The organism is Streptomyces sp. PTY087I2, assembly GCF_001687325.1.
In the GTDB taxonomy this organism is placed as follows: domain Bacteria; phylum Actinomycetota; class Actinomycetes; order Streptomycetales; family Streptomycetaceae; genus Streptomyces.
On record NZ_LZRD01000007.1, the window covers coordinates 1 to 168170 of the forward strand.

Genomic DNA, 168170 nt, shown 5'->3' on the forward strand with positions numbered 1-168170 from the left:
TGCTCCTTAGAAAGGAGGTGATCCAGCCGCACCTTCCGGTACGGCTACCTTGTTACGACTTCGTCCCAATCGCCAGTCCCACCTTCGACAGCTCCCTCCCACAAGGGGTTGGGCCACCGGCTTCGGGTGTTACCGACTTTCGTGACGTGACGGGCGGTGTGTACAAGGCCCGGGAACGTATTCACCGCAGCAATGCTGATCTGCGATTACTAGCAACTCCGACTTCATGGGGTCGAGTTGCAGACCCCAATCCGAACTGAGACCGGCTTTTTGAGATTCGCTCCGCCTCACGGCATCGCAGCTCATTGTACCGGCCATTGTAGCACGTGTGCAGCCCAAGACATAAGGGGCATGATGACTTGACGTCGTCCCCACCTTCCTCCGAGTTGACCCCGGCAGTCTCCTGTGAGTCCCCATCACCCCGAAAGGCATGCTGGCAACACAGAACAAGGGTTGCGCTCGTTGCGGGACTTAACCCAACATCTCACGACACGAGCTGACGACAGCCATGCACCACCTGTATACCGACCACAAGGGGGGCACCATCTCTGATGCTTTCCGGTATATGTCAAGCCTTGGTAAGGTTCTTCGCGTTGCGTCGAATTAAGCCACATGCTCCGCTGCTTGTGCGGGCCCCCGTCAATTCCTTTGAGTTTTAGCCTTGCGGCCGTACTCCCCAGGCGGGGAACTTAATGCGTTAGCTGCGGCACCGACGACGTGGAATGTCGCCAACACCTAGTTCCCAACGTTTACGGCGTGGACTACCAGGGTATCTAATCCTGTTCGCTCCCCACGCTTTCGCTCCTCAGCGTCAGTAATGGCCCAGAGATCCGCCTTCGCCACCGGTGTTCCTCCTGATATCTGCGCATTTCACCGCTACACCAGGAATTCCGATCTCCCCTACCACACTCTAGCTAGCCCGTATCGAATGCAGACCCGGGGTTAAGCCCCGGGCTTTCACATCCGACGTGACAAGCCGCCTACGAGCTCTTTACGCCCAATAATTCCGGACAACGCTTGCGCCCTACGTATTACCGCGGCTGCTGGCACGTAGTTAGCCGGCGCTTCTTCTGCAGGTACCGTCACTTGCGCTTCTTCCCTGCTGAAAGAGGTTTACAACCCGAAGGCCGTCATCCCTCACGCGGCGTCGCTGCATCAGGCTTTCGCCCATTGTGCAATATTCCCCACTGCTGCCTCCCGTAGGAGTCTGGGCCGTGTCTCATGTCTCAGTCCCAGTGTGGCCGGTCGCCCTCTCAGGCCGGCTACCCGTCGTCGCCTTGGTAGGCCATTACCCCACCAACAAGCTGATAGGCCGCGGGCTCATCCTTCACCGCCGGAGCTTTCAACCCCCACCCATGCAGGCAGAAGTATTATCCGGTATTAGACCCCGTTTCCAGGGCTTGTCCCAGAGTGAAGGGCAGATTGCCCACGTGTTACTCACCCGTTCGCCACTAATCCACCACCGAAGCGGTTTCATCGTTCGACTTGCATGTGTTAAGCACGCCGCCAGCGTTCGTCCTGAGCCAGGATCAAACTCTCCGTGAATGTTTACCCGTAATCGGGTGCACACACACACGAGAGCGGAACAACCGGCCGGAATAAGACCCGTTGTTCACAGCGTCCTCGCTGTGTATTTCAAAAGGAACCACGTCCCGACCAAACCGGCCGGAGACGGGGTATCAACATATCTGGCGTTGACTTTTGGCACGCTGTTGAGTTCTCAAGGAACGGACGCTTCCTTCGGTCCCGTATCACCGGGGCCCTCCGGGCGCTTCCCTTCGTTTNTCTCCGTGAATGTTTACCCGTAATCGGGTGCACACACACACGAGAGCGGAACAACCGGCCGGAATAAGACCCGTTGTTCACAGCGTCCTCGCTGTGTATTTCAAAAGGAACCACGTCCCGACCAAACCGGCCGGAGACGGGGTATCAACATATCTGGCGTTGACTTTTGGCACGCTGTTGAGTTCTCAAGGAACGGACGCTTCCTTCGGTCCCGTATCACCGGGGCCCTCCGGGCGCTTCCCTTCGTTTTTCTTCTTTATCTTGCTGTCTTGCGTTTCCGACTCTATCAGACTCTTTCGTGTCCGATTCCCGGTCGAAGCGGGGTGCTTTCGAGGTTCTTCGCTTTCGCGTTTTCCCTTTCCGGCGGTTCCAACTTTACCAGACTCTTTTTCGTTCCGTCTCCGGTCCGAATTCGATTTCCGGTGGCCTGTGGAGTGGCCTTGCCTTTCGGCGTGTCCGCTACGTTAACCGATTCTCTTGGCAGCTCATAATCGAGCCGATAGGGCGAATTACGGGCATGCCGAATTCGCACCCGCCAGGGTGAGTCGTAGGTAGTGGTGTGGCCGCTTCGAGTGGCTCGGTCCGGTCCGATGGACTGTGCCGAGAGTTGTACCCGTGTCAAGCGGCTCGGACTACATTAGGCGTCCGCCGAAGGCGCGTCAAGTCGCCTTGCGGGTCGGGCGACGGCGCGGTGCGTGGGCGCGGTACGGGCTCACCGTGGGGTCTCCCTCGATCCAGAAGCGCCACGGCTGGTGGGCGCCGTCGCCGCCCACTCCGGTGCGGGGGCCGCTCCGTACGAGGTCACGGGGTGGCGGGGTGCCGTGCAGGATGGACAGCGCCGGGGTGGGGCCGCCGAAGAGATCGCTGCCGTTCAGGTCGCGGTCGACGTCGAGGGCGGTGGCGAGGCGGGCCGGGCCTTTGGCCAGTTCCTTGTCGTTGCGGGCCGAGATACGTCGGTCGCGGGCCAGGTGGGCGCCGACGTTGATCTCGCCGGCCCGGAGCAGAACTCCGCTGGCGTGCCCGTCCGGGCCGCACACCAGGTTGAGGCAGTGCCACATCCCGTACGTGAAGTAGACGTACGTATGACCGGGCGGGCCGAACATCACGCTGTTGCGGGCCGTGCGGCCGCGGAAGGCGTGCGAGCCGGGGTCGATCTCGCCCGCGTACGCCTCCACCTCGGTCAGCCGCAGCTCGATCGTGCCCGTCGGCTCCCGGCGTACAAGGGTGCGGCCGAGCAGGTCCGGGGCGACCTCCAGGACGTCGCGCTCGAAGAAGTCCCGTGTCAGTGGAGTGCGGTCCAGGCTCTTGGTCATGGCGTCCGAGGGTACTGGGATCGCCCCGATGGGAACCGGCTACCGTCGTGGCGCGTATGTAGGGGTCAGGACCTAGAAGGAGTGACTATGGGCTTCAAGCGGCTGCTCGCGAGCATGGGTGCCGGCGGTGCCTCGGTGGAGACCGAGCTCACCGAGGTGAACGTCGTCCCCGGTGGGGTCGTCCAGGGCGAGGTGCGGATCCAGGGCGGTTCCGTCTCCCAGCAGATCGAGGGACTCAACGTCGGGCTCCAGGCGCGGGTCGAGGTGGAGAGCGGCGACCAGGAGACCAAGCAGGACATCGAGTTCACCAAGCTGAACCTCGGCGGCGCCTTCGAGGTGCAGCCGGGTGCGGTGCACGTGGTGCCGTTCGGTCTGGAGATCCCGTGGGAGACGCCGATCACGATGTTCGGCGGGCAGCACCTGCGCGGGATGAACATCGGCGTGACCACCGAGCTGGAGATCGCCCGGGCGCTGGACTCCGGTGACCTGGACCCGATCAACGTGCACCCGCTGCCGGCGCAGGAGGCCATCCTCAACGCCTTCCGGCAGCTGGGCTTCGGCTTCCGCAGCGCGGACATGGAGCGCGGTCACATCCGCGGGACCCGTCAGCGGCTGCCGTTCTACCAGGAGATCGAGTTCGTCCCGCCGGCGCAGTACCGCGGGCTGAACCAGGTGGAGCTGACCTTCGTCGCCGACGACCGTGAGATGGACGTCGTCCTGGAGATGGACAAGAAGCCGGGGCTGTTCAGCGAGGGCAGCGACTCCTACCGCGCGTTCAAGGTGGGGCTGCACGACTACCAGCAGACCGACTGGGCGGCGTACCTCAACCAGTGGCTCGCCCAGGTCGGCGGTCAGCGCAACTGGCTCTAGCGGGTTGCGCCGCCCCCTAGAGTCGGGCGGGTAGGCAGACGAACCGATCAGGAGAGGTGCCAGACGTGACCGAGCCGAACAGGGCCCCGCTGCCGCACGACTTCCATCCGGAGGTGGCGGCGTTCACCGTGGTGAGCGACGACCTCGCGCCGGGGGCCGTGCTGGGCGACGCCCAGGTGCTTGCGGCCGGGAACACTTCGCCGCAGCTGCGGTGGGAGGGGTTTCCCGAGGGGACCAAGAGCTTTGCCGTGACGTGTTTCGACCCGGACGCGCCGACGGGCAGCGGGTTCTGGCACTGGGTGCTGTTCGACCTCCCGGTGTCGGTGACCGAGTTGCCGGCCGGTGCGGGCAGCGGGGAGTTCAAGGGGCTGCCGGAGGGCGCCGTTCAGGCGCGTAACGACTACGGGTCCAAGGACTTCGGCGGGGCCGCGCCGCCCGCCGGGGAGAACCACCGGTATGTGTTCACCGTGTACGCGGTGGACACCGAGAAGCTCGGGATCGACAGTGATTCCTCGCCCGCGGTCGTCGGGTTCAACCTTCGGTTCCACACGCTCGGGCGTGCGCAGCTGATCGGTGAGTACCGGGCCCCCGCCGACGGTCGGGCCGACGATTAGTTCGTCTGCTGTTTGCCCTGCTCTGGTCTTGGAGAGATCAGAGCAGGGCATTTTTTTATTGCGTTGTCCATCGCGGCCTGCCCAGCCAGAGTTGATCCGGGCCTGCCAGGGGGCGGGCGGCACACGGGAGGTGGGCAGGATGCGTGACACGTTGGTTCTCAACGCGAGCTTCGAGCCGCTGTCGACAGTGACGCTCAACCGTGCGGTGGTCCTGATCCTGACGGACAAGGCCGTCGTCGAGCAGTCGCATCCCGAGCTCCGTATGCGTGGTGCCGCCGTGGACATTCCCGCGCCCCGGGTGATCAGGCTCTGCCGGTATGTACGGGTGCCGTTCCGAAGACAGGCCCCGTGGTCCAGAAGGGGTGTCCTCATCCGGGACCAGCACCGGTGCGCGTACTGCGGGCGGCGGGCGTCCACCGTCGACCACGTGGTGCCGCGTGCCCAGGGCGGGCAGGACACCTGGCTGAACACGGTGGCCTCCTGCGCCGAGGACAACCACCGTAAGGCGGCCCGGACTCCGGAGCAGGCGGGGATGCCGCTGCTGAAGCAGCCGTTCGTCCCCTCCCCCGCCGAGGCGATGCTGCTGGCGATGGGGGCCGGTGACCGGGCGGAGCTGCCCGCGTGGCTGGACCGGACGGCCGCGGCGGCGTAGTCGGCGTACGGCTGGTGACGTATCGGTGGGCCCGTCCCTGGTGGGGGCGGGCTCACCGTCCGTCAGCGGAGCAGCAGCTGGACGATGGCGACCGTGCCGACGGCCACGATGAGGGCGCGCAGGACGGTGGGGCTCAGCCGGCGGCCGACCTTGGCGCCTATCTGGCCGCCGATGGCCGAGCCGACCGCGATGAGGAGGACGGCCGTCCAGTCGAAGTGGGCGACGAAGAGGAAGAACAGCGCGGCGATGCTGTTGACGATGGCGGCCAGGACGTTCTTGACGGCGTTGAGGCGCTGCATGGTGTCGTCGAGCAGCATGCCCATGAGGGAGAGGTAGATGATCCCCTGGGCGGCGGTGAAGTAGCCGCCGTAGACGCTGGCGAGCATCAGGCCGGTGAACAGGAGCGGGCCGCCGTCGGTGCGGGCCACGGTGCCGGTGTGTTCGCGGCGGCGCTGCACGGCTTTGCTGATGCGTGGTTGCAGGATCACCAGGACGAGTGCCATGGCGACCAGGACCGGGACGATCGTCTCGAAGGCCGTGGAGGGCAGGGCGAGCAGGAGCGTGGCTCCGGTGAGACCGCCGATGGCGGCTCCGATGCCCAGTTTGATGATGCGGCGGCGCTGGCCGGCCAGTTCCTTGCGGTAGCCGATGGCTCCGCTGATGGAGCCGGGGATGAGGCCCAGCGCGTTGGAGACCGTCGCGGTGACCGGGGGGAGGCCGGTGGCGAGGAGGACGGGGAAGGTGATCAGGGTGCCCGAGCCGACGATCGTGTTGATCGTGCCGGCTCCGACTCCGGCCGCGAAGACGGCGAGTATTTCCCAGATGGACAAGGCCATCTCCTTCGGTGGTCAGTGACGCCTCCCCGCCATGAAGGTCGAGGGGCCTCACTGATCATGCACGAAGGGGTTTCCGGGTCAGGAGACCGGGGGTTCCTCGCGTCGTTCCATCGCGGGGGCCGGGATGCCGCCCTTGGGGCTCCCGCCGTTTCCGCCGTCGCCGCCGGTGTTGAAGCCGGGTACGCCGCCGCCGAGGTTGCCGAAGGCTCCGCTGAGGCCCTTGAGGGCGTCGCCGATCTCGCTGGGCACGATCCAGAGCTTGTTGGCGTCGCCCTCGGCGATCTTCGGGAGCATCTGGAGGTACTGGTACGAGAGGAGCTTCTGGTCCGGGTCTCCGGCGTGGATGGCCTCGAAGACCGTGCGGACGGCCTGGGCTTCACCCTCGGCGCGCAGGGCAGCGGCCTTGGCCTCACCCTCGGCGCGCAGGATCGCCGACTGCTTCTCACCTTCGGCGGTGAGGATCTGGGACTGCCGGATGCCCTCGGCGGTGAGGATCGCGGCGCGCTTGTCGCGGTCGGCGCGCATCTGCTTCTCCATCGAGTCCTGGATGGAGGTCGGCGGCTCGATCGCCTTGAGCTCGACACGGTTGACGCGGATGCCCCACTTGCCGGTCGCCTCGTCGAGGACGCCGCGCAGGGCCGCGTTGATCTCCTCGCGGGAGGTGAGGGTCCGCTCCAGGTCCATGCCGCCGATGATGTTGCGGAGGGTGGTGACGGTGAGCTGCTCGATCGCCTGGATGTAGCTGGCCACTTCATAGGTCGCGGCGCGGGCGTCGGTCACCTGGTAGTAGATGACGGTGTCGATGTTGACGACCAGGTTGTCCTGGGTGATCACCGGCTGCGGCGGGAAGGGCACGACCTGTTCACGCAGGTCGATCCGGTTGCGGATCGAGTCGATGAACGGGACGACGATGTTCAGGCCCGCGTTCAGGGTGCGGGTGTAGCGGCCGAAGCGCTCGACGATGGCGGCGCTGGCCTGCGGGATGACCTGAATCGTCTTGATCAGGGCGATGAAGACGAGCACCACCAGAATGATCAGAACGATGATGATCGGTTGCATCGTGTCTCTCGTGCCCTTCGGTTGGCCGGTGGATCGCGGTGATCGGGGTCGGTCCTCAGGTGCGGCCGGTGGCCGGTGGGTTGCGGGCCGGGCCGGGGTCCTTCGGTGATCGACATGATCGACTTCGAGTCTGGCAGACGTGGGCCCGCCCCGTGCGCGCTTCGGTCACATGACGACGGCCGTCGCTCCGTCGATGTCGACGACATCGACCTGGCTGCCGGGCTCGAAGGCCTGGCCGGCGTCGTAGGAGCGGGCCGACCAGACCTCGCCGGCGAGCTTGATGCGGCCGCCGTCGGCGGACACCCGCTCCAGCACGACCGCTTGACGGCCTTTCAGGGCGTCGATGCCGCTGGCCTGTCCGGTCTGTCCGGCCCGGTGTCTGGCGGCGATCGGGCGTACGACGGCGATCAGCGCGACCGAGACGAGGACGAACACCAGCACCTGGGCGACGATTCCGCCGCCGAGGGCCGCGACGGCGGATGCGGCCACCGCCCCGACGGCGAACATGCCGAATTCGGGCATCGCGGTCAGGACGAGGGGGATGCCCAGTCCCACCGCGCCGATCAGCCACCACACCCATGCGTCGATGTCCACATGGTCATCGTAGGACTGTCGGTGCGTCACCGACAGGGCGCACGGGGGTCAACTGCGGTGAACCGCCTGCCGATCGGGGTGCGATGGCCTCGTGCGACGACTTCGTGCGGCGGCCTCGGTGCCTCGGTCAGGAGAGCGGGAGGCCGTGGGCGGTGTAGCGGTCGCCGGTGTGCTCGACGACGAGCGGCAGGCCGAAGCAGCGGGAGAGGTTACGGGAGCTGAGCTCGGTCTCCATGGGGCCGGCCGCGAGGATCTTGCCCTGGCGGATCATCAGGACGTGGGTGAACCCGGGTGCGATCTCCTCGACATGGTGGGTGACCATGATCATGGAGGGGGCGAACGGGTCGCGGGCGAGGCGGCCGAGGCGGCGGACGAGGTCCTCGCGGCCGCCGAGGTCGAGTCCGGCGGCGGGCTCGTCGAGGAGCAGCAGTTCGGGGTCGGTCATCATGGCGCGGGCGATGAGCGTGCGCTTGCGCTCTCCTTCGGAGAGCGTGCCGAACTTGCGGTCCAGGTACTCGGTCATGCCGAGGCGGTCGAGGAAGGCGCGGGCGCGCTCCTCGTCGACGGCTTCGTAGTTCTCGTGCCAGGTGGCGGTCATGCCGTACGCGGCGGTGAGGACGGTCTGGAGCACGGTCTGGCGCTTGGGCAGCTTGTCGGCCATCGCGACGCCGGCCATGCCGATGCGGGGGCGGAGCTCGAAGACGTCGGTGCCGACGCCGCCCAGCTTCTCGCCGAGGACGGTGGCGGTCCCCTTGCTGGGGAAGAGGTAGCTGGACGCGAGGTTGAGGAGGGTCGTCTTGCCGGCGCCGTTGGGGCCCAGGATGACCCAGCGCTCCCCCTCCTTGACCGACCAGGAGACGTCTTCCACCAGAGCGCGTCCGTCGCGGACCACGGATACGTCCACCAGCTCCAGTACATCGCTCATGGCGCGTTGTCTCCCCAAGCAGTCTCGTCGATCGTCGCGTGCCGGTGGGCACGGCTCCCAGGGAAAACCTACGCCACCGCGCGAGTGGATCGGGCGTGAGGTCCGCACCCCAGGCACGGCCCGGACGTTCCCTAGGCTGTCGGCATGCTTGTCGAACCACGTTCAGGGTTGTTGGCCGCTTGGGGAAACGCGCTTCTGGCGGGACTCGTCTCGCCGGACGAGGCGGCCCTCGCGATTGTCGGAGAGGACGCGGTGCACCGCGTCGAGGGGCTGCCGGGTGAGGCGGGGCCGGTCGGGCTCACGCTGGCGCTGGGGCGGCTGCGGGGGCTGGGGGCGACCGGTTTCCGGGTGGCGCTGCCGGTGCCGGGGCATCCGCTGGGGCTGAGCGGTCCGCCGGACTTCAACGCGCGGGCGCTGGAGGCGGAGGAGGCGGTGGTCGCGTACGGGGTGCCGTACGGGCTGGTGCCGGAGGTGAGCGAGGCCGGGCCGGAGGGGGATCTGCACGTGGAGGTGGTGTGGCGGGTGCTGCCGGTGCGGGAGGCGCCGCCCGCGGATGTGCCGTCGCTGGGCGAGGCGGAGCGGGAGCTGGCGGAGGCGTTGCGGGATGCGACGGCGGTGCTGTCGCGGCTGGACGTGGCCGGTTCCGGTCCGGTGGCGGATGCGGCGGTGGACGCGTACCGGGCGCGGGTGGAGCGGGGTGGCGGGCGCGAGGTGCTGGCGCCCGGGTATCCGCCGCGGGCGGTGCGGGTGCTGGAGATGGCGCAGCGGGTGGGGCTGCTGGTCTCGGTGGCGTACGAGAACGGGCACGGCGGTGCGGTGAGCGCGTCGGAGATGGCGGCTCGGGGGGCCGCGTTGCGGCCGGTTGAGCGGGTGGCTCGGCGGGCGGTTGTTGCCGCGTACAACGCGTATGTGGAGGGTGGGGAGGTTCGGCGGTAGGGCCGCGGGCCCCTTTGTCCTCAGGCGCCGGACGGGCTGGGGTGCGGGTGGTGCGGTGCCCCGGGCGGGGGCTGTTTTCGGCTCGGGGGCCCCGCCGTGAGGGTTCCGTCCTCAAGCGCCGGACGGGCTGGAACAGTCGCCGGACGGGGTGGAGTGCCCCGGGCGGGGAGCCCGTTGGTGTGCGGGAGCCCCGCCCTAAGGGTTCCGTCCTCAAACGCCGGACGGGCTGGAACAGTCGCCGGACGGGCTGGGAGGACCGACGCCCGGCGGGCTGGAATCGCTAAGGGTTCAGTGGTTCAGGCCCAGGTTGCCGAAGGCCGGGTTGAGGAGGCCTACCACGTTGACCGTGTTGCCGACCGCGTTGACCGGGATGGCTACGGGGGCCTGCACGAGGTTGCCGCTGGCGACGCCCGGGGAGTTGGTGGCGACGCCGTGGGCGCCGGCACCGCTGTGGCCGGTGGCGGAGGCGGCACCGGTGCCGGCGGCGATGAGCCCGCCCGCGATCATGGTGACGGCGGCGGCCTTCTTCAGGTTCTTCACTTCAGGATCCTCCTAGAAAGGCTGCGGCAAGCCGCCGCAGCACGTCCTGGAGAACGCCGTGCCGCCCGGAAGGATGCGCCATACGGGTGACATACACACGACAGTATGAATCTCAGCCCGGACGGGAACCCCCGGCGGCGACGTCAGCCCACGGCTCCGTGGCGTACCGCCCACAGCGCCGCCTGGGTGCGGTCGGCCAGGTCCAGCTTCATCAGGATGTTCGAGACATGGGTCTTGACCGTCTTCTCGGAGAGGACGAGCGCGCGGGCGATCTCCCGGTTGGAGCGGCCGTCGGCGATGAGGCCCAGCACCTCGCGTTCCCGCTCGGTGAGGGTGCTCCCCCGGCCCGTGCCGGTGCCCGCGTCCTCCTGGGCGAGGAGGGCGCCAGCGACCTCGGGCTGGAGCAGGACGTGTCCGGCGTGGACCGAGCGGATCGCCCCCGCCAGGGCGTCCGGGTCGACGTCCTTGTAGACGTAACCGGAGGCGCCTGCGCGCAGGGCGGGGACCACGGTGCGCTGTTCGGTGAAGCTCGTGACGATGAGGACCTTGGCCGGGTTGTCGAGCTCGCGCAGGCGGCGCAGCGCCTCGATGCCGTCGGTGCCGGGCATCTTGATGTCCATCAGCACGACATCGGGGCGCAGCTCCTCGGTCCGGGCCACGCCCTCCGCGCCGTCGGACGCCTCGCCGACGACCTCTATGTCCTCCTGGATCTCCAGGAACGTGCGCAGTCCGCGGCGGACCACCTGATGGTCGTCGACCAGCAGCACCCTGATGATCTTGTCAGCCACCGGGGACCTCCATCTCGATCGTGGCGCCCTTGCCGGGCTCCGATTCAACGGTGAGTCGGCCGCCGACGCTGTTCGCCCGGTGGCGCATGGAGACGAGGCCGAGGTGGCGGCCCGCGCGCCGGACGGCGGTGGGGTCGAACCCGCTCCCGTCGTCGGTGACGCGCAGGACGGTGGCGGTGCCGCGCCGGGCCAGGGTGACGCTCACGCGCTCCGCGCCGGAGTGGCGCAGGGCGTTGTGGAGGGCTTCCTGGGCGACCCGGAGCAGCGCTTCTTCCTGGGCGGCGGGCAGCGCGCGCACTCCGCAGCTCTCGAAGGCGACCTCGGCGGCGTGCGCCCGGTCCAGGACCTGGATCTGGGTACGGAGGGTGGCGATGAGACCGTCCTCGTCGAGGGCGGCCGGGCGCAGCTCGACGACGGCGGCCCGCAGTTCGTCGACGGCTTCGGCGGCGAGGGCGGCGACCTGCTGGAGCTCGCCCTTGGCGCGTACGGGGTCGCGGTCGACGAGGGCGGCGGCGGCCTGGGCGGTGAGGCGGAGCGAGAACAGCTTCTGGCTGACCGCGTCGTGCAGCTCGTGGGCGAGGCGGGAGCGTTCCTCGGCGATGGTCAGCTCGCGGCTGCGCTCGTAGAGGCGGGCGTTGGTGAGGGCGATCGCGGCGTGCTGGGCGAGGATCGAGAGCAGTTCCTCGTCCTCGGCGGTGAAGCCGCAGCCGCCCTCGGGCTTGGGGCACATCTTGTTGGCGAGGAAGAGCGCGCCGATGATCTCGTCGCCGTCCATGATCGGCAGGCCGAGGAAGTCGGACATGTCGGGGTGGGCGTCGGGCCAGCCGCCGAAGCGGGGATCCTCGCGGACGTCGGCGAGGCGTTCGGGCTTGGCCTGGTGGAGCATCGCGGCGAGGATGCCGTGCTGGCGGGGCAGCGGGCCGATGGCCTTCCACTGTTCGTCGCTGACGCCGTCGACCACGAACTGGGCGAAGCCGCCGTGGTCGTCCGGGACGCCGAGGGCCGCGTACTGGGCGTCGAGCAGTTCGCGGGCGGAGGCGACGATCGTCTTCAGGACGTCGCCCACTTCGAGGTGCCGGCTCATGGCGAGCAGCGCGGCACTCACCGCGGCGAGGCCCGACGGTGGGCGATGACTCATGGGATCACCGTACCGGCGCGGGCCGGGCGGCCGTATCGGGCCCGGGTCGGTGCTCGGCGCGCGGGGGCCTAGGGCGGGGCGGGCCGGGCCCTCGTCCGGAGGTCGTAGGACTGCCCGGGTCCTACGCCGATGTGCCGGGTACGGGTGGGGCTCCAGGGCGAGGCGCGGTGCGGCCGGGGCTTTCTACGGTGAAGTCGCCGGGGTCTCCCGGCGGACGCCGAGGGTACGAAGGGGACGGTCACCATGCCGGTCGCACTGATCACAGGCGGTTCGAAGGGGCTGGGACGGGCGTTGGCGGGTCAGCTGGCCGGGGAGGGCTGGGACCTGGTGCTGGACGCCCGGACCGCCGGGGTGCTGGAGGAGACGGCACGCGATCTGCGCAAACGGTACGGGACGCGGGTGGTGGCGGTGCCGGGGGACGTCACGGACGCGGCGCACCGGGCGGATCTGGTGGCGGCGGCCGGGTCGCTGGGCGGGCTCGACCTGCTGGTGAGCAACGCGAGCGTGCTGGGGGCGGAGCCGCTGGTCCGGCTGGACGCGCTGCCGTTGGAGGGGCTGCGGCGGGCGCTGGAGACGAATGTGGTGGCGGCGCTCGGTCTCGTACAGGAGGCGTTGCCGCTGCTGCGGGCCTCGGAGGCGGGGTCGGTGGTGGTGATCAGCTCGGACGCGGCGGCGGAGCCGTACCCGACGTGGGGCGGTTACGGGGCGTCGAAGGCGGCGCTGGACCAGCTGGCGGCGGTGCTGGGCGAGGAGGAGCCGGGGCTGCGGGTGTGGGCGGTCGACCCGGGCGACATGGCGACGGACCTGTACGCGGCGGCGGTCCCGGAGGACGCGGACGCGGCGCGGCCGTCGCCGGAGAGCGTGGCACCGGCGTTCCTGCGCCTGCTGCGGGAACGCCCGGCCGGTGGACGTTACGCGGCTCCGGCCCTGCTGGAGGGGCCGACGGGGCAGGACGGGGGTGCGCGGTGACCGCGCGGGGGCGGTGCGAGGGCGGCGACGTGGCCCTTGCCGTGCCGGGGGCGGCCGAGGAGCCGTCTGCCTCGCCCGGCCTGGGCGGGGCGGAGCCGACGGCGGCGGCCGCCGTGGGTTCCCCGGCTCTGGACGCGGCCATGCCGGGCCCGGGCGGGGCGGGGACTGCGGCGGGCGCAGATTCTGCGGCCCTGGACGCGCCGCCGCCGGAGCCGGGCGGAGTCGGAGCGGCGGCATCCGGAAAGACCCCGGAGCCGTCCGCCGCGCGCCCTGGCCCGGCGAGGAAGGCGGCGGCCGCCGTGGATTTCCCGGCCCTGAGCGCGCCCTCGCCGGGCCCGGGCGGGGCTGGGCAGTCCCCGAGCCGGGCCGGGAAGGCGGCGGCCGCCGCAGATTCCCCGACCCTGGGCACGCCCACGCCAGGCCCGAGCGGGGCCGGGGCGGCGGCAGCCGGAGGTCCCGCAGGCCTGGAGACGCCCGCGCCCAGCCCGAGCAGGGCCGGACAGTCCCCGGCCCGGGCCGGGAAGGCGGCTGCCACCGCAGACTCCCCGACCCTGGGCACGCCCTCGCCAGGCCCGGACGGAGCCGGGGCAGCGGCAGCCGGAAGTCCCGCAGGCCTGAAGACGCCCGCGCCCAACCCGAGCAGGGCCGGACAGTCCCCGACCCGGGCCGGGAAGGCGGCTGCCACCGCAGACTCCCCGACCCTGAGCACGCCCACGCCAGGCCCGGGCGGGGCGGGGCAGTCCCCGACCCTGGACTCACCCCCGCCAGGCCCTGGCGGGGAGGCGCCCGCCCCGCCCCCGACAACCACCGCCCTGGAAGCCCTGCGGGTGCCGGATTCCTTGTCGGCTCGGGTGCCTGCCGAGCAGCGTGGGGCCGGGCGGGATGATGTGCGGCTGCTTGTGTCCCGGGGGCGGTCCGTGGCGCACCATGCGTTCCGGGAGTTGCCTGAGCAGCTGCGGGGCGGGGACGTGCTGGTGGTGAATACGTCCATGACTCTGCCCGCCGCGGTGAACGGGCGGGTCGGCGGGGAGCGGGTCGTCGTGCACTTCTCGACCCGGGGTGCGGACGGGCGGTGGGCGGTGGAGCTGCGGGCGCCCGGCGGGGCGGGGGTGACCGGGCCGCGGGCCGGTGGTCCGGCGGGGGCGGTCGTGCGGCTGCCGGGTGGGCGGGCCCTGGTTCTGGAGGAGCCGTTGGGGCCCGCGGCCGGGGCCCGGCTGTGGTGGGCGCGGGTGCCGGAGGCGGTGCCGGAGCTGTTGCGGAGGTACGGGCGGCCCATCCGGTACGGGTACACGGACCGGGATCAGCCGCTGTCGGCGTACCGGACGGTGTTCGCGGTGGACTCCCCGGACGGGAGCGGTTCGGCGGAGATGCCGAGTGCCGCGCGCCCCTTCACCGTCCCGCTGGTGGCGGAGCTGGTGCGCCGGGGAGTGCTGTTCGCCCCGCTGTCCCTGCATACGGGGGTGGCGTCGGCGGAGGCGCACGAGCCGCCGTACCCGGAGCGGTTCGCGGTGCCGGCGGCGACGGCGTGGCTGGTGAACGCCGTACGGGCGGCGGGGAAGGGGCGGGTGATCGCGGTGGGGACGACGGCCGTGCGGGCGCTGGAGTCGGCGGTGGGCGCGGACGGGGTGGTGCGGGCCGCCGAGGGGTGGACGGACCTCGTGGTGACGCCGCGGCGCGGGGTGCGGGTGGTGGACGGGCTGCTCACCGGGCTGCACGAGCCGCAGGCCTCGCATCTGCTGATGCTGGAGGCGGTGGCGGGGCGCGAGGCGCTGCGCCGCGGGTACGAGGCGGCGCTCCAGGAGCGGTACCTCTGGCATGAGTTCGGGGACGTCCACCTCCTCCTGCCGGGTGAGGAACGTAACGCTCCGAATTGCTCTAGCAACGAGTGGTGAGACTGTTACCTCGCCGATGTGAGCCCAGGCATAGGGTGCACGTCACTTACGAACGTACCTAGTGGGCGCATAAGGGCGTTTTGAGCAGGCGCTCATGAGGGTCATTTCGGGCGAACGGGACCACTCTCCACTACCCGGCTTCGTACGTCACACCTTTGCCACAGCATTTTGCTGCCGCTAAGAATTGCTCTCGTCCCCGACGGAGGTGCGCTTCACCGCCTCCGGTCTCGTCCTCCGTGAGGACACCTGAGCATTCGAAGAGGTAGCCCTACATGTCTGCGACTCGCATTCCCAGTCGTCTCCGTCGTCTGAACAAGGTCCAGAAGATCTCCGTGGCCGGTGTGTCGGCCCTGGGCGTCGCCGCCCTGACCTTCTCGCTCGTCCCGTCGAACGCCGATGCCGAGATTGCCCCGCAGGCGGCAGCCGCCGCTGCGCCCGTGGCCTTCACCAACGCCACGGGAACCGCACAGGCCAAGACCGTGCAGAACAGCATGATCGAGCAGCACTCCACCGCCGAGAAGCTCGTGAAGGCCGCCGACGCCGCCAAGGCGAAGGCCGCCGCCGAGACCAAGGCCAAGGCCGCCAAGGCGAAGGCCGCGTCCGAGGCGAAGGCCAAGGCCGCAGCCGACGCGAAGGACAAGGCCGAGAAGGCCGCCAAGGCCAAGGCCGCCGCCAAGAAGCGCGCGGCCGAGAAGGCCAACCGCTCCACCGCGCGCAAGCCCGTCTACGCCAACAACCTGGACGGCTGGATCCGCGAGGCCATGGCGATCATGAAGAAGGAAGGCATCCCCGGCTCCTACGAGGGGATCCACCGCAACATCATCCGCGAGTCCAGCGGTAACCGCTGGGCCATCAACAACTGGGACATCAACGCCCGCAACGGCGTCCCGTCCAAGGGTCTGCTCCAGGTGATCCAGCCGACCTTCGACCGCTACCACGTGGCGGGCACCAAGAAGGACCTGTACGACCCGGTCGCCAACATCGTCGCCGCCTGCAACTACGCGGCCGACCGCTACGGCTCCATGGACAACGTCAACAGCGCTTACTGAGCCGCTGGGACCAGCCGTACGCATGCCGGAGGCCGGCACCCCGCGGGGTGCCGGCCTCGGCGTCGTACCCGGTGCCTGCTCCAGCGCTTACTTGCGCATGACCTCGGGCTCGTGGCGGCGCAGCAGGCGCGCGACCGCGAAGCAGCAGATCACGCCGAGCGCGAGCAGGATCGTGATGTTGATGCCCCACTGGCTCGCCGTGTGCTCCCAGAGCGGGTCGACGTCGGTGGGGTTCTTCGGGTCCCACGGCGGCGTCAGACGCCCCAGGTCCAGCGTGGTGCCGGCGGCGGCCATCGCCCAGCGGGACGGCATCAGCCAGGCGAACTGCTCCAGGCCGGGCGACCCGTAGACCTGGAAGAGCACGCCGGTGAAGACGACCTGGACGATCGCGAACATCACCAGCAGCGGCATGGTCTTCTCGGCGGTCTTCACCAGCGAGGAGATGACCAGGCCCACCATCATCGACGTGAAGCCCAGCGCGATGATCGAGAGGCAGATCTCCACGGCCGGGGGCATGATCAGGCCCTCTTCCGGCAGCTGCCGGGTGGCGAAGCCGATGCCGCAGATGATCACGCCCTGGAAGGCGGTGATCACGCCGAGGACGATCACCTTGGACATCAGGTACGCGGAGCGGGAGAGGCCGGTGGCCCGCTCGCGCTCGTAGATGACCCGTTCCTTGATCAGTTCTCGTACGGAGTTGGCGGCGCCGGAGAAGCACATGCCGACCGCGAGGATCAGCATGATCGTCCCGGCCTTGCCGTTGAACCGGGACGGCGGGGTGGGATCGCCCAGTCCGAACTCCGCCGGGATGACCACGCTGACCACACCGAGCACGGCGGGCAGGATCAGCATCAGCCCCATGAAGCCCTTGTCGGACGCGATGACGGAGGAGTACCTCCGGATCAGCGTCCACAGCTGGGCCATCCAGCCCTGCGGCTTCGGCGGGCGCATCTGCTGCGGGGGCGGCATGTTGACCGGCTGGGCCGCGACCGCGTCGATGTCGGCGGCGTACATCTGGTAGTGCTGCGAACCGCGCCAGCGGCCCGCCCAGTCGTAGTCGCGGTAGTTCTCGAAGGCGGAGAAGACGTCGGCCCAGCTGGTGTAGCCGAAGAAGTTCAGCGCTTCCTCCGGCGGACCGAAGTAGGCGACGGAACCGCCGGGTGCCATCACGAGGAGCTTGTCGCAGATCGCCAGCTCGGCGACCGAGTGCGTGACCACGAGGACCGTGCGGCCGTCGTCGGCGAGGCCGCGGAGCAGCTGCATGACATCGCGGTCCATGCCCGGGTCGAGTCCGGAGGTCGGCTCGTCCAGGAAGATCAGCGACGGCTTGGTGAGCAGCTCCAGGGCGACCGAGACGCGCTTGCGCTGGCCGCCGGAGAGCGAGGTGATCTTCTTGTCCTTGTGGATGTCGAGCTTGAGCTCGGCGAGGACCTCGGTGATCCGGGACTGGCGCTCGGCCTCGGTGGTGTCCGCGGGGAAGCGGAGCTTGGCCGCGTACTTGAGGGCCTTGGTGACGGTCAGTTCCTTGTGCAGGATGTCGTCCTGCGGGACCAGACCGATGCGCTGGCGCAGCTCAGCGAACTGCTTGTACAGGTTCCGGTTGTCGTAGAGGACGTCACCCTGGTTGGCGGGCCGGTAGCCGGTGAGCGCCTTGAGCAGGGTGGACTTTCCGGAACCGGACGGGCCGATGACCGCGATCAGCGACTTCTCGGGGACGCCGAACGAGACGTCCTTGAGGATCTGCTTGCCGCCGTCGACCGTCACCGTGAGGTGGCGGGCGGAGAAGGAGACCTCACCGGTGTCGACGAACTCTTCCAGCCGGTCGCCGACCAGCCGGAACGTCGAGTGGCCGACACCGACGATGTCGTTCGGGCCGATGAGGGCCGAGCCGGACTTGTGGAGCGGCAGACCGTTGACGTACGTGCCGTTGTGCGAGCCGAGGTCGCGGATCTCGAAGCGGCCGTCGGGCGTCGCGTGGAACTCGGCGTGGTGGCGGGAGACCTGGAGGTCGGAGACGACCAGTTCGTTCTCCAGCGCACGACCGATGCGCATGACCCGGCCGAGGGCCAGCTGGTGGAACGTGGTGGGGCTGCGGTCGCCGTAGACCGGCGGCGCCCCCGCGGCACCGCCCTGTCCCGGTCCGCCCTGCTGCCCGGGGTGCTGCTGGTGCGGCACGTTCTGGTGCGCGGGCTGCTGGTGCGGGACCTGCTGCTGGGGCGCCTGCGGCTGCTGCCAGCCCTGCTGCTGGGCGGGGGCCTGGTGCTGCGGGGGCGCCTGGTGCTGCACCGGTGGTGCCTGGTGCTGGGCGGGTGCCTGCTGTCCGTGCCAGCCCGCGGCGCCGCCCTGGGGCTGCCGCACCGGGGCCTGCTGCGCGCCGGCGACACCGGCTCCCGCGGCGGCGCTGAGGCTCACCCGGGGCCCGTCGGTGGCGTTGCCCAGGTGCAGCACCGAACCGGCGCCGAGCTCCACCTGCTGGATCCGGCGGCCCTGCACATAGGTGCCGTTGGTGCTGCCGTGGTCCTCGATGGACCAACTGCGGCCGTTCCAGCTGATCGTGGCATGCCGCCACGACACTCTGGCGTCGTCGATCGTCAGGTCGCCCTGCGGATCACGTCCGAGGGTGTACGACCTGGACGGATCGAGCGTCCAGGTGCTGCCATTCAATTCCAGTACGAGTTCCGGCACTCCGCGCCCCACTAGTTGTCCCCCGTGATACCCCCGTCGCAGGGAGTCTAGGGATGCTGAACATCGTGGGGAACTATTCCAGGACCAGTCCCCGATCCGAAAGTCGGGCGGGTGAAGAGCGCGGGGAGACCTGCGCGAACACGCCGATACCGGGGGGCGAAACAGGATCGGAAGCGGTCAAGTCCGGATGAAGGGCTGGTTACCTCCTGGAAGATGTTCAGCGACGCGATAACGGCAGATACGAGACACCTCGTGCGGCCAGGCGCAAGACCCGTACCGGCCAGATCCGGACGCGGCGCCGGCGGTACCGGTGCGATTCCGTCCGGCACTCGGGACGGGCGGCCGAAGGAGGACGCGGGACCGATACGGTGGGAACACCATGAGCGCATCTCAGCCATCTCAGCCCCCCTCGTCTTCCGAGCCCTCTGAGCCCTCTGAGCCCCCTGAGTCTCTTGAGCCTCTTGAGCCCCGTCGGGCCGACGGGGCCGGCGACGGGCCCCCTCCGGGCGGCGACGCACCCACGCTGCTGGTCAAGATCTTCGGCAAGGACCGTCCCGGCATCACCGCCGGGCTCTTCGACACCCTCGCCGCGTACGCGGTCGACGTCGTGGACATCGAGCAGGTCGTCACCCGTGGCCGCATCGTGCTGTGCGCCCTGGTCACCGCGCCCACGGCGGGCGGGACCACCGAGGGCGATCTGCGGGCGACCGTGCACAGCTGGGCCGACTCCCTGAAGCTCCAGGCCGAGATCATCTCCGGCATCGGCGACAACCGTCCCCGCGGTGACGGCCGTTCCCATGTGACGGTGCTGGGGCACCCGCTCACCGCCGAGTCGACCGCCGCCATAGCGGCCACCATCACCTCGACCGGCGGAAACATCGACCGTATCTTCCGGCTGGCGAAGTACCCGGTCACCGCCGTCGAGTTCGCGGTGTCGGGGACCGGGACCGCGGAGCTGCGGACCGCGCTGGCGACCGAGGCCGCGGAGATCGGTGTGGACGTCGCGGTGGTCTCGGCCGGGCTGAGCCGGCGGGCCCAGCGGCTGGTGGTCATGGACGTCGACTCCACGCTGATCCAGGACGAGGTGATCGAACTCTTCGCGGCGCACGCGGGCTGTGAGGACAAGGTCGCCGAGGTGACCGAGCAGGCGATGCGCGGCGAGCTGGACTTCGAGCAGTCGCTGCACGCCCGGGTCGCGCTGCTGGCCGGGCTGGACGCCTCGGTGGTGGACAAGGTCCGCACCGAGGTACGGCTCACGCCCGGCGCCCGCACCCTGATCCGTACGCTGAAGCGGCTCGGCTACCAGGTCGGCGTCGTCTCCGGCGGCTTCACCCAGGTCACGGACGACCTGAAGGAGCGGCTCGGCCTCGACTTCGCCTCGGCCAACACCCTGGAGGTGGTGGACGGCAAGCTCACCGGCCGGGTCGTCGGCGAGGTGGTGGACCGGGCGGGCAAGGCCCGGCTGCTGCGGAGCTTCGCCGAGCAGGCAGGCGTACCGCTGGCCCAGACGGTGGCGATCGGGGACGGGGCGAACGATCTCGACATGCTGAACACCGCCGGGCTCGGCGTCGCGTTCAACGCCAAGCCGATGGTCCGCGAGGCGGCGCACACCGCGGTGAACGTGCCGTTCCTGGACACCGTGCTCTATCTGCTCGGCGTCACCCGGGAAGAGGTCGAGGCGGCGGACGGCCTCGTCGACTGAACCCGCCCGCGCGACGGACAGGGCCCCGGCACCGTGGTGGTGCCGGGGCCCTTGTGCGTGCCCGGTGGTGCTGTGCGTGCTCAGTCGTTCTGCGTGTGCTCAGTCGTTCGGGGTCCAGTACTCCGTGAGCCTGCCCGCCCCATGCTCCACGCTCTTCCAGGAGCCGGGGAACTCCACCACGGCATAAGCGGCGGTGGGGAAACCGTCCCGGGTCATCCGGGCCAGGGTGTCGCCCTCGGCCGAGCCGGAGAGGGCGTCGGCGGCCCCGTGCATCCCGGGGTTGTGGCCGATGACCAGGAGGTTGCGCACCTCGTCGGGGGTCTCGTTGAACAGGGCGATCAGTTCGCCGAGGGAGGCCTCGTACAGCCGCTCCTCGTAGACGGTCCGGGGGCGCTGGGAGAATTCATGGACCGCCAGCTTCCAGGTCTCCCGTGTCCTGGCGGCACTGGAGCAGAGGGCCAGATCGAAGTCGATGCCGGAATCGGCGAGCCTGCGGCCGGCCACGGGCGCGTCCTTTCGGCCGCGCTCGGCCAGCGGGCGCTCATGATCGGAAGCCTGTGACCATTCCGCCTTGGCATGCCGGAGAAGGACGATCCTGCGAGGTGTCTCGACGCTCATACATCTCAGCTTCGCATGAAACGCGCCCTCCGGCGCAGGGTGTTGACGGGCTCGTCCCTACAGTTCCGCGCTGGTCCGGGGCGGCTTCGGGTCAGCCGAACAGCAGCTGGAAGGTGCGCTCGATCAGCTGTCCGAGCGCGGGGTCGGCGGAGGCGGCCTGGGCCCGTCCGGGGCTGAGGATCATCAGCAGCAGCGCGGCGAACACCACGGCGGGCAGGGCGACGGCCCACCAGGGCAGCCGGATCTCGACACCGTCGGCGGCCGGTCGGTGGGACGTGGTGTGCGTCGGTGCCGGCATGTCCGCCTCCGTCAAGTCATCGGGTCGTTACCGAAGAACCTACGGAACGGCGACGGCCGGTCCCATCCGGTGACCCACCCACTTGACCCTGACCCTGGCCCCCTAGGGGAGGGTGGGGCTAGCCCCACCCTCGCGGGGTTCGCGGACGTCAGGGCGAGGCGATGGTGGCGATCACACCGATGACGACGGTGATGAGGAGCATCGCCCCGAACACGAGGAGAAGCTTCTTCTGGCCGTTCTGGGGATTCGGGTCGAGCACTGGCATGAGGTCAGTGTCGCATCTCAGCACTCGTCCTCGATCGTCCGGTCCCGCCCGGCGAGGATCCCGGCCACCATCTGGGGAATCATGAGGCCCGCCATCAGGGCGATCGGCAGCCCCCAGCCGCCGCTGTGCTGGTAGAGCACGCCGACGAGCAGCGGGCCCGGGATCGACAGCAGATAGCCGGTGGACTGGGCGAAGGCGGAGAGCCGGACCACGCCCGCGCCGGACCGGGCCCGCATGCCGATCATGGTGAGGGCGAGCGGGAACGCGCAGTTGGCGACCCCGAGGAGCAGGGCCCAGGCCCAGGCTCCGGCGGCGGGCGCGAGGTAGAGGCCGCTGTAGCCGATCAGGCCGCACAGGCCGAGGACGACGACGATGGGGCCCTGGTTCCTGAGCCGGGAGGCGACCCGGGGGATGACGAAGGCCAGCGGGACGCCCATCGCCATGGTGACCGCGAGCAGGAGCCCGGCCGTGCCGGCGGAGACCCCGGCGTCGCGGAAGATCTGCGGCATCCAGCCCATGGTGATGTACGCGGCGGTGGCCTGGAGCCCGAAGAAGCAGGCGAGGCCCCAGGCGGTCCGGCTGCGGGTGATCTTCAGGGCCGGCGCCTCGGTGGCGTTCGCGGCGACCGGCGCCGGCTGCCCGGGCGCCGGGGTGCGGTCGCGTACGAGGACGATCCAGGGCAGCACGGCGACGGCGGCGAGCACGGCCCAGACGACCAGGCCCGTCCGCCAGTTGCCGCCCAGCGCCCCGGTGACGGGGACGGTGAGGGCGGCGGCCAGGGCGGTGCCGAGGGCCAGGGCCATGGAGTAGAGGCCGGTCATGGTGCCGACGCGGTCGGGGAACCAGCGCTTGACGATCACCGGCATCAGGATGTTGCTCACCGCGATGCCCATCAGGGCCAGGGCGCTGGCGGCCAGGAATCCGGCGGTGGAGCCGATGTACGGGCGGACGACCAGGCCCACCGCGATCGCGGCCATGCCCGCGCAGACGACGGCGCCCGCGCCGAAGCGGCGGGCGAGGCGCGGCGCCATGACGCCGAAGACGGCGAAGCAGAGCGGCGGTACGGAGGTCAGGACACCGGCCACGCTGCCGCTCATGTGCAGGCCTTCGCGGACCTCTTCGAGGAGGGCGCCGAGGCTGGTGATGGCGGGGCGGAGGTTGAGCGCGGCCAGGACGAGTCCCACGGCGATGAGGCGCAGCAGCCACGGTGAGGGCCCCTCGGCGGCTTTGGGAAGCGGCTGGGCGCGGGTGTCGTGGGGTGTGCGCGCGATGGCCTCGCGGTTCAGGGTCGGGGTCTGCGTCTCGTCGTCCGGCATGGAGCCATCATAGAATCATGGGATGATTGATTGTCCACTCCGGTCATGTCCCGGCATCCCCCGCACACGTTGAGAGAATGCGGGAGAGAATCCGGCCCGGACCTCACGGCTCACGAGCAAGGAGCACCATGGCGCTGACGTCTCCTCGGCGTTCGGCACTCTCCGACCAGGTGATCGCCCAGTTGCGGAACCAGATCACCTCGGGCGAGTGGCCGGTCGGTTCGCGGATCCCGACCGAACCCGAGCTGGTCGAGCAGCTGGGCGTGGCCCGTAACACCGTCCGCGAGGCCGTGCGGGCGCTCGCGCACAACGGGCTGCTGGACATCCGGCAGGGCTCCGGCACGTATGTGATCGCCACGAGCGAACTGGCCGGGGTGATGCACCGCAGGTTCGCGGCGGCGGAGCCCCGCCATGTCGCGGAGCTGCGCTCGACGCTGGAGTCGTCGGCGGCCCGGCTGGCGGCGACCCGGCGCACCGAGCGGGATCTGCGGCAGCTGGACGCGCTGATGGCGCGCCGGGAGGAGGCCTGGGAGTCGGGCGACGCGGAGGCGTTCGTGGCGGCGGACGCGACGCTGCACCTGGCGGTCGTGGCCGCCTCGCACAACGACGTCCTGACCGGGCTCTACGCCGACCTCGGGGATCTGCTGCGCGACTATCTGCGCGGCGATGTGGGTCCCGAGCTGCGGCCGGAGAACCACATGGACCACGGCCGGCTGGTCGAGGCGATCCGGGCCGGGGACGCGGAGACGGCGGCGGCCGAGGCGGCGAGCCACGCGCTGCGCTGCTTCACGGACCGGGTGTAGCCGGGCGCGGCCCTCGGGGGCTCGCTCACAGCGGGGCGGGGCGGTGGCTGACCCAGGCGGTGGCGACCTCTTTCCAGCAGCGGTCCTCCAGCCGTACGGTCCGGCCGGGCTCCACCGCGACCACCTCGCCATCGGCGTCGACGTCCCACCACTGGTCGCACTCGGTGTGCAGCCGGACCAGGTCGACGGAGGGGTACGGGTTGTGGCAGTACGCGACGACCCGGGAGCCCTCGACGGTCGTACGGCACTCGGATCCGGCCGGTTCGGGCTTCGGGGGCGCCACTTCCGTACCGGAGTCGACTCCCCTGGCGGCGTGGACGCCCAGAGGTACGGCGACGGCGACGACGGCCACCGGTACGGCCAGGAGGAGACGGGTTCGTCGGCGCGTGGGGCGCACAGCAGTCTCCCTCCCGCAGCCTGACCAGAAGTCCGGTTCCTCCTCATTCTGCGGTGGATCGGCGGACTTTTCGACCGGAGCGACCACGCACGGCGACGGCCCCCGGTCACGCCACCTCCGGAACGGGGTGACGCGGCCGGGGGCCGTCAGCTGAGGCGGTGCACGGTCAGGCGCCCATCATGTGCACGCCGCTGTCGACGTGGATGATCTCGCCCGTGGTGCGCGGGAAGAAGTCGGAGAGCAGGGCGACAATGCTGCGGCCGGCCGGCTCCGGGTCGTTCATGTCCCAGGCCAGCGGGGCGCGGGTGTTCCAGACGTCGGCCAGCTCGTCGAAGCCCGGGATGGACTTGGCGGCCATGGAGCGGAGCGGTCCGGCGGAGATCAGGTTGCAGCGCAGCCCGTCCTTGCCCAGGTCACGGGCGAGGTAGCGGGAGGTGGCCTCCAGGGCGGCCTTGGCCGGGCCCATCCAGTCGTACTGCGGCCAGGCGTACTGGGCGTCGAAGGTGAGGCCGACGATCGAGCCGCCCTCGCTCATCAGCGGCTTGCAGGCCATGGCCAGCGACTTCAGCGAGAACGCCGAGACGTGCATCGCGGTGGCGACGGACTCGAACGGCGTGTTGAGGAAGTTGCCGCCGAGCGCGTCCTGCGGCGCGAAGCCGATGGAGTGGACGACGCCGTCGAGCGAGCCGAGCTCTTCGCGGACCAGGCCCGCCAGCCGGTCCAGGTGCTCCTGGTTGGTCACGTCCAGCTCGATGACCTTGGCCGGCTTCGGCAGCTTCTTGGCGATGCGCTCGGTCAGGGTGGGACGCGGGAAGGCCGTCAGGATGACCTCGGCGCCCTGCTCCTGGGCCACCTTCGCGGCGTGGAACGCGATGGACGACTCCATCAGCACCCCGGTGATGAGGATGCGCTTGCCGTCGAGAATTCCGCTCATGGTGATCAGTGACCCATGCCCAATCCGCCGTCAACGGGAATGACGGCTCCAGTGATGTACGACGCGTCGTCGGAGGCGAGGAAGCGCACGGCGGCGGCGATCTCCTCGGGCCGCGCGTAGCGGCCGAGCGGCACCTGGGCCACGATGCCCTTGCGCTGCTCCTCGGTGAGCACCTGAGTCATGTCGGTGTCGACAAAACCGGGGGCGACGACGTTGAAGGTGATGTTCCGCGAACCGAGTTCACGGGCCAGCGACCGGGCGAAGCCGACCAGCCCGGCCTTGGAGGCGGCGTAGTTGGCCTGACCGGCCGAGCCGAGGAGGCCGACGACGGAGGAGATCAGGACGACGCGGCCCTTCTTGGCGCGCAGCATGCCGCGGTTGGCGCGCTTCACGACGCGGAAGGTGCCGGTGAGGTTGGTGTCGAGGACGGAGGTGAAGTCCTCCTCCGACATCCGCATCAGCAACTGGTCCTTGGTGATACCCGCGTTGGCGACGAGCACCTCCACGGGACCGTGCTTCTCCTCGATCTCCTTGTAGGCCTGCTCCACCTGCTCGGCGTCGGTGATGTCGCAGCGGACCGCGAGAACGCCGGCTTCGGTGAGGGCCTGCGGGGGCTCTCCGGAGCGGTAGGTGATCGCGACCTGGTCGCCGTTGTCGGCGAAGGCGCGGGCGATGGCGAGGCCGATGCCCCGGTTTCCTCCGGTGACGAGAACCGAGCGGCTCAACGGATCACCCTTTCCTTGGCGGTCTGGTGCGTGGTCCCGGGCGGTCGGGTACGTCGAAAACCTATCGGTACCGTGCGCCGATCGGAGAATCGGGCCCTGACAGTGGCTTGTCCGGGGTGCTGTGGGGTTCCTACAGTCCGCGCCGATGCGTGGTCGGCCCACGTGTCCGTGATATCCCCCGGTGCGGTCACCCTCCGGCGTGGTTCACTGCCGTGGTGTATCGAGAAGGGAACTCCCTGTGCCCCACGAGGTAGATCAGTCATTCCTGGCCCTGCCGTCGCGTGCGCTGGCCGACGCGGCGCTCGCCCGAGCGCGGGCCCTCGGCGCGACGCACGCGGACTTCCGGCTGGAGCGGGTGCGCAGCGCCACCTGGCGGCTGCGGGACGCGCGGCCCGCCGGGGCGTCGGACAGCACGGACCTCGGGTACGCGGTGCGTGTGGTGCACGGCGGGGCCTGGGGGTTCGCGTCCGGGGTCGATCTGACGATGGACGCCGCCGCGAAGGTGGCCTCGCAGGCCGTCGCGATGGCCAAGCTGTCGGCGAAGGTGATCGCGGCGGCCGGCTCCGACGAGCTGGTGGAGCTGGCGGACGAGCCGTCGCACGGTGAGCGGACCTGGGTCTCGGCGTACGACGTCGACCCCTTCTCCGTACCGGACGAGGAGAAGGCGGCGCTGCTCGCCGAGTGGAGCGGGCGGCTGCTGGGCGCGGAGGGCGTCGCGCATGTGGACGCGTCGCTGATGACCGTGCACGAGAACAAGTTCTACGCGGACACGGCGGGCACGGTCACCACGCAGCAACGGGTGCGGATCCACCCGCAGTTCACCGCCGTCGCGGTGGACGGCACGACCGGTGAGTTCGACTCGATGCGCACCATCGCGCCGCCGGTGGGCCGGGGCTGGGAGTATCTGACCGGCACCGGCTGGGACTGGGACGCCGAGCTGGAGCGGATCCCCGGGCTGCTGGCGGAGAAGATGCGGGCGCCGAGCGTCGAGGCGGGGGCGTACGACCTGGTCGTCGACCCGTCGAACCTGTGGCTGACCATCCACGAGTCGATCGGCCACGCCACCGAGCTGGACCGGGCGCTGGGGTACGAGGCGGCGTACGCCGGGACCTCGTTCGCCACCTTCGACCAGCTGGGCAAGCTGGCGTACGGCTCCCCCGTGATGAACGTGACCGGCGACCGCACGGCCGAGCACGGGCTCGCGACGATCGGTTACGACGACGAGGGCGTCGAGGCGCAGTCGTGGGACCTGGTGAAGGACGGCACGCTCGTCGGCTACCAGCTGGACCGCCGGATCGCGAAGCTGACGGGTCTCGGCCGTTCCAACGGGTGCGCGTTCGCGGACTCGCCGGGCCATGTCCCCGTCCAGCGCATGGCGAACGTGTCGATGCAGCCGGATCCGGGCGGGCTGTCCACGGAGGACCTGATCGGCGGGGTCGAGCGCGGGATCTACGTGGTCGGCGACCGGTCGTGGTCCATCGACATGCAGCGCTACAACTTCCAGTTCACCGGGCAGCGGTTCTTCCGCATCGAGAACGGGAAGCTCGCCGGGCAGCTGCGCGATGTGGCGTACCAGGCGACGACGACGGACTTCTGGGGCTCGATGGAGAAGGTCGGCGGCCCCCAGACGTACGTCCTCGGCGGCGCGTTCAACTGCGGCAAGGCCCAGCCGGGCCAGGTCGCGGCGGTCTCGCACGGTTGCCCCTCCGCCCTCTTCCGGGGCGTCAACATCCTCAACACGACGCAGGAGGCCGGGCGATGAACGGCGACCACGGAATCGGCTGGGGGTCCGGCCCGCGGCGAAGCCGCAATCGGGTGCAGTGTCCCCCGGGCAGGCACAGTCTCAACACGACGCAGGAGGCCGGGCGATGAGCCGCGTCAGCAAGCCGTACGAGATCGTCGAGCGGGCCCTTGAGCTGTCCACCACGGACGGTCTGGTGGTCATCGCCGACGAGCAGTCCTCCGCCAATCTGCGCTGGGCGGGCAACGCGCTCACCACGAACGGGGTGACCCGGGGGCGGACCCTGACCGTCATCGCGACCGTGGACGGGGCCGAGGGAACCGCCTCCGGTGTCGTCTCGCGGTCCGCCGTGACCACCGACGACCTGGAGCCGCTGGTCCGCGCCGCCGAGGCCGCCGCCCGGGGCGCGGGTCCAGCCGAGGACGCGCAGCCGCTGGTGAGCGGGGTGCCCGCGTCCCCCGACTTCACGGACGCGCCCGCCGAGACCGGCTCGGAGGTCTTCGCGGACTTCGCCCCGGCACTGGGCGACGCCTTCGCGCGCGCCCGTTCCGGGGGCCGTGAGCTGTACGGCTTCGCCAACCACGAGCTGACCTCCACCTACGTGGGTACATCGACGGGGCTGCGGCTGCGCCACGACCAGCCGAACGGGACGCTGGAGCTGAACGCGAAGTCGCCGGACCGGACGCGTTCGGCGTGGGCGGGCCGGGCGACCCGGGACTTCAAGGACGTCGACCCGGCGGCGATGGACGCGGAGCTGGCGCAGCGGCTGCGCTGGGCGGAGCGGCGCATCGAGCTGCCCGCCGGCCGGTACGAGACGCTGCTGCCGCCGACCGCGGTGGCCGACCTGCTGATCTACCAGCTCTGGTCGTCCACCGCGCGGGACGCGGTCGAGGGCCGGACGGTGTTCTCGACGCCGGGCGGCGGGACCCGGCTGGGCGAGCAGCTCGCTCCGCTCCCCCTCACCCTGCGCAGCGACCCGCACGCCCCGGGCCTGGAGTCGGCGCCGTTCGTGATCGCCCACGCCTCCGGCGACAGCGGTTCCGTCTTCGACAACGGGCTGCCGCTGGCCCCGACGGACTGGGTCCGGGACGGGAAGCTGGAGCGGCTGACGACGACCCGGCACTCGGCGGGCCTGACCGGCCTCCCGGTCGCCCCGGGCATCGACAATCTGCTCCTGGAGGGCGGCGGCGAGAAGTCGCTGGAGGAGATGGTCGCCGCGACGACCGGCCGGGCGCTGCTGCTGACCTGCCTCTGGTACATCCGCGAGGTGGACCCGGCGACGCTGCTGCTGACCGGGCTGACCCGGGACGGCGTCTATCTGGTCGAGGACGGCGAGGTGGTCGGCGAGGTGAACAACTTCCGGTTCAACGAGTCGCCGGTGGACCTGCTGTCGCGGGCCTCGGAGGCCGGGCGTACGGAGAAGACGCTGCCGCGCGAGTGGGGCGACTGGTTCACCCGGGCGGCGATGCCCGCGCTGCGCATCCCGGACTTCAACATGAGCTCGGTCAGCCTGGGGGTGTGACCCGCCTAGACTGACCCGTACATCTCTACCAGGCATAAGGAGCACCGGAACCGTGACGGACATCGTCGACGAGCTGAAGTGGCGCGGGCTGTTCGCCCAGTCCACTGACGAGGACGCATTGCGCAAGGCTCTCGCGGACGGTCCCGTCACCTTCTATTGCGGCTTCGACCCGACCGCGGCCAGCCTGCACGTGGGGCACCTGGTGCAGGTGCTCACCATGCGGCGGCTCCAGCAGGCCGGGCTGAAGCCGCTGGCGCTGGTCGGCGGGGCCACGGGGCAGATCGGTGACCCGCGGCCCACCGCCGAGCGCACGCTGAACGACCCGGAGACCATCGCCGCCTGGGTGCAGCGGCTGCGGGGCCAGATCGAGCCCTTCCTCACCTTCGAGGGCCCGAACGCGGCGACGATGGTCAACAACCTGGACTGGACCGCGGGCATGTCCGCGATCGAGTTCCTGCGGGACATCGGCAAGCACTTCCGGGTCAACAAGATGCTCACCAAGGACTCGGTCGCCCGTCGGCTGGAGTCGCAGGAGGGCATCAGCTACACCGAGTTCAGCTACCAGCTGCTCCAGGGCATGGACTTCCTGGAGCTGTACCGCCGGCACGGCTGCACCCTCCAGCAGGGCGGCAGCGACCAGTGGGGCAACCTCACCGCGGGCATCGACCTGATCCACCGGCTGGAGCCGGGCGCCACCGTGCACGCGCTGGCGACGCCGCTGATGACGAAGGCGGACGGGACGAAGTTCGGCAAGTCCGAGAGCGGCGCCGTCTGGCTCGACCCGGAGATGACGACGCCGTACGCGTTCTACCAGTTCTGGCTGAACGTGGACGACCGGGACGTCTCGCGCTACCTGCGCATCCTCAGCTTCAGGAGCCGTGAGGAGCTGGAGGAGCTGGAGAAGCTGACCGAGGAGCGGCCGCAGGCCCGTTCCGCGCAGCGGGCGCTGGCCGAGGAGCTGACGACGCTGGTGCACGGCGGCGAGCAGTGCGCGGCCGTGATCGCGGCGTCGAAGGCGCTGTTCGGGCAGGGCGACCTGGCCGAGCTGGACGAGGCGACGCTGAGCGCGGCCCTGTCCGAGGTGCCGCACGCCACCGTCGCCGAGCTGGGTCCGCTGGTGGACCTGCTGGTGGAGGTCGGTCTCGCGCCGAGCAAGTCGGGAGCCCGCCGTACGGTCAAGGAGGGCGGCGCCTACGTGAACAACGTGAAGGTCGCCGACGGTGAGGTCGCACCGGACGCCGGGGAGCTGCTGCACGGGCGCTGGCTGGTGCTGCGCCGCGGCAAGAAGAACCTGGCGGCCGTGGAGGTCAGCCCGGCGGGCTGACCCGCCCGCTCGGCACAGCGCCGCGGCCGGACACGCGTTCCTTGCGTGTCCGGCCGCGGCGTTCGATGCGACAGGGGTGTCCGGTCAGGTGCTCCGGCTGCGGCCGCCCCGGATCTTCTGCCAGACCCTGTCGCCGACCGCGACCACCGCCACGGCGCCCGCCAGCTGGAGCACATGGCGGATCCAGTCGATGCCCTTGGTGTCCTCCACGCCGATCCAGCCCGCCACGGCGTTACCGAGGATGCTGCCGAGGATGCCGAACACGACCGTCAGCCAGAGGGGGATGTCCTGCTTGCCCGGCAGGATCGCTCTGGCGATGACACCGAGCACCAATCCCACGATGATTGCCCACAACCAGCCCATTTCGCCTCCTCGTACGGCGCGGAGTGCGCGTTCGCCCAGTCTTGGCCCGCCGTGCGAACGCCGCACGCCCGGCTGGGCCGTCCGGGGGACCCGGCACTCACCCGTCGGGCGTGCCCCGGTCGTCCGCCCCGCGGCGGCCGGGCGTACCGTGGATGCGGCCCGGTCCGTGAGCGTCCGGCGACGACGTCTGGTGGTGGAGCATGCTGCGGAAGAACGCGGACACGGAGGTCATCCGGATCACGGGCGCCCGTCAGGGGCTGACGGAGGACGTCCGCGGCCGGCAGCGGCGCTATGTGATCTCGATGTCGGTGCGCACGGTGTCGGTGGTGCTGGCCGCGGTGCTGTGGAACGTGGAGCGGCATGTGGCGATCGTGGCGCTCGTGCTCGGCGTCCTGCTGCCGTACGTGGCAGTGGTCATCGCCAACGCGGGCCGGGAGAACGCGACTTCGCTGCCGACGACGTTCGTGCCGATGCCGATGCGGCCGGCTCTGGAGGCCGCTCCGGTGTCCGGTTCGGCGGAGTCGGGGGACGCGCGGGGGGCGTCCGGCCGGGTTCCGCCGCCGCATGAGGCCGGCTGAGCTCGCACATTGCGCGAAGCTCAGGAAAAGCTCAGATCAATCATGACGTTCCGGTGCACCGCACCCCGGTCCCCGTGACATACTTCGAGAGCGCTCCGCATCCCCCGTCGGAGCGACGGACCGACGCCGGGCAGCTCCCCCCGTGGCTGCTCGGCGTCGCCTTTTCTCCGGCCGGGGATGCGGCAGAAGCCTTGTGCGGCAGCTGACTTGGCTCGCGAGCGGCTGACCCCAGGTCTGTCCCGTGAAGCCCTTAGGCTGGGACCCGTGATTTTTCCCGAGACGTCCGCCGAGAGTCCCACCGGTGCCCCGCTCTGTTCCGCCAAGGGCTGCCGGGCCGCCGCCGTGTGGGTGCTCGCCTGGAACAACCCGAAGCTGCACACGCCCGAGCGGCGCAAGACCTGGCTGGCCTGTGACGAGCACCGGGAGCACCTGTCCTCGTTCCTCGACGTACGGAATTTCCTCAAGGACGTCGTGGCGCTGAAGGACTGGGATCCCGGACCCGAGGGCGAGAGCCCGCGGAACGCCTGAGCGTCAGCCGCCGATCGCCGACATCGGGCGGTCGGGCTGGAGGAAGGACGGGTCGTCCAGTCCGGAGCCCGCCTTCTTGCCCCACATCGCCGTCCGCCAGAGCCGGGCGATCTCCTCGTCCGGGGCGTCCCCGCGCAGCGCCCCGCGCAGATCCGTCTCCTCGCGGGCGAAGAGGCAGGTGCGGACCTGGCCGTCGGCGGTGAGCCGCGTACGGTCGCAGGCGCGGCAGAACGGGCGGGTGACGGAGGCGATCACGCCGACGCGGTGCGGGCCGCCGTCGACGGTCCAGCGCTCGGCGGGGGCGGAGCCGCGGGACGCGTCGCTCTCCGGGGTGAGGGTGAAGCGGGTGCGCAGCGAGGCGAGGATGTCCCCGGCGGTGATCATGCCGTCGCGCTTCCAGCCGTGCTGGGCGTCGAGCGGCATCTGCTCGATGAAGCGAAGCTCGTAGTCGTGGGCCACGGCCCAGGCGAGCAGCTCGGGGGCCTCGTCGTCGTTGAGTCCCGGCATCAGGACGGAGTTGACCTTCACCGGGGTGAGCCCGGCCTCGTGGGCGGCCTCCAGGCCGTCCAGCACGTCCCTGTGGCGGTCACGGCGGGTGAGGGTCTTGAAGACGTCGGGCCGCAGGGTGTCCAGCGAGACGTTGACCCGGTCGAGGCCCGCGGCCTTGAGGGCGGTGGCGGTCCGCTTGAGCCCGATGCCGTTGGTCGTGAGGGACATGCGGGGGCGGGGGGTGAGCGCGGCGCACTGCTCGACGATGGAGACGAGGCCGGGGCGGAGCAGCGGCTCGCCGCCGGTGAAGCGGACCTCGGTGATGCCGAGCGAGGTGACGGCGATCCGGATCAGGCGCACGATCTCGTCGTCGGAGAGCAGCTCGCTCTTGCCGAGCCACTGGAGGCCCTCTTCCGGCATGCAGTAGGTGCAGCGCAGATTGCACTTGTCGGTGAGTGACACACGCAGGTCGGTGGCGACCCGGTCGTAGGTGTCGATGAGCACGGTGGGTCCCTCCCCCGGTGGTCCGCGGTGGTGCGGTCGCTCTTCTCGGTATCTGGTACTTCCGAGCCTACGTGAGACGGCTGACATCGGCGTGGCCCGTTTGCCACGAGGAGCGGCCGGGCCGCGTCGTAGGACTCTACGACGCGGCCCGGCCGCGGGTGCTGGGTGAAGCCCCGAAGGGGCCCGGCCCGGTGTGCTCAGTGGGCTCCGACGCCGGTGAGGGACTTGACCTCCAGCTCGGCGTACTTGTCCGTGTCGGCCTTCTCCTTGGAGATCAGCGAGCCGACCCAGCCGAGCAGGAAGCCGAGCGGGATCGAGATCAGGCCGGGGTTCTCCAGCGGGAACCAGGCGAAGTCGACGTCCGGGAACATCGAGCTGGGCTTGGAGGAGACGACCGGCGAGAACAGCACCAGCAGGACGGAGGAGGTGAGGCCTCCGTAGATGGACCAAAGAGCGCCCTGGGTGGTGAAGCGCTTCCAGAAGAGGCTGTAGAGGATCGTCGGCAGGTTGGCGGAGGCCGCGACGGCGAAGGCCAGGGCGACGAGTCCGGCGACGTTCAGGTCGCGGGCGAGCGCGCCGAGCGCGATGGAGACGATGCCGATCGCGACGGTGGCCCAGCGTGCCGCGCGGACCTCCTCCTTCTCGGTGGCCTGCCCCTTGCGGATGACGTTGGCGTAGATGTCGTGCGCGAAGGACGAGGAGGAGGCGAGGGTCAGTCCGGCGACGACGGCCAGGATGGTGGCGAAGGCGACCGCAGAGATGACCGCGAGGAGGATGGCCCCGCCGGTGGATCCGGAACCGCCGCCGATCTCCAGTGCGGCCAGCGGCGCCGCGGTGTTGCCCGCCTTGTTGGAGGCGATGATGTCGCCCGGCTTGAGGATCGCGGCGGCGCCGAAGCCGAGCACGATCGTCATCAGGTAGAAGGCGCCGATGATGCCGATCGCCCAGTTCACGGACTTACGGGCGGCCTTGGCGGTGGGCACGGTGTAGAAACGGATCAGGATGTGCGGCAGGCCGGCGGTGCCGAGGACCAGGGCGATGCCGAGCGAGATGAAGTCCAGCTTCGAGACGCCGTCGGCGCCGTACTTCAGGCCGGGCTCCAGGAAGGCCGCGCCCTTGCCGCTGTTGCTGGCGGCGGTGCCGAGCAGGTCGGAGATGTTGAAGTTGAACTTCAGCAGGATCAGGAAGGTGATGAGCAGGGTGCCCGCGATGAGCAGGACGGCCTTGACCATCTGCACCCAGGTGGTGCCCTTCATGCCGCCGATGGTGACGTAGAGGATCATGAGCACGCCGACCAGGGCGACGATGAGGATCTTCCCGGCGTCGCTGGTGATGCCGAGCAGCAGCGAGACGAGGACGCCGGCTCCGGCCATCTGGGCCAGCAGGTAGAAGATCGAGACGACGATCGTGGACGTACCGGCGGCGGTACGGACGGGGCGCTGGCGCATCCGGTAGGCGAGGACGTCGCCCATCGTGTAGCGGCCGGAGTTGCGCAGCGGTTCGGCGACCAGGAGCAGGGCGACAAGCCAGGCGACGAGGAAGCCGATGGAGTACAGGAAGCCGTCGTACCCGAAGAGCGCGATGGCTCCGGCGATGCCGAGGAAGGACGCGGCGGACATGTAGTCGCCGGAGACCGCGAGTCCGTTCTGGAAACCGGTGAACTGGCGGCCGCCCGCGTAGAAGTCGGAGGCGCTCTTGGTCTGGCGGCCCGCCCACACGGTGATGAAGAGGGTGGCGACGACGAACGCGGCGAACAGCGTGATGATCAGCGGCCGGTGCTCGCTCGCCCCCTCGGTGGCGGCCAGCTGGACGGTGGGATAGAGGGCGTGGGCGGCGCTCATACGTCGGCCTCCATACGGGACTTGATGGCCTCGGCCTTGGGGTCGAGCTTGTCGGCGGCGTGCCGGGAGTACAGCCAGGCGATGAGGAAGGTGGTGGCGAACTGGGCGAGTCCGAGGACGAGCGCCGTGTTGATGTTGCCGACGACCTTGGTGGCCATGAATCCGCCCGCGTAGTTGCAGAGCAGGACGTAGAGCAGGTACCAGGTCACGAAGGCGATGGTCAGGGGGAAGGCGAAGGACCGGTAGGAGCGGCGCAGATCGGCGAATTCCGGGCTCGACTGCACCGCGACGAACGCCTCGGTGGTGGGCTGGACGGGCCCGGTGGGCGATGTGCCCTCGGGGGGCGGCGGTGCATCGGTAGCCACGGAATCTCCTCGCGACGCGGGTGCGGCGATCTGGGGGACGTTGGATGTCAAGGGAGGCCTCTCTACCGGCGGGGGACGGTGATGTACCTCCTGGACAACGGCACGGAGGGCACGACGAAGCGGTTCACCGCGTCTTTCGCGTTCTCGTTCGCCTTCCCGGAGGTGTCGCCGTTCGGCCGGTTGGCGGCGCCTCACCCGTTCACATTCGGCCGCATCGGTCACTCTTCGAACTCACTTGCCCGTAAACGTTGATGCGCCGGGATGATCAGCGATAGCTTCACTCGTCATGTACGCGACCGAACACGCCAGGTGTCCGGTCGTTCGGCACGGATGATGTGGAGAACCCATGGCTCATCTGGCATCGAGACGGACCCGCGCACTCGCGGTCCCCGTCGGACTCGCGCTGACCGCCTCGATCGGCTTCCTGCCGACGGCGACGGCCACGGCGGCGCCCACCGGCGAGCAGGCCGCCGCGAGCGTGCGGACCGACGGGCCGAAGCTCTCCTACGTGGTCAACGTCCGGGGCGGCCACGGCACGGTGAAGGACGTCAAGAAGGCGATCGCCAAGGCCGGCGGCACCGTCGTCGTCGCCTATGAGCAGATCGGCGTCATCGTCGTCCACTCGCAGAACCCGGCCTTCGGCGAAACGATCCGCCGCGCGCGGGGCGTGGAGTCGGCGGGCGCCACCCGCACGAACCCGATCGTGCCACAGGCCACGAAGGACATCGGGTCGATAGCGGAGCCGCTCACCGCCGAGCAGGCGGCGGCCGCCGCCGCGGACGCGAAGGCCGGCGAGGACCCGCTGGAGCCCCTCCAGTGGTCGCTGCCCGCGATCAAGGCGGACAAGGCGCACCAGAAGTCGCTGGGCTCGAAGAAGGTGACGGTCGCCGTCATCGACACGGGCGTCGACGACACCCACCCGGACCTGGCCCCGAACTTCGACGCGCGCGCCTCGGTGAACTGTGTGTCGGGCGCTCCGGACACCACCGCCGGTTCCTGGCGTCCGGCGGCGGGCGAGAGCGACCACGGCACGCACGTGGCGGGCACCATCGCCGCCGCGAAGAACGGCGTCGGCGTCACCGGTGTCGCCCCGGGCGTCAAGGTGTCGGGCATCAAGGTGTCGAACCCGGACGGGTACTTCTACACCGAGGCCGTCGTCTGCGGGTTCCTCTGGGCCGCGGAGCACGGCGTCGATGTGACCAACAACAGCTATTACACCGACCCGTGGATGTTCAACTGCAAGAACGACGCCGACCAGGGTGCCCTGGTCGACGCGCTGACCCGCGCCGTGAAGTACGCGGAGCGCAAGGGCACGGTCCATGTCGCCGCGGCGGGCAACTCCCGCCAGGACCTGGCGTCCTCCGCGATCGAGGACACGACCAGCCCGAACGACTCCGAGACGGTCACGCGGACGGTCGACCCGAAGCTGTGCCCGGACATCCCGACCATGCTGCCGGGTGTCGTGACGGTCTCCGCGACGGGTGCGAAGGGCCTGAAGTCCTCGTACTCGAACTACGGCAAGGGGATCATCGACGTGGCGGCCCCGGGCGGTGACTCGACGGTCTACCAGACCCCCGAGCCGCCCGCCGTCAACGGCCTGATCCTCTCCACGCTGCCGGGCGGCAAGTTCGGCTACAAGGCCGGTACGTCGATGGCGTCCCCGCATGTCGCGGGCGTCGTGGCACTGATCAAGTCCAAGCACCCCTACGCTTCGCCGGCCGCCGTCAAGGCGCTGCTGACGCTGGAGGCGGACGCGAAGGCGTGCGGCGAGCCGTACGACATCGACGGTGACGGTGTCATCGACGCGGTCTGCGAGGGCGGCAAGAACTACAACGGCTTCTACGGGGCCGGAGTGGTGGACGCGCTGGACGCGGTGCGCTGGTAGCAGCACATCGCGGTACGGCCGAGGGGCCCGGGGAGATCGTTCTCCCCGGGCCCCTCGGGCATTCCCGGACTCATGCCCCCGGCGTGTCCTTCGTCGTGTCCTGCGTGAGCACCCCGAGGGTCAGCAGGGCCTGTGCGGCGATGTAGGTGAGCATGACCCAGAAGTCGGGGGCGGGCGCCTGCGGCCACTCGGCGATACCGGTGGCGATGAGGGCGTCCGAGAGCAGGAAGAGCGCGCCGCCGGCCGCCGCGTACGGTCCGAACACGCCCGCCCGCCAGGCCATGGCAGTGAGCAGCAGGCTGTAGCCGGTGAGCGGGATCCGCAGGTCCGCCGGGAGGTCCGGCCAGATCAGCACGAGGAAGACGACGAGGACGACGGCGTACCCGGCCCCGGTGGCCAGCGGCGCGGGACCCCGGCCTGGCCCCTCCCCCCGCCCGAACAGCGTCAGGTAGCAGACATGGCCGACGGCGAACGACCCCATGCCGACCAGGAAGGCCAGGTCGTTGTCGGCGAGCAGGAAGACGTCGCCGCCCCACCCGAACAGCAGGGCCGCGACGAGCAGTCGGGGTGCGCCGCGCAGCGCCGCGTACCCGGCGAGCAGCGGCATCAGCAGCGGTTTGGCGACCAGATGGACGGTCTCGGCCCCGGCGAGGAGCCCGGCGAGGTCGGCCGCGGCGACGAGGAGGAAGGCGAGGAGCACGGGGCGGGCGAAGCGCTCGGCCCGCCCGCCGGTGCCGCTGGAGCCGGGGCGGGCGGCGGTGGCGGTCACAGGGCGCGTTCCGGGGCGGAGGCCTGCGGGGAGACGGTCTCCGGAGCGGCCGTGAGGGTCGTGGCGGCCGCGGTGGCTGTGGCCGTGGTTGCACCCGCCCTCGTCTCTCCCGCCTTCGCCGCCGGCTGCCAGCCCGGCCCGCGGAAGACCCGGCCGGCCCGCTCGCTCCAGGTGTCGGCGGCCCGGACGTCCCGGGCGATGGCGGCGTACTCATGGGTCGCGACGCGCAGCGGGTTGTAGGTGGAGATGTTCTTGGTGAGCCCGTAGACGGGCCGCTCGACCTCCGCCGCGAAGGACCCGAACATCCGGTCCCAGATGATCAGGATCCCGCCGTAGTTGCGGTCCAGGTAGCCGCCCTGCGAGGCGTGGTGGACGCGGTGGTGGGAGGGCGTGTTGAGGACGTACTCGAAGGGGCGCGGGAGCTTGCCGACCCGCTCGGTGTGCACCCAGAACTGGTAGACGAGGTTGGCCGACTGGCAGAACGCGAGCGCCGCCGGGTGCACGCCGCAGGCGATCAGCGGCAGATAGAAGGGCCAGACGGTCGCGGAGGTCCAGGGCTGGCGCAGCGCGGTGGTGAGGTTGAACTTCTCGCTGGAGTGGTGGACCACATGGCAGGCCCACAGGATCCGGATCACATGGTGGCCGCGGTGGGACCAGTAGTAGAAGAAGTCCTGGGCGAGCAGCATCAGCAGGACGGTCCACCACAGCACGGGCACCCGCAGCGGCGTCAGCTCGTACACGCCCATGTAGATCGCGAGGATGGGGATCTTCCACAGCAGGTCGAAGCCCAGGCTGCCGAGCCCCATGGTGACGCTGGTGGCGGCGTCCTTGGTCGCGTATCCGGCCGCGTCCTCGTCCGGATGGAGGCGGTAGCTGACCATCTCGATCACGGTGAGCAGCACGAAGGCCGGTATTGACCACAGCACGACATCGGGCAGGTTCGGCTCCATGCGAGCACCGTAGGGCCGCCGGTCGGTGAGGGCTAGAGGTTGTTACCCACAAGTATGCGAGACCTGCTGTCAGCAGTCTTTGGCACCTTCTGCCAAGAGCCGGCGTCATAGGATCTGCGGATACGGGTCGCCGAGGGGGAGGAACGCGCTTGTCCGGTACGGAAGTTGCCCTGTTACGGCTGGCCACGACGGTGGCCGGTGCGGCGGCCAAGGCGCTGCTGACCCCTCGGCCGGGCGCGGGCCTGGTCCCGGACCCGGTCCGTCCGCTCCCCCGCCCCGCGAAGCCGGACCGCTTGGCGAAGGTGCTCGCGGGCCGCGTGTCGGAGTCGTACGCGGACCTGCCCGAGCACGAGCGGCTGGCCGCGCTCACCTCCGTACAGGACACGCTCGCGGCGGATGCCCTGGACACCGGCCGGCTGTTCGCGCTGGAGCTGGACCCGGAGCGGCTGCGGGCGGAGCTGTCGGCCCCGGCGCCCGGACTCTCGGCCCGTTCCCTCGATCTGTACGAGGACCTCCTCGGCCGCTGCTGCGTGCATCTGGTGGAGCAGCTGACCGCGCACCCGTCGTTCGCAGCGCGGGCGGCGGTGGAGCAGGTCCGTGCGGTGGGGCGGACGCGGGAGTTGGTGGAGGAGGTCCGGGACCGGGTGGGGGCGCGGCCGGACGCGGCGGATCTGGAGTTCGAGGGGCGGTATGCGGAGTTCATGGCAACGGCCAACAGCCGGATGGGGCTGTTCGGGCTGACGCTGGGCAGGACCGCGAGCGAGTGGCCGCTGGACACCGCGTATCTCGGCCTGGAGGTCAGCGGCGACTACGGGATCACCGACCTGCACGGTGCGCACCATCTGAACCAGAGGACCACGGTCCGCATCGAGCAGGCGCTCGGCGAGCAGGACCGGCTGCTGCTGCGGGGCCCGGCCGGTTCCGGCAAGAGCACCCTGGTGCAGTGGCTGGCGCTGAACGCGGCCCGGCAGTCGTTCGGCAGCGAGCTGGCCGACTGGAACCGGTGCGTCCCCTTCGTGCTGAGGCTGCGCGCTTTCACGGCCCTCGACGCGCTGCCCGCCCCGGCGGAGTTCCTGCGCGCGGCCGGTGTCCCGCTGCACGGCTCGGCCCCGGCGGGGTGGGCGGACCGGATGCTGGGGCAGGGCCGGGCGCTGGTCCTGGTGGACGGGGTCGACGAGGTGCCGGACCGGCTGCGCAAGCGCACGGAGCGCTGGCTGAAGGACCTGATCGTCGCGTATCCCCGGGCCAAGTACGTGGTGACGACCCGCCCCTCCGCCGTCCCCGAGACCTGGTTGTCGGGCTCCGGCTTCGAGCCGCACACGCTGCTGGCGATGCGCCAGGAGGACGTGCGGGCGTTCATCGGCCACTGGCACCGGGCGGCTCGTTCGGAGTGTGCCTCCGAGGCGGAGCGCGCTGAGCTGGAACGGTACGAGAACGCCCTGCGCCGGGCCGTCGGCACCCGCCGGGACCTGGGCCTCCTCGCGACGAACCCACTGATGTGCGCCCTGCTCTGCGCGCTGAACCGGGACCGCCGGATGCAGCTGCCCCGGGCCCGCAAGGAGCTGTACGACGCGGCGCTGGACATGCTGCTGGTACGCCGCGACACCGAGCGCGAGATCATCGGGGTGGAGGGCGTCGACCTGACCCGGGAGGAGCAGACGGCGCTGCTCCAGCGCCTCGCGTACTGGCTGATCCGCAACGGCTTGGTCGAGGCGGGGCAGGACGAGGTGGTGGCCCTGATCGCGGACTGGCTGCGGGCCATGTCGCAGGTCCGGGGCGACCCCGACCAGGTCTTCGCACATCTGCTCAACCGCAGCGGCCTGCTGCGCGAACCGGCCCCGGGCGCGGTGGGGTTCGTGCACCGCACGTTCCAGGACTACCTGGGCGCGAAGGCGGCGGTGGAGGCCCGCGACTTCGGCGTCCTGGTCCGCCATGCCCATGAGGACCAGTGGGACGACGTGGTCCAGATGGCGGTGGGGCACGCCAGGCCGGATGAGCGGGCGTCGCTGCTCACGGCTCTGCTGGAGCGGGCGGACGGGGAGCCGGAGCACGGGCACCGGCTGGTGCTGCTGGCGGCGGGGAGTCTGGCGCACGCACCTGAGCTGGATCCGGCGGTGCGGGAGGACGTGGAGGCGCGGACGGGGAGATTGCTGCCGCCGGACGACCGGGAGGGCATCGACGAGTTGGCCAAGGTGGGCGAGCTGGCCCTGGAGCTGCTGTCCGCGATGCTGGACGGGTTGACCGAGCGGGAAGCCGCATCGACCGTCCGGACAGCGGCGGCCGTGGGCGGGGACGTCGCGTACGAGCTCGTCAAGCAGTTCCGCGACGACGAGCGGAACTTGGTCACGGAGGCGTTGTCCCTGGCCTGGGAGGCGTTCGACCCCGACCTGTACGCGCGCGAGGTGATGGCGCCCCGCTCCTGGGACGACAACTACGTGTACGTAAAGTCCGATGCGCAGCTCTCGGCCCTGCGCGAGATACCGCGGGTGCGGGGCCTGAACGTGGCGGGCGACCGCCGGGGTCTGCCCCAGGCGATTTCCTCCCTGAGCCTGGAGCGCATCTTCGTGTGGCAGAACGGGCGGGTGACAGACCTGGCCCCTCTCGCTGCGATGCCCCTCCTCCGCGAGATCGGACTGAGCCACTGCCCGCGGGTCCAGAACCTGGAACCGCTCGCACGTTCCGGGCTGGAATGGCTCTCGCTCGTCCAGCTCCATCCCTCTCTCGACCCCACGCCGCTCACCGGGATGCCGGACCTCCGCCACCTCGTGCTCGGCCATCCGTTCCTCATGGAGTGCGTGGGCGAGCTTCCCGTATGCGATCAGCTGACCGGACTCGACCTGCTGTCCGAGACCCGTTACCTGAGCCTGGAGGGCCTCGAACGCTGGACGGGGCTGAAGTCGCTGGCCCTCTATGGCCGGACCCACTATCAGCAGCTCGTCCGCATGCCGTCGCTGCACGGGCTGGAGCGCCTTCATCTCGTCCGGACACCTGATCTGGACCTGCGTGAGGCAGTGCCTTTCACCGCGCTGCGTGAGCTCATTCTGTACCCGAGCGGCGAGCCCTACGACCTCGCGCCCCTGGTGGACCTCCCGTCTCTCACCACTCTCGGCCTCCACGGTGACGGGGGCCCGTTCGACCTCACCCCGCTGTCGGGCATGGACAACCTGACGATCCATGTGGCGTACGGCTCCCACGTCACCGGCACCCACCTCTTCCCACCGGAGCGCATCGTCCGCCTCCCCTGACCCACCCCCGCGGGGCGGCCGAATAGGGCCCTGTCAGTCCCGGCCCGTATTCTCTGTGACCATGCTCGACGACCGCGTAACAGCCGCACCGTGGCCGACCGCCTACCCCCAGGGGTACGCGGTCGTCGACGTGGAGACCACCGGCCTCGCCCGCGACGACCGGATCATCTCCGCCGCCGTCTACCGGCTGGACGCCCTGGGCAACGTCGAGGACCACTGGTACACGCTGGTCAACCCGGAGCGCGACCCCGGGCCCGTCTGGATCCACGGGCTGACGAGCGACGTGCTCGAAGGGGCGCCGCTCTTTCCCGAGGTGGCCGAGGAGTTGTCCGCGCGGCTCGCGGACCGGGTGCTCGTCGCGCACAACGCGGCGTTCGACTGGTCGATGATCGCCCGGGAGTACGCCCGGGCCTCGGTCGTCGCGCCGGTCGAGCAGCGGCTGTGCACGATCGCGCTCGCCAAGGAGCTGCGGCTGCCGCTGCCCAACCACAAGCTGGCCTCGCTCGCCGCGCACTTCGGGGTCGTCCAGCAGCAGGCCCACCACGCCCTGGACGACGCCCGGGTGCTGGCCGAGGCGTTCCGGCCGAGTCTGCACGCGGCGGCCCGGGGCGGGGTGCGGCTGCCGTTGCTGGAGTGCCGGCCGCTGACCGAGTGGTCCGACTCCCCCGTCACCCCGCGCGTCGGGTATCGGGCCGCGCGGCAGCCGAACAGCTGGCGGCCCTCGCGGAAGCGGCCGGCCTGCCCGTATCCCAATCCGGGGCGGTACGAGAAGGAGAAGCCGCTCAAGCAGGGGATGCGGGTGGCCTTCTCCGGGGACACGTCGATCGACCGGGAGTTGCTGGAGGACCGGGCGATCGAGGCCGGGCTGCATGTGGCGACCAGCGTGTCGCGGCTGACCAGTCTGCTGGTGACCAACGATCCGGACGCGGCCACCTCCAAGACGCAGAAGGCCAAGTCCTTCGGCACGCCGATCCTGGAGGAGAGCGCCTTCACCCATCTGCTGCGCGATGTGGCGCCCGCCGACGGGGCCGTCCTGCCGCAGCAGGCGTCGCCGCCGCCACCGGAGGCGACCGCGTCATCGGAGTGAACCGGGCACGACTCGCCCGGCAGCCGCTCGCCCGGGGCCGCCCGGCGTCCCACCCTGTGGCGCATGGCACGTTGTGAGGTTTGCGGAAACGACTACGGCATGTCCTTCGAGGTGCACGCACAAGGTGCGGTGCACGTCTTCGACTGCTTCTCCTGCGCCATCCACCGCATGGCGCCGATCTGTGAGCACTGCCGGGTCCAGGTGATCGGGCAGGGCGTCGAGGCCGACGGGCACTGGTACTGCGGCGCCCACTGCGCCCGCGCCGAGGGGAAGGCAGGCATCGTGGACAAAGTTTGACAGGTCGCCTTATTGCCCGGCTTGTCCGGCAGCACCCCTGAGTGCCGCACCCCATGGCCCCGGTTGTACGGTCATGGGGTGTACCGCTTCCTGTTGACCCGGCAGTGGGTGATCCTCACCCTGCTCGGCCTCGCGCTGATCCCGACGATGATCGAGCTGGGTTTCTGGCAGTTCCACAAGCACGAGCACCGGGTCGAGCAGAACGCGCTGATCTCGCGGAACCTCGACGCGCGGCCGGTCCCGGTCACCGATCTCACCTCCGTCGGGCACACCGTCCCCCGCTCGGACTACTGGCGGACGGTCACCGCGACGGGCACGTTCGACACCGAGCACGAGGTGGTCGTACGCCGCCGGACCTCGGACGACGACCGCATCGGCGTACACGTCCTCACCCCGCTGGACCTCAAGGACGGCGGCACCGTCCTGATCAACCGGGGCTGGGTCCCGGCCGCGCCGAACCAGACCGCCTTCCCCGACGTACCGCCAGCGCCCCGGGGCGAAGTGACCGTCACCGGCCGGCTGAAGGCGGACGAGACGACCGGCAGCAGCGGCATCAAGGACCTGGCGGGGCTGCCGGACCGGCAGGTGATGCTGATCAACAGCGAGCAGCAGTCCCAGCTGCTGTCCCGGAAGGTTCTCGGCGGGTACATCGAGCAGACCGAGCCCGCGCCGTCGGGTGATCTGCCCGAGCAGATCGCCCGCCCCGACGACAGCTCGATCGGCCCGCACATGGCCTACGCCGTCCAGTGGTGGCTGTTCGTCGCCGCCGTCCCGGTCGGCTGGATCATTCTCGTACGCCGGGAGAAGCGCGACCGCGAGCAGGCCGCGGCCGAGAACGCGACGGCGGACGCGCCCGAGCAGCCGGAACCGGCGAGCGCCTGAGACCACGGGCTGGTTGACAACCGTCCGGTTCGGGAAAACGCCTGGCGTGACCCCACGCATCGAGGACTACGCCCTGATCGGCGATCTCCAGACCGCCGCGCTCGTCGGCAGGAACGGTTCCGTCGACTGGCTCTGCCTGCCCCGCTTCGATTCCGGCGCCTGCTTCGCCGCCCTGCTCGGTACCGAGGAGAACGGCCACTGGCGCATCGCGCCCAAGGGAACGGGCCCCTCGGACACCTGCGCCCGGCGCGCCTATGTGCAGGACTCCCTGGTCCTGGAGACGTACTGGGAGACACGGACCGGCACGGTGAAGGTCATCGACTTCATGCCGCAGCGCGACAAGGCGCCGGACCTGATGCGGATCGTCGAGGGCGTCAGCGGCACCGTCGACATGAGTTCGGTGCTGCGGCTGCGCTTCGACTTCGGGTCCGTGGTGCCCTGGGTCCGCAGGTCCCAGGGCCACCGGGTCGCCGTCGCGGGCCCCGACTCGGTGTGGCTGCGCAGCGAGCCGCCGGTCAAGACGTGGGGCCAGCAGTTCAGCACGTGCTCCTCGTTCACCGTCGCCGAGGGCGAGAGCGTGGCGTTCGTGCTGACCTGGCACCCCTCGCACTCGCCGCGCCCGAAGCTGATCGACCCGTACAAGGCGCTCAAGCACACGCTGCACGACTGGGCGAAGTGGACCGAGCGGTGCACGTACGAGGGGCCCTACCGGGACGCGGTGCTGCGTTCGCTGATCACGCTGAAGGCGCTGACGTACGCCCCGACCGGCGGCATCGTGGCGGCCCCGACCACCTCGTTGCCGGAGGAGATCGGTGGCGTACGGAACTGGGACTACCGCTTCTGCTGGCTGCGGGACGCCACGCTGACCCTCGGGGCGATGGTCTCGGCGGGCTATCTGGCGGAGGCGGAGGCCTGGCGGGACTGGCTGCTGCGGGCCGTCGCCGGGGACCCGGCCGACCTCCAGATCATGTACGGGCTGGCGGGCGAGCGCCGGCTCCCCGAGATGGAGCTGCCCTGGCTCGCCGGGTACGACCACTCCCGTCCGGTGCGGACCGGCAACGCGGCCGTGCGGCAGCGTCAGCTCGATGTGTACGGCGAGGTCATCGACGCCCTCCGGCTCGCCCGCGTCGCCGGGCTCGACGACAAGCCGCACGCCTGGAACCTCCAGCTCAGCCTGCTCGGCTTCCTGGAGTCGACCTGGCGCGAGCCGGACGAGGGGCTGTGGGAGATCCGCGGCGCGCGGCGGCACTTCGTGCACTCCAAGGTGATGGCCTGGGTCGCCGCCGACCGGGCGGTGCGCTCGCTGGAGGAGAACCCGGAGCTGCCCGGGGACGCCGACCGGTGGCGGGCGATGCGGGACGCGGTGCACGCCGAGGTCTGCGAGAAGGGGTACGACCCCGAGCGGAACACCTTCACCCAGTCCTACGGGTCACGGGAGCTGGACGCCGCGACGCTGCTCATCGTGCGGACCGGGTTCCTGCCGCCGGACGACCCCCGGGTGATCGGCACGGTCGACGCCGTCCGCGCCGAGCTGGGCAGCGACGGCCTGGTCCGCCGCTACAGCACCGAGGGCGCCTCCGTGGACGGGCTGCCGGGCGACGAGGGCGCGTTCATCGTCTGCTCGTTCTGGCTGGTCGACGCGTTGCAGCGGACCGGCAGGCCGGAGGAGGCGCGGGAGCTGTTCGAGCATCTGCTGGAACTCCGCAACGACATGGGGCTGCTGGCGGAGGAGTACGACGTGGCGGCGGGGCGGCAGCTCGGCAACTTCCCACAGGCCTTCAGCCATATCGGACTGGTGAACTCCGCTGTCGACCTGGCCGGGGAGGACCCGGCAGGATAGGGCCATGGATCTTGGATTGAAGGACCGCGTCTACATCGTCACCGGAGCGACCCGGGGCCTCGGCAACGCCACGGCCCGGGCGCTGGCCGCCGACGGCGCGAAGGTGATCATCACCGGCCGGGACGAGAAGTCCGTCGAGGAGGCCGCCGCCGAGCTGGGCGGGGACGTGCTGGGGCTCGCCGCCGACAACGCCGACCCGACCGCCGCCCAGCGCCTGGTGGACACGGCGCGGGAACGTTTCGGGCGGCTCGACGGCATCCTCGTCAGCGTCGGCGGACCCGCCCCCGGTTTCCTCGCGGACAACACGGACGACCAGTGGCAGACGGCGTTCGAGACGGTGTTCCTCGGAGCGGTACGGCTGGCCCGGACGGCGGCGGCCGCGCTCGGCGAGGGCGGGGTGATCGGCTTCGTGCTCTCCGGGTCGGTCCATGAGCCGATCGCGGGGCTGACCATCTCCAACGGGCTGCGCCCCGGTCTCGCCGGTTTCGCCAAGTCGCTCGCCGACGAGCTGGGCCCGCGCGGCATCCGGGTGGTGGGCGTGCTGCCCGCCCGGATCGACACCGACCGGGTCCGCGAGCTGGACGCGCTGTCCGGCGACGCGGAGGCCGCCCGCACCGCGAACGAGGCGCGGATCCCGCTGCGGCGCTACGGGACGCCGGAGGAGTTCGGGAAGACCGCGGCCTTCCTGCTCTCCCCCGCCGCCTCGTACCTCACGGGCATCATGGTCCCGGTCGACGGCGGGTTCCGGCACGGCTTCTGAGCCGGGCCCCTTGCCCGTACGCCCGAAGGCCGTCAGGACACCCGTTCCGCGCGGTGCTTGACGGCCTTGAGGCGCACCTCGGCGGGCAGCTCGTCCAGACCGGCCGAGACACGGGCGTGCGCCAGCGCCCCGTCGGCGACCGCGTTCAGCGTTTCGAGCGGCGCGGCGTGCGGCTCCATCAGCAGCCGGAGCCGGGACCGGGGCGCGGTGCGGCGGCCGGTCAGCATCGCCTGGGCGCGGGCCACTCCGTCGAGTTCGCCCGCCTCCGCGGCGAGCACGCCCTCCAGGGCGCGGCCCCGCAGCTGGGCCCCTTCGCCGTCGCCGCTGTCCACCAGGATCTCGGTGAGCCGGCCGCGGCGGAACTGGGCGAGGAACCACCACAGGGCGAGGACCACAAGAACGGCGAGGATGGCGATCACGGTCGGCCACCACCAGCCCTCGTCGCGCCAGCGGTGCCGGTCGGCCACGCTGAGCAGCACGTCGCTCTTGCCGTCCCAGGGCCACCAGGACGGTACGGACGCGCCGAGCCCGGTGGCGAGCACGGCTCCGCCGACGACGACCAGCACCAGCCCGGCCAGGGCCAGCAGGACCCGGTTGACGGTGGAGCGCATGCGGCTCATCCCTTCTTCGCCGGTCGGTGCACCTGGACGGAGAGGGCCGGCGGTCTGGCCAGGCCCAGTTCCCGGACGGCCTGCTCCAGCGCGGCGTCCAGATCGGTCCGTACGTCGTCGAGTTCCCGGAAGTGCGAGAGGGCCCGCACCTTCGCCTTCCGCCGTCCCATCCTGACCCGTACGGACTGCACGCCGGACACCTCCACGGCGCGGTCCCGCAGCACGAGCGCCGCGGCGGTGCGGTCGAGTCCGGCCCGGATGTCGGCGCGGTCGCGGCGCATCGGCAGCAGGTCACGCAGTCCGGGGGTGAGGGCCAGCAGGATCAGCCAGAGGCCGATCGCCGCGGCCACCCCGGCCCCGACGAGCACGGGGGTGTCGTCCAGGCGCTGTTCGGCCAGGCCGTCGGCGAGGGAGCGCCGCCACTGCATGGCCGGGTGGTCGGCCCGTACGGCGGCGATGTCGTAGAGGAGCAGTCCGGCCGCGCCGAGGAGCACGAGGGCCAGCAGGGCGGCCGGGACCCGGCGCGCGGACCAGAAGCGGGCGGCCCGGCCGTCGCTCTGCTCCAGGGTGGGGACCGGTGCGCGGGTGTCTCCCGGTACGTCCGGGGCGGGGGTGTGCGCGTCGTCGCTCGGCTCCACGGTGGGCATCCGCCGGGTGGAGCCGGTCGGTTCGCCGGGTTCGGTCATCGGATCCTCCCGTGTGCGGCGTTCGCTCCGGCGGGGTGCAGCCGTTCGACCTGGACGGCCACTTCGGGCACCTCCATGCCGGCCAGCGCCTTGACCCGCTGGGCGACCCGGCGGCGTACGGCACCGCACTGGCGGCCGATGTCGCTGGGGTAGCCGAGCTCCAGGCTGACCCGGACCCGGGCGGCGTCGCGGTGCACGGTGACCGTGGCACGCGGCGACGCCCCCTCCGCGGGCGGTTCCTCGACCGCTTCCTTCGCCGCCTGGGCGGCGATCTTGGCGACGACGCGGTCGGCGATCCGGGTCTCGCCCCGTTCGGCGGCGGCGACCGGGCCGGTCACCGCCGTCACCGTCGCCGGTCGCCGCGCTCGCGACTCCGGAAGAAGTCGCCGGGCTCCAGGTCACCGTCCAGGAAGCGGCCGGCGATGAAGCCGATCGCGCCCAGCGCGGCCACCAGGACGAAGGCTCCGAAGCCGCCGAAATATCCGGCGAACCCGAGCGCCATGCCGGCCAACAGACCGGCGACAGCCATGCTCATCGTGTCTCTCTCCTCAACTGCCGTGCGACGGAAGGTGCGGAAGGGTTACTGGACCCGCTGCCCGGTCTCGTCCTCGTCGTCCTCCTCGTCGGGCAGCTTGACGTCGCTGACCGCGATGTTGACCTCGACGACTTCGAGACCGGTCATACGTTCCACCGCGGCGACGACGTTCTCGCGGACGTCGCGGGCCACGTCGGCGATGGACACGCCGTAGTCGACGACGATCTCCAGGTCGAGGGCCGCCTGGGACTCGCCGACCTCCGCCTTCACACCGCGGGTGACGGATTTGCCGCCGCCGGGGACCCGGTCGCGGACCGCGCCGAACGTCCGTGACAGGCCGCTGCCCATGGCGTGGACGCCACCGACGTCGCGTGCCGCCATTCCGGCGATCTTCTCGACGACGCCGTCGGCGATGGTGGTACGGCCCCGGGTCCCGGGGTCACCGCCGCCGCGCTTGCCGAGGGACTTGTCGCCCGAACCGCCGCTGGGGTTGTTGCGCTGGGAACTCTCAGTCATCGCCGCTCTTCCCTTCGGGACAGGGTTGGACTTCCTTGCCCACGTTAAGTGCGCTTTCCCCATCCCGCGCCGTGGATGCGGCAGGCTGGGGCGATGACAACGGCGCGGGGCCCGCGGAGGGCCGACGGATGGACCGCTGGGGTACGGGAACGGCTCGGTCTGGGCCGGCTGCTGCCGCTGGGCGGTCCGGCGGACGGCGTGTGGATCGCGGAGACGGCCGCCGCGTCGGTGCTGCGCGGGGCGGCGGCGGACCGCCCGGGGGCGGTGCTCGGAGAGCTGCGGATCGGCCCGGCGGAGGAAGCGGACGAGGCGGGCCCGGTGCCGTCTCCGGCTCCGCCGAGCGCGCTGCCGCCGGGGCCGCTGCGGATCGAGGCGGAGTTCTCGGCGGCCCCGGACCGGCCGCTGCCGGACACCGCGGCGGCCCTGCGCACGGCGCTCCTGACGGCCGCCGCGGCCCGCCTGGGCCTGGAGGTCGCCGAGGTGGACCTGACGGTGACGGCATTGCTGGAGGACGGTGCGGCCGATCAGGTGACCGTGGCCCCGGCCGCACCGCCGGCCCGGGTCGCGGAGCCGGAGGGCCCGGTGGCGAAGGCGGCCGCCGGGGCGGAGGGCGTCGTCTCGCTGACCGGGGTCCTGGGCGGCCCGGTGCATACCGCGCGGGACCACGTACGGGTCGAGGTGGCGACGGCCGGGGACCACCGGGCCCTGGATGTCGCCCGGTCGGTGCGTACGGCGGTGGCGGCGGCCACGGAGGAACGGCTGCCGGTGTCGGTGCTGGTCACGGACGTGGTGGGGCCGGGGCGGGGCAGCGTCTGACGGCGGAGCCGACCCGGCCGACGTGGGGCGGGCTCCGGCGACGGGGTACGGCCGGGACGACGGCCGCCGGTGACGGCTCGGCGGCCGGGTCCGGCCGGGACAGCGTGGGACGACCGCCGCGCGCGCCCCGGTGGGCGTCAGTCGGTGATGCCCGCCAGGTCGCGGAGGCGGCGGGCCTGGGCGGCCCGTTCGGCGACGCGCTGCTGCTCGTAGTCGCGCGAGAGCGCGCCGGCGAGGAGGGCCTTCGTCTCGACGACGGCGTCGCGGGGCGCCGCCACCAGGGCCCCGGCGAGATCGCGGGCCGCCGCGTCGAGCTGGTCGGCGGGGACCACGAGGTTGGCGAGGCCGGTGCGCTCGGCCTCCTCCGCGTGGACGAAGCGGCCCGTGGCGCAGATTTCGAGCGCGCGGGCATACCCCACGAGGTGCACCAGGGGGTGGGTGCCCGTGAGGTCGGGGACGAGACCGAGGCTGGTCTCACGCATGGCGAACTGCACGTCCTCGGCGACGATCCGCAGATCGCAGGCGAGGGCGAGCTGGAAGCCGGCGCCGATGGCGTGGCCCTGGACCGTCGCGATCGACACGAGGTCGTTGCGGCGCCACCAGGTGAACGCCTCCTGGTACTCGGCGATGGTCGCGTCGAGCTCGGCCTCCGGGCCGCGCGCCATGTCGAGGAACGACGGCTCGCCGTCGAAGCCCTCGGGGGTGAAGGCCTGCCGGTCGAGACCCGCGGAGAAGGACTTGCCCTCGCCGCGGAGCACCACGACCCGCACCGTGCCGGGCAGCGCCCGTCCGGCCTCGGTCAACGCCCGCCACAGAGCGGGAGACTGAGCGTTGCGCTTGGCCGGGTTGGTGAGCGTCACCGTGGCGACGGCATCGTCGACGGTGAGCCGTACGCCGTCCTTGTCGAGCACAGTGTCGAGCGAGGTCATGGGGCGCCTCCGGATGGGGTGCAGTCAGCACTCGGGTATTAAGTGACTGAACAGTAACCACCCGGGCGACCTTGCGGTCAGCCGGGTGGTTACCCCGAAATCCGTCGGTCCCGATGGACGCCGACGACGCCGAGAACGCGGAGGCCTCAGGCCGAAGCGGCCTTCTTGCCCCGTGTCGCGCCGCCGCGTCCTCGCAGCGTCACTCCGGACTCGCTGAGCATCCGGTGGACGAACCCGTAGGAGCGGCCGGTTTCCTCGGCCAGCGCCCTGATGCTCGCACCGGAGTCGTACTTCTTCTTCAGGTCTGCCGCGAGCTTGTCACGCGCGGCGCCGGTCACCCGGCTGCCCTTCTTCAGAGTCTCGGCCACCCGTGCCTCCTCATGGGAAGTGCGCTCTGGACTTCTCATGATCACCCCTCCCGCGCTTCCTGGCCACCCATTCGGCAAGGTCGGTGCGAGCGGTTTCCCGGACGAAAGGCGCGTCGACACGAGCGGAATCCCTGATTCCCGCGGGCGCACGAGGGCGCACGGCCCTCACCGACCGGAGAACCGGCAGGTCAGGGCCGTACGGGGAGGAGTGTCCGGAAAAGGGGCGCGCGACGGGTGAGCGCCCGGCGCACCCCCGGAGTACGAGACGTTCTCACGCAGATGACGGATCACGCGTAGGCCGAATGATCCATCCCCGGTGGATCGGGCGGGGGCTCCGGCGGATCAGGCGAGGGCGACGAGGTCGCGGTAGTCCGCTCCCCAGAGGTCCTCGACACCGTCCGGGAGCAGGATGATCCGCTCCGGCTGGAGCGCCTCGACGGCGCCCTCGTCGTGGGTGACGAGGACGACGGCGCCCTTGTAGGTGCGCAGGGCGCCGAGGATCTCCTCGCGGCTGGCGGGGTCGAGGTTGTTCGTCGGCTCGTCGAGCAGGAGCACGTTGGCGGAGGAGACGACCAGGGTCGCGAGGGCGAGCCGGGTCTTCTCCCCGCCGGAGAGGACGCCCGCGGGCTTGTCGACGTCGTCGCCGGAGAAGAGGAAGGAGCCGAGCGTCTTGCGGACCTCGACGAGGTCGAGGTCGGGGGCGGCGGAGCGCATGTTCTCCAGGACCGTGCGCTCCGGGTCGAGGGTCTCGTGCTCCTGGGCGTAGTAGCCGAGCTTGAGGCCGTGGCCCTGGATGACCTCGCCGGTGTCGGGCTTCTCGGCGCCGCCGAGCAGGCGCAGCAGCGTGGTCTTGCCGGCGCCGTTGAGGCCGAGGATGACGACGCGGGAGCCCTTGTCGATGGCGAGGTCGACGTCGGTGAAGATCTCCAGCGAGCCGTACGACTTGGACAGGCCCTCCGCCATCAGCGGGGTCTTGCCGCAGGGGGCGGGCTCGGGGAAGCGGAGCTTGGCGACCTTGTCGGAGACCCGGACGGCCTCAAGACCTGCCAGCAGCCGGTCGGCGCGCTTGGCCATGTTCTGGGCGGCGACGGTCTTGGTGGCCTTGGCGCGCATCTTGTCGGCCTGCGAGTTGAGGGCGGCGGCCTTCTTCTCGGCGTTCTGGCGCTCGCGCTTGCGGCGCTTCTCGTCGGCCTCGCGCTGCTGCTGGTAGAGCTTCCAGCCCATGTTGTAGATGTCGATCTGGGAGCGGTTGGCGTCGAGGTAGAACACCTTGTTGACGACCGTCTCGACCAGTTCGACGTCGTGGGAGATCACGACGAAGCCGCCGCGGTAGGTCTTGAGGTAGTCGCGCAGCCAGACGATGGAGTCGGCGTCGAGGTGGTTGGTCGGCTCGTCCAGGAGCAGGGTGTCGGCGTCCGAGAAGAGGATCCGGGCCAGCTCGACGCGGCGGCGCTGACCGCCGGAGAGGGTGTGCAGGGGCTGGCCGAGCACCCGGTCGGGCAGGTTGAGCGCGGCGGCGATGGTGGCGGCCTCGGCCTCGGCGGCGTATCCGCCCTTGGTGAGGAACTCCGTCTCCAGGCGCTCGTACTTCTTCATCGCCTTCTCGCGGGTGGCGCCCTTGCCGTTCGCCATCCGGTCCTCGTTCTCGTGCATCTTGCGCAGGATCGCGTCGAGGCCGCGGGCGGAGAGGATGCGGTCGCGGGCGAGGACGTCGAGGTCGCCGGTGCGCGGGTCCTGCGGGAGGTAGCCCACCTCGCCGGACTTGGTGATGGTGCCGGCGGCAGGGGCGCCCTCGCCGGCGAGGCACTTGGTGAGGGTGGTCTTGCCCGCTCCGTTGCGGCCGACGAGGCCGATGCGGTCGCCCTTGGCGATGCGGAAGGAAGCGGATTCGATGAGGATGCGGGCGCCGGCGCGCAGCTCGATGCCGGAAGCGGTGATCACGGGAAAAACTCCAGGGCAGTCAGGACGGCGGAGGGACGAGGGCGGAGGTCTCTCGACGCCGCTAATGCACAAGGAGATAGGCCATACGGCCCATTCTACTGGCGGTGCGCAACTGCTTTTCTGCGTGCCCGGTGGGACGAACCGTCCGATACTCGGCGCAGGGCGGCACGGTGTCGCCCGCCCGAGCCCGAGGGTGGTGCGACCGTGCAGTTCGACGACGACGCCGATCTGGACACCTCCGAGGTCCAGGACGTCCGCGGCAGCCGGATCCCGGGCGGGCGGGCCACCGTGGGCGGCGGCATCGCCGGGGTGATCGCCCTGATCCTGGGGCTGCTCTTCGGCGTCGGCCCCGATCAGCTCGGGCTGACCTCCGACGGCGCGGATCCGGCGGCGACCTCGTCGTCGGCCGGGCAGGTGCAGGAGAGCTGTCTGAAGGGGCAGGACGCGAACAGCCGGGAGGACTGCCGGACGGTGGCGGTGGTCAACAGCGTGCAGGACTTCTGGCGGCTGGAGTTCCGGCGGCGGGGCGCCACGTACACGGGGCCCGGACGGTCCTGTTCAGCCAGCAGGTGGGCACCGCCTGCGGGGCCGCGACCTCGGCGGTCGGGCCGTTCTACTGCCCCGGCGACCGCAAGGTCTATCTGGACCTCGGGTTCTTCGAGGACCTGCGGACGAAGTTCGGCTCCAGCGGCGGGCCGTTCGCGCAGGCGTACGTGGTGGCGCACGAGTACGGCCACCATGTGCAGAACCTGATGGGCACGCTGGGCCGCTCGCAGGACGGGCGGCAGGGCGAGAACAGCAACGCGGTGAAGGTGGAGCTCCAGGCCGACTGTTACGCCGGGGTCTGGGCGCACCACGCGACGACGACGCCGGACGAGTCGACCGGCCGGCCGCTGATCACGGAGCTGACCCGGGCGGACATCCGGGACGGCTTGGACGCGGCGGCGGCGGTCGGTGACGACCGGATCCAGGAGCGGTACCAGGGCCGGGTCACCCCGGAGTCGTGGACGCACGGTTCGGCCGCGCAGCGGCAGCAGTGGTTCTCCACCGGGTTCCGCACGGGCGACATGGAGCGGTGCGACACGTTCGCCTGAACCGGGACGCCTGATCCGGGGCGGGCGGTCCGGGACGGCCTGCCGTTGTCAGTGCCTGATGGAAGACTGAGACGCAGATCACATCGACAGGTGCGGACGGCAGGAGAGGTGAGTGTCATGGCGGGCGCGACGGGCGGGGTTCCGACGATCTACCCGACGATCCTCTACGACGACGCGAGGGCGGCGATCAGAACGCTGACCCAGGGTCTCGGCTTCACCGAGGAGGCGGTGTACGAGGGCGAGAACGGCAGCGTGCTGCATGCCGAGCTGTCCTTGGGCAACGGCAGGGTGATGCTCGGTTCCAAGGGGCGCGAGGGCGTGTTCGCGCGGGCGATGGCGGGCGCGGGCCCGGCGGGGGTGTACGTGGTGGTCGACGAGGTGGACGAGCACTGCGCCCGGGCCAGGGAGTTCGGCGTGGAGATCCTGATGGAGCCGACCGACCAGGACTACGGCTCCCGGGACTACATGGCGCGGGACGCCGAGGGCAATGTGTGGAGCTTCGGGACGTACGCCCCGGGGTCCGCCGGCTGAGCGGAGGCCCGGGGCGTTATGGATCGGGCGTGCGGATCCGGGACGTACGGGTCAGGCTCCGCCGGTGTGCACCTGGAAGGCGGCCCGGCGGACCGCCTTGGCCAGGGCCGGGTCCGGGTGCGCCGCGGCCAGGGCGACCAGGACCTGGACGGTGCGGGGGTGGCCGACGGCCCTGACCTCGTCGAGGAGGGCCGGGACGGTGCCCTGGACGGCGGAGTCGAGGTGGCGCACCAGCAGTCCGGTCTCGCCGTGGTCGGCGACGGCGGCGGCCGTGTCGACCCAGAGCCAGGTGGCCTCCTCGCGGCTGAGGACGTCCTGGGCGTCGTCGGGGTCGTTGCCCTCGTACTCGGCGAGCCAGAGCAGCGCGTAGGGGCGCAGCGAGGGTTCGGCGAGCACGGCGCGGACCTCGGGTTCGGCGGGGGCGCCGACGACGCGCAGCGCCTCGAAGGCCAGTCCGCGCAGCAGGGCGTCCTCGCCCCGGGCGACGGCGAGCAGTTCGGCGACGGCGCTGCCGATGGTGCGGGCGGCGAGCCAGGCGCGGTATTCGTCGCGGGCCGGTCCCGGGGTGAGCCCGGCGCAGCCGAGGAGCATGTCGGCGGCGGACTGTTCGATGTTCCCGGCCGGGCTCTGGGCGGCGACGCAGATCTGTTCCAGCTTGACCCAGACCGCCCAGTTGCCGAGCGGGGTGAGGGTGGCATGCCCTTTGCCCAGCGTCAGCGCTCCGACGGCGGCGAGGCCTTCCAGGGCCCAGTCGAGCAGCAGGGCGTTGAGGTCGGCGCTCCGGGCGGGTCCGGTGGCCTTGTCAGCGGCCTGGTCGGCGGCCTTGTCAGGGACCGAACCTGCCGGGCCCACGGGTGCGGCGGGCGCGGTTCTGCCGGGGCCCAGGGGCACTTCGCAGCGCTCCTCCTGGAGTTCGGCGACGCGCTGGCCGAGGAGGTCCAGCAGGGCGGGGACGGTGACGGGGCCCGCGGAGAGCTGGAGGAGGGAGAGCACCTGGGGCACGGCCTCGACGGCTTCGGCGACCGCACCCGCCTCGATGCCCTCGGGGGCGGCGTGGACGAGCGACCAGGCGTCGAAGAGCGCGACCCAGCCGCGCAGCACGGCGGAGTCGTCCCGGTCCCAGGCGCGCAGCCGCCAGCCGGGGCGGGCGGTGTCGCCGTGGAGTTCGACGAGTCCGGCCAGCCGGGCCCGGTCCCAGCCGGCGCGGACCTGCGCCGGGGAGAGCTCCAGGGCGGTGGCCGCCCGTTCGAGGGCGTGGGCCGCGAGCGGGGTGGCGGTGCCCGGCCCCGGGGTGCCGGCCGCCCAGTGGGCGATGCGCACGGCGTCGGCGAGCACCCCCCTGGCCTGGCGGGCCAGTTCCGCGCGGGGCGGGGTGCCCTCGGGGGGCCGGGGGGCCGGCCTGGTGCGCCGGGTGGTCACGGCCTTGCGGGCGGTGGCAAGGGGTCGCGGGCGGACAAGTCGCAGCCTGGAGTCGCGCGGGGTACGGGACGTCACGGGAGCAGTCTTGCCCCTGACGGCCCGAAAGCCCAAACGGAAGCCGTTTCACCGGTACGTGAAAGGTTCCCCGGGTGCGGGAGCAAGGGGGAGAGTTCACCCCATCGGCTCACATCAGGGGCGTGAGGAAGCGTCTCAGGGTCTCTTCGTAGCGGGCCGGGCCGGCATTCCACATCGACGCATGCGGAGCCTGCGGTACGGCATGGAGAGCGACGAGGTCCGCGCGGCGGGCGGCGAGCTCGCGGGAGGGGCCCCACGGGGCGATCGTGTCGTCGGGGCCGTGCAGGATCAGGGTCGGGGTGCGCAGGGAGGCCGGTACCGATGTCTCCAGCACCGGGGTGGGGCCCATCCCGGTGCGGCCCTGGGCGGCACGGACGGCGAGGGGCAGCAGGGCGGCCGGGACGCCTCGGGCGGCGGCCAGGGCGCGCAGGGTGACCGGCCAGTCCAGTACCGGGGAGTCGAGGACGATGCCGCTGATCCGGTCGCGGAGCGGGGATTCGACGGCGGCGTACAGGGCCATCGTGGCGCCGGTGGACCAGCCGATGACGATCACGTTCCGGGCGCCGTAGCGCACGGCGTACCGGAGGGCCGCGTCGAGGTCGCGCCACTCGGAGGCGCCGAAGTGGCCGAGGCCGTCGGCGGGGCGGGGGGCTCCGGGGTCGCCGCGGTAGGCGAGGTCGAGCACGGGGAAGCGCTGCTGGTGCAGGAACCCCATGAGGTTCATGGGGTGGGTCCGGGTGGCGCCGAGGCCGTGGACGGTGATGATCCAGGTGTCGCGCGCGCCGGGGACGTACCAGGCGGGCAGGGTCCCGAGTTCGCCCGGGATCTCGACGTCCTGGTGGTCGAGGCCGAGGTCGCTGCCGGGGTCGCCGCCGTACAGGGCGGGGGTGAGCCGGACCTTGGTGCCCGGTTCGAGGATTCCCTGGCCGACGCTCTCCAGCCTGCGGACCACGGTGTCGGCGCCCTCCGACGCCCCTTCGACGACGGGTCCGACGACCGCGTGGACCCCGGATCCGGCGAGGCCCCAGGTGCCGGGCCGGAGCGCCGAGAAGGAACGGGTCAGGGTGACCTGCCCGGCCGCGGTGGCGTGCACGGTGAGTCTGCGGTCGGCAGGGAGGGGACGTCCGGGCGTCGCCTTGAGGGCGACGTCGCTGGCGTACCGGCCGGCCGCGACCGCTGCCGCACCGACGCCGAGGATCGAGGTGACGGCCGCTGCCGTCGCGGTTACCGGGCGCACCGCTTCAGTGTCGTGGGGCGGGAGGCGGGCTGCCAGCGGATGGGGGCCGTCCGGGGCGGACCGGGCTGCGGACGGTGCTCGGGCGGACCGGGGCCGGACGGCGCTCGGGCGGCCCCAGGGCCGGACGGTGCCCGGGGCTCGGACGGCGCTCGGGCGGACACAGGGCCCGTCCCCGGTCGGCCCCGTCCCGGTCTCACGCGGCCCCTCCCCCGGTCAGCCGCGCTGGCCGTACCCCTTGAGCGCTTCCGTCACCTCGGCCAGCTGGGCCGTGGAGAGCAGGGCCGGGGTGCGGCCCGGCACCGAGCCGGCGGTGAGCCAGAGGTGGCACAGCCACTCCAGTTGGGCGGTGCGGTCGTAGGCCTGGTCGAGCGTGTCGCCGTAGGTGACGGTTCCGTGGTTGGCGAGCAGACAGCCGGTGCGGCCCCGGAGTGCTTCGAGCATGGCGTCCGCCAGCTCCGGGGTGCCGTAGCGCGCGTAGGCGGCGGTGCGGACGGGACCGCCGAGGATGGCCGCCGCGTAGTGCACGAGCGGCACCTCGGTGACGAGGGTGGAGACGGCGGTGGCGTGCACGGCGTGGGTGTGGACCACGGCGGCGGCGTCGGTGGAGCGGTAGACCGCCAGATGGAGGGGGAGTTCGCTGGTCGGCCCGAGCTCCCCGAGGACCTGGCGTCCGTCCAGGTCGACGCCGACCGCGTCCCCGGGTCCGAGCCGGTCGTAGGGCACCCCGCTGGGCGTCACCAGGACGAGGTCGCCGACGCGGGCGGACACATTGCCGGAGGTGCCGACGACGAGACCGTCCGCCGCGCTCCGGCGGGCCGTGTCGACGACTCCCTGCCAGGCCTGACGGACGGATTCCGGCTGCTGCTCGCTCATGGGGCGAGCCTAGGAGGGAAGGCGCGCAACCGGAACGTCACACAAGGGGTGACGGGGATCTCTTCCGGCACCGAACGGCCGTTCAAAATGTTCGCCAACGGGCGGCAAAGGGCAGTCCACGCCGCGCCCCACAGGCAGCGCCCAGTCCCTCCCGCACACAAGCGGAAGCACTCCACTCCGGTTGAGGTCACCACAGAGCCCCGCTCAGTTCATCTTCCGTTCACCCAGGTTGCCTACGGTCCACGAGCCACTGACGTCGAACGATTGCCTGGGTAAATGGAACACATCACGCTGCTGCTTGCGATTGTGGTCGTAACAGCTCTCGTGTTCGATTTCACGAACGGTTTCCACGACACCGCCAACGCGATGGCGACCACCATCTCGACCGGCGCACTGAAGCCCAAGACAGCGGTGGCCATGTCCGCCGTTCTCAACCTGATCGGCGCGTTCCTGTCGGTGGAGGTCGCCAAGACGATCTCCGGCGGGATTGTCAACGAGAACGGCCTCAGAACCGAGGTCATCTTCGCGGCGCTCGTCGGCGCCATCCTGTGGAATCTGCTGACCTGGCTGCTGGGGCTGCCCTCCAGTTCCTCCCACGCCCTGTTCGGCGGTCTGATCGGCGCCGCGGTCATGTCGGCCGGCTGGTCCTCGATCAACGGCGGCACCGTCGTCACCAAGGTGCTGCTCCCCGCGATCGCCGCCCCGCTGGTCGCCGGTATCGCCGCGATGCTGGCCACCCGGCTGACGTACCGGATCAACCGGAACGTCACCGACCCCAACCAGCTGAAGTCGACCGCCAAGGGCTACCGGGCCGGGCAGATCGCCTCCGCCGGTCTCGTCTCGCTCGCCCACGGCACCAACGACGCCCAGAAGACGATGGGCATCATCACCCTCGCCCTGGTCACCAGCGGTGTCCTGGCCCCCGGCTCCAACCCACCCCTGTGGGTCATCGTCTCCGCCGGTGTCGCCATCGCGCTCGGTACGTACCTCGGCGGCTGGCGCATCATCCGCACCATGGGCAAGGGTCTGACCGACCTCCGGCCGCCGCAGGGCTTCGCCGCCCAGACCAGTGCGGCGACCGTCATCCTGGCCTCCTCGCACCTCGGCTTCTCGCTCTCCACCACGCAGTCCTGCTCCGGCGCCGTGATGGGCGCGGGCCTCGGCCGCAAGGGCGGTGTGGTCCGCTGGTCCACCGCCACCCGGATGTTCGTCGCCTGGGGTCTGACGCTCCCGGCCGCGGCTCTGGTCGGCGCCGCAGCCGAGTTCCTGACCAAGCAGGGCACGTGGGGCATCACCCTCACCGCGATCCTGCTCGTGGGCGGCTCCTTCGCGATCTGGGTGGCCTCGCGCCGCCAGCCCGTGGACCACACCAACGTCAACGACACGGACGGCGTCGACGAGCCCCAGGGCGTCGTCACCACGGCCATCGCCGCGGTCCAGCCGCCGCCGGTCGGGGCCCCGGCCTCCGACCTCATGACCACCATCCCGGCCCCGGCTTCGGCGCCCGACGACCCGGCCCGGCCGCCGGCCACGGTGTAAGGACAGATCCGCATGAAAATCGACTGGGCAGCTCTCGCCTCCGTCTTCGGTGTCAGCCTCGTGGTCACCGTCGCGCTGGTCGGCGTCTTCACCCTGGGCATCGTCGCCCTCTCCAAGCAGTCCGCGACGGCCGAAGGCAACGCCTCCGGCGGAGCGGTCGCGCTGGCGCGCACCGGCGCGTACGCCTGCTTCGCGCTGTGCGTGGCGGCGGTCTCGTACGGGATCTATCTGATCGTCGCCTGACCCCGTTCCACCGCACTCCCTCGGGCCGGACACACCTCGTGTGTCCGGCCCGATGTGCGTCCGCGTGTGGGTCCGCCCACAGTGGAGCCCCGCAGGTCAACAGCGAGTTGACGGCTGTTCTCGGGGCGTGGTGGACTGCCGGAGCCATTTACGGCGACAGCTGAGGAAGCCGGTGCGAATCCGGCGCGGTCCCGCCACTGTCACCGGGGAGCACTCCCCCACACCGGACGTCACGGCTCGCGGTACGCGGGCTGGAAGGCCGGGGGAACTGCGGATCCGGGAGCCAGGAGACTCTCGTCGCCGGTCACGTCGAACCAGGGCGCGGACCCTGAGTGAGGACCTACGCCATGCCCGGCCGCCGTGCGCCGTTCCCTGCGCCGCTTCCTGTGCCCCTCCATGCGGCCCTTCATGTGGCCCTCCGTGCCGGAACGCCTCTTTCCACGACCGGCTGAGCCGTGCGTGCCGATCGCGTCTTCGCGTACGGCGCCACGGCCGGGATGGTCGCCGACGCGCTGCTCGGCGATCCCCGGCGTGGCCACCCCGTCGCCGGATTCGGCCGCGCCGCGGCGCGGGTCGAGTCCCTGCTGTGGCGTGACGACCGTGGCCGGGGCGCGCTGCACACCCTGGTGTGCGCCGGAGGCGCCGTGGGGGCCGCCGCGCTGACCGCCCGTGCCGTACGGGGACGCCCCGCGCTCGCCGTCGCGCTGACCGCCGCCACCGCCTGGTCCGTCGTCGGCGGTACGTCGCTGGGCCGGGAGGCCCGCGCCATCGGGGGCGCGCTGGCCGCCGGGGACCTGGAGGTGGCCCGGGAGCGGCTGCCGCATCTGTGCGGGCGCGATCCGCAGGCCCTGGACGGGCCGGGGATGGCCCGCGCGGTCGTCGAGTCGGTCGCCGAGAACACGTCGGACGCCGTCGTCGGCGCGCTGGTGTGGGGGGCGATCGGCGGGGTGCCGGGGCTCGTCGGGTTCCGGGCGGTGAACACGCTGGACGCGATGGTCGGCCACAAGGCGCCCCGCTACCGCCGTTACGGCTGGGCCTCGGCCCGCCTGGACGACGTGGCGGGGTGGCCGGGCGCCCGGCTGACGGCCGCGCTGGCCGTGGTCGGCGGCGGGCGGCCCGCGCAGGCCGTACGCGCCTGGAAGGCGGACGCGCACCGCCACCCGAGCCCGAACGCGGGCCCGGTGGAGGCGGCGTTCGCGGGGGCGCTCGGCGTACGGCTGGGCGGGACGCTGGCGTACGCGGGGCGCGTGGAGCACCGGCCGGTGCTGAACGGGGAGTCCGGGCGGGACGTGCGGGGCGCGGACATCGAGCGCGCGGTGCGGCTGTCGCGCCGGGTGAGTGCGCTGGCTCTGGCGGTGTGCGTGGCGGGGCGGTTGGCGGCGGGGCGCATGGTCGCGCGGCGATCGGTCACGGGAAGGTCGTCGACAGGGTCGGCAGGACAGAAGCGGGGGCGGGCATGAGTGGCGGCGGGCTGCTGGTCGCGGGGACGACCTCGGACGCGGGGAAGAGCGTCGTCACTGCGGGCATCTGCCGCTGGCTGGTGCGCCGGGGCGTGAAGGTCGCGCCGTTCAAGGCACAGAACATGTCCCTCAACTCCTTCGTGACCCGTGAGGGCGCGGAGATCGGGCGTGCCCAGGCCATGCAGGCGCAGGCCGCCCGGGTGGAGCCGACGGCCCTGATGAACCCGGTGCTGCTGAAGCCCGGCAGCGACCGGTCCAGCCAGGTGGTCCTCATGGGCAAGCCGGTGGGCGAGATGAGCGCCCGGGGGTACCACGGGGGCCGTCAGGAGGCGCTGCTCGGGACGGTGACCGACTGCCTGGAGGAGCTGCGGTCGACATACGACGCGGTGATCTGCGAGGGGGCCGGGTCCCCCGCCGAGATCAATCTGCGGCGGACCGACATCGTGAACATGGGCATCGCGCGGGCCGCCCGCTTCCCCGTGCTGGTCGTCGGGGACATCGACCGGGGCGGGGTCTTCGCCTCGTTCTTCGGGACGACGGCGCTGCTGAGCGCGGAGGACCAGTCGCTGGTCGCCGGGTACCTGGTGAACAAGTTCCGGGGTGACGTCTCGCTGCTGGAGCCGGGGCTCGACATGCTGTACGGACTGACCGGGCGGCGTACGTACGGAGTGCTGCCGTACGCCCATGGGCTCGGCATCGACGAGGAGGACGGCCTGCGGGTCTCCCTGCGGGGTGCGGTGCGGGAGTCGGTCGTGGCTCCCCCGCACGGTGAGGACGTGTTGCGGGTCGCGGTCTGCGCGGTGCCGTTGATGTCCAACTTCACGGACGTGGACGCGCTGGCCGCCGAACCGGGCGTCGTTGTGCGGTTCGTGGACCGGGCGGAGGAGCTGGCCGACGCGGACCTGGTGATCGTGCCGGGGACGCGCGGCACGGTGAAGGCGCTGGCCTGGCTGCGTGAGCGCGGTCTCGCGGACGCATTGGTCCGGCGTGCGGCGGAGGGGCGGCCGGTGCTGGGGATCTGCGGCGGGTTCCAGGTGCTCGGCGAGCGGATCGAGGACGAGGTGGAGTCGCGGGCGGGGGTGGTGGACGGGCTCGGCCTGCTGCCCGTGCGGATTCGGTTCGACCGGGACAAGACGCTGGCGCGGCCGGTGGGTTCGGCGCTCGGTGAGGTGGTGGAGGGGTACGAGATCCACCACGGGGTGGCCGACGTACGGGGCGGGGAACCGTTCCTGGACGGGTGCCGGGTGGGGGCGGTGTGGGGGACGCACTGGCACGGGTCGCTGGAGAGCGATGCGTTCCGGCGGCGGTTCCTGGTGGCGGTGGCCCGGGCCGCGGGGCGGCGGTTCGTTCCTGCGCCGGACACGAGGTTCGGGGTGCTGCGGGAGGAGCAGTTGGATCGGCTGGGGGATCTGGTGGAGGAGCATGCGGATACGGAGGCGTTGTGGGGGTTGATCGAGGGGGGCGCGCCTGCGGGGTTGCCGTTTGTGCCACCGGGGGCGCCGACGTTGGGTGCGGGTGCGGGTGGTGCGGCGAGCCGGGGCGCTGCCCCGGACCCCGCTCCTCAATCGCCGGAGGGGCTTGAAGTGGGTCACCCGGAGGCGCAAGGGAAGGCCCCAAGACCCCAGGGGCCCGATGGTGCTGATGTTCATCTCGACGAGGAGGCCTTGTGAGTACGCCCTATCCCTTTACCGCGATCGTCGGGCAGGACGATCTGCGGCTCGGGCTCTTGCTCAATGCCGTCAGTCCGGCCGTCGGCGGCGTGCTCGTGCGGGGTGAGAAGGGGACCGCCAAGTCCACCGCCGTGCGGGCGCTCGCCGCGCTGATGCCCGAGGTCTCCGTCGTACCGGGGTGCCGGTTCTCCTGTGACCCCGGCTCTCCCGATCCGGCGTGTCCCGATGGGCCCCACGCGGAGGCGGCCGGTGTGTCGCGTCCGGCGCGGACCGTGGAGCTGCCCGTGGGCGCGTCCGAGGACCGGCTCGTGGGGGCGTTGGACATCGAGCGGGCGCTCTCGGAGGGCGTGAAGGCGTTCGAGCCGGGGCTGTTGGCCGACGCGCATCGCGGGATCCTGTACGTCGACGAGGTCAACCTCCTCCACGACCACCTGGTGGACCTGCTGCTGGACGCGGCGGCCATGGGTGCCTCGTACGTCGAGCGCGAGGGCGTCTCCGTACGGCATGCGGCGCGGTTCCTGCTGGTCGGGACGATGAACCCGGAAGAGGGCGAGCTGCGGCCGCAGTTGCTGGACCGGTTCGGGCTGACCGTGGAGGTCTCCGCCTCCCGGGACACCGACGAGCGGGTGGAGGTCGTGCGGCGGCGGCTCGCGTACGACGACGATCCCGAGGGGTTCGCCGCGCGCTGGGCCGAGGAGGAGGGCGCCCTGCGCGAGCGGATCGCCGCCGCGCGCGTCCTGCTGCCCCGGGTCGTGCTGAGCGACGGCGTGCTGCGGCAGATCGCGGCCACCTGCGCCGCGTTCGAGGTCGACGGGATGCGAGCCGACATCGTGATGGCCCGTACCGCCACCGCGCTCGCCGCCTGGGCGGGGCGCGAGGAGGTCACCGCAGACGACGTACGGCAGGCGGCCCTGCTGGCCCTCCCCCACCGGCGGCGTCGCAACCCGTTCGACGCGCCCGGTCTCGACGAGGACAAGCTCGACCGGACCCTGGACGAGGCCGGCCCCCGGGACGACCACGACGACGATGACCCCGACCCCGGGCCCGATGGCGGTGGCGACGGTGGTGGGGGCGGGGGTGTGCCGCCGCAGGCCGATGGCGAGGACCGTACGCCGCCCCAGAGTGCGGAGGGCGACTCTCCGTCCCCGGGCCCCGAGGGCACGCCCGAGAACACGCCCGGCCGATCCGCCGGGGGTGAGCAGCAGCCCGTGGCCGCCGCCGAGCCGTTCCGGACGAAGATGCTCAGCGTGCCGGGGCTGGGGGAAGGTGCTGCGGGGCGGCGTTCCCGGGCGCGTACCGAGCATGGTCGGACCACTGGAGCGGTTCGGCCACAGGGCTCGCTGACCAAGCTCCACCTGGCCGCCACCGTGCAGGCCGCCGCCCCGCACCAGCGTGCGCGCGGGCGTGCGGGGCGCGGGCTCGTGGTGCGCCGGGACGATCTGCGGCAGGCGACCCGGGAGGGGCGGGAGGGCAACCTCGTGCTGTTCGTCGTGGACGCCTCCGGGTCGATGGCGGCCCGGCAGCGGATGAGTGCCGTCAAGGGGGCCGTGCTCTCCCTGCTGCTCGACGCCTACCAGCGGCGGGACAAGGTCGGTCTGGTGACCTTCCGGGGCAAGGAGGCGGAGGTGGCGCTGCCGCCAACCTCCTCCGTCGACGCGGCCGCCGCCCGGCTGGAGTCGCTGCCGACGGGCGGGCGCACTCCGCTCGCCGCTGGGCTGCTCAAGGCCCATGACGTGCTGCGCGTGGAGCGGCTGCGCGATCCGTCGCGGCGGCCCCTGCTCGTCGTCGTCACGGACGGGCGGGCGACCGGCGGTCCGGAGCCCGTGGCGCTCGCCGGGCGGGCGGCGCGGCTACATCGTGCCGAGGGGACGGCCTCGGTCGTCGTGGACTGCGAGTCGGGGTACGTACGCCTCGGTCTCGCCGGGGAGTTGGCCCGGGAACTGGGAGGCACCGCCGTCACGCTCGACGAGCTGCGGGCCGACTCGATCGCCGGGCTCGTCAAGGACGTCACCGCAGCCGGGAGGGCCGCTTAATGCCGCAGGGACAGCCGACATCGGTGCCGGACGACGGGCTCACCACCCGTCAGCGCCGCAACCGCCCGCTCCTGTTCGTCCACACGGGCATCGGGAAAGGCAAGTCGACGGCCGCCTTCGGGCTCGCGCTGCGGGCCTGGAACCAGGGGTGGCCGATCGGGGTGTTCCAGTTCGTGAAGTCGGCGAAGTGGAAGGTCGGCGAGGAGAACGCGCTGAAGGTGCTGGGCGCGAGCGGCGAGGGCGGCACCGTCGACTGGCACAAGATGGGCGAGGGCTGGTCCTGGGTCCAGCGCGACGGCCAGGTCGACAACGAGGAGAAGGCCCGCGAGGGCTGGGAGCAGGTCAAGCGGGACCTGGCGGCGGAGACGTACAAGCTGTACGTGCTCGACGAGTTCGCCTATCCGCTGCACTGGGGCTGGATCGACACCGACGAGGTCGTCGAGGTGATGCGGAACCGGCCCGGCACCCAGCACGTGGTGATCACCGGCCGCAACGCGCCCGACAAGCTCATCGAGGCCGCCGACCTGGTGACCGACATGTCGAAGGTCAAGCACCCGATGGACGCGGGGCAGAAGGGCCAGAGGGGCATCGAGTGGTGAGTGTGCCCCGTCTGGTCATCGCCGCTCCGGCTTCCAACAGCGGCAAGACCACCGTCGCCACCGGTCTGATGGCCGCCTTCGCCGCGCGCGGGCTCGCCGTCTCGCCGCACAAGGTCGGCCCGGACTACATCGATCCGGGCTACCACTCCCTGGCGACGGGCCGCCCCGGCCGGAATCTCGACGCGTACATGTGCGGGACGGATCTCGTCGCCCCGCTCTTCGCGCACGGGTCGGCGGGGTGCGATCTCGCCGTGGTCGAGGGCGTGATGGGGCTGTACGACGGTGCCTCGGGCCAGGGTGAGCTGGCGTCGACCGCGCAGGTGGCCAAGCTCCTCAAGGCGCCCGTGGTGCTGGTGGTGGACGCCTCCTCGCAGTCCCGGTCGGTGGCGGCCCTGGTGCACGGGTTCGCCTCCTGGGATCCGGAGGTGCGGATCGGCGGGGTGATCCTGAACAAGGTGGCCTCGGACCGGCACGAGGCGCTGTTGCGGGACGCGCTGGACGAGTCGGGGCTGCCGGTGCTCGGCGTGATCCGGCGGGCGCCGCAGGTCGCGACGCCCTCGCGCCACCTGGGGCTGGTCCCGGTCGCCGAGCGGCAGAGCGACGCGGTGGACGCCGTACGGGCCATGGGCGAGCGGGTGCGCGCCGGGTGCGACCTGGACGCGCTGCTCGCGCTGGCGCGGACGGCTCCCGCGCTGGCGGACGCGCCGTGGACACCGGCGTACGCCCCCGGGCCCGGCGGCGAGAAGCCCGTCGTCGCCGTGGCGGGCGGGGCCGCGTTCACCTTCGCGTACGCGGAGCACGCCGAACTGCTGACGGCGGCCGGTGCGGAAGTCGTGACCTTTGATCCGCTGCGGGACGAGAAGCTGCCGACGGGGACGGCGGGGCTCGTCATCGGCGGCGGGTTCCCGGAGATGTACGCCCCCGAGCTGTCGGCCAACGAGCCGTTGCGGCGGGCGGTCACGGAACTGGCCCTGAGCGGTACGCCGGTGGCCGCCGAGTGCGCGGGGCTGCTGTATCTGGCCCGCGAGCTGGACGGGAAGCCGATGTGCGGGGTGCTGGACGCCGAGGCCCGGATGTCGGAGCGGCTGACGCTCGGGTACCGGCAGGCGGTGGCGGTCTCGGACAGCCCGCTGGCGGCGGCCGGGACCCGGATGCGGGGGCACGAGTTCCACCGGACGGTGCTGGAACCGGTGGCGGGGACCACGCCCGCCTGGGGCATGCACCAGCCGGAGCGGCGGGTGGAGGGGTACGTCCAGCGGGGCGTGCACGCGAGCTATCTGCACACCCACTGGGCCGCGTCGCCCGAGGTGGCCCGGCGGTTCGTCGAGCACTGCCGGGCGTTTCCGGCGCGGTGAGCGGATCGCCGCCGCCCGGCTTCACGGACCGCGTACCGGCCGGCGCTTCCGGCGCGGTGAACAGCAGCGCGTCCGGCGCACCCGGGCGTCCGGGGCGTACGCGCGGCTCACTCGGCGATGCCGACGACCAGCCAGATGAAGCCCACGCCCCCGATGGTGCAGAGAAGGGTGGAGCGGGCGGGATGGGTGTGGTGCGCCTCGGGAAGGATCTCGGCGGCGGCCAGGTAGAGCAGGGCTCCGCCGAAGAAGCCGAGATAGCCGCCGAGCAGTTCCTCCGGAAGGGTGAACAGCAGCGTCGTCGCCGCGCCCACGACCGGTGCCACGGCGGCCGCGAACAGCATCAGGAGCGCCTTGCGGCGGGCGTTCCCGTACAGACTGGTGAGGGTGTACGTGTTGAATCCGTCGGCGAAGTCATGACTGATCACCGCCAGCGCGACGGCCACGCCCATGGAGCCGCTGACCTGGAAGGCGGCACCGAGCGCGATGCCGTCCATCAGACTGTGGCCGACCATCGCGGCGGCCGCCGTCAGCCCCACCTGCGGTACGCGGTCGCCGTGGTGCCCGCCGCCCGCCCCGTGTGCCACCTGGCGTACGGAGAGCAGCCGCTCGACCAGATGGGCCACCAGGAAGCCGCCCACGAACAGCAGCAGCGCCATCGGCACCCCGAACACCGGCTCGCCCGCCGCCTCGATCGCCTCCGGCAGGAGATCGAGGCCGACCACGCCGAGCATCAGCCCGCCGGCGAGGCCGAGCACCAGATGGCGGCGGTCGGTGACGCGTTGGGCGACCCAGCCGCCGGCCAGGGTCATCAGGAACGCGCCGAGCGCGACGAACACCGCCATGGGGCCTTGCTAGCCGATCGGGCGCCCTCCGCGCATCTCAGGGTGCCCTTACCGATGGCGTCCCCGCCGCCCCTCCCGTCGCCCGGGCCCGCCCTCCGTATACGGGTTCGTATACGGAGCGGACCCGCCCCCTTCCCCGTACCACCCAGACGTCTGACCTGAAAGGCAGGACTCCGCCGATGACCGGAGCATCCGTCGGCCCCGGACCGAAGTCCGGCGCCCGCAGTCTGGTGGTGGGGGTCGGCGCCCGCCGGGGCGCCTCGGGCGACGCGGTGTTCGCCCTGATCAAGGCGGTGTTGAGCGGGGCGGGGCTGGACCCGGCGGAGGTGGCGGAGGTGGCCACGGTCGACGCCAGGGGGGACGAGCCGGGGATCGTGGGGGCGGCGGCCCGGCTCGGGGTGCCGGTGCGGACCCATCCGGCCGGGGCGCTGGCCGCGGTCCGGGTGCCGCACCCCTCGGGGACGGTGGGCGCGGCGGTGGGGACTCCGTCGGTCGCGGAGGCCGCCGCGCTGATCGAGGCGGACGAGCTGGTGGTGCCGAAGACCCGCGCCCCGGGCGGGGAGTCGGCGGTGGAGGGGATGGCTAAGGGGGTGGCGACCTGTGCGGTGGCCCGCCGTTTTCCGGCCGCCGACGGGACTTTCCCTGTTTCCGGCAGGAAAACTTCCACCTCACCGGTGACGGCAGGCTCCCGCCCGTTCACCATGGCTGCCATGAATCCCCCCACGCATCCCCCCACGCGGGACATCGAGAGCGCCGGGCCCGACCTGCGGCACCACGGCGACGCGGAGGTGCGCGGCGAGAATCTGACCGATCTCGCCGTGAACGTCCGTACCCACACCCCTCCCCCGTGGCTGCGCGAGCGGATAGCCGCGTCGCTCACCTCGCTGGCCGCCTATCCCGACGGGTCGTCCGCCCGGGCCTCGGTCGCCGGCCGGCACGGGCTGCCGGTGGAGCGGGTGCTGCTGACGGCGGGCGCGGCCGAGGCGTTCGTCCTGATCGCCCGGGCTCTTCCGGCCCGCCGCCCGGTCGTGGTGCACCCGCAGTTCACCGAGCCGGAGGCGGCGCTGCGGGCGGCCGGGCACGAGGTGGGACGGGTCCTGCTGCGGGCCGAGGACGGCTTCCGGCTCGATCCGGCGGCGGTGCCCGAGGACGCGGACCTCGTGGTGATCGGCAATCCGACGAACCCGACGTCCGTGCTGCACCCGGCGGCCCTGCTGGAGAAGCTGGCGCGGCCGGGGCGGACGCTGGTGGTCGACGAGGCGTTCATGGACGTCGTGCCGGGCGAGCGCGAAGCGCTGTGCGACCGGACGGACATTCCGGGGCTCGTGGTGCTGCGCAGCCTCACCAAGACCTGGGGGCTCGCCGGGCTGCGGATCGGTTACGTGCTGGCGGAGCCGGAGACGGTGGCGCTGCTCGCCGATGCGCAGCCGCTGTGGCCGGTGTCCACCCCGGCGCTGGCGGCGGCGGAGGCGTGCATGGAGCCGCGGGCGCTGGTGGAGGCGGCGGAGGCGGCGGACCGGATCACGGTGGACCGGGCCCATCTGCTCGCCGGTCTCGCGGAGTTCAGCGAGGTGGAGGTGGTGGAGGCGGCCCGTGGGCCGTTCGTGCTGGTGCGGCTGGAGCGGGCGGCGGACGTCCGGGAGCGGCTGCGGCTGCTGGGCTTCGCGGCCCGGCGCGGCGATACGTTCCCGGGGCTCGGGCCGCGGTGGCTGCGGCTCGCGGTCCGCGACCGGGCCACGACCAATCGTTTCCTCCAGGCCCTGGACCAGGCCGTGCAGGCGCTGCCCGCGAGATCGGGGCGCTGAGGGAGCCCCGCAGGACCCGGGGGCGGCGTCCGTCGTGCGGACGCCGCCCCCTCGCGCGTATCAGCTCTGGCCGCTGCTGCGCCTGCGCGCCAGCACCGTGGCGCCCGCGCCGACGGCGAGGAGGAGGGCCGCGCCGCCCGCGATGTACGGGGTGGTGGAGCTGCCGCCGGTCTCGGCGAGGTTGGCCTCGGTGGGGGCGGTGCCGGTGTCGGAGCCGGTCTGCGTCTTCACGTCGCTGTCGCCCCCGCCGTCGCCCTTGCCGCCGTCGGACTTGCCACTGTCGCCGCCGGTGCTTCCGTCTCCGCCACTGTCGCCGCCGGTGCTTCCGTCTCCGCCACTGTCGCCGCCGGTGCTTCCGTCTCCGCCGCTGTCGCCGCCCGTGGAACCGCCGTCGGTGGAACCGCCCGTGGAGCCGCCCGTGGTGCTGGGCTCCTCGGGGGTCTTCGGCCCCTTCGGGGCCTCGCAGGTCGCCTCGGCGAGGGTGACCTCGCCGTTGACCTCGGCGACGTTGAGCTTCAGCGGGTTGACCGCCACCTTGAGCTGGAGCGCCGTCGCGGCCGCCGTGCGCTCGGTGGTGACCGTCTTGGACAGGTCGAGGGTGACCTCGCCGACGCCCGGCACGGACACCTGGGTCGGGCCGCCCGCGCTGAGCGTGACCTTCTTGCCGAGGACCTTGATGTGGCCGAGCACATTCGATTCGGCGACGGGCTGCTTACCCGTCTCGCAGACCGCCTTGGAGGTGACCTTCTCGACCTCGATGAGCGAGAGCGCCGCGAGTCCGGGGACATGGATCCGGGCCTTCGCCAGGTTGGTGTAGCCCTCGGCCCTGTGCTCGTCGACGGTGGCGTTCGCGGTGGCCACATCGGCGCGCAGGACGCTCACCGGTCGGCCCTCGACCCCGTCCACGTCCACCGTCAGCGCGGTCTTCTCGGCGCTGGCCGGGGCCTGCACCTCGTTGAGCGTGACCTTGAGGGGCACCTGGACGGACTTGTTGAGGAGCGAGACGTCGAGCCCGGTACGGAGCACGACCGCGCTCGCCCTGCCCTCACCGCCGGTGGTGGGCGTCGCCGGGGCTGCGTGCGCGGGGACGGCGGCGAGCAGCGCGACGGGGGCGGCGGCGACCGCCACGGCGGCGAGACGGAAGGTGTTGCTGTTCAAGATGGTGGAACCCCCACAAGAGACATGGAGCCACCGGCACAGTCCAATGGGGGACATCGCCCGGCCGGTGGCCTCGACTCCGTGAATCTTTACGCACTGAGGGTGAACTGGCGGATACCTGACGTGAGTTCACCCCAAAGGGGGGTTTCCGCGCACATATTCGAATCTTTCGGCACGTGCGTTCCCTCCCGCCCCTCCCCGTCACCCGTTTCACACGGTGAGTGCCAGGGCGCATGACCGGTCGGGCTGTATCAACGAGCCGGTGGCCGCATCCGTCACTGCCCGTCAACACACCGCCGTGTCAGCCGATGACCCGCCCGTTCAGCACGATGTGCCGGGGCGCCGCCAGCACCCGGACGTCCGCGCGCGGGTCCGCGTCGTACACGACCAGGTCCGCCGGAGCCCCTTCCTCAAGACCGGGCCGCCCCAGCCAGCGCCTGGCTCCCCACGCGGTCGCGGACAGGGCCTCCAGGGGCGGGATGCCCGCCTTGACCAGCTCGGCGACCTCGCCCGCGACCAGGCCGTGCGCCAGGGAGCCGCCCGCGTCGGTGCCGACGTAGACCGGGATCCCGGCGTCGTACGCGGAGCGCACGGTGTCGTAGCGGCGGTCGTACAGCTGCCGCATATGGGCCGACCAGCGGGGGAACTTGGCCTCGCCGCCCGCCGCCAGGTCGGGGAAGGTGGCGATGTTGACCAGCGTCGGGACGATCGCGACGCCGCGTTCGGCGAAGAGCGGGATGGTGTCCTCGGTGAGACCCGTGGCGTGCTCGATGCAGTCGATGCCCGCCTCCACCAGATCGCGCAGCGACTCCTCGGCGAAGCAGTGCGCGGTGACCCGGGCGCCGAGCCGGTGCGCCTCGGCGATGGCGGCCTCGACCTCGCCGCGCGGCCAGCAGGCGGTGAGGTCCCCGGCGTCGCGGTCGATCCAGTCCCCCACCAGCTTGACCCAGCCGTCGCCGCGCCGGGCCTCCTGGGCGACGTACGCGACGAGGTCGCCGGGCTCGATCTCGTGCGCGTAGTTACGGATGTAGCGGCGGGTCCTGGCGATGTGGCGGCCGGCCCTGATGATCTTCGGCAGGTCGTCGCGGTCGTCGATCCAGCGGGTGTCGGAGGGCGATCCGGCGTCCCGGATCAGCAGGGTCCCGGCCTCCCGGTCGGTGAGCGCCTGCTTCTCGGCGGTCGCCGCGTCGACCGGGCCGTGCCGGTCCAGCCCGACATGGCAGTGGGCGTCGACCAGGCCGGGCAGCGCCCAGCCCCTGACCGTCACCGCGCCGTCCGCGCCGGGCGGCCGCTCGTAGGTGATCCGCCCGCCCACGGCCCACAGTTCGTCCCGCACCTCGTCCGGGCCGACGAGCACCCGGCCCTTCACCCGCAGCACCGGCCGCTCCTCCCGATCACTCACTCCGACCACCCGTCCGGCCAACCGTCCGACCGCTCACCCGATCACTCATACGCCGCACTGTACGAGGCCGCCGACGGGCCGTCGGTAGGCTGCCAGTGCCTTTCGACCGACGGACGAACCCGAAGAGAGCCCCACCGTGACGCACCCCTTCCTCGACCTCCCCCCGCTGACCGCCGGCCACTTCGCGGCGATCGAGCGGCGCGTGGCCCGGCTCCTCGCCACGGAGCAGGACGTCGTCATCACCCAGGGCGAGGCGCTGCTCCCGCCGGAGGGCTGCATCCGCGGCGGCGCGCGGCCCGGCTCGACCGCGCTGAACGTGGTCACGGGCCCGTACGGGCAGACCTTCGGCAACTGGCTGCGGGACTGCGGCGCCCAGGTCGTCGACCTCGCGGTGCCCTTCCACACGGCGGTGACCGCCGGCCAGGTCGCCGAGGCGCTGGCCGAGCACCCGGAGATCGACTTCGTCTCGCTGGTGCACGCGGAGGCGGCGACCGGCAACACCAACCCGGTCGCCGAGATCGGCGAGGTGGTCCGGGCGCACGGCGCGCTGTTCATGCTGGACGCGGTCGCCTCGGTGGGCGCCGAGCCGCTGCTGCCGGACGCGTGGGGCGTCGACCTGTGCGTGATCGGCGCGCAGAAGGCCATGGGCGGGCCCGCCGGGGTCTCCGCGGTGTCGGTGAGCGCGCGGGCCTGGGAGCGGATCGCCGCCAACCCGGCCGCGCCGCGCCGCTCCTACCTCTCGCTGCTGGACTGGAAGGAGCGCTGGATCGACGGCGGCCGCACGGCTCTGCCGCACGCCCCGGCGCAGCTGGAGATGCTGGGCCTGGAAGCGTGTGTGGCCCGGATCGAGGACGAGGGCCTGGAGACGGTGATGGCCCGCCACGCCTCGGCCGCCGCGGCGACCCGGGCCGGGGCGGTGGCCCTCGGCGGCGGTCTCGGTCCGTACGTCCACGAGGCGCGGGACGCGGCCCCGGTGGCGACGACGCTGCGCGCCCCGGCGGGGACGGACGCGGCCGCGCTGGTCGCCGCGGCACTGGCGGCGGACCCCGCGCTGCCGCTGGTCGCGGGCGGTGGGGCGCTGTCCAAGGAGATGATCCGGGTCAACCATTACGGGGCGGATGCGACGCGGGGCGCGGTGCTGTCCTCGCTCGCGGCTCTGGGGGCGGCGCTGACCGATGCGGGCCGGCAGGTCGATATCGAGGCTGCCCGCCGGGCTGTTTCGGAAACCTGGCCGAGCAGCTAATTTATCCATAATGCGGGGAGCTGCTTTATCGAAAGCAGCTCCCCGCATTCTTCTGCCCGCTTTCCCGTCGGCTAAACGCGGAAGTTTTCGCGAGGCTCGAACTTCATGATTCGGACACGTTCCAGGAGAGTTACGACCCTGTGACCGACTCCACACCGGCGGCGTTATGCCCGTTAAATTCGGGACAAAGCGGGGGAAGTTCTACCCGGATCATGGTGCGGCTCGCGCACGCCTGATAACACATGGACGCCCTTCACCCAACCCTTCACGTCGATGCAATTTCGAAATTTGCTGGGTAAATTCAATTCGCATGACCGCCGCACCAGCAGATCTTGCCCGTGCCCGAAGCGAATTCCTCAGTATCGATGCGCCGCGAGTGGAGGACGGAGCCGCGATCTGGCGCATTGCCCGCGACTCCCAGGTCCTGGACCTGAACTCCTCGTACAGCTACCTGCTGTGGTGCCGTGATTTCGCCGCGACGTCCGTCGTCGCCCGTGGCGAGAGCGGCGAGCCCATCGCCTTCGTGACGGGCTACATCCGGCCCGACCGCCCCCAGACCCTCGTCGTCTGGCAGGTGGCCGTCGACGCGGCCCACCGCGGCAAGGGGCTGGCCGCCACGCTGCTGGACGCGCTGACCGCCCGGGTCGCCGCCGACCAGGGCCTGTCGTCCGTGGAGACGACGATCACCCCGGACAACACCGCTTCCGACCGGCTGTTCACGTCCTACGCCCAGCGGCACGACGTGGCGCTGGAGCAGGAGGTCCTCTTCGACGGCGACCTGTTCCCCGAAGGGACCCATCTGCCCGAGGTGCTCTACCGGATCGGCCCGTTCGCCACCTGAGCCCGCCCGGGCGCGCCGCCGGCGTACCCGACCCGTACGCCCGCCGCCCGACCCCCGCCCGGCGCACCCGACGAGTGCGCCCGGCCCCACGACATTTCGCGCCGGCCGACCACCCGGCGCGGTCCCGGCCGCATCCGTGCGGCGGGGAGCACGAGACCACCGCCCGTCACACCCCCTCACGCAGGAGATCCGCTGTGACCATCACCCCGCCCGCACTGAGCGTCTTCGAGACCCTGGAGTCCGAGGTCCGGAGCTACTGCCGCGGCTGGCCCGCCGTCTTCAACCGTGCGCAGGGCGCCCGGCTGACCGACGAGGACGGCCACTCCTACCTGGACTTCTTCGCCGGGGCCGGCTCGCTCAACTACGGCCACAACAACCCGGTGCTGAAACGAGCGCTGATCGACTACATCGAGCGCGACGGCATCACCCACGGCCTGGACATGGCGACCACCGCCAAGCGCGCGTTCCTGGAGACGTTCCAGAACGTGATCCTGCGCCCGCGCGACCTGCCGTACAAGGTGATGTTCCCCGGCCCGACCGGCACCAACGCCGTCGAGTCGGCGCTGAAGCTGGCCCGTAAGGTCAAGGGCCGGGAAGCCGTCGTCTCGTTCACCAACGCCTTCCACGGCATGTCGCTGGGTTCGCTGGCCGTCACCGGCAACGCCTTCAAGCGCGCCGGGGCCGGGATCCCGCTGGTGCACGGCACCCCGATGCCGTTCGACAACTACTTCGACGGCACGGTCCCGGACTTCCTGTGGTTCGAGCGGCTCCTGGAGGACCAGGGCTCCGGGCTGAACAAGCCCGCCGCGGTGATCGTGGAGACGGTCCAGGGCGAGGGCGGCATCAACGTCGCCCGCGCCGAGTGGCTGCGGGCGCTCCAGGACCTGTGCCACCGCCAGGACATGCTGCTGATCGTCGACGACATCCAGATGGGCTGCGGCCGTACCGGCGGGTTCTTCTCCTTCGAGGAGGCCGGGATCACCCCGGACATCGTCACGCTGTCGAAGTCCATCAGCGGTTACGGGCTGCCGATGTCGCTGTGCCTGTTCAAGCCGGAGCTGGACATCTGGGAGCCGGGCGAGCACAACGGCACCTTCCGCGGCAACAACCCGGCCTTCGTCACGGCCGCCGCCGCGCTCCAGGCGTACTGGGCGGACGGCCAGATGGAGAAGCAGACCCTGGCCCGCGGCGAGCAGATCGAGCAGACGCTGCTGGCCATCTGCGCCGAGGAGCCGACCGCGCGGTTCCGCGGCCGGGGCCTGGTGTGGGGCATGGAGTTCGAGGACCCGGCGCGGGCCTCGGCGGTCTGCGCCCGCGCCTTCGAGCTGGGGCTCCTGCTGGAGACCTCCGGCCCGCAGAGCGAGGTCGTCAAGCTGCTGCCGCCGCTGACCATCACCCCCGAAGAGCTGGACGAGGGCCTGCGCACGCTGGCCCGTTCCGTCCGCGAGACGGCCTGACCCGGTACCGCCGGGGCAGGTGGAAGAAGAGAGGTCCCGGGCCGCGAGGCCCGGGACCCCGTGCAGAGAAGAGAAAGGCAACCGCTCACCGTGATCGTCCGATCGTTCAGTGACATCGAGAACACCGACCGGCATGTGAAGGCCGCGTCCGGCACCTGGGAGAGCAAGCGCATCGTGCTCGCCAAGGAGAAGGTCGGATTCTCGCTCCACGAGACCGTGCTGTACGCGGGCACGGAGACCTCCATGTGGTACGCGAACCACATCGAGGCGGTGCTGTGCACCGAGGGCGAGGCCGAGCTCACCAACGACGAGACCGGCGAGAAGCACTGGATCACGCCCGGCACGATGTATCTGCTGGACGGACATGAGCGGCACACCATGCGGCCCAAGACCGACTTCCGCTGCGTGTGCGTCTTCAATCCCCCCGTCACCGGACGGGAGGACCATGACGAGAACGGTGTCTACCCACTGCTGACCGAGGAGGGCTGAACCATGACCACCGAAGTACGCGCCGATCTGTACCCCTCGCGCGGCGCCGCCGAGATGACCACTCCCCGCCAGGACCCGGTCATCTGGTCCGCGCCGGGCGCACCGGGTCCGATCGCCGCCAAGGACCTCCAGAGCTACGAGCACGACGGTTTCCTCAGCATCGAGCAGCTGATCACGCCGGACGAGGTCGCCGTCTACCGGGCGGAGCTGGACCGGCTGGTCGCCGACCCGCTGATCCGCGCCGACGAGCGCTCCATCGTGGAGAAGCAGTCGCAGAACGTGCGGTCCGTCTTCGAGGTTCACAAGATCAGTGAGGTCTTCGCCGGGCTGGTCCGCGACGAGCGGGTGGTGGGCCGGGCCCGCCAGATCCTCGGCTCGGACGTGTACGTCCACCAGTCCCGGATCAATGTGAAGCCGGGCTTCGGGGCCTCGGGCTTCTACTGGCACTCGGACTTCGAGACGTGGCATGCGGAGGACGGTCTGCCGAACATGCGGACGGTGTCCGTGTCGATCGCGCTGACGGAGAACTTCGACACCAACGGCGGGCTGATGATCATGCCCGGTTCGCACAAGTCGTTCCTCGGCTGCGCGGGCGAGACGCCGAAGGACAACTACAAGAAGTCGCTCCAGATGCAGGACGCCGGCACCCCGTCCGACGAGGCGCTGACGAAGATGGCCGACCGCCACGGCATCAAGCTCTTCACGGGCAAGGCCGGTTCGGCGACCTGGTTCGACTGCAACGCCATGCACGGTTCGGGCGACAACATCACCCCGTACGCGCGCAGCAACGTCTTCATCGTCTTCAACAGCGTGGAGAACGCGGCGCAGGAGCCCTTCGCGGCTCCGATCCGCCGCCCGGAGTTCATCGGGGCGCGGGACTTCACCCCGGTGAGGTAGCGCGACGCGCAGGCGGGAAGGGCCGGGACGGCGTACCGTCCCGGCCCTTCGCGCGTAACTCGCTGGACCGGGGCCCGAGTCGGCGGAGAGGGTGTCCGCCATGACTTCCCATGTACGCCACATCACGATCGACTGCGCCGACGCCTACGCGCTGGGCACCTTCTGGGCCCAGGTGCTCGGCGCGCCGCTCTCCGACGAGGACCTTCCCGGTGATCCGGAGGCGCTGGTCGAGACGCCCGGCGCGGCGATCCTCTTCGTACAGGTGGACGATCCCAAACAGACCAAGAACCGCGTCCATCTCGACATCCAGCCGGACGACCGCTCCCGCGACGAGGAGGTCGAGCGGCTGCTCGCGCTCGGGGCGACGCTCGTCGCCGACCACCGCAAACCGAACGGGCGCGGCTGGGCGACGCTCGCCGACCCCGAGGGCAACGAGTTCTGTGTGGAGTGCGGCGCGGCCGAGCGGGCGGCGCTGACCGGGACCCGGCTGCCGGTGACCGCCGACGATGTGACGACCGCCGTGCGGCTCGCGGTGGACGTGCTGGCGAAGGCCCCGGCGGACCGCTGGGAGGCCAGGGCCGGTTCGCTGGAGTGGACCTGCTGGGAGACGGCGGAGCACCTGGGCGACGATCTCGTCTCGTACGCCGTGCGGCTGGGCCCGCGGACGCCTCCGCTGGAGCAGAACCTCCCCTTCCGGTGGACCTCCGAACGGCCGGGCGGCCAGGAAGGTCTGCTCTTCGTCGACCGGTCGGCCGGGCCCGCCGGGCTGCTGGCGACGGTGGAGGCGCGCGGGGCGCTGCTGGCCTCGATGGTGCGGACGACGCCGCCCGGGGTGCGCGCGTACCACGTCTACAGCGTCTCGGACCCGGAGGGCTTCGCCGCGATGGGGGTGGTGGAGACCCTGGTGCACGCCCATGACATCGCGGAGGGGCTGGGGCTGGCGTGGGAGCCGCCCGCCGCGCTCTGCGACCGGGCGCTGGCCCGGCTCTTCCCGGACGCGCCGGCGGGCGGCGACCGGTGGGCCGTCCTGCTGTGGGCCACCGGCCGCGCCGAGCTGCCGGGCCACCCGCGCCGCACCGAGTGGCGGTGGGACGGGCGGCCCCTGGAGGATCAGACGGCGTCGAGCGCCGGGTAGTCGGTGTAGCCCTTGGCGTCGCCGCCGAAGAAGGTCGACGGGTCGGGGGTGTTGAACGGGCCGCCCGCCTTCAGCCGGGCGGGCAGGTCCGGGTTGGCGAGGAAGAGCGCCCCGTACGAGATCAGGTCGGCGATGCCGTCGTCGATCACCGTGTGGTCGCCGGGGCCGGTGGGGCCGTCGGAGTGCACGTTGATGACGACGGTCCCGGAGAAGGCCTTGCGCAGCGCGAGGGTCAGCTCGCGGATCGGGGTGGCCTCCAGGATGTGCAGATAGGCGAGGCCGAGCGGCTCGATGGCGCGGACCAGCGCGGTGTACGTGGCCTCCGGCGCGGGCTCGTCGATGTCGTTGTACGGGTTGCCGGGCGAGATGCGCAGTCCGGTGCGCTCCGGGCCGATCTCGGCGGCGACGGCCTTGACGACCTCGACGGCGAAGCGGGTGCGGGCCTCGTCGGAGCCGCCCCACGCGTCGGTGCGCCGGTTGGTGTTGGGGGCGAGGAACTGGTGGATGAGGTAGCCGTTGGCGCCGTGCAGCTCGACCCCGTCGAATCCGGCGGCCACGGCGTTGCGGGCGGCGGTGACGAAGTCGGCGACGGTCGCGCGGACCTCGGCGTCGGTCAGCTCGTGCGGCTCGACGAAGTCCTTCGGGCCGACGTGGGTGTAGACCTGCCCCTCGGCCTTGACCGGGGAGGCGCTGACGGGGACGAGGCCGTCGGGGAGCAGGACCGGGTGGCCGATGCGGCCCGCGTGCATGATCTGGGCGAAGATCTTGCCGCCCTGAGCGTGCACCGCGTCGGTGACCGTACGCCAGGAGGCGACCTGCTCGGCGCTGTGCAGGCCGGGCGTGGAGGGGTAGCCCTGGCCCACGACGGACGGCTGGATGCCCTCGGTGATCACGAGTCCGGCCGAGGCGCGCTGGGCGTAGTACGTGGCGGTCAGCTCGGTGGCGGTGCCGCCCTCGCCGGCCCGGCTGCGGGTCATCGGGGCCAGCGCGATGCGGTTGGCCAGGGGGGTGCCGGACAGATCGATCGGGTCGAAAACGGTGGTCATGAGGGCTCCCAGGGTAAGTATGTGGTCGGCCAACGATCGCCGCCGGGAGCAACTGTAACCCATTCATTGGCCGACCAAGGTAAAGTCGTCCGAAACCGTCGGGCATCATCGGAAGCCGCCACCGAGGCCAGCACCGAAGCCGCCGCGCCCCGCCCCGAGGACCCCAGGAGCCCGCCATGACCACCGGCCGCGCCACCCCCGCGGAAGACGCCTGTACGAACGCGCTGCCCACGGCGGCGCTCGGCGGGCCCGTCAGCCACGCCGTCTCGCGGGTGGCCCGGCTGCACCGGATCGCGGCGGGCAAGGCGCTCAGGGGGGTGGACCTCTACCCGGGGCAGGAACTGCTGATGATGCATCTGTGGGACCGGGGGGCGGTCCGGCAGACGGAGCTGATCAGGTCCCTGGAGCTGGATCCGTCCACGGTCACGAAGATGCTCCAGCGGCTGGAGCAGACCGGGCATGTGCGCCGCCGCCCCGACCCGGCCGACCGGCGGGCCGTGCTGGTCGAGGCGACGGACGAGAGCTGCGCGCTGCACACGGCGGTGGAGGCCGCCTGGGGCGACCTGGAGGAGCACACGCTCGCGGGCCTGGCCCCGGCCGAGCGCACGGAGCTGGTCCGGCTGCTGGCGAAGGTCGAGGAGAACCTCTGCCGGGAGACCGAGGACTGCCCCGACCGGCGCCGGGCCGCGTCCGCCTGAGCCGTACCCGTACGGCCCGAGCCGCGTCCGTAACGCCCCGAGCCGCGCCCGTACAGCTCAGGCCCAGGCTCAGGCCAGGAAATCCAGCAGCCGGTCCACATCGGCCTCGGTGTTGTAGAGGTGGCAGGAGATCCGCAGATTCCCGGCCGGGGCGGAGACCGCGATCCCGGCCTCCGCCAGCTCCGGCTGCCGGCCGTCGAGCCCCGGCACGGAGACGATCGCCGACTCCCCGGGAACGGCCTCGTGCCCGAGCTTCGCCAGCCCCGTCCGCAGCCGGGCGGCGAGCCCCGTGGCGTGCGCGTACAGGGCGTCCGTGCCGACCTCCCCGAGCAGGGCGAGGGAGTGCTCGGCCCCGTGGTACGAGAGGAAGGCGGGCGGCTCGTCGAAGCCGCGGGCGGTGGGGGCGAGGCGCTCCAGCGGGCCGTAGTTGCTCGTCCAGGGGGCGCCCGCGGAGACCCAGCCCGCGAAGAGGGCCGGCAGGGTGTCCTGCGCCTCCTCGGTGACGGTCAGGAACGACGTACCGCGCGGGCAGAGCAGGAACTTGAAGCCGCCGGTGACGGTGTAGTCGTACGCCCCGGCGTCCACCGGGAACCAGCCCGCCGCCTGGGTGGCGTCCAGCAGGGTGCGGGCCCCGTGCGCCGCGGCGGCCGCGCGGACGGCGGCGAGGTCGGCGACCCGGCCGTCGGCCGACTGCACGGCGGAGAAGGCGACCAGCGCGGTCGACTCGCGGACGGCCCCGGCGAGTTCCGCGAGCGGCGCGTACCGCATGCGCAGATCGCCGCGGAGCGCGAACGGGCTGACCACGGAGGAGAACTCGCCCTCGGGGCAGAGGACTTCGGCGCCGGGCGGCAGCGAGGCGGCGATCAGCCCGACATGGACCGTGACGGAGCTGCCGGTGGCGACCCGGTCCGGGTGGACGCCGACGAGCCGGGCGAAGCCGACCCGGGCGGCCTCCACGGCCTCGAAGCTGCCGGCCCCCACCCGGCGGCCGGCCGCGTTCTCGTCGGCCAGGGCCTTGACGGCGGCGATCGTGCGGCGGGGCAGCAGACCCCAGCTGGAGGTGTTGAGGTAGGTGACCTCGGGCGCGAATTCGACGGCTGCGGCTTGGATGGGCGCGAGGATCGTCATGCGTCCACCCTGGAGCCCCCTCAACTCAAAGTCAATTACCAAGAGTTAAGGGGAACACCAAAGAAATACTTATGGATCGCAGGCGACAGGAGCTCAGTCCCGGGGAACCTCGCAGGCCCCGTCCGTGTCGCAGGCCGCCGCGTCCCCGCCGACGGTGATCAGCGCGGTGGCGGGGCGGTCCTTCCAGGCCTGCTCCAGCGCCTGGACGAAGACCTCGGAGGGCTGGCCGCCGGAGATGCCGTAACGCCGGTCGAGGACGAAGAACGGCACGGCGTTGGCGCCCAGTTCGGCCGCCTCGCGCTCGTCGGTCCGGACGTCGTCCGCGTACGCCTCGGGGTCGGCGAGCACCGCGCGGGCCTCGGCGGCGTCGAGTCCGGCCTCCTCGGCGAGGGCGACCAGCACCTCGTCGTCGAAGACGGAGCGCTCCTCGGCGAAGTTCGCCCGGTAGGCGAGGGTCAGCAGCTCGTCCTGGCGGCCCCGGGCCTTGGCCAGGTGCAGCAGCCGGTGGATGTCGAAGGTGTTGCCGTGGTCGCGGCCCTCGGTGCGGTAGCCGAGCCCCTCGGACTGCGCGTTGGCGGCGACGTTGGCCTCCATCGCGGCGGCTTCCTCGCGGCTGCGGCCGTACTTCTCGGCCAGCATGTCGATCACGAGCGCGGTGTCGCCCTTGGCCCGGGAGGGGTCGAGCTCGAAGGACCGGTGCACCACCTCGACCTCGTCGCGGTGGGCGAACTCCGCGAGGCCCTTCTCGAAGCGGGCCTTGCCGATGTAGCACCACGGGCAGGCGATGTCGCTCCAGATCTCGACGCGCATGACTCTTCTTCTCTCCAAGGCTCACGGGGGGCGTGCGGAGAGGCCCTCCGTACGTCATGTCTCCGTACGAACACCAAACCTGACCTGGTGATTCCCGCCCCGCGACCCGCTGGCGTCCGGAGCGGAAATCGGGAAAGCTCGCGCGCATGGTCTCAGTGGTGCAGAACGTGGCGATCGACTGTGTGAACGCGTATGAGCTGGCGCGGTTCTGGAGCGAGGTGACCGGCCGTCCGCTGCATCCGGAGGACGAACCGGGCATGGCGGAGACACAGGTGATGATGGCGGAGGGCCCGATGCTCTATTTCCATCAGGTCCCCGAGCCGAAGAAGGGCAAGAACCGGCTCCATCTGTGTCTGCGCCCCGAGACCTCCCGCGAGGAGGAGGTGGAGCGGCTGCTGGCCCTCGGCGCCACCCTCGTCGCCGACCTCCGCAACCCGGACGGCTCCGGCTGGGCGGTGCTCGCCGACCCCGAGGGCAACGAGTTCTGCGTGCTGCGCAGCGAGTCCGACCGGGCCGCGACGGCTTCCTGACGCCCTGAGCCGACCCCGGGGGACGGCCGGGGCCGGGTGCGGGCTCAAGCGCGGCGGCCGTCCACCCTGCGGGGCAGGCCCAGCGGGTTGTCCTCGCGCAGCTCGGCCGGGAGGAGCGCTTCGGGGGTGGACTGGTACGTCACCGGGCGCAGCCAGCGTTCGATCGCCGTCGCGCCGACCGAGGTCGAGGTGGACGTGGTGGCCGGGTAGGGGCCGCCGTGGTGCTGGGCGGGGGCGACGGCGACGCCGGTCGGCCAGCCGTTGACGAGGATGCGCCCGGCGAGCGGGGTGAGGGCGGCGAGCAGCGGGCCCGCGTCGGGGTCCCCGGCCTCGTCGGTGGCGGTCTGGAGGGTGGCGGTGAGGTTCCCCGGCAGCCGGGCCAGGACGGCGGCGATCTCCTCGACGGAGGCGTACCGGGCGATCACGGTGACCGGGCCGAAGCACTCCTCCAACAGCGCGTCGTGCGGGCCGTCGGCGGTGAGCCGGGCGGCGGGCACGGTGAGGAATCCGGCGGAGACGGTGTGCTCGCCGGCCGCGCCGGGGGTGACCGGGGCGTCGACGTCCGGCAGCGCGGCCCGCTCCCGTACGCCGGTGACGAAGGCGTCCCGCATGCGGTGGTCGAGCAGGACGCCGGAGCCGGTCGAGCTGACCGTCTCGGTGAGGGTCTTCAGGAGCTGGTCGCCCGCCGCGCCCTCGGGGACGAGCACGAAGCCGGGCTTGGTGCAGAACTGGCCGACGCCGAGCGTCATCGAGCCGCCGAGGCCCGTACCGATCTCCCCGGCGCGCTCGGCCGCGGCGGCCGCGGTGACGACGACCGGGTTGAGGGAGCCGAGTTCACCGTGGAAGGGGATGGGGGCGGGCCGGGCGGCCGCCGCGTCGAACAGGGCGCGTCCGCCGCGTACCGAACCGGTGAAGCCCGCGGCGCTCACCAGCGGGTGGCGGATCAGCTCGACGCCCGCGTCGAAGCCGTGCACCACGGTCAGGACGTTCTCGGGCAGCCCGGTGCGGGCGGCGGCGCGGCGCAGGACCGAGGCGCAGAGTTCGGAGGTGGCCGGGTGGTCGGGGTGCGCCTTGACGACGACCGGGCAGCCGGCCGCGAGCGCGCTGGCGGTGTCGCCGCCGGGGACGGAGAAGGCGAGCGGGAAGTTGCTGGCCGCGTACACGGCGACGACCCCGAGCGGGATCTTGTAGCGGCGCAGGTCGGGCCAGGGCGGGGTCCGGGAGGCGTCCGGGTGGTCGATGTGGACATCCAGGTAGGCGCCCTCGTCGACGACCTCCGCGAAGGCCCTGAACTGGGCTGCCGTACGGGCGAGTTCGCCGGTGAGCCGGGCCGGGCCGAGGGCGGTCTCCGCGTCGGCGGCCTCGATGATGTGCTCGCCGGACTCCTCCAGCAGCTCCGCCGCCGCCCGCAGGAACGCGGCGCGCGCCGCCCGGTCGGCGAGGGCGTCCCGCACGGCGTGGGCCGACCGGACCGCGCGGTCGACCTCCTCGGCGGTGGCCTCCACGGCAACCTGCTCGCGCGGGTTCCCCGTTCGGGGGTCGACACTCCAGACTGGTACTGCGCTCACCGTGATTCCCTTCCGTCGCGCGACCGGCCCCGGCCGGTTCCCGGCCGCCGTGCGACCGCCGTCCCGCCGGCGTCCCGGCCGGCTTCGGCCACACATCAGCAAGTGTTCGGTATTCTGAACAGAGTTCCTGATCGTGAATGTCCTGGGACTCTATTTCCGGGCGTTCCGTGTTGGCAATCGTGTGGCGGCTTTTCGGACGGCGGCGCGTTCCGCGACGCGGGCGGCGACGCGGACGAGAAGTCGATGAGCTGGATGAAGAAGGGGGCGTGGGCGATGTCGGTCGCCGAGTCCGGTGGGGCACAGGTCAAGTCCGCGGTACGGACCGTGGAACTCCTCGAATACTTCGCGGGGCGGCCCGGGATGCACTCGCTGGCCGCCGTCCAGGAGGCGGTCGGCTACCCCAAGTCCAGCCTCTACATGCTGCTGCGCACCCTGGTGGAGCTGGGCTGGGTCGAGACGGACGCGACGGGGACGCGGTACGGGATCGGCGTCCGCGCGCTGCTGGTCGGCACCTCGTACATCGACGGCGACGAGGTCGTGGCCGCCGCCCGGCCGACGCTGGACCGGCTGTCCGACGACACCACGGAGACCATCCACCTGGCCCGCCTCGACGGGACGAACGTGGTCTACCTCGCGACCCGGCAGTCCCAGCACTATCTGCGCCCCTTCACCCGGGTCGGCCGCCGGCTGCCCGCGCATTCCACTTCCCTGGGCAAGGCGCTGCTGGCGACCCACAGCGACGAGCAGGTCCGCAAGATGCTGCCCGAGACGCTGCCCGCGCTGACCGAACACACCATCACTGACCGCGAGAAGCTCATCGAGGAGCTGCGGCTGGTCCGCGAGCAGGGCTACGCGGTGGACCGCGAGGAGAACACCCTCGGCCTGCGCTGCTTCGGGGTCGCGATCCCCTACCGGACGCCCGCCCGGGACGCGATCAGTTGCTCGGTGCCGGTCGCCCGGCTCACCCCCGGCCACGAGCAGATGGTGAAGGACGCCCTGTTCGACGCCCGGGACCGGTTGTCCCTCGCGACGCGGCGGCTCTGATGGCCGGGGTGTCGCTGCGCGCGGTGGAGGACGCCGACCTGCCGCTGTTCTTCGCCTGGATGAGCGATCCGGACGCGACCCGGGTCGCCGCGTTCACCCCGAAGGACCCCACCGACCGCGCCGCGTTCGACGCCCACTGGGCGCGGATCCGGTCCGGGTCCGGCGGGGTGGTGATGCGCACGGCGGTGGCCGACGGTGTCGTGGTGGGCCATGTCGGGGCGTACGGGGAGGTCGGCGACCGCCAGGTGACGTACTGGATCGACCGTGCGCACTGGGGCCGCGGACTGGCGACGGCCGCGCTGCGGGCGTTCCTCGCCGAGACGCCCACGCGCCCGCTGCACGCGCGGGCGGCGGCCGACAACCTCGGCTCGCGCCGGGTGCTGGAGAAGTGCGGCTTCGTGGTGACCGGCACGGACCGGGGGTTCGCCCAGGCCCGGGGCGAGGAGACCGACGAGGTGCTGGTGACGCTCCGCGCGTGACCTCGTGGGCCTCCCCCGTGCGGGCCTCCCCGCGCAGGCCTCCCCCGCGCGGCGGAGGCGGATCGTCGGCGGGCAGGACGTACGGGGGCGGCCCGCGCGGAAGCCTGGTGGCATGAGAGCGAACCTGCCCGCCGGCACCGGCGCACCGCCCGAAGAACGCACCGGCACCGGCGCACCGCCCGAGGAACCCCCGTACCGCGTCGGCCGCGCGCGGTCCGTGCTGCGGGTGGTCGCCATCGCGTCCTGCGTGCCGTACGTCGGCCTCAAGACGGCCTGGATGGTGGGCAGTCGGCTCGGTATCCCCGACGGCAGTCCGCTGCTGGACGGCGGCACCGCGCTGGCCGTCGCCAACGGGGCGACCGTGCTGATGGACGGTGCCGTCGTCGTCCTCGCGCTGCTGCTCACCCGGCCCTGGGGGCTGCGGGTGCCCGCCTGGCTGCTGGTGCTGCCGGTGTGGGTGGCGAGCGGTCTGCTGCTGCCGATCATGACGGCCTACCCGGTCCAGCTGCTCGTCCGGCTCCTCGGCGGTGGCGGCGGGCGGCCGGTCGGCGAGGGGAGTTCCGAACCGTTCCTCGACCCGTGGGTCTTCGGCGTCGTCTACGGCGGCTTCATCGTCCAGGGCCTGGCCCTCGGCACGCTCTTCGCGCTGTACGCCAGGGAGCGCTGGGGCCGTCTGTGGCGGGGGCGGCTGCGGGATCTGCCGGAGACCCCGACCTCGCCCGCCCTGCGCGTGACCGCCGTCGCCGCCGCGTCGGCCACTGTGGTCCCGGGCGTCACCCACCTGCTGTGGGCCACCGGTTCGACCGCCGGGCTGGAGGCGGGCCGGGCGGCGGACCGGACCAGCGACTTCTACGTCCTCGAAGCGGTCAGCCTGCTCTTCGTCGTGGTCGCCGCCGTCGGGGTACTACTGCTCGCCTTCCGGCGCACCGGCCGCCTCTCCCTGCGGCTGCCGCTGGTCCTGGCGTGGTGCGGTTCGGCGCAGATGGCCTGCTGGGGCGGGTGGTTGAGCCTCGCGGGGCTGATGGGGGCGGGCGAGGCGGCGGACCGGCCGACGGCGGCGACGATGGTGACCTACGCTGTCCAGATGCTGGCCGGGGCGCTCGTCGTGACGCTGGGCGCGTACTTCTTCGCGGAGCGCTCGGCCTTCTTCGCGGAGCGCTCGGCGGCGCGTTCTGTACCCGCGCGCGACGCGCCCCACGAGAGCCGGGTGGCATGAGGTTCCTCGCCGCGCTGTTCGGCCGGCGGGCCCGGCTGCGCTGGCTGCATCTGATCATCGGCGGGGCGCTGCTGATGCCGTATTTCCTGGTCGGCATGGTCCTGGTCGGTATGGCGGGCGGCGGGGAGCATCTCTTCTCCTCCCCACCCGCCCAGTTCGCCGCGTTCGCGCTCGCCCTGCCGATGGCGGCGGTCACCGGTTTCTTCGCGCTCGTCCGGCCGCTGTCCGTGGCCGCCGCCCGCGCCCTGTGCGGGGTGCCGCCCGCCCTGCTGGCCGACGGGCCCGCCCGGACCCGGCAGGCCCGGGTGCGTACCGCCGGCTGGTACACCCTGCATCTGGCGCTCGGCGGGATCATCAGCGGGGCCACGCTGGCGCTGCCGCCGTTCGCGGTGGGAGTGATCGCCCTGCCGTTCTTCCCGGGGCTGCGCGAGACCTTGCAGCCGGCCGCGGCCGAGGCGCTGGGGTCGCCGTGGGCCCTGGCCCTCGCGCCGTTCGCGGGGCTCGCGATGCTGGTGGCGCTGGCGCTGGTCGCCGCCGTGGCCGGGGAGGTGCTGGCCCGGCGGGCGCCGGTGCTGCTGGGGCCGACGCCCGAGGACCGGCTGGCCGCCGCCGAGCGCCGCGCGGCGGATCTGGCGGTGCGCAACCGGCTCGCCCGGGAGCTGCACGACTCGGTGGGGCACGCGCTGAGCGCGGTGACGCTTCAGGCGGGGGCGGCGCGCCGGGTCCTGGACCGGGACCCGGAGTTCGTCCGCGAGGCGCTGACCGCGATCGAGGAGACGACGCGGCGGACGGTCGGCGAGCTGGACTCGGTGCTGGGGCTGCTGCGGCAGGACGGGGAGCCGGACGAGGAGGAAGGAGCGGCGCACGGGCCGGGTCTGGAGGCGCTGGGCGGGCTGCTGGCGCGCTGCGGGGTGCCGGTGGCGTACGAGCGGGAGGGCGATCCGGAGGACCCGGGGGTGGTGGACCCGGTGGTCGCGCGGGAGGCGTACCGGATCGTGCAGGAGGGCCTGAGCAACGCCCTGCGGCACGGTGGGGGCGCGGCCTCCCCGGTGCGGCTGCTGATCGCGGTACGGGAACGGGAGAGGGAGTTGGAGATCGTGATGGAGAATCCGCTGGGCGAGCGCCCGGCCGTGGCGCGCCCCGGGGGCGGTCGCGGGCTGCGGGGCATCGCGGAGCGGGCCGTCCTGCTGGGCGGCCGGGCCGAGGCACGCCCGTACGACGGCGTCTGGCGGCTCACCGCCCGGCTGCCGCTGACGGTGCCGGGGACCAAAGCCACACGTACCGCGGAGGGGCGGCGATGAGCGGGGCTCCGGTGCGGGTGGTGCTCGCGGACGACGAGCGGATGGTGCGTACGGCGCTGCGGGTGATCCTGGAAGCCGAGGAGGGCATCGAGGTCGTCGGGGAGGCGACCACCGGCGCGGAGGCCGTCTCCGTGGTGCGGGAGCTGCGGCCGGACGTGGTGCTGATGGACGTACGGATGCCGGAGATCGACGGCATCCGGGCCACGGAGCAGATCCTCGCAACGCTGGAGGACCCGCCGAGGATCGTCGTCGTGACGACCTTCGAGAACGACGCGTACGTGTACGACGCCCTGCACGCCGGGGCGGCCGGGTTCCTGCTGAAGCGGGCGGCGGCGGAGGAGCTGGTGCAGGCGGTGCGCCTGGTGGCGTGCGGCGACTCGCTCCTCTACCCGGCGGCGGTGCGCACGCTGGCCGCCGAGCACGCCGCGCGGCGGCCGGCCAAAGCCCCGGCGTGGGTGGCGCGGCTGACCGAACGGGAGGCGGACGTGCTGCGGCTGATGGCGGCAGGGCTGACCAACGCGGAGATCGCGGGCCGGCTCTCGGTGGGCCCGGCGACGGCGAAGACGCATGTGGCGGCGGTCCTCGCGAAGACCGGCGCCCGGGACCGCACCCAGGCGGTCATCGCGGCGTACGAGTCGGGTTTCATCACCCTGGGCTGAGCGTCACAGCGGGGGCGGGCCGGGTGAGAAATCGGTGAGAAGCGGCATGACCGGGAACGGCCGGAGCGGGCCCGCTCGTCCCTCCAGCGGGATGAACAAGACAATCAGGCGCGCTTCGGTCTTCTGCCTGCTCATGGTGCTCGCCCTGCTGGTGCGGGCGACCTGGGTGCAGGGCTACGAGGCCAAGGCGCTCGCAGACGACGAGCACAACCGGCGGAACACCATCGCGCGGTACGCGCAGCCGCTCGGGGACATCATCGTGGCCGGTTCGCCGGTCACCGGATCGAAGGGGACCAGTGGCGGCGACCTCCGGTACAAGCGCACGTACACCCAGGGCGAGCTGTACGCGGCCGTCACCGGCTACAGCTCGCAGGCGTACGGGGCGACCCAGCTCGAAGGCATCCACAGCGACGTCCTGGACGGCACGGACAACCGCCTGAAGAACCCGGCCGACCTGATCACCGGCAAGCAGGCGAAGCCCGGCAACGTCCTGACCACCATCGACCCGGGCGTGCAGAAGGCGGCGTACGAGGCGCTCGGCGACGACAAGGGCGCGGCGGTGGCGATCGACCCGAAGACCGGCCGGATCCTCGGCATGGTCTCGACGCCCTCGTACGACCCGTCCACGATCAGCGGGACGACGGACGGCGACACCTGGCAGAAGCTGCTGGACGACCCGGACAAGCCGCTGGTCAACCGGGCGCTGCGGCAGCCGCTGGCGCCGGGCTCCACGTTCAAGCTGGTGGTCGCGGCGGCCGCGCTGGAGAACGGGCTCTACGGCTCGGTCGACGAGCGCACCGACAGCCCCGACCCGTACACCCTGCCCGGCACCAGCACGGTCCTGCGCAACGAGAACGCGTCCGCCCCCTGCGAGAACGCGACACTGCGCACCGCGCTCCAGTACTCCTGCAACAACGTCTTCGCGAAGGCGGCGGCCGACCTCGGCCAGGACAAGGTCAAGGAGATGGCGGACGCGTTCGGGTTCGACACCGAGAAGCTGGATGTCCCGGTGCGGGCGGCGAAGAGCGTGTATCCGACGGGCATGGACAAGGCGCAGACGGCGCTGACGGGAATCGGCCAGTTCGAGGTCACCGCGACCCCGCTCCAGATGGCGATGGTCAACTCGGCGCTGGCCAACGGCGGTGAGCTGGCGGCGCCGCACATGGTCTCGTCGGTGACCGACGGGGACGGCACGGTCCTGGAGGAGACCGAGGACGGCGACACGAAGCGCGTGGTGAAGGAGGAGACCGCCGAGCAGCTGCGCAGCGCGATGGTGACCGTGGTCGAGGAGGGCACCGGCACCAACGCGAAGATCGCCGGGGCCGAGGTCGGCGGGAAGACGGGCACCGCGCAGAACGGCGTGGACAACAGCAACACCCCGTACGCGTGGTTCACCTCGTACGCGAAGGACGACAGCAGCGGCAAGGAGGTCGCGGTCGCGGTGATCGTCGAGGACTCCGGCTCGGCACGCTCCGAGGTCAGCGGCAACGGGCTGGCCGCGCCGATCGCCCAGAAGATGATGAAGGCGGCCCTGGAGAGGTGAACGAACCCCCGGAACCTTTGACTTAGGTTACCCTTGCCTTACTTGGCGCCCCGGACGGTCCCGGGGCGCCAACGTGCCGATGTGCCGATGTGCCGATGTGCCGACGTGACGGACGTGTGGGGGTACGGGGATGGCTCCGGCGGAGCACGGAACGGGGCGCGACGCCGACGCCCCCGCCCACAGCCAGGGCGAGGCGGGCCACGCCCGCACCCGCGACGGGCGCGAGCTGTACTACCAGTGGCTGCCGGGTCCCTCAGGTCCTGACCCGGCCCGGCCGACCGTGGTCTTCGAGGGCGGGCTCGCCGCGGGCCGCTCCTACTGGGCGGGCGCGCAGGCGGCACTGGCCGATGTCGCGCCGACGGTGGTGTACGACCGCAGCGGTCTCGGCCGCAGTCCGGCCGCCCCGGCCGGGGTCTCGCGTCGGCTGCACGCGCTCGCCGACGACCTCAGTGACCTGCTCGACCACCTCGACCGTGTCGGCCCCGGCGGCCCGTTCCTCCTCGTCGGCCACAGCTGGGGCGGACCGCTGGTGCGGCTCGCGGCCGCCGCGCAGCCCGCGCGGGTGGCGGGCCTGGTGCTCGTCGACCCCACCGACGAGTCCTGCGATCTGCTGTTCCGGCCCTCGATGCGGCGAACCGAGCGGATCGGGCAGGTGGTGACGGTCGCGCTGGCCCGGCTGGGGCTGCTGGGCCGCGCCTACCGCTCGCTCACGGCCACGCTGCCGCCGGACGCCGCGGCCGACATGCGGGCCGAGGGCTACACCGTCGCGATGACCCGGACCCGGGGCCGGGAGCTGGAGGACGCGGCGGGCGACCTGCGGGCCCTGCTGGAGAACCCGCCGGGCCTGGCGGGGCTGCCGGTGACGGTGGTGTCGGCGGGGCGGGTCTCCCCCGGCATGCCGAAGTCCGTCCGGGAGCGGGCGACGGCGTCGCACGCGTACCGGGCCCGGCAGTCACCGCACGGCCGGCATGTGGTGCTGCCGGAGGCGGACCACATGGTGCTGACGACGTCGGCGGCGGAACTGGCGGAGGAGGTACGGAGGTTGGCGGTCCGAGGCCGGTGACACCGCCCCGCCCTCCTGCCTCAGCCCCGCCCTCCTGCCTTACTGCGCCCCGACCGCCTGCCCCGCCTGCCTACCGCGCCGCGCCCGCGAACGGGATCTCCGCCGCACCGCCCACGCGCACGGGCCCCGCCGGATGCGTCCAGAGCCCCGCCTCCGCCAGCCGGGGCAGCACGCCCTCGCCGAACCAGTACGCCTCCTCCAGGTGCGGGTAGCCGGAGAGCACGAACTCGTCGATGCCCAGGGCGTGGTACTCGCGGATCCGGTCCGCGACCTCCACGTGGCTGCCGACCAGGGCCGTGCCCGCGCCGCCCCGGACCAGGCCGATGCCCGCCCACAGGTTCGGGTGGATCTCCAGGCCGTCCCGCCCGCCGCCGTGCAGCTCCAGCATCCGGCGCTGGCCCTCCGACTCGCTGCGCCGCAGCCCCTCCTGGACCGAGCGCACGGTGGCCGGGTCGAAGCCCGCGAGCAGCCGGTCCGCCTCCGCCCAGGCCGCCTCGGAGGTGTCCCGGGTGATCACGTGGAGCCGGATGCCGAACCGTACGGCACGGCCCTGTTCGGCGGCGAGGGACCGGATCCGGGCGATCTTCTCCGCGACCTGGGCGGGCGGCTCGCCCCAGGTGAGGTAGACGTCCGCGTGGCGGGCCGCGACGTGTGCGGCGGCCGGGGAGGAGCCGCCGAAGTAGACCTCCGGCACGGGGTCGGGGAGCTGGGTGAGCCGGGCCTGCTCGACACGCAGGTGTTCGCCGGCCAGATCCACGGTCTTGCCGTCCCACAACTGCCGGACGATCTCCAGGAATTCACCGGTGCGGGCGTACCGCGCGTCCTTGTCGAGGAAGTCCCCGTACGCGCGCTGCTCATGGCTCTCGCCGCCGGTGACGACGTTCAGCAGCAGCCGCCCGCCGCTCTGCCGCTGGAAGGTGGAGGCCATCTGGGCGGCGAGGGTCGGCGAGACGAAGCCGGGGCGGAAGGCGACGAGGAACTTCAGCCGCTCCGTGTGCTGGCTGACCATCGCGGTGGTCAGCCAGGCGTCCTCGCACCAGGCCCCGGTGGGGGTGAGCGCCCCCGTGAAGCCCAGGTCCTCGGCGGCGCGGGCGATCTGGGCGAGGTAGCGGACCGTCGGCGGCCGGTCGCCGCCCGCCGCCGTGACCGGGGTGCCGTGGCCGCCGCCGACGACATGGCGGCTGTCGCCGTTGGTGGGCAGGAACCAGTGGAAGGTCAGGGACATCGTTTCTCCGAACAGGGTGGGGAGGTCAGAGCAGACCGTGGCGGGGCGGGCGGGTGCCGTTGAGGACGTACCGCCCGAGGTGCTGGATCTTCCAGCGCGCCGGGTCGTGCAGGGTGTGGGTGCGGGCGTCGCGCCAGTGCCGGTGCAGATTGAGGCTGCCGAGGGCGGCACGCGTGCCGGAGACCTCGAAGAGCGCGTCCGCGATCTCCAGCGCCGCGCTCCCGGCGTACGCCTTCGCCGCCGCGACCGCGATCGACGCCTCGGCCGCGCTGTCGTCGTCGAGGTCCACGCGTGCCGCGTCCACGGCCCGCGCGGCGGTGGCGAGCAGGGCGTCGGCGGCCCGGTGGCGCAGGGCCAGTTCGCCGAAGCGCTGGATGAGGAGGGGGTCCTCGGCGGCGGTGTCGTACCCGCTCTCGAACCAGGGCCGGCTCCGCGTCCGTACGAAGTCGGCTGCTTCCGCCAGCGCGCCTGCCGCGATCCCCGCGTCGATGGCGGTGTGCAGCAACTGGGCGATGGCTCCGTGGAGTTGGGGCCCGGTGAAGGTGAGGTGGTGGGGGACGACGTGGGCGGCGGGGACCTCGACGTCCGCCAGTTCCACCGTGCCGCTCGCCGTCGTCCGCTGGCCCATGCCGTCCCAGTCGTCGGTGACGGTGAGGCCGGGCGCGTCGGCGGGGACGTACGCGACATGGAGCAGGTCGTCGTCCGCGCGGGCGAGGACGGGGATCCAGTCGGCGAAGAGGGCGCCGGTGGAGTAGTTCTTCACGCCGGTGAGGCGGTACGAGCCGGCTCCGGCGGCCGTCAGCCGGGTGCGGATGTCCTGGAGGTGTTTGGTCCCGGCCTCGGACTGGGCGTTGCCGAAGCGCCGGCCGGCCAGCACCTCCGCGAAGAAGAAGGCCCGCTGCTCCGGACTGCCCTGCTGCCGCAGGACGTTGACGTACGCGAAGTGGCTCTGCGGGATCTGCGCCAGGCTGGCGTCGGCGGAGGCGAGCAGCCGGAAGACCTCCGCGAGGGTGGTGGCGGAGACGTCGGCCCCGCCGTGCTCGGCCGGGACGGTGACGGCGAGGAGACCGGTGGCGGTGAGCCGGTCGAGTTCGGCGCGCGGCAGTTCGCGGCGGGCGTCCCGCCCGGAGGCGCCCGGGCGGAACTCCTCGGCGAGTTCGGCGGCGGTGCGCAGCGCCTCGGCGTCGTCGCGGATCACCCGCGCGGTGAGGGGTGGTCGTCGTCGGGTCGGCGCGGTCACGGGCCTGCCTCCAGAAGGGGTCCAGAAGGGGTACGGATCAGGATCAGCGGGTGGCGGGGACGGGGGCCGTCCGGTCCAGGGCGGCGGCGAACTGGGCGACCACCTGGTCGAGCGGGGCGGCGGAGGCCGGGTCCAGGACCACTCCCCCGTCGTCGCCGGTCGTGATGTGCCGGTCGAGGACGAACCAGCCCGGGACGATGTGGGCCGCGCCCATCGAGGAGAGCACCGGGCGCAGCGCGTAATCGAGGGCGAGGACATGGGCGGTGGTGCCGCCGGTCGCCAGCGGGAGGACGGTCTTGCCGGTCAGCGCGTACTGGGGCAGCAGGTCGAGCAGCGTCTTCAGCAGCCCGGAGTAGGCGGCCTTGTAGACGGGGGTGCCGATGACGATGCCGTCGGCGCGGGCGAACAGCTCGGTGGCGCGGACGATCTCGGGGTGCGCGAAGTCCGCGCCGAGCAGGGCATCGGCGGGCAGAGTGCGGACGTCGAGCGGTATCACCTCGTGGCCCTGGGCGGCCAGGTCGGCATCGAGGTGGCGGAGCAGGCGGGCGGTGCGGGAGGTGGCGGAGGGGCTGCCGGAGACGGACAGGACAGTGGCCACGGTGACCTCGTTTCGGGGGGTGTGCCGGGCCCGGGGCGGTCGTGTATCCGCCCCGGGCCCGGCGGCGAGCCGGTCAGGAGTACCAGGTGGGTTCGGGGAGTTCGCCGGTCAGGACGTGCCGGCCGACCTCGCGCCGCTTGTATGCGACCGGGTCGTGCAGGGTGTGGGTGCGGACGTTGCGCCAGAAGCGGTCGAGGCCCTCGGCTGAGGCGGTGGCGCGGGCGCCGGTGACCTCGAAGATGCGGCTCGTGACCTCCAGCGCGACCTCGGTGGCCCGGGCCTTCGCCGCTGCCACCCGCACCTCGAACGCGGCGCGGGACTGCTCGGTCACCTCGTCCGGCGCGTCGTGCAGCTTCTGCCCCTCGGCGGCGACCGCGTCGGTCAGGGCTTCCACGGCCCAGAGCTTGGCGGTGAGGTCGCCGTACGTGTCGATGACGTACGGCTCGTCGACGGCCTTGTCGTACCCGCCGTGCAGCCAGGAGCGGGCCTTGGTGCGGGTGTAGGTGGCGGCGGTCTCCAGGGCCCCGGCGGCGATGCCCAGGTAGAAGCTGATGAACACCAGCTGGATGGTGGGCACGTTGAGGGTGTTGTAGACGCGGGGCCGGAACTCCTTGTCGACATAACCGGCGGCCGACGCCCACGGGGTGCGGACGCCGTCGATGGTGACGCCGCCGCTCTCGGTGAGGCGCTGGCCGATGTTGTCCCAGTCGTCGTGGAAGACCAGCCCCGGGCTGTCGGAGGGCACGATGGCGAAGATGTGCCGGTCGGTGCCTTCCAGGACGCCTTCGAGGACGGTGACGTCGGAGACCTTGCTGCCGGTGGAGAAGGTCTTGGCGCCGGTGAAGACGAGGTCGTCGCCGTCCTCGGTGACGACCACGTCGCTGTCGCGCGGGTTGACCGCGCCGCCGAAGAACCAGGTGTGCCGGACCGCTTCGGCCTCGACGTGCTCCCACTGTTCGCGGGTGCCGACGAGGCGGGCCGCCCAGTTCCAGAGGTAGTGGTAGCCGAGGAGCTGGCCGATCGAGCCGTCGGCCTTGGCGACCTCGCGGACCACCCGGTAGGCGGTCGTCCAGTCCTGTCCCCCGCCGCCGTGGGCGGCCGGGCCGAGCAGGGTGACGAGTCCGGAGTCCTTGAGCAGCTGGATCTCGGTGTACGGGGTGGCGCCCGCCTTGTCGCGGGCGGCGGCGTCGGTGGCGAGGATCGCGGCGACCTCGGCCGCGCGCTCGATCCAGGCGTCGGGGCCGGCGGGGGCCGGGAGGGTCTTCCACTGAGTGGGCGCGACGGTGCTCATGACGAACCTTTCGACGACGGACGGGCTTGGTGGTCCTCCAGCTCCCGCACGAGCGGCAGCACTTTCTTGCCGAAGTACTCGACCTCCTCGTGGTAGTGGAGGAAGCCGAGGAGCAGGAGGTCGACGCCGAGGCGCTTGTAGGCGACGATGCGCTCGGCGATCTGTTCCGGGGTGCCGATCAGCCCCGTACGGAAACCGTCGTTGTACTGGACGAGGTCCTCGAAGGAGGAGTCCTGCCACATGCCCTTGCCGTCGGCGGTGGAGCTCCCGGCCTGCTTGACGGCCGAGCCGAAGCCGTGGACGGCCTCCGTGTCGGCCTTGGCGACGATCTCGCGCAGGGTGTCGCGGGCCTCGGCCTCGGTGTCGCGGGCGATGAGGAAACCGTTGAGGCCGAAGCGGGGCGGGGTGCGTCCGGCGCTCTCGGCGGAGGCCCGGACGTCCTGGATCTGCTCGGTGACGCCGTCGAAGTCCTTGCCGTTGGAGAAGTACCAGTCGGAGACGCGTCCGGCCATCTTCCGGGCGGCGGTGGAGTTGCCTCCCTGGAAGATCTCCGGGTGCGGGCGGTCCGGCGAGGCGAGCGGCTTGGGCTTCAGGGAGAAGTCCCGGATGCGGTAGAAGTCCCCGGCGAGTTCGGCGTGGTCCTCGGTCCAGACGGCGCGCAGGGCCCGGATGAACTCCTCGGAGCGGCGGTAGCGTTCGTCGTGTTCCAGCCAGGGTTCGCCGAGCGCGGTGAACTCGTCCTTGAACCAGCCGCTGACCACGTTGACGGCGAAGCGTCCGTTGCTCAGGTGGTCGGCGGTGGCGCCGAGTTTGGCGAGGACGCCGGGGTGCCAGAGGCCGGGGTGAACGGCCGCGATGACCTTCAGCCGCTGGGTGGCGAGCAGCAGGGCGAGGCTGAAAGAGGTGGACTCGTGCTGGTACTCGGCGCCGTAGCTGGCCATGTAGCGGACCTGGCTGAGCGCGTAGTCGAAGCCGTTGTTCTCGGCGAGGACGGCGAGTTCGCGGTTGTAGTCGTACCCCCAGTCGGTGCGTTGCTCGATGGTGCTGGTGACGAGGCCACCGCTGACGTTGGGGACCCAGTACGCGAAGCGCACCGGGTCGGCGGAGGGCGGAGTGGGCATGCGGTTCTCCCGTGACAGGAAGGCGGGTCGGGCGCGGTGGCGGGCAGGGCGCGGCGGCCCCGGTGATCGAGAAACCCGATCAGGGGCGATGGGCGCGGAAGCGGAGCGCGAGGGCGTGCGGGGGCTCACACGGCCGTACGTGGGTGTGTGCGGTCGTACGCGGACGCACTCGGTCGTACGCGGGGAGCGCGAAGGAGGGTTCGGCCCCTCGGACCTCGCGTCAGCGGGAACAACAGAAGGCGCTGGAAACGCGGCCGAGGTCGATGTGGCGGCGACGGGTCAAGCGGCGCACATCCCTCTCCTTTCGCGTTCCGCGGCGGGCGCCCGGTGGATCGCGGGGCGCCTTCGGGTTCCAGAGTAGGGCGCGGGAACGCTCCAGGTCGAGAAGGCATCGGCGAGGGAGCGATAGGGTTCCCCTTCCACCGCCTCCGGAGATGAGGAACGGCGATGCGGATCGAACAGCTGGAGTACATCGAGGCCGTCACCCGGCTGGGGTCGCTGCGCCGGGCGGCGGAGGAACTGCACCTGTCGCAGCCCGCGTTGAGCGAGACCGTACGGAACCTGGAGCGCGAGCTCGGGGTGACCGTGCTGGACCGCAAACGGTCGGGGGCGACGATCAGCGACGCCGGGCGCGAACTGCTGCCGCACATCATCGGGGTGCTGGACGCGGTCGACCGGCTGCGCCGGGCAGCGGACGAGCAGCACCGCACGAGCCGGACGGTCCGGCTCGGCACGGTCTTCGCGGCGACGGTCCCCCTGCTCGTCCCGGCGATCCGGGAGTTCCACGCGCTGCACTCGGCCACCGAGGTGGAGGTGATCGCGGCCCAGCAGTCGGTGATCCACCGCTCCCTGCTGGAGGGCGGCGTGGACCTCGGCCTGGTGAACTACCTGGAGGGCGACGATCTGGCGCCCGACCTCCACACCACGGAGCTGCTGCGGGGCCGCCCGGTCGTCTGCCTGCGCCCGGACAGCCCGCTGGCGGCGCTGGAGTCGGTCGGGGTGGACGATCTGTTGAGCGAGCCGCTGATCGTGATGCGCTCCGGCTATCTGATGCACCGCTTCACCCACCGGCTGCTGAAGGGCCGGGTGCCCTCGTTCTCGTACTCCGCCGACGGCGCGGAGATGGGCAAGCTGATGGTGGCGGAGGGGCTGGGGGTCACCGTGCTCCCGGACTACAGCGTCATCGGGGACCCGCTGGAGCGCACCGGCGCGATCACCTGCCGCCCTCTGAGGGACGACACGACCACGGTGCTCCTGGTGGTGCAGCGCAGCCGCTCGGGCTCGGTCACCCGGGCCGCACGCGATCTGCACCGGATCTTCGTGGAGCGCGCGGAGGCACATCGTGCCGAGGACGTCTGAGGACGCCTAGGGAATCCGCCCGATGCCGCCGGAGGGCCTTACTCCCCACCATGAGCCGCACACAGCGCGGATGCGGGGTGGGGAGCGTGGAGCGGAGAGGACGGCGGTGGCATGGGTGGCGGTTCGGCGGTGGTGAGGGTGCTGCGGGACCGGACGGCGGGGCGCTGTCTCGCGGGGGTGGTCGTCTCCGGATTCGGTATGTCGGCGATGTGGCTCACGGCGGGGATCTGGGTCAAGTCGCTGACCGGGTCGAACAGTCTGGCGGCGCTGACGGTGTTCGCGATGTGGGCCCCGGTGCTGGCCGGCCCGGCGCTCGGCGCGCTCGCGGACCGGATGGACCGGAAGGTGCTGCTGGTCCGGGGCAATCTGGTGACGGCCTGTCTGCTGCTCCCGCTGGTGCTGGTGGACTCGGGCCGCACCGTCTGGCTGCTCTTCGCGGTGCTGGTGCTCCACGGGGCGAGCGGCGTCGTGCTCGACGCGGCGGAGTCGGCGCTCGTCGCGGGGACCGTGCCCGCCTCGCTGCTGGCGGATTTCAACGGGCTGCGGATGACGGCCAACGAGGGCATGAAGCTGGTCGCGCCGCTGGCGGGCGCGGGGCTGTACGTGCGGTTCGGCGGCCCGGCCGTGGCCCTGCTGGCGGCGGCGACCTGCGCGCTGGCAGCCCTGGTCTTCGCCCGGCTGCCGGTGAGGGGCCCGCTTCGGGCCCCGGTCCCTGCGGGTTCGTGGCGCGATGAACTCGCCGCCGGGCTGCGGCGGATCCGCGCCTCGGCCGTGCTGCGGCCGCTGGTGACGGCGGGGGCGGCGACGATGTTCCTGGCGGGGGTGAACGGGGCGGTGACCTTCGCGTACGTCGACGAGGTGCTCGGCCGGGCCCCGGCGTACGCGGGCGTGCTGTATGCGGTGCAGGGCGCGGGTTCGGTGGCGGTGGGGCTGCTGGCGGGACCGCTGCTGCGCCGGGTGCCCGAGCGGGTGTTCGCGGCGGGCGGGATCGCGTTGTTCGCGCTGGGGGCCGGGGCGCGGACGGTGGAGCCGGACGCGGTGGCGCTGGGGGCGAGCGCGGCGATCGGGTTCGGCCTGCCGTGCGTGCTGATCGCGGCGATGACGGCGGTGCAGCGGGAGACGCCGGACGCGGTGCTGGGTCGTACGGCGGCGACGGCGGGCTCCCTGATGACGGCGCCCAACGCGGTGGCCCTGGCCCTGGGGGCGGGGCTGGTGGCAGTGGTGGACGTACAGGTGCTGACGGCGGTGGCCGGGGCAGCGGGGGTGCTGGCCGCGGTGGTGCTGGGGGCGGGTGCGCGACGACAGCGCGACGCCCCGGGAGCCACGGCACCCGCGCCGACATCGGGTGAGCCGGGGGCCGACCCCGCCTCACCCCAGCCGTGACAGTGCCGCAGCGACCGCCTCCAGGTCCGGGCCGGAGGCCAGCCCCGCGTGATACAGGCGCAGTTGGTCCGCGCCGAGCGAGGCGGCGTGGGCGGCATCGTGCTCCAGGGTGCGCGGGCTGCCGCCCATCCCGGTGACGATCCCGAAGTTCGCGGCACGTACCCCGCCCCGCCCGGCGAACGGCCCGAGGACCGCCTCCCGTACGGCGTCGGACCCGGTGCAGGGCAGCACCACCCCGTCGGCCACGGCGAGGATGTGGTCCGGTTCGACGCCGACGTTGGCTCCCGTGCGGTACGGGACGGGGTCGGCGTGCAGCAGCACCTGGAAGCCGGGCGGGGCCGCCGCCCGTACGGCTGCGACGGCCGACTCCTGCACCGTACGAGCCACCAGGCCGCGCCATCGCAGGGTCGCGTCCGCGTACCCGGGCCCGAGCAGCCGCACGATGCCGTCGCGGCCGGACTCCGGGGAGCCGCCGCCGGACCAGGCCGGCTCCAGGGCCCTGCGTACGGCGGTGGACAGCGCCTCCGGATCGGCGCCGGCCTCCCCGTACCCCTCGCGGCACACCGCGCAGAAGCACAGCGACATCAGATACTGCGCCGCGTCGCCGAGGCCGACGCCCGCGACCTTGTCGTGGGCGTGCAGATGGGCGAAGCCGTACCAGCCGCAGGACTCCAGTTCGGTGCCGCGCGTGCCGGGCCGGGCGGCGGCCTCCGCCGCGAGGTCCACGAGGTAGTCGCGCACGGCGGGGCGGGCGACGCAGGGGGCCCAGGGGTAGCGGTCGCCGTAGGCGTTGACCACCGAGGTGTCCGGGCGTTCCGCGCCGAGCCGGGAACTGTGCGCGAGGACCACCCAGCTGTGCACCTCCAGACCCGCGGCGGCCAGCGCCTCGGCGGCCTCCCCGTACGGATCGTCGCCGGGCGTCCAGCTCTGGCGGTACGGGGCGAGGGCCCGGCCCGCCCAGCGGTCCGGGTCCGGCGGGTAGAGGACGGCGGCGTGCTCGGCGGTCACGACGCGGTGGGCGGGGTGGCGGGGGGTCAGGGCCCGGGTGGAGTGGTAGGCGGAGGCCAGGGTGACCTGCCGGACGCCGAGATCCGCGATCCGGGCGGCGGCGTCCGGGTCCCCGACGACGTCCCAGGGGTAGAGGAAAACGCCGGCCTTCACGCCGGGCCTCCCGGAGCGGCGTGCCGGTCGGCGGCGCGCCCCCCAGTGGCGCGCCCCTCGGCGGCGTACTCCTCCAGCAGGGCGCGGCCGCTCGCGATGATCTCGATGAGGTCCTTGACGTGTGCGGCGGACGGTTCGGTGAGCGGGGTGCGGACCTCGCCGACGTCCAGTCCCTGGAGCCGGACACCGGCCTTGACCAGGGAGACGGCGTATCCGCGGCCCTGGGCGCGCAGTTCAACGAGCGGCCGGTAGAAGTGGTCGAGCAGCGCGTCGGCCAGGGCGTCGTCGCCGGTGTCCAGGGCCCGGTGGAAGGCGAGCGCGATGTCCGGGGCGAACGCGAAGACGGCGGAGGAGTAGAGGGTGACGCCGATGCCCCGGTAGGCGAGACCGGTGAGTTCGGCGGTGGGCAGTCCGTTGAAGTAGAGGAAGTCGCCGTCGGGCCGGTGGGTGCGGACCGCGCTGACGATGCGCTGCATGAGGTCGAGGTCGCCGAGGCCGTCCTTGAGCCCGATGACGCCGGGCGTGCGGGCGAGGGCGACGACGGTTTCCGGGGTGAAGACGGCGTTGTCCCGCTGGTAGACGATCGTCTCCAGGCCGGTGGCCGCCGCGAGGGCCGCGTAGTGGTTCAGCAGCCCTTCCTGGTCGGCGACGACGAGGTAGGGCGGCATGGCGAGGAGCCCGTCCGCTCCGGCCTCCTCGGCGGCACGCGCGTACTGGACGGCGAGGGCCGTGCCGTAGCCGGCCCCGGCGACGACCGGGATCCGTCCGGCCGTCTCCTCGACGGCGGCGGCGACCGCGAGGCGGAACTCCTCGATGGTCAGCGCATGGAACTCGCCGGTGCCGCAGCAGGCGAAGACCGCGGCGGCGCCGGCGTCGATCCCGGCCCGCACATGGGCGCGGAAGACATCGAGGTCGACGGTGCCGTCCGGCCCGAACGCGGTCACGGGGAAGAAGAGCGGCCCGGCGACTTCACGGAGCCGGGCGGCAAGGGGGGCTGAGGTCACGGGCGCTCCCTGAGCAGATTCAGGCGTGCACAATTCTGTACGGCGTCCATATTTCTGAACTCCGTAACGCTAAGACAGCTATCAAGGGCAGGTCAAGGCGGACGCAGACCCTTGACGCACCACTCCCCTCTCCCTAGCTTTTCCACGGATGTGAATGTCAGCCAGGATTGCGCACAGCACGCCTCGCGTACGCCCCGAGGAGACCTCCGTATGACCGCTCCCCGCAGTACCGTCCTGCTCACCGGCGCCGCAGGCGGCCTCGGCACCCTGATGCGGGGGCTGCTGCCCGCGTACGGATACGACCTGCGGCTCTTCGACCTGGTCCCGGTGGCGGGCGAGCCCGGGGCGATCACCGCCGACCTGAACGACCGGGAGGCGCTGCGCGAGGCCGTACGCGGCGTGGACGCGGTGATCCATCTGGCGGGCATCTCGCTGGAGTCCACGTTCGACAAGATCCTCCGCGCCAACATCCAGGGCACATACCACCTCTACGAGGCGGCCCGCGAGGAGGGCGTCCGGCGGATCGTGTCCGCCTCCTCCAACCACGTCATCGGCCACACCCCGCGCCCGGCCGCCGGTGATCCACTGATCCCGCTGGACACACCACGCCGCCCGGACACCTTCTACGGGCTCTCGAAGTGCTTCGGCGAGGATCTGGCCCAGCTCTACTGGGACCAGCACGGTGTGGAGACGGTCTCGGTGCGGATCGGGTCCTGCTTCCCGGAGCCCACGTCGGTGCGGATGCTGTCGGTCTGGATGAGCCCGGCTGACGGCGCCCGGCTGTTCCACGCGGCCCTCACCGCCGAGGGCGTCGGCCACACCGTCGTCTACGGCTCCTCCGCCAACACGCGCCTGTGGTGGGATCTGGCCCCGGCGCGGGCGCTGGGCTACCGGCCGCTGGACGACTCCGAGCCGTACGCGGCGAAGCTCGTCGCCGACCAGGGCGAACTGGACCCGGACAATCCGGCGCACGCCCACGTGGGCGGCCACTTCGTGACGGACCCGCCGATCTGGCCGCACTGAGCAGCCCGGGAGCGGCGGGGCCGACGGGCGGCCAGAAGAGCGGGGCCGGCGGAAATGCGGGCGACGGGAGGGCATCCGGACGGGCAGGATATCGGCCATGCCGAGACCTACCGGATTCCAGTACGAACAGCACGGCGACCAGAGCGTCACCATCACCCACCACGGCAGGCCCGCGGGCACGCTGCGGGGCGGCCGGGCGGAGAAGTTCCTGGCCGAGGTGGTCTCGGGGGACGCCCAGCTGGTGATGGCGCGCTGGACCGGCGCGTACAAGCACGGCAACGAGCGCACGGCCCGCAACCACCCGCGCAACCGCCGCTGAGGCACTTCCGGACGGCCGAAAGGCATCTGGTCGAAGGCCGCGAAGGTAAGGGAACGGCAAAGCCGGGTCGTTCGTTACCCCGGGCATGACCGCAATGACCCCCGGCTCGAACCTTCCCCTCTCCGCCGCCCGCGTGGCGGTGGACGTCGCCGCTCCGGTGCGGCTCGACGTCTCGGGCCTGCTGCTCACCGCCGACGGCAAGGTGCGCTCCGACGACGACTTCATCTTCTACAACCAGCCCTCGGGCCCCGGCGTGACCTACCGCGCCGGCGGGGGCTCGGCGCCCGACGCGATCGTGGTGGACACCGCCGCCGTGCCGCCGGGCATCGAGAAGATCGTCGTCACCGCGAGCCCGGACGCCGCGGGCCAGACCTTCCAGGGCATCGAGCCCACCGCCACCGTGCGCAACGCGGACGACGGCAGCGCGATCGCCACTTTCACCCCGCCGCAGCTGAGCGCCGAGACGGCGCTCGTGGTCATCGAGATCTATCTGCGCAACGGCGCCTGGAAGGCCCGCGCGGTCGGCCAGGGTTACGCGAACGGGCTGGCCGGGATCGCCACGGACTTCGGCGTCTCGGTCGAGGAGCCCGCGGCCCCGGCCGCCCCACCGGTTCCGGCGGCCCCCGCTCCGCCCGCCCCGGTCGCCGCCCCCGTCGACCCGAGGATCGCGCCGCCCGCGCCGCCCGCTCCCCCGGCCGCCCCGCCCGCTCCCGCCGCCGGCTCCGGCAAGATCAACCTGGACAAGGGCCGGGTCAGCCTCCGGAAGAACCAGACCGTGTCCCTCGTCAAGGGCGGCGCACCGCTGCTCTCGCGGGTCAGGATGGGCCTGGGCTGGGAGCCCGCGTTCCGCGGCAAGGACATCGACCTGGACGCGTCGGTGATCGCCTACGGCCCCAACCGCAACCACCTGGACAGCTGCTACTTCGGCAAGCTGGCCATCCTGAACGGGGCGATCAAGCACTCCGGCGACAACCTCACCGGTGAGGGCGAGGGCGACGACGAGACGATCGTCGTGGACCTGGGCCGGATCCCCGCCGAGGCGACGGGCCTGGTCTTCACGGTGAACTCGTTCACCGGCCAGAAGTTCAACGAGGTCGCCAAGGCCTACTGCCGGCTGATCGACGACGCCTCCGGCGAGGAGCTGGTCCGCTTCGACCTCACCGGCGCCGAGCCGCAGACCGGCGTGATGATGGCCAAGCTGATCAAGCAGTTCACCGGCGAGTGGGAGATGACCGCGATGGGCGAGTTCGTGAAGTCACGCACCGTACGCGGCATGGTGAAGCCCGCCGCCCAGGCGCTCTAGACACATCCGGGGCACCTGAACCGCTGCGGTTCAGGTGCCCCGGATCCGGAGAAGACGGGCGTCTCAGAGCTTGGTGAGCTTGGAGTAGGGGCTCAGGATCCTCCCCTGTCGCCCCGAGAAGTCGATGAGGACCGCGTCGTTGTCGCCCTCGACAGCAAGAATCCTGCCGAGTCCGAACTGGTCGTGCGACACCCTGTCGCCCACATCGAAGCATTCGACCGGTGGGGCCTCCTGGGCCGGGCGGTTGAAGGGACTGGACGGCAGGTGACGCCGGGAACCGGCTGACTGTTTCATCAAGTCGAGTATGCGCCCTGTAAAGGCGCGACGCCATGCCCGTCTGCCGCTCGACTCCCAGACGTACCGCATTCGTGACCCGCGCCGACCGGCGCCGGGCAGCGCTTTCCCGGGCCTCCGGCGCCGGAACCACACGGAACGGGGCACCGGAAAAGCACCCCGAACGTGTGGCGTTTCACCCACCGACATCTGCTGTGCAAGAGCAGCGCTCAGCGAAAGAGCTGGGCTCTCGCCTCCCTCAGCCGCCCGCGCGCGACCGGGCCTTGAACGCCGCCTTGCGGGCGTCCTTGGCGGCCTTCTTGTCGCTGTGGAGGCGGCCCATGGCCTCCAGGACATCGGCGGTGGCCGGGTGGTCGACGCGCCAGACCTCGTCGAAGAAGCCGCTGTGCTGGGCGGAGAGGCCCTCGACCAGGCCCTGGAGCTCGTCCAGCTCGCCGTCCGCGTCCAGGTGGGCGGCGATGGTGTCGATGGCCAGCCAGAAGATCATGTCCTCGGGCGGGGCGGGCACGTCGGCGGCGCCGCGCTCCGCGAGCCAGACGCGGGCGAGGCCGCCCAGTTCCCGGTCGCCGAGTACCGCGCGTACGGCGGGCTCCGCCTCGGGGCCGGCCAGGGCGAGGGCCTGCTGGCAGTGGAGGCGGCGCAGCGGTCCGCCCTCGTCCGTGCCGCGCGCGGCGGCCAGCAGCTCGGCCGCCGCCGATACCACCCCGTCGGCGTACCCCGCGAGCCAGAGCTTGACCTCGGCGCGGGCGGCGGACTCCGGGTAGTGGGCGATGCCGTCGAGGAGGGCGTCGGCGCCCTTGCCCGCGAGGTCGCCGACGGCGGGGGCGTCCACCCCGGCCTCCAGCATCCGGGCGCGGATGCCGTACAGGCCGAGGGGGGTGAGCTTGACCATGCCGTAGCGGGTGACGTCGTCCTCGTCGGCCCCGACGGCGTCCACCGGAGCCTCGCCCTCCTCGACCATCAGCGCCTCGTCGACCGGCCGGTACTCGACGATCCCGATGGGTTCGAGGAGCCGGAACTGGTCGTCGAGGCGCATCATCGCCTCCGACACCTGCTCCAGGATGTCGTCGGTCGGCTCGCCCATGTCGTCGGGGACGATCATCGACGCGGCGAGGGCGGGCAGCGGGACCGGGCCTTCGCCCGCGCCGTTGTCCGCGAGGGTGAGGAGGTAGAGGTTGCCGAGGACGCCGTCGAGGAATTCCGCCTCGGCCTCCGGGTCCCAGTCCAGGGCGTCGAAGTCGATCGAGCCGTCCTCGCCGACGAGGTCCGTGAAGTCGTCCAGGACGGGCGCGGTGGCGTCGGCGTGCACGGCGTCCAGGCCGTCGAGCCAGATGGACAGGACGTCGTGCGGGGAGCCGCCGGTGATCAGGGCCAGGTTCTCGCCCGCGGAGACGGTGCCCTCGTCGCCCTCCTCCTCGGGGTCGGTGACGTCGAGGAGGCCGGTGTCCACAGCGAGCCGCCAGGCCTCGCTGGCGTACGCGGCACCGTCGTCGTCGGCCGGGAGCCCGAGATGCTCGGCGGCGGCGGGCAGTTGCGCCTCGACGAGTTCGCCGCCCGCGCCGACACGGGTGTCGGGGCCGGCCCACCGGGCGAGCCTGACGGCCCGGACGAACAGCGGAGCGGCGAGCGCGTCCCGCGCCAGTTCGGCCTCGGAGTTGAGCCGCACCGGCGGCAGGGAGGGGCGCTCTGCGGACATCGGGGGTTCTCCTCGGTGCGTGCTCGGGAGCATACGGAGTGCGTACGCGGTTCAGCCGCCCAAGCCTAGACGCAATTCACCGCATGCCGCCCACGGCTTCGGCGGCTTGCCCTCCCCTTACACGCCCGTTCCCGGTTCCATGCTGAGGGCGGGGGTGTAGCGGTGCACGCCGCCGCCGGTCATGCCCGGGTACTTCTGGACGCGTTCCCAGAGTGGGGACGGGGATCCGATGCCCTCACCGGGTGCGGCGAGAGCCGCGATGTGGTGCTCGGCGCTCTCCCACTCGGCGTAGTTGAGGACCCGGGTGCCGTCGGTGCCGACATGGAAGTGCGCGGCGATGCCGCCGTCGGGGAGACCGCCGTCGTGTGCGTGCGCCTCGAACACGCTGTCCACCCAGTCGCGTTGGCGCGCCGCGTCGGGCCCGTCGAACTCGACGTCGACGATGACGACGCAGCCGGTCTCCCGGGTGTCGCCCTCACCCCGCAGCGTGGAACGGTAGAGCTCGTACGTGTGCAGCCCGACGCGTTCGATCCCGGGGACGGCCGCGTCGATCTCGGCGATACGGGCGTCGCGCTCCTCCCGTACGAAGTCCTGGAAGGCCTGTTCACCGGTCCACTGGGAGTAGTGCAGCAGGGTCGCCCCGTCCTCCCCGGCGTAGACGCTGTAGGAGAGCAGCCCGGGATGCGGCCACGGCCGGCTCCCCCAGGCCTTCCGGATCGCGTCGACGGCCTCCTGCTGCCGCTGCGGCGTCCCGACGTTCCAGGCACTGGCCTTGGCGATCCCGGCATCGGTGCGGGCCGGGTCGGGGCGGTCGGTGAAGTGCGTGGTCATGACGGTGTTTCCCCTCTTCCCGCGCACCGGCCGGTGCGCGTGACCACCACGGTCACACCTCAATCCCGGTTGAGGTCAAGGCCGTTCCGCCGAATGCCACCGAACTCCGTTCGCCCATGTCCCCACGATCGCCCCCGGCGTCAGCCGCCGAGTTCCGTGCGCCAGGCCGTGGTGTTGAGTTCGTCCATCAGCCGGATGTCGTGGCCCTCCAGCGGGAAGATCCGTACCGGGAGGCCGGGGGCGGCGGAGATGGCCAGGGCGTCGCCCTCGATGAGGTCGCCCCCCTCGGGGGTGGAGACCCAGGCGAGGATCGACTTCACGGTGAGGCCGGGGTCCAGCAGAAGCTTCTTCGGGCCCGGGTCGCTGCCGAAGTACGAGCCGTCCTCGTTGACCTTGACGGGGAGCGGGCGGCCGTCCTCGCCGAGGGCCCGGACCCAGGGGTAGCCGTCGACGGCGTAGGGCTTGCGGCCGCAGTTGGTGAGGGTGAGCACGACGGCCCGGTGCATCATCGCGGTCTCCACCGGGCCCATGTCCACCACGACCCCGGAGCGCGGGCACTTCCCGGGCGGGGCGGAGGTCGGGCCGGTCTGCGCCGGGGCGCCGTAGGAGGGCGCGTCGGCCCCCGGCGTGGGGGTCGGGGGCAGCGTCTCGGCGCGGGACGTGGAGGCGGACGGGGTGGGGTCCGGCTCCTCGCCCTCGCCGGCCGGGACCAGGAAGCCGGAGCAGCCGGTCAGCGCCATCAGCGCGGCCGCCGGCAGGGCCGCCCGGACCCGTCTCCGTACCCGTGTGCGCTCACTCATGTCGTCCACCCCTCGCCGCGGCCGGTCGTCCGCGCGTTCGATCATGTCAGAGGTACGGCGGCGGTCGCCGCACTCTTCAGCATCCCTTGCCGTTCACCACAAGGAGATCTAAGTAGACCTTTACGGTTCCGGGCGCCGAGACTTCCCCCATGACCACCACCGCACCGCGCCCCTTCGGCCGCACGCTCTGCGCCATGATCACACCCTTCACCGACGCCGGGGCCCTGGACCCGGAAGCCGCCCGCGCGCACGCCGCGCGCCTGGTGGCCGAGGGCTGCGACGGGATCGTCCTCAGCGGCACCACGGGCGAGTCCCCCACCACGACGGACGCCGAGAAATCCGCCCTGCTGCGGGCCGTCCGGGCCGAGGTCGGCGACGGGGTGCCGCTGCTCACCGGCGTCGGCGGCCCGGACACCGCGGCCACCCTGCGCCTGGCCCGGCAGGCCGAGGAGGCGGGCGCGGACGGGCTGCTGGTGGTGAGCCCGTACTACAGCCGCCCGCAGCAGACCGCCGTGGAGGCGTACTTCCTGCGGGTGGCCGAGTCCACCGGTCTGCCGCTGATGCTGTACGACATCCCCGGCCGCACCGGCGTCCGGATCGAGCCGGAGACCCTGCTGCGGCTGGCGGAGCACCCCCGGGTGGTGGCGGTGAAGGACTGCTCCTACGACCTGCTCGGCGCGACGAAGGTGCTGGCCCGCACCTCGCTCGCGTACTACTCGGGCAGCGAGGAGCTGAACCTTCCGCTGTACGCGGTGGGCGGCGCGGGCTATGTCAGTACGGTCGCGAACGTGGCGCCCGCCGCGATGCGGGCGCCGCTCGACGCGTTCGACGCGGGCCGCACCGACGAGGCCGCCCGGCTCAACGGCCTCACGGCCCGCCTCGTCGAGCTGATGATGGCGAGCGGGCTGCCCGGGACCGTCACGGCCAAGACCCTGCTGGACGCCGGACCGGTCCGGGAACCGCTACAGCCCGCCGGGCGCGAGGCGGCCAACGGGCTGCGGAAGGCGTACGAGGAACTCCTCGGGGCCTGAGAACCGGCTCAGTTGTGGGCGTGCAGGACCTCGTTCAGGCCGCCCCAGACCGCGTTGTTCGGGCGGGCCTCCACCGTGCCGGTGACCGAGTTGCGGCGGAAGAGGATGTTCGAGGCGCCGGACAGCTCGCGGGCCTTGACGACCTGGCCGTCCGGCAGCGTGACGCGCGTACCGGCGGTGACGTACAGACCGGCCTCGACGACGCACTCGTCGCCCAGCGCGATACCGACGCCCGCCTCCGCGCCGACCAGGCAGCGCTCGCCGATGATGATGCGCTCCTTGCCGCCGCCGGAGAGGGTACCCATGGTGGAGGCGCCGCCGCCGATGTCGGAGCCGTCGCCGACGACGACGCCCGCGGAGATCCGGCCCTCGACCATGGAGGTGCCGAGCGTGCCCGCGTTGAAGTTGACGAAGCCCTCGTGCATGACGGTGGTCCCGGCGGCGAGGTGCGCGCCGAGCCGGACGCGGTCGGCGTCGGCGATGCGGACGCCCTGGGGAGCGACGTAGTCCGTCATGCGCGGGAACTTGTCGACCGAGGTGACCTGGAGGTGCAGGCCCTCGGCGCGGGCGTTGAGCCGCACCCGCTCCAGGTCGTCGACGGCGACCGGGCCGAGCGAGGTCCAGGCGACGTTGGCCAGGAAGCCGAACTGCCCGTCCAGGTTCAGCCCGTGCGGCTTGACCAGGGTGTGGCTGAGCAGGTGCAGACGCAGGTAGACGTCGTGCGCGTCGAGCGGCTTGTCGTCGAGCGAGGAAATGACCGTGGAGACGGCGACGACCTCGACGCCGCGCCGGGCATCCACACCGATGGCCTTGGCGGCGCCCTCACCGAGGCGGTTGACGGCCTCGTCCGGGGTGAGCCGCGTCGTACCGGCCGGGCCGGGCTCGGGCTTGAGCTCGGGGGCGGGGAACCAGGTGTCGAGGACGGTGCCGTCACCGGCGACGGTGGCGAGGCCGGCGGCGACGGCGCCGGTGGTACGGGAAGTGGCCTGGGAAGTCGTGTCGGTCATGGACAGAAACCTAACCGGCCGGGGCCCGCTCGGGCGAACCGGTCTCAGCGTACGGCCCCTTTCCCGCCGCCCGCACCCGCTCACCGGGGCCGGGCAGCCGCCGCGCCGCCAGCACCGCTCCCCCGGCGGCCGCCGCGAGCAGGGCGCAGACCGGCCAGAGCAGAGCGGGGGCCGCCGCGTACAGAGCGGCCCCGAGCGGCGGGGCGAGCACCTGCCCGCTGATCGACGCCCCGGCGTACAGGCTCTGGAAGCGGCCCTGGGCGTGGCCCGGTGCCTGGTCGGCCACGTAGGCCGTGGCCGGGGTCTTGTAAAGGATCTCGCCGAGGGTGAGGGAGAGCATCATGGTGACGGCGAAGAGGACGCCCGCGCCGGGGATCAGTACGGCGTAGCCGAGCCCGACGAGCAGGAGTCCGGCGCCGACGAGGCCGAGCGGGGTGCGGCGGCGCAGGGCGTGGGCGGCGGGCAGTTCGAGGCAGAGGATGACGCCGCCGTTGATGGCGAGCAGCCAGCCGTACAGCTGGGTGGTGTGCCCGTGGTCGGCGAGGAAGACCGGCAGGGTCGAGTACTGCTGCCGGTAGACGACGTCGACGACCACGATCGCGACGAGCAGCACGAGGACGGCGGGCCTGGCCCGCAGTTCGCGCCAGAGCCCCGGGGCGTCCGGGTCGTGGGAGCGCACCGCGTGGGCGCTGCCGCGGGCGGGCAGGATCCGGGCGGCGTAGAGGGCGAAGAGCAGGGTGCCGAGGCCGTCGGCGACGAAGAGCCAGTCGTACGAGAAGCGGGCGGCGACCAGCGCGCCGAGCGGCGGGCCGATGGCGAAGCCGCCGTTGGCGGCGAACCGGAAGAGGGCGAAGCTCTGGCGGCGGTTTCCGCCCTCGGGCACGGAGACCGCGACGAGGGCGGCATTGGCGGCGCGGACGACACCCGCCGCGTACTGGGCGGCCGGGAGCACCGCGTACAGGGCGGCGACCGGCAGGATGGGCAGGACGACGAGCGCCGTGCCGCTCACGCAGGCGCCGGTCAGCAGGGCGCGGCGGTGGCCGAACCGGTCGCCGAACCAGCCGCCGGTGAAGTTCCCCGCGACCAGGCCGATGCCGCCGACGCCGCTGATCACTCCGGCCTGGGTGACGCTCAGACCGCGCGGCCCGACGAGGTACACGAAGAGATAGACGAAGGTGAAGCTGACGACGGCGTTGAGAAACGCCCCGAGCGCCAGCAGCCGTACCGTCCGTGGCACTCCCCGCACCATGCCCATCCCCCGCCCCCTCCGTACGACTCCTGACGACTGCTGCGTGCAGTGAGTTCCTTATTGGAACGGACTATGGCAGCATGATTCCATCGGGGTCAACCGAAAGGCCCCGGGCGGAGTGGGGCGGACGGCGGCCACAACCGGAGGAACGACATGCCCCAGCGCACGAGCCTTGCCGACGCCGACTGCTCGATCGCCCAGGCGCTCGACGTCGTGGGCGACTGGTGGACGCTGCTGATCGTGCGGGACACCGCGCGCGGGGTGCACCGGTTCGACGCGCTCCAGCGGGAGTTGGGCGTCTCGCGCAAGGTGCTGACCGAGCGGCTGCGGCTGCTGGTCGACGCCGGTGTGCTGACGCGGGAGCCGTATCAGGACCGTCCGGTCCGGTACGAGTACCGCCTCACCCCGCGCGGCCGGGCCCTGCTGCCCGTGCTGATCGCGCTCCAGGACTGGGGCGACACCTGGGTGCTGGGAGAAGGGGAGACGATGGCGACGACGACGGAGGCCTCGCAGGAGGCGGCCCGGGTGCGGGCGCTCACGGGGACGCGGCTGCCGGAGCTGTTGCTGCCGGGGGACGACGGCCGGCTCCGCGACCCGGTCGCCGACACCCCGTACACCGTCCTGTACTGCTTCCCCAGCGCCTACGCCACCCGCGACGCCTATCCGCCGGGCTGGGCGGGGATCCCGGGGGCGAGCGGCTGCACCCTCGAATCGTGCACGTACCGCGACCAGCTGGCCGAGTTCACGGCGGCGGGCGCGACGGTGCACGGGGTGTCCGCGCAGCGCCCGGACGAGCAGCGCGCGTTCGCGGAGAAGGAGGGGCTGCGCTTCCCGCTGCTCTCGGACGCGGACCTGGCCCTGACGGCGGCGCTGCGGCTGCCGACGTTCCGGGCGGCGGGCGTGAGCAGGCTCAAGCGGCTGACGCTGGTGGTGGACCGGGAGCGGACGATCCGCGAGGTGCTGTACCCGATCACGGACATCGGGGCGAGCGTGCGGGAGGCGCTGGAAGCGGTGCGCCGGGGGACGGACTGAGCGGAGGCGTTCCGAACGCGGTCAGGCACCGTCGCCCGCGGAGCGGAACCGGGCCGGTCCGACCCGCCGGTCAGGCGCCCCCGCCCGCCACGATCCGTTCCAGCATCACGCGCGTGTACGGCGCGTCGAACGTGCCCCCGGTCAGCAGGACCTGGAGGCAGACGCCGTCCATCAGCGCCACGAGGGCCCGCGCGGTCTCCTCATCGGTGCGCCGGGACAGCAGCGCGACGGCCTCCTCGGTCCACTCGGCCGCGACGGGGCGCAGCGCGGGGCGGCGCAGGGCCGCGAGGTACAGCTCGTACTCCAGCTCGATCGCCCCGCGTTCGCCCGCGAACCACCGGTCGAGCAGCCGGGTCAGCTCCGCCGCGAGGTCCGCCTCCGGCTCGTCCCCGTCAGTCTCCGTACCGTCGAAGACTCCGCTGGAGCGCAGCGCCTGGACGAAGTTCTCGTTGCAGCGGCGCAGGGCGGCGACGAGGAGTTCGTCGAGCGAGGCGAAGTGGTACGTGGTCGAGCCGAGCGGCACGTCGGCCGCGGCGGCCACGGTGCGGTGGCTGAGCCCGGCTATGCCGTCGGCCGCGATCACGGCCAGCGCCGCGTCGATGATCCGCGTCCGCCGCCCGGGGTCGTACCGGCGGGCCATCAGTGGGCCCCTCCCAGATTGAGGACGACGACCCCGGCGACGATCAGGGCGATGCCCGCGATCTTGACCAGGCTGCTGGACTCCCCGAGGAAGATGATCCCGATGAGGGCGACGGCCGCGGTGCCGACGCCGGCCCAGATGGCGTACGCGGTGCCCACGGAGAGCGTCTTGAGGGTCTGGGCGAGCAGGGTGAAGGCGATGAGGTAGCCCACCACGGTGCCGAGCGAGGGCCAGAGCCGGGTGAAGCCCTCGCTGTACTTCATGGCCGTCGTCCCGGCCACCTCCGCCGCGATGGCGCCGGCGAGCAGTCCGTATGCGTATCCCATGTGTACGACTGTACCCAACGTTACGTACGGCCGTACATATCATCGGCCCGCGTCGGGGGCGCTACGGTGTGCCGACTGAACGAACGGCCCGGCCGACCGGGCCGACGACTCGACGGAGACGCAGTGGCGCAGGACGCAGGGTGGGGCGGTGGCCCGTACGGGGGCGCGCCCCACGGTGGGGGGCCCTTCCACGGGGGCGCGCAGGGACCGGGCGGCGGCTGGCACGGCGGATGGGCCGCACCGCCCAAGCCCGGGGTGATACCCCTGGCGCCGCTGAGGATCTCGGACATGCTCAGCGGCGCCTTCTCGACGCTCGGCCGGTACTGGAAGCCGCTGATCGGCATGGCGCTGACGCTGTTCGGCGCGGCGACGCTCGTGATGATCCTCGCGCTGGTGGTGGCGGCCTCCGCCGTCGCGACCCAGTGGGACGAGCTGACGTCCCCGGGGTCTCCGGACGCGGCGCAACTGGTCCCGCTGGGCGTCGCGTTCGGTGTGCTGATGGTCCTCGGCATGATCACCTATCTGCTGGCGTCGGCCGTGGTGCAGGCGGCGGTGCCCGTCGTGCTCCAGGAGGCCGTCCTGGGCCGCCCGATCCGCTTCGGGGAGGTCTGGAAGCGGGCGTGGGCGCGGGTCTGGTCGATCATCGGCACGGTGTTCCTGACCGGGCTGATCATGATCGTCCCGCTGGCGCTCTTCCTGGCCGGTTTCGCCGGGCTGATGATCTACGCGATCTCGCTGGGCGACGAGGACGGCATGGTGCCGCTGATCGTCGTCGGGCTCATCGGCGCGCTGCTCATCGGCCCGTTCGCGGTCTGGCTCTGGGTGCGGTTCTCACTGGCCCCGACGGTCGTGGTCTTCGAGCACCAGCGCCCGGTCGCGGCCCTGCGCCGCTCGGCCCAGCTGGTGCGCGGCACCTGGTGGCGGGTCTTCGGCGTCGGGCTGCTCGCCTACGTACTCGCGTCCATGATCGGCTACCTGATCCAGATGCCGTTCCAGATGGTCGGCATGGTCCCCGGCCTGTTCGAACCCGAGGACATGGGCGCCGACCCGACCGGCGGGGAGCTCATCGCCCTGTTCGGCGGTCTGCTCCTGCTGTCGTTCCTCAGCCAGCTGATCGCCCAGCTGTTCACGGCGATCTTCCCGCCGCTGGTGGTCGGCCTGCTCTACGTCGACCTCCGCATGCGTTCGGAGAACCTGGGCCCGGTCCTGGCCGAGGCGGCGGGAGCGACGCTGCCCGAGCAGTACGGGCCGCCACCCGCCCACGTCTGACGACCCGCCGCACGGGAAACGGCCGTGCCCGCCAGGATTCCTGGCGGGCACGGCCGTTCATCGCTCTCCGGGAGCGCGGGATCAGACGTTGAACCCCAGCGCGCGGAGCTGCTCGCGTCCGTCGTCGGTGATCTTGTCCGGGCCCCACGGCGGCATCCAGACCCAGTTGATCCGGAGCTCGTTGACGATGCCGTCCGTGGCGGACTTCGCCTGGTCCTCGATGACGTCGGTCAGCGGGCAGGCCGCGGACGTCAGGGTCATGTCGAGGGTGGCGATGTTGGCGTCGTCGACGTGGATGCCGTAGATCAGGCCCAGGTTGACGACGTCGATGCCCAGCTCGGGGTCGACGACGTCGTACAGCGCCTCGCGGACCTCCTCCTCGGAGGCCGGCTTCATGGTCGCGGTCTCGTTGTCGCTCATGCGGTCTTCCCTTCGGACAGCGCCTTGGCCGTCGCGTCCTTCCACGCCATCCAGCTCAGCAGCGCGCACTTGACCCGGGCGGGGTACTTCGAGACGCCGGCGAACGCGACGGCGTCCTCCAGCACCTCCTCCATCGCGTCGTCCGGCTCCAGCTGGCCCTTGGACTGCATCAGCTCCAGGAAGGCGTCCTGGATCTTCTGCGCCTGGGACAGCTCCTTGCCGACGAGCAGCTCGTTCAGCACGGAGGCGGAGGCCTGGCTGATGGAGCAGCCCTGGCCCTCGTAGCTCACGTCGGCGATGGTCTCGCCGTCGTACTTCACGCGGAGCGTGATCTCGTCGCCGCACGTCGGGTTGACGTGGTGCACCTCGGCGTCGCCGTCCCGCAGGCCGCGCCCGTGGGGGTGCTTGTAGTGGTCCAGGATCACTTCCTGGTACATCGAATCAAGCTTCACCGTTACGCCCTCAGCCGAAGAAGTTCCGTACGTGCTCCAGGCCGTCCACCAAGGCGTCGACCTCGGCGGGCGTGGAGTACAGATAGAACGACGCTCGCGTCGTCGCGGGAATTCCGTACCGCAGGCAGACCGGGCGGGCGCAGTGGTGGCCGACCCGGACGGCGACGCCCTGCTCGTCGAGGACCTGGCCCACGTCGTGCGGGTGGATGTCGCCGAGCGTGAAGGAGATCGCCGCACCGCGGTCCTCGGCCGTCGTCGGACCGATGATCCGCAGGTCGGGGACCTCCAGCAGACGCTTCAGCGCGTACTCGGTGATCGCCTTCTCGTGCTGGTGGATCTTCTCCATGCCGATCGAGGTGAGGTAGTCCACGGCCGCGCCGAGGCCGACGGCCTGGGCGATCGGGGGCGTACCGGCCTCGAACTTGTGCGGCGCGGGGGCGTACGTCGACGAGTGCATCGACACGGTCTCGATCATCTCGCCGCCGCCGAGGAACGGAGGCAGGTCCTCCAGGAGCTCCTGCCGTCCCCACAGCACGCCGATGCCGGTCGGGCCGACCATCTTGTGGCCGGTGAAGGCCACGAAGTCCGCCTGGAGCGCCTGCACGTCGAGCACCATGTGCGGGGCCGCCTGCGAGGCGTCGATGCATACCAGCGCGCCGACCTGCTGGGCGCGGCGGATGATCCGCTCGACCGGGTTGACCGTGCCCATGATGTTGGAGACCAGCGTGAAGGAGACGATCTTCGTCTTCTCGGTGATGATCTCGTCGATGTTCGACAGGTCGAGCCGGCCGTCGTCGGTGATGCCGAACCACTTCAGCTTCGCGCCGGTGCGCTGCGCGAGCAGCTGCCACGGCACGATGTTGGAGTGGTGCTCCATCTCCGTGGTGACGATCTCCGTGTCGCGGTCCACCCGATAGGGCTCGTCCGCCCAGCCGAGCATGTTCGCCACGAGGTTCAGCGACTCCGAGGCGTTCTTCGTGAAGATCACCTCGTCACGGCTGGGTGCGTTGATGAAGGCGGCGACCTTGTCGCGGGCGCCCTCGTACAGCGCGGTGGCCTCCTCGGCGATCGTGTAGACGCCGCGGTGCACGTTCGCGTTGTGGCGTTCGTAGTACGCGTTCAGCGCGTCGAGGACCTGGCGCGGCTTCTGCGAGGTCGCCGCGGAGTCCAGGTACACGACCTTCTTGCCGTCGTGGACCGTGCGGTCCAGGAGCGGGAAGTCCTTGCGGATCGCCTCGGTGTCGAGGAGGCCGGAGAGCCCCTGTCGGGCGTCAGTCACGCGGAAGCGCCACCCTTCGTGTAGGCCTCGTAGCCCTCGTTCTCCAGCTGGTCGGCCAGCTCGGCGCCGCCGGAGGCCGCGATCCGGCCGTTGGCGAAGACGTGGACGAAGTCGGGCTGGATGTACTTGAGGATGCGGGTGTAGTGCGTGATCAGCAGGGTGCCGACCTCGCCGGTCGCGCGGACCCGGTTGACGCCCTCGGAGACGGTCTTGAGCGCGTCGACGTCCAGGCCGGAGTCGGTCTCGTCGAGGACGGCGATCTTCGGCTTGAGGAGCTCCAGCTGAAGGATCTCGTGGCGCTTCTTCTCACCGCCGGAGAAGCCCTCGTTGACGTTGCGCTCGGCGAAGGCCGGGTCCATCTGGAGCTCGGCCATCGTCTCCTTGACCTCCTTGACCCAGGTACGCAGCTTGGGGGCCTCGCCGCGGATGGCGGTGGCGGAGGTGCGCAGGAAGTTGGAGACCGAGACACCGGGGATCTCGACGGGGTACTGCATGGCGAGGAACAGGCCGGCGCGGGCCCGCTCGTCGACGGACATCTCCAGGACGTCCTCGCCGTCCAGGGTGACCGAACCGCCGGTGATCGTGTACTTGGGGTGACCCGCGAGCGAGTACGCGAGGGTGGACTTGCCGGACCCGTTGGGGCCCATGATGGCGTGGGTCTCGCCCTGCTTCACGGTCAGGTCGACGCCCTTGAGGATCTCCTTCGTGGCGTTGTCGGCCTCGACGGTGACGTGCAGGTCGCGGATTTCAAGCGTTGCCATGGGTGACTCAGGACTCCTGGGTGACGGAGACGAGCACATCGTCCCCTTCGATCTTTACGGGGTATACGGGGACGGGGCGCGTCGCGGGAAGGCCGGACGGCTTGCCGGTGCGGAGGTCGAACGCGGATCCGTGCAGCCAGCACTCGATCGCGCAGTCCTCCACCTCGCCCTCCGAGAGGGAGACGTTCGCGTGCGAGCAGATGTCGTTGATCGCGAACACCTCGCCCTCGGTGCGGACGACGGAGACGGGTGTGCCGTCGAGCTCCACCCGCTTGGGGGTGTCGTCCTCCAGCTCACTCAGCGCACAGGCCTTGACGAAGGACATCAGACGGACGCCTTCAGCTCGGCCTCGATCTTCTCGATGAGCCGCTCCTCGACGTCCGGCAGGCCGATCTGCTGGACCAGCTCGGCGAAGAAGCCGCGCACGACGAGGCGGCGGGCCTCCTCGGCCGGGATACCGCGGGACTGGAGGTAGAAGAGCTGCTCGTCGTCGAAGCGGCCGGTCGCCGAGGCGTGGCCGGCGCCGACGATCTCGCCGGTCTCGATCTCCAGGTTGGGCACGGAGTCGACCCGGGCGCCGTCGGTGAGGACGAGGTTCCGGTTCATCTCGTAGGTGTCGGTGCCCTCGGCCGCGGCCTGGATGAGGACGTCGCCGATCCAGACGGCGTGCGCGCCGTCGCCCTGGAGGGCGCCCTTGTACACCGCGTTGGACTTGCAGTGCGGGGTGTTGTGGTCGACCAGGAGGCGGTGCTCCTGGTGCTGGCCCTTGTCGGTGAAGTACAGACCGAAGAGCTCCGCCTCGCCGCCGGTGGCCGCATAGGCGACCCGGGGGTGCAGGCGGACGACGTCGCCGCCGAAGGTGACGACGATCGACTTGAAGGAGGCGTCCCGGCCGACCAGCGCGTTGTGCTGGCCGACGTGGACGGCCGTGTCGTCCCAGTCCTGGACGGAGACGACGGTCAGCTTGGCGCCGTCACCGAGGACGTAGTCGACGTTGGCGGCGAGCACCGCGTCACCGGTGTGGTCGATGACGACGACGGCCTCGGCGAAGGCGCCCAGCTCGATGAGCTGGTGGCCGAAGGCGGTGCCGCCCTCGCCGTGCACGGCGATCCGGATCGGCTCGGTGAGCACGGCTTCCTTGGCGACCGTGACGACCGAGGCCTGCTCGAAGGAGCTGTACGCCTGGGCGGCGACCCGGTCCACGGGGGTGCCGGCCTTGCCGAGCCGGGAGTCGTCCCGGCCGACGGTCTCGACGGTGACACCCTCGGGGGCCTCGATGGCGACCTTCACGCCGCTGCCGGTGGCGACCGCGGTGCCGTCGTGCAGTCCGCGCAGGCGCTCCAGCGGCGTGAAGCGCCACTCCTCCTCGCGGCCGTGCGGGACGGGGAAGTCCGCGACGTCGAAGGACGGGGGCGCGCTCATGCGCGTGGCGACGGTCGACTCGGCGGCGACCGCGATGGAGCCGGCGGTGGTGGAGCCCACCGGAGTGTTCTGAGCCTCAGCCATGGCTGTCGTAGTGCTCGCTTTCTCAGTCAAGAAGGGGGGTGGTTCGGTGGGGGCGGGGGCGGCCGCGGACGGCCGCCCCGGGTCGTCCTCGGATGCGAGGACTAGCCGACCGAACCCTCCATCTGAAGCTCGATCAGCCGGTTGAGCTCCAGGGCGTACTCCATGGGCAGCTCCTTGGCGATCGGCTCGACGAAGCCGCGCACGATCATCGCCATGGCCTCGAACTCGGTGAGTCCGCGGCTCATGAGGTAGAAGAGCTGGTCCTCGGAGACCTTGGAGACGGTCGCCTCGTGGCCCATCGACACGTCGTCCTCGCGGACGTCGACGTAGGGGTAGGTGTCCGAGCGGGAGATCGTGTCGACGAGGAGAGCGTCGCAGAGGACGTTGGACTTCGCGCCCGGCGCGCCCTCGCCGATCTCGATCAGTCCGCGGTAGGACGTACGGCCGCCGCCTCGCGCCACCGACTTGGAGACGATGTTCGAGGAGGTGTTCGGGGCCATGTGGACCATCTTGGCGCCGGCGTCCTGGTGCTGGCCCTCGCCCGCGAAGGCGATGGACAGGGTCTCGCCCTTGGCGTGCTCGCCCATCAGGTAGACGGCCGGGTACTTCATGGTGACCTTGGAGCCGATGTTGCCGTCGACCCACTCCATGGTCGCGCCCTCGTAGGCCACGGCCCGCTTGGTGACCAGGTTGTAGACGTTGTTCGACCAGTTCTGGATGGTCGTGTAGCGGCAGCGGCCGCCCTTCTTCACGATGATCTCGACCACGGCGCTGTGCAGCGAGTCCGAGGAGTAGATCGGGGCGGTGCAGCCCTCGACGTAGTGGACGTAGGCGTCCTCGTCGACGATGATCAGCGTCCGCTCGAACTGACCCATGTTCTCCGTGTTGATACGGAAGTAGGCCTGGAGCGGGATGTCCACGTGGACGCCCTTGGGCACGTAGATGAACGAGCCGCCGGACCACACGGCCGTGTTCAGCGAGGCGAACTTGTTGTCGCCGACCGGGATGACGGTGCCGAAGTACTCCTTGAAGAGCTCCGGGTGCTCCTTCAGCGCGGTGTCGGTGTCCAGGAAGATGACGCCCTGCTCCTCCAGGTCCTCGCGGATCTGGTGGTAGACGACCTCGGACTCGTACTGCGCGGCGACACCGGCGACGAGGCGCTGCTTCTCCGCCTCGGGGATGCCGAGCTTGTCGTACGTGTTCTTGATGTCCTCGGGCAGGTCCTCCCAGGAGGCGGCCTGCTTCTCCGTGGAGCGCACGAAGTACTTGATGTTGTCGAAGTCGATGCCCGACAGGTCCGAGCCCCAGCTGGGCATGGGCTTCTTGTCGAAGAGCCTGAGGCCCTTGAGCCGCAGCTTCAGCATCCACTCGGGCTCGTTCTTCTTCTCCGAGATGTCGCGGACGACAGCCTCGGAGAGACCGCGCTTCGCCGCCGCGCCTGCCGCGTCGGAGTCGGCCCAGCCGAATTCGTACGTACCCAGACCCTCGAGCTCAGGGTGGGCAGTCTCCGTGGGGAGCGTCATGCGGGGTTCCTCCCGGCCGTGCTTGCAGATGCTGAATGGGTGGTCTGTGGGGGTGCTGCGTGGCCGCTGCGCGGCACATAGGTCGTGCACACGCCGTCGCCGTGGGCGAGGGTGGCCAGCCGCTGCACATGGGTCCCGAGGAGGCTGGAGAAGAATTCCGTCTCCGCCTCGCACAGCTGTGGGAACTGCTCGGCGACATGCGCCACCGGGCAGTGGTGCTGACACAGCTGTTCGCCCTGCTGCGGGCCCGGCGCGCTTCGCGCCGTAGCAGCGTACCCGTCGGCGGACAGGGCCTTGGCCAGGGCCTCGGTGCGCCCTTCGGGCTCCGCGGCCTCGACCGCCGCGCGGTACGCCTCGCCCATCGCGGCCATCCGGGCGCGGGCGAAGGCGATGACCGCCTCGTCCCCGCCGGATTCGGCGATGAAGCGCAGGGCGTCGGCGGCCAGCTTGTCGTAGGACTGGTCGAAGGCGTCCCGGCCGCAGTCCGTGAGGGCGAAGACCTTGGCGGGCCTGCCGCGGGTCCGTGCCCCGTACACCCGCTGTTCACGGGCTTCCACGACATCGTCGGTGACGAGGGCGTCCAGATGGCGGCGGACGGCGGCCTGGGTGAGGCCGAGACGCTTGGCAAGGTCCGCGACGGTGGAGGGGCCGTGGTCCAGGATGGAGCGCGCGACCCGGTTGCGCGTCGAGCGCTCACCGGTCGCGAGTTCCTCCTGAGGAGCCCGTCCGTCGTATTTCACAACACCATTGTTGCGTAATTCATTCGGCCCTGACAACCACGGTCCGAAACGATCTACGGTGTGGTTCGTCACTTAGGGTTACCTAATCTGGCCCCGGGACGGGGCCTCCCGAAGTGCCTGCCTAGACTGTTCCGCCATGGAGAACGAGCCCGTCGTACAGGTCACCGGCCTGGTGAAGCGGTACGGCGCGAAGACCGCGGTGAACGGCCTCGATCTGGTCGTCGCGGCCGGCGCGGTGACCGCCGTCCTCGGCCCGAACGGCGCCGGGAAGACCACCACCATCGAGACCTGCGAGGGCTACCGCCGCCCCGACGCGGGCACCGTACGCGTCCTCGGGCTCGACCCGGTCGCCGACGCGGAGCGGCTGCGTCCGCGGGTCGGGGTGATGCTCCAGTCCGGCGGCGTGTACTCCGGCGCCCGCGCCGACGAGATGCTCCGCCACATGGCGAAGCTGCACGCCCATCCCCTCGACGTGGACGCCCTGATCGAGCGCCTCGGCCTCGGCGACTGCGGCCGCACCACCTACCGGCGGCTCTCCGGCGGCCAGCAGCAGCGGCTCTCGCTGGCCCTGGCGGTCGTGGGCCGGCCCGAGCTGGTCTTCCTGGACGAGCCGACCGCCGGGCTCGACCCGCAGGCCCGCCGGTCCACCTGGGACCTGGTCCGCGAGCTGCGCGCCGACGGCGTGTCCGTGGTACTGACCACCCACTTCATGGACGAGGCCGAAACACTCGCCGACGACGTCGCGATCATCGACGCGGGCCGGGTCATCGCCCAGGGCAGCCCGGAGGAGCTCTGCCGGGGTGGCGCGGAGAACACCCTGCGCTTCACCGGCCGCCCGGGGCTCGACCTCGGCTCCCTCCTCAAGGCGCTGCCCGACGGCTGCGGGGCCGCCGAGCCGCTGCCGGGGACGTACCGGATCACCGGGAGCGTCGGCCCGCAGCTGCTGGCCACCGTGACCTCCTGGTGCGCCCAGCACGGCGTGATGCCCGACGGCATCGCGGTCGAGCGGCACACCCTGGAGGACGTCTTCCTCGAACTGACCGGAAAGCAACTGACCGGCAAGGAGCTGCGCGCATGAGCGCCGGTACGTACACCCCGCGCCCCGGCGCCGCCCCGCTCCCCCGGATGATCGCCGCGCAGACCGCGCTGGAGACCCGGATGCTGCTGCGCAACGGCGAGCAGCTGCTGCTGACGGTGATCATCCCGACGCTGCTGCTGGTGCTGTTCAGCGCGGTCGACATCGTGGACACCGGCGCGGGCGCGTCGGTCGACTTCCTGGCCCCGGGCATCCTGGCGCTCGCGGTGATGTCCACCGCCTTCACCGGCCAGGCCATCGCCACCGGCTTCGAACGCCGTTACGGAGTCCTCAAGCGGCTCGGGGCCTCCCCGCTGCCCCGCTGGGCGCTGATGACCGCGAAAACGCTGTCGGTGCTGGTCACCGAGGTGCTCCAGATCGTGCTGCTGACGGCGATCGCCTTCGCGCTCGGCTGGTCGCCCGAGGGCAACCCGCTCTCCGTACTGCTGCTCCTCGTCCTCGGGACCGCCGCGTTCTCCGGGCTCGGGCTGCTGATGGCCGGAACGCTGAAGGCGGAGGCGACGCTCGCCGCCGCCAATCTGGTCTTCCTGCTGCTGCTGGTCGGCGGCGGGGTCATCGTGCCGCTGGACAAGTTCCCGGACGCGGTGCAGTCGGCGCTGGGGCTGCTGCCCGTCTCGGCGCTCTCGGAGGGGCTGCGCGACGTCCTCCAGCACGGCGCGTCGATGCCGTGGACCCAGGCCGGGATCCTCGCGGTGTGGGCGGTGCTGGGGCTCGGCGCGGCGGCGAAGTTCTTCCGCTGGGAGTAGCGCGCGGCGGGGATCTTCACGGGCAAGCCGCCACGAACCACCCCCTCGTGAAAACGCGCACAAGCCCCGTCCTACGATGGTCCGCGTGGAAACCCCCATCTCCCTCATCGCCAAGCGCTGGACGCCGTCCACCCAGGTGGTGAAGCGCGCCGCGCTCTCCGCCGTCGTGATGAGCGTCTTCATCATCGTCACCGGCGGGGCCGTCCGGCTCACCGGTTCGGGGCTCGGCTGCGACACCTGGCCCAAGTGCACCGACGACAGCCTGTTCGCGACGCCCGAGCAGGGGCTGCACGGCGCGATCGAGTTCGGCAACCGGATGCTGACCTATGTGCTGTCGGCCGCGGTCGGCTGGGCGATCATCGCCGTCAGTTCGATGAAGCCGCGCCGCCGCAAGGTGACCCGGCTGGCCTGGTCACAGTTCTGGGTGGTGCTGGGCAACGCCGTGCTCGGCGGGATCACGGTGTGGGCGGGGCTCAACCCGTGGACGGTGGCCGGGCACTTCCTGCTGGCCAACGCGCTCCTCGCGGTCACCGTGATCACCTGGGTGCGGGTCGGCGAGGGCGACGGCCCGCCGCGGCCCCGGGCCCCGCTGCCGGTGCGCCGGCTGTCCTGGGCGATCCTCGCGACCACGGTCGTCCTGATCGTGCTGGGCACCTCGGTGACCGGTTCCGGCAAGCACGCCGGCGACAGCAGCGACGTACCGCGCATGCCGTGGGACTGGTCGGTCGCCGCGCATGTGCACGCCATCGCCGCCTGGGTGGTCTGCGCCCTGGCCATCGCGATGTGGCTGGCCCTGCGGGTGGTCGACGCGCCCGCCGACACCCGGGCCCGCGCCCGTGACCTGCTGCTCGTCCTGCTCGCCCAGGGCGCGATCGGGTACGTGCAGTACTTCAGCGACGTCCCCGAGATCCTGGTCGGCGTCCATATGTTCGGCTCGGCCATCCTGTGGATCGCCGTGATCCGCCTGGTCCTGAGCATGCGCGAGCGCGGCGACGACGCACCCGCCCCGCTGCCCGGCCCGTCCGCCGAGCGGCCGGAGACGGCACCGGCGACGGCCGTCTGAACAGACACACACGTACGACGGGTGATGGGCGGCGGGCCGGGGGGCCGCCGCCCATCACTCGTGCTCCACGCCCCAACGGGCGAGCCCCGGGTCAGGTGTTGCCCGAGGGAGTGTCAGGACGCTCCCCCGGACGGGACACCGTCCGGGACGGAAGCCTCAGCTGTCGTTGGAGGGGCCGCCGACCTGGATCCCGGCCATCCGGGACCACTCGTAGGGGCCGGTGCGGACCTTGAGCGCGAACTCGCCGTCGAACTCGTCGTGCATCGTGATGCCGGACTTCGTCGCCGCGCTCTCGGCCACCGCGTAGGTCGGGGCCACGAGGTCGCCCCAGGCGCCGTCCTGGCCGACCAGGACGATGCGGGCGCCCGCCTGGCCGATGTAGGCGAGCTGTCCCTCCGCGCCGCCGTGCTCCTTGGCGAAGGCGCCGATCTCGCGGGCGAGCTTCGCCGCCCTGCGCCCGTCGCGCGCCGCCTTCCTGGCGTCCGTCCGTGAGGTCTGCTCGGTGTCCGCTGCGTCTGCTGCCGTCTCTGCCATGAACAGGATGCTACCGACGGGTAGATGAACTGGCGACGGGCGGGTCACGTGGCTTGTGCCACGCGACCCGCCCGTACACAAGAAGCGGGGGGTCAGCGGAGGAAGGGGTCCACCGCGACGGCGAGGAAGAGGAGCGAGACGTAGGTGATGGACCAGTGGAAGAGCCGCATCTCCTTGAGCTTGGCCCCGGTCACCCCGGCCTTGGCGCGGTTCTGGAGGCCGTGGGCCTCCCAGAGCCAGGCGCCGCCGGAGAGCAGCGCCACCGCGGTGTAGAACCAGCCGGTGTAGCCCAGCGGGGTGAGCAGCAGCGAGACCCCGACCATCACCCAGCTGTAGAGGACGATCTGCTTGGCGACCACCCGGTTGGTGGCGACGACCGGGAGCATCGGGACGCCGACCCGGGCGTAGTCGTCCTTGACCTTCATCGACAGCGGCCAGTAGTGCGGCGGCGTCCAGAAGAAGATGACGGCGAAGAGGATGACGGCGGCCCAGGAGACCGTGTTCGTCACGGCCGACCAGCCGATGAGGACCGGCATGCAGCCCGCGATGCCGCCCCAGACGATGTTCTGGGAGGTGCGGCGCTTCAGCAGCATCGTGTAGATGACGACGTAGAAGAGCAGCGCGCCGAGCGCGAGGGCGGCCGACAGCCAGTTGACGAGCAGTCCGAACCAGAGCGTGGAGAACACCGCGAGGCCGATGCCGAAGGCCAGGCATTCGCGGGGGCTGACCATGCCCGTGACCAGCGGACGCTGGGACGTACGGTCCATCAGCGCGTCGATGTCCCGGTCGATGTACATGTTGAGCGCGTTGGCGCCGCCCGCGGAGAGGTATCCCCCGATGGTGGTCGTGAGGACGAGCCACAGGTCGGGTACGCCCTGGGCGGCGAGGAACATCACCGGAACGGTGGTGATGAGCAACAGCTCGATGATCCGTGGCTTGGTAAGCGCCACGAATGCCTTGACGCGGGCCCCGAACGGGCGATGGCCCCCTGGGCTGGGAGTCAAGGCGACCCCTGCGGGTCGGGACTCGACGGCCGTCACGCACACCCCTGACAGAGAAATCCCAGCAAGCTCCGGGCTCAGCGGCCCTTGTGAAGACTTGCGCGAACTCGACCACTCTAGACGTTGGGGATACACCGCCCTTCGCGGGGGTGGGGTCGTGTTGAGGGTGACTGTTCGCCGGATGTCCATTCCGTCGGGAGGCGAACTCCACGGGTCGCCCACACCCTGGAAAGTGCTCGGAAACTGTGCCCGGCAACGGGGGTAGGCTCGACAGCGCCCGGTGCGGTAACGGTCACCGGTTTACAACAGTGGAGAGGAGCCCTGACTCAGGGTGAGCATCAAGCCGACCACCACAGACCTCCAGTGGACCGATGTGGACCAGCGGGCCGTGGACACCGCCCGCGTCCTCGCTGCGGACGCCGTACAGAAAGTCGGGAACGGCCACCCGGGCACGGCGATGAGCCTGGCTCCTGCCGCGTACACCCTGTTCCAGAAGGTGATGCGGCACGACCCCGCGGACGCCGAGTGGACCGGTCGCGACCGGTTCGTCCTCTCCGCCGGCCACTCCAGCCTGACGCTCTACATCCAGCTCTACCTGGCCGGCTACGGGCTGGAGCTGGACGACCTGAAGGCCTTCCGCACCTGGGGCTCCAAGACCCCGGGCCACCCGGAGTACGGCCACACCACCGGTGTCGAGACGACGACCGGGCCGCTGGGCCAGGGTGTCGCCAACGCCGTGGGCATGGCGATGGCCGCCCGCTACGAGCGCGGCCTGTTCGACCCCGAGGCGGCCCCCGGCACCTCCCCGTTCGACCACATGGTGTGGGTCGTCGCCGGTGACGGCTGCCTCCAGGAGGGCATCTCGGCCGAGGCGTCCTCGCTGGCCGGGCACCAGAAGCTGGGCAACCTGGTCCTGCTCTGGGACGACAACCACATCTCCATCGAGGGTGACACGGAGACCGCGGTCTCCGAGGACACCATCAAGCGGTACGAGGCGTACGGCTGGCACGTGCAGCGTGTCGACCAGCTGCCCAACGGCGACCTGGACCCGGCGGGTCTGTACGCGGCGCTCCAGGCGGCCAAGGCCGAGACCGAGCGCCCCTCGTTCATCGCGGCCCGCTCGATCATCGCCTGGCCCGCCCCGAACGCGCAGAACACCGAGGCCGCGCACGGCTCGGCGCTCGGCGACGACGAGGTCGCGGCGACCAAGCGGGTCCTCGGCTTCGACCCGGAGCAGACCTTCGAGGTCTCCGACGAGGTCATCGGCCACACCCGTGAGGCCCTGGACCGCGGCCGCGAGGCCCGTGCCGAGTGGGACAAGTCGTTCGCCGCGTGGCGCACGGCCAACCCGGAGCGCGCCGCCTCCTTCGACCGGATCGCCGCGGGCGAGCTGCCCGAGGGCTGGGAGGAGAAGCTCCCGGTCTTCGAGCCCGGCAAGGGCCTGGCCACGCGTGCCGCGTCCGGCAAGGTGCTCCAGGCGCTGGGCGAGATCGTGCCCGAGCTGTGGGGCGGCTCCGCCGACCTCGCGGGCTCGAACAACACGACGATCGACAAGACGTCGTCGTTCCTCCCGGCGGGCAACCCGCTGCCGGAGGCCGACCCGTACGGCCGGACGATCCACTTCGGCATCCGCGAGCACGCGATGGCCGCCGCCATGAACGGCATCGCGCTGCACGGCAACACCCGCATCTACGGCGGCACCTTCCTGGTGTTCTCCGACTACATGCGCAACGCGGTGCGGCTCTCCGCGCTGATGCACCTGCCGGTGACGTACGTGTGGACGCACGACTCGATCGGTCTCGGCGAGGACGGCCCGACCCACCAGCCGGTCGAGCACCTGGCCTCGCTGCGCGCCATCCCGGGCCTGAACATCGTGCGCCCGGCCGACGCCAACGAGACCGCCATCGCCTGGCGCGAGATCCTGCGCCGCTACACCAAGGTGTTCGGCAAGGGCACCCCGCACGGTCTGGCGCTGACCCGCCAGGGTGTGCCGACGTACGAGGCGAACGAGGACGCGGCCAAGGGCGGTTACGTCCTCTTCGAGGCAGAAGGCGGCGAGCCGCAGGTGCTGCTCATCGCGACCGGTTCCGAGGTGCACGTGGCCGTCGAGGCGCGCGAGCAGCTCCAGGCGGCCGGTGTGCCGACCCGGGTGGTCTCGATGCCGTCCGTCGAGTGGTTCGAGGAGCAGGACCAGGCGTACAAGGACAGCGTGCTGCCGCCGTCGGTGAAGGCACGCGTCGCCGTCGAGGCGGGCATCGGCCTGACCTGGTACCGGTACGTGGGCGACGCCGGCCGGATCGTCTCGCTGGAGCACTTCGGGGCCTCGGCGGACGCGAAGGTGCTGTTCCGCGAGTTCGGCTTCACGCCCGAGCACGTGGCCGCCGCCGCCCGGGAATCCCTCGAAGCCGCAGCGCGCTGACGCCGGTAGATACCACTAGTAGGAGATGCAACTCATGACAGACGCACTCAAGCGCCTCTCCGACGAGGGCGTGGCGATCTGGCTCGACGACCTGTCGCGCAAGCGGATCACGTCCGGCAACCTGGCCGAGCTGATCGACCAGAGCCATGTCGTCGGCGTCACCACCAACCCGTCGATCTTCCAGAAGGCGATCTCCTCGGGCGACGGTTACGAGCAGCAGCTCACCGACCTCGCCGCCCGCAAGGTCACCGTCGAGGAAGCCCTGCGCATGATCACGACGGCGGACGTCCGCGACGCCGCCGACATCCTGCGCCCGGTCTTCGACGCCACCGGCGGCCAGGACGGCCGGGTCTCCATCGAGGTGGACCCGCGCCTGGCGCACAACACCGTGGCCACCGTCGCCGAGGCCAAGCAGCTGGCCTGGCTGGTCGACCGGCCGAACACGCTCATCAAGATCCCGGCCACCAAGGCGGGCCTCCCGGCGATCACCGAGGTCATCGGCCGGGGCATCAGCGTCAATGTGACGCTGATCTTCTCGCTGGAGCGCTACCGCGCGGTCATGGACGCCTACCTGGCGGGCCTGGAGAAGGCGAAGGCCGCGGGCCTGGACCTCTCCAAGATCCACTCGGTGGCGTCGTTCTTCGTGTCCCGTGTGGACACCGAGATCGACAAGCGGCTGGACGCGATCGGCTCCGACGAGGCGAAGGCCGCCAAGGGCAAGTCCGCTCTGGCCAACGCGCGCCTGGCCTACGAGGCGTACGAGGAGGTCTTCTCCTCCGACCGCTGGGCGGCCCTGGACAAGGCGCGGGCCAACAAGCAGCGTCCGCTGTGGGCCTCGACCGGTGTCAAGGACCCGTCGCTGAAGGACACGCTGTACGTCGACGAGCTGGTGGCGCCGAACACGGTGAACACCATGCCGGAGGCGACCCTGGACGCGGTGGCCGACCACGGCGAGATCACCGGCGACACCGTCACCGGCGGCTACGACCAGGCGCGTGCGGACCTGGACGCCGTCAAGAAGCTCGGCATCTCCTACGACGACGTCGTACAGGTGCTGGAGGACGAGGGCGTCGAGAAGTTCGAGGCGTCCTGGAACGACCTGCTCAAGTCGACCGAGGCGGAGCTTTCGCGCCTCGCCCCCTCGGAGGGCTGACCACTTTGTCTGCTGTTCCCGGAGCCAACCCGCTCCGTGACGCACAGGACCGACGGCTCCCGCGTATCGCGGGGCCGTCGGGCCTGGTCATCTTTGGCGTCACGGGCGATTTGTCCCGTAAAAAGCTGATGCCTGCCGTCTACGACCTGGCCAATCGCGGTCTGCTGCCGCCGGGCTTCTCGCTCATCGGCTTCGCGCGCCGCGACTGGGAGGACGAGGACTTCGCCCAGGTCGTCCACGACGCCGTCAAGGAGCACGCCCGTACGCCGTTCCGTGAGGAGGTCTGGCAGCAGCTCATCCAGGGGATGCGCTTCGTCCAGGGCAACTTCGACGACGACGAGGCGTTCGAGACGCTGAAGGCGACCATCGAGGAGCTGGACAAGGCGCAGGGGACGGGCGGCAACTTCGCCTTCTACCTCTCCGTGCCGCCGAAGTTCTTCCCCAAGGTCGTCCAGCAGCTGAAGAAGCACGGCCTGGCCGACCAGAAGGAGGGCTCCTGGCGGCGTGCCGTCATCGAGAAGCCGTTCGGTCACGACCTGGCCAGCGCGCAGGAGCTCAACCAGCTCGTGCACGACGTCTTCCCGCCCAACGAGGTCTTCCGGATCGACCACTACCTGGGGAAGGAGACGGTCCAGAACATCCTGGCGCTGCGGTTCGCCAACACGATGTGGGAGCCGATCTGGAACCGGTCCTACGTCGACCACGTACAGATCACGATGGCCGAGGACATCGGCATCGGCGGCCGGGCCGGCTACTACGACGGCATCGGCGCCGCCCGTGACGTCATCCAGAACCACCTGCTCCAGCTGCTGGCGCTGACCGCGATGGAGGAGCCAGGCTCCTTCCACCCGAAGGCCCTGGTCGCCGAGAAGCTGAAGGTGCTCACCGCCGTCGAGCTGCCCGAGGACCTCGGTCTGCACACGGTGCGCGCCCAGTACGAGCACGCCTGGCAGGGCGGCCAGGAGGTTCTCGGCTACTGCGAGGAGGACGGCATCGACCCCAAGTCGACGACCGACACCTACGCGGCGATCAAGCTGACGATCAACAACCGCCGCTGGGCGGGCGTGCCGTTCTACCTCCGGACCGGGAAGCGGCTCGGCCGCCGGGTCACGGAGATCGCGGTCGTCTTCAAGCGCGCGCCGTACCTCCCCTTCGAGTCGAGCGCGACCGAGGAGCTGGGCGGCAACGCACTGGTCATCCGGGTCCAGCCCGACGAGGGCGTCACCGTGCGCTTCGGCTCCAAGGTGCCCGGCACCTCGATGGAGGTCCGGGACGTCACGATGGACTTCGCGTACGGCGAGTCGTTCACGGAGTCCAGCCCGGAGGCGTACGAGCGGCTCCTCCTGGACGTCCTGCTCGGCGACGCCAACCTCTTCCCCCGCCACCAGGAGGTCGAACTCTCCTGGACCATCCTCGACCCGATCGAGGAGTACTGGGACAAGCACGGCAAGCCCGCGAAGTACGCGGCCGGCACCTGGGGTCCGGCCGAGGCCGACGAGATGCTCGCACGTGACGGACGGAGCTGGAGGCGGCCATGAAGATCGATCTCACGGAAACCACGTCCAGCAAGATCAACCAGGCGCTGGTCTCGGCCCGCCGGGCGATCGGCACCCCCGCCATCGGCATGGTGCTCACGCTGGTCATCGTCACCGACGAGGAGAACGCGTACGACGCGCTCAAGTCGGCCGGTGACGCCTCGCGCGAGCACCCCTCGCGGATCATCGCGGTGATCAAGCGGGTCAGCCGCTCGCCGCGGGCCCGCCGGGACGCCCGCCTCGACGCCGAGGTTCGGGTCGGTTCCGACGCGGGCACCGGCGAGACCGTCGTCCTGCGCCTCCACGGCGAGCTGGCCAACCACGCCCAGTCGGTGGTCCTGCCGCTGCTGCTGCCGGACGCCCCGGTCGTGGTGTGGTGGCCCGAGGACGCCCCCGCCGACCCGGCGAAGGACCCGCTCGGGGCGCTGGCCCAGCGCCGGATCACCGACACCTACTCGGCGGAGCTGCCGCTCGACGAGCTGGCGGTGCGGGCCGCGACGTACAGCCCCGGCGACACCGATCTGGCCTGGACCCGGATCACGCCGTGGCGCTCGATGCTGGCCGCCGCGCTGGACCAGCAGCCGGCCGAGGTGATCGCCGCGACCGTCGAGGGCGAGAGCGACAACCCGAGCTGCGAACTGCTGGCCATGTGGCTCGCGGACCGGCTCGGTGTCCCGGTGGAGCGCACGCTCTCCCAGGGCCCCGGTCTCACCGCGGTCCGGATGGAGACGAAGAACGGCGTCATCGTCCTGGACCGGGCCGACGGTTCGCTGGCCACGCTCTCCATGCAGAACCAGCCCGACCGCGCGGTGGCGCTCAAGCGCCGGGACACCGCCGAGCTGCTGGCGGAGGAGCTGCGCCGGCTCGACCCGGACAACACCTACGCCTCGGCGGTGAAGTTCGGCGTCGACAAGCTGCACTCGGGCGGCGAGGTCACGGCCAAGCCGATCGACAGCGCCGCGGACAAGGCGGACAAGGCCGCCGGGGCCAAGGCTCCCGCCGCGAAGAAGGCCCCGGCCAAGAAGGCGGCCTCCAAGTGACGCCTCCCCAACTGGTCGTCCACCGCGACAAGGAGCTCATGGCCCAGGCCGCGGCGGCCCGGCTGATCACGAAGATCGTGGACGCCCAGGCCTCCCGGGGCCACGCCTCGGTGGTGCTGACCGGCGGGCGCAACGGCAACGGCCTGCTGGCCGCGCTCGCCGCCGCGCCCGCCCGGGACGCGGTCGACTGGTCGCGCCTGGACCTGTGGTGGGGCGACGAGCGGTTCCTGCCCGAGGGCGACCCGGAGCGCAATGTCACCCAGGCCCGCGAGGCGCTGCTCGACGCGGTGCCGCTGGACCCGGCCCGGGTGCACGCGATGCCCGCGTCCGACGGGCCGTACGGCGACGACGCGGATGCCGCGGCGGCCGGTTACGCCGGTGAACTGGCCGCCGCCGCGGGGCCCGAGGACCACGGCCCGGTGCCCACGTTCGACGTGCTGATGCTGGGCGTCGGCCCGGACACGCATGTGGCCTCGCTCTTCCCGGAGCTGCCCGCGGTACGGGAGACCGAGCGCACCGTCGTCGGTGTGCACGGGGCGCCCAAGCCGCCGCCGGTCCGGGTCTCGCTCACGCTGCCCGCGATCCGCGCGGCGCGTGAGGTGTGGCTGCTGGCGGCGGGTGAGGACAAGGCGGAGGCGGCGGCCATCGCGCTGTCCGGGGCCGGGGAGATCCAGGCCCCGGCGGCGGGCGCGTACGGCCGCAGCCGCACGCTGTGGCTGCTGGACGCGGCGGCGGCCTCGCAACTGCCGCGCGCGCTCTACCCTCCGGCCTCTGCCTGAGCGTTGACACCCTCGAAGGCCCGGCCCGCTTTTTTCCTGAGCGGTCCGGGCCTTCGGCGTGAAAGGCTCGCCCCCATGGTGCATATCGGAACCGTGGTGATGGGCGCGACCGACGTGAGCAGGGCCGCCGCCTTCTGGAAGGCCGCGCTCACGTACACCGAGCGTGAGCCCGGGACGGACGACTGGGTGGTGCTGGTCCCGGTCGAAGGGCCCGGCGTCGGCGTGGCGTTGGGGCGCTCCACCTCCCCCGTCCAGGAGGTCCCCCGGGTCCACCTGGACCTCTACTCGGACGAGCAGGAGGCGGAGGTGGAGCGGCTGATCGGGCTCGGGGCGACCAGGGTCGCGTGGGAGCTCTATCCGCCGGACCCGGACTTCGTGGTGCTCGCCGACCCCGAGGGCAACCGCTTCTGCGTCATCGACACGACGCACGGGGGCTGACGGGCCTCAGGCGTCCTTCCGGGAGCGCTCTGTGGCTGACCGGCCTCAGACGTCCTTCCGGGAACGCTCCAGGAAGGGTTCCAGCAGCCCCGGGACCGCCTCGGCGGCGAAGGTCAGGCCCTCGGACGCGTCGGTGTCGTACGCCGTGTACGCGCCGCCCCCGGCTGCCGTGGTGGCCGTGACGCTCAGCAGGCCGGCCCGGCGCTGGAAGAAGGACTGCTTGACCGTCCAGCCGATCACCCCGGCCCGTTCCAGCGCTGCCGTGGAGCGGCGGAGCGTACCGGAGCGGGTGACCAGATAGCGGCCGGAGAGCGCGTGGCCGAGGCCCCGGTACGCGTCCAGGGCGAGCGCCACCGCCACGGGGACGGCCACCACCGCGCAGCCGAGCGCGATCCACAGCAGTACGGGGGTGAGGAGCGCCCCGAGGAGGGTGAGGAGCAGGACCGGAGCGAGGGCGGCGGCGAGCGACCAGCGCAGTCGGCGGGCCCGGGCGGCGCGGGGGTGCGGGGTGAGCGCCGTGCCGGTCGGGGTGTCCGTCTCGCGCAGGACGTCGGCGGCGACGGTGTCGGCCCGGGTCCGGGGCGCGGCCGGGAGCAGGGTGTTGTGGTCGGCGTTCCTGGCCTCGTGGTCCTTGGCCAGGCCGGTGGTGATGGCGTCGAGGCGGGCCGCGCCGAGCAGCCGGACGCCCAGCGGCTCGACCAGGTCGACGCCGCGCAGCCGGGCCTCCTCGACGGAGATGGACCGGGAGGTGAAGAGCCCGCGCCGCACCCGCAGCGTGCCGCCCGGTTCGCGCTCCAGGCGGTAGTTCCACCACATCTCGATCCAGAGGCCGAGCGCCCCGACGACACCCGCGACCAGGGCGGCCAGGACCAGGACGACGATCATCCAGAGCAGCGGGGTGTCCCGGAAGCGGTCGCCGACCCACTCGATGACGTCGCCCTGGGCCCCGACCCAGTCGCTGACCTGCATCACGGCCCCGGCGGCGGCCCCGCCGAGCATGGGGGCGACGAAGGAGACCGGGGCGTAACGGATCCAGTGCGGGTCCAGGACGGCCAGTTCGCCCTCGTGGTGGACGCCTGTCGGCGCGGTGGCGGCGCGGTCCAGGAGGAGGCGGCGCAGCCGTTCGCCCTCGGCGCGGGTGACCGGGTCCAGTTCGAGGGTGGACTCGGAGCCCTGTTCGCCGGTGCCGATCCTGACGGTGACCAGGCCGAGGAGGCGGAGCATCGGGTTGGCGGTGAGGTCGACCGTACGGATGCGGTCGCGGGCCAGGGAGCGGCGCTTGACGAGGAGGAGGCCGGTGTGGAGGTCGACGTGCTCCTGGCCGATGCGGTAGCGGGTGCGGTGCCAGCGGACCCGGTCGGCGCCCGCCGCGACCCCGATGACCAGGACGGCTCCGGCGAGCACCTGGAGCACGGCGACGGGGAGGCTGGACCAGCGGGTGAGCCCGAGCGTGAGGGGGACGGCGGCGCCCGCGACGACCCCCGCCACGACGAGCGCGGTGACCAGGACCGTACGGGGGTCGAGGCGGCGCCAGTCGGCGGGCGGGGCGACGGTGCTCATGTGGCGTCGCCGGGGGTGTCGCGGGTGATGCGGGTGAGCCGCTCGGCCAGGTCGGCGGCGACCTCGTGGTCCAGGCCGGCGATCCGTACCGCGCCCTTGGCGGAGGCGGTGGTGACCGTGACGGTGGCGAGCCGGAAGAGCTGCTCCAGCGGGCCCCGTACGGTGTCCACGGTCTGGATCCGGGACATCGGGGCGATCCGCCACTCCTGCCAGAAGTAGCCGGTGAGGACGTACACCGCGTCCTCGGTGACCTCCCAGCGGTGCGTACGGAACCACCACAGGGGGAAGAGGACGGCGGTCGCCGTGCCCGCCGCGGCCAGGACCGCGGCGGTCAGCAGCAGCCAGAAACGGGCCGGCCCGATCAGCGCGCCCAGCACCGCGAGCGGCACGACGGGCGCGGCGGTCAGCAGCAGCCACTGGGCCCGCCACCAGCCGACGGCGCGCTCGTTCAGCGTGTTGCGCGGCGGCCGCAGCCGGACCGTCTCCCCCTCCCCCTGCGGCATCGGCTCAGCGCCCCCGCAGGGTGCGGTAGGCGTCGACCAGGGCGGCGGTGGAGCTGTCGAGCTGCCCGGCGTCCGCGCCGCCGTCACCGGTCAGCAGCGGTTCGATCTTCTTGGCGAGGACCTTGCCGAGCTCGACGCCCCACTGGTCGAAGGAGTCGATGTTCCAGATGGCGCCCTGGACGAAGACCTTGTGCTCGTACAGCGCGATGAGCTGGCCGAGGACCGAGGGGGTCAGCTTGTCGGCGAGGATCGTCGTCGTGGGGTGGTTGCCCCGGAACGTCTTGTGCGGGACCAGCTCCTCGGGTACGCCCTCCGCGCGGACCTCCTCGGGCGTCTTGCCGAAGGCGAGAGCCTGGGTCTGGGCGAAGAAGTTGGCCATCAGCAGGTCGTGCTGGGCGATCAGCCCGGGCAGCAGGTCGTGGACCGGGGCGGCGAAGCCGATGAAGTCCGCCGGGACGAGCTTGGTGCCCTGGTGGATCAACTGGTAGTAGGCGTGCTGCCCGTTGGTGCCGGGCGTGCCCCAGACGACCGGGCCGGTCTGCCAGTCGACGCGGTCGCCCTCGCGGTCGACGGACTTGCCGTTGGACTCCATGTCGAGCTGCTGGAGGTACGCGGTGAACTTGGACAGGTAGTGGCTGTAGGGCAGCACCGCGTGCGACTGGGCGTCGAAGAAGTTGCCGTACCAGACGCCGAGGAGGCCCAGCAGGAGCGGGGCGTTCTCCTCGGCGGGGGCGGTGCGGAAGTGCTCGTCGACGAGGTGGAAACCGTCGAGCATCTCGCGGAAGCGGTCCGGGCCGATGGCGACCATCAGCGAGAGGCCGATCGCGGAGTCGTAGCTGTAGCGGCCGCCGACCCAGTCCCAGAACTCGAACATGTTGGCCGTGTCGATGCCGAACTCTTCGACCTTCTCGGCGTTGGTCGACAGCGCCACGAAGTGCTTCGCGACCGCGTCCTGACCGGCCCTCAGCTCGGTCAGCAGCCAGTCCCGGGCGGAGGTGGCGTTGGTGATGGTCTCGATCGTCGTGAACGTCTTCGAGGCGATGACGAACAGCGTCTCGGCCGGGTCGAGGTCGCGGACGGCCTCGTGGAGGTCGGCGCCGTCGACGTTGGAGACGAAGCGGAGGGTGAGGTCGCGGTCCGTGAAGGAGCGCAGCACCTCGTACGCCATGGCGGGGCCGAGGTCGGAGCCGCCGATGCCGATGTTGACGATGTTCTTGACGGGCTTGCCGGTGTGGCCGGTCCACTGCCCGGAGCGGACCTGGTCGGCGAAGGCGGCCATCTTGTCCAGGACGGCGTGCACCGCGGGCACGACGTTCTCTCCGTCGACCTCGATGACCGCGTCGCGCGGGGCACGGAGCGCGGTGTGCAGGACCGCCCGGTCCTCGGTGGTGTTGATCTTCTCGCCGCGGAACATCGCGTCCCGCAGCTCCGCGACGCCGGTGGCGGCGGCGAGCTCGCGCAGCAGGCGCAGCGTCTCGTCGGTGACCAGGTGCTTGGAGTAGTCGAGGTGGAGGTCGCCGACCCGCAGAGTGTAGGCGGTGCCCCGCTCCGGCTGCCGCGCGAACAGCTCGCGCAGCCGGGGTGCGCCGAGCTCCTCACGGTGCTTGGCGAGAGCCGTCCACTCGGGTGTCTGGTTGAGCTTGGTTCGGCTTGCTGCGTTCATCCGGGATATCAGCCCACTTCTTACTCGTCATCAGCATCCCCGCTGCCCCTCCAACCTAATTGATCGTGGAGGCCGACGGCGTGGAGCGGGACAGTGGCGCGGGAACGCGATACGGCCGGACACCCGTGGGGTGTCCGGCCGGTGAACGACTGGGGTTTCCGTGGAGCTGTGCGGGGAGATGGTCAGATCTCGCCGCGGAGTTTGGCCAGTGCCTCGGCGAGGATCGCCTCGCCGTCCTCGTCGCTGCGCCGCTCGCGTACGTACGCGAGGTGCGTCTTGTACGGCTCGGTGCGGGGCGGGTCGGGCGGGCTGTCCTTGTCCTGGCCGGCCGGGAAGCCGCAGCGCGGGCAGTCCCAGGTGTCCGGCACCTGCGCGTCATGGGCGAAGCTCGGCTGCGTCTCGTGCCCGTTCGAGCACCAGAAGGAGATGCGGAGGCGCGGCGCCGACTCGCCCCGCTCGGCCTCCCCCATCGGCCCCGCTCCGACCCGGCTTCCCCGGATCGCGTTGCCACTTGCCACGGTCGTAACTCCCTGCGTGATGGTGCTCGAAGGATGCCTCAGTCTACGTAAGGCCCAACGTGCGTCCAGTGGAAGGAGTTACACCGTTACCGGAATCGCGGAACGGGTCGTTCAGTCGAGCTTGATGAGCAGACCGAGGACGACGATGCAGGCGAACCAGACCAGACCTACCACCACGGTGATCCGGTCGAGGTTACGCTCGGCGACCGAGGAGCCACCGACGGAGGACTGCATTCCGCCACCGAACATGTCGGAGAGGCCGCCGCCCTTGCCCTTGTGCATGAGCACCAGCAGCATCAGCAGCAGGCTGAAGACGATCAGGGCGATCTGGAACGCCAGAATCACGGCTGGTCCCTACTTTCCGGATTTCTCGAATACTGCCTGTACGTACAGCGGGGGCCGGAGGGTGACCACCCCCTCGGCCCCCGCAAGGGTACGACGGATCGGCGCTACCGCATACTCACTGGTCGCGGAAGCGGACGATCTTGACGAACTCGTCGGCGTCCAGTGCGGCGCCGCCGATGAGGGCGCCGTCGACGTCGGGCTGCGCCATGATGGCGGCGACGTTGCCGGACTTGACGGAGCCGCCGTACTGGATGCGGACGGCGTCGGCCAGCTCCTGCGAGTACAGCTCGGCAAGACGGCCACGGATCGCGCCGCAGACCTCCTGGGCGTCCTCGGGGGTGGCGACCTCGCCGGTCCCGATGGCCCAGACCGGCTCGTAGGCGATGACGATGGTCTCGGCCTGCTCGGCCGGGATGTCCTTCAGGGCGCCGTCGAGCTGCGCGAGGGTGTAGGAGACCTGGTCACCGGCCTTGCGGATGTCCAGGCCCTCGCCGACGCAGAGGATCGGGGTCAGACCGTGCTTGAAGGCGGCCTTCACCTTCGCGTTGCAGATCTCGTCGCTCTCGCCGTGGTACTGGCGGCGCTCGCTGTGGCCGACGGCCACGTAGGTGCAGCGCAGCTTGGCGAGCATGGGGCCGGAGATCTCACCGGTGTACGCGCCGGAGTCGTGCGCCGAGATGTCCTGGGCGCCGTACTTGATCTTCAGCTTGTCGCCGTCGACGAGGGTCTGCACGGAGCGCAGGTCGGTGAAGGGCGCCAGGACGGCGACCTCGACGTCCTCGTAGTCCTTGTCGGTCAGCGCGAAGGAGAGCTTCTGGACGTGGGCGATGGCCTCGAGGTGGTTGAGGTTCATCTTCCAGTTGCCCGCCATCAGCGGGGTGCGGGTGGTCATGAAAGGTCAGTCCTCCAGTGCGGCGAGCCCGGGAAGCGTCTTGCCCTCGAGGTATTCGAGGCTCGCGCCGCCACCGGTCGAAATATGTCCGAAAGCATTCTCGTCGAAGCCCAGGATGCGGACGGCCGCGGCGGAGTCGCCACCGCCGACGACGCTGAAGGCCGGGGAGTCGACGAGCGCCTGGGCGACCGCGCGGGTGCCGTCGGCGAAGTCGGGGTGCTCGAAGACGCCCATCGGGCCGTTCCAGAAGACGGTGGCCGCGTCGGCGAGCTTCGATGCGTAGAGCTTGTTGGTCTCGGGCCCGTTGTCCAGCCCCATCTGGCCGGCCGGCATGGCGTCGGCGGCGACGGTGGTGGGGTGGGCCGGGGCCTTGGTCTTCAGGTCGGGGAAGGCGGGGGCGACGACGACGTCGACGGGGAGGACGAACTCCACGCCCTTCTCCTCGGCCCGGCGCAGGTACTCCCGCACGGCGGGGATCTGGTCCTCCTGGAGCAGCGAGCTGCCGACCTCGTAGCCCTTGGCCTTGAGGAAGGTGTACGCCATGCCGCCGCCGATGAGGATGCGGTCGGCCCGCTCCAGCAGGTGGTCGATGACGCCGAGCTTGTCGGAGACCTTGGCGCCGCCGAGGACGACCGCGTACGGGCGCTGGACGTCGGTGGTGAGCTTCTTCAGGACGCCGACCTCGGTGGCGATGAGGTAGCCCGCGTAGTGCGGCAGCCGGGCCGGGAGGTCGAAGACCGAGGCGTGCTTGCGGTGTACGGCTCCGAAGCCGTCGCCCACGTAGACGTCGGCGAGCTCGGCCAGCTGGTCGGCGAAGGCGCCGCGCTCGGCGTCGTCCTTGGAGGTCTCGCCAGGGTTGAAGCGCAGGTTCTCGATGACGGCGACCTGGCCGTCGGCGAGGCCGGCGACCGTGGCGCGGGCGGACTCGCCGACCGTGTCGGTGGCGAAGGCGACGTCGGCGCCGAGGAGTTCGCCCAGGCGCGCGGCGGCGGGCGCCAGCGAGAACGCCGGGTCCGGGGCGCCCTTGGGGCGGCCGAGGTGCGAGGCGACGACGACGCGCGCGCCGGCCTCGGCGAGCTTGGCGACCGTCGGGAGGACGGCGCGGATGCGGCCGTCGTCGGTGATCGTGGTGCCGTCGAGCGGCACATTGAGGTCGGCGCGGACGAATACCCGCTTGCCCGCGACCCCTTCGGCGAGAAGTTCGTCGATCGTCTTCATCTGGTCTTCCGTTACTCCTTGCAAGGACGGATGAACATGCTAAGAGGCTCGACCGGCGCGTCGTTGCGCCGGTCGAGCCCCTAGCTCACATCGTTGTGCCTGCCGACCCGAGGATCAGAGCTGCTCGCCGACGAAGACCGTGAGGTCGACGAGGCGGTTGGAGTAGCCCCACTCGTTGTCGTACCAGCCGAGGATCTTCACCGAGTCGCCCTCCTGGACCATGGTCAGGGAGGCGTCGAAGGTGCAGGACGACGGGTCGCCGACGATGTCCGAGGAGACGATCGGGTCCTCGGTGTACGTCAGGAAGCCCTTGAGGGCGCCGTCGTCGGAGGCCTTCTTGAACGCGGCGTTGACCTCGTCCTTGGTGACCTCGCGCTGGAGGGTGACGACCAGGTCGGTGGCGGAGCCGGTGGGGACCGGGACGCGCATCGCCATGCCGTCGAGCTTGCCCTTGAGCTGCGGGAGGACCAGGGCGGTGGCCTTCGCGGCACCGGTGGTGGTCGGGATGATGTTCTCGGCGGCGGCGCGGGCGCGACGCAGGTCCGAGTGCGGGAAGTCCAGGATGCGCTGGTCGTTGGTGTACGCGTGGACCGTCGTCATCAGGCCCTTGACGATGCCGAAGTTCTCGTCGAGAACCTTGGCCATCGGCGCCACACAGTTGGTGGTGCAGGAGGCGTTGGAGATGACGTTGTGCTTGGCCGCGTCGTACTGGTCCTGGTTGACGCCCATCACGATGGTGATGTCCTCGTCCTTGGCCGGAGCCGAGATGAGGACCTTCTTGGCGCCGCCCGCGATGTGCTTCTCGGCGTCGGCCTTCTTGGTGAAGATGCCGGTCGACTCGATGACGATGTCGACGCCCAGCTCACCCCAGGGGATGTCGGCCGGGTTGCGCTCGGAGAGCACCTTGATGGTGTGACCATCGACGGTGATGGTGTCGGCGGTGTGGCTGACCTCTGCCTTGAGGCGGCCCAGGATGGTGTCGTACTTCAGCAGGTGGGCCGTGGTCGCAGTGTCACCCAGGTCGTTGACAGCCACGATCTCGATGTCCGCACCCTGCTCGAGCAGCGCGCGGAAGTAGTTGCGACCGATGCGGCCGAAGCCGTTGATGCCTACGCGGATCGTCACGAACCGATCTCCTCGTTAGGTACGCCGGTTTTCGACGCCGGCGAGTTGTATAGGGATGTCCCCGACCGCTTCCGACCCTACCTCTCCACGAGCCGGGGAGTGACATCGAGAGGGCCCCTACGCGCCACCGGATACGGCGGAAGGCCCGTACTCGCCAGTAGGGAGTACGGACCTCCGTTTCGCCTGCCGGGACGTGGGTCCCGGTGCCCCGGGACCGAGGTCCCGGGCGGTTCGGGACCAACGTCCCCCGCCCGCCGCCGAGTCGGCCGGTTCAGCCGACCAGGCCGTCGGCGAGCTCCTCGCTGAGGGTCGCCTCGGTCCCCGGGATGCCCAGGTCCTGGGCCCGCTTGTCGGCCATCGCGAGCAGCCGGCGGATCCGGCCGGCGACCGCGTCCTTGGTCAGCGGCGGGTCGGCGAGCGCGCCCAGCTCCTCCAGGGAGGCCTGCTTGTGCTCCATGCGCAGCCGTCCCGCGGCGGCGAGGTGCTCGGGGACCTCCTCGCCGAGGATCTCCAGCGCGCGGCCCACCCGGGCCCCGGCGGCGACCGCGGCGCGGGCCGAGCGGCGCAGGTTCGCGTCGTCGAAGTTGGCGAGCCGGTTGGCGGTGGCGCGGACCTCGCGCCGCATCCGCCGCTCCTCCCAGGCGAGCACCGCGTCATGGGCGCCGAGCCGGGTCAGCAGGGCGCCGATCGCGTCGCCGTCGCGGACGACGACGCGGTCCACGCCGCGCACCTCGCGGGCCTTGGCGGCGATGGAGAGCCGGCGGGCCGCGCCGACCAGGGCGAGGGCCGCCTCGGGGCCCGGGCAGGTGACCTCCAGGGAGGAGGAGCGGCCGGGCTCGGTGAGCGAGCCGTGGGCGAGGAAGGCGCCGCGCCAGGCCGCCTCGGCGTCGCAGGTGGCCCCCGAGACCACCTGCGGGGGCAGCCCGCGGATCGGCCGGCCGCGGCCGTCGACCAGACCGGTCTGGCGGGCCAGCTGGTCGCCGCCCGCCACCACGCGGACGACATAGCGCGAGCCGCGCCGCAGTCCGCCCGGGGCCATCACGATCAGCTCCGAGCTGTGCCCGAAGATCTCCAGGATGTCGCGCTTGAGGCGGCGGGCGGCGTTGCCGGTGTCCAGCTCCGCCTCGATCACAATGCGGCCGCTCACCAGGTGCAGCCCGCCCGCGAACCGAAGAATCGCCGAGACCTCTGCTTTCCGGCAGCAGGTCCGGGTGACGGGAAGATGAGAGATTTCGTTCTTCACCGCTGGCGTCATCGCCATGGGCCGATCCTTCCATGCATCCGAAAAATACGGTCGTACGCGGCGGCCAACAGCTCCTGATCATGGACCGGAACGCCGTCGGGCGATGCCACCGGCGCCAGCTCGACCGCGGCTCCGAGCCGCTGGGCGGCGTCGGCGAGGGACTCACGGTCGGGCACGGCGGCCTCGTCGGCCAGCACCACGTCCAAGGCGAGTTTAGGGGCGTGTCGCCCCAAAACCTCCAAATGACGCTGCGGTGAGAAGCCTTCTGTTTCGCCGGGCTGGGGCGCGAGGTTCAGCGAGAGGACCTTGCGGGCCTTCGTGGTGACCAGGGCGTCGAGCAGTTCCGGCACGAGCAGGTGCGGGATCACCGAGGAGAACCAGGAGCCGGGGCCGAGGACCACCCAGTCGGCGTCCAGGACCGCCGCGACGGCCTCCGGGACGGCCGGCGGGTCGGGCGGGACCACGTGCACGGACTGCACCTCGCCGGGCGTGAGCGCCACCGTGGCCTGGCCGCGCACGGTGACGATGGCGTCGGGCAGATCGGGGTCGTGGCCCTTGACCAGCGCCTGGAGCTCCAGCGGGACGGCCGACATCGGCAGTACCCGGCCGTGCGCGCCGAGCAGCTTGCCGACCAGGTCGAGCGCCTGGACGTGGTCGCCGAGCTGTTCCCACAGGGCCACGATCAGCAGATTGCCGACCGCGTGCTCGTGGAGGTCGCCCTTGGACTCGAACCGGTGCTGGATGACCCGGGACCAGGTGCGGCCCCAGTCGTCGTCGCCGCACAGCGCGGCGAGCGCCTTGCGGAGGTCGCCGGGCGGCAGCACGCCCAGCTCCTCGCGCAGCCGGCCGCTGGAGCCGCCGTCGTCGGCGACGGTGACCACGGCCGTGAGATCGCCGGTGATCCGGCGCAGCGCCGTCAGGGACGCCGAGAGACCCATGCCGCCGCCGAGCGCGACGACCTTGGGCTGAGCACCGCGCTTGCGGCCCGAGAGCGCCGATGTGGCGCGGCTCAGGCGTCGCATCCGCAGATTGCGTCCGGTCACTCTCGCCCCATGTCGCGGTGGACGAGGACGGTCTCGATGCCTTCGGCGGCGAGGCGGGCGGAGAGCTTCTCGGACATGGCGACGGAGCGGTGCTTGCCGCCGGTGCAGCCCACGGCGATGGTCACGTACCGCTTGCCCTCGCGGCGGTAGCCCGCGGCGATCAGCTGGAGCAGCTCGGTGTACTGGTTGAGGAACTCCTTGGCGCCGGGCTGGTCGAAGACGTAGTCGGACACCTCCTCGTTGACGCCGGTGAAGGGGCGCAGCTCGGGGACCCAGTGCGGGTTGGGCAGGAAGCGGCAGTCGACGACCAGGTCCGCGTCGACGGGCAGGCCGTACTTGTAGCCGAAGGACATCACCGTGGCCCGCAGCTCCGGCTCCGACTCGCCCGCGAACTGGGCGTCCATCTTGGCCCGCAGCTCGTGCACGTTGAGGCTGGAGGTGTCGATGACCAGGTCGGCGTCGCCGCGCAGCTCGCGCAGCAGGTCGCGCTCGGCCGCGATGCCGTCGACGATGCGCCCGTCGCCCTGGAGGGGGTGCGGGCGGCGGACGGACTCGAAGCGGCGTACGAGGGCGTCGTCGGAGGACTCCAGGAAGACGATGCGCCGGGTGACGTGCTTGGCCTCCAGGTCCGCGAGGGAATCGCGGAGGTTGTCGAAGAAGCGCCGGCCGCGTACGTCGACGACGACGGCGATCCGGGCCACGTTGCCCTGGGAGCGGGCGCCGAGCTCGACCATGGTGGGGATCAGCGCGGGCGGCAGGTTGTCGACGACGAACCAGCCGAGGTCCTCCAGACACTTGGCGGCGGTGCTGCGGCCGGCGCCCGACATCCCGGAGATGATCACCAGCTCGGGGATGGCCGCGTCACCCGTCTCGTTCGGGGTGTTCGTACTCACGTCTGCTGCTCCGTCTGCTCGGTCCGCGGTGTCGGCCGTCTCTGTGACGGCCGGGCCCGTGGCGGTCGGGTCTGTGATGTTCTGTGCGGTCTCGTGGCTGTTCTCGGTCATGAGCTGCCCCCGTCGTCCTCTTCAATGATCTCTCCTGTGGCCGTGTTCACGGCAGGTGCCGCGGGAGTGGTCGAGGCGAGGGCGGCGGCCACGGATTCCGCCGTCCTTCGCCCTATCCCGGGGACCTCGCAGATCTCGTCGATTGTCGCTTGCCGGAGCTTCTTCACCGAGCCGAAATGCTTGATCAGTGCCTGCTTCCGCGTCTCGCCGAGGCCGGACACGTCGTCGAGGGGGCTGGAGCGGATGCGCTTGGCGCGTTTGGCCCGCTGGTAGGTGATGGCGAAGCGGTGCGCCTCGTCCCGGACGCGCTGGAGGAGGTAGAGGCCCTCGCTGGAACGGGGCAGGACCACGGGATCGTCGTCGTCGGGGAGCCAGACCTCTTCGAGGCGCTTGGCGAGGCCGCAGACGGCGATGTCGTCGATGCCCAGCTCGTCCAGGGCGCGCCGGGCGGCGGCGACCTGGGGCTGCCCGCCGTCGACGACGACGAGCTGCGGCGGATAGGCGAACCGCTTGGGGCGGCCGTCGTCCTCGCGGGGCTCGGCGTCCTCGGCGAGGCCGACGGCGGGGCCCGGGCCGGTGACGGGGCCGGTCGCCGGGGCGAGGCCGGTGGCGGGGCCGGTCGCGGGGCCGGTGGTGGCGGGCTCGTCGGCCGGGGTGTCCGTCGGCCGCTGTTCCTCCCACTCCCCCGTGCGCTCCTTCTCCTGGAGGTAGCGCTTGAAGCGGCGGCCGATCACCTCGTGCATCGAGCGGACGTCGTCCTGGCCCTCGAAGCCCTTGATCTGGAAGCGGCGGTACTCGCTCTTGCGGGCGAGGCCGTCCTCGAAGACCACCATGGAGGCCACCACGTCGTCGCCCTGGAGGTGGGAGATGTCGTAGCACTCGATGCGCAGCGGGGCGGTGTCGAGACCCAGCGCCTCGGCGATCTCCTCCAGGGCGCGGGAGCGGGTGGTCAGGTCGGACGCGCGCTTGGTCTTGTGCAGCCCGAGCGCCTGCTGGGCGTTGCGCTGGACCGTGGCCATGAGGTCCTTCTTGTCCCCACGCTGCGGGATGCGCAGGCTGACCTGGGAGCCCCGGCGCTCCGCGAGCCACTGGGAGACCGCCTCGGTGTCCTCGGGCAGGGCGGGGACCAGGACCTCCTTGGGGACGGCGTCGCCGCGCTCCTCCCCGTACAGCTGCTGGAGGGCGTGCTCGACGAGGCCGGAGGTGTCGACCGCCTCGACCTTGTCGGTGACCCAGCCGCGCTGGCCGCGCACCCGGCCGCCGCGCACGTGGAAGATCTGGAGGGCGGCCTCCAGCTCGTCCTCGGCGACGGCGATCAGATCGGCGTCGGTGGCGTCGGCCAGGACGACGGCGCTCTTCTCCATGGCCCGCTTGAGGGCCTCGGCGTCGTCGCGGAGGCGGGCGGCCCGCTCGTACTCCATCTCCTCGGCCGCCTGCATCATGTCCTTCTCCAGGCGGCGGATGTACGTACCGGTGCGCCCGGCCATGAAGTCGCAGAAGTCCTCGGCCAGCTCGCGGTGTTCCTCAGGGGTGACCCGGCCGACGCAGGGGGCCGAGCACTTGCCGATGTAGCCCAGCAGGCAGGGGCGGCCGGTGCGCGCGGCGTTCTTGAAGACGCCGGCGGAGCAGGTGCGGACGGGGAAGACCCGGAGCATCAGGTCGACCGTCTCGCGGATCGCCCAGGCGTGGCCGTACGGACCGAAGTAGCGCACGCCCTTCTTCTTGGCGCCGCGCATGACCTGGACGCGGGGGAACTCCTCGTTGAGCGTGACCGCGAGATAGGGATAGCTCTTGTCGTCCCGGTACTTGACGTTGAACCGGGGGTCGAACTCCTTGATCCAGGAATACTCCAGCTGGAGCGCCTCGACCTCGGTGGAGACGACCGTCCACTCGACGGATGCGGCGGTGGTGACCATCGTGCGCGTACGCGGGTGGAGACCCGCCAGGTCCTGGAAGTAGTTGGCCACGCGCTGGCGCAGGTTCTTGGCCTTCCCGACGTAGATCACCCGGCGGTGCTCGTCGCGGAACTTGTAGACCCCCGGGGAGTCGGGGATCTGTCCCGGCTTGGGGCGGTAGCTGGAGGGGTCTGCCATGTCTCACACCCTACTTGCGGGCAGTGACAGTGCGTCGTCCTCAAGTGGTGCCGGGGATGGTGCCGCGCTCCGGGGTGCCGTGGGGTGTTCCGCACCCCGGAGCGCGGGCCGGTGGGGCCGCTGGAGTCGCCGGAGCCGTCGCTCAGGCGTCCGTGGCCGGGGATCGCCCGGTACGGCTCCGGCGGCGCAGGGCGGCGGCTCCGCACAGGACCAGGGCGAGCAGCGCCCCGGCCCCGGCGGTGGTGGAGACGGCGGTCAGGGCCGTGTCGGGGCCCTGGGCCGCGCCCGCCAGTGCGGGGTCCTGGGCGGTCCGGTCCGCCGCCGGGCCCGAGACGGGGCCGGGGGCGGGCGCGGGTCCGGTGGCCGGTCCGGTGGCCGCGTCGGGGCCGTAGCCGCCCGCCTGGCCGGAGCGGGCGTATCCGGAGCCGGGCAGCTTGTCGCCGTACGCCTCCTTCACCCGGGTCCGGTAGGCGTCGAGGGTGGTGCCCTTCGCCCCGACCGCGGTCTTCGCGTCCTGGTCGAGCGGGAGCACCCGGGAGCCGTCGTGGACGTACCAGGCGTCGATCTGCGGTTCGCGGAAGACGGTGCCGCCAGGGAGCGCGCGGGCCCCCTGGGCGACGTAACGGGCCTCGTCGTCACCGGCGGCGATGTTCACCACCTGCCAGTCGCCGCTGCCGCCCGCCCCGGGGAGGGTCCACAGCGAGGCTTTCTGGCCGTCGGAGGAGACGGCGGTGCTGGCGAGGTAGTCCAGGGTACTCGGGGCGGCCTCGGGCTCTCCGGCGACGAAGGCGGCCGAGAGCGTGCGCACGGGCACGGCCTTCCCTTCGATCCGGGGTGCGCTCGCCTTCTTGCTCACCGCGCCCTCCCGGGCGAAGAACCGGGACAGGGTGTCCAGGGTCGCCGGCTCGGTCGCGGCCTCGTGGGCGGCTTCGAGGGCCGACGCGGTCAGCTTCGGCGGGGCCGTGCGGCCGTCGTCGGCGAGGGCGGGAGCGGCGGCGGTGAACAGGGCGGTCGCGGTGAGGGCGGCGGCGACGGCGATACGCCGGGTGGTGGCCGCGTTCCGGGTGGTGGCCGCGTTCCGGGTGGTGGCTGTGTGCCGGGTGGTGGAGTTCATGTCCTCACGCCCCGATCCGGTAGAGCGAGTGGGTCCAGGAGAACTCGTTGTTGTTCACGTACCAGGCGTGCGAGGCCCAGTTGTAGCGGTTGCTGGAGGGCCAGGGATCGCCCCAGTAGACCCAGCTGTTGGCGTCGTCGTACCCGTAGATGACGTGCATGTGGCCGCCGCCGGACGACCACTGGATCCGGGTCTCGATGGGGCGCTGGGCGGATATCTCGGCCTGCACGGTCGGGTAGCGCAGCCAGCCGGTGACGTAACTGCCGGGCCTGACCCCGGCCCAGGACAGGCCGGTCTGGACATTGCCCAGGGTGGCCTGCGAGTTGGGGCACTGGGTGTTCTGGTTGCGGTTGAAGGCGGCGTTGCAGAACTGGTTCTGGGAGTAGTTGCGACCGAACCAGGCGGCGATGGTGTTGCCGCCGGCCGCCCAGCACCAGTTGCTCTGCTGCTGCGCCTGCATGGTGATGTTGAGCCGCTGGGCGGCGGCGACGGTGGAGCCGGTCGTGGCAGGGGGCTGGGTGGCGGTGGCGGTGGCGGTGGCCGCGGGGACGGCGAGGAGGGCGGCGGCCAGGAGGGCAGTGAAGGAGAACCTTCCGGGCCTTCCCGGCTTTCCGGGCCGTCTGGGGCTGACTTCTCGGTTGCGCATGGCGTTCCTCCCGAAACGGGGGTGGGGATCGGAGGAGCGCGTCCGGACGCTGACGAAGAGCATCCGGCGTTGTCCGGAGCAGGTCAACACGCTTCAATGCGAGGTGACATCACGGTGTGAACGGCACGGCGTCCGTGTGAACGGCATCGCCCCGGTCACCTGCTCCCCCGCATCCCCCGGGGGTCGGTGTCGCCACTCCCCACGTGAACGTTCACCGGAGGCCCGCCCATGCGGCAGACCGAGACCGAACTGGCGCAGGTTCTGCGGACCGGACCGTTCCATCTGGCGTTGCGCACGGCCCTGTCGGTGCGCGGGCTGCCGCTCCAGCGGGTGCAGCACCATCTGGCGCACCGCGGCGTCAAGCTCGGGGTGACCAGCCTCAGCTACTGGCAGCAGGGGGTGCGCCGCCCCCGGCGGGCCGAGTCGCTGCGGGCCGTGCGGGCGCTGGAGGAGGTGCTCGCGCTGCCGGACGACTCGCTGCTGCGGCTGCTGCGCGACGGCGACGCCCCGGGCGAGGGGGACCGCCCGGCGGGGCGTTCGTACCGGTCGCTGATGGAGGCGTCGGGCTCGGTGGAGCGGCTCCTCGCGGCGATGGAGTCACCCGTGGACGGCGGGCTGCACACGGTGGGGCACCAGGAGCGGGTACGGATCGGGGCGCGCCGGGAGCTGGCGGGCCGCACCTCCCGGCATGTGGTGCGCGCGCACCGGGACGGCGTGGACCGCTATCTCGCGGTGTACCGGGGCGATCCCGGCTGCGACCCGTCGCGGATCGCGGTGCGGGCGCTGGAGAACTGCCGGACGGGCCGGGTCCGCTGGGACGGGGAGGCGGGGGTGCTGGTGGCGGAGCTGCTGTTCGACACCCGGCTGCGGTCCGGCGAGACGTACCTCTTCGGTTACGGCTTCGAGGACGGTACGGGCGGGGCGAGCGGCGAGTACGTGCGCGGCTTCACCTTCGGGGGCGGCCAGTACGTGCTCCAGGTCGGCTTCGACGAGGCCGCGCTCCCGGTGCGGTGCCGCCGGTTCGCCCAGGCGTCGGCGGGGGCGGCGCGCGGGGCCCGCGGCGACCTCACGCTGACGGGCCGGCACCGGACCGTGCACCTGGTGGAGGAGGGCGTACGGCCGGGGCTGATCGGGATCGACTGGGACTGGGAGTGAGGGGCGTGTGCCTGCGGGGCCCGTTGCGCCTGTGGGCGGGCTGGAGGCGGCCGTCCTGTGCTGGTGGCTCAGGCGGCGGGGCGGCCGTCCGGCGCTGGTGGCTCAGGCGGCGGGGCGGCCGTCGGGCGCTCGTGGTTCAGGCGTCGGGGCCCGCGACGAGCTTTCCGCCCTCGGCGGTGACCGGGACGGCGGGCAGCGGCACGGTGGCCGGGCCCTGGACGACCTCGCCGGTGGTCGTGTCGAAGCGGCTGCCGTGGCAGGGGCAGTGGCCCTCGGTGCCCTCGATCTTGGTCAGGACGCAGCCGCCGTGGGTGCACTGCGCGCTGAACGCCTTGTACTCGCCCTGGGCCGGGCAGCTCACGACGAGGCGCGCTTCCCGGTAGAGCTTGGCTCCGCCGACCGGCACCTCGGAGGCCGCACCGAGGTCGACGGGGGCGGTCGGCGTCGGGTTCTTGGCGTGCCCGAGCTTGGAATCGGTCGAGCAGGCGGCCGCCCCGAGCCCGGCGGCACCGGCGAGCGCGGCGCCCTTCAGCACGGTACGGCGGGCGGCGGGCAGGCCGGGCATGCGGACTCCACGGGGTGTCGTTCGAGGCGGATCACGGTGGGGCACCGCGGTCGGGATCGCCGGGCGGGCGCGGAGCGACGACGGCGACCGCGTGTGCCGGTGACAGAACCGACGATACCGGCGGGGAACGGGAGCCTTGCGGGCGGGCCGGTCGAGACGGGACGGCTGCGGGCTGCCCGGCCCCGGCGGAACCTGACCCCGCTCCGCCGGGGACGGGCCGCCCATGCCGATGGCGGCGGCCCCCCGTCGTCCTGCGGGGGGCGCCGCCATCGGTGAGCCCGGGGCCAGGGGGTGTCCGGCCCTGATCCGCCGGACACCCCCTAGGCCTTGCGGGACCGGGTCGTCTTCTTGGCCGCGGCGGCCTTGGTCCCGGTCGCCGTGGTCTTCTTGGCGGCCGCCGTCTTCTTCGTGGCCGCCGCCTTCTTCGCCGGGGCGGCCTTGCGGGCGGCCGTCTTGCGGGGTGTCCCGCCCGACGGCACCGCGGCCTCCGCGATCCGGTCCGCGTCCAGGATGGACTGGAGGAACTTCCCGGTGTGGCTGGCGGGCACCGAGGCGACCTGCTCCGGGGTTCCCTCGGCGACGACCAGTCCGCCGCCGTTGCCGCCCTCGGGGCCCATGTCGACCACCCAGTCGGCGGTCTTGATGACGTCGAGGTTGTGCTCGATGACGATCACCGAGTTGCCCTTGTCCACCAGGCCGGAGAGCACCGTGATCAGCTTGCTGATGTCCTCGAAGTGCAGCCCGGTGGTCGGCTCGTCCAGGACGTAGACCGTACGGCCGGTGGAGCGCTTCTGGAGCTCGCTCGCCAGCTTGACGCGCTGTGCCTCACCGCCGGAGAGGGTCGGCGCGGACTGGCCGAGCCGGACATAGCCGAGGCCCACGTCGTTGAGGGTGCGCAGATGGCGGGCGATCGCCGGGACGGCCTCAAAGAACTCCAGGCCCTCCTCGATCGGCATGTCCAGCACCTCGGCGATGGACTTGCCCTTGTAGTGGACCTCCAGGGTCTCCCGGTTGTAGCGCGCCCCGTGGCAGACCTCGCACGGGACGTACACGTCGGGCAGGAAGTTCATCTCGATCTTGATCGTGCCGTCGCCGGAGCAGTTCTCGCAGCGGCCGCCCTTGACGTTGAAGGAGAAGCGGCCCGGCAGATAGCCGCGCACCTTCGCCTCCATCGTCTCGGCGAACAGCTTGCGGACGTGGTCGAAGACTCCGGTGTACGTCGCCGGGTTGGACCGGGGGGTCCGGCCGATCGGCGACTGGTCGACGTGCACCACCTTGTCGACGAGGTCGTCGCCGTCGACCCGGGTGTGACGGCCGGGCACCGACTTGGCGCCGTTCAGCTCGCGGGCCAGGTGCGTGTAGAGGATGTCGTTGACCAGGGTCGACTTCCCGGACCCGGAGACGCCGGTGACGGCGGTGAGGACGCCGAGCGGGAAGGAGACGTCGATGTCCTGGAGGTTGTTCTCCCGGGCGCCGTGCACGGTGAGGCTGCGGGCCGGGTCGACCGGGCGGCGGACGTCCGGGGTCGGGATGGACCGCTTGCCGGACAGATACTGGCCGGTGATCGAGGCCTTGTTGGCCAGCAGTTCCTTGAGCGAGCCGGAGTGGACGACCTTGCCGCCGTGCTCACCGGCGCCGGGGCCGATGTCCACGACCCAGTCGGCGACCTTGATGGTGTCCTCGTCGTGCTCGACGACGATGAGCGTGTTGCCCATGTCGCGCAGCCGGACCAGGGTTTCGATCAGCCGGTGGTTGTCGCGCTGGTGCAGGCCGATGGACGGCTCGTCCAGGACGTACAGCACGCCGACGAGGCCGGAGCCGATCTGGGTGGCCAGCCGGATGCGCTGGGCCTCGCCGCCGGACAGGGTGCCGGCCGCGCGGTTCAGCGAGAGGTAGTCCAGGCCGACGTCCACCAGGAACTTCAGCCGCTCGTTGACCTCCTTGAGCACCCGCTCGGCGATCTTCTTGTCGCGGGCGTTCAGCTTGAGGCGGCCGAGGAACTCGGCGCACTCGCTGATCGACATCGCGGCGACCTCGGCGATGGACTTCTCCATCACCGTCACCGCGAGGACGATCGGCTTGAGCCGGGTGCCCTCACAGGTCGGGCAGGGCACCTCGCGCATGTAGCCCTCGAAGCGCTCCCGGCTGGAGTCGCTCTCGGCCTCGGTGTGGCGCCGCTTGACGAACTGCACCGCGCCCTCGAAGGCGGGGGTGGTGTAGGCGCGCTCGCGCCCGTAACGGTTGCGGTAGCGGACCTCGGTCTGGATCTTGTGGCCGAAGAGCAGGGCCTTCTTGGCGCGCTGCGGCAGCCCGGCCCAGGGGATGTCCGTACGGAAGCCGAGGGCTTCGGAGAGCGCGCCGATCAGGCGGCCGAAATACTCCTTGGTGTGGCCGTGGGACCAGGGGTGGATGGCTCCCTCGTCGAGGGACTTCTCCTCGTCCGGGACGATCAGCTCCGGGTCGACCTCCATGCGCGTCCCGATGCCGGTGCAGTCGGGGCAGGCGCCGAAGGGCGAGTTGAAGGAGAAGGAGCGCGGCTCCAGCTCCTCGAAGGAGAGGTCGTCGTACGGGCAGTAGAGGTGCTCGGAATACATCCGTTCGCGCTCGGGGTCGTCCTCCGGGAGGTCGACGAAGTCGAGCACGACCATGCCGCCGGAGAGGCCGAGCGCGGTCTCGACCGAGTCGGTCAGCCGGCGCTTGGCGCTGTCCTTGACGGTGAGGCGGTCGACGACCACCTCGATGGTGTGCTTCTCCTGCTTCTTGAGCGTGGGCGGCTCGGCGAGCTGGATGGTCTCGCCGTCGACCCGGGCGCGGCTGTAGCCCTTGGTCTGGAGGTCGGCGAAGAGGTCGACGAACTCGCCCTTGCGCTCGCGCACCAGCGGCGAGAGGACCTGGAAGCGGCTGCCCTCGGGCAGGCCGAGGACCTTGTCGACGATGGCCTGCGGCGACTGGCGGGAGATGGGGCGGCGGCACTCGGGGCAGTGCGGCTTGCCGATCCGGGCGAAGAGCAGCCGGAGGTAGTCGTAGACCTCCGTGATGGTGCCGACCGTCGAGCGCGGGTTGCGCGAGGTCGACTTCTGGTCGATGGAGACGGCCGGGGACAGACCTTCGATGAAGTCGACGTCCGGCTTGTCCATCTGGCCGAGGAACTGCCGGGCGTACGAGGAGAGGGACTCCACGTAGCGGCGCTGGCCCTCGGCGAAGATCGTGTCGAACGCGAGGGACGACTTGCCCGACCCGGAGAGCCCGGTGAAGACGATGAGGGAGTCGCGGGGCAGATCGAGCGAGACGTTCTTCAGGTTGTGCTCGCGCGCGCCACGGACGATGAGACGGTCGGCCACGCCGGTCCGCACCTTTCTAGAGAGAAGCGGGGGAACTGAGCCCCTCTCCCAGGGTATGGGGGGCGCCACAGCGGTGTACGAAGCTTTCGATTCCGAGCGTATAGCACGCACATTCGATTTACGGCCGCCCTTCTCCTCCTTCACCCGAATGAGTGGCGAGGCTAGGCTCGGCCGCATGATTGATCATGCGCACGACCTGGGAGCTGTACGCGAAGCGACCGAACGACTGCTCGACGCAGTCGGCAAACTGGACAACGCCGCGGTCGCCGAGCCGTCACGGCTGCCCGGATGGAGTCGGGGCCATGTCCTGGCCCACCTGTCACGTAACGCCGACGCGCTCGTAAATGTCCTCCGGGGTCTCCCGATGTACGCGAGCAGCGAAACCCGCGACGCCGACATCGCCGACGGCGCGCCCCGCCCGGCCGCCGAGCAGCTGGCCGACCTGCGGGAGACGGCGGACGCCTTCCTCGCGGTCGGCGCCGAACCGGCCGACTGGTCCCGTACGGTCACCCTGCGCAACGGGGTGACGGACTCCGCGGCCCGGGTCCCCTTCCGGCGCCGGGTCGAGGTGGAGCTGCACCACGTCGACCTCGGCATCGGCTACGAGCTGGAGGACCTGCCCGTCGACTTCGTGGAGCGGGAGATCGACTTCCTCGCCGATCGCTTCCTGGGCAACGAGAGCGTGCCCGCCACCGGGCTGACCGACCTCGACGGCCGGACCTGGAGCACGGGCGGCGGCCCGCCGAGCGACCTGGTGACGGTGCAGGGGCCCGCCGTGGAGCTGCTGGGCTGGCTCTGCGGACGCCGTGACGGCTCCGCCCTGACCGTGGCCGGAGGCCCGTTGCCCACGCTGCCCCCGCTATAGGCTGAGCCGCATGACGTACAGCGGAGCGGTGAAGGTCGGCGGACCGGCGAGCGTGCACGAACTGACGGATCTGATGATCTCCAAGGTCGCCGTCGGCGCGATGAACAACAACGCGTATCTGCTGCGCTGCCGGGCCACCGGCGAGCAGCTGCTGATCGACGCGGCCGCCGAGCCGGAGACCCTGCTCGCGCTGATCGGTGACGACGGCATCGCCTCCGTCGTCACCACCCACCGGCACGGGGACCACTGGCAGGCGCTGGCCGAGGTGGTCGGGGCGACCGGCGCCCGAACGTACGCGGGCCGCTACGACGCCGAGGGCATCCCGGTGCCGACCGACGTCCTGGTCGGGGACGGCGACACGATCACCGTCGGCCGGGTCGAGCTGACCGCACGCCATCTGGTCGGTCACACCCCGGGCTCGATCGCCCTGGTCTACGACGACCCGCACGGCGCCCCGCATCTGTTCACCGGGGACTGCCTCTTCCCCGGCGGGGTCGGGAACACGCACCAGGACCCCGAGGCGTTCGCGAGCCTGCTGAACGACGTCGAGACGAAGCTGTTCGACCGGCTGCCCGACGAGACGTGGGTCTACCCGGGCCACGGGCACGACACGACACTCGGCGCCGAGCGCCCCCAGCTGCCCGAGTGGCGCGCCCGCGGCTGGTAGCCCGCGCACACCCCCGTACCCGTACCTTCCGCGTACGCACGGCCTTCCTCGTACGCACGCGACAGCGGCCGGGGTGGACGGCTTTCGCCGCTTCCACCCCGGCCGCCGCCGTTGTGTCCCTGTGCCGCTCGGGGCGGCCCCGGGGTCAGCTGAGGGTCTTGCTCTCCTCCTCGGCCGGACCGGCGGTCTCGGCCTTCTCGGCCAGCGCCGCCTTCGCGGCCTCCTCCGTCTCGGCCGCCGCCTGCTTCTTGCTGGCGATGAGGCTGGTGATCGTGGTGATCACCAGGACGCCGCAGATGACGGAGAGCGAGAACGGAATGGAGATCTCCGGCGTGTGCACCCCGGACTCGTGCAGGGCGTGCAGCACCAGCTTGACGCCGATGAAGCCGAGGATCACCGACAGGCCGTAGCTGAGGTGGACCAGCTTCCTCAGCAGGCCGCCGATGAGGAAGTACAGCTGACGCAGGCCCATCAGCGCGAACGCGTTGGCCGTGAAGACGATGTACGGGTCCTGGGTCAGGCCGAAGATCGCCGGGATCGAGTCCAGCGCGAACAGCACGTCGGTCATACCGATGGCGAGCATGACCACCATCAGCGGGGTCAGGATGCGCTTGCCGTTCTTCTGGATGAAGAGCTTCGTGCCGTGGTACTGGTCGGCGACACCGAAACGGTGCTCGATCTTCTTGAGGAGGCGGTTCTCCTCGAACTCCTCTTCCTCCTCGCCGGCCCGGGCTTCCTGGATGAGCTTCCAGGCGGTGTAGATCAGGAACGCGCCGAAGATGTAGAACACCCACGAGAAGTTCGCGATCACGGCGGCGCCGGCGGCGATGAAGATCGCGCGGAGCACCAGGGCGATGAGCACACCGATGAGCAGCACGCGCTGCTGGAGGTGCGAGGGCACCGAGAACTTCGCCATGATCAGGACGAAGACGAAGAGGTTGTCGACACTCAGCGACTTCTCGGTGATGAAACCTGCGAAGAACTCGCCGGAGGCCTGGCTCTCGCCGAAGACCATGAGGCCGAGTCCGAAGAGGATGGCCAGCGCGATCCAGACGACCGTCCAGATCCCGGCTTCCTTGGTCGACACGTCATGGGGCTTGCGCCCGATGAAGAAGTCGACGGCGATGAGGGCCGACAGACCAACGATGGTCAGGGCCCAAACGGTCCATGAAACGTCCACTGCGCCTCCGGCAGTTCGCTACGGCTACTGAATCAGCGTCGTCGCTGCCGGAGGTCTCTTCCATCCCTGCACACAGCACGTGCCTGGACCGGCGCCCCGGGACCGAGAACGGTCCGTACTGACGGGACGCCGCGTAAGGAGTACTCCCCTCCGTTCCCCGAACAGTACAGGTATCACCAAGGAAAGGTAAAGAAAAGAGTAAAGAGATTACCAAAAGCGCAGGTCAGGGTTGTTTGCTCGGTCAGCGGCCGGCGGCTCTGCGGGCCGCTGTCACCGCCGCGAGCACCTGCTCCAGGACGCGGCTGCCCGGCGGGATCGTCAACGGCTCGTACGTCCAGGCGTGCCCGACCCAGGGGTCGGCGAGGTGGCTGTCGGCGACCGGGGTGATCCGCAACAGCGAACGCCACAGCGGGTCGAGGATCGGCCCGTACGCACTGGCCTCCTCCCGGTCCGCGACCATCAGGAGGTGCACTCCGACCGCGGGGCCCTCGTCGGCGAGATAGCGGAGCTGGGTGACGGCCCGGTCGTCGAAGCCGTGCGGGAAGTCGTTGACCACGAGGAGCTGTTCGCCGGTGTCCAGGTCGGGCGGGAGCGAGTCGGCGGCCCGGGCCCGCACCGCCATCTGCACCAGGTCCACCCGCCGGGTGAGGTGGGCGAGGACCGAGGCCACTCCCCCGGGTCCGGCGGCGGGCGGTCCGGCGAGGACGCCCGCGTCGACCAGCGGCGCGAGCGGACCGGCCGCCGAACCCGCCGGGTCGATGACGTGCACCGCGAACTCCCCGGGCGGATACACCGCGAGCAGCCGTGCCGCGTGCGCGACCGCGGTCTCCATGGCCAGTCGGCGGAGCTGGTCGGTGTCCATCAGGGCGGCCGCCTCGGAGCCCGTCCGCCCGCTGTCCACCCACATCCCGCGCTCCAGCGGCAGCCGGACGAGCAGCGGGATGCGCAGGTCGGTGCGCTCGGGAAGGTGGAGATCCCCGATGCGCAGGGCCATCGGTATCTCCATGGGGATGCGGTGGGCGTGCCAGACGGGGTTGCCCCAGCCCGCGTACGCCGCCGGGAGCGCGGGCTCGACGACGGCCGATTCGGCGGCCAGCTGGTTCAGATCGCGGTCGAGTGCTTCCCGGGCCCGGGAGGTCAGCTCGTCGCGCTTGGCGCGGGCCTCCTCGCGGGCGCGGTCGCCCGCGCCGCCGATCCGGTTGCGCGGGTCGGACAGGGCCCGGTCGAGCTCCTGGTCCATCCGGGACTCGGCGAAGTCGACGGCGCTGCGGTAGGCGGCGACGGCGCGTGCCAGGTCCTCGAACATGCCCCAGATCTGGTTGTAGAGGCGCTCGTCCATCGACCAGCCGGTGGCGTCCCCCGCGACCGGCTGGGCGGGCTGTCCCGGCTGGGCGGGGGGTGCGGTGGGCGGCGGCGAGGGGGGCGCGGCGTGCTGCCGCCGCGGGTGCGCGTAGTTGATGGGCCCGCCGGCGGAGGCTCCCGGGGCCGAGGGTCCCGCGGCGGCCGGTCCGGGGGCGGGGTGCGGCTGAGTGGTGTGCGCCGGGCCGGAGGCGGTCTGCGGCTGGGTGGTGTGCGCCGGGTCGGTCAGTGGCTCGGGGGGCTCCGGGGCCGGGTGCGGGGTCGGCGCGGCCGGGCGGTGGTCCGCGGCGCCCGTCGCGTGCCGTACGCGGTCGCCTTCCGGGGTCCGGGGCGGCGGCGGGGCCACCGAGCGGGCCAGGCCCCGGGTGACGGCCTCCTGGATCGCGCCGGCCAGTGCGGCGGGGTCGGTCACGCCCTGGTCGGCGAGCATGTCGGCGAGCCCGCCCGCATACCCCTGTCCGACGGCCCGGACCTTCCAGGCGTCCTGACGGCGGTAGAGCTCCAGGGCGCTGACCGCGGATTCGGTGTCCAGATCGGTGAGCGTGAAGGTGGCGATCTCGGTGCCGTCGAGCCCGGTGACGGCGACGAAGGGCGCGGGGACGGCGCCGAACCGCACCGGGCCGCCGACTCCGACGGGCAGCGCGAGCAGCACGGTGACCCGGTGGACGCCGGCGGGCAGGGCCTCCAGGTCGACGGCGAGCCGGTGGTCGGCCGCCGCCTGCTGGGAGACTTCGAGCCCGGGGAGCTGGGGCGAGCCGGGGTGGGCGATCCACTCGATGCCGGGCACCGTGCCCCGTTCGTCGCCGAGGGTGGCCCCGGCCACGACGGGCGTGCCCGCCGACACCCGGATCTCCAGACGGGTCTGGGGCAAGGTGTGGTTCTGCCCCCGGACCAGTTCGGCCGTCATTGCCCTGTCCCCCTCGACGATGGCCGCGCGCGCCGGGCCGTGCGATGCCGTGTTCCGCTGCGTACTGCTGTGCTGCCGTGTACTGCCGTGCTGTGCGTGGGGGCGGCTCCGGCGGCCTGTGCCGTCGGGAGCCGCCCCCGTCCGTCGCGACGCCGGGCCGGGGCCCGGTCCGGGTCCTACAGGTGCGGGAGGATCGACGGCATCAGGTCCTGGAAGGTACGGCCGTTGGCCGGGTTCCCGAGGGCCGTCATCTTCCAGCCGCCGCCCGCGCGGTGCACCTTCGCCATGATCTGGGCGGTGTACTGGCCGCCGCCGTCGAGCGTGTACCGGGCGAGCTCCTGGCCGTTGGTCTCGTCGACGATGCGGCAGAAGGCGTTCTGGACCTCCTGGAACGTCTGGCCGGTGAAGGAGTTCACCGTGAAGACGATCTGGTCGATGTGGACCGGGACGCGCTGGAGGTCGACGAGGATCGCCTCGTCGTCGCCGCCGGAGCCCGCGCCGCCGACCAGGTTGTCACCGGTGTGCTTGACCGAGCCGTCGTCGCTGACGAGGTGGCGGAAGAACACGACGTCGACGGGCTGCTTGTCGGCGAAGAGCACCGCCGAGGCATCCAGGTCGACCTCGCGGGTGCGCGAACCGAACAGGCCACGGCGCGGCGCCGCCTGCCAGCCGAGCCCCATCCGTACCGCGGTCAGGGTCCCCCCGTCGCTCTTCTCCAGGCTGATGGCCTGACCCTTGGTCATATTGACCGTCACGCGCTGTCCCCTCTCTGCATTGCCCCGCAACCATCCGTGTGCGGTTTCCCCGCACCCTACGCATTCCACGCCGGGCGGCAGCAGGTTCGGTCCGTTTTTGTGTCGGTCTTGCAACACACCCGGCGTGGCCCGCCCGGCGCGGTGGAGCGGTGTCGCTCGCCGGTGCCGGTAGCGGCCCGGCACCGGCGATCGGCAGCGGGATCGAACGTCGGGATCAGGCCATGCCCGCTTCCTTCATCTGCCGCAGCTCCTTCTTCAGTTCGCCGACCTCGTCGCGCAGCCGGGCGGCCACCTCGAACTGAAGATCCGCGGCGGCGGCCCGCATCCGGTCGGTCATCTCCTCGATGATCCCGGCCAGTTCGGTCGCGGGCCGGTCGCTGAGGACCGCGCCGGGCTTGGCGGCCTTGCCCTTCGCCGCCCCCTTCGCTCCGCCCTTGGCCGCCTTGCCGCCGAGCGCGGGGACCGGGGCCTTGGTCTCCTTGCCCTGCCGGTAGCCCGTGCCGAGGAGCTGCTCGGTGTCGATCTCCTCGCGGGCGATGGTCGCGACGATGTCGTTGATCTTCTTGCGCAGCGGCTGCGGGTCGATGCCCCGCTCGGTGTTGTAGGCGATCTGCTTCTCGCGGCGCCGGTTCGTCTCGTCGATCGCCTGCTCCATGGCCGGGGTGACCTTGTCGGCGTACATGTGGACCTGGCCGGAGACGTTACGGGCGGCGCGGCCGATGGTCTGGATGAGCGAGGTGCCGGAGCGCAGGAAGCCCTGCTTGTCGGCGTCGAGAATGGCCACGAGGGACACCTCGGGGAGGTCGAGGCCCTCGCGCAGCAGGTTGATGCCGACGAGCACGTCGTACTCACCGGAGCGCAGCTCGCGCAGCAGCTCGATGCGGCGCAGGGTGTCGACGTCGCTGTGGAGATAGCGGACCTGGATGCCGAGCTCCAGGAAATAGTCGGTGAGGTCCTCGGCCATCTTCTTGGTGAGCGTGGTGACCAGGACCCGCTCATCGCGCTCGGTGCGCTCGCGGATCTCGTGGACCAGGTCGTCGATCTGGCCCTCGGTGGGCTTGACGACGACCTCGGGGTCGACGAGGCCGGTGGGGCGGATGATCTGCTCGACGAACCCGTCGCCGCGCGAGAGCTCGTACTTCCCCGGGGTGGCGGAGAGGTACACCGTCTGGTCGATCCGCTTCAGGAACTCCTCCCACTTCAGCGGCCGGTTGTCCATGGCGGACGGCAGCCGGAAGCCGTGGTCGACGAGGGTCCGCTTGCGGGAGGCGTCCCCCTCGTACATCGCGCCGATCTGCGGGACGGTGACGTGGGACTCGTCCAGGACGAGCAGGAAGTCGTCCGGGAAGTAGTCGAGGAGGGTGTTGGGGGCGGTGCCGGGCGCGCGGTCGTCGAAGTGCATCGAGTAGTTCTCGACGCCGGAGCAGGTGCCGATCTGGCGGAGCATCTCGATGTCGTACGTGGTGCGCATGCGCAGGCGCTGGGCCTCCAGCATCTTGCCCTGCTTCTCCAGCTCGGCCAGGCGCTGTTCCAGCTCCTGCTCGATGCCGCTGACGGCCCGCTCCATGCGCTCGGGCCCGGCGACGTAGTGGCTGGCGGGGAAGACGTGGACCGTGGGGTCCTCGCTGATGATCTCGCCGGTGAGCGGGTGGAGCGTGGACAGGTTCTCGATCTCGTCGCCGAACATCTCGATGCGGACGGCGAGCTCCTCGTAGACCGGGAAGATCTCGATGGTGTCGCCCCGGACCCGGAAGGTGCCGCGGGTGAACGCCAGATCGTTGCGGGTGTACTGCATCTCGACGAAGCGGCGCAGCAGCTGGTCGCGGTCGATCTCCTCGCCGACCTTGAGCTGGACCATGCGGTCCACGTACTCCTGGGGCGTACCGAGGCCGTAGATGCAGGAGACGGAGGCGACCACGACGACGTCGCGCCGGGTGAGCAGCGAGTTCGTCGCGGAGTGGCGCAGCCGCTCGACCTCCTCGTTGATGGAGGAGTCCTTCTCGATGTAGGTGTCCGACTGGGGGACGTACGCCTCGGGCTGGTAGTAGTCGTAGTACGAGACGAAATACTCCACCGCGTTGTTCGGGAGGAGCTCACGGAACTCGTTGGCCAGCTGGGCGGCGAGCGTCTTGTTCGGCGCCATCACCAGGGTGGGGCGTTGCAGCTTCTCGATCATCCAGGCGGTGGTCGCCGACTTGCCGGTGCCGGTGGCGCCGAGCAGGACGACGTCCTTCTCGTCGGCGCGGATACGCCGCTCCAGCTCGGCGATGGCCGTCGGCTGGTCGCCGCTGGGCTGGTAGGGACTGACGACCTCGAAAGGCCGCACCGAACGTTCGATCTTGGAACCGGGCCGCATGCAACCACCGTACGACCCGCCACTGACAACGGCCTCGGATCAGCGGTACCGGGCCCTTGCCGCACCCTCACGGACCATGCCCCGCGGGCGGTGTCCGGCCCGCGGGTGCGGGTCGCGGCCGCCCGTCACCGCCCTCGGGTCGAACAGGAGCACGACGGCGGCAAGGAGCAGGAAGCAGGCGGGTCCTGCCAGCATCGGGCCGATGATCTCGGCGGGCCGGTCGCGGGGCAGGACGTCGGCCAGGTCGGCCGGCAAGGTGGGCGGCAGGTGCAGGTGCACGTCGAGCGCCGCCATGCCGGTGTAGTGCATCCCGGTCACCGCGACGGCCATCAGGGTGCTCGCGCCGAGGCCGGAGAGGGCTCCTCGCAGGGTGACGGCCGCCCACAGCGCGCCCGTGGCGGCGCACCCGGCGATCAGCACCGAGAGGACGACGAGGGGGGTGTCGTACGCGAACTGCGCGGCCATCCGCATGCCCGCCATGCCGAGGTAGTGCATCGAGGCGATGCCGAGTCCGGTGATGGTGCCGCCGGTGATCAGCGCCATGCGGGTCGCGCCCCGGTACCCGACAATGAAGATGCCGATGCCGATCATCACCACGGCCACGGCCAGGCCGGCGAAGGTGAGGGGCTTGTCGTAGGAGATCGGCGTCTCCTGCACGGTGAAGCCCGTCATCGCGACGAAGTGCATGGTCCACACGCCGGAGCCGATGGACAGCGAGCCCAGCGCCAGCCAGCCGACCCGACAGGAGCGTGTGGCGTGAAGGGACCGGGTGGTGCAGCGGAGCCCGAGGGCGGCTCCCAGGGCGGCCATGAGGAACGCCACGACCGGAGTCACCAGGCCGTAGGTGAATCCGTCGACTGTTCCTTGCATGCGTGTACGCCCTTCGAGAATGCCCGGGTTCGAGGAGGGTCCCCAAGGGGCGAGTCCCGGCAGACAGACAAAAGATGGCGCATTTTATCGGCACGGCCGCACGCCGTGCTCCGCCGGTGGTCCCCGGGACCGAAGGTTCCGTTCATTTCGCGGCCATCGTCGCCCCGCCGGGCGTTGGCGGGCCGCTGTCACTCTCTGCGTGTCCGCACACTCCCGACGTGAGGAGTCCCCGTGTTCGTCCGCACCGCAACCGCCTCCACCACGGCCGCCGCCCTGCTCGGCGCCGGCGCCCTGCTGCTGCCCGCCGACCGGCCGGAGGTCCCGGACCAGGTCTCCGCGCAGCGGGCGAAGCCGGTCGTCGTGGCCCACCGGGGGGCGTCGGGCTACGCGCCGGAGAACACCCTCGCCGCCGTCGACGCCGCGGACGCGCTCGGCATCGACTGGGTCGAGAACGACGTCCACCGCAGCCGTGACGGGGTGCTCGTCGTGCTGCACGACACCGACCTGAAGCGCACGACGGACGTCGAGGAGGTCTTCCCCGACCGGGCGCCGTGGGCGGTCAAGGACTTCACCGCGTCGGAGCTGGCGAAACTCGACGCGGGCAGCTGGTTCGGGGAGCAGTTCACCGGAGCCCGGATCCCTACACTCACCCAGTTCCTGAACCGGCTGGAGCGCAACCGGCAGAAGCTGCTCCTGGAGATCAAGAGCCCGGCGACCTACCCGGGCATCGAGCAGGACATCATCCGCACGCTGGGCCGGTCGGGGTGGCTGAGCCGCTCCCACGTACGGGACCGGCTGGTCATCCAGAGCTTCGGCGCCGACAGCGTGAAGAAGGTGCACGAGCTGCGCCCCGACATCACGACCGGCTTCCTGGGCACCCCGGCGGTGGCGGACCTGCCCTCGTACGCGGCGTTCACCGATCAGATCAACCCGTCGTACGCGACGATCGGCGCCGACTACGTGGCGGCCGTCCAGCGGCTCAAGGGCCCGCACGGCAAGCGTCTGCGGGTGAACACGTGGACGGTCAACAAGGCGGAGGACGCGGTGAAGGCCCGTGACTACGGGGTCGACGGCATCATCACCAACTTCCCCGACGTGGTGCGCGACGCGACGAGCTGACGCGGTGGTGGGGCGGGCCGGTCGTCGCGCCTGCCGCCGGCCGGCCTGATTCCGCCGACCGGACCGTCGCTGTCAGTGGCGGGTCGTACGGTGGTCGGCATGAACAGCTACGGGGTCGGAGAGCCGGCCGTCGAGTGGGATGTCGTGGACAGCGGCATCGGCCCGCTGCTGCTCGCGGCGACCGCGACCGGCCTGGTGAGCGTGGCCTTCCACGCCCGCCCCGCCGTCCGGGACGCGGCCCTCGACCGGTTGCGGACCCGGTTCGGTACGGAGCCGGTGGCGGCGCCCGGCTCGGCACGGCTCGCCGAGCCGATACGCGAGCTCGCGGCGTACTTCGCGGGCGAGCCGCGGGCCTTGGACCTGGCTCTGGACTGGTCGCTGACCGCAGGCTTCCACCGCGAGGTGCTCCGCGAGCTGGCGTCCGGCGTGCCCTACGGGACGGTCGTCGGGTACGGCGAACTGGCCGCCCGGGTGGGCCGCCCGGAGGGTGCGCAGGCGGTGGGCGCGGCCATGGGGGCCAACCCGCTGCCGGTGGTGGTGCCGTGCCACCGGGTGGTGGAGAGCGACGGGGGCCTGGGCGGCTTCAGCGGGGGCCTGGAGACGAAGCGGCAACTGCTGGCACTGGAGGGGGTGCTGCCGGAGCCGTTGTTCTAGGGCGAGGGCCCGGGTCAGAGGTCCGGCCGGGGGCCGGGGGCCGGTCAGCGGTGTGGCGGCTTCAGGGGTCCGGCGCCCGGCCGGCGGCTCCGGGCGTTCCGGGGCCCGCGCTCCGGGGAGCGGGGCCCCGGCGGTGCGACGGGCTCCGGGCGCTCCGAGGCCGGTCAGCGGTGCGGCGGCTCCGGACGTTCCAGGCCCGCGGGTTCGGGGACGGGAGCGGGGCCCGGCCGCACGGCAGCGGCGGGCCGTCGTCGGGTGGGGTGTTCACCCGTCCGGGTGCACGGGGGTGGGGCGACGGTGACACACTGCGCCGGTGACGCGACCCATCTCCCTTTCCCCGGTTCCGGCCGTCGGTCTGCCCGCTCTTCAGCGCCGGACCTCGGCCGTGCTCGTCGTCAGCCAGATACTCGGCGGCCTCGGTGTGGCCATCGGCATCGCCCTGGCCCCGATGCTCGCCGCCGAGGTGAGCGGATCGGAGGCGCTGTCCGGGCTGGCGCCGACCTCGTCCGTCCTCGGCACGGCGCTGCTCTCGCTGCCGCTCGCCGCGCTGATGACCTCCCGGGGCCGCCGGGCCGGCCTGATGCTCGCCTATCTGATCGGTGCGCTCGGCGGCGGCCTGGTGGTCCTGGCCACGATGCTGCCGAGCTTCCCGCTGCTGCTGCTCGGCATGGCCGGGTTCGGCGCGGGCTCACTGGCCGGCCTCCAGGCCCGGTTCGCCGCGGCCGACCTGGTGGGGCCCGAGCGGCGGGGGCGGGCGATCTCCACCGTCGTCTGGGCGACCACGATCGGCTCGGTCCTGGGCCCCAACATCTCGGCCCCGGCGAGCCGCCTCTTCCGCGGTACGCCGGTGCCCGAGGCGGCGGGGCCCTTCCTCTGCTCGGCCGCTGTCTTTCTGCTCGCCGGACTCGTCGTCGCCCTCGCACTGCGCCCCGACCCGCTCCTCACCGCCCGTGCCCTCGCCCCGGAGGGCCCGGCCGGGCCGCCGAAGCGCTCCCTGCGCGCCGGGGTCGAGGCCGTACGCGCGTCGCCGATGGCGCGGCTCGCCCTGGTGACGGTCACCGTGTCACACACCGCCATGGTGTCGATCATGGTCATGACCCCGGTCGATCTGACCCGGCACGGCGCCGATCTCCAGTTGATCGGGCTCGTCATCAGCGGGCACATCGCGGGCATGTACGCGTTCTCGCCGGTGATGGGGTGGCTGGCCGACCGCTTCGGCCGGCTGACCGTGATCGGGCTGGCCGTCGGACTGCTGAGCTGCGCCGCACTGCTCGCGGGCACGGCCGGTCCCCGGCACGGGCAGACCGCGGCGGGCCTCTTCGTGCTGGGCCTCGGCTGGTCGGCGGGCATGATCGCCGGTTCGGCGCTGCTCACCGACTCGGTGCCACGGTCCGCCCAGGCGGCGGTGCAGGGGCTGTCCGATCTGGCCATGAGCGCGGCGGCGGGCATCGGCGGGGCCACGGCCGGAGTGATCGTCGCCCAGTGGGGGTACGGCCCCCTCAACGCGCTCGGCGCCGCGCTGCTGCTGCCCGTCGCCGCGCTCGCCCTGCGCCGGAGCCTGAGGCAGCGGCCGGGGGCAGTCGGCGGCTGACCCGCGCGCCGACCAGCCCGCGACCACCCCGCCGAACAGCCCGCGACCACCCGGCCACGGCCGTCGCATGAAGAGCCGCAGCCCTCAGAGGCTGATGTGGTACGCCTTGCGGAGCGTCTCGTGCACGGTCCAGGTCGTCCGGTCGCCCTCCCGCAGGACGCAGGCGTCCCCCGGGCCGATCTCCAGCGTCGCCCCGCCCTCGACCGCGACCGTCGCCCGGCCGCTGACGACCACGAACAGCTCGTTCGCCTCGGTGTCCGTGACCACGCCGGGCGTGATCTGCCAGATCCCACGGATCTGCTTGCCGTCGGGCGACTCCCACAGCACCTTGCCCGTCACCACGGGCTCGCCCGAGACGATCTGCGCCGGATCGAGGGGTTCCGGTACGAGCTCGGCGTCCGGGATGTGCACGGCGAAGGAGGCGGGGACCTGGTCATTTGTCGTCATGGTCGGTCACCTTAGCGACCGCTTCCGGCCACCGGGCGACCAGGACCCGTCGGAGAACGTCCGGCCGTGGTTTGCGCCCGTCCCACCCGCGACAGGGATGGGGGCATGCCTCAGAACTCACCAGAACCCTACGAGCCGGTGCTCTCGGCAGAGGTGCGCGCGGCTCTGAGCACCGGTCTGCCCGTCGTGGCACTGGAGTCGACGATCATCGCGCACGGTCTGCCGCGCCCGCGCAACCTCTCCGTGGCCCGGGAGCTGGAGGGGCTCGTCCGGTCCGCCGGTGCCGTCCCGGCCACCGTCGCCGTTCTCGACGGCCGGGCCCATGTGGGCCTCGGCGACGACCAGTTGGAGCGGGTCGCCGGGGACCCGTCGGTACGCAAGCTGGGGCACCGCGATCTCGCCCCGGCGCTCGCCGCCGGGGCGAGCGGGGCGACGACGGTGTCCGCGACGGCGTTCCTGGCGGCGCGGGCGGGCGTCGGCGTCTTCGCGACGGGCGGGCTCGGCGGCGTACACCGGGAGTGGGCCTCCGACCAGGACGAGTCGGCCGATCTGCGGCTGCTCGCCCGCACCGGGATCACCGTGGTCTGCGCCGGGGTGAAGTCGATCCTCGATGTCCCGGCGACCCTCCAGCGGCTGGAGACCCTCGGCGTGTCCGTCGTCGGCTACGGCACCGGGCACTTCCCCGGCTTCTACCTGAGCAGCTCCGGCGAACCCGTCGACTGGACGGTGCACAGCCCCGAGGAGGTGGTGGAGGTGATCCGGGCGAAGGAGGCGCTGGGCGGGCCGGCGTCCGCGCTGATCGTCGCCAACCCCGTACCGGAAGCGGATCAGTTGGATCCGGCACTGCACGACCGGGTGCTTGCGGAGGCGCTGGACGCCTGCCGGGAGCGGGGCATCTCGGGGCAGGGTGTCACGCCGTTCCTCCTGGACCAGCTGATGCGGCGGACCGGGGGCGCGTCGCTGGAGGCGAACCTCGCGGCCGTACGCGGAAACGTGACGCTCGCGGCGCGGATCGCCGCCGCGGCGACGGAGGCCGAATGAGCCGTTACGACGACGGGCGCCCGGTGAGCCATCCGGCGCCAGGAAGTGGGCTGCTGGTGGTGGGGGACGTGGTCACCGATGTGGTGGCGCGGCACGGGTCGGCGCTCACGCACGGTACGGACACGAAGGCCCGGATCCGTACCCTGCCGGGCGGCGCGGGGGCCAACGTCGCCTGCTGGGCGGCGCGTTCGGGCTGTCCGGACGTCCGGCTGCTCGCCCGGGCGGGGGCGGAGTCCGCCGGCTGGCACCGGGAAGCGCTGAAGGCGGCGGGCGTACGGGCGTTCCTCGCCGTGGACGACGAGGTGCCGACGGCGACCGTCATCGCGCTGGTCGACGCGGCGGCGGAGCGTACGTTCCTCACCGACGGCGGGGCGGTCCTGCGGCTCGGCGTCGAGGACTTCGCTCCCACGATGCTCGACGGCGTCGGGCGCCTGCATCTTTCCGGCTATCTCCTGTTCGCCCCGGTGAGCCGGGCCGCCGCTCTCCTCGCCCTGCGCACCGCCGTGGAGCGAGGGATTCCGGTGAGCGTGGACCCGGCGTCGGCCGGGTTCCTCGGGGAGCTGGGGCCGAAGCGGTTCCTGGAGTACGCGGAGGGGACGGAACTGCTTCTGCCAAACGCGGACGAGGCCCGGCTGCTCACCGGCCTGCCCGAACCCGAGGCTGCCGCCGTCGAGTTGAGCCGGTGGTTCCCGCGCGTCGTCGTCACCCTGGGCTCGCGGGGAGCCGTGGTCGCGGCCGGGGGCGAGGTGATCGGCCGTGTTCCCGCCCCGCCGGTGTCCGAACCGGTCGACTCGACGGGCGCGGGCGACGCGTTCACCGGCGGGTTCCTGGCGGCGCTGCTGGCCGGTACGGACGAGGTGACCGCCGCGGCCGAGGGCTGCCGGGCGGGGGCGGCGGCCGTGGCCACGGTGGGCGGCCGGCCACCGGTTCGCTGAGAACAGACACCTGACCACGCTCATGGTGAGACCGCCGCCAGCCGCACCGCGCGTACGGCGAGAGCCACCGCCGCACACACGTGCCGTGGAATCCGGCGCAGCCCACACCGCACACCCGTACCGTGGGGTCCGCCGCAGCCCACACCGCCCCC

159 protein-coding genes, 1 rRNA gene, 1 pseudogene and 1 riboswitch are annotated in these 168170 nt (G+C 71.7%); of the genes and pseudogenes, 72 read left to right on the top strand and 89 right to left on the bottom strand.

The features are described from left to right. Positions 1–10: 10 nt before the first annotated feature. Both A3Q37_RS08710 and A3Q37_RS08715 read right to left on the bottom strand, forming a co-directional pair. Positions 11–1545: ribosomal RNA gene (locus A3Q37_RS08710) — 16S ribosomal RNA — on the bottom strand. Between the two features lie 899 nt (positions 1546–2444). Beyond that, positions 2445–3098: a DNA-3-methyladenine glycosylase gene (locus tag A3Q37_RS08715; protein WP_065480297.1), complete on the bottom strand. Its 654-nt coding sequence runs from the start codon at positions 3096–3098 to the stop codon at positions 2445–2447. A gap of 87 nt (positions 3099–3185) precedes the next feature. Here A3Q37_RS08715 and A3Q37_RS08720 point away from each other — a divergent pair, with 87 nt between their 5' ends. The 3 genes from A3Q37_RS08720 to A3Q37_RS08730 all read left to right on the top strand — a co-directional run bounded on the left by A3Q37_RS08720 (position 3186) and on the right by A3Q37_RS08730 (position 5234). Beyond that, the gene (locus A3Q37_RS08720; protein ID WP_065480300.1) at positions 3186–3968 is read left to right on the top strand and encodes a sporulation protein; all 783 of its coding nucleotides are present in this window, start codon (positions 3186–3188) and stop codon (positions 3966–3968) included. A 65-nt stretch (positions 3969–4033) separates the two neighbouring features. Next, complete coding sequence (locus A3Q37_RS08725; RefSeq protein WP_065480302.1) at positions 4034–4582, top strand: YbhB/YbcL family Raf kinase inhibitor-like protein; 549 nt, start codon at positions 4034–4036, stop codon at positions 4580–4582. Between the two features lie 139 nt (positions 4583–4721). Next, entirely contained in the window at positions 4722–5234 is a 513-nt protein-coding gene (locus A3Q37_RS08730; protein WP_065480306.1) for an HNH endonuclease, read from the top strand. 62 nt (positions 5235–5296) lie between these two features. Here A3Q37_RS08730 and A3Q37_RS08735 read toward each other — a convergent pair whose 3' ends face one another. From A3Q37_RS08735 to A3Q37_RS08750, 4 genes are all read right to left on the bottom strand, one after another. Further along, on the bottom strand, positions 5297–6070 hold the full coding sequence (locus A3Q37_RS08735; protein ID WP_176711381.1) for a sulfite exporter TauE/SafE family protein: 774 nt from the start codon (positions 6068–6070) through the stop codon (positions 5297–5299). Positions 6071–6148: 78 nt separating this feature from the next. Next, complete coding sequence (locus A3Q37_RS08740) at positions 6149–7129, bottom strand: SPFH domain-containing protein (RefSeq protein ID WP_065480318.1); 981 nt, start codon at positions 7127–7129, stop codon at positions 6149–6151. 165 nt (positions 7130–7294) lie between these two features. After that, positions 7295–7723: an NfeD family protein gene (locus tag A3Q37_RS08745; protein WP_065480321.1), complete on the bottom strand. Its 429-nt coding sequence runs from the start codon at positions 7721–7723 to the stop codon at positions 7295–7297. Between the two features lie 127 nt (positions 7724–7850). Next, complete coding sequence (locus A3Q37_RS08750; protein WP_065480324.1) at positions 7851–8648, bottom strand: ABC transporter ATP-binding protein; 798 nt, start codon at positions 8646–8648, stop codon at positions 7851–7853. 144 nt (positions 8649–8792) lie between these two features. Between A3Q37_RS08750 and A3Q37_RS08755 the strand changes: the two genes are divergently transcribed. Next, positions 8793–9584, top strand: coding sequence for a hypothetical protein (locus A3Q37_RS08755; RefSeq protein WP_065480327.1), 792 nt, complete (start codon positions 8793–8795; stop codon positions 9582–9584). Between the two features lie 288 nt (positions 9585–9872). On the opposite strand, the gene A3Q37_RS08760 is transcribed toward A3Q37_RS08755, so the two are convergent. The 3 genes from A3Q37_RS08760 to A3Q37_RS08770 all read right to left on the bottom strand — a co-directional run bounded on the left by A3Q37_RS08760 (position 9873) and on the right by A3Q37_RS08770 (position 12050). Further along, complete coding sequence (locus A3Q37_RS08760; protein ID WP_065480330.1) at positions 9873–10124, bottom strand: chaplin; 252 nt, start codon at positions 10122–10124, stop codon at positions 9873–9875. 143 nt (positions 10125–10267) lie between these two features. After that, on the bottom strand, positions 10268–10912 hold the full coding sequence (locus A3Q37_RS08765; protein ID WP_032784339.1) for a response regulator transcription factor: 645 nt from the start codon (positions 10910–10912) through the stop codon (positions 10268–10270). After that, entirely contained in the window at positions 10905–12050 is a 1146-nt protein-coding gene (locus A3Q37_RS08770; protein WP_065480332.1) for a GAF domain-containing sensor histidine kinase, read from the bottom strand. The genes A3Q37_RS08765 and A3Q37_RS08770 overlap by 8 nt, the downstream gene beginning before the upstream one ends. A gap of 243 nt (positions 12051–12293) precedes the next feature. Here A3Q37_RS08770 and A3Q37_RS08775 point away from each other — a divergent pair, with 243 nt between their 5' ends. The 3 genes from A3Q37_RS08775 to A3Q37_RS08785 all read left to right on the top strand — a co-directional run bounded on the left by A3Q37_RS08775 (position 12294) and on the right by A3Q37_RS08785 (position 15960). Continuing rightward, positions 12294–13019 (top strand): SDR family oxidoreductase, encoded by a 726-nt coding sequence (locus A3Q37_RS08775; protein ID WP_065480337.1) that lies wholly within the window; start codon positions 12294–12296, stop codon positions 13017–13019. Between the two features lie 812 nt (positions 13020–13831). Further along, on the top strand, positions 13832–14911 hold the full coding sequence (locus A3Q37_RS08780; RefSeq protein ID WP_065481055.1) for an S-adenosylmethionine:tRNA ribosyltransferase-isomerase: 1080 nt from the start codon (positions 13832–13834) through the stop codon (positions 14909–14911). 272 nt (positions 14912–15183) lie between these two features. Beyond that, positions 15184–15960 carry a transglycosylase SLT domain-containing protein gene (locus A3Q37_RS08785; protein ID WP_065480340.1) on the top strand — a complete coding sequence of 259 codons (777 nt, stop codon included), beginning with the start codon at positions 15184–15186 and terminating at the stop codon, positions 15958–15960. Positions 15961–16047: 87 nt separating this feature from the next. On the opposite strand, the gene A3Q37_RS08790 is transcribed toward A3Q37_RS08785, so the two are convergent. Further along, a complete protein-coding gene (locus A3Q37_RS08790; protein WP_065480343.1) occupies positions 16048–18657 on the bottom strand; it encodes an FHA domain-containing protein in 2610 nt (869 codons plus the stop codon). Between the two features lie 367 nt (positions 18658–19024). Between A3Q37_RS08790 and serB the strand changes: the two genes are divergently transcribed. Beyond that, the gene (gene serB, locus A3Q37_RS08795) at positions 19025–20347 is read left to right on the top strand and encodes a phosphoserine phosphatase SerB (protein ID WP_065480348.1); all 1323 of its coding nucleotides are present in this window, start codon (positions 19025–19027) and stop codon (positions 20345–20347) included. 99 nt (positions 20348–20446) lie between these two features. Here the strand turns inward: serB and A3Q37_RS08800 are convergent, their stop codons facing one another. The 4 genes from A3Q37_RS08800 to A3Q37_RS08810 form a co-directional block, all read right to left on the bottom strand. Continuing rightward, positions 20447–20965, bottom strand: coding sequence for a histidine phosphatase family protein (locus A3Q37_RS08800; protein WP_010061430.1), 519 nt, complete (start codon positions 20963–20965; stop codon positions 20447–20449). A 91-nt stretch (positions 20966–21056) separates the two neighbouring features. Beyond that, positions 21057–21263: a hypothetical protein gene (locus A3Q37_RS08805; RefSeq protein WP_065480351.1), complete on the bottom strand. Its 207-nt coding sequence runs from the start codon at positions 21261–21263 to the stop codon at positions 21057–21059. 148 nt (positions 21264–21411) lie between these two features. Continuing rightward, positions 21412–21528: an SGM_5486 family transporter-associated protein gene (locus A3Q37_RS37725; protein WP_007446146.1), complete on the bottom strand. Its 117-nt coding sequence runs from the start codon at positions 21526–21528 to the stop codon at positions 21412–21414. 17 nt (positions 21529–21545) lie between these two features. Beyond that, on the bottom strand, positions 21546–22844 hold the full coding sequence (locus tag A3Q37_RS08810; RefSeq protein WP_065480354.1) for an MFS transporter: 1299 nt from the start codon (positions 22842–22844) through the stop codon (positions 21546–21548). Between the two features lie 128 nt (positions 22845–22972). On the opposite strand from A3Q37_RS08810, the gene A3Q37_RS08815 reads away from it, so the two are divergent. Further along, positions 22973–23647: a FadR/GntR family transcriptional regulator gene (locus A3Q37_RS08815; RefSeq protein ID WP_065480357.1), complete on the top strand. Its 675-nt coding sequence runs from the start codon at positions 22973–22975 to the stop codon at positions 23645–23647. 25 nt (positions 23648–23672) lie between these two features. Here A3Q37_RS08815 and A3Q37_RS08820 read toward each other — a convergent pair whose 3' ends face one another. From A3Q37_RS08820 to fabG, 3 genes are all read right to left on the bottom strand, one after another. After that, a complete protein-coding gene (locus A3Q37_RS08820; protein WP_065480360.1) occupies positions 23673–24044 on the bottom strand; it encodes a hypothetical protein in 372 nt (123 codons plus the stop codon). Between the two features lie 166 nt (positions 24045–24210). Continuing rightward, positions 24211–24978, bottom strand: a complete 768-nt coding sequence (fabI, locus tag A3Q37_RS08825; RefSeq protein WP_065480370.1) for an enoyl-ACP reductase FabI — start codon at positions 24976–24978, stop codon at positions 24211–24213. Positions 24979–24983: 5 nt separating this feature from the next. After that, complete coding sequence (gene fabG, locus A3Q37_RS08830) at positions 24984–25703, bottom strand: 3-oxoacyl-[acyl-carrier-protein] reductase (RefSeq protein ID WP_065480378.1); 720 nt, start codon at positions 25701–25703, stop codon at positions 24984–24986. 238 nt (positions 25704–25941) lie between these two features. Between fabG and A3Q37_RS08835 the strand changes: the two genes are divergently transcribed. The 3 genes from A3Q37_RS08835 to tyrS all read left to right on the top strand — a co-directional run bounded on the left by A3Q37_RS08835 (position 25942) and on the right by tyrS (position 30290). Continuing rightward, positions 25942–27465, top strand: a complete 1524-nt coding sequence (locus A3Q37_RS08835; protein ID WP_065480381.1) for a TldD/PmbA family protein — start codon at positions 25942–25944, stop codon at positions 27463–27465. Positions 27466–27571: 106 nt separating this feature from the next. Then, the gene (locus tag A3Q37_RS08840; protein ID WP_065480384.1) at positions 27572–28966 is read left to right on the top strand and encodes a metallopeptidase TldD-related protein; all 1395 of its coding nucleotides are present in this window, start codon (positions 27572–27574) and stop codon (positions 28964–28966) included. Positions 28967–29018: 52 nt separating this feature from the next. Next, on the top strand, positions 29019–30290 hold the full coding sequence (tyrS, locus tag A3Q37_RS08845; RefSeq protein WP_065480387.1) for a tyrosine--tRNA ligase: 1272 nt from the start codon (positions 29019–29021) through the stop codon (positions 30288–30290). Between the two features lie 84 nt (positions 30291–30374). Here tyrS and A3Q37_RS08850 read toward each other — a convergent pair whose 3' ends face one another. Continuing rightward, positions 30375–30653 carry a GlsB/YeaQ/YmgE family stress response membrane protein gene (locus A3Q37_RS08850; protein WP_065480390.1) on the bottom strand — a complete coding sequence of 93 codons (279 nt, stop codon included), beginning with the start codon at positions 30651–30653 and terminating at the stop codon, positions 30375–30377. Between the two features lie 200 nt (positions 30654–30853). Between A3Q37_RS08850 and A3Q37_RS08855 the strand changes: the two genes are divergently transcribed. Then, positions 30854–31231, top strand: a complete 378-nt coding sequence (locus A3Q37_RS08855; protein ID WP_065480393.1) for a DUF3099 domain-containing protein — start codon at positions 30854–30856, stop codon at positions 31229–31231. A 264-nt stretch (positions 31232–31495) separates the two neighbouring features. Beyond that, positions 31496–31759, top strand: coding sequence for a hypothetical protein (locus A3Q37_RS08860; protein WP_065480396.1), 264 nt, complete (start codon positions 31496–31498; stop codon positions 31757–31759). 3 nt (positions 31760–31762) lie between these two features. On the opposite strand, the gene moaA is transcribed toward A3Q37_RS08860, so the two are convergent. From moaA to A3Q37_RS08875, 3 genes are all read right to left on the bottom strand, one after another. After that, positions 31763–32752 carry a GTP 3',8-cyclase MoaA gene (gene moaA, locus A3Q37_RS08865; RefSeq protein ID WP_065480399.1) on the bottom strand — a complete coding sequence of 330 codons (990 nt, stop codon included), beginning with the start codon at positions 32750–32752 and terminating at the stop codon, positions 31763–31765. A 197-nt stretch (positions 32753–32949) separates the two neighbouring features. Beyond that, complete coding sequence (locus A3Q37_RS08870) at positions 32950–34593, bottom strand: cation acetate symporter (RefSeq protein ID WP_065480402.1); 1644 nt, start codon at positions 34591–34593, stop codon at positions 32950–32952. Further along, positions 34590–34958 (bottom strand): DUF485 domain-containing protein, encoded by a 369-nt coding sequence (locus A3Q37_RS08875; protein ID WP_065480405.1) that lies wholly within the window; start codon positions 34956–34958, stop codon positions 34590–34592. Before A3Q37_RS08875 ends, A3Q37_RS08870 begins: the two co-directional genes overlap by 4 nt. A 346-nt stretch (positions 34959–35304) precedes the next feature. Here A3Q37_RS08875 and A3Q37_RS08880 point away from each other — a divergent pair, with 346 nt between their 5' ends. Then, complete coding sequence (locus tag A3Q37_RS08880; protein WP_065480408.1) at positions 35305–36843, top strand: S8 family serine peptidase; 1539 nt, start codon at positions 35305–35307, stop codon at positions 36841–36843. 70 nt (positions 36844–36913) lie between these two features. On the opposite strand, the gene A3Q37_RS08885 is transcribed toward A3Q37_RS08880, so the two are convergent. Next, complete coding sequence (locus A3Q37_RS08885) at positions 36914–37612, bottom strand: lysoplasmalogenase (protein ID WP_065480411.1); 699 nt, start codon at positions 37610–37612, stop codon at positions 36914–36916. Further along, positions 37609–38562, bottom strand: a complete 954-nt coding sequence (locus A3Q37_RS08890) for a sterol desaturase family protein (protein WP_065480414.1) — start codon at positions 38560–38562, stop codon at positions 37609–37611. The genes A3Q37_RS08885 and A3Q37_RS08890 overlap by 4 nt, the downstream gene beginning before the upstream one ends. A 149-nt stretch (positions 38563–38711) precedes the next feature. On the opposite strand from A3Q37_RS08890, the gene A3Q37_RS08895 reads away from it, so the two are divergent. The 6 genes from A3Q37_RS08895 (at position 38712) to A3Q37_RS08920 (ending at position 46673) form a co-directional block, all read left to right on the top strand. Further along, positions 38712–41807: an NACHT domain-containing NTPase gene (locus tag A3Q37_RS08895; RefSeq protein WP_065480417.1), complete on the top strand. Its 3096-nt coding sequence runs from the start codon at positions 38712–38714 to the stop codon at positions 41805–41807. A gap of 55 nt (positions 41808–41862) precedes the next feature. Further along, on the top strand, positions 41863–42894 hold the full coding sequence (locus tag A3Q37_RS08900) for a DEDDh family exonuclease (RefSeq protein WP_065480420.1): 1032 nt from the start codon (positions 41863–41865) through the stop codon (positions 42892–42894). A gap of 63 nt (positions 42895–42957) precedes the next feature. After that, positions 42958–43191, top strand: coding sequence for a hypothetical protein (locus A3Q37_RS08905; RefSeq protein ID WP_006123591.1), 234 nt, complete (start codon positions 42958–42960; stop codon positions 43189–43191). 78 nt (positions 43192–43269) lie between these two features. Beyond that, positions 43270–44073, top strand: a complete 804-nt coding sequence (locus tag A3Q37_RS08910; RefSeq protein ID WP_065480423.1) for an SURF1 family protein — start codon at positions 43270–43272, stop codon at positions 44071–44073. Between the two features lie 46 nt (positions 44074–44119). Then, positions 44120–45913: a glycoside hydrolase family 15 protein gene (locus A3Q37_RS08915; RefSeq protein ID WP_065480426.1), complete on the top strand. Its 1794-nt coding sequence runs from the start codon at positions 44120–44122 to the stop codon at positions 45911–45913. A gap of 4 nt (positions 45914–45917) precedes the next feature. After that, positions 45918–46673: an SDR family oxidoreductase gene (locus tag A3Q37_RS08920; protein ID WP_065480429.1), complete on the top strand. Its 756-nt coding sequence runs from the start codon at positions 45918–45920 to the stop codon at positions 46671–46673. A gap of 32 nt (positions 46674–46705) precedes the next feature. Here the strand turns inward: A3Q37_RS08920 and amaP are convergent, their stop codons facing one another. Genes amaP through A3Q37_RS08945 form a run of 5 tightly spaced genes read right to left on the bottom strand, consistent with a single transcriptional unit; the run spans position 46706 to position 49021 of the window. After that, positions 46706–47284, bottom strand: a complete 579-nt coding sequence (gene amaP, locus A3Q37_RS08925; protein ID WP_065480431.1) for an alkaline shock response membrane anchor protein AmaP — start codon at positions 47282–47284, stop codon at positions 46706–46708. 5 nt (positions 47285–47289) lie between these two features. Then, entirely contained in the window at positions 47290–47970 is a 681-nt protein-coding gene (locus tag A3Q37_RS08930) for a DUF6286 domain-containing protein (protein ID WP_065480435.1), read from the bottom strand. Then, positions 47967–48317: an Asp23/Gls24 family envelope stress response protein gene (locus A3Q37_RS08935; protein ID WP_065480439.1), complete on the bottom strand. Its 351-nt coding sequence runs from the start codon at positions 48315–48317 to the stop codon at positions 47967–47969. Before A3Q37_RS08935 ends, A3Q37_RS08930 begins: the two co-directional genes overlap by 4 nt. Then, complete coding sequence (locus A3Q37_RS08940) at positions 48314–48505, bottom strand: hypothetical protein (protein WP_006123598.1); 192 nt, start codon at positions 48503–48505, stop codon at positions 48314–48316. Before A3Q37_RS08940 ends, A3Q37_RS08935 begins: the two co-directional genes overlap by 4 nt. Before the next feature lie 45 nt (positions 48506–48550). Then, entirely contained in the window at positions 48551–49021 is a 471-nt protein-coding gene (locus tag A3Q37_RS08945) for an Asp23/Gls24 family envelope stress response protein (protein ID WP_065480442.1), read from the bottom strand. A gap of 93 nt (positions 49022–49114) precedes the next feature. On the opposite strand from A3Q37_RS08945, the gene A3Q37_RS08950 reads away from it, so the two are divergent. Then, positions 49115–49837 (top strand): hypothetical protein, encoded by a 723-nt coding sequence (locus A3Q37_RS08950; protein WP_065480445.1) that lies wholly within the window; start codon positions 49115–49117, stop codon positions 49835–49837. 137 nt (positions 49838–49974) lie between these two features. Here A3Q37_RS08950 and A3Q37_RS08955 read toward each other — a convergent pair whose 3' ends face one another. From A3Q37_RS08955 to A3Q37_RS08965, 3 genes are all read right to left on the bottom strand, one after another. Next, positions 49975–50766: an enoyl-CoA hydratase/isomerase family protein gene (locus tag A3Q37_RS08955; protein WP_065480449.1), complete on the bottom strand. Its 792-nt coding sequence runs from the start codon at positions 50764–50766 to the stop codon at positions 49975–49977. A gap of 146 nt (positions 50767–50912) precedes the next feature. Then, on the bottom strand, positions 50913–51134 hold the full coding sequence (locus A3Q37_RS08960; RefSeq protein ID WP_006123601.1) for a helix-turn-helix domain-containing protein: 222 nt from the start codon (positions 51132–51134) through the stop codon (positions 50913–50915). Between the two features lie 342 nt (positions 51135–51476). Further along, entirely contained in the window at positions 51477–53075 is a 1599-nt protein-coding gene (locus A3Q37_RS08965) for an ABC-F family ATP-binding cassette domain-containing protein (protein WP_065480452.1), read from the bottom strand. A 204-nt stretch (positions 53076–53279) separates the two neighbouring features. Between A3Q37_RS08965 and A3Q37_RS08970 the strand changes: the two are divergent. Then, positions 53280–54169, top strand: a pseudogene (locus tag A3Q37_RS08970) (neutral zinc metallopeptidase). A gap of 117 nt (positions 54170–54286) precedes the next feature. Beyond that, positions 54287–54700, top strand: a complete 414-nt coding sequence (locus tag A3Q37_RS08975) for a VOC family protein (protein WP_065480455.1) — start codon at positions 54287–54289, stop codon at positions 54698–54700. Between the two features lie 51 nt (positions 54701–54751). Here A3Q37_RS08975 and A3Q37_RS08980 read toward each other — a convergent pair whose 3' ends face one another. From A3Q37_RS08980 to A3Q37_RS08990, 3 genes are all read right to left on the bottom strand, one after another. Further along, positions 54752–56119: a hypothetical protein gene (locus tag A3Q37_RS08980; RefSeq protein WP_065480462.1), complete on the bottom strand. Its 1368-nt coding sequence runs from the start codon at positions 56117–56119 to the stop codon at positions 54752–54754. 184 nt (positions 56120–56303) lie between these two features. After that, a complete protein-coding gene (locus A3Q37_RS08985) occupies positions 56304–57431 on the bottom strand; it encodes an alpha/beta hydrolase (protein ID WP_065480465.1) in 1128 nt (375 codons plus the stop codon). A 213-nt stretch (positions 57432–57644) separates the two neighbouring features. Further along, positions 57645–58304 carry a class II aldolase/adducin family protein gene (locus A3Q37_RS08990; RefSeq protein ID WP_065480468.1) on the bottom strand — a complete coding sequence of 220 codons (660 nt, stop codon included), beginning with the start codon at positions 58302–58304 and terminating at the stop codon, positions 57645–57647. A 276-nt stretch (positions 58305–58580) separates the two neighbouring features. Here A3Q37_RS08990 and A3Q37_RS08995 point away from each other — a divergent pair, with 276 nt between their 5' ends. From A3Q37_RS08995 to A3Q37_RS09025, 7 genes are all read left to right on the top strand, one after another. Continuing rightward, positions 58581–59843, top strand: a complete 1263-nt coding sequence (locus A3Q37_RS08995) for an inorganic phosphate transporter (RefSeq protein ID WP_065480470.1) — start codon at positions 58581–58583, stop codon at positions 59841–59843. 12 nt (positions 59844–59855) lie between these two features. After that, positions 59856–60086: a hypothetical protein gene (locus tag A3Q37_RS09000; RefSeq protein WP_065480472.1), complete on the top strand. Its 231-nt coding sequence runs from the start codon at positions 59856–59858 to the stop codon at positions 60084–60086. A gap of 161 nt (positions 60087–60247) precedes the next feature. Then, positions 60248–60380, top strand: a riboswitch (cobalamin riboswitch). A 161-nt stretch (positions 60381–60541) separates the two neighbouring features. After that, positions 60542–61546 (top strand): cobalamin biosynthesis protein, encoded by a 1005-nt coding sequence (locus tag A3Q37_RS09005; RefSeq protein WP_065480475.1) that lies wholly within the window; start codon positions 60542–60544, stop codon positions 61544–61546. After that, a complete protein-coding gene (locus A3Q37_RS09010) occupies positions 61543–63216 on the top strand; it encodes a cobyric acid synthase (protein ID WP_065480486.1) in 1674 nt (557 codons plus the stop codon). The genes A3Q37_RS09005 and A3Q37_RS09010 overlap by 4 nt, the downstream gene beginning before the upstream one ends. Continuing rightward, positions 63213–65249: a putative cobaltochelatase gene (locus A3Q37_RS09015; RefSeq protein WP_065480490.1), complete on the top strand. Its 2037-nt coding sequence runs from the start codon at positions 63213–63215 to the stop codon at positions 65247–65249. The genes A3Q37_RS09010 and A3Q37_RS09015 overlap by 4 nt, the downstream gene beginning before the upstream one ends. Then, positions 65249–65848: a cob(I)yrinic acid a,c-diamide adenosyltransferase gene (cobO, locus tag A3Q37_RS09020; RefSeq protein ID WP_065480493.1), complete on the top strand. Its 600-nt coding sequence runs from the start codon at positions 65249–65251 to the stop codon at positions 65846–65848. The genes A3Q37_RS09015 and cobO overlap by 1 nt, the downstream gene beginning before the upstream one ends. After that, positions 65842–67203: a cobyrinate a,c-diamide synthase gene (locus tag A3Q37_RS09025; RefSeq protein WP_065480496.1), complete on the top strand. Its 1362-nt coding sequence runs from the start codon at positions 65842–65844 to the stop codon at positions 67201–67203. Before cobO ends, A3Q37_RS09025 begins: the two co-directional genes overlap by 7 nt. A 107-nt stretch (positions 67204–67310) precedes the next feature. On the opposite strand, the gene A3Q37_RS09030 is transcribed toward A3Q37_RS09025, so the two are convergent. Then, positions 67311–68045: a ZIP family metal transporter gene (locus A3Q37_RS09030; RefSeq protein WP_065480499.1), complete on the bottom strand. Its 735-nt coding sequence runs from the start codon at positions 68043–68045 to the stop codon at positions 67311–67313. Positions 68046–68224: 179 nt separating this feature from the next. Between A3Q37_RS09030 and cobC the strand changes: the two genes are divergently transcribed. Further along, a complete protein-coding gene (cobC, locus tag A3Q37_RS09035) occupies positions 68225–69850 on the top strand; it encodes an Rv2231c family pyridoxal phosphate-dependent protein CobC (protein WP_079137711.1) in 1626 nt (541 codons plus the stop codon). A gap of 60 nt (positions 69851–69910) precedes the next feature. Here cobC and A3Q37_RS09040 read toward each other — a convergent pair whose 3' ends face one another. Next, positions 69911–71008 (bottom strand): SCO1860 family LAETG-anchored protein, encoded by a 1098-nt coding sequence (locus A3Q37_RS09040; RefSeq protein ID WP_065480502.1) that lies wholly within the window; start codon positions 71006–71008, stop codon positions 69911–69913. 301 nt (positions 71009–71309) lie between these two features. Then, positions 71310–72386 carry an amidohydrolase family protein gene (locus A3Q37_RS09045; protein WP_065480505.1) on the bottom strand — a complete coding sequence of 359 codons (1077 nt, stop codon included), beginning with the start codon at positions 72384–72386 and terminating at the stop codon, positions 71310–71312. A gap of 160 nt (positions 72387–72546) precedes the next feature. Between A3Q37_RS09045 and A3Q37_RS09050 the strand changes: the two genes are divergently transcribed. The 6 genes from A3Q37_RS09050 to A3Q37_RS09075 all read left to right on the top strand — a co-directional run bounded on the left by A3Q37_RS09050 (position 72547) and on the right by A3Q37_RS09075 (position 78472). Next, positions 72547–73653 carry an alanine--glyoxylate aminotransferase family protein gene (locus A3Q37_RS09050; protein ID WP_065480508.1) on the top strand — a complete coding sequence of 369 codons (1107 nt, stop codon included), beginning with the start codon at positions 72547–72549 and terminating at the stop codon, positions 73651–73653. 310 nt (positions 73654–73963) lie between these two features. Then, positions 73964–74494 (top strand): diaminobutyrate acetyltransferase, encoded by a 531-nt coding sequence (gene ectA / locus A3Q37_RS09055; protein ID WP_078566394.1) that lies wholly within the window; start codon positions 73964–73966, stop codon positions 74492–74494. A gap of 194 nt (positions 74495–74688) precedes the next feature. Then, the gene (gene ectB, locus A3Q37_RS09060; protein WP_065480511.1) at positions 74689–75951 is read left to right on the top strand and encodes a diaminobutyrate--2-oxoglutarate transaminase; all 1263 of its coding nucleotides are present in this window, start codon (positions 74689–74691) and stop codon (positions 75949–75951) included. Positions 75952–76041: 90 nt separating this feature from the next. After that, a complete protein-coding gene (locus tag A3Q37_RS09065; protein WP_006123624.1) occupies positions 76042–76440 on the top strand; it encodes an ectoine synthase in 399 nt (132 codons plus the stop codon). A gap of 3 nt (positions 76441–76443) precedes the next feature. Continuing rightward, entirely contained in the window at positions 76444–77337 is an 894-nt protein-coding gene (thpD, locus tag A3Q37_RS09070) for an ectoine hydroxylase (protein ID WP_065480515.1), read from the top strand. Positions 77338–77437: 100 nt separating this feature from the next. Next, positions 77438–78472: a VOC family protein gene (locus A3Q37_RS09075; RefSeq protein WP_065480518.1), complete on the top strand. Its 1035-nt coding sequence runs from the start codon at positions 77438–77440 to the stop codon at positions 78470–78472. Here the strand turns inward: A3Q37_RS09075 and A3Q37_RS09080 are convergent. Next, positions 78448–79518: an alkene reductase gene (locus A3Q37_RS09080; protein ID WP_065480521.1), complete on the bottom strand. Its 1071-nt coding sequence runs from the start codon at positions 79516–79518 to the stop codon at positions 78448–78450. The two genes, A3Q37_RS09075 and A3Q37_RS09080, sit on opposite strands and share 25 nt — an antisense overlap. 176 nt (positions 79519–79694) lie before the next feature. Between A3Q37_RS09080 and A3Q37_RS09085 the strand changes: the two genes are divergently transcribed. Next, complete coding sequence (locus A3Q37_RS09085) at positions 79695–80216, top strand: MarR family winged helix-turn-helix transcriptional regulator (RefSeq protein WP_065480524.1); 522 nt, start codon at positions 79695–79697, stop codon at positions 80214–80216. 69 nt (positions 80217–80285) lie between these two features. Here A3Q37_RS09085 and A3Q37_RS09090 read toward each other — a convergent pair whose 3' ends face one another. Together A3Q37_RS09090 and A3Q37_RS09095 are read right to left on the bottom strand one after the other, a co-directional pair. Beyond that, entirely contained in the window at positions 80286–81344 is a 1059-nt protein-coding gene (locus tag A3Q37_RS09090; protein WP_065480527.1) for an aminotransferase class V-fold PLP-dependent enzyme, read from the bottom strand. Between the two features lie 93 nt (positions 81345–81437). Continuing rightward, positions 81438–82154, bottom strand: coding sequence for a DsbA family oxidoreductase (locus tag A3Q37_RS09095; protein ID WP_065480531.1), 717 nt, complete (start codon positions 82152–82154; stop codon positions 81438–81440). 146 nt (positions 82155–82300) lie between these two features. On the opposite strand from A3Q37_RS09095, the gene A3Q37_RS09100 reads away from it, so the two are divergent. After that, positions 82301–82684: a VOC family protein gene (locus tag A3Q37_RS09100; protein WP_065480540.1), complete on the top strand. Its 384-nt coding sequence runs from the start codon at positions 82301–82303 to the stop codon at positions 82682–82684. Positions 82685–82728: 44 nt separating this feature from the next. On the opposite strand, the gene A3Q37_RS09105 is transcribed toward A3Q37_RS09100, so the two are convergent. Then, entirely contained in the window at positions 82729–84252 is a 1524-nt protein-coding gene (locus A3Q37_RS09105; RefSeq protein ID WP_079137712.1) for an aldehyde dehydrogenase (NADP(+)), read from the bottom strand. 273 nt (positions 84253–84525) lie between these two features. Between A3Q37_RS09105 and A3Q37_RS09110 the strand changes: the two genes are divergently transcribed. The 7 genes from A3Q37_RS09110 (at position 84526) to A3Q37_RS09140 (ending at position 91557) form a co-directional block, all read left to right on the top strand. Continuing rightward, complete coding sequence (locus A3Q37_RS09110; RefSeq protein WP_006123634.1) at positions 84526–85296, top strand: IclR family transcriptional regulator; 771 nt, start codon at positions 84526–84528, stop codon at positions 85294–85296. Beyond that, positions 85296–85775 (top strand): GNAT family N-acetyltransferase, encoded by a 480-nt coding sequence (locus A3Q37_RS09115; RefSeq protein WP_065480547.1) that lies wholly within the window; start codon positions 85296–85298, stop codon positions 85773–85775. The genes A3Q37_RS09110 and A3Q37_RS09115 overlap by 1 nt, the downstream gene beginning before the upstream one ends. Positions 85776–85887: 112 nt before the next feature. After that, positions 85888–86991 carry a hypothetical protein gene (locus A3Q37_RS09120; protein ID WP_065480550.1) on the top strand — a complete coding sequence of 368 codons (1104 nt, stop codon included), beginning with the start codon at positions 85888–85890 and terminating at the stop codon, positions 86989–86991. After that, positions 86988–88292 carry a sensor histidine kinase gene (locus A3Q37_RS09125; protein ID WP_065480553.1) on the top strand — a complete coding sequence of 435 codons (1305 nt, stop codon included), beginning with the start codon at positions 86988–86990 and terminating at the stop codon, positions 88290–88292. The genes A3Q37_RS09120 and A3Q37_RS09125 overlap by 4 nt, the downstream gene beginning before the upstream one ends. After that, positions 88289–88951, top strand: a complete 663-nt coding sequence (locus A3Q37_RS09130; protein ID WP_065480555.1) for a response regulator transcription factor — start codon at positions 88289–88291, stop codon at positions 88949–88951. Before A3Q37_RS09125 ends, A3Q37_RS09130 begins: the two co-directional genes overlap by 4 nt. A 91-nt stretch (positions 88952–89042) precedes the next feature. Next, positions 89043–90494 (top strand): penicillin-binding protein 2, encoded by a 1452-nt coding sequence (locus A3Q37_RS09135; protein WP_065480557.1) that lies wholly within the window; start codon positions 89043–89045, stop codon positions 90492–90494. 130 nt (positions 90495–90624) lie between these two features. After that, on the top strand, positions 90625–91557 hold the full coding sequence (locus tag A3Q37_RS09140; RefSeq protein ID WP_065480560.1) for an alpha/beta fold hydrolase: 933 nt from the start codon (positions 90625–90627) through the stop codon (positions 91555–91557). 70 nt (positions 91558–91627) lie between these two features. Here A3Q37_RS09140 and A3Q37_RS09145 read toward each other — a convergent pair whose 3' ends face one another. The 6 genes from A3Q37_RS09145 to A3Q37_RS38315 form a co-directional block, all read right to left on the bottom strand. After that, positions 91628–92782 carry an LLM class flavin-dependent oxidoreductase gene (locus A3Q37_RS09145; protein WP_065480563.1) on the bottom strand — a complete coding sequence of 385 codons (1155 nt, stop codon included), beginning with the start codon at positions 92780–92782 and terminating at the stop codon, positions 91628–91630. 25 nt (positions 92783–92807) lie between these two features. Continuing rightward, positions 92808–93980 carry an SfnB family sulfur acquisition oxidoreductase gene (locus A3Q37_RS09150; RefSeq protein WP_065480566.1) on the bottom strand — a complete coding sequence of 391 codons (1173 nt, stop codon included), beginning with the start codon at positions 93978–93980 and terminating at the stop codon, positions 92808–92810. 85 nt (positions 93981–94065) lie between these two features. After that, positions 94066–94620, bottom strand: a complete 555-nt coding sequence (gene ssuE / locus A3Q37_RS09155) for an NADPH-dependent FMN reductase (RefSeq protein ID WP_065480570.1) — start codon at positions 94618–94620, stop codon at positions 94066–94068. A 73-nt stretch (positions 94621–94693) separates the two neighbouring features. After that, entirely contained in the window at positions 94694–95911 is a 1218-nt protein-coding gene (locus A3Q37_RS09160; protein WP_065480574.1) for an acyl-CoA dehydrogenase family protein, read from the bottom strand. After that, entirely contained in the window at positions 95908–97032 is a 1125-nt protein-coding gene (sfnG, locus tag A3Q37_RS09165) for a dimethylsulfone monooxygenase SfnG (protein ID WP_065480577.1), read from the bottom strand. Before sfnG ends, A3Q37_RS09160 begins: the two co-directional genes overlap by 4 nt. Before the next feature lie 220 nt (positions 97033–97252). Further along, positions 97253–97324 carry a putative leader peptide gene (locus A3Q37_RS38315; RefSeq protein WP_350310323.1) on the bottom strand — a complete coding sequence of 24 codons (72 nt, stop codon included), beginning with the start codon at positions 97322–97324 and terminating at the stop codon, positions 97253–97255. 155 nt (positions 97325–97479) lie between these two features. Between A3Q37_RS38315 and A3Q37_RS09170 the strand changes: the two genes are divergently transcribed. After that, entirely contained in the window at positions 97480–98391 is a 912-nt protein-coding gene (locus A3Q37_RS09170) for a LysR family transcriptional regulator (RefSeq protein ID WP_065480580.1), read from the top strand. Between the two features lie 111 nt (positions 98392–98502). Next, the gene (locus A3Q37_RS09175) at positions 98503–99774 is read left to right on the top strand and encodes an MFS transporter (RefSeq protein ID WP_065480583.1); all 1272 of its coding nucleotides are present in this window, start codon (positions 98503–98505) and stop codon (positions 99772–99774) included. On the opposite strand, the gene A3Q37_RS09180 is transcribed toward A3Q37_RS09175, so the two are convergent. Beyond that, the gene (locus tag A3Q37_RS09180; protein ID WP_065480586.1) at positions 99760–100935 is read right to left on the bottom strand and encodes a hypothetical protein; all 1176 of its coding nucleotides are present in this window, start codon (positions 100933–100935) and stop codon (positions 99760–99762) included. The genes A3Q37_RS09175 and A3Q37_RS09180 overlap by 15 nt on opposite strands. Continuing rightward, positions 100932–101939 carry a 5-dehydro-4-deoxyglucarate dehydratase gene (locus A3Q37_RS09185; RefSeq protein WP_065480592.1) on the bottom strand — a complete coding sequence of 336 codons (1008 nt, stop codon included), beginning with the start codon at positions 101937–101939 and terminating at the stop codon, positions 100932–100934. The genes A3Q37_RS09180 and A3Q37_RS09185 overlap by 4 nt, the downstream gene beginning before the upstream one ends. 210 nt (positions 101940–102149) lie before the next feature. On the opposite strand from A3Q37_RS09185, the gene A3Q37_RS09190 reads away from it, so the two are divergent. The 3 genes from A3Q37_RS09190 to A3Q37_RS09200 all read left to right on the top strand — a co-directional run bounded on the left by A3Q37_RS09190 (position 102150) and on the right by A3Q37_RS09200 (position 104584). Next, positions 102150–102962 carry an NAD(P)-dependent oxidoreductase gene (locus A3Q37_RS09190; protein WP_065480595.1) on the top strand — a complete coding sequence of 271 codons (813 nt, stop codon included), beginning with the start codon at positions 102150–102152 and terminating at the stop codon, positions 102960–102962. A gap of 97 nt (positions 102963–103059) precedes the next feature. Beyond that, positions 103060–103281, top strand: a complete 222-nt coding sequence (locus tag A3Q37_RS09195; RefSeq protein ID WP_065480602.1) for a hypothetical protein — start codon at positions 103060–103062, stop codon at positions 103279–103281. An 85-nt stretch (positions 103282–103366) separates the two neighbouring features. Continuing rightward, positions 103367–104584: a TerD family protein gene (locus A3Q37_RS09200; protein ID WP_079137714.1), complete on the top strand. Its 1218-nt coding sequence runs from the start codon at positions 103367–103369 to the stop codon at positions 104582–104584. A 63-nt stretch (positions 104585–104647) separates the two neighbouring features. Here the strand turns inward: A3Q37_RS09200 and A3Q37_RS36775 are convergent, their stop codons facing one another. The 4 genes from A3Q37_RS36775 to A3Q37_RS09220 all read right to left on the bottom strand — a co-directional run bounded on the left by A3Q37_RS36775 (position 104648) and on the right by A3Q37_RS09220 (position 108205). Further along, on the bottom strand, positions 104648–104878 hold the full coding sequence (locus tag A3Q37_RS36775) for a hypothetical protein (RefSeq protein ID WP_003969918.1): 231 nt from the start codon (positions 104876–104878) through the stop codon (positions 104648–104650). A gap of 238 nt (positions 104879–105116) precedes the next feature. Next, entirely contained in the window at positions 105117–106574 is a 1458-nt protein-coding gene (locus tag A3Q37_RS09210; protein ID WP_065480606.1) for a hypothetical protein, read from the bottom strand. A 117-nt stretch (positions 106575–106691) separates the two neighbouring features. Then, entirely contained in the window at positions 106692–107405 is a 714-nt protein-coding gene (locus tag A3Q37_RS09215) for an antibiotic biosynthesis monooxygenase (RefSeq protein ID WP_065480608.1), read from the bottom strand. A 140-nt stretch (positions 107406–107545) separates the two neighbouring features. Further along, positions 107546–108205 carry a DUF4232 domain-containing protein gene (locus tag A3Q37_RS09220; RefSeq protein ID WP_065481059.1) on the bottom strand — a complete coding sequence of 220 codons (660 nt, stop codon included), beginning with the start codon at positions 108203–108205 and terminating at the stop codon, positions 107546–107548. A 149-nt stretch (positions 108206–108354) separates the two neighbouring features. Here A3Q37_RS09220 and dapA point away from each other — a divergent pair, with 149 nt between their 5' ends. After that, the gene (gene dapA, locus A3Q37_RS09225) at positions 108355–109236 is read left to right on the top strand and encodes a 4-hydroxy-tetrahydrodipicolinate synthase (protein WP_065480611.1); all 882 of its coding nucleotides are present in this window, start codon (positions 108355–108357) and stop codon (positions 109234–109236) included. Between the two features lie 8 nt (positions 109237–109244). Here dapA and dapD read toward each other — a convergent pair whose 3' ends face one another. Beyond that, the gene (gene dapD, locus A3Q37_RS09230) at positions 109245–110243 is read right to left on the bottom strand and encodes a 2,3,4,5-tetrahydropyridine-2,6-dicarboxylate N-succinyltransferase (RefSeq protein ID WP_065480614.1); all 999 of its coding nucleotides are present in this window, start codon (positions 110241–110243) and stop codon (positions 109245–109247) included. 10 nt (positions 110244–110253) lie between these two features. After that, positions 110254–111498 carry an MFS transporter gene (locus A3Q37_RS09235; RefSeq protein ID WP_065480617.1) on the bottom strand — a complete coding sequence of 415 codons (1245 nt, stop codon included), beginning with the start codon at positions 111496–111498 and terminating at the stop codon, positions 110254–110256. Positions 111499–111645: 147 nt separating this feature from the next. On the opposite strand from A3Q37_RS09235, the gene A3Q37_RS09240 reads away from it, so the two are divergent. Beyond that, positions 111646–112524 (top strand): winged helix-turn-helix transcriptional regulator, encoded by an 879-nt coding sequence (locus A3Q37_RS09240; RefSeq protein WP_065480620.1) that lies wholly within the window; start codon positions 111646–111648, stop codon positions 112522–112524. 70 nt (positions 112525–112594) lie between these two features. Here the strand turns inward: A3Q37_RS09240 and A3Q37_RS09245 are convergent, their stop codons facing one another. Together A3Q37_RS09245 and A3Q37_RS09250 are read right to left on the bottom strand one after the other, a co-directional pair. Further along, positions 112595–113164 (bottom strand): TetR/AcrR family transcriptional regulator, encoded by a 570-nt coding sequence (locus A3Q37_RS09245; protein WP_065480623.1) that lies wholly within the window; start codon positions 113162–113164, stop codon positions 112595–112597. Then, positions 113164–113490 carry a multidrug efflux SMR transporter gene (locus A3Q37_RS09250; protein ID WP_065480626.1) on the bottom strand — a complete coding sequence of 109 codons (327 nt, stop codon included), beginning with the start codon at positions 113488–113490 and terminating at the stop codon, positions 113164–113166. The genes A3Q37_RS09245 and A3Q37_RS09250 overlap by 1 nt, the downstream gene beginning before the upstream one ends. A gap of 288 nt (positions 113491–113778) precedes the next feature. Between A3Q37_RS09250 and A3Q37_RS09255 the strand changes: the two genes are divergently transcribed. Then, the gene (locus A3Q37_RS09255) at positions 113779–114759 is read left to right on the top strand and encodes a hypothetical protein (RefSeq protein WP_065480629.1); all 981 of its coding nucleotides are present in this window, start codon (positions 113779–113781) and stop codon (positions 114757–114759) included. 81 nt (positions 114760–114840) lie between these two features. On the opposite strand, the gene A3Q37_RS09260 is transcribed toward A3Q37_RS09255, so the two are convergent. The 8 genes from A3Q37_RS09260 to A3Q37_RS09295 form a co-directional block, all read right to left on the bottom strand. Then, positions 114841–115179, bottom strand: coding sequence for a metal-sulfur cluster assembly factor (locus A3Q37_RS09260; protein WP_003969897.1), 339 nt, complete (start codon positions 115177–115179; stop codon positions 114841–114843). Beyond that, positions 115176–115631, bottom strand: a complete 456-nt coding sequence (gene sufU / locus A3Q37_RS09265) for a Fe-S cluster assembly sulfur transfer protein SufU (RefSeq protein ID WP_010061311.1) — start codon at positions 115629–115631, stop codon at positions 115176–115178. Before sufU ends, A3Q37_RS09260 begins: the two co-directional genes overlap by 4 nt. Before the next feature lie 10 nt (positions 115632–115641). Further along, entirely contained in the window at positions 115642–116910 is a 1269-nt protein-coding gene (locus A3Q37_RS09270) for a cysteine desulfurase (protein WP_065480633.1), read from the bottom strand. Further along, positions 116907–117671, bottom strand: coding sequence for a Fe-S cluster assembly ATPase SufC (sufC, locus tag A3Q37_RS09275; protein WP_006123660.1), 765 nt, complete (start codon positions 117669–117671; stop codon positions 116907–116909). The genes A3Q37_RS09270 and sufC overlap by 4 nt, the downstream gene beginning before the upstream one ends. Positions 117672–117678: 7 nt before the next feature. Further along, positions 117679–117996, bottom strand: a complete 318-nt coding sequence (locus A3Q37_RS09280; RefSeq protein WP_010061308.1) for a bifunctional 3-phenylpropionate/cinnamic acid dioxygenase ferredoxin subunit — start codon at positions 117994–117996, stop codon at positions 117679–117681. After that, positions 117996–119177 (bottom strand): Fe-S cluster assembly protein SufD, encoded by a 1182-nt coding sequence (gene sufD / locus A3Q37_RS09285; RefSeq protein ID WP_029182346.1) that lies wholly within the window; start codon positions 119175–119177, stop codon positions 117996–117998. Before sufD ends, A3Q37_RS09280 begins: the two co-directional genes overlap by 1 nt. A 101-nt stretch (positions 119178–119278) precedes the next feature. Next, positions 119279–120700: a Fe-S cluster assembly protein SufB gene (gene sufB, locus A3Q37_RS09290; protein ID WP_010070354.1), complete on the bottom strand. Its 1422-nt coding sequence runs from the start codon at positions 120698–120700 to the stop codon at positions 119279–119281. Continuing rightward, entirely contained in the window at positions 120697–121440 is a 744-nt protein-coding gene (locus A3Q37_RS09295) for a metalloregulator ArsR/SmtB family transcription factor (RefSeq protein WP_065480635.1), read from the bottom strand. The genes sufB and A3Q37_RS09295 overlap by 4 nt, the downstream gene beginning before the upstream one ends. 136 nt (positions 121441–121576) lie before the next feature. Between A3Q37_RS09295 and A3Q37_RS09300 the strand changes: the two genes are divergently transcribed. The 3 genes from A3Q37_RS09300 to A3Q37_RS09310 all read left to right on the top strand — a co-directional run bounded on the left by A3Q37_RS09300 (position 121577) and on the right by A3Q37_RS09310 (position 124345). Then, positions 121577–122518, top strand: coding sequence for an ABC transporter ATP-binding protein (locus A3Q37_RS09300; RefSeq protein ID WP_065480645.1), 942 nt, complete (start codon positions 121577–121579; stop codon positions 122516–122518). Next, positions 122515–123282: an ABC transporter permease gene (locus A3Q37_RS09305; protein ID WP_065480648.1), complete on the top strand. Its 768-nt coding sequence runs from the start codon at positions 122515–122517 to the stop codon at positions 123280–123282. The genes A3Q37_RS09300 and A3Q37_RS09305 overlap by 4 nt, the downstream gene beginning before the upstream one ends. Before the next feature lie 76 nt (positions 123283–123358). Continuing rightward, positions 123359–124345 carry a heme A synthase gene (locus A3Q37_RS09310; RefSeq protein WP_065480651.1) on the top strand — a complete coding sequence of 329 codons (987 nt, stop codon included), beginning with the start codon at positions 123359–123361 and terminating at the stop codon, positions 124343–124345. 156 nt (positions 124346–124501) lie between these two features. Here A3Q37_RS09310 and A3Q37_RS09315 read toward each other — a convergent pair whose 3' ends face one another. Then, complete coding sequence (locus A3Q37_RS09315; protein WP_065480654.1) at positions 124502–124879, bottom strand: hypothetical protein; 378 nt, start codon at positions 124877–124879, stop codon at positions 124502–124504. Between the two features lie 92 nt (positions 124880–124971). Beyond that, on the bottom strand, positions 124972–125925 hold the full coding sequence (locus A3Q37_RS09320) for a heme o synthase (protein WP_078566396.1): 954 nt from the start codon (positions 125923–125925) through the stop codon (positions 124972–124974). A 286-nt stretch (positions 125926–126211) separates the two neighbouring features. On the opposite strand from A3Q37_RS09320, the gene tkt reads away from it, so the two are divergent. From tkt to A3Q37_RS09350, 6 genes are all read left to right on the top strand, one after another. Beyond that, positions 126212–128299, top strand: coding sequence for a transketolase (gene tkt, locus A3Q37_RS09325; protein WP_065480658.1), 2088 nt, complete (start codon positions 126212–126214; stop codon positions 128297–128299). A 34-nt stretch (positions 128300–128333) separates the two neighbouring features. Then, positions 128334–129452 carry a transaldolase gene (gene tal / locus A3Q37_RS09330; RefSeq protein WP_065480661.1) on the top strand — a complete coding sequence of 373 codons (1119 nt, stop codon included), beginning with the start codon at positions 128334–128336 and terminating at the stop codon, positions 129450–129452. A gap of 5 nt (positions 129453–129457) precedes the next feature. Then, positions 129458–130990, top strand: a complete 1533-nt coding sequence (zwf, locus tag A3Q37_RS09335; protein ID WP_032784434.1) for a glucose-6-phosphate dehydrogenase — start codon at positions 129458–129460, stop codon at positions 130988–130990. Then, positions 130987–132027, top strand: coding sequence for a glucose-6-phosphate dehydrogenase assembly protein OpcA (gene opcA / locus A3Q37_RS09340; RefSeq protein WP_065480664.1), 1041 nt, complete (start codon positions 130987–130989; stop codon positions 132025–132027). The genes zwf and opcA overlap by 4 nt, the downstream gene beginning before the upstream one ends. Next, on the top strand, positions 132024–132806 hold the full coding sequence (gene pgl / locus A3Q37_RS09345; RefSeq protein WP_065480667.1) for a 6-phosphogluconolactonase: 783 nt from the start codon (positions 132024–132026) through the stop codon (positions 132804–132806). Before opcA ends, pgl begins: the two co-directional genes overlap by 4 nt. Positions 132807–132881: 75 nt before the next feature. Beyond that, entirely contained in the window at positions 132882–133244 is a 363-nt protein-coding gene (locus A3Q37_RS09350) for a VOC family protein (RefSeq protein ID WP_065480671.1), read from the top strand. 45 nt (positions 133245–133289) lie between these two features. On the opposite strand, the gene A3Q37_RS09355 is transcribed toward A3Q37_RS09350, so the two are convergent. The 14 genes from A3Q37_RS09355 to A3Q37_RS09420 form a co-directional block, all read right to left on the bottom strand. Beyond that, positions 133290–134804, bottom strand: a complete 1515-nt coding sequence (locus A3Q37_RS09355) for a PH domain-containing protein (protein ID WP_065480674.1) — start codon at positions 134802–134804, stop codon at positions 133290–133292. Next, positions 134801–135307, bottom strand: a complete 507-nt coding sequence (locus A3Q37_RS09360) for a PH domain-containing protein (RefSeq protein WP_065480677.1) — start codon at positions 135305–135307, stop codon at positions 134801–134803. Before A3Q37_RS09360 ends, A3Q37_RS09355 begins: the two co-directional genes overlap by 4 nt. Positions 135308–135311: 4 nt before the next feature. Next, the gene (pgi, locus tag A3Q37_RS09365; RefSeq protein ID WP_065480679.1) at positions 135312–136970 is read right to left on the bottom strand and encodes a glucose-6-phosphate isomerase; all 1659 of its coding nucleotides are present in this window, start codon (positions 136968–136970) and stop codon (positions 135312–135314) included. Positions 136971–137152: 182 nt separating this feature from the next. Beyond that, positions 137153–137488: an RNA polymerase-binding protein RbpA gene (locus A3Q37_RS09370; protein WP_073217477.1), complete on the bottom strand. Its 336-nt coding sequence runs from the start codon at positions 137486–137488 to the stop codon at positions 137153–137155. 111 nt (positions 137489–137599) lie between these two features. Further along, entirely contained in the window at positions 137600–137833 is a 234-nt protein-coding gene (gene secG, locus A3Q37_RS09375; RefSeq protein ID WP_010061274.1) for a preprotein translocase subunit SecG, read from the bottom strand. 115 nt (positions 137834–137948) lie between these two features. Beyond that, entirely contained in the window at positions 137949–138725 is a 777-nt protein-coding gene (gene tpiA / locus A3Q37_RS09380; RefSeq protein ID WP_065480682.1) for a triose-phosphate isomerase, read from the bottom strand. Positions 138726–138731: 6 nt separating this feature from the next. Further along, positions 138732–139943 (bottom strand): phosphoglycerate kinase, encoded by a 1212-nt coding sequence (gene pgk, locus A3Q37_RS09385; protein ID WP_065480684.1) that lies wholly within the window; start codon positions 139941–139943, stop codon positions 138732–138734. Positions 139944–140057: 114 nt separating this feature from the next. Continuing rightward, positions 140058–141068 (bottom strand): type I glyceraldehyde-3-phosphate dehydrogenase, encoded by a 1011-nt coding sequence (gene gap / locus A3Q37_RS09390; RefSeq protein ID WP_065480686.1) that lies wholly within the window; start codon positions 141066–141068, stop codon positions 140058–140060. A gap of 271 nt (positions 141069–141339) precedes the next feature. Then, positions 141340–142329 (bottom strand): DNA-binding protein WhiA, encoded by a 990-nt coding sequence (whiA, locus tag A3Q37_RS09395; protein ID WP_006123686.1) that lies wholly within the window; start codon positions 142327–142329, stop codon positions 141340–141342. After that, positions 142320–143354, bottom strand: coding sequence for a uridine diphosphate-N-acetylglucosamine-binding protein YvcK (gene yvcK / locus A3Q37_RS09400; protein WP_079137715.1), 1035 nt, complete (start codon positions 143352–143354; stop codon positions 142320–142322). The genes whiA and yvcK overlap by 10 nt, the downstream gene beginning before the upstream one ends. Further along, positions 143351–144358: an RNase adapter RapZ gene (gene rapZ, locus A3Q37_RS09405; RefSeq protein ID WP_176711383.1), complete on the bottom strand. Its 1008-nt coding sequence runs from the start codon at positions 144356–144358 to the stop codon at positions 143351–143353. Before rapZ ends, yvcK begins: the two co-directional genes overlap by 4 nt. Then, positions 144355–146451, bottom strand: coding sequence for an excinuclease ABC subunit UvrC (uvrC, locus tag A3Q37_RS09410; RefSeq protein ID WP_065480688.1), 2097 nt, complete (start codon positions 146449–146451; stop codon positions 144355–144357). Before uvrC ends, rapZ begins: the two co-directional genes overlap by 4 nt. A 142-nt stretch (positions 146452–146593) precedes the next feature. Continuing rightward, positions 146594–147565, bottom strand: coding sequence for a hypothetical protein (locus A3Q37_RS09415; protein ID WP_065480697.1), 972 nt, complete (start codon positions 147563–147565; stop codon positions 146594–146596). A 4-nt stretch (positions 147566–147569) separates the two neighbouring features. Next, positions 147570–148211 (bottom strand): papain-like cysteine protease family protein, encoded by a 642-nt coding sequence (locus tag A3Q37_RS09420; protein WP_065481065.1) that lies wholly within the window; start codon positions 148209–148211, stop codon positions 147570–147572. 228 nt (positions 148212–148439) lie between these two features. Between A3Q37_RS09420 and A3Q37_RS09425 the strand changes: the two genes are divergently transcribed. Further along, positions 148440–149366, top strand: coding sequence for a hypothetical protein (locus tag A3Q37_RS09425; RefSeq protein ID WP_065480704.1), 927 nt, complete (start codon positions 148440–148442; stop codon positions 149364–149366). 136 nt (positions 149367–149502) lie between these two features. On the opposite strand, the gene A3Q37_RS09430 is transcribed toward A3Q37_RS09425, so the two are convergent. Both A3Q37_RS09430 and uvrA read right to left on the bottom strand, forming a co-directional pair. Further along, the gene (locus tag A3Q37_RS09430) at positions 149503–149931 is read right to left on the bottom strand and encodes a Rieske (2Fe-2S) protein (RefSeq protein WP_065480712.1); all 429 of its coding nucleotides are present in this window, start codon (positions 149929–149931) and stop codon (positions 149503–149505) included. A gap of 320 nt (positions 149932–150251) precedes the next feature. Beyond that, positions 150252–153272: an excinuclease ABC subunit UvrA gene (gene uvrA, locus A3Q37_RS09435; RefSeq protein WP_065480715.1), complete on the bottom strand. Its 3021-nt coding sequence runs from the start codon at positions 153270–153272 to the stop codon at positions 150252–150254. Between the two features lie 175 nt (positions 153273–153447). Here uvrA and A3Q37_RS09440 point away from each other — a divergent pair, with 175 nt between their 5' ends. Then, positions 153448–154137 carry a maleylpyruvate isomerase family mycothiol-dependent enzyme gene (locus A3Q37_RS09440; protein WP_065480718.1) on the top strand — a complete coding sequence of 230 codons (690 nt, stop codon included), beginning with the start codon at positions 153448–153450 and terminating at the stop codon, positions 154135–154137. Positions 154138–154147: 10 nt separating this feature from the next. After that, complete coding sequence (locus tag A3Q37_RS09445; protein WP_065480725.1) at positions 154148–154804, top strand: MBL fold metallo-hydrolase; 657 nt, start codon at positions 154148–154150, stop codon at positions 154802–154804. 145 nt (positions 154805–154949) lie between these two features. Here the strand turns inward: A3Q37_RS09445 and A3Q37_RS09450 are convergent, their stop codons facing one another. The 5 genes from A3Q37_RS09450 to A3Q37_RS09470 all read right to left on the bottom strand — a co-directional run bounded on the left by A3Q37_RS09450 (position 154950) and on the right by A3Q37_RS09470 (position 162231). Continuing rightward, on the bottom strand, positions 154950–155984 hold the full coding sequence (locus A3Q37_RS09450; protein WP_065480730.1) for a TerC family protein: 1035 nt from the start codon (positions 155982–155984) through the stop codon (positions 154950–154952). 241 nt (positions 155985–156225) lie between these two features. Next, positions 156226–158250 carry a TerD family protein gene (locus A3Q37_RS09455; protein WP_065480733.1) on the bottom strand — a complete coding sequence of 675 codons (2025 nt, stop codon included), beginning with the start codon at positions 158248–158250 and terminating at the stop codon, positions 156226–156228. 176 nt (positions 158251–158426) lie between these two features. Next, positions 158427–159005, bottom strand: coding sequence for a TerD family protein (locus A3Q37_RS09460; protein WP_065480738.1), 579 nt, complete (start codon positions 159003–159005; stop codon positions 158427–158429). Positions 159006–159219: 214 nt separating this feature from the next. Continuing rightward, positions 159220–161361, bottom strand: coding sequence for an excinuclease ABC subunit UvrB (gene uvrB / locus A3Q37_RS09465; RefSeq protein WP_065480741.1), 2142 nt, complete (start codon positions 161359–161361; stop codon positions 159220–159222). Positions 161362–161400: 39 nt separating this feature from the next. Next, positions 161401–162231 carry an MHYT domain-containing protein gene (locus A3Q37_RS09470; protein WP_065480744.1) on the bottom strand — a complete coding sequence of 277 codons (831 nt, stop codon included), beginning with the start codon at positions 162229–162231 and terminating at the stop codon, positions 161401–161403. Between the two features lie 231 nt (positions 162232–162462). Here A3Q37_RS09470 and A3Q37_RS09475 point away from each other — a divergent pair, with 231 nt between their 5' ends. From A3Q37_RS09475 to A3Q37_RS09485, 3 genes are all read left to right on the top strand, one after another. Then, positions 162463–163350, top strand: coding sequence for a glycerophosphodiester phosphodiesterase family protein (locus A3Q37_RS09475; protein WP_065480747.1), 888 nt, complete (start codon positions 162463–162465; stop codon positions 163348–163350). A gap of 99 nt (positions 163351–163449) precedes the next feature. Beyond that, entirely contained in the window at positions 163450–164004 is a 555-nt protein-coding gene (locus A3Q37_RS09480) for a methylated-DNA--[protein]-cysteine S-methyltransferase (protein ID WP_065480750.1), read from the top strand. A 313-nt stretch (positions 164005–164317) separates the two neighbouring features. Beyond that, entirely contained in the window at positions 164318–165595 is a 1278-nt protein-coding gene (locus tag A3Q37_RS09485; RefSeq protein WP_255311774.1) for an MFS transporter, read from the top strand. Positions 165596–165679: 84 nt separating this feature from the next. Here the strand turns inward: A3Q37_RS09485 and A3Q37_RS09490 are convergent, their stop codons facing one another. After that, positions 165680–166042, bottom strand: a complete 363-nt coding sequence (locus tag A3Q37_RS09490; RefSeq protein ID WP_065480753.1) for a cupin domain-containing protein — start codon at positions 166040–166042, stop codon at positions 165680–165682. A gap of 105 nt (positions 166043–166147) precedes the next feature. On the opposite strand from A3Q37_RS09490, the gene A3Q37_RS09495 reads away from it, so the two are divergent. After that, positions 166148–167083, top strand: coding sequence for a pseudouridine-5'-phosphate glycosidase (locus A3Q37_RS09495; RefSeq protein ID WP_065480759.1), 936 nt, complete (start codon positions 166148–166150; stop codon positions 167081–167083). Beyond that, the gene (locus A3Q37_RS09500) at positions 167080–168018 is read left to right on the top strand and encodes a carbohydrate kinase family protein (protein ID WP_065480761.1); all 939 of its coding nucleotides are present in this window, start codon (positions 167080–167082) and stop codon (positions 168016–168018) included. Before A3Q37_RS09495 ends, A3Q37_RS09500 begins: the two co-directional genes overlap by 4 nt. Positions 168019–168170: the final 152 nt, after the last annotated feature.

Coding starts and splice junctions, on each gene's coding strand:
- A3Q37_RS08715 (WP_065480297.1), bottom strand. CDS start 3,098: ATGACCAAGAGCCTGGACCGCACTCCACTGACACGGGACTTCTTCGAG.
- A3Q37_RS08720 (WP_065480300.1), top strand. CDS start 3,186: ATGGGCTTCAAGCGGCTGCTCGCGAGCATGGGTGCCGGCGGTGCCTCG.
- A3Q37_RS08730 (WP_065480306.1), top strand. CDS start 4,722: ATGCGTGACACGTTGGTTCTCAACGCGAGCTTCGAGCCGCTGTCGACA.
- A3Q37_RS08735 (WP_176711381.1), bottom strand. CDS start 6,070: ATGGCCTTGTCCATCTGGGAAATACTCGCCGTCTTCGCGGCCGGAGTC.
- A3Q37_RS08740 (WP_065480318.1), bottom strand. CDS start 7,129: ATGCAACCGATCATCATCGTTCTGATCATTCTGGTGGTGCTCGTCTTC.
- A3Q37_RS08750 (WP_065480324.1), bottom strand. CDS start 8,648: ATGAGCGATGTACTGGAGCTGGTGGACGTATCCGTGGTCCGCGACGGA.
- A3Q37_RS08755 (WP_065480327.1), top strand. CDS start 8,793: ATGCTTGTCGAACCACGTTCAGGGTTGTTGGCCGCTTGGGGAAACGCG.
- A3Q37_RS08770 (WP_065480332.1), bottom strand. CDS start 12,050: ATGAGTCATCGCCCACCGTCGGGCCTCGCCGCGGTGAGTGCCGCGCTG.
- A3Q37_RS08775 (WP_065480337.1), top strand. CDS start 12,294: ATGCCGGTCGCACTGATCACAGGCGGTTCGAAGGGGCTGGGACGGGCG.
- A3Q37_RS08785 (WP_065480340.1), top strand. CDS start 15,184: ATGTCTGCGACTCGCATTCCCAGTCGTCTCCGTCGTCTGAACAAGGTC.
- serB (WP_065480348.1), top strand. CDS start 19,025: ATGAGCGCATCTCAGCCATCTCAGCCCCCCTCGTCTTCCGAGCCCTCT.
- A3Q37_RS08800 (WP_010061430.1), bottom strand. CDS start 20,965: ATGAGCGTCGAGACACCTCGCAGGATCGTCCTTCTCCGGCATGCCAAG.
- A3Q37_RS08805 (WP_065480351.1), bottom strand. CDS start 21,263: ATGCCGGCACCGACGCACACCACGTCCCACCGACCGGCCGCCGACGGT.
- A3Q37_RS37725 (WP_007446146.1), bottom strand. CDS start 21,528: ATGCCAGTGCTCGACCCGAATCCCCAGAACGGCCAGAAGAAGCTTCTC.
- A3Q37_RS08810 (WP_065480354.1), bottom strand. CDS start 22,844: ATGCCGGACGACGAGACGCAGACCCCGACCCTGAACCGCGAGGCCATC.
- A3Q37_RS08815 (WP_065480357.1), top strand. CDS start 22,973: ATGGCGCTGACGTCTCCTCGGCGTTCGGCACTCTCCGACCAGGTGATC.
- fabI (WP_065480370.1), bottom strand. CDS start 24,978: ATGAGCGGAATTCTCGACGGCAAGCGCATCCTCATCACCGGGGTGCTG.
- A3Q37_RS08840 (WP_065480384.1), top strand. CDS start 27,572: ATGAGCCGCGTCAGCAAGCCGTACGAGATCGTCGAGCGGGCCCTTGAG.
- A3Q37_RS08850 (WP_065480390.1), bottom strand. CDS start 30,653: ATGGGCTGGTTGTGGGCAATCATCGTGGGATTGGTGCTCGGTGTCATC.
- A3Q37_RS08855 (WP_065480393.1), top strand. CDS start 30,854: ATGCTGCGGAAGAACGCGGACACGGAGGTCATCCGGATCACGGGCGCC.
- A3Q37_RS08870 (WP_065480402.1), bottom strand. CDS start 34,593: ATGAGCGCCGCCCACGCCCTCTATCCCACCGTCCAGCTGGCCGCCACC.
- A3Q37_RS08880 (WP_065480408.1), top strand. CDS start 35,305: ATGGCTCATCTGGCATCGAGACGGACCCGCGCACTCGCGGTCCCCGTC.
- A3Q37_RS08890 (WP_065480414.1), bottom strand. CDS start 38,562: ATGGAGCCGAACCTGCCCGATGTCGTGCTGTGGTCAATACCGGCCTTC.
- A3Q37_RS08905 (WP_006123591.1), top strand. CDS start 42,958: ATGGCACGTTGTGAGGTTTGCGGAAACGACTACGGCATGTCCTTCGAG.
- A3Q37_RS08920 (WP_065480429.1), top strand. CDS start 45,918: ATGGATCTTGGATTGAAGGACCGCGTCTACATCGTCACCGGAGCGACC.
- amaP (WP_065480431.1), bottom strand. CDS start 47,284: ATGCGCTCCACCGTCAACCGGGTCCTGCTGGCCCTGGCCGGGCTGGTG.
- A3Q37_RS08930 (WP_065480435.1), bottom strand. CDS start 47,970: ATGACCGAACCCGGCGAACCGACCGGCTCCACCCGGCGGATGCCCACC.
- A3Q37_RS08940 (WP_006123598.1), bottom strand. CDS start 48,505: ATGAGCATGGCTGTCGCCGGTCTGTTGGCCGGCATGGCGCTCGGGTTC.
- A3Q37_RS08945 (WP_065480442.1), bottom strand. CDS start 49,021: ATGACTGAGAGTTCCCAGCGCAACAACCCCAGCGGCGGTTCGGGCGAC.
- A3Q37_RS08950 (WP_065480445.1), top strand. CDS start 49,115: ATGACAACGGCGCGGGGCCCGCGGAGGGCCGACGGATGGACCGCTGGG.
- A3Q37_RS08955 (WP_065480449.1), bottom strand. CDS start 50,766: ATGACCTCGCTCGACACTGTGCTCGACAAGGACGGCGTACGGCTCACC.
- A3Q37_RS08975 (WP_065480455.1), top strand. CDS start 54,287: ATGGCGGGCGCGACGGGCGGGGTTCCGACGATCTACCCGACGATCCTC.
- A3Q37_RS08990 (WP_065480468.1), bottom strand. CDS start 58,304: ATGAGCGAGCAGCAGCCGGAATCCGTCCGTCAGGCCTGGCAGGGAGTC.
- A3Q37_RS08995 (WP_065480470.1), top strand. CDS start 58,581: ATGGAACACATCACGCTGCTGCTTGCGATTGTGGTCGTAACAGCTCTC.
- A3Q37_RS09000 (WP_065480472.1), top strand. CDS start 59,856: ATGAAAATCGACTGGGCAGCTCTCGCCTCCGTCTTCGGTGTCAGCCTC.
- A3Q37_RS09010 (WP_065480486.1), top strand. CDS start 61,543: ATGAGTGGCGGCGGGCTGCTGGTCGCGGGGACGACCTCGGACGCGGGG.
- cobO (WP_065480493.1), top strand. CDS start 65,249: ATGCCGCAGGGACAGCCGACATCGGTGCCGGACGACGGGCTCACCACC.
- A3Q37_RS09030 (WP_065480499.1), bottom strand. CDS start 68,045: ATGGCGGTGTTCGTCGCGCTCGGCGCGTTCCTGATGACCCTGGCCGGC.
- cobC (WP_079137711.1), top strand. CDS start 68,225: ATGACCGGAGCATCCGTCGGCCCCGGACCGAAGTCCGGCGCCCGCAGT.
- ectA (WP_078566394.1), top strand. CDS start 73,964: ATGACCGCCGCACCAGCAGATCTTGCCCGTGCCCGAAGCGAATTCCTC.
- thpD (WP_065480515.1), top strand. CDS start 76,444: ATGACCACCGAAGTACGCGCCGATCTGTACCCCTCGCGCGGCGCCGCC.
- A3Q37_RS09075 (WP_065480518.1), top strand. CDS start 77,438: ATGACTTCCCATGTACGCCACATCACGATCGACTGCGCCGACGCCTAC.
- A3Q37_RS09080 (WP_065480521.1), bottom strand. CDS start 79,518: ATGACCACCGTTTTCGACCCGATCGATCTGTCCGGCACCCCCCTGGCC.
- A3Q37_RS09085 (WP_065480524.1), top strand. CDS start 79,695: ATGACCACCGGCCGCGCCACCCCCGCGGAAGACGCCTGTACGAACGCG.
- A3Q37_RS09090 (WP_065480527.1), bottom strand. CDS start 81,344: ATGACGATCCTCGCGCCCATCCAAGCCGCAGCCGTCGAATTCGCGCCC.
- A3Q37_RS09095 (WP_065480531.1), bottom strand. CDS start 82,154: ATGCGCGTCGAGATCTGGAGCGACATCGCCTGCCCGTGGTGCTACATC.
- A3Q37_RS09100 (WP_065480540.1), top strand. CDS start 82,301: ATGGTCTCAGTGGTGCAGAACGTGGCGATCGACTGTGTGAACGCGTAT.
- A3Q37_RS09110 (WP_006123634.1), top strand. CDS start 84,526: ATGTCGGTCGCCGAGTCCGGTGGGGCACAGGTCAAGTCCGCGGTACGG.
- A3Q37_RS09115 (WP_065480547.1), top strand. CDS start 85,296: ATGGCCGGGGTGTCGCTGCGCGCGGTGGAGGACGCCGACCTGCCGCTG.
- A3Q37_RS09120 (WP_065480550.1), top strand. CDS start 85,888: ATGAGAGCGAACCTGCCCGCCGGCACCGGCGCACCGCCCGAAGAACGC.
- A3Q37_RS09125 (WP_065480553.1), top strand. CDS start 86,988: ATGAGGTTCCTCGCCGCGCTGTTCGGCCGGCGGGCCCGGCTGCGCTGG.
- A3Q37_RS09130 (WP_065480555.1), top strand. CDS start 88,289: ATGAGCGGGGCTCCGGTGCGGGTGGTGCTCGCGGACGACGAGCGGATG.
- A3Q37_RS09135 (WP_065480557.1), top strand. CDS start 89,043: ATGAACAAGACAATCAGGCGCGCTTCGGTCTTCTGCCTGCTCATGGTG.
- A3Q37_RS09140 (WP_065480560.1), top strand. CDS start 90,625: ATGGCTCCGGCGGAGCACGGAACGGGGCGCGACGCCGACGCCCCCGCC.
- A3Q37_RS09145 (WP_065480563.1), bottom strand. CDS start 92,782: ATGTCCCTGACCTTCCACTGGTTCCTGCCCACCAACGGCGACAGCCGC.
- A3Q37_RS09160 (WP_065480574.1), bottom strand. CDS start 95,911: ATGAGCACCGTCGCGCCCACTCAGTGGAAGACCCTCCCGGCCCCCGCC.
- sfnG (WP_065480577.1), bottom strand. CDS start 97,032: ATGCCCACTCCGCCCTCCGCCGACCCGGTGCGCTTCGCGTACTGGGTC.
- A3Q37_RS09170 (WP_065480580.1), top strand. CDS start 97,480: ATGCGGATCGAACAGCTGGAGTACATCGAGGCCGTCACCCGGCTGGGG.
- A3Q37_RS09175 (WP_065480583.1), top strand. CDS start 98,503: ATGGGTGGCGGTTCGGCGGTGGTGAGGGTGCTGCGGGACCGGACGGCG.
- A3Q37_RS09190 (WP_065480595.1), top strand. CDS start 102,150: ATGACCGCTCCCCGCAGTACCGTCCTGCTCACCGGCGCCGCAGGCGGC.
- A3Q37_RS09195 (WP_065480602.1), top strand. CDS start 103,060: ATGCCGAGACCTACCGGATTCCAGTACGAACAGCACGGCGACCAGAGC.
- A3Q37_RS09200 (WP_079137714.1), top strand. CDS start 103,367: ATGACCGCAATGACCCCCGGCTCGAACCTTCCCCTCTCCGCCGCCCGC.
- A3Q37_RS36775 (WP_003969918.1), bottom strand. CDS start 104,878: ATGAAACAGTCAGCCGGTTCCCGGCGTCACCTGCCGTCCAGTCCCTTC.
- A3Q37_RS09210 (WP_065480606.1), bottom strand. CDS start 106,574: ATGTCCGCAGAGCGCCCCTCCCTGCCGCCGGTGCGGCTCAACTCCGAG.
- A3Q37_RS09215 (WP_065480608.1), bottom strand. CDS start 107,405: ATGACCACGCACTTCACCGACCGCCCCGACCCGGCCCGCACCGATGCC.
- A3Q37_RS09220 (WP_065481059.1), bottom strand. CDS start 108,205: ATGAGTGAGCGCACACGGGTACGGAGACGGGTCCGGGCGGCCCTGCCG.
- dapA (WP_065480611.1), top strand. CDS start 108,355: ATGACCACCACCGCACCGCGCCCCTTCGGCCGCACGCTCTGCGCCATG.
- dapD (WP_065480614.1), bottom strand. CDS start 110,243: ATGACCGACACGACTTCCCAGGCCACTTCCCGTACCACCGGCGCCGTC.
- A3Q37_RS09235 (WP_065480617.1), bottom strand. CDS start 111,498: ATGGGCATGGTGCGGGGAGTGCCACGGACGGTACGGCTGCTGGCGCTC.
- A3Q37_RS09240 (WP_065480620.1), top strand. CDS start 111,646: ATGCCCCAGCGCACGAGCCTTGCCGACGCCGACTGCTCGATCGCCCAG.
- A3Q37_RS09245 (WP_065480623.1), bottom strand. CDS start 113,164: ATGGCCCGCCGGTACGACCCCGGGCGGCGGACGCGGATCATCGACGCG.
- A3Q37_RS09250 (WP_065480626.1), bottom strand. CDS start 113,490: ATGGGATACGCATACGGACTGCTCGCCGGCGCCATCGCGGCGGAGGTG.
- A3Q37_RS09255 (WP_065480629.1), top strand. CDS start 113,779: ATGCTCAGCGGCGCCTTCTCGACGCTCGGCCGGTACTGGAAGCCGCTG.
- A3Q37_RS09260 (WP_003969897.1), bottom strand. CDS start 115,179: ATGAGCGACAACGAGACCGCGACCATGAAGCCGGCCTCCGAGGAGGAG.
- sufC (WP_006123660.1), bottom strand. CDS start 117,671: ATGGCAACGCTTGAAATCCGCGACCTGCACGTCACCGTCGAGGCCGAC.
- A3Q37_RS09280 (WP_010061308.1), bottom strand. CDS start 117,996: ATGTCCTTCGTCAAGGCCTGTGCGCTGAGTGAGCTGGAGGACGACACC.
- sufD (WP_029182346.1), bottom strand. CDS start 119,177: ATGGCTGAGGCTCAGAACACTCCGGTGGGCTCCACCACCGCCGGCTCC.
- sufB (WP_010070354.1), bottom strand. CDS start 120,700: ATGACGCTCCCCACGGAGACTGCCCACCCTGAGCTCGAGGGTCTGGGT.
- A3Q37_RS09300 (WP_065480645.1), top strand. CDS start 121,577: ATGGAGAACGAGCCCGTCGTACAGGTCACCGGCCTGGTGAAGCGGTAC.
- A3Q37_RS09305 (WP_065480648.1), top strand. CDS start 122,515: ATGAGCGCCGGTACGTACACCCCGCGCCCCGGCGCCGCCCCGCTCCCC.
- A3Q37_RS09310 (WP_065480651.1), top strand. CDS start 123,359: ATGGTCCGCGTGGAAACCCCCATCTCCCTCATCGCCAAGCGCTGGACG.
- A3Q37_RS09315 (WP_065480654.1), bottom strand. CDS start 124,879: ATGGCAGAGACGGCAGCAGACGCAGCGGACACCGAGCAGACCTCACGG.
- tal (WP_065480661.1), top strand. CDS start 128,334: ATGACAGACGCACTCAAGCGCCTCTCCGACGAGGGCGTGGCGATCTGG.
- opcA (WP_065480664.1), top strand. CDS start 130,987: ATGAAGATCGATCTCACGGAAACCACGTCCAGCAAGATCAACCAGGCG.
- A3Q37_RS09350 (WP_065480671.1), top strand. CDS start 132,882: ATGGTGCATATCGGAACCGTGGTGATGGGCGCGACCGACGTGAGCAGG.
- A3Q37_RS09355 (WP_065480674.1), bottom strand. CDS start 134,804: ATGAGCACCGTCGCCCCGCCCGCCGACTGGCGCCGCCTCGACCCCCGT.
- A3Q37_RS09360 (WP_065480677.1), bottom strand. CDS start 135,307: ATGCCGCAGGGGGAGGGGGAGACGGTCCGGCTGCGGCCGCCGCGCAAC.
- pgi (WP_065480679.1), bottom strand. CDS start 136,970: ATGAACGCAGCAAGCCGAACCAAGCTCAACCAGACACCCGAGTGGACG.
- tpiA (WP_065480682.1), bottom strand. CDS start 138,725: ATGACCACCCGCACCCCGCTGATGGCGGGCAACTGGAAGATGAACCTC.
- pgk (WP_065480684.1), bottom strand. CDS start 139,943: ATGAAGACGATCGACGAACTTCTCGCCGAAGGGGTCGCGGGCAAGCGG.
- whiA (WP_006123686.1), bottom strand. CDS start 142,329: ATGGCGATGACGCCAGCGGTGAAGAACGAAATCTCTCATCTTCCCGTC.
- rapZ (WP_176711383.1), bottom strand. CDS start 144,358: ATGACCGAGAACAGCCACGAGACCGCACAGAACATCACAGACCCGACC.
- uvrC (WP_065480688.1), bottom strand. CDS start 146,451: ATGGCAGACCCCTCCAGCTACCGCCCCAAGCCGGGACAGATCCCCGAC.
- A3Q37_RS09415 (WP_065480697.1), bottom strand. CDS start 147,565: ATGAACTCCACCACCCGGCACACAGCCACCACCCGGAACGCGGCCACC.
- A3Q37_RS09420 (WP_065481065.1), bottom strand. CDS start 148,211: ATGCGCAACCGAGAAGTCAGCCCCAGACGGCCCGGAAAGCCGGGAAGG.
- A3Q37_RS09425 (WP_065480704.1), top strand. CDS start 148,440: ATGCGGCAGACCGAGACCGAACTGGCGCAGGTTCTGCGGACCGGACCG.
- A3Q37_RS09430 (WP_065480712.1), bottom strand. CDS start 149,931: ATGCCCGGCCTGCCCGCCGCCCGCCGTACCGTGCTGAAGGGCGCCGCG.
- A3Q37_RS09440 (WP_065480718.1), top strand. CDS start 153,448: ATGATTGATCATGCGCACGACCTGGGAGCTGTACGCGAAGCGACCGAA.
- A3Q37_RS09445 (WP_065480725.1), top strand. CDS start 154,148: ATGACGTACAGCGGAGCGGTGAAGGTCGGCGGACCGGCGAGCGTGCAC.
- A3Q37_RS09455 (WP_065480733.1), bottom strand. CDS start 158,250: ATGACGGCCGAACTGGTCCGGGGGCAGAACCACACCTTGCCCCAGACC.
- uvrB (WP_065480741.1), bottom strand. CDS start 161,361: ATGCGGCCCGGTTCCAAGATCGAACGTTCGGTGCGGCCTTTCGAGGTC.
- A3Q37_RS09470 (WP_065480744.1), bottom strand. CDS start 162,231: ATGCAAGGAACAGTCGACGGATTCACCTACGGCCTGGTGACTCCGGTC.
- A3Q37_RS09480 (WP_065480750.1), top strand. CDS start 163,450: ATGAACAGCTACGGGGTCGGAGAGCCGGCCGTCGAGTGGGATGTCGTG.
- A3Q37_RS09490 (WP_065480753.1), bottom strand. CDS start 166,042: ATGACGACAAATGACCAGGTCCCCGCCTCCTTCGCCGTGCACATCCCG.
- A3Q37_RS09495 (WP_065480759.1), top strand. CDS start 166,148: ATGCCTCAGAACTCACCAGAACCCTACGAGCCGGTGCTCTCGGCAGAG.
- A3Q37_RS09500 (WP_065480761.1), top strand. CDS start 167,080: ATGAGCCGTTACGACGACGGGCGCCCGGTGAGCCATCCGGCGCCAGGA.